Source organism: Citrobacter sp. Cb004 (assembly GCF_030337065.1).
GTDB classification, from domain to species: domain Bacteria; phylum Pseudomonadota; class Gammaproteobacteria; order Enterobacterales; family Enterobacteriaceae; genus Citrobacter; species Citrobacter braakii.
Genome location: NZ_JAOWCH010000059.1, coordinates 1 through 230,686 on the forward strand (window position 1 = coordinate 1; position 230,686 = coordinate 230,686).

Genomic DNA, 230,686 nt, shown 5'->3' on the forward strand with positions numbered 1-230,686 from the left:
TGGACTGACCCCATAAAGTTGGACAGTTCATGTTAAGCGGCTTTCAGAGCCTGGGTTCGGTATTCTACCGGACTCAGGCCTTTTAATTTCAGGCTTATTCGTTCGTTGTTGTAGTAATGGATATAGCTCTCTATCGCTTTCCTTAGTTCGCTGACACTGCTGAACTGACTCAGATAAAAACATTCCGATTTCAGCGTCCCGAAGAAGTTCTCCATCACCGCATTGTCCAGACAGTTACCTTTACGCGACATACTCTGCGTCATGCCCTTCGCCTTTAACCTGGCCTGATAACCTTCCATTCGATATTGCCAACCCTGATCCGAGTGCAGCAGCGTGCTATCTTCCGGGCTGAGCTTCAGGAACGCATCGTGCAGCATCGTATTAACCATCTCCATCACCGGCCTTTCCGACAGGCTGTAGGAGATAATCTCCCGGTTAAACAGGTCAAGAACCGGTGACAGGTACAGCTTTTTACCCTGTACCGAGAACTCAGTAACATCTGTCACCCATTTTTCGTTGGCTTTTGACGCGCCGAAGTTCCGGTTCAGTATATTGGGCGCTGCCCTGCCAGTTTCGCCTTTCCAGGAACGATATTTCTTCACCCTTATCAGGGACCGGAGCGACAGCTCTGCCATCAGTCGTTGCACTGTTTTATGGTTCACCAGCAGCCCCTGTTTTTTCAGCGAGAGCGTGATCCTGCGGTAGCCATAACGTCCTTTGTGATAGTGGTAAATCTCTCTTATTTTATCTTTCAGTCCGGCATGCCTGTCCATGCGCTTTAGCGCGTTCATATTGTGATACCACGTGCTGCGGGACATACCCGCGGCACGCAGAAGATCACTGAGCGCATACTCCAGCCTTAGCTCACTGATTATTGCGGCTTTTTGCCGTTTTTCTCGCTTTGAACTAAGGCCTTCAGCTTTTTTAGGTAGGCATTCTCTGCACGCAGGTAACGGAGTTCAGCCCGTAGTTCTTCGGGCGATAACGTTTCCAGTGCAGCATCGGTAAGTGGAGATGATTTTTTAGGTTTTTTCATGTCCTTGCTCCGGCCCTGTTTTATCCTCAGAAGTCCTTTCTCACCAGCATCCTGGTAAACATTAACCCAGTGCCGGACAACGGTTTCGGTTGAGATATTAAACCGTGCGGCGGCCTCGCGCATGGAAAGTTCTTCAGCGAGTACAGTCCGGACTACAGCAATACGGAACGACGGTGAATGGCGGTCATTTTTCCAGGTAATACCATCAATACCGTGAAGTTGCCAGGCTCTTACCCAGCGTCGCACCGATGTTCTTTCAACACCAAAACGTTCAGCGGTACGATGTGTGCCATCGAGTCCGGCAAGGTAATGATTAACTACAGCTAATCTGGTTTCGAGGGAATATTTTGGCTTTGCCATAAAAAACTGCACCTTAGTCAGTTGGGTGTCCAACTTTTGGGGTGCAGTCCACTGTGCGGGCGTTTTTGTTTTTATCATTCGGACACAATTAGTACATCAATCCAACAAACAAATCATAATTAGTGTGATCAACTAATTGGATCGAAAACCATCTCTATAATACTCTACTCTAGCGGCTAATAGCCGCAGTCTATAACAAAATAAGACTTTTTCGGCGCGTTTAAGCATACGCGTTCATACTTTTCGGGATGGCTTTGAAAGGCGATGGAATATGAATAAAACTGCACCTACGGGCTTGCTGCAGCAACCTCGTCCGTTCTTCATGATCTTCTTTGTAGAATTATGGGAACGATTTGGCTATTACGGCGTTCAGGGCATCCTGGCGGTATTCTTTGTTAAGCAGCTAGGATTTTCACAGGAACAGGCATTTGTCACCTTTGGTGCCTTTGCTGCGCTGGTCTACGGCCTGATCTCGATCGGCGGCTACGTCGGCGACCACCTGTTAGGCACCAAGCGCACGCTGGTTCTCGGTGCCATTGTGCTGGCAATCGGCTACTTCATGACCGGGATGTCGCTGCTCAAGCCCGATCTGATCTTTATTGCTTTGGGTACCATTGCCGTCGGTAACGGGCTGTTTAAAGCCAACCCGGCAAGCCTGTTGTCAAAATGCTATCCACCAAAAGACGCCCGTCTGGACGGTGCTTTCACCCTGTTTTATATGTCGATTAACATCGGTTCGTTGCTGTCGCTGTCGCTGGCGCCGGTGATTGCCGATAAGTTTGGCTACGCGGTGACCTACAACCTGTGCGGAGCCGGGCTTATCGTCGCGCTGCTGGTCTACTTTGCCTGCCGTGGGATGGTAAAAAATATCGGTTCTGAGCCAGACCATAAGCCGCTGAATTTCCGTAATCTGCTGTACGTGCTGGCCGGTACGGTAGTGATGGTATTTGTCTGCGCCTGGCTGATGCACAACGTGCAGATTGCCAACCTGGTGCTGATCGTCTTGTCGATTGCCGTGACTATCATCTTCTTCCGTCAGGCATTCAAACTGGATAAAACCGGGCGCAACAAGATGTTCGTGGCCTTCATCCTGATGCTGGAAGCGGTTGTGTTCTACGTGCTGTACGCGCAGATGCCGACATCGCTGAACTTCTTTGCTATCAATAACGTGCACCATGAAATTCTCGGTTTCGCCATTAACCCAGTGAGCTTCCAGGCGCTGAACCCGTTCTGGGTGGTGCTGGCAAGTCCGGTATTGGCCGCGATCTATACCCGTCTGGGAAACAAAGGCAAAGACCTGACTATGCCGATGAAATTTACGCTCGGTATGTTCCTGTGCTCGTTGGGCTTCCTGACGGCCGCAGCTGCCGGGATGTGGTTTGCGGATGCGCAGGGGCTGACGTCGCCGTGGTTTATCGTGCTGGTATATCTGTTCCAGAGCCTGGGTGAACTGCTGATTAGTGCCCTGGGACTGGCGATGGTCGCCGCTCTCGTGCCGCAGCACCTGATGGGCTTTATTCTCGGGATGTGGTTCCTGACGCAAGCCGCCGCCTTCCTGATGGGCGGGTATGTCGCCACGTTTACTGCCGTACCGGAGAACATCACCGACCCGCTGCAAACGCTGCCTATTTACACCAACGTCTTCAGTAAGATAGGCCTGGTCACCCTGGCTGTCACGGTGGTGATGGCGATTATGGTGCCCTGGCTGAACCGAATGATTAATACGCCAGATAGCAGTAAATAAGCTTTTTTTAACATTAACCGCGAGTCACATCGCGGTTTTTTTTGCCTTTTAAGTCCTGCATTGTAAGAGCGTAGTTTATACAAACAGGTCATCATGAATGGACATGACCATGAACGATATTGCGTTGATTAAGACTTCGGTCTTATCACGCCAGCGGAAAGCGCTTCTCACCGAGGATGAGCACCGGGCATTTTCAATCGCTACCCTTTGCGCGCGTTAATCCACTCCTGAACTTCGACCACAAAAGTGTCCGGCGCTTTGCGGTACATTTTGCGCGCCAAATCCAGAATCGTATGCTGACCGAGCGCTTCTTCCATTCGCTGCTGAGCCATATCCATTACCGAGCGCACACCACAAATGCCTTCACAGGCCCACTCCGGCGGATGCTCCTCAAATACCGCCAGCCGCTGGCGAATCTCACGACACTCAAAGATGCGCTTATCGCCATCAATGGCATTCACCACGTCCAGCACCGTAATGTGTTCAGCAGGTTTAGCCAACTGGAAACCGCCGCCCTTTCCCTCAATACTGCGCACCAGGCCCGCTTTCGATAAACGGGTGAAAATTTTCGCCAGGTAGTCGTACGGCACGCTTTGCAGCTCGGCAATTTCCCGCACACTCATATCCCGCGCGTCGCCCTTGCTGTCGACCATACACATCAGGCTATGAATGCCGTACTCAACCCCGGAACTGTAAAATGCCATTCTCTTATCTCAGCCAAAATGAATCTGAGTTAATTGTAGCTTTTTCGTCTCATTCATTCCAGACAGCAGCACAACCCATATTTATATAAAAACTTTAATCATATATTTATCAAATATATAATCAAACACCCTACGACATCAGGACAAAAAGGATCCTGATCGCATTGCAATTCTTAACTACGACAAATAAAATCCGAGTAAATTATTCGTAGTCACCAGAGAGAACCCCCCAATGCGTAAACGAATTCTGATCGTGGGCGCCGGCTTTGCCGGTATGTGGGCAGCATTAAGCGCCGCACGACTGGCGGATAAACATCAGCAGGCCATTGATATTACAGTAATTGCACCACAGCCAGAGCTGCGTGTCCGCCCACGCTTTTATGAACGCGCCGTACAAACCCTGGTCGCCCCGCTGCAACCCTTGTTTGACGTTACCGGCGTCAATTTCCTGCAAGGTCACGTCGAGCAGATCATCCCGGACTCTAAAGAGGTGAGCTGGAAAGATGCCAACGGAGAAATTCATCTGCGCCGCTACGACCGCCTGGTACTCGCCAGCGGGAGTCACGTTAATCGCGACGCCGTTGTCGGTGCAGCCGAGCATGCGTTTGACCTCGACCAGCTCGAGAGCGCCACCGCACTGGAGCAGCACATTACAGACCTGGCATTACAGCCGGAAAGTGAGACTCGCAATACGGTGGTGGTCTGTGGCGGCGGCTTTACTGGGATTGAGATGGCGCTGGAATTACCTGGTCGTCTGCGTGAGATTCTGGGTGCCGATGCTAAGACCAGAGTGGTCGTAGTTGAACGCGGTGCTCAGCCTGCCGGGCGCTGGAGCCAGGAATTACGCGACGTAATAATCGAAGCCTCCACTGAACTGGGCATCGAATGGTTGGTAAATGCAGAAATAGAAAGCGTGGACGCCGGCGGCGTAACGCTGAAAGATGGGCAGGTTATTGCCTCTCAAACAGTTATCTGGACCGTCGGCGTGCAGGCCAATAGCCTGACAGCACAGATTAACGCCCCGCGCGATCGACAGGGCCGCCTGCATGTGAATGCCAATCTGCAGGTCGTGGGTCATGATAATATCTACGCCACTGGCGATGTGGCCTACGCCGCCACCGATGACAAAGGCAACCATGCGTTAATGACCTGCCAGCACGCTATTTTGTTGGGTAAATTTGCCGGTAATAACGCCGCTGCAAGCCTGCTGGGTGTAGAACCTTCACCGTACCGTCAGGAGATGTACGTCACCTGTCTGGATCTCGGCGCGTGGGGCGCGGTGTATACCGAAGGATGGGATCAGCAGGTCAAACTCACTCGCGCAGAAGCGAAGAAACTGAAAGTATCGATTGTCAGTGAACTGATTTATCCGCCGAAAGCGGAAAGAGCCGTCGCATTTGAGATGGCTGACCCATACGCACCGTTTGTCTAACCTCCAGTAAACATAGTCTTCCTGACGGACAATCACTCTGTCAGGAAGTCGCCAGTGCCATACAACCTCCCCAGCAATGCCCCATCAGTTATATACATGGTTCTTTATCAATTATTCCCCTCAATTTTAATCACGCATAAAGACGCATTAAAAAAGCAAACGTGCAAATAAACGCATTAATGAATCGATTAACAATCGTACACGCCAGAAATGCGATCCTTTACGCAAAACACCAGAAACCAAAGCAACCAACTGAATTAAAAGAATTTAAAATGTATCCTGTGATTAGTATCGCAAAAATCAACGATCTTCGTAGGCAATGCGTTTTTCTGCGCATAGATTATAAACACGCAAAAAACCGCATCAACATGTAAACAATATGCTGCGGGCATCGAATGTCAAATACCCAGGCAGCTGCTGTCAGTCAATCGTGAAAAATGGGAGAACGTAAATGGATCAAGCAACAAAGTGGTTGGATCTTTCCGGTAAAGTCGTGGTCGTGACGGGTGGCAGTATGGGCCTGGGTGAAAAAATGGTTGAGAATCTCTACGCCAACGGTGCAACCGTGGTTTATGCCGATTTATCACCCAATAAAAACTTCAGCCAGTTCGACGACATCATCTTTATCAAATGCGATGTGACCAAAAAAACAGAAGTTGAGCAGCTCACGGCCTCAGTGGTAAAGAGGTTTGGTCATATAGACGGTTTAGTCAACAATGCTGGTGTCAGCCGTCCACGCCTGTTAGTCGATGTATTTAAAGAAAAACCAGAATATGAACTGAGCGAAGATGATTTCGACTTTATGGTCAATGTTAACCAGAAAGCTGTTTTTCTGGTATCGCAGTCCATTGGGCGCCAGATGGTCGAACAAGAATCAGGCGTCATTATCAATATGACTTCTGAAGCTGGTGTTCAGGGTTCACGCGGGCAGAGCTGCTATTCCGCAACGAAAGCCGCCGTTAACGCCTTCACATTTTCATGGGCGAAAGAGTTGGGCCCCCACAATGTGCGCGTTGTTAGCGTTGAGCCAGCCATCAATGTACCAACGCCAATGAACAGCGAAGCCAATTTCCGGGCGCTGGCTTACACACGAGGAACCGATCCAAATCATGTTCATAAAGACTATAAAGGCATTATTCCTCTTGGTCGTCCGGGGAAACTTGAAGAGATTGCCGACCTGATCTCTTTCCTGGTTTCCGATCATTCTTCTTATATCACCGGGTCCGTAATCAATATTACCGGCGGTAAATCGCATCATTAATCACTCATCAATATAAGAATGGAGCCGACCATGGGGAACAGTCGAATTGCCAATAGCCCTGCGTTAGCAAAAATTAGAAAGTTTGGTGGAGTTATGAGCGGCATGGTTATGCCGAATCTGGGAGCGTTTGTGGGATGGGGGTTAATGGCCGCCATCTTTATCCCTAATGGCTGGTTCCCTAATGAAAAATTAGGTGAAATGGTTGGCCCAATCCTGAATTACCTTTTTCCATTACTGATTGGCTATACCGCAGGATATAACATCCACGGTCAACGTGGAGGGGTCATTGCTGCATTCGCGACAATGGGCGTTATTGTCGGGTCCGAAATCACGATGATCAGTGGGGCGATGGTCATGGGGCCACTCTCTTCCTGGCTGTTGAAGAAATTTGACCAAAAAGTGCAGGACAAAATTAAGCCGGGATTTGAAATGTTCGTCAATAATTTCAGTCTCGGAATTATTGGCCTGATATGCGCTATTTTCGCCTATATGACCGTTGGGCCGGTTATCCGCCTGCTGATTGTCATTATCACGTCAGGGGTAAACTGGTGTACCAGCAATAATTTACTCCCTTTACTGTCCGTGTTTATGGCGCCCGCTCAGGTTCTGTTCCTGAATAATGTGGTTAACCACGGCATTCTCGCACCAATTGGTTTCGCCCAGGTTCCCGAACTGGGTAAATCAATTATGTTCCTGGTGGATACCAATAATGGCCCACTGCTCGGAACATTAATGGCGATAGCCCTGTTTGGACGTGGGCGCGCGAAGAAAACAGCACCGATGGCGATGTTTATTGCAGGTATAGCGGGGATCGGTGAAGTCTATTTTCCATTTGTGCTGGCAAATCCATTACTGGTATTCGCCACAATGGGAGGACTTGCCGTCTCCTTATTCTTACAAGTCATCATGGAAGGCGGGTTGATCGGCGTTGCATCTCCAGGCAGTTTAATCGCTATCGCCATGATGACGCCGAAAAGCGCCATCGTTGCCAATCTGGTGTCCATCAGCGCAGGGTTTATCGTGTCATGCGCGCTGGGCTGGTTAATACTTAAAATCAGCCCCGGTTCAGAAGATGATGATGAAAGCCCAGTGACTGTCGGCGGGCGTCAGGTTAAATCTGTGGCTGATTTTGTCCCGGGCTTATCCAATACCAGCGTAAAAAAGGTGCAACGTATATTAGTCGCATGTGATTCCGGGATGGGTTCTAGCGCAATGGGCGCTTCTGTTCTACGTAAACGACTACAAGAAGAAGGGCTCGGCTATATTAAGGTTATTAACGATTCAGCAAACCGAGTGGGTAGAGACTACGATATGGTAATTACTTTATCTGGGCTCCTTGAGCGCGCAAAATTAAGCTGTGAAAACACCGATACTGTGTTTATGACCGTTAATAACTTTATTAAGTTGAGTGATTATGACGAAACAGTTGCGTTTATAAAATCGCATAATCATGAAAACCATGAAGAGGTGTCAGCATGAGTGACATCTTTATCCCCGAGAACATTATTCTTAATGCACATGCCAACGATAAATTTGAAGCTATAACACTTACTGGAAATATTCTGAGAATGAATGGCTATGTGACAGATAAATACGTTCAGAGAATGAAACTCAGAGAGGAGATTGTTTCAACTTATTTAGGCAATGGTTTAGCAATACCACATGGTACCGATGGTTCAGATTGCGAAATCATTAAGTCAGGCATTTCTTTAGTACAGTTTCCTGACGGTATAGACTTTGGTGATGGAAATACTGCCTATATAACCATAGGTATCGCGGGTAAAGAAGGCGAACATATGGACTTGTTAAATAAAATCGCCTTAATTTGCATTGAAGAAAAGAATGTTCAGGCATTACGAACCGCTAATTCCATAGAATATATTTTACAAGTGCTAAACATCTAAGATATACTCATTATTCTCTGAATAAAATGAGTCATTACGATGAAAGCGGCAAGACAAGATATTATTCTTCAAATACTTGAGAAAGAGAAAAAGATTGTTGTCAGTAAATTAAGTGAGCGTCTTAAGGTTTCTGAGGACACCATAAGACGCGACTTAAATGAGCTTGCGAATCAAGGAGTAATTCATCGTGTTCATAGTGGCGCAATACGCGTCGGGCCTGCCATCACTGAGTTTAATATCCGGCAGGATCTGAACACCAGTGAGAAAGTAAAGCTGGCAAAGAAAGCCGTACATTTAATTAAAGAAAATAGCGTCATTTTAATTGACGGAGGAACAACTAACTACGAACTCATAAAGCTAATACCCAAAGATTTAAAATGCACTGTTGTTTCTAACAACATCCCTATTCTGCATTTATTAAGTGATTACAAGAATGTAGAGGTTATAGGATTAGGGGGCAGGCTTTATAAAAACTCTTTGGTTTTAATTGGTGCTGAAACTATTCGTGAATTAAATGCTATTCGCCCGGATATATACTTTATGGGTGTTGCGCATGTTGACAGTGAAGTCGGTGTAACTATTCCCGATCTGGATGAGTGTTATACCAAACAAAAAATGGCTGAAGTCTCAAATGAAGTTGCCATTCTTGTAACCGAAGAAAAACTTGAGACCAGATCTAATTTCGTGGTGTCCTCACTCAAGGATATAAATCATATATTCACGAGCAAGGATATCTAATAATATGAGGAGTTATAATGAAACGCGTATTAATTATAGGCGCTGGCCGCCTTGGTAAAGGCTTTGTGGGCGAAACGTTTGACAATGCTGGCTGGGATATAACCTTTCTGGATAAAGACCAACGAGTTATTGATGAACTGAACCGTGAAAACAAATATACCGTTCAGGTTTTTCGTACTGATGACATCATTTTACACGAAATCACCAACTTTAATGCTTTTTTGACCGATGACAACTATTCTGTCATGAATGACTTTCTTGAGTCTTCTGTCATTATGTGTCCACTTTATCCAGAGGATTTTGCAGAATCCGCTCAGTATCTTGGCAAATGTTTTGAGCATCAATATCATATTGACCCAAACAAAAAAATGTCATTAATTTGCCTGACAAATAAAAATCATATTATTAAAGATATTGAAGGCTGGTACCGTGACGCAATCCCATCTGCTGAAGCGCGTCAATGGTTCGACACCCACGTAGCGATCCGCGACTCAATTGTCAGACGCTCCACCGATGCCAAAACGCACTACGCAACCCAGATAGACAGCACCGCCGTTGCCTCTTTGATCATTCAAACTCCTCTTTATAACGACATCAGTGGTGTGGAATGGCTAGAGCCACGCGAACATCTGGAAATGCTCAAAGACATCAAAGTATTTACCATTAATGGCCCTCACGCTACTACCGCCTGGTATGGACATCTGAAAGGTTACAAAACCATTCCTGATGCCTCAGCCGATCCTCAGGTTTCAGATTTGGCCAATGCGGTACACGATGTCACAATTACTGCGGTAATGACCGAATACCCACAAATCACGCGTGAAGCATTAAAAGATCTGGAGTACTTACCTAAAGCTAAAAACGAACTCCCGGATTCGATTCATCGTGTCGCCTATGATCCTATTCGGAAATTGGCTTATCAGGATCGCTTAATGGGTGTAGTGCAACTTTGTCTTAAACACGACCTCGATTACACCCCCCTCACAAAAGCGATCGCTTGCGGCCTTGCTTATTATGCCGAAGACGATCAAGCCTCTGTCAAACTGCAACAGAAAATGCAACGAATGGGATTGCTGACTACCGCTGCCGAAATCATTGGCTTACCTAAAAATCACCCTGTGACGCTTAATGTTGCACAGCAATATTTAGCGCTGGATGCTGAAAATTTAATTCCAACGACACAGTGTTAATTATGATGCCTGATGCCAATTGCAATGCTCGTTTCATCATAAAAAATGAGCATGGTCTACATGCTCGTCCAGGAGCAAACCTGGTTGCGACATTAAAACCCTTTAAATGTGAAGTTAAGATCGCAAATCTTGCAAGAAGTGATAAATACGTAAATGCAAAGAGTCTAATGGCTCTCATGTCCCTGGGTATAAAAAAAGGCCATGAAGTCAATATCGTATTCCTGGGTGAAGATGCCCAAATTGCATTACAAAAACTTAGCGCCGAAATCGAAAATGGTTTAGGTGAATAAGCTAATATCATTGGCGCTTATTTTTAAATAAGCGCCAACATCCGAAGATTTGGGAGCATTATGATGACCACCACCCATGATCGAGTTAAGTGGAAAGGCTATTCAGGAGTCCCCGCGTAAATATCAAACCGATGCCCTTTCGTAACTACCGCGTTCGGCGTGGCGACATCCGCCAGCGGCGGTGCGTAATCCGGGCGCTTCACTACCACACGTTTAGTGGCTAACTGACGCGCAGGCTCCAGCAGCCCATCCGCATCCAGGTCCGGCCCCACCAACGACTGAAACACGCGCATCTCTTTTTTCACCAGCGCACTTTTCTGCTTATGCGGGAACATCGGGTCGAGGTACACCACCTGCGGACGCGGGGTGATATCGGTTAACGCCGTCAGGCTTGAGGCGTGGATCAGTTGTAAACGTTCCTGCAGCCACGGACCGATTTCCGGGTCAGCATACCCTCGCGCCAGGCCATCATCCAACAGCGCCGCCACGACCGGGTTACGTTCCAGCATTCGCACGCGGCAGCCTACTGAGGCCAGCACAAACGCATCGCGCCCCAGCCCTGCAGTCGCATCAACCACATCCGGCAGGTAATCGCCTTTAATGCCAACCGCCTTCGCCACCGCTTCGCCGCGACCACCGCCAAATTTGCGCCGATGGGCCATCGCACCGCCAACGAAATCCACGAAGATACCGCCGAGTTTGGGCTCATCACGTTTACGCAGTTCCAGATGTTCCGGTGTCATCACCAGCGCCATCAGGTTATCTTCATCGTGCGTAAGATTCCAGCGGACGGCAAGAACAGATAAGGCGCCGTCTCCGGCGCCTGTTTCATCTACTAAGCAGATTTTCACGTGAATAATCAGCCTTTAATCCCGTAATGCTCCAGCATTGCATCCAGTTGCGGCTCACGGCCACGGAAGCGCTTGAACAGTTCCATCGGCTCTTCAGAACCACCACGGGTGAGAATGTTATCGAGGAACGATTGTCCGGTTTGACGGTTGAAAATCCCTTCATCTTCAAAGCGAGAGAATGCATCCGCCGCCAGCACGTCGGCCCACAGGTAGCTGTAGTAACCCGCCGCATAGCCACCAGCAAAAATGTGGCTGAAGGCATGCGGGAAGCGGCCCCACGTTGGGCCCGGCACCACGGCGACCTGCTTTTTAATTTCCGCCAGCGTTTCGAGGATTTTCGCCCCTTGCTGTGGGTTAAACTCCGCGTGCAGACGGAAATCAAACAGGCCAAACTCAAGTTGACGCAGAATAAACAGCGCCGCCTGGTAATTTTTCGCCGCCAGCATTTTATCCAGCAGCTCCTTGGGCAGCGGCTCACCGGTCTCAAAGTGACCAGAGATAAATGCCAGCGCTTCGGGCTCCCAGCACCAGTTCTCCATAAACTGGCTCGGCAGTTCGACCGCATCCCACGGCACGCCATTGATACCTGAAACACCGGCGGTTTCGATACGGGTCAGCATATGGTGCAGACCGTGGCCAAACTCGTGGAACAGGGTGATCACTTCATCGTGGGTAAACAGCGCGGGTTTGCCGTTCACCGGGCGGTTAAAGTTACAGGTCAGGTAGGCAACAGGCTTTTGCAGCGTACCGTCGGCTTTACGCATCTGGCCGACGCAGTCGTCCATCCACGCCCCGCCACGTTTATGTTCACGGGCATACAGGTCAAGATAGAAACTGCCGCGCAGTTCGTTGTTTTCGTCATACAGTTCGAAGAAACGTACTTCCGGGTGCCAGACGTCAACATCAGTGCGCTCTTTAGCGGTAATGCCGTAAGTACGTTTAACCACTTCAAACAGGCCGTTAACGGCTTTGTTTTCCGGGAAGTATGGACGCAGCTGCTCATCGCTGATGCTATAGAGGTGCTGTTTTTGTTTCTCGCTGTAGTAAGCGATATCCCACGGCTGCAGCTCATCAACACCAAATTCTGCTTTCGCGAAGGCGCGCAGTTGAGCCAGCTCTTTCTCGCCCTGAGGACGGGCACGTTTCGCCAGGTCCGTCAGGAAGTCGAGTACCTGCTGCGGGTTTTCCGCCATTTTGGTGGACAGAGATTTAAAAGCGTAGCTTTCAAAGCCCAGCAGCTGTGCCAGCTCGTGGCGCAGCGCGAGGATCTCTTCCATTATCGGGCTGTTGTCCCATTTACCAGCGTTTGGCCCCTGGTCAGACGCGCGAGTGGAGTAAGCGCGATACATCTCCTCACGCAGCCCCTGGTTATCACAGTAGGTCATCACCGGCAGGTAGCTTGGGATATCCAGCGTTAACAGGTAGCCTTCCTGCTGTTTAGCATCAGCCTGGGCTTTTGCAGCCGCCAGCGCGCTTTCCGGCATGCCGGAGAGTTCCGCTTCATCAGTCACCAGCTTAGTCCAGCCCATCGTGGCATCGAGGACGTTATTGCTGTAGAGATTGCCCAGCTCAGACAGGCGGGTGGCAATCTCACCATAGCGCAGCTGTTTTTCCTTCGGCAGACCAATACCAGAAAGCTCAAAATCGCGCAGCGCGTTATCGACCGCTTTTTTCTGTGCGGTGTTCAGGGTGGCGTAATGATCACCGTCACGCAGGTCGCGGTACGCTTTGTACAGACCTTCATGTTGCCCAACCCAGGTGCTGTATTCAGACAGCAGCGGCAGCGTTTGTTCGTAGGCTTCGCGCAATTCCGGGCTGTTTTTCACCGAGTTCAGGTGGCTAACCGGAGAGAAAATACGCCCCAGCACATCGTCAACTTCCGCCAACGGCTGGCAAAGATTTTCCCAGGTGTACGGCGCGCCCTGCGCAACCACTCGCTCAACGTTTTCGCGGCAATCGTTCAGCGCCTTAGTCACGGCAGGCACGACGTGCTCAGGCTGAATTTTAGAAAATGGCGGCAGTTCGAAGGGGGTCAGCAATGGATTGGTCATTAGCGCGGTCCTGTTGAAAAGAGTGAATGAAGCGCGTATCCGGCGCTGTGCATATTAATTTGTACAATGGGGTTAAGTGTAGAGGATTTCAATGCCAGGCGTTGCGCTTTCGCGGCAGTGACGACTTTTCTGTATACTGTGGCGATACGCTTTATTTTCGCCCGATATTGCGCTGTTTTCGGGCCTACGTTTATAACCTGGAACACGTTTACCCATGCTGAGTTATCGCCACAGTTATCACGCTGGCAACCACGCCGACGTCCTTAAACACACCGTCCAGAGCCTGATCATCGAGTCGCTTAAAGAGAAAGAAAAACCGTTTCTCTATCTGGATACCCATGCTGGCGCAGGCCGTTATCAGCTGAGCAGTGAGCATGCCGAACGTACCGGTGAATATCTGGAAGGGATCGCCCGTATCTGGCAGCAGGACGATTTGCCTGCCGAACTGGAACCCTACATTGGCGTGGTGAAGCACTTCAACCGTAGCGGCCAGTTGCGCTACTACCCCGGCTCTCCGTTAATTGCTCGCCAGCTGCTGCGAGAACAGGACAGCCTGCAATTAACGGAACTGCACCCGAGCGACTTTCCTTTGCTGCGCGGCGAATTCCAGAAAGATGAGCGCGCACGCGTGGCCAAAGCCGATGGTTATCAGCAGCTAAAAGCAAAATTACCGCCGGTTTCCCGTCGCGGGCTGATCCTTATCGATCCCCCCTACGAAATCAAAAGCGACTACCAGGCGGTGGTGACCGGTATTAACGAAGGCTATAAGCGTTTCGCAACCGGCACCTATGCGCTGTGGTATCCGGTAGTTCTGCGCCAGCAAATCAAACGCATGATCCACGACCTGGAAGACACCGGTATCCGCAAAATTCTCCAGATTGAGCTGGCGGTGCGCCCGGACAGCGATCAGCGCGGCATGACGGCGTCCGGCATGATTGTAATAAACCCGCCGTGGAAGCTGGAACAGCAGATGAACAGTGTCCTGCCGTGGTTGCACAGCAAACTGGTTCCGGCAGGAACCGGTCATACGTCGGTAAGCTGGATCGTGCCGGAGTAATCGCAGTCATCGGTGGAACCTTTTAATTTCAGGTATACAATCGCGAATATTTTGGCGGATGGCGTAACGCTTCTCCGCCCTACAATGAACATGAAGGAGCGGTCATGACCAAGCACTATGATTACATCGCTATTGGCGGCGGCAGCGGCGGTATTGCCTCCATTAACCGTGCAGCAATGTACGGCCAGAAATGCGCGCTGATTGAAGCCAAAGAGCTAGGCGGCACCTGCGTTAACGTTGGCTGCGTACCGAAAAAAGTGATGTGGCATGCCGCACAGGTCCGCGAAGCAATCCACATGTACGGGCCGGATTACGGTTTCGACACCACCATCAATAAGTTCGATTGGGATAAACTGATCGCCACGCGTACCGCTTATATTGATCGCATTCATACCTCGTACGACAACGTGCTGGGCAAAAATAATGTCGATGTGATTAAAGGCTTTGCCCGCTTTGTGGATGCCAAAACCATTGAAGTGAACGGTGAAACCATTACTGCCGATCATATTTTGATTGCTACCGGTGGTCGCCCGAGCCATCCAAGCATTCCGGGTGTGGAATACGGTATCGACTCCGACGGTTTCTTTGAGCTGCCCGCGCTGCCAAAACGCGTGGCCGTTGTTGGTGCAGGCTACATCGCCGTTGAACTGGCGGGCGTAATTAACGGTCTGGGTGCACAAACGCATCTGTTCGTGCGTAAACACGCGCCGCTGCGCAGCTTCGACCCAATGATCGTCGACACGCTGGTTGAGGTGATGAACGCCGAAGGCCCGACTCTGCATACTCACGCGATACCAAAAGCGGTCGTTAAAAACGCTGATGGCAGCCTGACCCTGCAACTGGAAGATGGTCGTAGCGAAACGGTAGATTGCCTGATTTGGGCGATCGGTCGTGAACCTGCCACCGACAACTTCAACCTGGCGGTTACTGGCGTGAAAACCAACGAAAAAGGCTACATCGTCGTTGATAAATTCCAGAACACCAGCGTGCCGGGTATTTATGCCGTCGGCGATAACACCGGGGCCGTTGAGCTGACGCCGGTTGCCGTTGCCGCGGGCCGCCGTCTGTCCGAGCGTCTGTTTAACAACAAGCCGGACGAGCATCTGGACTACAGCAACATCCCGACCGTGGTCTTCAGCCATCCGCCTATTGGTACCGTGGGCCTGACCGAGCAGCAGGCTCGCGAACAGCACGGCGATGATCAGGTGAAAGTGTATAAATCATCGTTTACCGCGATGTATACCGCTGTCACCACCCACCGTCAGCCGTGCCGCATGAAGCTGGTTTGCGTCGGTCCGGAAGAGAAGATTGTCGGTATTCATGGCATTGGTTTTGGGATGGATGAAATGCTGCAAGGCTTCGCGGTCGCTCTGAAAATGGGCGCAACCAAGAAAGACTTTGATAACACCGTTGCCATTCACCCAACGGCATCTGAAGAGTTTGTCACCATGCGTTAATCGCGCTTTAGGAATGTTAAAGGGCAAAGAGGGGTTAGCTCTTTGCCCTTAGTTACGTTTCCGCTATCAGTTCAGCAGTTGCAGCAGATAGCGGATCAGCTCCAGCAACGCGATTAACGCTCCCAGAACGATGATTGCTTTATCAATCACCCGTTTTCTCCATCAGATGGAGTGAGAATGCATCCGCTTACTCATCCATTGCCTGTCACGGCGCATGTCCCAGTGTTAGATGATGGAACTCTCACTCCGGCCAGAGCATCGGCCAACGGCACCACCCGTACAGCCGATCAGGACTTAGAAAGCGTTTAGCGCGCGTCCGGAATGAAAATGCTTCAGAGCCAACTGGATAAGTATACAGTTGTTTTAATCAAAACAACCAGCGTATTCTTGCAATACTACCGGTAAGGTAATACGATTGAAGCGTTAGATGATGGAACTCTCACTTCGGCCAGAACCACCAACTCGGGCTGAAGCGTAAAAAAACCGACGTGAAGTCGGTTTTTTTACGTCCGAATCTGGACCACAGAGAAATTATTTACCCTGCATATACGGTGTATATACCCCATTAAGGCTTTCGAGGAATGCCACGATATCGTCGATATCTTCCTGCGGTAGTTCTTTACCCACCTGATAACGCAGCATCAGTTTTACCGCACCGTCGAGCGTAGGCACATCACCGCGATGGAAATAAGGCGCAGTCAGCGCAACGTTACGCAATCCAGGGACTTTCTGACGCAGCTTGTCACGTAATTCATTGGTGACGTTCATGCGGCCAATATCTGCAGCAGTGACCTCGCCGAAATTAAAGTCCTTTTTCAGACCCAATGGCTCAAATGAACGTCCGCCTAAAATAATTCCGCCATGACAGGTCGCGCACTTATTATCTTTAAACAACTGATAGCCATGTTTTTGCTGAGCGGTTAAGGCCGCTTCATCACCACGCAGCCATTTATCAAACGGCGAATTTGGCGTAATCAGCGTTTTCTCAAACTCAGCAATCGCATCGGTAATATTATCCCCACTGAATCCCTGCGGATAAACGGCAATGAACTCTTGCTTAAGTTGCGGATCCTTGTCCAGTTTCTGGATAATTTCATCCCAGGATTTTGACGCCATTTCGATAGGGTTCAACGGTGGGCCACCGGCCTGCGCCTGCAGTGTTGGCGCACGGCCATCCCAGAATTGCTCAACGTTAAAGACCGAGTTAAATACCGTTGGCGCATTGATAGGGCCAACCGCGCCGCCTACACCGATTGACGTTTTCCGGCCATCCACGCCGCCCGCATTCAGGGCGTGACAGTGCGCGCAAGAAATCGTGCTGTCGCCGGAAATACGCGGGTCATGGTAAAGCGTAAAACCAAGCGCTACTTTGCGGGCATCGGTCGGGATGCTTTCCGGTATCGGCTGTACAGGTTCATTACGATGCTGCGTGGCAGTATCGTTACTGGCGTAGTACTGCTCACGCTGTTTCGCAATCCAGCCCAGGATCTCTGCTCGCTCCGTATCGCTTACTTTGCCAGCCCAGTGCAGTGCGGTATAACGCGTCGGCGGCATGGTCTCGTACTGCATCACCCACTCAATTTTATTCAGATCGCTTTGCGAAACGGGTTTATCCGCGACCAGCGCCGCACGAACGGCCTCCAGATTGAATGATTTGTATCCCAGTTGAATATCGTAATTCATCAACTGCTTAGCGACGGGAAAAGAAGAATAGAAAGGTAATTCAGCCGAAGGAGTGTGACAATAATCGCATCCTTTTTCACGTAAGAACCCTAGTACTTTATTATTTTCTTCCAGCGTAGAGGCCTGAACATCAGCCTGTTTACTCCGTTGATTATCGTGATACCACACATAACCGGATAATCCAAAATAACAAACCGCGACGCCAGCCATGGCAATCACGGTAAGACGGGTAATGATTTTCATTATTTTACCCTCACCGTTGTGAGTTATTGTGACCCAGAAAATTAGAATAATTAATAGACAGTCTTTGTCAGACCTGACCATCATAGGAAATGAGGGGATTACTATTTTGATAAGTATCAAGCAATTACATGGAGGAGAACTATCGATAGAATAGCCTGTGCCTATTATAGAGTTAAACGTTACCAGGTTGTGTTCACACCTCGTTGCAATCGAATGTTCTGAAAATGGAATATCCTCAGGTTGTGCAGAATTCGGAATTCTGCATTATTTTCATTGGGATAGATTTATTTTTTGGATATTGCGCAGCACTAAAATGTGATCGACCGCACGCTTTACTCACCAGATACCGAAGCGAATGTCTACGCTTAATTGACGAGCGGGCAATAGCCTTAATCTTTCAACGTCCATCGGAGGTCTTTCGCATTATGCTCAACCAGAAACTACCCCACGCCCCTTCTGAAGAAATGACGATCGACATCGATCTGCTTTATGAAATGGATCCGTGCGAGTTAAAGCTGGATGAAATGATTGAGGCGGAGCCTGAACCGGAGATGATTGAAGGGTTACCCGCCTCAGATGCGTTAACTCCCGCCGATCGTTACCTCGAGCTGTTCGAACACGTTCAGTCGTCGAAACTGTTTGCCGATAGCAAAACCTTCCCCGACTGTGCACCGAAAATGGATCCGCTGGATATTTTGATCCGCTATCGCAAGGTTAAACGCCACCGCGACTTTGATCTGCGACGCTTCGTCGAGAACCACTTCTGGCTCCCGGAAACGCCCTCCAGTGAATATGTTTCTGACCCGGCAAATTCGCTGAAAGAGCATATCGATCAACTGTGGCCAGTGCTGACGCGCGAACCACAGGATCACATTCCCTGGTCCTCGCTGCTGGCGTTACCGCAGTCATATATTGTGCCCGGCGGACGTTTTAGTGAAACCTACTACTGGGATTCCTACTTCACCATGCTGGGTCTGGCGGAGAGCGGTCGCGAAGATCTGCTGAAATGTATGGCGGATAACTTTGCCTGGATGATTGAAAACTATGGTCACATCCCGAACGGTAACCGTACTTACTACCTGAGTCGCTCGCAGCCGCCGGTCTTTGCGCTGATGGTCGAACTGTTTGAAGAGGATGGCGTACGCGGCGCGCGTCGTTACCTTGATCATCTAAAAATGGAGTACGCGTTCTGGATGGATGGCGCAGATTCCCTGGTACTCAACCAGGCCTACCGTCACGTGATCAGAATGTCGGACGGCTCCCTGCTCAACCGCTATTGGGACGATCGTGATACGCCACGCGATGAGTCGTGGCTTGAAGACGTCGAGACCGCCAAGCATTCGGGTCGCCCACCCAATGAAGTGTATCGGGATTTGCGCGCGGGCGCGGCCTCCGGCTGGGATTACTCCTCGCGCTGGCTACGCGATGCAGGCCGTCTTGCCAGCATACGCACCACTCAGTTCATCCCTATTGACCTGAACGCGTTCCTCTACAAGCTGGAAAGCACTATCGCCAATATTTCCGCACTGAAAGGCGACAAAGACACTGAAGCGCAGTTTCGCCAGAAAGCCAATGACCGCCGCGATGCGGTGAATCGCTATCTCTGGGACGATGAAAACGGCTGCTATCGCGATTACGACTGGCGGCGCGAACAAATGGCCCTGTTCTCTGCCGCCAGTATTGTGCCGCTGTATGTCGGCATGGCAACGCATGAACAAGCCGACCGACTTGCTAATGCGGTACGCAGTCGCCTGCTAACCCCCGGAGGGATTTTAGCCACGGAGCATGAAACGGGTGAGCAATGGGATAAACCCAACGGCTGGGCGCCGCTGCAGTGGATGGCGATCCAGGGTTTCAAACTTTACGGCGACGACCATCTTGGGGATGAAATCGCCCGTAACTGGTTAAAAACGGTGAATCTCTTTTATCAGGAACACCACAAGCTTATCGAAAAATACCACATCGCCGACGCCGCGCCGCGCGAAGGCGGCGGCGGGGAATATCCGTTGCAGGACGGCTTTGGCTGGACCAATGGCGTGGTGCGCCGACTCATCGGTCTGTATGGCGAACCCTAGCAACTGACGGTCTGAATTATCAGACCGTCAGTTAATCGCATCGTACAGTTCTGCGTGAATTTTTTGCCATTTCTTGTTCTCTGGGCTTGGCTGCGCGCGAACGCGTAGCTCGGCCTGTTCAAGGTCATACTGCTGACGCGCGACAACCGCCGGCACCGAACAAAAACTTTGCAGATAGCTTTTATGCAGCGATGTGAGTGACGCCCCATTCGCCATCGCATGGCTGACCGTGGTCATAAACTGCCGACATGGCTTACTCTCACTCATCTGCGAAGGGTAACGCAGCAGCAGCCTCAACACCTCGGTATTGCCTGCCGAGAATGCCTGCTCCGTCCACGCCAGCTTCCAGTCCATCCCGCCCTGCAGGAAAAGTGACGTCACACGGGTGTCGTTGCGCTCGATAGCCGCGCGCATGTTAAAGGCATCCCAGGTGATGCCCATTCGGGTCACCGACTCCCGCGCACCAGGGGCATCACGCCGTGGCTCCTCCTGCACGATTTCAACGGATTGCCCGGAAGACGCTGGTGGCGCTGGCGAAGTGAATAACCAGAACGCGCCCAGCGAAATCACCAGCACCATCACGCCGACCGCTACCCACAACATGCCGGAAATCAGCTGTTCACGTTCTTCCGCCGTGCGCCTGGCCCGCTTCTCCGGCGGATCGATACTGTCTGCGATTTCCTGTTTATCGCCCCCTGCCTGCTCGTCTTTTTGCTTTGCGTTTTCCCAAAACTGGCGAACCGTCGCCTCATCGGACGCCAGATACGACGCAGGATTAATGCGCGTACGCCGTTCTTCAAATGCCCGCTGCACAGGGTGAGTAATCTGTCGGTACTGGCAATCCAGCAACAGCAGTTGTACTGAGGTTAGCGGTTGCTGCGCGATAACGCAGTTACGGGCCACGCGGCAGTCATCCAGGAACATCCTCAGCGTGATACGTGGCTCAACAAACGACATGAGCACCGAGGTATCGTTAAAAATCTCGCTAAAATGCCGAACGAATAACTTCTTATCGACAACCATCAGCGCCAGTTCGCTAAACATCATGCCGTCCAGCGCATCCCGACTTTCCCCCAGCTTTAACCAGCGACGCAGACGTTCACCGCCAAAGTGCTGTTTCAGGAAGCTGTTGAGCGGATGTTGATCCGGCCATACCCGCGCAATCAGGGATTTGAGGGTTAATTCTATTGCGCGAAGCTGACGCTGCGCCCGCATCTGCGCATCCGGCTCTGCACGTTCAATTTCGGTTGGATACTTCAGGAGGGGCTGTTGCTGGCGCAACTGTTCCAGAGAAGCGACAAAGCGCAGCGCAGAAATCAGCTGGTTTTCACTGACGTCCTGGCCATTTTCATATTGCGGCACGCTCTGCTGAAGATGGCGTAGCCGCAACGTGAACTGACTCAATTGCGCGTCATTCATCTGCAACCGCCTGGCGACAACGCCCCAACCTCCCAGATTCAATCGCGCCTGGTCAAGCTGCTCGAGAAACCAGCGTGGATCTTTACCCTCTGCGACGCGCACGCCAAGCATCAGCAAAATTTCTACCGAGGCCTGCCGGATTATCCCCAAACAATGTTCGAAGGGTGTACATGTCGCCTGTAACGCGCTATTGGTCATTATCTTCCCTAAAAGGACCCAAAAAGTGCGGCCTCACAATGGTGTGTAGTTATCTTTTTTAAATGCAGCGCTGTGCCGCCACAGACTAAAACACATTCATATAGCAAATAAATATGTTTTACAGTGACTTCCACACAATCATTGAAAATTATTCTGGAGATAAGCCTGTGCCTGTACTGAAAACCTCGCGTTTGATCTGCCGCCCGCTCACACATGACGACTGGGCGTTTTTCTTAACGTTACAGAAGAACGCAGATGTGATGCGCTTTGTCGCTGACTCGCGTACCGAAGAGGAGATACGGACAGTCTTTGACTCCCGCTTGCCTGAATGGTCTCCCGGCAGTCCACACTGGCTGTGCCTGGTCCTGTGCGATAAGGCATCGGGCGTACCGCTTGGGGTAACCGGATATATTCAGGATAAAAATGAATGTGCCGAGGTCGGCTTTCTGCTCACTCCCGAGGCGCAGGGCAAAGGTTATGGCGCTGAATCCCTGCATGCCGTTTGCGAGTATGCGTTTACCGCCGGAGGACTACGCCGACTGACGGCCTGCGTCACCGCAGGAAACGATGCCTCACGGCGTCTACTGGAAAAGGTCGGGTTCATTCTCGAAGGCACGCTGCGAGAAAGCTACTGGCTACATCAAACCTGGCATGATGACTGGATTTTCGGCCTGTTAAAACAGGAATATCAGCCGCCCGCGCCATCAGGCGTTTTGCTGTAAAAAATGGCTGGATGGCGGCTGGCGTAACGGGGTGTGTTTCCTAAAATAGGTCTCTTTGTACAGAGATTATTATGCCGCTGCATTCGACGCATTTCACGCCCGCCTGTATCGCATTTATTAAGCAATGGCAGGGCCTGTCGCTGGAAAAGTATCAGGACAGAAAGGGGATCTGGGTCATTGGCTACGGGCACGAAATCACCGCAGATGAATCCTTTGATGCCCCAATTATGCTGATGCAGGCCGAAACATTGCTGCTCGCGGATATAAATATCTGCGAGGCATTCATCCATAAGGAAATGCCGCAAATACAAGATCGGTTTCAACAGGAAGCGTTAATTGCATGGATGCTCAGCGTGGGGATTAGCCGGTTTTGCACTGCTGAATTCTGGCCGGGGGCTATTTCACAGCCAGAAACAGTCTGACTGTGAAATATTTTCCCATTATAGGGTGTCGTTTAGCATCATTGCCGCCTGCGTACGGTTTTTTACCTCCAGGCGCTGATACAGCGATTCAAGATGGGCTTTTACCGTTCCAGTGCTGATATTTAATAATCGACCAATTTGTTTATTAGATTCTCCGGCGGCCAGCATCGTCAGAATCTCCCGCTGACGCGCGCTGAGCAATCTGATATTTTGCCCGCCACATTCGGTCGCTGTGATGCAATCTCTGGGGATAAACATCATACCTATCGCGACGCTATTGAGTGCCAGCGTGAAGGTTTCCGCATCAGAATCGCGCGGAACAATGGCCAGCACGTTTAATTGCGTGACTTCCTGTAGCCATTTTTTACGGCAGTCCGTTGCGGTTACCAGCACTTTTACCTTCGCAAAGCGCTCTGCTATCTGTTGCAGCAAGCTACGGCAGAACTCAGCGTCAAAATCTCCATCCAGCATTACCAGTGCATCAGGATTGTCTTCCAGCGTCCGCCAAAGATCATCTGCCTGACTGACACCCTGAACATTCACTCCTGGAATACGCTCTTGCAAAATTACATTCATTCCATGAATAAATATTGACTGCCTGTCAAACATTATTAACTGCATTATTTATCTCCGTCTGAATAAGATATTAGCCTTAACACGCGGAAGGGTATTATCCGAGGGGCAAAATATGAAGTCACCATTTGGCGGAGGCCATTTTACCGATAGACGGAGAAGAAAGAAGCAGACGTTATAAATAGTTACAGCTGAAACCAAAGAATCACACAAAGGATCAAAATCGGGGTCAAATATTCAGAAAATCCTTAATATTTGATGTTCAAACCTGGATTACTAATATTAATAATCCGGAGTTTATATTCTTAGCTAAAAATAAGGAACTCACGATAACAGACAAATATGTTACAAAACAAAATATCGCATTAAATGATCATACGGACATGAGAATGGGAAGGTGATCATGGTTTCTGATGCAACAAATCCACTCCCGAAGAAGAATGAACTCTTCAGAACGTTTATCCCCGATCTCTTTCAGCACCGCGATCGCGGTATCAGATTCCAAATAATACCGGCAAACGCCAACAGCTATATTTTGACTTCTGATGGCGCGCCAGTTTTCTATTGCTCAAAAAGTTAAGTAAGAGGCTGTCGATTACAGGAACATCCCGCCAGAGACTTCGATACGCTGTGCCGTCATCCAGGCCAGCTCATCGCTGAGCAACGCAGCAATGGCGTCGCCAATATCATCCGGTAACCCAACACGCCCCAGCGCCGTCTGCGATGCAATGTAGGCATTCAATTGCGCATTATCCCGCACGTTTCCGCCGCTAAAATCCGTCTCGATTGCCCCAGGCGCAATAATATTCGCCGTAATGCCGCGCTCTCCCAGCTCCTTCGCCTGGTAACGGGTTAACACCTCCATCGCCCCTTTCATGGCAGCGTAAGCGCTGTAACCCGGTAGCGCAAAGCGCGACAATCCGGTCGAGACATTAAGAATGCGTCCGCCGTTGTTGATCAGCGCCAGCAGGTTCTGTGTCAGGAAAAAAGGTCCTTTAAAATGGATGTCCAAAAGCTGGTCAAATTGCGCTTCAGTGAACGCCGGATAAGGCGCGTTAATGCCAACCCCGGCATTGTTCAATAAATAATCAAAGGTATCGCTTTGCCAGTGCGTTTGTAGGGTTTCCTGCACCTGTTTGACAAACTGAGGGAAAGTGGAAATATTTCCGACGTTCAACGGTAATGCTGCAGCTTTACCGCCAGATTGGCGAATTTCATCCACAACCTGCTGCGCTTCTTTTTCATTGCTGTTCCACGTCAGGATGACACCAATGCCTTTACTCGCCAGCTTTAGCGCCGCGTTTTTACCGAGTCCACGGCCGCCGCCAGTCACCAATGCGATACGTTGCGTCATAAGAAACCTCATTTCAGGTGTTGTGAAGATTGAGACAAAGCTTATTAGGTGGTAGAAAAACAATAAATACCGCTTACTGCGCATTACTGTTTCATTTAGAACAACAATAGGGCATGAGAATGGATAAAATTCACGCAATGCAGTTGTTCATCCGCGTCGCAGAACTGGAGAGCTTTTCGCGCGCGGCAGACACCCTCGGACTTCCTAAAGGTAGCGTATCGCGCCAGATCCAGGCCCTGGAAAATCATCTGGGCACACAGTTGTTGCACCGCACAACCCGCCGCGTTCAGCTGACGCAAGACGGCATGATCTATTACGAACGAGCGAAAGATTTGTTGAGCAATCTCGATGAACTGGATGGGCTATTCCATCACGACCCGACCAGCATCAGCGGCAAGCTGCGCGTCGATATGCCGGTTGGTGTGGCGAGAAATCTGGTGATGCCCCGTTTACCGGCCTTCTTGCATCAGTATCCGGGGCTTGAGCTCGAACTTAGCAGCAGCGACCGCCTGGTGGACTTGATCCGCGAAGGCTTCGACTGTGTGGTACGCGTGGGAACGCTGAAAGATTCAGGGCTGATTGCGCGCCCGCTGGGGAAACTCACGCAGATTAACTGCGCCAGCCCGCAATACCTCGCCCGCTTTGGTTATCCGGAAAGCCTGGAGGATTTAGCCTCGCATGCGGTGGTGCACTACTCAGCCAATTTGGGAACGCGTGCGCAAGGCTTTGAAGTGGCGACAGACAACGGTGCTAAATGGGTTAAAACCGGCGGCATGCTGACGGTGAACAGTACCGAAACGTATCATGCGGCATGTCTTGCCGGTCTGGGCATTATTCAGGTACCGCGCGTGGGCGTGCGTGATGCCCTGCGCGCCGGTACGCTGATTGAAGTATTGCCGCAATATCGCGCCGAACCATTACCGGTTTCATTGCTCTATCCGCATCGCCGTAACCTCTCCCGCCGCGTACATCTGTTTATGGAATGGCTGACCGGCGTGATGAAAGACTATGTGGACTGACAAGCTATACTGTCCTGAGAATGAACAGAACAAGGATTACTGCCCTGATGACGCAGGAAAAAGAGATTAAACGCCCCATTCAGGAACTTGAGCACGCACCAATCCCAAAAATTGAGACCCTGGAGCGTAAGAATACAGAAACCAACGGTAAGACCAACCAGGCGCTGAAAACCGCCCTGACCTTCGCCGATAAAATTCAACGCCAGCCCATGATTGCCCATCTGATTCGCGCCGCGGAGAGATTTAACGATCGTATGGGAAATCAGTTTGGCGCCGCCATTACCTACTTCTCGTTTCTGTCGATGATCCCTATCCTGATGGTGTCGTTTGCCGCCGCGGGTTTTATTCTCGCTTCGCACCCTACGCTGTTACAGGATATCTTCAGCAAAATCCTGCTCAACGTCAGCGATCCGACGCTCGCCTCCACGCTGAAAAACACCATCAATACCGCCGTTCAGCAACGCACCACCGTCGGTCTGGTGGGTCTTGCCATCGCGCTCTATTCCGGAATTAACTGGATGGGAAACCTGCGCGAAGCTATTCGTGCCCAGTCGCGGGATGTCTGGGAGCGGACCCCACAGGATCAGGAAAAAATTTGGGTCAAATATCTGCGTGATTTTGTCTCATTGATTGGCTTACTGATTGCGCTGATTGTTACGCTGTCCATTACCTCCATCGCCGGTTCCGCCCAGCAGATGATTATTTCTGCGCTGTATCTCGACGGCATCGAATGGCTGAAGCCCGCCTGGCGGCTGATCGGCCTGACCATCTCTATTTTCGCCAACTACTTGCTGTTCTTCTGGATTTTCTGGCGGCTACCGCGTCACCGACCGCGCAAAAAAGCGCTCATTCGCGGCACGTTTATCGCGGCACTGGGGTTTGAAGTCATCAAAATGATCATGACGTACACGCTGCCATCACTGGTGCAATCGCCGTCAGGCGCGGCGTTTGGTTCCGTACTTGGCCTGATGGCGTTCTTCTACTTCTTCGCCCGTCTGACTCTGTTTTGCGCTGCCTGGATTGCCACAGCAGAATACAAAGACGACCCGCGTATGCCGGGGAAAACCCACCGCTAATCTTTGTTAACTGCCGGATAACGCTGCGCTTATCCGGCCAACCCAATGCTTACGTCGAAATCCTGCGCATTATCAGAATTAAAATCCAGCCCGTAACTTTTGTTTAACCAAAAACCAGTTTTATCATCCAAGTTTTAAATTATGTGAAGCATTTCATGGAAGTGAAATCTCCAGCCTAAAAATTATCCCCTTTTTGCTCTATTTTTGACCGATCGCAAGGTTTGTTACAGATTGAAATGTCTCTTTTGCTGTGCGTAATATGACCTTTCGTTCGACCAAAAATAAGAAAATATTATGCAAGCAACAGCCACAACGCTCGACAACGAACAGGAACACACCCCGGTCAACTCGCGCAATAAAGTCGTCGTCGCCTCACTCATTGGCACTGCCATTGAGTTCTTCGACTTCTATATCTACGCCACCGCCGCGGTGATCGTGTTCCCCCATATCTTCTTCCCGCAGGGGGATCCGACCGCGGCAACGCTGCAGTCCCTTGCCACCTTTGCTATCGCCTTTGTGGCACGGCCTATCGGTTCTGCTGTGTTCGGGCATTTTGGCGATCGCGTAGGGCGTAAAGTCACGCTGGTTGCCTCACTGCTCACTATGGGGATCTCGACGGTTGTCATTGGCCTGCTGCCGGGCTATGAAACTATCGGTATTTTCGCCCCGCTGCTGCTGGCGCTGGCGCGTTTTGGTCAGGGTTTAGGACTGGGCGGTGAATGGGGCGGCGCGGCGTTACTGGCGACGGAAAACGCACCGCCGCGTAAACGCGCGCTGTACGGATCATTCCCGCAGTTGGGCGCACCTATCGGCTTCTTCTTCGCCAACGGCACTTTCCTGCTGCTCTCCTGGCTGCTGACCGACGAGCAGTTTATGAGCTGGGGCTGGCGCGTACCGTTCATCTTCTCTGCGGTGCTGGTGATTATCGGTCTGTACGTTCGCGTTTCGCTGCATGAATCCCCGGTCTTTGCCAAAGTGGCTGCGGCGAAAAAACAGGTGAAAATCCCGCTGGGTACCCTGCTGACAAAACATGTCCGCGTGACGATCCTCGGCACGTTCATCATGCTGGCGACCTATACGCTGTTCTATATCATGACCGTCTATTCCATGACGTTCAGCACCGCCGCGGCGCCTGTAGGGCTTGGCCTGCCGCGTAATGAAGTGTTGTGGATGCTGATGATGGCGGTTATTGGCTTTGGCGTCATGGTGCCGGTGGCGGGCCTGCTGGCCGATGCGTTTGGTCGTCGCAAGAGCATGCTCATCATCACCACGCTTATTATTCTGTTTGCGCTGTTTGCCTTTAAACCGCTGCTCGGCTCTGGCAATCCGGTGCTGGTGTTCGCCTTCCTGTTGCTTGGTTTGAGCCTGATGGGTTTGACATTTGGTCCGATGGGCGCGCTACTGCCGGAGCTGTTCCCGACCGAAGTGCGCTACACGGGGGCGTCGTTCTCGTACAACGTTTCGTCGATTCTTGGTGCTTCCGTTGCCCCTTACATTGCCGCATGGCTGCAGGCGAATTACGGCCTGGCGGCGGTCGGTACGTATCTGGCATCAATGGCGGCGTTAACGCTGATTGCGCTGCTGTTAACCCACGAAACCCGCCATCAGTCATTGTGATTTTTTGGCTGTAACCACCGTCTGCGGCCTACGTTGAGCATGAAATGTAGGCCGCAGAAGTGAAGCGTTAGCGCCATCCGACAACGGCAAAAATCACTTCTTCATTTGCGACAAAATGGTCCGGCATTGATTAGCGTCCCCTTCAGAAGGTGAAATCAGCGCCAGCAAGGCCGCCGCGGGCGTCACCAACGTTGCCAGCGCGGCAGCAACCGCACCGCGCGCAATCAGCGGCCCGGCCTTCACGCCGGCCTGCGGATTCTTAAAGGTGCCGCGAACATACAGCGGCGAACGCAGGGTAATAATACGAATGCCTTTGCTCTCCGGATCGATGGTTAAATCCAGTTGCTCCGACGCAAAACTCGCCGTACCAGTGACATTAATGACCGCGTTTTCCGTGTCGAAGGCAAAAATCTGCGGGCGGGCTACGCCGTTAACAATATCCAGATTCGCCGCCGCGCAGTTTACCCGTACCTCGTCATCACCAAATATCTGTCCAACAAGATAGTTGCCCAGATTCAAGCCAACAATTTCCATCAGATTCCGGCTGATCAAACCGTCGTTCATCAGCAGCTTCAGGTTGCCATTGCTGTTACCAAGCAGCGCCGCTACCGAGTTTCCGCTCCCGCTAAACCTGGCGTCACCGTTCATTTCACCGAGCGTTTTCTGCATCAGCTCCACATCCGGCATCAGCGCTTTTAGCTTCAGGCGGCGAGCCTGGATGTCCGCCTGCCCCCGCATCGGCTTTTTATCTCCTTCCAGATGGATGCTGGAGACAATGCTGCCTCCCGCGAGGCCAAATTTCAGCGGCTGCAGGCGCAGGTCGGCATTTTTCAGGATGATATGGGTGGAGAGATCGCTGATCGGCAGACTGCTGCCGTGCTCAATACGCCGTCCTTTGAAACGTACGTCAGCGTCCATCACGTTCCATTTGTCGGTTTCAAAACGGTCATACGGCAAGACCTTGTCCGCGGGCTGGACGCTCTTCTCACCTTTGCGCTGTTCAGATTGTTTGGCCCGCTCCGCCCCTTTGCCTGAATCCACACCGATCAGCGGCCCCAAATCAGCCAACCTCAGTTGGCGTGACTCAACATCCCCTTTCAGCATTGGGCGCGGCTTACCGGTGGTATAGGCCAGCGTTCCGTGAATATCGCTGTCGCCAATTCGGCCATTAAAATCGCGGTAATCAAAAACAGAGGATTTTTCCGGGTCAATTTTCGCGACCAGATGTCCGTCGGTTTCAAACGGCGGCGTATCCGGGAGCAGCACGCCGGTCAAATCGTACAAATCCCCTAGCGAATCTCCCGAGAATTTAAGCCGCAGATCCGCCCCACCCATATTCATCGGATCGTTTATCGTACCCATAAACGCCACACGCGTATTACCCGAACGGAAATCAGCCTGAATCGGGAAAGGGGTTCCTTCACCGCGCAGCGCCAGCATTCCGCCTATTTTCCCGCTACCGCTTAGCGGTTCGCCTTTATATCGGCCTTGCGCTTTCAGACCAAACACGTAGTCCTCAATGTGGGCGTTGCTCTCTTTACTTTTTGCGCCAGTCACTTCGCTAAAGGGCAACGGCTTACCCAGCGGATCGACCAGGATCTCAATCTCTGACTTCGTCACCTTATCGTTAATGGCGATGCGACCTTGGTCGAACAGAATGTTATCCAGCCGGAAGGACCAGGCTGATGGCGGCGCATTGGGATCGCGGTTTTCATCCCCTGCCAGGTTAAAGGTCCAGTTATTGTTTTTCTCCGACAGGCGGATAAGCCGCGCATCGGGTTTTACCAGCTTGATCCACGGGAGCCAGACGGTTTTTGTCAGCAATGCCAGTGGGGCGAGCGTGGCTTCAACGCGCGGGAGATGCACCATGGTGACGTCAGGAATGTCCGGCGGGTTGCCGAGGATGATATCCTCAGCATGAACATGCGGCCACGGAACCCAGCTACGCCAGCCGGTTTCCTGTTTTTGGCGTTCCCAAACCACGCCCAGGTCACCCCGTATGGCGAAGGGACGGTTGAGTTCTGTAGAGACTTTCTGGTTGATGGTCGGTTTGAGCCGGTTCCAGTCAAATGTCGCAATCACGATGATGAGTACGACGATCAACAACAAGAAAACCCCTATTACTGAAGTGGTTATTTTGCCTGTTCTCGTCATGTTTAACCTCCTTACTTTCTTCCTTGCCTGTCCTAAAGATAGTCCAGCAGAGGAAAAGGAGGCGTTCTACATCCTTATCAAAGCGACAGAATTACGTCTTCAAGGGTATCCAGAGGCACTTGACGAGAGAGAAAATAGCCTTGCGCAGCGAAAGCCGGTGAGTTTTGTACATCACGCCACTCTTCCAGCGTTTCAACGCCTTCGACAATCACACCGCGGCAATAGCGGTTCATCAGCTGTAACAGCAGCGTAAAGAGATTGCGGCCCTCCGGCGTCTGGCGCAGCATGACAAACAGATCCCGCGCCACTTTGATATAGTCGTAACTCACTTCGCTGAGAGCCGAGAAGTTTGCCATTCCGGTGCCAAAATCATCCAGCCAGAGCGGGCCAAACTCGCACATTGAGGCGAACGACGAACCTTTCGGCAAGCGGATATGCTCCACCAGTTCAAAGCGCAGCCACGGCAGACATTCGATGATTTTCAGGATTTCGGGATCCTGGCGCATTGCAATCAGCGTTGGCCCGTCGACATTCACGGATGCCAGCAGATCGTTGGCTTTGAAAAACGCCCCTTTTTGTTCAAGCTGTACAAGCTGCTCTTTCACCACATCTACACGATGTCGTACGGCCACTTCGGCGAAATAGCGGTCCGGCGCGATACGTTGGGAGGGGTTTTCAGGATGGCTCACGACGGTCAGCAGCTCAACGGCCATCAGCCGTCCGTTGGTCTGATAAATCGGTTGGTAGGTGTAAGCACGCTCGCACTGCAGCCAATAGCGTCTCTCCTGCAAGTTTTCAATACTCGCATCGAGCGTAATTAGCTGCTGGGTAACCTGCTTTATCATCTGAGATGTCCTGTGAATAAGAGTGTGACTGACCGGACTCGTCAAAGGTTATCGGCGCTCAGGCGAAGAACTTTACGTTCAGCCCTACGCAAAATAGAAACTAAGCGGCAAAAAACGACGCAGAATACGTGCTGGCTCAAAAAAATAATGGAACGATGTTTTAATATAGTTGACCACTTAACACCCACAGCGCACACTAACGCTAATTTTTTTCAGAGCAGGTTACGACTATGTCCAGAAAGATTGCCGTGATTGGCGAATGCATGATTGAGCTGTCACAGAAAGGCGCTGACGTTCAGCGCGGATTCGGTGGCGACACGTTGAATACATCCGTTTATATCGCCCGTCAGGTCGATGCTGCGGCACTTTCCGTACACTATGTGACTGCGCTGGGTACCGACAGTTTTAGCCAACAAATGCTGGAATCCTGGCAGAGCGAAAATGTGGATACCTCATTAACCCAACGCATGGAAAACCGCCTGCCGGGCCTCTATTACATTGAAACCGATAGCACCGGCGAGCGCACCTTCTATTACTGGCGTAATGAAGCCGCCGCAAAATTCTGGCTTGAGAGCGAACAGTCCGCCGCTATTTGCGAAGAACTGGCGACATTTGACTATCTGTATCTGAGCGGAATCAGCCTGGCTATTTTAAGCCCGGCAAGTCGTGACAAGCTGCTGTCGCTGCTGCAAGAATGCCGTGCCAACGGTGGAAAGGTCATTTTTGACAATAACTACCGCCCACGTCTGTGGAGCAGTAAAGAAGAGACCCAGCAGGTGTATCAGCAAATGCTGGAATGCACCGATATCGCGTTCCTGACGCTGGATGATGAAGACGCGCTGTGGGGTGAAAAACCGGTTGCCGAAGTGATTGCCCGTACTCACGCGGCTGGCGTACAGGAAGTGGTTGTGAAACGCGGTGCAGACTCTTGCCTGGTTTCCATCGCAGGCGAAGAACTCATCGACGTTCCGGCCGTAAAACTACCGAAAGAGAAGGTTATCGATACGACCGCTGCGGGTGACTCCTTCAGCGCCGGATATCTGGCGGTACGTCTGACCGGTGGCGATGCCGCTGATGCCGCAAAACGCGGCCACCTGACGGCAAGCACCGTTATTCAGCATCGTGGGGCGATTATTCCTCGCGACGCCATGCCGCAATAATCTGGCGTTCTGGCAGGCCGGATTAGACGTTAACGTCGCGTCCGACCTGCAGGTCACGATTCCCTTATTGCACCGGCGGGATGTCCGTCACTTCAGAATGTGATTCATCCGTTTCTACCGACGTTGCCGCGGCGGTAACCGGCGCCATAATGCTATCCCACGTCGCCTGCAGATCCTTCATATTGAATTCAGGTTCACCCTTCGGCTGCAACAGAATTAACGCCATATCTTGTGACAGTTGCTGACGCAGGTCCTGATTCAGCATCTCAACACTCAGGTTGTTCAGGAAGCTCTGACGTAAACGCTGATACTGTTCAGGCGCAATATCCACGACCTGGTTTTGCAGCGAGCGCAAACGCTGGCTGATCAAAATATCGGTATCGGTGCGACCATAGGTGGCAAACAGCTTCTGCAGTTCCAGATTCTTTTGCGCCACCAGCGCATTAAACTCTTCTTCCGGCAGCCCCTTATCGCGCACTTTGGCCAGCTCACGCGCAACCGTGCTGAGGTTCGCGTTCAGCTTACCGTTCGGTGATTCAACGTTGATGGCACATTGCGCGCGCAGGAACAGCACCCGACAATCAAAGCCAAGGCCAATGTCTTTGGCATTGTTTTTGGTGAGCTCCTGCTGAATGTGCCAGAACAACGCTTCACGGGCTAAATCAGCGCGCCAGTAACGTAACAGCGCGGCAGATTCACGGATCGGCTGCCACGGCGTATCCCACATAATAGACAGGCGATCCTGACGTACCGCATCGGTCATTATGCTTACGGCCTCTGCACGCAGCGGAGAGAGCGTGGGTACCGGCGCAGGCGTTTCGCGTTTACCTTTTAATTCGCCGAAGGTTTTATTGATTTGATCAGCCACGCTGCGCGCATCTACGTTACCGACGATAATCAGCGTCATCGCATCCGGGGTATACCATTTCTGGTAGAAGGACTGGATTTTCGTCGCATCAACAGGCGTTTTCAGCGGATCGGCAGGATCGTGACCCAGCAGCGTCGATCCCTTCAGACGATAGCGCCACCATCCCTCTTTGGTATCTGACGGCCAGGTTGCAACCATATCTTCGCTACTCAGCGCATGATTGACCGATTCAGGGGTGATGCTCAGATTACCGGAAATATTCGCCAGATAAGAAAGTGACTCTTTCAGCAGATCGTTGCGGCTGTTAGGCAGACTGAGGTTATATAGCGTGGAATCATAGGAAACGATAACGGGCGGCATGGGACGACTGGGATCGAACCCCTGCTGCCACAGAGAACGGGCTTGCGTAGCATCGAGGCCACCGCTTTGCGTCAGCGCGATACGCGGGATCGCATGGCTGAAACCACTCTGTTGTGTACTTTCGGTGAGTGAACCGGTATTGACCAGCAGGCGAACCTCAATACGGTCGCTGGGGCGCTGGGGGGTGGCTAAGACTTGCCACTGTAACCCATTTGCCAGCGTGCCCTGTTGCCACGCCGGGTCAGGCTGGAGCGCATCTGCCTGCACATAGCCGGCAGTGGCCATCATCAGCAAGCCGCCCGCTAAAAGTCGAATTTTTGTGCCCTGCATGTGAACCCCTGATCAACTATCCTGGAAATAAAAAGACAGCCCGCGAGAGGACTCTCTGAATATGACGTTAAAAACACTTCGTGTTAGACCGCAAGAACATAAAAATGTCACGGAGGAAGTGAAAAAATCCCGACGCCGCCGAATCGGCGGTTTCAGGCACAGGGGTTAATTATGCGCAAACGCCCGCAGTCCTGGAAGGGACTACGGGCATAAGTGGAGAGATTAAGAGGATATTTCGTGCGTTTTGCCATCCGGCGCACGATTATTCAGCACATCATCCAGCTTTTTATGGTCCAGTTCTTTCACCCATTTCGCTACTACAACAGTTGCCACACCGTTACCGACCAGGTTAGTCAGCGCACGGGCTTCAGACATAAAGCGGTCAATACCGAGAATCAGCGCCAGGCCAGCAACCGGCAAATGGCCCACAGCGGAGATAGTCGCGGCCAGAACAATGAAGCCACTCCCGGTCACACCCGCAGCACCTTTTGAAGAGAGCAGGAGCACCACCAGCAGGGTTATCTGATGGAAGATATCCATATGGCTGTTGGTGGCCTGAGCGATAAACACCGCCGCCATCGTCAGATAGATTGATGTCCCATCGAGGTTAAACGAGTAGCCCGTGGGTATAACCAACCCGACAACCGACTTGCGACAGCCCAGTTTTTCCATCTTATCGAGCATACGCGGCAGCGCGGACTCGGAAGAAGAGGTGCCCAGAACGATCAGCAGTTCTTCACGGATATAGCGGATGAATTTGAAAATGCTGAAGCCGGTTGCGCGCGCAATCGAGCCCAACACCACAACCACAAACAGAATACAGGTGATGTAGAAACAGATGATCAACTGACCCAACTGCACCAGCGTCCCGACGCCATATTTACCGATGGTAAAGGCCATGGCACCGAAAGCACCGATCGGCGCAAGGCGCATGATCATGTTGATGATGCCAAAAATAACCTGCGAGAAGCTTTCAATCACGTTGAAAATCATCTGGCCTTTGCTACCTAAACGATGCAGCGCAAAACCAAACATAACCGCAAACAGCAATACCTGCAGGATGTTGCCACTGGCGAACGCGCCAATGACGCTACCCGGGATAATATCCATCAGGAAGCCTACGATCCCCTGGTCTTTTGCCTGTTCGGCGTAAATCGCAACCGCTTTGGCATCCAGCGTCGCCGGATCGACGTTCATACCGGCACCGGGTTGCACCACGTTGACGATGATAAGGCCGATGATCAGCGCAATCGTACTGACAATTTCAAAATAAAGCAGTGCAACCGCACCGGTGCGGCCTACAGCTTTCATACTTTCCATGCCTGCAATGCCGGTTACGACAGTACAGAAGATGACAGGTGCGATGACCATTTTGATGAGCTTCACGAAAGCATCACCAAGTGGCTTCATTTGGGCGCCTAATTCAGGGTAGTAATGGCCAAGGAGAATACCTATGGCAATTGCTGTCAGGACCTGAAAGTAAAGGCTTTTGAATATAGAGGTTTTCATAGGGTGTCCTTAAAGTAAAAACCACAGGTCTTGTAAGGTTTTGTTTAACCTGCGGCCTTAAAGTAACACCCACACAACATGACAGAAATGCGCCTGGATCATAATTGATACAGAAATGTTAAAAATTTTGAGCTGGCTCGCACAAGCGAGACCTTTTTTAACTTTTGTAATCAGCGTTTTTCGGCGTCAGATAACGTTCTTCGAAGATATTCGCCGGAACCGGCCGGGCAAACAGGAACCCTTGTGCCACTTCTACCCCCGCTTGTGATAACCATTCGCGTTGCGCTTCGGTTTCGACGCCCTCAGCGATCATCTGCAAATTGAGGCTATGCGCCAACTGAATGATGGCGGAGATCATGCTGCAATCTTCGGGGACGCCATCGACAAACATCTTATCGATTTTGAGTACATCCACCGGGAGCGACTTCATGTGCTGCAGCTGCCGCAGACCCGCATAGCCCATACCAAAATCGTCCAGCGCGATACGCACACCCGCGTTGCGCAGCGGGCGTAAAATAGCCACAGCGGCATTAGGATCATCAATATGCCGGCTTTCGGTCACTTCCAGAATCAACGTCCCAGGCTTGATGCGATAGCGGTTTAGCAATTCCAGCAGATCCGACACCATACTCGGGTGCATCAGCTGCAGCGCAGACAGGTTCACCGAGAGCGGCAACATCAGGCCGCGTTCCTGCCAGGCTGACAGCTGGCGGCATGTCTCCTCCAGCACCCAGTAACCGACCGTCACCATCAGGCCACAGGACTCAATCCTGTCGATTAACCCTTCTGGCAGCTCCCAGCTTCCGTCTGGCTGCTGCATTCGCAATAATGCTTCTGCGCTCAATACCTTACCGCTGGACATCTCCACCTGCGGCTGCATCCAGAGCGCAAACTGATGGTTATCCAGCGCGGTAAGAATATCGTTCTCTTCCGTCAAACGCTGTTGCGCCTCTTCCATCTGCAACGGGTCAAAGAACTGAATCCGGTTTTTACCCTTGTGACGCGACGTTAACACGGCTGAGAGTGCGCGGTGGTAAAGCTGTTCTGCGGTCAAATCGCCATTAAACATCGCCACCCCAATGTTGCAGGTTGGACGGAGTTGAATGCCCTGAATCGGTAATCGCTCGTTAACGATAGTGAGTACTTGCTGACCTAGCGTAATAGCGTGCCAGGGTTCTTTCACACCATGTGCGATGATGGCAAAGTCATAGCCGCTCACCTGGGTAAGCACCATTCTGGGGGCCAATACTGACTTCAGCTTTTCAACCAGCGTAAGCAGCAGGATTTCCCGCTGGGTCTCGGATAACACACCCGCGGTATCACGCAGGGTTTCGCAGGTGACAATCATCAACGCCGTTGTCTGCTGGCGGTTCACAACCTGCTCCAGCAGCGCCATCAGAAACGACTTGTTGGGCAGCTCAGAAACCGGGAATCGCATTGAATGGTCGCTTTGCTCTTCACTGCGGCGCTGAATCAGTTGCTGATTGAGGTTGTAGCTACGCACCAGCAGGCCAATCTCGTCGTCCTGATGCAGACGCGGCAATGCCAGCTGATAGCCAATCAGATCCTGCTGGGGAATGTCGTTCAGCTCACGCGCTATTTTACGTAATGGATGCAAAATCAATCTGTTAATACACCATGAGATAGCTACCGTGAGTATTAACGAGAGAAGTAAGTAAATGGTCACTAACGTTGAGAGCGTACTCATCACGAACTTGTACATACGGTACGAATCCGCCTGCAGCACCAGATACGCCAGCGGTTGCGGATTCGCTGAACGCTCAAGAGAATAGACCGGCAGCGAAATTTGTACCGGAAGTTCAAACAGGCGAGTCACCGTAACCGGAACCGGGCGTTCAGGAATAAAGCTCATCCGCAGTGCCTGAAACTGATTGGGAAGCACCACATCGGCGCGGCTGACCACGCCTGCAGGTCGAATACTTCTTAAAATAGCTTCTGCTTCGGGAATATCCCCTTTCAGGATCGTGCCCGACAGAGGCTCACGGACGGAGCGAGCGATACTTTCCAGTTGCGTAGCCGTGTTGTAGCGATTCTGCTGGACCAGATGGAACAACAAAACGGTGCAAAAAATAAACACAAACACCATGACAACGGCCGCAACCATTGCCATCTGCTTAATTGTTAACGAGCGACTGACACGCAAACTGACTCTCCACGGATAGACGAAACTGCCGTCAGAGTATACCCGATCGTAGCGGTATTAAGAGAGGCGGTATCTGAAAACTTCCCAGCATGCATTATCCCGACAGGATAGGCACCTGGCGACGAGATTTATCCGCATTTAAGCCGAAAAAGGCCGCAAGGTTTCCCCCTGCGGCCTGGTTCGGGCGCATGTTGCCATCACGGCAGACAGACGCCCGCAAGGTGCATTACTTCCTGTTACGCAGCCAGCTCACAATCAGGCTGGCAATAATGCCAGCGATGATCGGAGCCGCTAAATCGTGCCAGAAGGCCACGCCTAACTGTGCGAGCGTCATATAGCCGCCTGTGTTGCAATGGCAACTGTTCGCGGCTATTCTTAACTTGTCTGGAGTCAAGTTAGCCCCCGTTTTGTTGCCAGGTTTATACCGAACAACGTGCGGGGGTTTTCTCTTTCCAGCAACCGATGCCGCCGGGGATCAAGCCCCCGCAACATTGCGCCTCACCGGGAATTACCGGCTTGCCGCTGATTCTACGGTAGCCCACTTGCCATATCACTGCGCAATACGCGGCTCTGCGTAGCGCCTCGCATTTCACCTGTTTTCTCACCATTACGCTGGAAAGATTCTTGCCAGTTGGCAACATTCCTGCCGCTCATCAATACAGAAAAAGACATATCTCATTGATATCTATAATTTCATTTTCTGGCACAGCGATTGCTATTTGACTGTGAGCTGTTCTGTTCCGAATCAAAGGAGATATCATGTCTGACTGTCGTACTTACGGATTCAACACCCAGATCGTTCACGCGGGGCAACAACCCGACCCTTCTACTGGCGCGCTCAGTACGCCTATTTTCCAGACTTCAACGTTTGTTTTTGACAGCGCCGAACAAGGTGCCGCCCGCTTTGCGCTCGAGGAGTCCGGGTACATTTACACCCGTTTGGGTAACCCCACCACCGATGCGCTGGAGAAAAAGCTGGCGGTACTGGAAAGAGGTGAAGCCGGGCTGGCAACCGCATCCGGTATTTCTGCCATCACCACCACGCTGCTGACGTTGTGCCAACAGGGCGACCATATCGTTTCCGCCAGCGCGATTTACGGCTGCACCCACGCGTTTTTGTCGCACAGCATGCCGAAGTTTGGGATTAACGTCAGCTTCGTCGATGCGGCAAAGCCTGAAGAAATCCGCGCCGCCATGCGCCCGGAAACCAAAGTAGTGTATATCGAAACGCCCGCTAACCCGACGCTGTCGCTGGTCGACATTGAAACGGTAGCCGGTATCGCCCATCAACAAGGCGCATTGCTGGTGGTGGATAACACCTTTATGTCACCGTACTGCCAGCAGCCTTTACAGTTAGGCGCGGATATTGTGGTGCACAGCGTCACTAAATATATCAACGGTCACGGAGACGTGATTGGCGGCATCATTGTTGGTAAGCAGGAGTTTATTGACCAGGCGCGGTTTGTTGGTCTGAAAGATATCACCGGCGGCTGCATGAGTCCTTTCAACGCGTGGCTGACGCTACGCGGCGTTAAAACACTGGGCATACGTATGGAACGCCACTGTGAAAACGCATTGAAAATCGCCCGCTTCCTCGAGGGGCATCCATCCATTACCCGCGTTTATTATCCTGGCTTGTCTTCACACCCGCAGTATGAGCTGGGCCAGCGGCAGATGAGCCTGCCAGGAGGAATTATCAGCTTCGAAATTGCCGGCGGCCTCGAGGCTGGCAGACGGATGATCAATTCTGTAGAATTGTGCCTCCTCGCGGTCAGTCTCGGTGATACCGAAACCCTCATTCAGCACCCAGCGTCTATGACACATTCGCCCGTTGCGCCAGAGGAACGGCTTAAAGCAGGTATTACCGACGGGCTTATCCGTCTTTCTGTGGGTCTTGAAGATCCAGAAGATATTATTAACGACCTTGAACACGCCATCAGAAAGGCAACATTCTGACCATTATGACCTGAACCGACGCCGATCGGTTCAGGTTGTTGAGAATCAAGGCACAACAGTCTGGTAATACGCGCAATCCTGTTTCGGGGAGAGCGCGTATTTTGGGCAGGGGGTTCTATGCAGGACGACACATTACAACTAAGCAACAATACAGCAACCACCGTACCATTCTCAAAGAAAATACCGTTTACGAAATACGACTTTGGCTGGGTATTACTGTGTATCGGTATGGCAATTGGTGCCGGAACGGTACTGATGCCAGTACAAATAGGCTTAACAGGCATTTGGGTATTTATCGTCGCCTTTATTATTGCCTATCCAGCAACCTATATTGTGCAGGATATTTATTTAAAAACATTATCAGAAAGTGAAACTTGTAATGACTATACCGATATTATCAGTCATTACCTGGGAAAAAACTGGGGTGTATTTCTTGGCGTCATCTATTTTTTGATGATTATTCACGGCATATTTATCTATTCCTTATCCGTGGTTTTTGACAGTGCCTCATATATCAAAACATTCGGCTTAACCGATGCCGATCTTTCACAATCGATAATCTATAAAGTGGCCATTTTTGCCGTGCTGGTGGCCATTGCTTCCGGGGGAGAAAAGCTGCTGTTTAAAATCTCCGGCCCGATGGTGGTAGTCAAAGTGGGGATCATCATCGTGTTTGGTTTTGCGATGGTTCCGCACTGGAACTTCGCTAATATCAGCGCATTCCCTGAAGCATCGGTCTTCTTTCGCGACGTGCTGCTGACCATCCCGTTCTGCTTCTTCTCGGCGGTGTTTATTCAGGTGTTGAACCCAATGAACATCGCCTACCGCAAGCGGGTAGCGGACCGGGTTCTGGCCACCCGCATGGCAATACGCACGCATCGCATCAGTTACATTACGCTGATTGCGGTCATTCTGTTTTTCTCATTCTCTTTTACCTTTTCTATTAGTCATGAAGAGGCCGTTTCGGCCTTCGAACAAAATATTTCCGCACTGGCGCTGGCAGCGCAAGTCATTCCTGGGCAAATTATTCATATCACCTCAACGGTGCTAAATATCTTCGCCGTATTAACCGCATTCTTTGGTATTTATCTGGGGTTCCACGAGGCGATTAAGGGTATTATTCTTAATGTTCTGAGCCGTATTATTGATGTGGAGAAAATTAATCCTCTGGTGCTTACGCTGGGTATTTGCACCTTTATTGTTATCACCCTGGTGATCTGGGTGTCATTTCGTGTATCGGTACTGGTGTTCTTCCAGTTGGGTAGCCCACTTTACGGGATTGTGTCCTGTATTATTCCGTTTTTCCTGATCTATAAAGTAACGCAACTGGAAAAACTACGCGGGCTGAAAACCTGGCTAATCCTGTTGTACGGGATCCTGCTGTGCCTGTCGCCATTATTGAAGCTGATTGACTAATCCGTTTACAGCGCCGTCAGTCACTGACGGCGCTTAACTCACACTCTCCAGTTGATAGCTGCGAATTTTATTCAGTACCGTGGTATGTGACACCCCCAGCGCTTTAGCGATATGCCGCGACGACACATTCTCTTCCACCATCTGTTCAATAAGCTGGCGTTCAGCACACAAAACCTGTTCTTTAAAAGGACGCTCTGTCGGCGTCAGCTCAACGGCAGGCAAATTCACCATCCCTAATTCTTCCCGCGTAATGACGTCGGATTCCGCCATCAGCATCAGGCGAATGATGGTATTTTCCAGTTCGCGAACGTTTCCCGGCCAGGTGTGATGATGCAGGGCATCAAAGCAGGCTTTATCCAGAATGATCCGTCGTTGGAATTCCTTCGCGTATTTCTGCACAAAGTGGCGAATCAATAGGCTGATATCCTGCGGGCGCTCCCGCAGGGGCGGAATGGTCAGTGAAAGTACATTGATGCGGTAATAGAGATCGGCACGCAGCAGACGTTGTTCCACCATCTCTTCCAGATTGGCGTTGGTTGCCACAATAATGCGCACATTGACCGGAATAATTTGCGCCCCGCCAACGCGACGGATCCCGCCATCCTGAAGTACGCGCAGTAATTTAGCCTGTAAGCTCAGCGACATTTCACCAAATTCATCGAGAAAAAGGGTGCCTTTATCGGCCATTTCAAACAGCCCTTTTTTGCCTTTACAATCTGCACCGCTAAAAGCTCCTTTCTCATAGCCAAAGAATTCACTCTCCATCAACGACTCAGGTAGCGCAGAGCAGTTGACCGGAATAAACGGATAAAAACGTCGCTGCCCGGAATTATGGATAGCCCGGGCCAGCAGTTCTTTGCCAGTACCCGTATCGCCGCGGATCAAAACGGTATATTTGCTGTCGGCAATTTTTATCGCCTTTTCGATAAGCGAGTGCATGCTCTGGCTGCTACAAATAATGTCAGAGAAATAGCGCGGGCGTTCCGGCTCAGGCGTTGACAGTTCGCTTATCTCTTCACACAGGTAAGCGACGTTAATAATATCGGCGCGCCGGCCTAAACAGGATTGCACGCAGGAAATATCCTGTAACTGGCGGCACCAGGATTTAATCAGGATCCGTCCAGGCGTGACTTTCATAGAGATGATATTGATATCGCAGCAGGAAAATTCCTTCAGGACATCCTCAACCATCGACAGACGATCAATTGTTTTAATATCCCAGCGTATCGTGACCACATTTGCTCCTGACAGTTAGCAACTGCGAAATAGATATTTCTGTGACGAGAGGAAATCTGACTACATTTTAGACGCTGTGGAATAATGTTCTGCCAGAGGACTCACATTGTGGACGTAAAAACAAAATATAAAAAAACCGGAGCACAAGGCTCCGGTTATCAGGTCATAACCCACGTTTATTGCTGTGGATTTTCATCCTGGTCAACAGCGAAACAGGCCACGAGTTGTCCACCGTAATCCTTCAGCTGCGGCTGAAGCTGGGTACACGGACCAAAACGCCGACGGCAGCGGGCATTGAACGCACAGCCCGGCGGTGGATTCAGCGGGCTTGGCAGCTCACCGGTCAGCTTGATACGCTCGCGGCGATCGTCCGGGTTCAGGCGCGGCGTCGCAGAGAGCAGCGCCTGCGTATACGGATGACGCGGATTATTGAAGATCTGATCCTTCGTTCCTTTTTCCACGCAGCGGCCTAAATACATCACCATCACTTCATCGGCAATGTGCTCTACCACCGACAGGTCATGCGAGATAAAGACGTATGACAGCCCCAGTTCCTGCTGCAAGTCCATCATCAGGTTCAGCACCTGCGCACGAACAGAAACGTCCAGCGCCGAGACCGGTTCGTCGGCGATCACCACGTCTGGATCAAGCATCAGCCCGCGAGCGATGGCAATACGCTGACGCTGACCGCCGGAGAACATGTGCGGATAGCGGTCATAGTGCTCGGTTTTCAGCCCCACTTTCGCCATCATCGCCAGCGCTTTTTCACGACGCTCCTCTTTGCTTAGCGTGGAGTTGATCAGCAGCGGTTCTTCCAGAATCTGCCCTACTTTCTTGCGCGGGTTCAGGGAACCGTAAGGGTTCTGGAACACAATCTGGATTTTCTGCCGGCGCAGCTTCTGCGCCTGCGGGTCGTGCTTAAGCAGATCCTGCCCCTGGTAATACAGCTCGCCGCCGGTCGGGACTTCAATCATCGTCAGCAGGCGACCAAGGGTGGATTTCCCACAGCCCGACTCGCCTACCACCGCCAGCGTTTTGCCGCGTTCCAGCGTAAAGGAGACACCGTCCAGCGCTTTCACCAGGCGTTCCGGGGCGAACATCCCCTTCTTCACCGGGTAGTGTTTTTTCAGGTCAATTGCCTGCAACAGCGGCTGTGGCAAAGCGGCCTTTTGCGTACTCATAGCCCAGGCCTCCCGGCATCATCAAGTGGGTAGTGGCATTTCGACTGACGACCGCCTTCCAGCAGGTTCAGTTCAGGTTCTTCAGCGCGGCATTTGTCGGTCGCATAGGGGCAGCGCGGGTTCAGTAAACAACCGGTCGGGCGGTCATATTTACCTGGCACCACGCCCGGCAACGAAGCCAGACGCGCTTTATCCTGAGCGAACTCCGGCAACGCGCGCAGCAACGCCTGGGTATACGGATGACGCGGCGCGCGGAAAATATCCTGTGCGGCCCCGGTTTCCACGACCTGCCCGGCGTACATCACAATGATCTTGTGCGCCGCTTCAGCCACCAGCGCCAGGTCGTGCGTGATTAAGACCAGAGCCATGTTCTCTTTTTGCTGCAATTCCAGCAGTAGCTCGATGATCTGCGCCTGAATGGTCACATCCAGCGCCGTTGTCGGTTCGTCGGCAATCAACAGCTTTGGACGACAGGCAATCGCCATCGCGATCATCACGCGCTGGCTCATCCCACCAGACAACTGGTGCGGATAGACATCCAGACGCGAGGCCGGATCGGGGATCCCCACCAGCGTCAGCAGGTCAATCGCCCGCTGAATACGCGTTTTTTTGTTGCCGCCCTGGTGCACCTTAATGGCTTCCATAATCTGGTAGCCGACGGTGTAGCACGGGTTAAGGCTGGTCATCGGGTCCTGGAAGATCATCGCCACTTCCGCGCCCACTAACTGGCGACGCTCTTTCTCAGAGATGCGCTTCAGGTCACGGCCATTAAACTCCAGATTTTCGGCCATAACGCGGCCTGGGTAGTCAATCAGTCCCATAATCGCCAGCGAGCTGACGGACTTACCAGAGCCGGACTCCCCTACAATGCCAACCACTTCACCCTGGTTCACGCTGTAACTAATGCGGTCTACGGCACGGAATTCGGACCCCACATCGCCGAAGTGCACCGATAATTTATCTACATTTAATAACGCCATCTCGAACCTCTTACTGCTTCAGTTTGGGATCGAGCGCGTCACGCAGACCGTCACCCATCAGGTTAAATGCCAGCACCGTCAGCAGGATTGCCAGCCCCGGGAAGGTCACGACCCACCAGGCGCTTTGGGCAAATTGCAACACGTCAGAGAGCATGGTGCCCCATTCCGGCGTAGGCGGCTGTGCGCCCATCCCCAGGAAGCCGAGGGCAGCCATATCGAGAATGGCGTTAGAGAAGCCAAGCGACGCCTGAACAATCAGCGGCGCAAGACAGTTAGGAAGAATATTGACGAACATCTGGCGCATCGCACCGGCTCCGGCCACGCGGGATGCGGTAACGTAGTCGCGGTTAACCTCCACCAGGACGGCGGCGCGCGTCAAACGCACATAGTGCGGCAATGCCACGAACGTCAGCGCCAGCGCGGCGTTGCCAATCGAGGGCCCAAATACCGCCACCAGCACCAGCGCCAGTAACAGGCTCGGCAGTGCCAGCATGATATCGACCACACGCATGATGACGTTATCGACAATCCCGCCAAAGTAACCGGCAATCAGCCCGAGAATCACGCCCATCAGCAGGGAGAGCACCACCACCAGACAGCCGACCAACAGAGACAAACGCGCACCGTACATCAGGCGGGACAGCACATCGCGGCCCACATCATCAGTACCAAACAGATGCGCCATGGTACCGCCTTCCTGCCACGCAGGAGGAGCCAGCAGCGTATCGCGGAACTGCTCTGCCGGGTTGTACGGCGCGAGGACGTTGGCAAAGACCGCAATCAGGATCATCACTACAACGTACACCAACCCAACAACCGCACCTTTGTTGCGTTTAAAATAGTGCCAGAACTCCTGCAGCGGGGTCATGGGCACCGGTGCAGCAATAACTTTATTTTCAGTAACCTGTGACATGATGGCCCCTTACTTCCTATGCCGAATACGCGGGTTCACCACGCCGTACAGCAGGTCTACCAGCAGGTTGACGAGGATAATCATCGTCGCGACCAGCAGTACCCCGCCCTGTACCACTGGATAATCACGGCGTTGTAGCGCATCGATCAACCAGCGTCCCAGTCCCGGCCACGAGAAAATAGTCTCGGTCAGGATTGCCCCAGCCAATAACGTACCGACCTGCAGGCCGATAACGGTCACAACGGGCAGCATCGCGTTACGCAGAGCGTGAATGATGATGACGCGCATACGGGTCAGGCCTTTGGCGCGTGCGGTACGAATGTAATCTTCACCCAGTACTTCCAGCATTGATGAACGAGTCATACGCACAATTACCGCCAGAGGAATGGTGCCAAGCACCATTGCCGGCAGGATCATATGCGCCAGCGCATCGATAAAGTTGCCCTCTTCACCCCAAATGGCGGTGTCAATCAGCATAAAACCGGTCAGGGGATTGGAATCATCAAGGAACACCATGTCGCTCACCCGACCGGAAACTGGCGTCAGGTTCCACTGCACGGAAACCAGCATGATCAGCATCATGCCCCACCAGAAAATCGGCATGGAGTAACCCGTCAGCGCCAGGCCAACGGCAGTGTGATCGAAAATGGAGCCGCGCTTAACGGCAGCAAGTACACCCACCGGAATACCCACCGCAACGGCGAAAATCATCGCGCAGACGCCAAGTTCCAGCGTTGCTTTAAAGCGAGGAACGAACTCTTCCCACACCGGTAATCGGCTTTTCAGCGAGATACCTAAATCACCATGCATAACCCCCCAGATATAATGGAGGTACTGCTGCCACATCGGTTTATCCAGACCGAGTTCAGCCAACAGTTGAGCATGACGCTCAGGGGAAATTCCACGCTCACCCGCCATGATCATTACCGGATCGCCGGGGATCATATGAACGAAAGCAAAGGTGAGAAGAGTGATACCGATAAACGTGGGGATGACGAGTCCCAAACGTCGGAGAATGAACTGCAACATAACCCGGATTCTCTCTAATGACGCACGGCCTGGAACCGTGAATCTGTATTGCTCACAAATCTTATCTCCCCCTCCAGCGAGAGGGAGATAAAGCATTACTGTCAGGTGGCGCTACGGTGACCCGACTTAACGGTCCGTAGCGCTGCCTGGCTTGCTTTTAATTATTCGACAGAGACGTTTTCGAAGTGATGTTTGCCTAATGGATCAACCACATAGCCTTTCACTTCTTTACGCACTGGTTCATACACGGTGGAGTGAGCAACAATCAGAGCCGGGGCCTGATCGTGCATAACAACCTGAGCTTGCTTGTACAGTTCAATACGTTTGTTGTGATCGTCGGTCGCACGCGCCGGCTGGATCAGATCTTCAAACGGCTTGTAGCACCAGCGAGAGTAGTTGGAACCGTCTTTCGCTGCCGCACAGCTGAACAGGGTGGCGAAGAAGTTGTCCGGATCCCCATTGTCACCGGTCCAACCCATCATCACCGCCTGATGCTCACCCGCTTTGGCGCGTTTCAGATATTCGCCCCACTCGTAGGTCACAATCTTGGCCTGAACGCCAATTTTCGCCCAGTCAGCCTGAACCATTTCCGCCATACGGCGGGCGTTCGGGTTGTAAGGACGCTGTACCGGCATGGCCCACAGCTCAACGGTAAAGCCTTTATCCTGACCCGCTTCCTTCAGCAGCGCTTTAGCCTTTTCAGGATCGTAGGTGTAGTCTTTAACGTCGTCGTTATAGCCCCACATGGTCGGTGGGATCAGGTTTTTCGCGGCAACGCCAGCGCCCTGATATACCGCTTTAATGATGGCTTCTTTGTTCACCGCGTAGGTCAGCGCCTGACGGACTTTCACGTCATCAAACGGTTTCTTCTCGGTGTTGAAAGAGAGGTAGCCAACGTTCAGACCGGCCTGCTCCATCAGGTTAATGTTTTTATCCTGCTTCATGCGCGCGATATCTGCCGGGTTCGGGTACGGCATCACCTGGCACTCGTTCTTCTGCAGTTTGGCGTAACGCACGGAAGCGTCAGGCGTAATGGAGAAGACCAGACGGTCAATCTGTGGCTTGGTGCCCCAGTAACCTTCGAATGCTTTATACAGAATACGGGAGTCTTTCTGGTACTGCTGCAGCTGGAACGGACCGGTCCCAATTGGGTTCAGATCCACTTTCTCCGGGGAACCGGCTTTCAGCATGTTGTCTGCATATTCTTTGGAAAGAATAGAAGCGAAGTCCATCGCCAGGTCAGCCAGGAAAGGCGCTTCCGGGCGAGTCAGCACGAACTGAACTGTTTTATCGTCCACTTTTTTCACTTCGGAGATCAGATCTGGCAGACCCATCCCTTCGAAGTATTCATAGCTACCGCCAGAGACTTTGTGGTACGGGTTTTGGGCATTTTTCTGACGATCGAAAGAGAACACCACGTCATCGGCGTTTAAATCGCGCGTCGGTTTGAAATCTTTGTTGTCCTGCCACTTCACGCCCTGGCGCAGGTGGAAGGTATAGGTTTTACCGTCTTCGCTGATTTCCCACTTCTCAGCAAGGCCCGGGATCACTTCAGTTGTACCGGTTTTGAACTCGACCAGGCGGTTATAGATCGGTACGGAGCTGGCATCATAGGTCGTGCCAGAGGTGAAAAGCTGTGGGTTAAAGCCTTCAGGAGATCCTTCTGAACAATAAACCAGAGTTTTAGCCTGTACGCTTGCGGCGCAGGTCATAGCCACCAGGCTCAGACCAAGCTTCAGCATCCCTGACTTCTTCAAGGAAATACTCATTCTTCTGCTCCAAATGTGATGTTTGTTGTTTTACCCTTTGCAGTGGGTTTGCACCGCCTGGCCTTTTTTGTTTTTTACCCGGCCGGGTCGGCGTTAAGAGGATAGGGATTCCGTTCACATAAGCGACTGAGTTGCAGTGCGGATTCTCCATGAAATGCCCCTCATGCCCTACAATCTGTCAACAGAATGTGAAAACGTCAATACAGGTAACCGTGATTTACACCAACGGTGAGAATTCGCAAACAAAGATTAAAAAAAGTGCAGAAGGACATTTTCAGCAGGGAAATTTGTGCTACGCGCACTATGCCAGAATAAACATCTTAATATTTCGCAACATTTGGTGATTAACATTTATGCAAATTATTAAAACTTTCTAAATTAATGCTGCATATCTGAGCGATTAATGCCATGAACGCTAAAGCGCACAGCGGAAAATGCCAGGTTCAGCCATAAGTAGCGCAAAAAAAGTTTCAAGCAAATATAAAAAAAGGCAATGGAATATGTCACAGAATCGTTAACAGTCAGTGGGAAGTGGTGCACAATTTTTGCAGATAAAAGGAAGGTCAATTTTGGTCGGTGATAGAGGATTACTCGCCACTGACGTGGCTCGCCCTACGGGCCGTTGCTAACGCAACGTTCTCTCGCTGCGCTCGAGTCGAACCTCTTCCCCCGGAGGTTCTCATCCTCGTGGGTTTCAAATGCAAAAAACCCTGCTCGTTGAGCAGGGTTTTGAATTTGGTCGGTGATAGAGGATTCGAACCTCCGACCCCTTCGTCCCGAACGAAGTGCGCTACCAGGCTGCGCCAATCACCGAATGCGGGGCGCATCTTACTGCTCAGCCGCGCCCCCGTCAATCCCTTAGTATCAAAATGCCATTTGATCGGCGAGAAAGTCAGCAGCCCAATTACTGAGCCGTAACCTTCTTCGCGTCCGGGATACGGCACCAGTTGTTATTCTCGTTAATACCGCCATTTGGCGAGGTATAACCGAGGCAACCCAAAATAGTGTCGTACAGTTCCACATGACGACGCGGCACCTTCATATCCGCTTCTTGCTTCAGGTGTGCAAACGCCTTCGCATGGTCTGGGTCTTCCAGATATTTGTCTGACATCCACACCAGCATTGGAACGCGGAACTGCTCTGGCGGAGCCATTTTACGCGGCGTACCGTGCAGGTGCTCACGCTCGTTAATCGACTCACCGTGATCGGCGGCGTAGAACACTATCGCTTTCTTATCCCGCAGTTGATCAAACACTTTGGTAATAAAGTGATCAACATAGGTTACCGAGTTATCAAAAGAGTTAATCATCTCGGCTTTCGAGCAACCGCTATCCACATTGACACACTCCGGCTTCCACTGCGCATATTCGCGGGTGTAGCGCTGCGTGTAGTTAAAATGCGAACCTTTGGTATGCAGAATAATCAGACGTTTGCCATCATCATCCGTCGGTTGCAGAGACTGCTGCATTTCGGTAATCAACAGCATATCGTCAACGTTCTTGCCACGGTTACGCGGCTCTGCGCCAATCTGCTCTCGGTAAGCGATGTTCTCCGCCATGGTATTGCTGTAGAACCACATCTCGCTTTGCATCGCGTAGAGGTCTGTCTTGAACCCTAACTGACCGAGCACGGAAAAGACGTTTTGTTCTTTCAGGGTACGCTGCGGGTTTTCTTCCGCCCCACCTTCACGCACAAACATACAGCGCAGCGAAAGTTTGGTCGCCGTGTCACAGGAATATCCACGGAACGCGGCCAGGTTTTTCTCCTGGGCGAGCCTTGGCGTGGTATTTCGCTCATAGCCAAAAATCCCCATATGGTCCCAGCGAGTGGTTTCGCCGATAATAAAGACCACATAGGTATCGTCGAGGTTCTTAGGCTCAACATAGGTAAATTTCTTCGCCGGGTTCATCAGCGATTTGTTGTCTGAGGATTCATCCACCTGTGCCCAGGCGTACAGACCCAGCGCAGAGAGCCAGTTTGACGGCAAGTAAGAGTTTGCCACAACCCCGCCATAGCTGGGTAAATCGATACCTGTTTCTCGCTCTACGCTTCTCTGTTGCATGCTCAGCAGGCGAATCGGCGCCCATACCATCAGGCCGGCCAGTAAAACTACCGCTACGCTACGCCACCTCATGCCCGGTGTACGAATTTGTCTCATCAACGTGTAGCGGCAGCGGTTACTCCAAATCAGCACCAAGGGAATAATACTGACCGAAACCAGCCACACGATGAAATGCCAGCCGACGACTTCTTTCGATAAATCAATATCCGTGGTCATTACGGAGGCGATAATACCGTAACCAATTACCACGTTCAGGAAGGTCATATAATAACTGGCGCCGGCAGAACACAGCACCAAACAGGTTGCCAGGACACGCCAGGCGCGGCGGCCAAACAAAGAGAGAAGGCGTAGTAAAAAGAAGGTCACCAGCACAGTGCCGGCCAATTCAACAACCGCGGAGAGTCCTTTCCAGACGGTAAAATCGTGCGCATATCCGCTAAAGCGACGGAAAAATACAGCACAGTTCATAAACAAACCGATATAGATTGCCAGCAAGAAACTGAGTTTCTGCTGCGTCATCGACTTAATGTATCTCATGCAAACAAACCCTGGAAATCGGGATAAAAAACCCTGAGCAGCGATCAATCAGACCTGACAGAGGAAAAATGCGACAACAGCAGAGGTGAAATGTCTACGGGCGCGGGTAAGTAGACCACAGGAGGGAGCAAAAGTGCTTATAGAGAATGAAAATGGCGCATAAATTTTTGTAAATATATGCGCCAGGTATTAATCATACTACTAATAGATTTAGGCGTGCGCCTCGGTATAGACGCTACGTTGTGGCTGACGAATAGTGGTAGAAAGCGCCAGCGAAATGATTAACAGCGCAAAGATAACGCAGAAGGTCACATAGAACCCGCCAAACAGCGAGGCGATAATGGAACCGCAAATGCTACCGATACCGAAGCCCAGGTAAATAACACCGTAGTTTTTAGCCAGGTTATTCAGACCGAAGAACTCGCTGACCAGTGACGGGAATACGGTGATGGTGCCGCCAAAGTTAAATGCGACACAGGCAATTGCCATAAAGAAGGTTACGTCATTCAGCGGCGCGAACAACAGTGCAGCCATACCGACCAGCGAAACGACCTGACCAATGGTGATCACGCGAATACGGGAGATTTTATCGGACAGAATCCCCAGCACCAGACGACCCGACAGGTTCGCGATAGAAATGACGGTAACCGCATTCGCCGCCGTCGCCACATCCATATGCGCCAGGCTTTGTGCGATATCTTTCGCCACGCCAATGACGTACAGACCGCTCATACACGCCGTCAGGAACATGACTGCCAGCATCCAGTACTGCGGTTTGCGCATGGACTGCGCCAGGGTGTAGTCGTTCTCAACCACGCCATTCTTCGCTTTCACTTCCTGATTCGGCGCATCTTTCATCAGCGTGGAGCCAAAGACGATCATCACCAGTACGATCGCGCCCCAAATCATGAAGGTTTTTTCCAAGCCCACGGTGCTCAGCAGTTGGCTGTCGATAAATTTAAAACCGAGGCTGCCAAGGCCATAAGAACCGATGGCAAAGGCGGAAATCAGCCCTTTACGCTCAGGGAACCATTTTACGCAGTTGGAAAGCGTTAACAGGTAACCTGCGCCATCCGCCAGACCAACCAGCACACCAGCGCTCAGCCACAGCATAATCAGGCTGTTGGAATGGGCGGTTAAGAAGAAACCGACGCCGAGTAAAATACCGGAGGCCATGGTGACGCGTTTCACGCCAAAACGTTCCTGCAGCTTGCCGGCAACGGAAGAGGAAATCGCCAGCCCGAGGCTCAGCAGGCCAAAAGAAAATGCCACCTGACTGACCGGCGCATCGAGCTTAGAAGAGAGCGCGCCATTAAACAGGCTCCAGGTATAAACAGAACCTAAAGCAAATTGGGTAATAATCGTGCCGATCAGTGTTAGCCAGCGAGTACGCTGATAATCAGAAGTTTTCATGGCAGTCTTCCTGCATAAGCAAAATGGGAAATTCTCTGCCAACAACCATACCGAAGCGCTTTTATGGCCAGGAGAAAACGGCATGAAATGCCGCCAGGACGGAATGAAATGCCTGGAATGCGGAATGAATGACGAGACAAAAAGTCGGGTTACTGAATTTTATCGTAAGAGTTAGTACACGCTATCGCTGAGGGGCGTGTGATTGCTGTTCTCAATATGTAACGGAGATGTTTAGCTGATGATTTTTTGCGTTAAAATTTAGCACTCACTCCCATGGTGTACATATAGTCGCTGTTATTGGCGCTATTTTCCGCCTGCGAAAGCGCCGCGTAAGCCGCCATGTGCCGGTTCAACAGCATATCTGCGCCAACGGTAACATCCAGCCAGTTGCCGTCTTGACCCGCCGCCGTCATGCGACTGAGGCCCGACTGCGCTTTCCAGATATTCTCGCCAAACTGCTGGTTATAGCTGATTTGCGCCCACGGTCGCACATCACCGAACTGAGAATTGACTCGCCAGCCTAACGTGCTGACGCTAGCATGCCACAGCGGATCGTTCTGCGTTACCGACGTCACGCTATCGCCAAATTCGTTGTAAGTAGACGTGGTCGAACCGTCATAATGCAGCGCGGCCACCGGACCGGTCATCACCTGCCTTGAAAGCGGAAAGTTCCAGCCCATACTCATGCCGCTGGTCGCATCCATAGGCGTTTCATCCGCCAGATTCACCACGGGACCCGCCACGTTTTGAGTGGAGCGAATACGTTCTTCCAGAATGTCGTTATAACGTGGTTGGTGATCGCTGTCCCATGTATAACGTTCAGCCGTATGCCCTGACATCGCATCAACGATATATTCTTGTTGCCAGCCATATGCTGTATTGATGAACAGCGCACAAACTACGACGCTCGCCAGAGTTAACCTTTGGCGACCACTACTGTTTCTTATAATCATCAACGCGACTCCAGAAAAGAGCCGAATTCGGCGATATTATTGTCATTGTGTGAAGGATATCGGGCCCATCAGGCCCTGTATTAAATATTGTCTTTTTAGCTGGCGCGTCAAGGCGGGCCGAATGAAATTTTTACGCCAGTAAAAACAGCGAGGAAGAATATGCAGCGTTGCGGATGGGTCAGTCAGGACCCACTTTACATTGCCTACCACGACAAGGAATGGGGTGTCCCCGAAACAGATGGCAACAAGCTGTTCGAAATGATCTGTCTGGAAGGCCAACAGGCCGGTTTATCGTGGATCACTGTGCTTAAGAAACGGGAAAATTATCGCCACGCCTTCCACTATTTTGACCCGGCAAAAGTGGCGGCCATGACCGAAGAGGATGTGGAAAGACTGGTACTGGATGCCGGCATTATTCGCCATCGAGGAAAAATTCAGGCCATTATAGGCAACGCTCGCGCCTTTCTGACCATGGCGCAAAACGGAGAATCGTTTAGCGAGTTCGTCTGGTCGTTTGTTGATAACCAACCGCAACTGACCCGCGCCGCCAACCTGAGCGATATCCCCACCTCTACACCGGCGTCAGATGCACTGTCTAAAGCGTTAAAAAAACGCGGATTTAAGTTTGTCGGCACCACCATCTGTTACTCCTTTATGCAGGCATGCGGCTTGGTCAATGACCATGTCACCAGCTGTATCTGTTACCCGGGAGAACAACATGATTCGTGAATCAAAGGCTGACGATCTACCGTCGATTCTGGCGCTGTGGATGGAAAGCACGATCCATGCCCATCCGTTTATCGAAGAACGCTACTGGCGCGAAAGTGAATCCATCGTGCGGGATGTTTATCTGCCAGCCGCACAAACCTGGGTATGGGAAGAAGAAGGGGTGCTCAAAGGCTTTGCCAGCGTCATTGACGACCGTTTTCTCGGCGCGCTGTTCGTCGCGCCTGCCGCCATCAGAAGCGGGATCGGCAAAGCGCTGGTGCAGCATGTGCAGCAGCGCTTTTCGTTACTCAGCCTCGAGGTCTACCAGAAGAATCAATCAGCGGTGAACTTCTACCATGCGCTGGGTTTTCGCATTGAAGATGGCGCATGGCAGGAAGAGACTCACCATCCCACGTGGATTATGGGTTGGCAGGCGGATCAAACGCCGTAAGCGTCAACGTTGGTCCGCTGTATTTTTCGAGCCACGCCAGCGCAGTGTTGCCCGCACAGCCATTCCCCAGCTTCGAGCTGGGGAGATCTTTGGTCAGCACGTTGACGGCGCCATTTTTACAAATACCGTTGGCGGCGAGATCCAAATCAGGCCAGGCGCCCTCATGAATACAGATGACACCAGGTTTAATTCCCGTCGTCACGACCGCTCCCGCCAGAACGTGCCCACGCTGGTTCCACACCCTGACCGTGTCGCCATCCGCAATACCGCGCGCTTTGGCATCCTGCGGATGAATCGTGACGGGCTCACGATCCGCTACCGCATATTGTTCGCGCAACGCGCTGTAATTTAGCTGACTGTGCAAACGGTGCGCCGGATGGGCGGAAAGCAGCTGTAACTGGCCCGGCTCGGCGTTACCGAACCACTCATCCGGCTCCAGCCACATCGGATGCCCCGCACAGTCCGCGTAACCGTAACTGGCAATCCTCGCGGAGTAGATTTCAATTTTACCGCTGTCCGTTTTCAGCGGATGCGCCTGTGGGTTGCGGCGAAAATCCGCGAAACGGATAAACTGCGCGCTGGCGGCATTTTCCGGCATTTCGATCAGCGCATTCCGCTGCCAAAACTCGGTGAATGGCGGCAACGTCACCTGCTGGCTAGCCCCACGCTGCCCGGCAATGTTGTAAAAAGTCTCCAGCCATTCCAGCTCGCTTTTGCCTTCAGTAAATCGCTCATATCCGCCCTTCTCCCAGCGTTCACTCAGCTCGGCAAAGACATCAAAATCATTTCGCGCTTCATCCTGCGGCGATACAACCTGCTTCATCGGCACCAGATGCTGGTTGCTGTAATCGCCAGTCATGGTCAAATCATTACGCTCAAAAGACGTCGTTGCCGGCAGCACGATATCGGCATGCTTCGCTGCGGCTGTCCAGAAACACTCTGAGATAACCACCAGCTCCGGTTTTTGCCAGGCGCGAATCAGACGGTTGGTGTCCTGATGATGGGTGAAGTTAGCGCCGCCTGCCCACCAAAGCATACGGATGTCCGGGAAATGGCGGTCCATACCGTTGTGCTGATAAAAACCACCCGGGTTCTCCAGCGCTTCAACAATTCGCGCCACCGGGATTTTATCCACCGCGTCGGTGCCGTTTTTAACGCTGCCCTGCATTGAAGCCAGCACCGCAGCACGGCGCGTTGGGTTGCCGCCGTTGGCAAAATGATACGACAGCCCAAAGCCGCCGCCAGGCGTCCCGATTTGCCCGAGCATGGCAGCCAGCGTGACAATCATCCAGTGTTTCTGCTCGCCATACTGCTGGCGTTGCATACCCCACCCCGCCATCAGCATGGTGGTGTTTTGGTGAAATATAGCCGCAAGTTCACGTATTTTCGCCGCCGGAACACCACAAATTTCAGCGGCCCATTCTGCCGTTTTTGCAACATCGTCAGATTTGCCCAGCAGATAGTCGGCAAAACGGTCATATCCGGTCGTACACCGGGTGAGAAAGTCCGCGTCGTGCCAGCCGTTTTCCACCAGCGTATGCGCGATACCCAGCATCAGCGCCACGTCGGTCCCCATATGCGGAGCGATCCATTCCATCTTCTCGCCAAAGAAATCGACGCTTTCCGATCGCATCGGATCGATACAGATCAACCGCTTCCCGCTGCCACGCAGTGCTTCAAAGTAAGCGAGGCCCTGCTCGTCGGAGGCGTTCCAGGCAATTTTCAGGGTATTCAGCGGATTGGCGCTCCATAACACCACCACTTCGCTGTTCTCCAGCACCACCGGCCAACTGGTCTGCTGCTGGTAAACTTCGTTACCGCCCACCACGTACGGCATGATGGCCTGCGCAGCGCCCGTCGAGTAATCCCCCAGATGCCCGGTATAACCACCCGCCAGCGCCATATAACGCTGTAACAGGGTTGCGGCTTTGTGTAACACGCCGTTGGAACGCCAGCCGTAGGAACCGGCAAAAATCGAGGCCGGCCCGTAGCTGTCACGGATGCGTTTATGCTGCGTATGGATAAGATTCAGCGCGTCGTCCCAACTGACACGAACAAATTCATCTTGCCCGCGCACCCCCTGCGGATTCTCCGGCGAGGCGAGAAAGCCTTTACGCACCATGGGAAAACGTACCCGCGTTTTACTGTGTACCTGGTCGCGCACCACGGTTTGCAAAGAGTTGGGATGGGCGGTGGGCAGCGCGCCGCGAGAGGAGAAAACCGTCTCGCCATCGGTTTCGACGAGAATAGGTCCCCAGTGGGCGGCGGTTAACACCGAGTAATGTGCGGGTGAATTAGCCAAGATGGCGCTCCTGAATGCGATGTGACGGCTTATTTATTATGCCGTTCAATGTTACTTACAAATTTCAGAGTCTTCCCTGGAATTTTCTTCATGTTCACACGTCATAATCAACCGCCACGGTCGCTGTGGCAAAGAAGAAAAAGTCATTAAGGAATTAAGATGAAGAAACGTGTTTTTGTTATTGCTGCCATCGTGAGCGGCGCCCTGGCGGTTTCTGGCTGCACAACAAACCCTTACACCGGCGAACGCGAAGCGGGTAAATCCGGCATTGGCGCGGGTATTGGCTCTCTGGTCGGCGCGGGTATTGGCGCACTCTCTTCTTCGAAGAAAGATCGCGGCAAAGGCGCGCTGATTGGTGCGGCGGCTGGCGCGGCCGTTGGCGGCGGTGTCGGCTATTACATGGACGTGCAGGAAGCAAAACTGCGCGACAAAATGCAAGGGACGGGCGTCAGCGTGACGCGCAGTGGCGATAACATCATCCTGAATATGCCAAATAACGTCACCTTCGACAGCAACAGCAGCAACCTGAAACCTGCGGGTGCCAACACCCTGACCGGCGTGGCAATGGTACTGAAAGAGTACAATAAAACCGCCGTCAACGTGCTCGGCTTCACCGACAGCACCGGCAGTCAGGATCTGAATATGCGCCTGTCGCAGCAGCGCGCGGACTCCGTGGCCAGCGCCTTAATCACTCAAGGCGTCGCCGCTAACCGTATCCGCACTCAGGGTATGGGCCCGGCAAATCCGATCGCCAGCAACAGCACGGCGGAAGGTAAAGCGCAAAACCGCCGCGTAGAGATCACCTTAAGCCCGCTCCAGTAACGTTTTGTGCCGGATAATGGCAGCGTCTTATCCGGCATGAAGCACTTGCCATCGTTGATTTTCGCGTTAAGGTGTTGTCACCAAATTTAGGGAAATCAGCGATGAGCAAATCAACACGGGCAACCATCAGCGATGTGGCGAAAGCCGCAAAAACCGGCAAGACCAGCATTTCACGCTACCTCAACGGTGAAAAGCACCTGCTTTCCGACGCGCTACTGGCCCGCATTGAACAAGCCATTGCCGATCTCGACTACCGTCCCAGCCTGATGGCAAGAGGCCTGAAACACGGTCGTACCCGTCTGATTGGTCTGATCATCGCCGATATTACTAATCCCTACTCCGTCAACGTGTTAAGCGGTATTGAAGCCGCCTGTCGCGATAAGGGCTTTACCCCGCTGGTGTGTAACACCAACAACGAAGTGGATCAGGAGCTGCATTATCTCGACCTGCTGCGCAGCTACCAGGTCGAAGGGATTGTGGTCAACGCCGTTGGAATGCGCGAAGAGGGGCTGAACCGCCTGCAACAGTCTGCGCTACCGATGGTACTGATTGACCGTAAAATCCCCGATTTCGCCTGTGATATGGTCGGGCTGGATAACACCCAGGCGGCAACGGTTGCCACTGAACATCTGGTCGAGCAAGGCTTTGAAGCCATCCTGTTCCTCAGCGAACCGCTGGGCATGGTGAATACCCGCCGCGAACGCCTGAGCGCTTTTCGCGCCACGCTCGCACAGTACCCCGGCGTTATCGCGCAAAATGCCGAAGTCCCGCTAACGGACAATACGCAACTGGATGACACGCTGCGCCAGTTTCACCAGCAGCATCGGGGGATGCGCAAAGCCGTTATCTCTGCCAACGGCGCTCTCACGCTGCAGGTTGCCCGCGCCCTGAAACGCATTGGCCTTAACTGGGGCAGCGATATCGGCCTGCTCGGTTTTGACGAACTGGAATGGGCGGAGCTGGCGGGCGTCGGTATCACCACGTTGAAACAACCCACATGGCAGATTGGCTACACCGCCGTTGAGCAGGTTGTACGCCGAATTGATGGCGGCTCTGCTGCCATTCAGGAACAGGTATTCTCCGGCGAGCTGATCGTGCGCGGCTCAACCGCCCGTTAAATTTCCTTCGTGATGGTGATCATAAATTCGACATCATGAGCTTTTCTTTGGAACCGGTTCCATCTAGCGTTATAACAAGAATGCTAGTCTGGAGTTTCCATGAAAAGAAAAATTATGGTGGTTACCGCCGCCTACGGCTACGACCAGGTGCGGGCCGCAGGCGGGCAAACGGCAATGTTGCCCATCATTGCCGAAGCCGGTGCTGACGGCGTCGAAATCCGCCGCGAGTTATTAACCGACGCCGAGCTGAAAACGCTGTCCACAATGGCCTCTGCAATCGAACTCTTCGGCCTGCTGGCCTGTTATTCAGCGCCTGAACCGTTATTCCTTGAGGATGGGAACCTGAATCCCCGACTTCCGCAGCTCCTCGAAGAAGCGCAGGCCCTACAGGCGCTGTGGTTAAAAGTCTCTCTCGGTCATTTTTCCCATACCGAACAGTTCGACGATTTACGTGAATGGCTGGACAACAGCGGCATGGAGCTGGTTGTGGAAAACGATCAGACCGCCTGCGGACGCCTGCAGCCGATGCAACGTTTTAATGAAGCCTGTCAGACGCAAAACCTGCCGATATCTCTGACTTTCGATATGGGCAACTGGCTGTGGGTTGGCGACTCCCCGGAACAGGCCGCGCAGAACCTGGCGCCAACCGTCGGATATATCCATGTCAAAGCCGCAGTTACGCATCGCGATAGCTACCGTGCCGTACCGCCTGATGAAGCAGATTCACGCTGGCTGGCGCTGTTAAAAACGCTGCCCAACGATGTTCCGCGCGGTATTGAGTTCCCCCTGGAAGGGCAGGATTTGACGGCGGTTACCCGCCACTACGTCGAGCTGTTACGCGAGGAGTAACACATGAAAAATTCACTGGATGCGGTCACTATTGGTGAAGCGATGGCGATGTTTGTCGCCACGCAAACCGGCGAACTCACGGATGTAGAGCAGTTTATCAAGCGCGTTGCAGGCGCTGAACTCAACGTGGCGACCGGTCTTGCTCGTCTGGGCCTGAAGGTCGGCTGGGTGAGCCGCGTAGGCAACGACAGTTTTGGTCGTTTTATCGTTAAGTCGCTGGAAAAAGAAGGGATAGATGCGCAGGGAGTTACCCAGGACGGGCGTTACGCTACCGGCTTTCAGTTGAAATCTAAGGTCGAAAATGGAACCGATCCCATTGTGGAGTATTTCCGCAAAGGGTCCGCCGCCAGCCACCTCAGCGTTGAGGATTATCACGAGGACTATTTCGCCAGCGCGCGCCACTTGCACCTGAGCGGCGTGGCGGCAGCGCTTTCTGCCAGCTCCTATGAACTACTGGCGCACACCGCCCGCACACTGAAAGCCCAGGGGAAGACCATCTCGTTCGACCCAAATTTGCGTCCGGTACTGTGGAAAAGCGAAGCCGAAATGGTGGAAAAACTGAACCGGCTGGCATTCCAGGCTGACTGGGTTTTACCTGGATTAAAAGAGGGGATGATTTTAACCGGCCAACAGACGCCTGAAGCCATCGCCGACTTTTATCTGCGTCACGGAGTGAAGGCCGTGATCATCAAAACCGGGGCTGATGGTGCCTGGTACAAAACAGCCAGCGGTGAACAAGGTTGCGTTGCACCGGTAAAAGTCGACAACGTGGTCGATACGGTCGGCGCAGGCGATGGCTTTGCCGTGGGCGTTATCAGTGCCCTGCTGGAAGGCCGTTCGCTGCATCAGGCGGTGACCCGCGGCAATAAAATCGGCGCACTGGCCATTCAGGTTCAGGGCGACAGCGAAGGATTACCCACACGTGAACAATTAGGGGAATAAACTCCCGGCCAACTCTGTCTCTGTACCCTACATACAGAGGCGGCGTATCAGCATAACCAGAGGGCAGTCTATGAATAGCTCAACTAATGCAGCAAAACGCTGGTGGTACATTATGCCAATCGTGTTTATCACGTATAGCCTGGCGTACCTTGACCGTGCGAACTTCAGCTTCGCCTCCGCCGCCGGTATCAACGAGGACCTCGGCATTACCAAAGGGATCTCTTCCCTGCTGGGCGCTCTGTTTTTCCTCGGCTATTTCTTCTTTCAGATCCCAGGCGCGATTTACGCAGAACGGCGCAGCGTACGAAAACTGATTTTTGTCTGTCTGATCCTCTGGGGCGCATGCGCGTCGTTAACCGGTATGGTCAGCAATATTCCAATGCTTGCTGCCATCCGCTTTATTCTTGGCATCGTTGAAGCCGCGGTGATGCCCGCAATGCTGATTTATATCAGCAACTGGTTTACGAAATCCGAGCGCTCGCGCGCTAACACTTTCCTGATCCTCGGTAACCCGGTTACCGTCCTGTGGATGTCTGTGGTTTCCGGTTATCTGATCCAGGCGCTGGGCTGGCGGGAAATGTTTATCATCGAGGGCTTCCCGGCCATCATCTGGGCGTTCTGCTGGTGGGTATTGGTAAAAGACAAACCGTCTCAGGTCGGCTGGCTGTCAGAATCTGAAAAAGCCGCCCTTCAGGCGCAACTGGAAAAAGAGCAGCAAGGCATCAAAGCCGTGCGTAACTATAGCGAGGCCTTTCGCTCACGTAACGTCATCCTGCTGTGCATGCAGTATTTCGCCTGGAGTATTGGCGTCTATGGTTTTGTCCTGTGGCTACCGTCGATTATCCGCAACGGCGGCGCAAATCTGGGCATGGTAGAGGTTGGCTGGCTGTCATCTGTACCTTATCTGGCGGCGACGGCGGCGATGATCCTCGTCTCCTGGGCCTCCGATAAGCTGCAAAACCGTAAACTGTTTGTCTGGCCGCTGTTATTGATAGCCGCTTTCGCTTTTATCGGCTCCTGGGCCGTGGGTGCAGACCACTTCTGGATTTCTTACACGCTGTTAGTTATTGCGGGTGCGGCAATGTACGCCCCATATGGCCCTTTCTTCGCCATCATCCCGGAAATGCTGCCGCGCAACGTCGCCGGGGGTGCAATGGCGCTGATTAACAGCATGGGCGCGCTAGGCTCATTCTTTGGTTCATGGTTTGTCGGCTACCTCAATGGCGCAACCGGCAGCCCATCCGCCTCGTACATTTTTATGGGGGTGGCGCTTTTTGTCTCAGTATGGCTAACTTTAATTGTTAAGCCTGCTAATAATCAGCAATTACCTATTGGCGCACGCCACGCTTAAATTTTAACTTACGGAGATTCGCATGAAGCCGTCCATTATTCTCTATAAAGCGTTACCTGACGATTTACTGCATCGCCTGGAAGAGCATTTTACTGTGACTCATGTGCCTAACCTGCGCCCGGAAACGGTCACACAGCACGCCGAGGCTTTTGCCAACGCGGAAGGTCTGCTGGGTTCCAGTGAAGCCGTCAATACCGCCCTGCTGGAGAGGATGCCCAGGCTTCGTGCGACATCCACGATTTCCGTAGGCTATGACAACTTCGACGTCGATGCCCTCAACGCGCGTAAGGTGCTGTTGATGCACACGCCAACCGTGCTGACGGAAACTGTCGCCGATACGGTAATGGCGCTGGTGTTAAGCACCGCTCGCCGCGTGGTAGAAGTTGCTGAACGGGTGAAAATTGGCGAGTGGACCAAAAGTATCGGGCCGGACTGGTTTGGTACGGATGTACACCACAAAACGCTGGGGATTGTCGGCATGGGCCGTATTGGTCTGGCGCTGGCGCAACGCGCGCATTTTGGTTTTAGCATGCCGATTCTTTATAACGCGCGCCGTCATCACCAGGAGGCGGAAGAACGCTTCAACGCGCGTTACTGCGACCTCGATACGCTGTTGCAGGAGTCCGATTTTGTCTGCCTGATCCTGCCGTTAACCGCAGAAACGCATCATCTGTTTAGTACCGAACAGTTTGCCAAAATGAAGTCCTCCGCCATTTTCATTAACGCCGGGCGTGGGCCAGTGGTCGATGAAAAAGCGCTGATTGCCGCCCTGCAAAGCGGGGAAATTCATGCCGCAGGCCTGGATGTGTTTGAGCAGGAGCCATTACCGGCAGACTCACCGTTATTGGCGTTGCCAAACGTGGTAGCCGTGCCGCACATAGGCTCAGCGACGCACGAAACGCGCTATAACATGGCGGCCTGTGCGGTGGATAACTTAATCGATGCGCTGCAAGGACGCGTTGAGAAGAATTGCGTGAACCCGCAGGTCGCGCCATAAACAAAAGGCCGGGTAGCGCTTACGCTTACCCGGCCTTTTATGTATTACAGCGCCTTCATTACTGAGCGGCATTCACCGCAGCAGTCCAGGCCTGATTAAATGCCTGATGCTGAGAGGCCAACGGGCCAATCAGCGTGTTGTACTGACTTGCCTGCTGTGAAGTTGGGAACTGGATACCGTTAGCGACAAAGCTCACCTGCGTATCCTGCTGTGCCACAAAATCACCGACCTGCACTAACTGCTGCGTGAAGATTTGCGCGGCAGGGATCAGCGGCTGTAGCGCCTCTGAAGGTACAGTGACGACTTTATTGTAGACCTGGTCAAAGACCGGCTTCAGATCCTCGCCCTGCTTCAGCGCGCCATGCGCAGCATCTGCCTGCAGTTTCGCATTCTGCAACTGTTGCCCTAATACGCCCAACGCACCATTTGCCTGACGCAGCGGTTCACGCTGAGTCACATAATCCTGAGGAACACGAATCGCATTTACGCTATCAACCACCGGGCGCAGACCGGAGTCCATTGCCTGATTAACCTGCTGCGAATAGCCATACAGAATCGCGTAATCGGACACAAACGGGCCAAACTGTTTTTTCTGATCGGCGGTCAGCGTTGGTAAACGCTCTCCGCTACGCATTGCAGTATTCTGCAGAAAATCGATAAACGCTTTGCGTTGATCGCCTTCTTTATCAAAACACCCACTCAGGCCAACTACCATTAAGAGCGCCAAAACAGGCGCAAACCAGCGAGAGCAGGACTTACCTGTCGCCATTTTAATACTCCTTTCACCCAAAAATGCGCACAACGACACCCGCGTGCCTGACGTTGACAAGGATAGTCCAGGTCAGCCCCGCAAGATACCCTTTCCGCGTAATCTTGTGGGGGAAAATAACCGCTCCCGCCACCCATCGTTTTGCTAAACAATGCGCCATTTACCACACGACGTCATATTTTAGTCATCTTTACAATCGGGATCGATCGTTCGCAGATCACGACCTTTATCAGTTCGTTAGCCTGCAAAAGATTGTCGACCCCGATCCGCTGAAACGAATCCATCACACAAACCTAAAATCCGGCTTCATTTTTTCCGACTACTCTTAATGAGCTTCGATGAAATTCACGATCCCGCTGTGTGATTTGTAGGAGTTCTCAATGGAATACAAAGATCCTATGTTTGAACTGCTGAGCAGTCTGGAGCAGATTGTTTTTAAAGATGTATCGCAGACGGTTACTCTGACGCAAAAAACCAACCCTTTCACCGAATTTGAACAGCTACGACGAGGGACAGGTTTAAAAACAGATGATTTTGCCCGGGTGATGGGCGTGACGGTCGCGACGGTTCATGAATGGGAGTCTAAACGCGTAAAGCCTTCCAATACCGAATTGAAGTTAATGCGCCTGATTCAGGCAGACCCAAGATTAAGTAAGCAACTGATGGATTGAACTATTTTTCAATTTTACTTATGAACGGTCCTGTAAAAGGGCCGTTCCCTTAAGGGGGTTATCCACAAAAAAGAAAATAGTAGTTGCATCCACATGCGTAAAATGAGTTAATGCCCTCAACGGTTTGACGTACAGACCATTACAGCAGTTAGTAAGGCAAGTCCCTTCAAGAGTTATCGTTGATACCCTTCGTAGTGAGCATTTCCTTTACTGTTAAAAAATCTGTAAAGCACGCCATATCGCCGAAAGGCACACTTATTTTTTAAAAGGTAATACACTATGTCCGGTAAAATGACTGGTATCGTAAAATGGTTCAACGCTGACAAAGGTTTCGGCTTCATCACTCCTGACGATGGCTCTAAAGACGTGTTCGTACACTTCTCTGCTATCCAGAACGATGGCTACAAATCTCTGGACGAAGGTCAGAAAGTTTCCTTCACCATCGAAAGCGGCGCTAAAGGCCCGGCAGCTGGCAACGTAACCAGCCTGTAAGCTTAAAAAGCTCAAAATTCTGAATCCCTGCCAAACGGCGGGGATTTTTTTTATCTGTACTTCGCAAGACTCCCCGCCCAAACGCTTCTTTGCATTACTTTACCCGTCCTCCCTTTGACCTTTCCCTAAGGGCAAGCTTTATAGTGAGCCAGTCTGTATTCCACAATATTCACAAGGAATTGAAGCTATGTCGAAATCCTCACTGCTGCTGGTTTTAGGTTTGCTCACAACCGGTAGCGCGTTCGCAGCAACTCCGGAAGCTGCTTTTCTGGCGGAACACGGGCTCAGCGGTAAATCCGTCGAGCAAATCGTCGAGACCATTGACCAGTCGCCACAGAACCGCCCGCTGCCGTACTCAGCATCAATCACCAGTACCGAACTGAAGCTCTCTTCGGGCGATCAGATTTATACCCTACCGCTAGGTGACAAGTTCTATCTGTCATTTGCCCCCTATGAATGGCAAACACATCCTTGCTTCAACCACAGCCTTTCTGGCTGCCAGGGCGAAATGCCGGAGAAGGCATTCAATGTCAAAGTGACGGATAACAAGGGTGAGGTGGTGGTACAAAAAGTGATGAAGAGTGGTCGAAATGGCTTCGTCGGGGTATGGCTACCGCGCAATATGGCAGGCACAATCGCGGTAAGTTACAACGGTAAAACGGCGGAGTATCCCATCAAGACGATGGAAGACAGCCAGACCTGTCTGACAAAATTACAGCTGCGCTAACTACATACAAAAAAGCCGGATGGCACAATGCTTATCCGGCTTTTCTAAGTCAGCTCAGGAGCGTTACTGCAGCAGAGAAATATCCGCTACGCGCAGGAACAGTTCGCGCAGTTTTGCGAGCATAGACAGACGGTTAATACGCAGATCTTTATCTTCCACGTTGACCATCACTTTCTCGAAGAACGCATCAACCGGTTCACGCAGTTCCGCCAACTCAACCAGCGCTTCCTGGTAACGACCAGCTGCAAAGACAGGCTCCAGCTTATCGCGCAGCACCACAACCTGCAGCGCCAGCGCAATTTCTTCCGGCTCTTTCAGCGTTGCCGAATTTACGCGGTCATTCAGCGTCTCTTCGGACTTCGCCAGGATGTTCGATACACGCTTGTTCGCTGCAGCCAGCGCGGACGCGGCTTCCAGCGTACGGAAGTGCGAAACAGCCTTCATACGTGCGTCGAAATCAGCCGGACGAGTCGGACGACGCGCCAGTACTGCCTGAATGGTATCGACGGTGTAACCTTCATCCTGATACCAGGCGCGGAATCGACCGAGCATAAAGTCGATCACATCATCCACCACGTTGGCGTTAGTCAGCTTGTCGCCATACAGACGAACCGCTTCTTCAGTCAACGTTTGTAGATCCAGATTCAGGTTCTTCTCAACGATGATACGCAGTACGCCCAGCGCGGCACGACGCAGCGCAAACGGGTCTTTGTCGCCTTTTGGATGCTGACCGATACCGAAGATACCCGCCAGGGTGTCCATCTTATCGGCAATCGCCACGGCACAGGCAACCGGGTTAGACGGCAGGTCATCACCGGCAAAACGCGGCTGATACTGCTCGTTCAGCGCCACAGCGACATCTTCCGCTTCACCATCGTGACGCGCGTAGTGCATGCCCATCACGCCCTGAGTATCGGTGAACTCGAAGACCATGTTGGTCATCAGGTCGCACTTGGACAGCAGGCCAGCACGCGTTGCGTGGTTAACGTCAGCGCCAATCTGACCAGCAATCCAGCCCGCCAGCGCCTGGATACGGTCAGTCTTGTCGCGCAGCGTACCCAGTTGCTGTTGGAACAGCACGGTTTGCAGACGCGGCAGATGGTCTTCCAGACGTTTTTTACGGTCAGTATTGAAGAAGAATTCGGCATCCGCCAGACGCGGACGAACCACCTTCTCGTTACCGGAGATGATTTGCTGCGGGTCTTTGGATTCGATGTTGGCAACGAAGATAAAATTCGGCAGCAGTTTGCCGTCGTTCGCGTATACCGGGAAGTACTTCTGGTCACCTTTCATGGTGTGTACCAGCGCTTCGGACGGAACAGCGAGGAATTTTTCTTCGAACTTCGCGGTCAGCACGACCGGCCATTCCACCAGCGAGGTGACTTCTTCCAGCAGGCTTTCACTCAGATCGGCGTTGCCGCCAATTTTACGCGCCGCGTCTTCGGCATCGGCTTTGATTTTGGCTTTACGCTCAGCGTAATCCGCAATCACTTTGCCGCGCTCACGCAGAATTTCTGGGTACTGATCGGCATTATCGATGGTGAACTCCGGCTCGCCCATAAAGCGATGCCCGCGGATCACGCGATCGGACTGAATACCCAGAATAGTTGCCGGAATAACTTTATCGCCCAGCAGCAACGTCACGGTGTGAACCGGACGCACGAAGTGAACGTCAGACGCGCCCCAGCGCATCAGTTTCGGGATCGGCAGCTTCGCCAGTGAGGTGGCGATCATGTTCGGCAGCAACGCTTCAGCGCTTTCGCCTTTCACATGCGCGCGATACAGCAGCCACTCGCCTTTGTCGGTGGTCAAACGCTCAGCCTGATCAACCGTGATGCCACAGCCACGCGCCCAACCTTCGGCCGCTTTGCTCGGTTTACCTTCGGCGTCAAACGCCTGGGCGATAGCCGGGCCGCGTTTTTCTACTTCACGGTCGGGTTGTGCTTCAGCCAGGGCAGCGACTTTCAACGCCAGACGACGCGGCGCGGCGAACCACTCCACGTTGCCGTGCGCGATGCCAGCATTATCCAGCTCCGCGGTAAAGTTCGCAGCAAAGGACTCAGCCAGGCTGCGCAGTGCTTTTGGTGGCAGCTCTTCAGTGCCGATTTCCACCAGAAAAGTTTTCTCAGACATGGCCGCCTCTTATTTGTCTTTGTTGCACATCGGGAAGCCAAGGGCTTCACGGGAAGCGTAGTAAGCTTCTGCCACTGCTTTGGTCAGGGTGCGAATACGCAGGATATAGCGCTGACGCTCGGTGACGGAGATGGCTTTACGCGCATCCAGCAGGTTGAAGCTATGGGCGGCTTTCAGAATACGTTCATACGCAGGCAGCGGCAGCGGATTTTCCAGCGCCAGCAACTGCTGCGCTTCTTTCTCGTACTGCTCGAAGCAGGTGAACAGGAAGTCCACGTCGGCGTATTCGAAGTTGTAGGTGGATTGCTCCACTTCGTTCTGATGGAACACGTCGCCGTAAGTGGTTTTACCCAGCGGGCCGTCGCTCCAGACCAGGTCGTAAACGCTGTCTACGCCCTGAATGTACATGGCCAGACGTTCCAGACCGTAGGTAATTTCCCCGGTCACTGGTTTACATTCCAGACCACCAACCTGCTGGAAGTAGGTGAACTGCGTGACTTCCATGCCGTTCAGCCACACTTCCCAACCCAGACCCCAGGCACCCAGCGTTGGGTTTTCCCAGTTATCTTCCACGAAACGGATATCGTGAATGGTCGGGTCCATACCCAGCTCTTTCAGAGAACCCAGGTACAGCTCCTGAATGTTGTCCGGAGACGGCTTAATCACTACCTGGAACTGATAGTAGTGCTGTAAGCGGTTCGGGTTTTCGCCATAGCGGCCGTCGGTCGGACGACGAGAAGGCTGCACATAAGCAGTCGCCATCGGTTCCGGCCCCAGCGCCCGCAGGCAGGTCATTGGGTGAGATGTCCCCGCGCCGACTTCCATGTCCAATGGTTGAACGATGGTGCAGCCCTGGCGAGCCCAGTAATCCTGTAAGGTCAGGATCAAGCCCTGGAAGGTCCTGGTATCAAACTTTTGCATATTATTTCGTGCTGGATACGTGTGGATTTAAAGGAAGCGGTCAGTATACCCGCTGGCTGCAAGATATACAGTATGAAACGGGAAAAAGGGGGAACTTAGCGCATGGAAAGGTGTAAAAACTGCCCGTCTGCATCAAAAGAGCAGACAAAACTCTCTTTACGGAAGGTAGAACCACGCATCTCATAGCTGCCCTGAAATTGTTCCAGACCGGAGATATCAATTTTCTGCACACCAGTGTTGTAGATTTGTGCCGCCTCATTTTTACACAGTGACTCCATATCCAGCGAACGTGTTGCACTGACTTTGATCTTTTGCGCCTTCTGCGCGGGTGCAGGCGGCTGGGTGTCGGCGCACGCAACCAGTAAAAGGGTAACGATCGCGGAAAAGAAATACTTCATCATCATTTTATTACCGCCTGGTTTGCTGGTCAGTCTTATTATTAAGTGTCTGGAAACGGATGCTATTTTGAGAATCTCATCAGACCATCTCAAGCTTTAGCGTAAGAACTCGGATTTTTCCAGTGAGCTACGCTCGCAAATTTTCGGTCAGACTTTTTTTAATGGATACAGAGGAACTGATGCAGCCCAAAATATTCTGGATTGATAACCTGCGCGGGATAGCCTGTCTCATGGTTGTGATGATCCACACCACGACCTGGTACATCACCAATGCGCAAAGCGTCAGCCCATTGAATTGGGATCTGGCCAATGTGCTCAATTCAGCTTCTCGCGTCAGCGTCCCGTTGTTCTTTATGATTTCGGGCTATCTGTTTTTTGGCGAGCGCAGCGCCAAACCGCGCCATTTCATGCGCATTGCGCTCTGCATCCTGTTTTACAGCAGCGTGGCGCTGGCCTACATCCTGCTGTTTACCTCGATCAACGCTGAGCTGTCGCTGAAAAACCTGCTGCAAAAGCCGGTGTTCTATCACCTGTGGTTTTTCTTCGCGATCGCCGTAATCTACCTGGTTTCCCCGCTGATACAGGTAAAAAATATCAGCGGCAAGATGCTGCTGGCGCTTATGGTGGTGATTGGGGTGATTGCCAATCCCAATACCGTCTCACAAAAAATTGGCGGTTTTGAGTGGCTTCCCATCAACCTGTACATCAGTGGCGACACGTTCTACTACATCGTGTACGGTATGCTAGGCCGAGCGATTGGTATGATGGATACGCACAAACGCGCACTTACCTGGCTCTGTGCGGCGTTGTTTATCACCGCAGTGTTTATTATTTCTCGAGGCACGTTGCATGAACTGCGTTGGCGAGGCAATTTTGCCGATACCTGGTATCTCTATTGCGGCCCGGCGGTGTTTATTTGTGCTGCCTCCCTCCTGACGCTGGTCAAAAATACGCTCAGTACGCGCACTCTGCCGGTACTGGGCCTTATTTCCCGCCACTCTCTGGGCATTTATGGCTTTCATGCGCTGATCATTCACGCGCTACGCACCAACGGTGTTGAACTCAAAAACTGGCCGCCGCTGGATATGCTATGGATTTTTAGCGCCACGCTGGCGGGAAGTTTACTGTTGTCTGTATTGTTGCAGCGCATCGATACGCGCAGACTGGTGAGCTAACAATAAAAGCCCTCGATCGGTAACCATCGAGGGCATACGATCACTCCGTAAAATCGTCTGCGACTGCCAGCGTTTCTTTTGGATGCTCAAAGCCACTATCACGGATATTTTTCTGCACCGCAACGGTACCAAACAGGCTTAAAAAGAAGGCCAGGCCGTAAAACCCTTTCTCGTTTAGCAGCAGCGTGGCATTCCACAAACCGATAACCAACAACGCAACCGCAATAATAAACGCGGCAAGACAGGTTATGTAGTAAATCGGCGTTGTCGGGATCCCCTCATATTTATCCCGTACCGTCTTTTGATACGACGCAGCAGAAAACAAACCAAGCACCAAAACAGCAAAGTAATACCCCTTTTCGTTCAACTGCATATCGGCATTCCACAACCCCAGCAGATAAACCACAATGCCGCCGAGAAGCGCGACCCATGACACAAGACTAAATGCCGGTGAATAAGTTGATGTCCTGTTTTCCATTTAGAGGTCCTGTCCTTTAGATAAATATTCTGCTGAACGCATGAGTAAAACTTGCCCCAGTAAACATACGATGAATGCCACCGGGAACAGCCCCTTTTCGAGGGGGGATAATGGGACATTCAATACGCCCACCAACAGCACCCCGACCGTGATGAGCGCCACCATCTGACATACAGAGGCGAAGTGTTCATCGTTCTGATTGAGATTTTCTGCACGCTGATAAACGTACGTCACAAACATTCCCGTCATCAGCACGGCAAAAAAATAGCCTTTGCTACTCAATAACGGGCATGCCCGCCATAAGCCAATAACGTAAATAAATGCACCAGAGAAGAATAATATCCATGGCAACAGCCTTGTCGTCTTCATTGGGACCTCCTTATCCATCATGGATACAATATGAATAACCCGCTAAAGACAACACAGAAAAGGTCACTACGCCGGACTTTCAGAATAAATTCATGCGCGCCAATTATTAATTAGATTGAAATATATATTTGATAAATCCCCTCTGTTTACCAGAGGGGATTTAGGGTCAGGACATCAGCGGGTGTAATTGCTGATAGATTCGGCGGAAGTTTTCCCGACGCTGTTGGTAAAGGGCATGGCGCTCGGCATCAGGATAATGCGCCTGCTCCAGCGTAAGCTGAGGTAGAAGGTCTGATAATGGCTGCTGCGGATTAATGGCAATCTGCGCCAGACGCGCCGCACCGAGAGCAGGACCAACATCGCCGCCGGTACGGTAATCCAACTGCAATCCGCTGATGTCAGACAGCATCTGACGCCAGTATTCGCTGCGTGCCCCGCCGCCAATCAGCGTAATGCTGGAGGGCTGCACGCCGCAGGCGTGTACCACGTCCATACCCTCAGCCAATGCAAAACCAACGCCTTCCAGCACCGCCTGTGCCAGCTCCGCCGGACCATGCTGATGCGTCAGACCGAAAAATACGCCCTTCGCCTGCGGGTTGTTGTGCGGCGTACGTTCACCGGACAGATAGGGTAAAAACCAGACCGGCTCAGCGTGTTCATCCGCCTGTTGCGCTGCGGCAATCAACGCAGGAACACTCGCCAGTCCGGTTAATTTTGCCGCCCAGTCCAGGCAGGATGCCGCACTTAACATCACGGACATCAGGTGCCATCGTTCAGGCAATGCATGGCAAAAGCTATGGACCGCGCTTTCCGGTTTGCTGAGAAAGCCGTCGCTGACCGCAAAATAGACCCCGGAAGTACCCAGCGATAGCATCGCCTGACCGGCATTCATCATGCCCACGCCAACCGCCCCCGCTGCGTTATCCCCGCCTCCGGCGACCACCGCAACCTCCTGCATTCCCCAGGCCCTGGCGACTGCTGGCAACAATGTTCCGGTAATCTCACTGCCTTCATAGAGCGCAGGCATATGCGCACGAGTCAGCTTACAGGCTTCCAGCATGACATCACTCCAGTCACGCTTCGCAACATCCAGCCACAGGGTACCAGCCGCATCAGACATATCGCTGGCGAAATCGCCGGTCATACGCAGGCGCAGGTAATCTTTCGGCAGCAGGACTTTATCAACCCGGCTAAAAATCTCCGGTTCGTGGCGCTGTACCCACAGCAGCTTTGGCGCGGTAAAGCCAGGCATCATCAGGTTGCCGGTGATGGCACGAGACTGCGGAACCAGACTCTCCAGCATGACGCACTCTTCGGCGCAGCGACCATCGTTCCACAGGATAGCCGGGCGCAATACCTTCTGTTGTGCATCCAGTAGCGTCGCGCCGTGCATCTGTCCGGCAATTCCCAACGCTTTCACCTCGCGAAGTGAATGCTGCCGACCCAGAGCTTTCACAGCGCGATCCGTTGCCAGCCACCACTGCTCTGGGTCTTGTTCTGACCATAACGGGTGCGGGCGCGAGACGGTGAGTTTCTCTGTTTGCGAAGCGACCACATCGCCCTGCTCATTGAGCAGAATGGCCTTTACGCCTGATGTGCCAAGATCTATCCCGATATACATAGGGCATCGTTCCTTAAAGAAAGGCCCGGTCGCGCGAGCTGACCGGGCTTACGGACATGCTCAGAGACCCGTTATTTGTCGAACAAATAATGGTTCACCAGATTTTCCAGCAATTCCTGATGACCGCTCTGGTGCACTGGCGCCAGGTTGTGTTGTTCAGCGTACTGCGCAATTTCCGTCAGCGTCATCTGCCCTTTCAGAATTTGCTGGCCCAGCTCACCATTCCAACCGGCATAACGTTTAGCCACGCGCTGATCCAGACCACCGTCTTCAATCATACGCGCCGCAATTTTCAGCGACAGCGCCATGGTATCCATCGCACCAATATGACCATAGAACAGATCGTATTTATCGGTACTCTGACGACGAACCTTGGCATCGAAGTTCAGGCCACCGGTGGTGAAGCCGCCGGCTTTCAGGATTTCGTACATCACCAACGCATTCTCTTCTACGCTGTTCGGGAACTGGTCAGTATCCCAGCCCAGTTGCGCGTCCCCACGGTTGGCATCGACAGAGCCAAACAGACCCAGCGCGATAGCGGTGGCGATTTCGTGATGGAACGAGTGACCCGCCAGCGTGGCGTGGTTGGCTTCGATATTCAGTTTGATCTCTTTTTCCAGACCGAACTGCTTGAGGAATCCGTATACGGTCGCCGCATCGTAATCGTACTGGTGCTTGGTCGGTTCCTGCGGCTTCGGCTCGATAAGCAAAGTGCCCTGGAAACCGGTTTTGTGTTTGTGTTCCACGACCAGTTGCATGAAGCGGCCAATTTGCTCACGTTCCTGCCGCAGATCGGTATTCAGTAGCGTTTCATAGCCTTCACGACCGCCCCACAGAACGTAGTTTTCACCGCCTAGTTTATGCGTGGCATCCATAGCCGTAACCACCTGCGTGGCGGCCCAACTGAACACTTCTGGATCCGGGTTCGTGGCCGCGCCCGCGCCGTAACGTGGGTTGGTGAAGCAGTTTGCCGTTCCCCACAACAGCTTCACGCCGCTCTGTTCCTGTTTTGCCGCCAGTACATCAACCATCTGCGCAAAATTGTTTTTGTACTCTTTCAGCGACGCACCTTCCGGCGAGACATCCACGTCATGGAAGCAGTAGTAGGGCACGTTCAGTTTGTGGAAAAACTCGAACGCCACGTCCGCCTTGCGCTTCGCTAATTCCAGCGCTTCACCGGGCTGCTGCCACGGACGATCGAAGGCACCCATACCGAACATATCCGCACCGTTCCAGCAGAAGGTATGCCAGTAGCAGGCAGCAAAACGCAGATGATCTTCCATGCGCTTGCCCAACACGATTTCGTCTGGGTTGTAATGACGAAATGCGAGCGGGTTGGTGGACTGAGTTCCTTCAAAACGTACACGATCGAGTTGGTCAAAATAAGCCGGCATAATAAGCTCCATAATCAGGTAATACGGCAAGTAAACTGCGATATGGCTATACTGGAATTTCCTGATTTATTGCTCAATTACGTTATTTCACACCGCGATTAAGAGAATACCCAAACGTGCGCTGGCTCCCAAAAAAACGCGCTGAAAAAAGAAATAAAAAGGCGATCACGATCGAAGGTTAGCCATTAAACAAAAAACCGTAATGCGCAGATAAAAAATGACAATTGTCATCCCGCTAGCAGTATGTAAATTTTGCGTAGCCTCAGGCAATCAGGAAATTTGTCACGCTTCATCAAGCAGTCGTACCTGCGGTTTTGCTAGTATCGACAGGCCCACGTTAACCTTTCCAGGACAGGTTCTTATGTTTGATAAACGTCACCGCATCACTCTGTTATTTAATGCCAATAAAGCCTATGACCGCCAGGTGGTAGAAGGAGTGGGTGAATATTTACAGGCATCGCAATCCGAGTGGGATATATTCATTGAGGAAGATTTCCGCGCCCGTATCGATAATATTAAAGACTGGTTGGGCGATGGCGTTATTGCTGATTATGACGATGATGATATTGCGCAATTACTTGTCGATGTCGATGTTCCGATCATCGGCGTTGGGGGTTCCTACCATCTGCAGCAAGATTATCCATCAGTACATTACATTGCCACCGACAACCACGCGCTGGTAGAAAGCGCTTTCCTGCATCTGAAAGAGAAAGGGATTAACCGCTTTGCGTTTTACGGCCTGCCTTCCTCAAGCGGTAAACGCTGGGCCGCAGAACGTGAATATGCGTTTTGCCAGTTGGTTGCCAAAGAGAAGTACCGCGGCGTCGTCTATCAGGGGCTGGAAACCGCACCGGAGAACTGGCAGCACGCGCAAAATAGGCTGGCGGACTGGCTGCAAACTCTGCCGCCGCAAACCGGCATTATCGCGGTCACCGACGCGCGGGCACGACACGTCCTGCAAGTCTGTGAACACCTGCATATTCCCGTACCGGAAAAACTCTGCGTGATAGGGATAGACAACGAAGAATTGACCCGTTACCTGTCACGGGTAGCGCTGTCATCCGTGGCTCAGGGAGCCAGACAGATGGGATATCAGGCCGCAAAACTCCTGCATCGTATGCTGGCGAATGAAGAACTGCCGCTGCAACGCATTCTGGTTCCACCGGTGCGTGTTGTAGAACGTCGTTCAACCGATTACCGCTCCTTGACCGATCCAGCGGTAATTCAGGCGATGCACTTTATTCGTAATCATGCCTGTAAAGGCATTAAGGTTGAACAAGTGCTGGATTCAGTAGGGATTTCACGTTCGAATCTGGAGAAACGCTTTAAAGAAGAGGTCGGAGAGACCATTCACGCCGTGATTCATGCCGAAAAGCTGGAAAAGGCACGCAGCCTGTTGATTTCTACCACGCTTTCAATCAACGAAATTTCACAGATGTGCGGCTACCCATCTCTGCAGTATTTCTATTCGGTATTTAAGAAAGAGTACGACACGACGCCAAAAGAGTATCGCGATGTGAACAGTGAAGTTTTGCTATAAGGATGATAGCCGGAGGGCGAAGTCGCCATCCGGCACTCGAAATTACATATGCGCGGCGATTAAACGCTGGTTGTCCTGATACATTGCGAACAGATAGTTGTTATAACTCTGTCCCTTAGTGGAATAACCCTTCAGCTTATGGATCATCGCGGTGGCGGTGACTTCCTGATCGGCTTTACGCAACTGCGCACGTGACTTACGGAAGGAAGAGTAGGCCGGATGCGTATTCAAATTAATGACGTAAGCATTCACCGACTCTTTCACTGATTCAAATTGTGAGTAGCCTTTGACCTTACCCGGTGCATTGTTACAACGACCCTTGCCGCATTTCATGCCAAACAGGTTGTTGTTGCTACGCGCCAGCTTCGACGTACCCCAGCCGCTTTCTGCCGCAGCCATGGTTGCCACCATACTGGTCGGGATAATGTCTACACGCTCAAGCAGCGTGTTCCACGGAATTTTACGCATGTTACCAGACCAGTTCACCTTGTAGCGCTTCGCGATGTCTTTCATACGCGTACGCTCAGTCGGTGACCAGCGGTTCTGGTACTGTTTTGAAATCAGCCAGTTACGGTCCGCCGTAATGGCAGCATTTTGACTGGTAATATAAGGCATAACCGTCCGGAGAAACGCTTTTTTCCTTGGTGTTCCGGAAGGGTATTTTCGCAAATCAGGAAGTGAACTACTCTTTGCACTATTGCGAGAATACTCTTGTTTACTGCTAACCTGTTTATTACTTGCCTTGGTTATCTGGGGCTTGTGACTCGTTGTCGCCGTGTGTGTCTTTGCCAGCACCTCACCCGAAAATGCAACGGTGAGTAACATAAGAATCATTGCCCCATATCGTCGAATGGGAGTCAATATCATTAGGTCTCCTGGTCGGATTTATACATTCCAACACCTTATATTTTTCACAAAAATGAGAGATGAATCTCAAATCATATCAAAAATAGCCGTCAAGAGCACCCACAGGAATAGTCCAATTCTGAAACTATGTCACGTATTAACGGTTCTGGGTGCCATTAATTCGAAGAAAATGTGGAGGTTATCGCAAAATCAGTTCATTTTTTGCGCGCGATCGCTCACCCTCCCTTCTCCTCCTGGCGGAATCAACTCAAAGGAGGAGTTTCCGGCCTGATTTCACTGGCAAACTGGCGAAAATCGCAGCATCAAGGACAGCACTATGAAACTTGCCGCCGTTGCGCTGGCGCTAATGCCCGGCATTGCCATCGCCTCATCATGGACGTCTCAAGGACTTCCCACCTTCGAAGCGGAAGGTACGGGAAAATTCGTCAGCCATGCTGCGTTGACGAAGGGTACCCGTCCTTTAACCCTAAATTTTGACCAACAGTGCTGGCAGCCTGCTGATGCGATAAAACTCAACCAGATGCTGTCGCTAAAACCTTGTGAAGGCACGCCGCCACAGTGGCGTTTATTCAAAGACGGCGATTACACGCTGGAAATCGATACCCGCTCCGGTACGCCAACGCTGATGCTGTTGGTAAAAAGTGCTAAGGACACCGTCACCACCCAGATTCGCCAATGCCCGAAATGGGACGGTTCACCATTAACGCTGGACGTGAGCCAGACCTTCCCGGAAGGTGCCGTGGTGCGTGATTTCTACAGCCAGCAAACGGCAACGGTAAAAAACGGGTCGATTACCCTACAACCCGCCGCAACAAGTAACGGGCTGTTGCTACTGGAACGGGCAGAAACCGATGCCCCCGCCGCTTTCGACTGGCATAACGCCACGGTGTATTTCGTCCTGACGGACCGCTTTGTGAATGGCGATCCGAGTAACGATCACAGCTATGGGCGTCGCAACGACGGCATGCAGGAAATTGGCACGTTCCACGGTGGCGATTTGCGCGGGCTCGCCAGCAAACTCGACTACCTGCAACAGTTAGGCGTCAACGCCCTGTGGATCAGCGCGCCGTTTGAGCAAATCCACGGCTGGGTCGGCGGTGGCGCCAAAGGGGACTTCCCCCACTACGCTTACCACGGCTACTACACCCAGGACTGGACCACGCTTGACGCCAATATGGGAAACGAAGCGGACCTGCGTGCGCTGGTTGATGGCGCACACCAGCGCGGCATCCGTGTCTTGTTTGATGTGGTGATGAACCATACCGGCTACGCCACGCTGGCGGATATGCAGGAGTATCAGTTTGGGGCACTGTACCTATCGGGCGATGAACTGAAAAAAACGCTCGGGGAACTCTGGACGGACTGGCAGCCATCCGCCGGGCAAAGCTGGCACAGTTTCAATGATTACATCAACTTTAGCGATAAAGCTGGCTGGGAAAAATGGTGGGGAAAAAACTGGATCCGCACCGATATTGGCGATTACGACAATCCTGGCTTTGACGACCTGACGATGTCGCTGGCTTTCCTGCCCGATCTGAAAACCGAATCCACCACGCCTTCCGGGCTGCCAAACTTTTATCAGCACAAGCCGGATACGCACGCCAAAGCCATCGCCGGCTACACACCCCGGGATTATCTGACGCACTGGCTCAGTCAGTGGGTGCGTGATTATGGGATTGACGGCTTTCGGGTCGACACCGCTAAACACGTCGAGCTTCCCGCCTGGCAGCAGCTAAAAACACAAGCCAGCGCGGCGCTGCTCGAATGGAAGAAAGCCAATCCGGAAAAAGCGCTGGATGATAATCCCTTCTGGATGACTGGCGAGGCCTGGGGTCACGGTGTGATGCAAAGCGACTATTACCGTCACGGCTTCGATGCGATGATCAATTTCGACTACCAGGAGCAGGCGGCAAAGGCCGTTGATTGTCTGGCAAATATGGACCCCACCTGGCAGCAGATGGCGGATAAATTGCAGGACTTCAACGTCCTGAGCTATCTCTCCTCGCACGATACACGTCTGTTCCGCGAAGGTGGAGACAAAGCCGCCGAGCTATTGCTGCTGGCACCTGGCGCGGTTCAACTCTTTTATGGCGACGAGTCGGCCCGCCCCTTTGGCCCAACCGGCTCAGACCCATTACAGGGTACGCGCTCAGAAATGAACTGGCAGGATGTGACCGGGAAATCTGCCGCCAGCGTCGCCCACTGGCAGCGAATCAGTCAGTTCAGGGCCAGACATCCCGCCATTGGCGCCGGTAAACAAATCACGCTGCCGCTGAAGCAGGGATACGGATTTATTCGTGAGCATGGCGACGATAAGGTGATGGTGGTGTGGGCCGGTCAGCCCTGATCCCGGCAGGCTTCTCGCTGTCCACGCAGCGGGAAGCCTTACTCAACATTAAAAACCAGCCAAATAAAAATCAGTAGCACAAAATCTCAATCCAGCCTCATACCCCTGATTTGCACCCTGCCATGGGTAGCGCTATGGTTAGCCACTTTACTACTCAGTTCGACAGACCACCTGCTATGACATTCTCACTTTTTGGCGACAAATTTACCCGCCATTCAGGCATCACACGCCTGATGGAGGACCTTAACGACGGTTTACGCACCCCAGGCGCCATCATGCTCGGTGGCGGCAATCCGGCGCAAATTCCAGAGATGCAAAATTACTTTCAATCTCTGCTGGCAGATATGCTGGAAAACGGCAAAGCCACTGATGCGCTTTGCAATTACGATGGTCCACAAGGTAAAACCGAGCTGCTGACTGAGCTGGCGAAACTGCTACGTGAGAAGCAGGGTTGGGATATCGAGCCACAAAATATTGCACTGACAAATGGCAGTCAGAGCGCATTTTTCTACTTATTCAATCTGTTCGCCGGACGCCGCGCCGACGGAACAACGCAAAAAGTGTTGTTCCCGTTAGCTCCGGAATACATTGGCTATGCCGATTCCGGGCTGGAAGAGGATCTCTTTGTCTCCGCGCGTCCAAATATCGAACTGTTACCAGAAGGTCAGTTTAAGTATCACGTTGATTTTGAACACCTGCACATCGGTGAAGAGACGGGCATGATCTGCGTGTCACGTCCGACAAATCCGACAGGCAACGTGATCACCGATGAAGAGCTGATGAAGCTGGACCGGCTGGCTAACCAGCATGGGATCCCGCTGGTGATTGATAACGCCTATGGCGTACCGTTCCCCGGCATCATCTTTAGCGAAGCGCGCCCGCTGTGGAATCCCAACATTGTGCTGTGCATGAGCCTTTCCAAGCTGGGTCTGCCAGGCTCCCGCTGCGGCATCATTATCGCGAATGAAAAAATCATCACCGCCATCACCAACATGAACGGCATTATCAGTCTCGCGCCTGGCGGAATGGGTCCGGCAATCATGTGCGAAATGATTAAGCGCAACGACCTTCTGCGCCTGTCCGAGACGGTTATTAAGCCGTTTTATTATCAGCGCGTTCAGGAGACGATTGCGATCATTCGCCGCTATTTATCTGAAGATCGGTGCCTTATTCATAAACCGGAGGGCGCGATTTTCCTGTGGTTATGGTTCAAAGATTTGCCTATCAGCACCGAACTGTTGTATCAGCGTCTGAAAGCGCGCGGCGTGCTGATGGTTCCCGGTGATTACTTCTTCCCTGGTCTGGATAAACCCTGGCCGCATACGCATCAGTGTATGCGGATGAACTACGTGCCAGAACCGGAGAAAATAGAAGCTGGAGTGAAGATTCTGGCTGAAGAGATCGAACGTGCCTGGCTGGAAGGCTAACGCAAATCCCGACCTAACCACAGGTCGGGACTCACATTACTGTGGTAGTGAACACAGACGCTGGCGCTGAATACTGACGGCATCTATACACTGCAACGCGCTGGTCGGGCAGGCTTCGACACACGCGGGTCCCGCATCACGGTGCCAGCATAAATCGCACTTTATCGCCTGCACCCGTGACGAGCGGGCGACGACATTCATTGCCCCAAACGGGCAGGCCAGCATACAACTTTTACAGCCAATACAACGCGTCTGTTCAACGAAGATATGCCCATGTTCACGACGAATTGCGTGCGTCGGGCAGACATTTGCACAGGGAGCGTCCTCGCATTGATGGCAGGCGACTGCCGTCGTAAAGGCGTCGTCTTTGATCACGCGGATGCGCGGGGTAAACGCAGTGGAAGAGACCGACGCGCAGTCCTGGTTTTGCTGGTGCGCGACGACGCAAGCAACTTCGCAGGTACGACACCCAATACATTTTGCCGCATCCGCCATAATAAACTCGTTCATTGCTCCCTCCGTCTGCGTGAAAACCACAGAGTGCCAGAGAGGTTGCCCCTGACGCCTTGATCGGACAGGGGAAACGGTTAAATATTGTCAGGTGCCTGAACAACTATGGCGATCCGCCTAATCGCGAACGGTAAAGCCCAGCTCATTGGAAATGGCCGGATGACGATGCTTCGGGTCTTATCCGGACTACCACATTGAAAAGATTGCCCTCCTCCCTGAGGACAAACGGGTGAGAATCAGAAACGCCAGGTCAGACCGGACATAAAGGTAAAGCTGTCATCACGGTCGACCATCGGGCTATTTTTAATATCATCTGGCAGCGCACTATAGTTGGCGCTGGCCAGCAGCGTCAGATTGCTGGTCAATGCGTATTTAGCGGACAGACCAACATACGGTGTCCAGCTATCGCCAGGGGAGTAACTTGATAACCCACTACGGCGGGATTCATTGCCAGAGATGCCGTAGTAATATTCGTTGAAGTTTTCGTCATAGTAGAGCACGCCAATCGCCGGCGTCAGCGTCAGCTTGCCCATCGGCATTTGGCGAAACAGAGACATTTCCCCAACCCAACCGTTGCTGTTGTCCAGCACATCCGCTGCTGCGGAGACTTTCACGCTGCCCCATTTCTCATGGTGATACCATGCAGCACCCGCCATCGCGGTTGCGTCACGCTTGTTCAGTTGCTTCATCGCTTGATCGTCGTTATCACCCGGATCAAACTCAAGCGGCATGTACGAGGCAGTAATGCTAAATTCATTACTTTCATTTTTTGAAAGAATATAACCTAACGTTGTTTGCCTAAAATAAAATGATTCACTTTCATAACTGACAAGCGGTACTGCGTGAACGTTATCATTATATCCACGATAAGGAGATTCGTTATATACAGCGCCGCCGCCAATAGAAAATTCTGCGGCAGTTGCGCTCGCCATAAATGAAAAGGCGAATAGCGCCACAATATTGCGTTTAATTAACATGCCCACATTCCATTTTAAAATAAGATACAAAACGCGTGCATAATAATGCTTACAATTTCATCGGTGCAAGATTCATATTTATATAGTAATATATACAAACATATATATATTGGGTTTGGCGATGAACAAATTACAACTCAAACACCGGGAACTGAAGATTATTTCGGTAATTGCTGCCAGTGAAAACATCAGTCATGCCGCTACGGTTCTCGGCATCGCACAAGCCAACGTTAGTAAGTATCTTGCTGATTTTGAATCCAAAGTTGGACTAAAGGTATTTGATCGCACCACTCGACAGCTCACCCTCACACCGTTTGGTACAGCGCTGCTTCCTTACATCAATGACATGTTGGACAGAAACGATCAGCTCAATAATTTCATTGCTGATTATAAGCACGAAAAACGTGGCCGGGTAACCGTATATGCTCCGACGGGCATAATTGCTTATTTATCGCAACATGTGATCGCAAAAATTCAGGATATCGGTGGAATTAGTCTCTCACTTAAAACATGTAACCTGGAACGAAAGGCATTTTTTGAAGGTGTCGACTTTCCTGAAGATTGTGATATTTTAATCACCTATGCACATCCTAAAGATGAATCTCTGGTTGCCAGTTTCATTACTAAATATGCGGTGACGGCTTTTGCCAGCCCTGAGTATATCAAAGCACATCCTATTAGTAGCCCTGATGAACTGGAAAAACATTCCTGTATCCTGATTGATTCCATGATGATAGATGAGGCTAATATCTGGCGTTTCACTTCTGCCGGAGGCAAGGAGATGCACGATTATCGGGTGACCGGAAATTATGTCTGCGACAATACACAGTCTGCACTGGCGCTGGCACGTAACCATCTGGGCATTGTTTTTGCGCCAAATGCGAGTATCCAAAAAGATATTGAATCCGGGTCGCTGGTTCCATGTTTCTCAGAACAACATGAATGGTGGCTGGATTTGGTGGTGATTTTCCGCAAACGTGAATATCAGCCATGGCGGGTACAGTTTATTCTTGATGAGATGTTGGCAGAGCTCCGCCAGCAACTTACTCAGGCGCTGGAACAGCAGCCTGAGTAAGCGAAATTAGGGACCAGGTTCAAAATGGTAAGCAAAATAGCCTGCGCCTAGTGATCGAGATACAGATAATGCACCCAACTGGTCATACGCAGCAGAACCTTACGCATCACTGACACATGGGTGAAGTGATCAGAATAAACCGCGACCTGCGCATAAATCCCATCAGGCAGAGCGTTCACATCCACATTATCATTCAGCTCAATCGTGGCGATCACCCCTTCCGATCCGGGCGTAGAATTTAAGGATTGCAGCGCCCCATTCGACTGGTATGTTCCCCCCGGTACGGCCGGACTGATGGCAGCCAGTTTGCCGCTGAAAACCTTACCCGGCAGGGCGTTAAACACCACTTCAGCTTCATCGCCTGGCTCCAATCGCAGCAACGAGTTTTGCCGGAACTGGGCGATAATTTGCCGTTTTTGATCCGGGATAAACACCATCACCGGACGCATAGGCAGCGCGGCGGCATAGGTTCCCGGTCGCATCAGCACCTGCGTAACGTAACCATCGCTGGGCGCACGAACCACTGTCTGGTCCAGGTTGAACTCCGCTTCGGCTAACTGCGCTTTCAGGCTGGCAATTTGCGAATTCTCACCCTGCACCAGGCTGTCTAACTGACTCTGGATTTGCTGTTGTTCCGCAACGGAGGATTTCACCGCTGCTTCCTGCGCCAGATAGTTTTGCCGCGCCGCATCGATATCGCGTTCAGAAAAAGGATTGACCTTCGCCTGACTCCCCTGCGCATAGCGCTGGTAATCTTTAGCTAGCTTGTCACGCGTAGCCTTTGCCCGCTGCGTGTTGGCTTGCATTTCGTCTAACTGCGCCACCAGCACCTGCTCTTTATGTTGTGCGGTGACAATATCAGCTTTCAGGCGATCCACTCGTGCCTGATAACGTCCCGGATTAAGTTTAAACAGCACCTCACCTTTTTTGATCAGCGTATTCTTCTTATCCGTCACTTCCGTCACGACCCCCGTGACCTGTGGCACTACGGGAATAGAAATTACCGCCTTTTGCGCCTTAAATGTATACGGATGGTTATAATTCATCAGTAATATAAGCCCGCAAACAATGAATATACCGCCCAATGCTGCAGTGGGTACTGTCCATTTATTGGCAGGAATTTTAAAAATCTTAAATATTGACCATGCGCACGCCACATAGGTCAGAACGATCAATAAATCCATCGATATTACTCCGCCGGAGAGGTCTTCGCCTCACCCAGTTTCTTTTCCAGATCGGCAACCCTGGCCTGCAACTGGATCAGGGAAGAATCCGCGCTTTGCATACCCCACCCGCGTTCCGGGCGATAAAGCGTTGCCCAGATCCATAAAAAGGGCCAAATGACATGTAAGGTAAACAAACTCACCCAGCCCGCGACATGTATTGCGTCAGCATGAGGATGGTTACGTTTCTTTGCAATGAGATAGGGAATATCATGCAGAATAATAATCCCGTAAAAAATGACCAGGAATACAAAAATAAGCACTCCTAATGCAAAATAATTAAGGAACATATTTGCCTCAGGGATTTAAATTGAAAATTCGGCTGCAATTTGATTTACACAATAGAGTTGATAATAGTAGTGGAATGACCAGATTGGATGCAATCGTCTTATTTATATAACGATATATGGGTTTATATATAACTGCAGAATAAAGATATGCCCGGCGCAAAACCGGGCAATAAGTGATGAGAAATTAAAATAGTCCCAGCGGTTTATCCGAGTAGCTCACCAGCAGACATTTGGTTTGCTGATAATGCTCGAGCATCATCTTATGCGTCTCGCGCCCGATGCCTGACTGCTTATAGCCACCGAATGCCGCATGGGCGGGGTAAGCATGGTAACAGTTGGTCCAAACACGCCCCGCCTGAATCCCACGGCCCATCTTGTACGCCAGATTTCCGTTACGGCTCCAGACGCCAGCGCCAAGCCCATATTGGGTGTCATTGGCGATTTCCAGCGCCTCTTCCATAGTTTTAAAGGTCGTGACGGCCAGCACGGGCCCGAAGATCTCTTCCTGGAAAACCCGCATGTTGTTCTTGCCAAACAGAATGGTTGGTTCGAGGTAATAACCTTCTTTTAAGTCGCCATCCAGTTGCTTGCGCCGCCCGCCGGTGAGAACATCAGCCCCTTCTTTCTTACCAATATCGATGTAATTCAAAATGGTTTCCAGTTGACCATGCGAGACCTGCGCACCCATTTGCGTCACGCTGTCTAACGGGTTGCCGCTGCGAATACTCTCCACCCGGCGAATAGCTCTTTCCATAAAACGTTCGTAAATAGATTCCTGTACTAACGCACGGCTCGGACAGGTACACACTTCACCCTGATTGAAGGCAAACAGCGCGAAACCTTCCAGCGCTTTGTCAAAAAACGCATCCTCTTCATCCATCACATCAGCGAAGAAGATATTGGGCGATTTCCCACCCAGCTCCAGCGTGACGGGAATAATGTTCTGCGTGGCGTATTGCATGATCTGCTGCCCAACTTCCGTTGAGCCGGTAAACGCCACTTTCGCAATGCGCTTAGACGTCGCCAGATACTCACCGATTTCCCCACCCGCACCGTTTACCACGTTCACCACGCCTGGCGGGAGCAGATCGCCGATGACTTCCATCAGCAACAGCACGGACAGCGGCGTGAGGCGCGCGGGTTTAAGCACGACGCAGTTACCCGCCGCCAGCGCGGGCGCCATCTTCCAGCTGGCCATCAGCAGCGGGAAGTTCCACGGGATAATTTGCCCTACCACGCCAAGAGGTTCATGGAAGTGATAAGCCACGGTCTCGCTATCAACCTCGCTTATTCCCCCTTCCTGCGCACGAATACAGGAAGCGAAATAGCGGAAATGGTCAATCGCCAGCGGAACATCTGCCGCGCTGGTTTCGCGGATGGGCTTACCGTTATCCCAGGTTTCTGCCGTCGCCAGCAGTTCCAGGTTTTGCTCCATACGATCGGCGATTTTGAACAGTATCGCCGCCCTGTCCTGCACGGATGTCTGCGCCCACTTGTCTTTTACTTTGTGCGCGGCATCCAGTGCCAGATCGATATCCTTTTTGCCGGAAGAGGCCACTTCGCACAGTAATTGCCCGGTTACCGGCGTCAGGTTTTGGTAATACTCGCCGTCCACCGGGGCAACCCAGTCACCTCCGATAAAGTTATCGTATCGGGCTTTTAACTTCAGAGGGTAACCATACTCGCCGGGATAAATACGCGTTGAAGGGGGGTTATTGGTCATGACCGTCTCCTTGCTGTAGGGGTACTACAAGGGTAGACGGGGCTGGCGAATTATTCGCCAGCCATTTACTGCTTTACGACAGGTATCACGAATTACATAGCAGCGCGATAAATCGCCATGATTTCTTCATGAGTCGCCTGAATCGGGTTAGTGAAACCGCAGGCATCTTTCAGGGCATTGGTCGCCAGTACGGCAATATCCTCTTCCTTCACGTTCAACTCACGCAGACCGGCCGGGATATTCACTTTCTGCGCCAGTTCGCGGATCGCCGCGATGCAGGCTTCCGCCCCTTGCTCTGCGCTCAAGCCAGCAACGTCCACGCCCATTGCCGCAGCGCAATCACGCAGGCGAGCGGCAGCCACTTTGCTATTGAAGACCTGCACATGCGGCAGCAGCACTGCGTTACATACACCGTGCGGCAGATCGTAGAAGCCGCCCAACTGGTGCGCCATTGCGTGCACATAACCAAGAGAAGCGTTGTTAAAGGCCATGCCCGCGAGGAACTGCGCGTAAGCCATGGCTTCGCGCGCCTGAGCATTGCTGCCCTCTGCAACGGCGACCGGCAGGTTTTCCGCAATCATGGTGACCGCTTTCAACGCGCACGCATCGGTAATCGGCGTTGCAGCAATAGACACGTAGGCTTCAATGGCGTGGGTCAGCGCATCCATACCGGTTGCCGCTGTCAGGGACTTCGGCATGCCGACCATCAGCGAGGAGTCATTAACGGACAGCAGCGGCGTAACATGCTTATCCACAATCGCCATTTTAATGTGACGTACTTCATCGGTAATGATGCAGAAACGGGTCATCTCAGATGCCGTGCCCGCGGTGGTGTTAATGGCGATCATCGGCAGCTGTGGTTTTGCAGAACGGTCCACACCTTCGTAATCGCGAATATCACCGCCGTTAGCCGCCACCAGCGCAATGCCCTTCGCACAATCGTGCGGAGAACCGCCGCCGAGGGAAATAACGCTATCACATTCATTTTCTTTCAGTATGTGCAGGCCAGCAGCGACGTTACTGGTCGTGGGATTAGGATGCGTACCGTCGAAAATTACACTGAAAATATCACGTTCCTGTAATGCTTTTTGAATCTCGCCAGCCATACCTAATTTTGTCAGCATGGCATCCGTGACAATCAGCGTACGACGAAAACCATATTCCGCCATTGTATTCATTGCGTCTTTTAATGAATCAGCGCCAATTACATTCACGGAAGGAATAAAAAATGTTGAAGCAGCCATTGTACGATCCTTAATTACTCTAAAGAGTCAGGAAGCATACGAGTGAAATATCCAACAAAATATGATCGTGGTTGTTATTTTAATAACACCCACAATTAAAAAGCACATTAGGTTCATAATCTAATGTGCTTATTTCAATCAATATTTATTTTGTATTAATTCATTTAATTCCTGAATTAATTGTTTCATTACTTTTCGGGAAACAGCAAAGCATCGCGTAATAAATGATCATTTCCCCGGCGACGCGTAAAACCAATGCGGTCAAAATATTCCAGAATCTGGATAGCCAATTTGCGTCCAACGTTAAGCCTGTCGCGGAAATCGGCAGCACAGGTCGATCCTTTCTCCTGATCCAGTTCGCGGATCATATTGGCAAAGGCCACAATCCGATCGTTACGGTAATAGCGATCTTTGACGATCGCGGTGATGATGCCTTGCTGCGCTGCTTGTCGTAACGCCACACGCATCATCTGCTCATCTGTGCCCGTCTGTTTTGCCAAATCACGCACCCACCACGGCTCATCGCCAAAAAGCGGTTCTGCTTTTTGCCAGATAGCCTGCTGCTCTTCGCTGAAACCGGCCTTATGATCCGGCAAATGCAGCCAGCCATGATGGCTATGGATGGCGCCGCTCTCACGCATCTTTTCAATCAGCAGCAGGACCAACGCTTCGTCTTCCATCGGCAAAGCCATACGGCGCAGGCGTTCTCGCCCAGGTCCTGGTTCATCACGGTGCTGCTCGTGGTACGTCGCCAGCGTATCAAGGACTTTCCGCTGCCAGCGCGCTGCAACGGCAGCATTCAACAGACTGTATCCCGCCTGAATAAAGCCATGCAGCTCAATCAACGGACGCATACCGTTGCCGTTGAGCTGACGCGCCCAGGCGAAGTCAGGAATATTCACCGCCCCGCGCGTCAGATGTAGCGCCAGAGCTTCGCCGTCACTCTGCACCTTCTCCAGTGCTGCCAGCCACTGCAAATATTCCGGCTTACGCTTCCCGCGACGCGGCGGATTGAGCGTTACCACGCGCGCGCCAGCCAGCGTCGTGCGGGCCGAAATATCGCGTAGCACCAGACGGTCGTTATCGGCGAGCCAGAGCGGTGTATCAAACACCAGTTCCGCCAGCGTCCCTTCAAGCAGCGAGATTCTCCCGGTGACGTGGCTGGCCGCGTGGTGAATATGCAGCGGTTGCCACTGCATCAGCGGCGCGGCATGCTCTAAAGAGACGATCACGCGGGTAAACGCCTCTGGCGGTGCATCGGAGAGCAGCCAGTCGCCGCGGTTAAGCTCTTCTTTTTGTGTATCACCAGCAATATTCAGCGCAATACGTTGCCCCGCCTGCGCGCGATCGGTGGCCTGATTTTGCGCATGCAAGCTACGTACGCGCATCGGTTTGTTGACGCCCGTGAGCCACAGCGTGTCACCAACAGTCACTTCACCGCTAAGCGCCGTCCCGGTCACCACCAGACCCGCGCCTTTGACCGTAAAGGCACGGTCAATCGCCAGGCGAAAGCTGCAATCTCGGGCATGCTCGCGCGACGTTAATTGCTGTAAATGATCGCGCAGTTCTTCGATTCCACGACCTTCACTGGCAGCCGTCACAAACAGAACCGCATCGGCGAATCCATAGTTCTCAAGCGCAGTATGCACCTCAGTACGTACCGCGTTGATGCGATCGTCATCCACGCGATCGGCTTTCGTGAGCGCCACGGTGATCTGCGGATTGCCCGTCAGTTGCAGAATTTGCAAATGCTCACGCGTTTGCGCCATCACGCCGTCATCACACGCCACCACCAGCAGCGCATGGTCGATCCCGCCGACACCCGCCAGCATGTTGGACAAAAACTTTTCGTGTCCGGGAACATCGATAAATCCCAGAATCCTTCCGTCCGGCTGCGGCCAGTAGGCATAACCGAGATCGATGGTCATGCCGCGCTTTTTTTCTTCCGGCAAACGGTCGGCATTCACGCCGGTAATCGCCTGTAATAACGTTGTTTTTCCGTGGTCAACGTGTCCGGCGGTTGCAATAATCATTTCAGCATCATCTCCATAAACCGGGTCTCGTCCTCAAGGCAGCGCAGATCCAGCCATAAGCGACCATCATAAATTCGCCCAATGATCGGCACAGGCAGCGCACGCCAACGGGCGGCCAGTGCTTCGAGGCGGCTACCGCGCCCGTCATGTGGCGTAAAGGTTAATGCCGCGCTGGGCAGCCTATCAACAGGTAGCGAACCGCTGCCTATCTGCGATAAACAAGGCATAACGTTCAGGGCGAATTCGTCGCCGTAATGATCAGCAAGCCGTGCCTGTAATTGTTGTGCCTGCGCGTGGACAGCCTCCTGCGAGCGGGTGAGCTGGCGTAACGTCGGCAACTTCGCTGCCAGCGCTTCCGGGTGCAGGTAGAGCCGCAGCGTCGCTTCCAGCGCAGCCAGCGTCATTTTATCAGCCCGTAATGCACGTTTCAGCGGATGGCTCTGTAAGCGCGCGATCATCTCTTTTTTACCGACAATAATCCCTGCCTGCGGCCCTCCCAGTAATTTATCGCCAGAGAAGCTCACCAGGCTGACGCCAGCGGCAATCAGCTGTTGCGGCATCGGCTCCTGCGGTAATCCATACTGGCTGAGATCGACCAGCGAGCCGCTGCCGAGATCCGCCACTACCGGAACATCCAGCTCCTTGCCGATAGTGGCCAGCTCTGCCTCATCCACCGACTTCGTAAAGCCTTCGATGCTGTAATTACTGGTATGCACTTTCATCAGCAGACCGGTATTTTCATTTACCGCCTGACGATAATCTTTCGTGTGGGTCCGGTTGGTGGTACCCACTTCGCGCAGAATACATCCGGCCTGACACATCACGTCAGGAATACGAAACGCGCCGCCAATTTCTACCAGTTCTCCGCGTGATACGACCACCTCTTTGCCGTTAGCTGTGGCCGCCAGCATCAGCAAAACTGCTGCCGCATTGTTATTGACGATACAGGCGTCTTCCGCCCCCGTCAGACGGCAGAGTAAATCCGCCAGGGCCCGATCCCGATGTCCACGCCCGGCATCATCCAGGCTGTATTCCAGCGTCACCGGCGTGCGCATCACCTGCACTACCGCCTCGATCGCTTCTTCGGCCTGCGATGCGCGACCAAGATTGGTATGCAGCACCGTTCCGGTCAGGTTAATCACCGGACGCAGCGCACTTTGCGATTCTCGTTCCAGCCGGGCGCAGGCCTCTTGCGCCCAGTCCTCACACCATGCCGGGAGCGCGTGCGTGTCGCGAATAGCTTCTCTGGCTTCGTCGAGCATGTGACGCAGCAGGTCAACCACCCGGGTATGACCGTGAGACTCACGTAAAGCTGGGAAGGCGCTATCGCGCAATAAACGATCGATAGCAGGAAGCTGGCTGTAGAGTGAACGCATGTCGGTTGTCATGAAAGGGCCTGGCTGTTGGTGGCCCTCTCCACCGTGGAGAGGGATATCGATATTGGAAGGATTGTACCGTGACTTTGCTCAGGCGAGTATAATGTGTATCAAGCCTTTGGCGGTTCCGTACGGGCAAAACTTTCGCGTTGAAAGAGCGTTTCCACCAGTTTGACCAGACGCGGGCGATCAACACACCAGCCGGGCGCAACCCGACGGAAATTGAGATAACCGACGGCACAGGCAATCGCAATGGTTGCCAGGTTAACCGTATCCGTTTTCAGCGTACCCTCCGCCAGATAACCTTCCAGCATATCCAGACTACGGGTAATCTTCTCTCGCTGGCGTAACAGTTCGGTTTCTGACTGCTGCGCGGCGGGGCGAGCCTGTTCGCGTACCGAGACTAAACCGGCATCCATAATGCCATCGGCCAGCGCTTCCAACTGGCGTACCTTCAGCGCCGCCAGTGGTTCACGCGGCAGCATCGCTGGCGCAATATCCAGCAGTTCTATGTATTCCGCGATGATCGGAGAGTCAAACCAGTACTCGCCCTCATCGGTAACCAACGCGGGCACTTTTCCTAACGGGTTATAGCGTGCCACGCCGTTATCTGCGTTATAGGGGAGTTCATTCACAAATTCGAAGGTGATGCCCTTTTCCAGTAACAGAATAGAAATTTTACGCACAAAAGGGCTGGTATAGCTGCCAATGAGTTTCATGCCGGGTCCTTTTTGCCAACAAAAATATCAGTATGGCTCAGGTCAGTGCAAATGGCAGGTGATGACGGTCTCAATGATCCAAATAAAGGTAATGCATCCAGCTGGTCATGCGCAGCAGCACTTTACGCATCACTGAAACGTGAGCGAAATGGTCGGAATAGACCGCCACCTGGGCATAGATACCGTCCGGCAACGCATCCACATCGGCATTGGGAGCCAGCTCAATCGTGGCCAGCACGCCATCGGTACCCGGCACCACCGTTAAGGACTGTAATGCTCCCTGCGCCTGATAAGAACCGCCCGGAACAACCGGCAGAATGCTGGTGAGCTTGCCGGAGAATACCTGGCCTGGCAGCGCGTTGAAGACCACTTCCGCTTCATCACCCGGTTTAAGGCGCAGCAACGAATTCTGGCGGAATTGCGCCACGATTTGCCGTTTTTGTTCCGGAATAAATACCATCACCGGGCGCAGAGGCAGCGCGGCGGCATAGGTCCCGGGCCGGATAAGCACCTGCGTTACATAACCGTTGCTGGGCGCACGTACGATAGTCTGTTCAAGATTGTATTTGGCTTCAGCGAGCTGGGCGCGCAGAGACGCAACCTGAGATTGCTCTCCATTGACCATACTGTCTAACTGGCTCTGAATCTGCGTCTGTTCGGCAACGGAGCCTTTGACCAGCGCATCCTGCGCCAGGTAGTTTTGCCGGGCATTGTCGATGTCGCTTTCAGAGAATGGATTAACCTTCGCCTGACTACCCTTCAAATAGCGTTGATAATCTTTATACAGGCGATCTCGTTCAGCGGAAACGCGGGTGGTATTGGCTACGGCTTCAGACAGCTGCGCTTTCATATTGTCGATGTTGTGCGTAGCGGTCACCAGGTCGGCCTGCAGCCTGTCGACCCGCGCCTGATAACGAACGGGATCGAGTTTAAATAACACCTCGCCTTTTTTAATCAGCTGATTATTTTTATCTGTCACCTCACTAACAATTCCGGTGACCTGTGGGGTAACAGGAATTGAAATAACCGCCTTTTGCGCCGTAAAGGTATACGGGTGGTTATAGTTCATTAATAAAATGAGTCCCGCCACAATAAACACCCCACCTAATGCGGCGGTAGCAAGCGTCCATTGATTTACCGGAATACGGAATATTTTAAAAATGGCCCAGGCGAATGCCACATAGGTCAGGACAATCAACAAGTCCATGATCAAATCTCCGGAAAGGTGGAGTTATCGTTTTTTTTCTCCCCATCCAGTCTATTTTCCAACTGGGTGATGCGCACGGCCAGCGCGGCAATTTCAGGGTCAGGTTCCTTCCCGGACGGCGTGATGTGTGACTGCATTCCCCAGCCTCGTTCTGGCTGATAGAGCGTGGCCCAGATCCACAGGAAGGGCCAAATAACATGCAGCGTAAATAAGCTCACCCAACCCGCCGTATGGATGGCATCGGCATGGGGATGGTTGCGCTTCTTAGCCATGTTATAGGGAATATCATGGATAGCGATGATTCCGTAAAACAGAACCAGAAAAACGAAGATCAGCACACCTAACGCGAAATAGTTTAGAAACATACCCGCCTCGTATTCACGCTAATCAGAGCTTTCAATTGCAGGCAGCCGAAAGGAGTCATGGCTGGTAATTTGAACATAATTGCAGTTAGTCATTTCCGCCATACCACCAGGGTATAAATTTTCAGGTTGATGGCTTGCGGGGTAGTTGCAAGAAATAGGTGATGAAACAGAATCCGCTCCAGATCACACCAGGAGAAATCCAGACAAATATTTATTGCGAAGTAGATCACAAATACCCAACAAACAGCCAAAGCAAAAACGTGAACAACTTCACACTTAACGCCCATTTTTAGCCAATTCTTGACCTGTGATGTTTTTTTGCACCGATATTTTGTGATGAAAATCACATTAACTAACGCCACACACCCTATATTTACGTGACAAACGTCACACAAAAAGCCGTCGACTGGACAGTTGAACGATTCAGTGCCAGATTTCGCAGTATCTACAGGGTCCGGCTACCTCCTGCCGCTACATTAACAAACCTCGGGCTTTAAGCCTGCGCGATAGCAAACATAAGAAGGGGTGTTTTTATGTCATCCGATATTAAGATCAAAGTGCAAAGCTTTGGTCGATTCCTCAGTAACATGGTGATGCCAAATATCGGCGCGTTTATCGCGTGGGGTATTATCACCGCATTATTCATTCCGACGGGGTGGTTGCCGAACGAAACGCTGGCGAAGCTTGTCGGCCCAATGATCACCTATCTGCTGCCGCTGCTGATCGGTTATACCGGTGGTAAGCTGGTTGGCGGCGAGCGTGGCGGCGTGGTGGGTGCTATCACCACCATGGGCGTTATCGTCGGTGCCGATATGCCAATGTTCCTCGGCGCGATGATCGCAGGTCCGCTGGGCGGCTGGGCTATCAAACATTTCGACAACTGGGTAGACGGTAAGATCAAGTCCGGTTTTGAGATGCTGGTGAATAACTTCTCCGCAGGCATCATCGGGATGATCCTCGCCATTCTGGCATTCCTTGGCATTGGCCCATTGGTTGAAGCACTGTCCAAAATCCTGGCGGCAGGCGTTAACTTCATGGTTGTCCATGACATGCTGCCACTGGCGTCTATCTTCGTTGAACCGGCGAAAATCCTGTTCCTCAACAACGCCATCAACCACGGTATTTTCTCACCGCTGGGTATTCAGCAGTCCCATGAGATGGGCAAATCCATCTTCTTCCTGATTGAAGCTAACCCGGGTCCGGGTATGGGCGTTCTGCTGGCATACATGTTCTTCGGTCGCGGCAGTGCTAAGCAGTCCGCAGGCGGCGCGGCTATCATCCACTTCCTGGGTGGTATCCACGAAATTTACTTCCCGTACGTGCTGATGAACCCGCGTCTGATCCTGGCCGTTATCCTCGGCGGTATGACTGGCGTATTTACCCTGACTATCCTGAACGGCGGCCTGGTTTCTCCGGCTTCTCCGGGTTCTATCCTGGCCGTGCTGGCAATGACGCCGAAGGGTGCTTACTTCGCGAACATCGCTGCTATCTGTGCCGCAATGGCTGTCTCCTTTGTCGTCTCAGCCATTCTGCTGAAAACCAGCAAAGTGAAAGAAGATGATGACATTGATGCCGCTACTCGTCGTATGCACGACATGAAAGCGGAATCCAAAGGTGCATCTCCGCTGGCGGCTGGCGACGTGACTAACGACCTGAGCCATGTGCGTAAAATCATCGTTGCCTGCGATGCGGGTATGGGCTCCAGCGCCATGGGTGCGGGCGTACTGCGCAAGAAAGTGCAGGATGCCGGTCTGTCTCAGATTTCCGTCACCAACAGCGCGATTAACAATCTGCCGCCGGATGTCGATCTGGTCATTACTCACCGTGACCTGACCGAACGTGCGATGCGCCAGGTGCCTCAGGCACAACACATTTCGCTGACCAACTTCCTCGACAGCGCCCTGTACTCCAGCCTGACCGAACGTCTGGTTGCAGCACAGCGCCACAACGTGAACGAAGAGAAAGTCCGCGATCACCTGAAAGACAGCTTCGAAGAGGGTGATACCCACCTGTTCAAACTGGGTGCGGAGAATATCTTCCTCGGCCGTAAAGCCACTAACAAAGAAGAAGCGATTCGCTTTGCCGGTGAGCAACTGGTGAAAGGCGGCTACGTTGAGCCAGAATACGTCGAGGCGATGCTGGACCGCGAAAAACTGACCCCGACTTACCTCGGTGAGTCCATCGCAGTGCCGCACGGTACGGTTGAAGCCAAAGACCGCGTGCTGAAAACCGGCGTGGTGTTCTGCCAGTACCCGGAAGGCGTGCGCTTCGGTGAAGAAGAAGACGACATTGCCCGCCTGGTCATTGGTATCGCCGCACGTAACAATGAACATATCCAGGTGATCACCAGCCTGACCAACGCTCTGGATGACGAATCCGTGATCGAACGTCTGGCCCATACCACCAGCGTGGATGAAGTTCTGGAACTGCTGGCAGGTAAAAAAGCTTAACCATTAAGTATCTCCAAAATAGTTCGAGCTGCAGAAAGGCGGCAACGCAGCGAATCCCCAGGAGCGTACATAAGTACGTGACTGGGGTGAGCGAGGAGAGCCAAAGCATCTGCAGTTCGAAATATGAAGGCGATATCCTCTCCCTTGTGGAGAGGGTTAGGTTGAGGGAAACGCCTCACCCCAGCCCTCTTGGGTAAAAACATTAATGAAGGTTAATACTATGAAAGCATTACATTTTGGCGCAGGTAATATCGGTCGTGGCTTTATCGGCAAACTGCTGGCGGACGCGGGGATACAACTGACGTTCGCGGATGTAAACCAGGTCGTGCTCGATGCCCTGAATGCCCGTCATAGCTATCAGGTTCATGTGGTGGGTGAAAACGAGCAGGTTGATACCGTTTCCGGCGTCAACGCCGTGAGCAGCATCGGCGATGATGTTGTCGACCTGATTGCCCAGGTAGATTTAGTCACTACCGCCGTCGGCCCGGTCGTGCTTGAGCGTATCGCTCCGGCCATCGCCAAAGGGCTGGTTAAACGCAAGGCGCAGGGCATCGCCACTCCGCTGAATATTATCGCCTGTGAAAACATGGTGCGCGGAACCACCCAGTTGAAAGGCCACGTTATGAACGCGCTGGCAGATGAAGACAAATCCTGGGTTGAAGAACATGTTGGCTTCGTCGATTCCGCCGTGGACCGCATTGTTCCCCCTTCGGCTTCTGCGACCAACGATCCGCTGGAAGTCACCGTCGAAACCTTCAGTGAGTGGATTGTCGACAAAACACAGTTCAAAGGCGAACTGCCTGACATCACGGGAATGGAATTAACTGATAACCTGATGGCATTTGTCGAACGTAAACTCTTCACGCTGAACACCGGGCATGCTATAACCGCGTACCTCGGAAAATTGACCGGTCATCAGACCATCCGTGACGCGATTCTCGACGAGAAAATCCGTGCAGTGGTAAAAGGTGCGATGGAAGAGAGCGGCGCGGTACTGATCAAACGCTATGGCTTTGATGCAGCAAAACATGCGGCATACATTCAGAAAATCCTCGGTCGCTTTGAAAACCCGTATCTGAAAGATGACGTTGAGCGCGTGGGTCGTCAGCCGCTGCGTAAACTGAGCGCGGGCGACCGTCTGATTAAACCGCTGCTGGGCACGCTGGAGTATGGCCTGCCGCACGCGAATCTGGTCACCGGTATTGCTGCAGCGATGCACTATCGCAGTGAAGAAGATCCGCAGGCCCAGGAACTGGCCGCGCTGATTGACGAAAAAGGTCCACAGGCCGCGCTGGCACAGGTTTCCGGTCTGGATGCCAACAGTGATGTGGTGGCGGAGGCGGTTAACGCATATAACGCGACCAAATGATAGAGAATGTGGCGCAGGTCAGCCTGCGCCCAAATGACAGATTGTCAGATATGCAGGCAATAATGGAACAAACGCAGGCCTTTGAAAATCGTGTGCTTGAGCGTCTGAATGCTGGCAAAACCGTACGCAGCTTCCTCATCACCGCCGTAGAACTGCTCACCGAAGCGGTGAATATCCTTGTGCTTCAGGTATTTCGCAAAGACGACTATGCGGTAAAATATGCCGTAGAACCCCTGCTCGACGGCGACGGTCCGCTGGGCGATCTTTCCGTTCGTCTGAAGCTAATTTACGGTCTGGGCGTACTCAGCCGGCCAGAATATGAAGATGCGGAGCTTCTGATGGCGCTGCGGGAAGAGTTAAACCATGACGGTAATGAATACGCGTTCACCGACGACGAAATTCTTGGCCCGTTTGGCGAACTCCACTGCGTGACGGCACTCCCGCCGCCACCGCAGTTTGATACCTCAGACTCAGGTTTGCACGCAATGCAGATTCAGCGCTACCAGCAGATGGTACGCTCCACGATGGTACTTTCCCTGACCGAGCTGATTTCTAAAATCAGCTTAAAAAAAGCCTTTCAAAAATAAGACCCTGCAGGCTTACTTCTCTTCCTGCTGCGGTCGATACAGCTGCCGATAATACGCCAGACGTTGCAGATACAGCTGCGCATTCTCCTGCGGTATTTCAGTAGGGACAACGTTGCGCGGTGGTGTTTTATTCAGATATTCGCGAAAAGCCTGGCTTGAAGCCATAAAATCGACCGTCTTATCAATAAGGGCCGAAACGTTCTCACCTATTTTCGCCATAATCTTCCCTCCTCCATGTATTAACCGCGCTCAGCCTGCGCGGTTGCTCATTTAAGTTTAGGATCGGTTGGGCGATTATATTGAGGAAAACGTGCTTCACTATGAACCCGCCAATAAAAAGCACCACGGTCGACCTTATCACTTAAAATTCCTTATTAATCAAAATAGTAGTATTTTCATTAGCTGAATAATACTTGCAACATTTGATTATTTATCTTCGATTAGTTGTGAATAATCCCGCTCTGCGCGCATACTATAGGATATTCATCCTATTTTTATCAGAAGCTATCCTATGAAAGAAGTCGAAAAAAACGAAATTAAACGCCTGAGCGATCGTCTGGACGCTATCCGCCACCAGCAGGCAGACCTGTCCCTGGTTGAAGCCGCCGACAAATATGCCGAGCTGGAGCAAGAGAAAGAAACGCTGGAAACCGAGATCGCGCGTCTGCGTGACGTCCACGGCCAGAAGCTGAGCAAAGAAGCGCAAAAGCTGGCGAAACTTCCTTTCCGTCGTGCTATCACCAAAAAAGAACAGGCCGACATGGGCAAGCTGAAGAAGAGCGTGCGCGGCCTGATCGTCGTTCACCCGATGACCGAGCTTGGCCGTGAAATGGGCCTGAAAGAGATGACGGGCTTCGCGAAGAGCGAGTTCTGATCTCCCACCGGGCAACATTCGCTTGCCCGGTCCTTCCCTTCCCCTCGCAATTGGCCCTACCAATTTCAGCCAGATCCTACCAGCACCTCACATTTCATTAAAATGTGCGTACAATACCGTTGCCAACAAATAACATTTGATTAACCATTCATTGTCATTACCCCTACACAACAATATTGGCAGGGCCACTTTTACACATAATGTGACCAGGAGATGAGCACAGACTCATTCCATTATGTCGGCGGCCCCCAGGAGACCTGCAATGAATCTCTGGCAACAGAACTACGACCCGGCCGGTAACATCTGGCTTTCCAGTCTGATCGCATCGCTCCCTATCCTGTTCTTTTTCTTCGCCCTGATTAAGCTCAAGCTGAAAGGCTATGTTGCGGCGTCATGGACGGTGGTGATCGCTCTGACGGTCGCCCTGCTGTTTTACAAAATGCCGGTCGATCACGCTCTGGCTTCCGTGGTGTACGGCTTCTTCTATGGTTTGTGGCCAATTGCCTGGATCATTATCGCCGCGGTATTCGTCTATAAAATCTCGGTGAAAACCGGGCAGTTCGACATCATCCGCTCCTCAATACTCTCGATTACCCCGGACCAACGTCTGCAAATGCTGATTGTCGGTTTCTCCTTTGGCGCATTCCTCGAAGGGGCGGCAGGATTTGGCGCTCCGGTAGCGATTACCGCCGCACTGCTGGTTGGTCTGGGCTTTAATCCTCTGTACGCGGCAGGTTTGTGTCTGATCGTAAACACCGCTCCGGTCGCTTTTGGCGCAATGGGTATTCCGATTCTGGTTGCCGGTCAGGTTACCGGGCTGGATAGCTTCGAGATTGGTCAGATGGTGGGCCGTCAGTTACCGTTCCTGACCATTATCGTGTTGTTCTGGATTATGGCGATTATGGATGGCTGGCGTGGCGTAAAAGAGACCTGGCCTGCGGTGATGGTCGCTGGCGGCTCGTTTGCTATCGCGCAGTACCTCAGCTCTAACTTTATCGGGCCGGAACTGCCGGACATTATCTCGTCTCTGGTTTCGCTGGTCTGCCTGACGCTGTTCCTGAAACGCTGGCAGCCGGTACGCATCTTCCGCTTTGGCGATATGGGCGCTTCACAGGTCGATCAGACGCTGGCTCGCACCCACTATACCGCTGGACAGGTGGTCCGCGCCTGGTCTCCGTTCCTGTTCCTGACCGCCACCGTCACGCTGTGGAGCGTACCGCCGTTTAAAGCGCTGTTTGCGCCAGGCGGCGCGATGTACCACTGGGTGGTCAATATTCCGGTTCCGTACCTCGATAAGCTGGTTGCCCGTATGCCGCCGGTCGTACACGAAGCCACAGCCTACGCGGCGGTATATAAATTTGACTGGTTCTCCGCAACCGGTACCGCGATTTTGTTTGCCGCCCTGCTGTCTATCGTCTGGTTGAAGATGAAGCCGTCCGCAGCGCTGCAGACTTTTGGCAGCACGCTGAAAGATCTGGCATTACCTATTTACTCCATCGGAATGGTGCTGGCATTCGCGTTTATCTCAAACTACTCCGGGCTTTCATCAACCCTGGCGTTGGCCCTGGCACACACCGGCAGCGCGTTTACCTTCTTCTCACCGTTCCTCGGCTGGCTGGGGGTATTTTTGACCGGGTCCGACACCTCATCAAACGCACTGTTTGCCGCCCTGCAGGCTACGGCTGCTCAGCAAATCGGCGTTTCGGATGTGCTGATGGTGGCGGCAAATACCACCGGCGGCGTGACCGGCAAGATGATCTCGCCGCAATCTATCGCTATCGCCTGTGCGGCAGTGGGATTAGTGGGGAAAGAGTCTGACCTGTTCCGCTTTACCGTGAAACACAGCCTGATTTTCACCTGCATGGTGGGTGTGATTACCACGCTGCAGGCCTATGTCTTAACCTGGATGATTCCATGATAGTGATGCCCAGACGCCTGTCAGACGAAGTCGCATCTCGTGTGCGGGCGCTGATTGAAGAACAACAGCTGGAGGCGGGCATGAAGTTGCCCGCTGAGCGCCAACTGGCCGTACAGCTCGGCGTATCGCGTAACTCGCTGCGCGAGGCGTTAGCAAAGCTGGTCAGTGAAGGCGTACTGATTAGCCGTCGTGGCGGCGGGACGTTTATCCGCTGGCAGCATGAGGCCTGGTCTGAACAAAACATCGTTCAGCCGCTGAAAACCCTGCTGGCGGACGATCCTGATTACAGTTTCGATATTCTGGAGGCCCGCCACGCCATCGAAGCCAGTACCGCCTGGCACGCAGCCATGCGGGCCACCGCCGCGGATAAAGAGAAAATCAGGCTCTGTTTCGAGGCCACGCAAAGCGAAGATCCGGATCTCGCCTCGCAGGCTGACGTTCGCTTTCATCTCGCCATTGCGGAAGCCTCACACAACGTGGTGCTGTTGCAGACCATGCGCGGTTTCTTCGACGTCCTGCAGTCTTCGGTAAAACAGAGCCGCCAACGTATGTACCTGGTACCGCCGGTATTTTCTCAACTGACGGCGCAGCATCAGGCCGTGCTGGACGCCATTGTTGCCGGGGATGCCGACGGGGCGCGTAAGGCCATGATGGCGCACCTCAGTTTTGTCCACACCACAATTAAACGATTTGACGAAGATCAGGCCCGGCAGGCGCGTATTACTCGCCTGCCCGGTGATCCTGGTGAGAATAGCAGGGAGAACAACACATGATTATTTCAGCAGCCAGCGACTATCGCGCCGCAGCCCAGCGCATCCTGCCCCCCTTCTTGTTCCACTATATTGACGGCGGGGCGTATGCCGAGCACACCTTGCGCCGTAACGTGGCAGACCTGTCAGAGGTGGCGCTGCGCCAGCGCGTACTGAAGAATATGTCCGACCTGAGCCTGGAAACAAAGCTGTTCAACGAAACGCTCTCCATGCCGGTAGCCCTCGCGCCTGTCGGCTTGTGCGGCATGTACGCACGCCGGGGCGAGGTTCAGGCCGCCGCCGCCGCTGATGCCAAAGGCATTCCGTTTACGCTTTCCACAGTGTCCGTATGTCCGATTGAAGAAGTCGCCCCGACCATCAAGCGTCCAATGTGGTTCCAGCTGTATGTTCTGCGCGATCGCGGTTTTATGCGTAACGCACTGGAGCGCGCCAAAGCGGCGGGTTGCTCCACGCTGGTCTTTACCGTCGATATGCCAACGCCTGGCGCACGCTACCGTGATGCCCATTCCGGTATGAGCGGCCCAAATGCGGCACTGCGTCGCTACTGGCAAGCAGTCACTCATCCACAGTGGGCATGGGACGTTGGTCTGAACGGTCGCCCGCATGATTTAGGCAATATTTCGACTTATCTGGGCAAACCCACTGGCCTTGAAGATTACATCGGCTGGCTGGCGAATAACTTCGATCCGTCGATTTCCTGGAAAGACCTCGAATGGATCCGCGAATTCTGGGATGGTCCGATGGTGATCAAAGGGATCCTCGATCCTGAAGATGCCCGCGACGCCGTACGCTTTGGCGCAGATGGCATCGTTGTCTCTAACCACGGTGGCCGTCAGTTAGATGGCGTGCTGTCTTCAGCTCGTGCGCTGCCCGCCATTGCCGATGCGGTGAAAGGCGATATCACCATTCTGGCTGATAGCGGGATCCGCAATGGTCTGGACGTTGTACGCATGATAGCGCTGGGCGCGGATAGCGTGCTGCTGGGGCGTGCTTATCTGTACGCGCTGGCGACTCACGGCCAGGCCGGTGTGGCGAATCTGCTGAACCTGATCGAGAAAGAGATGAAGGTGGCGATGACCCTGACCGGTGCGAAGTCGATTAGCGAAATCAGCCGTGATTCGCTGGTACAGGAACTGGGTAAGAGCCTGCCTGCCGCGCTGGCACCTTTGGTCCAGGGTAGCGCAGCGTAACAACATCCCCGTAAACCCCATTTTCTGAATGGTCGGTCTGTTTTCAGCCCGACCATTTTTTATCCAAAAATAACGACTAGTTAACATTTACAACCAATATATTTGACAACTTTTTATCCACCTGCCAAATGTATAGACAAGCTAATACAACAGCATTTTATACATATAACAACCATCATAACGGGCGAGGGTGACATGGCTTATTCCGGAAAAGTGAATATCCAGCAGGCGATAGATGACAGTGCTTTTTCGCGCTTCCACTGGGTCATTATTGTCCTGGGTTTTCTGGTTTTAGCCATTGACGGCTTCGATACGGCGGCGATGGGCTATATTGCCCCCACGCTTTCAGCCGACTGGGGCATCAAGAAACAAGATCTTGGACCGGTGTTAAGCGCCGCGCTATTGGGCCTCTCATTTGGTGCCCTGCTGGCCGGACCGATCTCCGATCGTATGGGTCGTAAGCGCGTCCTGGTCTTTTCCTGTCTGTTCTTTGGCCTCGCCAGTCTGGGAACCGCCTATGCCCAGACGCTGAATATGCTCACGTTTTGGCGCTTTCTCACCGGGCTTGGGCTTGGCGCGGCAATGCCCAATGCCATCACCCTGGTGTCAGAATTCGCCCCGAAACGCTGTCGTTCAATGGCGATTAACACCATGTACTGTGGCTTTCCATTAGGGGCTGCGGGCGGCGGCGTGATCTCCTCCTGGCTGATCCCCAACTACGGCTGGCACAGTGTTCTGCTTGCTGGTGCGATCGCCCCACTGGTCCTCACCGTACTGTTGGTGCTGTTCCTGCCGGAGTCGGTTAAGTATCTGGTTCACCGCGGTAAAGGGGTTGCACAGATCAAACGCATTGCTCAACGCTTTATGTCGGGAAGTCTGGAACAGGTTACCCAGTTTTATCTGGATGAAGACCGTATCACGGTCAAAAAAAGCAGCGTGGCACAGTTATTTAGTATGCCCTGGCTGCCGGGTACGCTGATGCTCTGGATGACCTACTTTATGGGGCTGGTTATCTATTACGTGCTGCTGAGCTGGATGCCAACGCTGATGCTGGGAATGGGGTATCCGCTGGCCGAATCCGCCTGGCTGACATCGCTGTTTACCTTTGGCGGTACGGCGGGGATCCTGCTGGCCGGTTGGTTAATGGACCGCAGGGAAGCCCATAAAGTGGTCTCACTCGGCTTTATTCTGACGATGCTGTTTGCCCTCGCTCTCGGGTTTGAACATAACCACATCATCTTGTTCGGCGCACTGATCTTCCTGATGGGGATTACCATGAACGGCGCGCAGTCCGGGCTGCAGACGCTGGCCGCCACGTTTTATCCAACCCACTGCCGTGCGACGGGCATTGCCTGGATGCAGGGCGTGGGCCGCTTCGGCGGCGTAGCCGGAACGATGATGAGCGCCCAGTTGCTTTCCCTGCAATGGCAGGCAGACAGTATCTTAATGTTCCTCAGCCTTCCGGCCCTGGTCGCTGCTGCCGCGACAATTTACAAGCTGCAACGCTATAAACCGCACGCGCTGACCGTCGCATAGTACCCGCTCTTTCTGCTATTCTGCCCCCCGTTATCAAGGGGGCAGTATGCTTAACATCGTTTTATTCGAACCAGAAATCCCGCCAAATACCGGCAATATTATCCGTCTTTGCGCCAACACCGGCTTTCGTCTGCATATTATAGAGCCAATGGGCTTTACCTGGGACGACAAGCGCCTGCGTCGCGCGGGGCTGGATTACCATGAATTTACCGCCGTGCTGCGCCACTCTGATTACGCCGCCTTCGTCGCCGCAGAACATCCGCAGCGCCTGTTTGCTCTGACCACCAAAGGTACGCCAGCGCATAGCGCGGTATGCTATCAGGACGGGGATTATCTGATGTTTGGTCCGGAAACACGCGGTCTGCCAGCCAGCATCCTTGACGCGCTGCCGGCCGAACAAAAAATTCGTATTCCGATGATGCCAGACAGTCGCAGCATGAACCTGTCAAATGCGGTGTCGGTGGTGGTGTATGAGGCCTGGCGCCAGCTAGGGTATCCGGGCGCGGTACTGCGTAGCTGATGATTGTTGGATGGCGGCTAGCGCCTGATCCGACCTACATTAATTTGATGAAATTCATTTCGAGCGTTATCGGCGCAGACAGATTGAACACGGACTGCGCGCAGTCACCGGAGCGTACACGCAGTCCGTAAGGATGACGAGCACAGCTCAGGTTCAATCTGCCAGGTAAGATAGCTCGAAATCAGATACCATCTCCATACTCAAAAGTATGATGTATCCCGTTGAAATGCTGATCCATATCCATGGACGGCTTATCGCTGTCAGGCTTACCGACGATGCGTGCCGGAACGCCTGCTGCAGTGGTATGCGGGGGTACCGGCTGTAAAACGACGGAACCTGCGCCAATCTTCGCGCCGCGCCCGACTTCAATGTTACCGAGAATTTTTGCTCCCGCGCCAATCATCACGCCTTCACGAATTTTCGGATGGCGGTCACCGCCGGCTTTACCGGTCCCGCCCAGCGTGACGGATTGCAAAATAGAGACGTCGTTTTCAATCACGGCAGTTTCACCGACCACAATACCTGTGGCGTGATCGAGCATAATCCCACGGCCAATTTTTGCCGCCGGGTGAATGTCTACCTGGAAGCTAACGGACACCTGATTTTGCAGGAAGATCGCCAGCGCCTGACGTCCCTGATGCCACAGCCAGTGACCGATACGGTAGGCCTGAAGCGCATGAAAGCCCTTCAGATACAGAAGTGGGGTGGAATATTTATCGACAGCCGGATCACGCGTGCGTACCGCCTGAATATCACAGGCCGCTGAGGCAATCATTTCAGGATCGGCCGCGTAGGCCTCTTCCACGACTTCGCGAATGGCAATGGCGGGCATGATCGGGGAAGCGAGTTTATTCGCCAGCATATAGCTCAGCGCACTACCGAGGTTTTCATGCTTGAGCAGCGTTGCGTGATAAAAACTGGCCAGCATTGGCTCACATTCCGCCAGTGCCCGGGCTTCCGCTTTAATGTTTTTCCAGACGATATCCAGTTCTTCACACGGCATTGCGTACTCCAGAAGGTAGCAAAACGACCGACCCGTTCTTCGCGGGTCGGGTCGTTATATTCAACAGTTCCTTACAGCTAGTGGCGACTCAGCTCGTCCCTGCGTGCACGGCCTAATAACGTCAATGCTGCCTCGCGCGCGTTTTTTCCGCAATACAATACTTGATAAATTTCCTCGGTTATTGGCATCTCAACACCAAAACGGTGCGCCAATTCACGAACTTCTTTCGTATTGCGGTAGCCTTCAACCACCTGACCAATCTTGTCCTGCGCCCCCTGCACGTCCATCCCCTGGCCGAGCATCATGCCAAAACGACGGTTACGCGACTGGTTGTCGGTACAGGTCAGCACCAGATCGCCTAAACCCGCCATCCCCATAAAGGTGGCAGGATCGGCACCCAACGCCGCGCCAAGACGAGACATTTCGGTCAGTCCACGGGTGATCAATGCGGTTCGCGCATTCGCGCCGAAACCGATGCCGTCAGACATCCCCGCGCCAATCGCAATGACGTTTTTCACCGCGCCGCCAAGCTGCACGCCAATGAAATCCGGATTGCTGTAAACGCGGAAGCTCTTGCCACAGTGCAGCAACTGCTGGAGATCGTCAGCAAAGGTGTCGTCCGTCGAGGCCAGAGAAATCGCCGTCGGCATGCCCGCCGCCAGCTCTTTGGCGAACGTCGGACCGGAGATAACCGCCAGTGGAATAGAATTCCCCAGCGCTTCACGCGCGACGTCCTGCAGCAGGCGTCCCGTTTCCGCTTCCAGACCCTTTGTCGCCCAGACCAGACGAGCGTCAGGACGCATCAGCGGTTTGATGTTGCGCAGCACTTCGCCAAAGACGTGGCTCGGCACCACCACCAGAATATTACGACTGGCGGCCAGCGCAGTGGCTAAATCACTTTCCAGGCGCAGCGTTTCGGGAAAAGGCACATCAGGGAGGAACGCGACGTTGCAGCGATCGTGCTCGAGGGTCGCGATATGTTTCGGATCATGGCCCCACAGGACAACCTGATGGCCATTTCTTGCCAGGGTGATGGCAAGAGCGGTGCCGTACGAGCCGGCACCAATCACAGTCATTGAAGCATTACTTTGGTTCATCAGGCATCCTGATGTTCTTCAGTACCTTCGCCAGCCTGCTGCTGTAAATAGTTCATGAACAGCGCATCAAAGTTGACCGGCGCAAGGTTCAGTTGCGGGAATGTACCGCGGGAAACCAGGCTGGTGATGCATTCGCGGGCATACGGGAACAGAATGTTCGGGCAGTATGCACCAAGGCAATGCGCCATCTGAGTCCCTTCAATACCACTGATGGAGAAAATACCGCCCTGCTGAACTTCACACAGGAACGCAGTTTCTTCACCCAGAGAAGCCGTAACGGTGACACGCAGCACTACTTCATACACATCATCTGCCAGTTGGGTAGATGCGGTATCAAGATCCAGTTTAACCTCTGGCTGCCAATCTTTCTGGAAAACATGTGGTGCATTTGGCGCTTCGAAAGACACATCCTTGGTATAAATACGTTGGATCTGGAAAGCCATTTCAGTGTTATTTTGTTCTGACATGTTGAGAAAACCCTTTAGTGTTGTCCTTTAAATACTTCGGTACGCCTTAACGCAGCAGTGGATCCAGTCCACCACGTGCATCCAACGCATACAAGTCGTCACAACCACCAATGTGCTGTGCATCAATAAAAATCTGCGGAACCGTTGTACGGCCACTGCGCTTGATCATCTCTTCACGCTTCACGGCATCGCCGTCAATCGGAAGTTCCTGGAAACTCACACCCTTGCTGTTCAACAGCGCCTTTGCGCGATGGCAAAACGGGCAGGTCGCTTTGGTATAGATCTCAATATTGGCCATGACTTATCTCCAGTGTTCTTTTACCCTGCGGCATGAAAGAAGACGGGTAAATTACTTGCCGCGAACCAGTGGCAGATTCTCGCCACTCCAGCCCGCTACGCCGTCTTTCAGTACAGATACCTGCTCAAAACCGGCTTTAATCAGCGCAGTTGCTGAATCCTGGCACTGCATACCAGAGCCATCAACCACAATAACAGGTTTGTTTTTGTGTTTTTCCAGCTCGCCAAAATTGTTGGCTTTGATTTCGCTCGGCAGCAGGTTAGTGGAGCCCGCGATATGGCCTTTGCGGAAGTCGTCGCGCTGACGTAAATCCACAATCACCGCATCTTCTTTGTTGATAAGACGAGTGGCTTCTCCGCGCGTAATTACCTTCACTTTCGAAGTCAGGCTCTTAAACGTGGTAAATAATACAGCCGCCAGTAACGCAATCCAGGCGATACTCAATACAGGGTGGCGACTAACAAATTGCATAATTTCTTGCATGGGGGGTAACAACTCCCGACTTAGTGATTAAAAAACCAGGAAAGGAGTATACCTGCGCGTTGGCGCAAATACAGCCAGAGCGTGCATTGGATTGCATTTTTGCGGGGCGCTACGGAAAAAAAAACGTAAATCCGCGCCCTCTGCGACACGCTCTGGTCGATTATTTGATCTTCTGGGGCTATTTTATCGATTCAGCTGTAGTAAAATTACGCAATTATTTTTGTCTATTGAGTGTGAGGTTGTCGCAATGTCGGTTTCTAAAAAACCTATGGTACTGGTGATTCTGGATGGCTATGGCTATCGTGAAGACAGCCAGGATAACGCCATCTTTAATGCCAAAACCCCGGTAATGGATGCTCTGTGGGCAAAACGTCCGCATACCCTGATTGATGCCTCTGGCCTGGAAGTCGGCCTGCCCGATCGCCAGATGGGCAACTCCGAAGTGGGTCACGTCAACCTGGGCGCGGGCCGCATCGTGTATCAGGACCTGACCCGTCTGGATGTTGAAATTAAAGAACGGACTTTCTTCGCTAACCCAGTGCTGACCGATGCGGTCGACCAGGCAAAAAATAGCGGCAAAGCGGTTCACATCATGGGCCTGCTCTCTGCTGGCGGCGTTCACAGCCACGAAGATCACATCATGGCGATGGTCGAAATGGCAGCTGAACGCGGTGCTGAGAAAATCTATCTGCACGCTTTCCTTGATGGCCGTGATACCCCGCCGCGCAGCGCTGAACATTCGCTGCAGAAATTCGAAGAGAAATTTGCCGCGCTGGGCAAAGGCCGCGTAGCGTCCATCATCGGTCGTTACTACGCCATGGACCGCGACAACCGTTGGGATCGCGTTGAACAGGCTTATGACCTGATGACGCTGGCAAAAGGCGAGTTCCAGTTCGCTACGGCTGTTGAAGGCCTGCAGGCTGCTTATGCCCGCGACGAAAACGACGAATTCGTGAAAGCGACCGTGATCCGTGCTGAAGGCCAGGCTGAAGCCGCCATGGAAGACGGCGATACGCTGATTTTCATGAACTTCCGTGCTGACCGTGCGCGTGAAATCACCCGTGCGTTTGTTAACGCTGACTTCGACGGCTTCGCCCGTAAGAAAGTCGTTAACCTCAACTTTGTGATGCTGACTGAATACGCAGCCGATATCAAAACTGCTGTTGCTTACCCACCAGCGTCTCTGGCCAACACCTTTGGCGAGTGGATGGCGAAGAATGACAAAACGCAGCTGCGTATTTCCGAAACTGAAAAATATGCCCACGTGACCTTCTTCTTTAACGGCGGCGTAGAAGAGCCGTTCAAAGGCGAAGATCGCATCCTGATCAATTCGCCGAAAGTCGCGACCTACGATCTGCAGCCGGAAATGAGCTCTGCTGAGCTGACCGAGAAGCTGGTTGCTGCGATTCAGAGCGGAAAATACGACACCATCATTTGTAACTACCCGAACGGCGACATGGTTGGTCACACCGGGGTGATGGAAGCTGCGGTTAAAGCGGTTGAAGCGCTGGATCACTGCGTTGAGCAGGTGACTAAAGCGGTTGAATCCGTTGGCGGCCAACTGCTGATCACCGCGGACCACGGTAACGCAGAGCAAATGCGCGATCCGTCCACCGGTCAGGCGCATACAGCACACACCAACCTGCCCGTTCCGCTGATTTATGTCGGTGGTAAAAACGTCAAAGCAGTTGAAGGCGGCAAACTTTCTGATATCGCCCCGACGATGCTGACGCTGATGGGTATGGAAATCCCGCAAGAGATGACTGGTAAGCCGCTGTTCATCGTGGAATAATCCCTCCCCATGAGGGGAAAGGCGATTAATACCATCACTTGGGCCGTGAAACTGCAAAAGCTTTCAGTCAGGCCCTTGTTCTACGCCAGCGCGCTTAGCGCTGGCGTATTGCTGTGCGCCTTTTCCGCCCACGCGGACGAGCGCGATCAGCTCAAATCTATTCAGGCTGATATCGCGGCAAAAGAACGCGCGGTACGCCAACAACAACAACAACGCTCCACTCTCCTCGCTCAACTTAAAGCTCAGGAACAGGCCATCGCCGTTGCCGCCAGGCAACTACGCGAAACGCAAAACTCGCTGGCGCAGCTGAATGCGCAAATTACAGAGATGAATGCCGCCCTCGCGAAGCTGGAAAAACAGCGAGCTGCGCAAGAGCGTAGCCTGGCAGCCCAACTTGACGCAGCGTTTCGCCAGGGCGAACACACCGGTATTCAGCTCATTCTGAGCGGGGAAGAGAGCCAGCGCGGGCAACGCCTGCAGGCCTATTTCGGCTATCTGAACCAGGCGCGGCAGGAAACCATCGCGCAGTTGAAACAAACCCGCGAAGAAGTCGACTCGCAAAAAGCCGAGCTGGAAGATAAGCAGAGCGAACAGCAGACGTTGCTGTACGAACAGCGCGCTCAGCAGGCTAAGCTGGAGCAGGCGCGTAATGAACGCAAGAAGACGCTCTCGGGTCTGGAGTCATCGATTCAGCAGGGTCAGCAGCAACTGGGCGAAATGCGCGCCAACGAATCACGCCTGCGCAACAGCATTGCTCGTGCCGAAGCCGCAGCCAAAGCACGCGCGGAACGTGAAGCTCGCGAGGCGCAGGCCGTACGTGACAAACAGAAGGATGCGTCACGGAAAGGCTCAACCTACAAGCCAACCGAAAGCGAAAAATCACTGATGTCCCGTACCGGCGGTTTAGGTTCCCCACGCGGCCAGGCATTCTGGCCCGTTCGTGGCCCAACGCTACATCGTTATGGCGAACAGTTGCAAGGTGAGCTACGTTGGAAGGGGATGGTTATTGGCGCATCCGAAGGCACCGAGGTTAAAGCCATTGCCGATGGTCGCGTCATTCTGGCGGACTGGTTGCAGGGTTACGGCCTGGTAGTCGTCGTTGAGCACGGTAAAGGCGATATGAGCCTGTACGGTTATAACCAGAGCGCGCTGGTCAGCGTCGGTACGCAGGTTCGCGCCGGGCAGCCTATTGCACTTGTGGGTAGCAGCGGCGGACAGGGCAGGCCGGCACTCTATTTCGAAATTCGTCGCCAGGGTCAGGCGGTCAATCCACAGCCGTGGTTGGGAAGATAAGTTTTGCCTCAATTTCGTCGTCTATTATTCTCTCTCGCCAGCGTGCTGGCCTTCGCAACACCTGTTTTTGCTGGCAAACTTGCCATCGTTATTGATGATTTCGGCTATCGTCCACACACCGAAAATCAGGTTCTGGCGATGCCTTCCACCGTCTCCGTTGCCGTTCTGCCTAATGCCCCACACGCGCGTGAAATGGCGATTAAAGCGCATAACAGCGGGCATGAAGTGTTAATCCATCTGCCGATGGCGCCGCTGAGCAAACAGCCGTTAGAGAAAGATACTTTGCGCCCGGAAATGAGCAGCGAAGAGATTGAGCGGATTATTCGCGACGCGGTAAGCAAAGTACCGAATGCGGTCGGGCTGAACAACCATATGGGCAGCGCGATGACCTCCAGCCTGTTCGGCATGCAGAAGGTGATGCAGGCGCTGGAACGCTACGATCTCTACTTCCTGGACAGTATGACCATCGGCAACAGTCAGGCAATGCGCGCAGCATCAGGAACCGGCGTGAAGGTTATCAAACGCAAAGTCTTCCTGGATGACACGCAAAACGAAGCCGATATTCGCCGTCAGTTTAATCGGGCCGTTGAGCTTGCGCGCCGCAACGGTTCAGCAATTGCCATTGGGCATCCTCACCCTTCGACGGTTCGCGTCCTGCAGCAGATGCTTTATAACCTGCCTGCGGACATTACGCTGGTTCGCCCAAGCAGCCTGCTCAATGAACCACAGGTAGACACCTCCAGACCAAACCTTACACCGCCGAAGAATGGTAAACCTGATGCGCCACGTAATCCTTTCCGCGGGGTGAGATTATGCAAACCGAAGCAGCCGTTAGAGCCGGTTTACGCCAGCCGCTTCTTCAGCGTGCTCGGTGAAAGCATCACCCAAAGCACGCTGGTGCAGTATATGCGCCTGCAATGGCAGGGCTGGGGGAATACATCCTCACCCAGCGCTATGAACGCTAACGTAAATTAAGCGTTTTACGGGCAATACGAGAGGGCGAGGATGTTTTATCGCGCCATTTCCAGAGACGGAATGACCATAGCAGCGCCTGGTACAAAACTTTGGCGCTGCGTACGTTAGTAATCATGCGTTTATACATACCAGAGACAAAAATCTCTGCAATCATGCGTTGACGAATATGGACATCCGGCTCTTTGCGTACTGCGTGGCAAACGCGTAATGCTTCATAGGTTATTTGCTGATGAAATTCCGGATAAATAGTAATCCGACCCGCATATTCACGATTCAACTTATCCAATAACCGTGTAATTTTAATATAGTGGCGTTGGTAATTGAGATTCTTTAAGCCTTGCCTTTTAAGACGGCTAACTGATTGATCGTGTAAGAAGTATTTATACAATGATTGCTCGGTATATCGCACACGTTTGGCGTTAAACATAAACTCCGTCGTCCATACAATATCCTGATGATGCAACCCTGGAATAAACGCTATCTTGTTTTTCTCGATAACATCTCTGCGATAAACCCCCATCCAGACCACATGCGTCCAACGGCGTGAAGCCAATGCCATACGTAACCAGTCGGGACCGGTCAATACACCCGTAGACCGCAGACGGTCCGTCGGTATTGATTGCCAGGTGTCCCCCGTTTCGAAAATGCACCAATCAGAATTGCACTGTGCCAGATCGAGATCATCCTGAAGCGCCATGGTCATCAGGGTTTCATACATATTGGGATAAACCAGGTCATCGGCATCGACAAATGCAACATAATCCCCTTTGGCCACTGCCAGACCACGATTACGCGCGACAGATGCCCCGGCGTTAGCCTGATGTAACAACCGGACATGGGAATAGTTATCAGCATAATGTCTTGCAATATCAACAGAGTTATCCGTTGAACCGTCATCCACAATAATGATCTCTATCGCAGCCCATGTCTGTGCGATCAAAGATTCCATGCAATCCCGAAAACTATCACCCGCGTTATACAACGGAATAATAACACTCAACATATTTGTGCGGTTTCTCATCAGATAACCCAAGTTTGTCAGTACACTGATGACTTTTACTACAGTTTCATTAAGGAATTATTAAGGTTAGAACATTTAATTTTCAGAAGCGGCGCAGCGAAAGCAACCAGTATGGGAAAATGCCATGCGGCGCCTGAGTTCAGCGGCCTGTGATAGCTCAGATCGTCTACATATTGAGGGACACAACCTGTATACTATACCCCTGTAAATTAACGCGCGATGTACACTGATATTGAGGAAAGTGATGGCCATCAGTAAGACACATGAAAAAGGTTATACGGTCTATTGCAAAGAGACCAAAACAGACCTTAAGTCACTGATGAATAAGTATATAAACAAAGAAATCAGTGGCAAACCGTTGAGCAGTGGTAACGCCATGCGCAGTGTAGAACTGGTCGAGTACAACTCACAAAAATTTATCATCAAAAACGACCGTGAAGTTGATCCTCGATTTGAGAAAAAAATGCAGAATTTTATCTCCGGCCCCTTTTATTCCTGGCTCATCAAGAAGCTGGACACACTCTCCCCGGAAATGCGCGCCTGTACAGCCGATCTCTACTATGCCGCTGAAAAAGTACGCCTTCGTCAGTGTCATGATGTTTATATTATTCATGAATATGTTGAAGGCACTCCTTTAAAAGAAATTAACCATAAGAATGCCGATGAAGTGAAACAGTGCGTTCTGCGCCTTCACAAAGCCGGGTTGGCATCTAATGATATCCACCCTGGAAATTTCATTCGTACGCCAGGCGGTGAATTAAGAATAATTGACTTATCCTGTAAGGGAAATATGAAGATTTGCCAGGCTAATGACATTTTAGCATTGCAGCGAAAATATCATATTAACATCAAAGGAAAAGGGTTAATCTATAAGCTCATCTGGCTCAAAGAAGCGATAAGATCTTTATCCAGAAAGCTTCGAGGCAAATAGTATTTATTATTTATACGGCCAGAATAAAGAATCTGGCCGTTGGTAGCATTTAATACAAGTCGAGCATTCAATCCCAGCTCAGGATCACTTTCCCTGACTGGCCCGAGCGCATCGCGTCAAAGCCCTGCTGGAATTCATCGATGGAGAATCGATGGGTGATGATCGGCGACAAATCCAGACCAGACTGAATCAATGCGGCCATCTTGTACCAGGTCTCAAACATCTCTCGACCGTAGATACCTTTAATAAACAATCCCTTAAAGATAACTTTAGTCCAGTCGATGGACATGTCTGATGGTGGAATACCCAGCATAGCAATACGGCCACCGTGGTTCATGGTGTCCAGCATGGCGCGAAACGCTGGCGGCGCGCCGGACATCTCCAGACCGACATCAAACCCTTCGGTCATGCCCAGTTCAGCCATCACGTCGGTCAGACTCTCTTTCGACACGTTGACCGCGCGAGTGATGCCCATTTTACGCGCCAGTTCAAGGCGATACTCATTAACATCGGTAATCACCACGTGGCGTGCGCCAACGTGCCTGGCAACCGCTGCCGCCATAATACCGATTGGACCCGCGCCGGAAACCAGCACATCTTCCCCAACCAGATCGAACGACAGCGCCGTATGCACCGCATTACCGAACGGATCGAAGATAGACGCCAGGTCGTCAGAGATGTTGTCCGGAATTTTAAACGCGTTAAATGCCGGGATCACCAGGTACTCTGCAAAGCAGCCAGGACGGTTTACGCCAACACCGGTCGTATTGCGGCACAGGTGAGTACGTCCACCGCGGCAGTTACGGCAATGCCCGCAGGTGATATGACCTTCGCCTGAAACGCGATCGCCGATTTTAAAGCCTTTAACTTCTTGGCCGATGCCAACAACTTCGCCGACATATTCATGTCCAACGACCATCGGTACCGGGATGATTTTTTGCGACCATTCATCCCAGTTATAAATGTGAACGTCAGTCCCGCAGATGGCTGTTTTACGGATTTTAATCAGCAAATCGTTATGGCCGACTTCCGGTTCAGGAACGTCGGTCATCCAAATGCCCTCTTCCGCTTTCAGTTTGGATAACGCTTTCATTTCACATCCTCAGGCAATAACGCCCAGTTGTTTACCAATGCGTGTGAACGCCTCAACAGCACGCGTAATCTGCTCAGGGGTATGCGCCGCAGACATCTGGGTACGAATACGCGCCTGACCTTTTGGAACCACCGGATAGAAGAATCCAGTAACGTAAATCCCCTCTTTTTGCAGCTCGCGGGCGAACTCTTGCGCCACTACCGCATCCCCCAACATGACCGGGATAATTGCGTGATCCGCTCCCGCTAACGTAAAGCCTGCGGCAGACATTTGCTCGCGGAACTGACGTGCGTTCGCCCACAGGCGATCGCGCAGCTCGCTGCCTGCTTCGACCATCTCCAGCACTTTAATGGAGGCAGAAACAATGGCAGGAGCCAATGAGTTGGAGAACAGATACGGACGGGAACGCTGACGCAGCCACTCAACAACCTCTTTGCGCGCTGCGGTATAACCGCCAGATGCGCCGCCGAGCGCTTTACCCAGCGTACCAGTGATGATGTCCACACGCCCCATCACGTCACAGTATTCATGTGAGCCACGACCATTTTCGCCGACAAAGCCGACAGCATGGGAATCATCAACCATGACCAGCGCGTCGTATTTATCCGCCAGGTCACAAACGCCTTTCAGGTTAGCAATCACACCATCCATAGAGAACACGCCATCGGTGGCGATCAGGATATGACGGGCTCCCGCTTCACGCGCTTCTTTCAAACGAGCTTCCAGTTCGACCATGTCGTTGTTGGCGTAACGGAAACGCTTTGCTTTACACAAGCGAACACCGTCAATGATAGAAGCGTGGTTGAGCGCATCTGAGATAATCGCATCTTCTGCGCCCAGCAGCGTTTCAAACAGGCCGCCGTTGGCGTCAAAGCAGGAAGAGTAAAGGATGGCATCTTCCATACCGAGGAATGCCGCCAGTTTTTGCTCCAGTTGCTTATGGCTGTCCTGGGTACCGCAAATAAAGCGGACCGAAGCCATACCAAATCCGTGAGAATCCATACCTGCTTTTGCAGCTGCAATCAGTTCCGGGTGGTTAGCCAGCCCCAGATAGTTGTTCGCACAAAAGTTAATAACGTGGCTTCCATCGGCCACTGTGATATCCGCCTGCTGGGCAGACGTAATAATGCGCTCTTCTTTAAACAATCCTTCCGCACGTGCGGTTTCGAGATCGTTCGTTAACTGTTTGTAAAAATCCCCACGCATTTCAATTCTCCAGACTGGGCAAATTTCAGCACATATTACCCAAAGCTATACGCTGATACGAGATGACGCATCATCACTTCTTCAAAATGAAGCATAAATCACGTATACCCACATGGCTAATCAGTGATGCCGTCGTATGGATTCATTGGACGCACGGAATCACAACCAATTGAATTGGCTGGATTTTATAAAAAATCATAAAAAAACAACAGCAATAGCAGAAGAATGCCTTTGCAGCATTCTATCTGGTTAGGTAACCCTTCAATCTCATTCAAGCCACTACTTTCGAGTGAGAAAAATTCGCAATGCCTGGAGTTTTGCACCTAAAGCGGTTCGCCGATAAACACGGAACAGATCGAACCATTTGCCCCGACCAAGGTAATTAAGCATTAATAGATCAGGGCGCTTGTAATAACACATGACAAAAATACCCTGATCATCATCAACAATATTATTTCTGAGAGTCTCTTTTTGACACTCAGTGACTAATGAGTAAAACTCTTTCCATTTCTCTGGTGAACCAACAATAGCGCCGCCGATAATATAAGTATGATTTCCTATCATAAAATCAAAAACCTGTTTTCTGGATGATATAACCAGACCCTTTTTAATCGTGAAGAGATGCATTTTATTACGGTCAAAAGGGAAGTCCCATACTTTTAATCCGCGAGTAACCTGCGGTTTACGGCAATATCCGAAGTCTACCCAGGCAACCATCGGAGTATTAACTAAGCCTGCATTTATGGCCTTCACTACAAAATATGCTTTTAAATTATTGATCAACACATATTCTGGAGACCAGTACTCAGGGTTACCTAGCTGTCGCGTCTCTAATTTACTCTTAAAAGTATCATCCTGCTGGATTTGTCTTATTTTATTATTAATATGCTTAAATTTTTTACCTAAATCTATGGTTATAATTTTTGTGGGCTTACCTTTGCGTATTTCCGCAACTCTGTCCTCAAACTCAGACGAAGTAAAAATAACCATATCATTTTCTAAAGCGGCTAACCGTTTGAAGTAGTCAAAATAGACATCAGAAGATCGGGAAAGTTTTTCACGGAAGCCTTTATTAACAGTCCACTCCCCCCTACCGATATCAAAATATGCTGTCACAATAGTGGTAGACGATTTCATAACCATTTTCAAACCATTAATAAAAAAAATATTATATCACATAGTTTTTGTTTTTGTACATATAATATACATAGATGGATATAAAAAAACTAAGTACATTTAAGATTAATTTAATAGACTTAATAACCATTAAATAAGCATTCTTATACTGGTGTTTATAGGCCTTCTACCGACCCACCATCTTACTTAAGAGGCTGAAGGGATGCCGATGTGATGGTATGATTACAGACATTAGTGTCTGAGATTGTCTCTGACTCCAAAATTCGAAGGTTACATTTATGATCATCGTTACCGGCGGCGCGGGCTTTATCGGCAGCAACATCGTCAAGTCATTGAATGATAAAGGCATCACCGACATACTGGTGGTGGACAACCTTAAAGATGGCACCAAGTTTGTTAACCTGGTGGATCTGAATATTGCTGACTACATGGACAAGGAAGACTTCCTGATCCAGATTATGGCCGGAGAAGATTTCGGCGATATCGAAGCGATTTTCCACGAAGGCGCATGCTCCTCCACTACCGAGTGGGACGGCAAGTATATGATGGATAACAACTATCAATACTCCAAAGAGCTGTTGCACTACTGCCTGGAGCGTGAAATTCCGTTCCTGTATGCGTCCTCTGCCGCCACCTACGGCGGTCGTACTTCTGATTTCATCGAATCCCGTGAATATGAGAAACCGCTGAACGTTTACGGCTACTCAAAATTCCTGTTCGACGAGTACGTTCGTCAGATCCTGCCAGAAGCCAATTCTCAGATTGTTGGCTTCCGCTATTTCAACGTCTACGGACCGCGTGAAGGCCATAAAGGCAGCATGGCGAGCGTCGCTTTCCACCTCAACACCCAGCTCAACAATGGCGAAACACCAAAACTGTTCGAAGGCAGTGAAAACTTCAAGCGTGATTTCGTTTACGTAGGCGATGTGGCTGCGGTGAACCTGTGGTTCCTGGAAAACGGGGTTTCCGGCATCTTTAACCTTGGTACCGGTCGTGCGGAATCTTTCCAGGCCGTTGCCGATGCAACGCTTGCGTACCACAAAAAAGGCAGCATTGAGTACATCCCATTCCCGGAAAAACTGAAAGGTCGCTACCAGGCGTTTACCCAAGCCGATCTGACTAATCTGCGCGCTGCGGGCTATGACAAGCCGTTTAAAACCGTTGCTGAAGGTGTAACGGAATATATGGCCTGGCTGAACCGCGACGCGTAAGTATGAAAATTTTGGTGGTAGGCCCGTCCTGGGTGGGCGACATGATGATGTCGCAAAGTCTCTATCGCACGCTTAAGGCGCGCTATCCCCAGGCGATAATCGACGTGATGGCACCTGCATGGTGCCGTCCGTTATTGTCGCGCATGCCTGAAGTTAACGAAGCTATCGCCATGCCGCTGGGACACGGCGCGCTGGAGATCGGCGAGCGGCGTAAACTCGGTCATAGCCTGCGTGAAAAACGCTATGACCGCGCCTATGTGCTGCCTAACTCGTTTAAATCCGCGCTGGTACCGTTTTTTGCTGGCATTCCCCATCGTACCGGATGGCGTGGTGAAATGCGCTACGGCCTGCTAAACGATGCGCGCGTGCTGGATAAAGATGCCTGGCCGCTGATGGTCGAACGCTATGTAGCCCTGGCCTATGATAAAGGCGTAATGCTGTCAGCTAAAGATTTACCGCAGCCTCTGCTATGGCCGCAGTTGCAGGTAAGCGAAGGTGAAAAGTCCCTGACCTGTCGCCAGTTTTCCCTTTCTGCCGAACGCCCCATCATCGGCTTTTGCCCTGGTGCGGAATTTGGTCCAGCGAAACGCTGGCCACATTACCACTACGCAGACCTGGCGAAGCAACTGATCGATGAAGGCCATCAGATTGTGCTTTTTGGCTCTGCAAAAGACCATGAAGCCGGAAATGAGATCCTGGCAACGCTGAGCGTTGATCAGCAGCCCTGGTGCCGTAATCTGGCAGGCGAAACACAGCTGGAGCAGGCCGTCATTCTGCTCGCCGCCTGCAAAGCGGTGGTCACCAACGACTCTGGATTAATGCACGTTGCCGCAGCGTTGAATCGACCTCTGGTAGCGTTGTATGGCCCCAGCAGCCCGGATTTTACTCCGCCGCTTTCACACAAGGCGCGCGTAATTCGCTTGATTACGGGCTATCACAAAGTACGCAAGGGAGATGCAGCAGAAGGCTATCATCAGAGCCTGATTGACATCACACCCCAGCGCGTGCTGGAAGAACTCAACGACCTGTTGTTACAAGAGGAAGCCTGACGGATGCGGGTACTGATCGTTAAAACATCGTCTATGGGCGATGTACTGCATACGTTACCGGCATTAACCGATGCGCAGCAGGTCATGCCGGATATTCAATTTGATTGGGTAGTGGAAGAAGGCTTCGCGCAGATCCCATCCTGGCATGCAGCCGTTGACCGGGTTATTCCAGTGGCGATCCGCCGCTGGCGTAAAGCCTGGTTTTCAGCGCCGATTAAAGCCGAGCGTAAAGCCTTTCGCGATGCGGTGCGTTTACAGCAGTATGACGCGATAATTGATGCGCAGGGTCTGGTTAAAAGCGCGGCGTTGGTTACGCGTCTGGCACGTGGCATCAAGCATGGTCTGGACTGGAGCACGGCGCGCGAACCATTGGCGAGCCTGTTTTATAATCGCAAACATCACATTGCCAAACAGCAGCACGCGGTAGAACGTACGCGTGAATTGTTCGCCAAAAGTCTGGGATATTCCAGGCCCCAGTCGCAGGGTGATTACGCTATCGCTCAGCATTTTCTGAAAGAACGTAATGCTGATACGGGCCAGTATGCCGTATTTCTGCATGCCACAACGCGTGATGATAAGCACTGGCCAGAAGCCAACTGGCGGGAGCTAATTGGCTTGTTAAATAACGCTGGCATACGTATTAAACTGCCATGGGGTGCTCCTCACGAAGAAGCACGAGCCCGTAGGTTGGCAAATGGTTTTTCTTATGTTGATGTTCTTCCACGGATGACTTTGGGAGAGGTCGCTCGCGTACTGGCGGGGGCAAAATTTGTGGTGTCGGTTGATACAGGCCTGAGTCATTTAACCGCTGCACTGGATCGCCCTAATATTACGTTGTACGGTCCAACGGACCCAGGATTGATTGGTGGGTATGGGAAGAATCAAGTGGCATGTCGCTCAGGAAGTGAAAATCTTTCCGACTTGCGTTCTTCGACCGTATTAGAATCAATTAATTGCAATTTTTTAAATAATTGTCTGTAAGTATCGGAGAAATGATGGCTTTAACAAAGTTTTTTTTAGATGAGAAAAAAAACTGGAAGATAAACTGGAATAGAGGACTTATATTTCTGTTTGTCGCCACCTATTTCTTAGGTGGTATTACTCGTTATAAACATTTGATTGTCATCCTGATGACTATCACAACGATAGTTTATTTATGTAAGAATCCTCGACATTATATTCCTATTTTTAAAACATTTGTTTTTGCAAGTGTATCATTTCTTGTAATCGCTACCTTCGTCTCTTTAGTGTTCACTCCTGAACTAAAAGCTAGCCTGAAAGAGATAAACAACTCAGTTGTTGAAAATGTCTTATTATGCACTATTGCGATCCCTGTATTACTAAGAGAAGAAAGCAAAGAAACCATTTCAAAGTTGATATTCTTCTCGTTCCTTACAGCTCTTAGTTTGCGATGCCTTTCAGAACTTGTCCTTTATTATCAGGACTATCAGCAAGGAATCATGCCTTTTACTAATTACCAACATCGCGGAATTTCAGATGCAATGGTGTTTTTATTCCCAGTGCTTCTGAATCTATGGCTCATTAAATCAGCGAAATACCGTATATTATTCCTGTTGTTAGGGGCGATATACACCTTTTTAATTCTTGGAACATTGTCCCGTGGCGCATGGTTATCTGTATTTATTATTGCTCTTACATGGATAATCATGTACAAACAATGGCGATTGCTTACTTTAGGAATCCTCGTAGCTATTGTTGCTCTGACAGCTATATTTTCACACAAAGATATGTCAGAAAAACTGACCTTTAAATTGCAGCAAACTGACAGTTCATATCGCTATACTAACGGTACGCAAGGAAGTGCGTTTGACCTAATCTTAGAAAATCCAGTTATTGGTTATGGTTTTGGTAATAACGCTTATAAAACTGTATACAACAAGCGTGTTGTTGATTATCCAAACTGGACATTCCGCGAGTCAATTGGACCACACAACCTTATTCTTTTTGTATGGTTTGGTACAGGATTACTTGGACTTGTGGGTTTAATACTGGTGTACACTAGCATTGTGAGAGAATGTGTTACGCATGCATTTAGGGAGAATTACTATTCCCCATACAATGCTTATATAATAATTTTACTTTCATTTTTCGGTTATTTTATTATACGTGGCAACGTTGAGCAGATTGAGTTAGATCTGTTGGGTATTTTTGCAGGTTTTCTGTTAGCGCTGAAGAATAAATAAAATAGTATAAAAAGGCTACTTTATGTAGCCTTTTTATCACTCGAACCAGTTACAAATAACCCCTTCAAACCGTTGTGTAACCGCAAACCAACTATAGTTTCCAAAGACATATTGCTGACCTCGTTGGGCGGTATCCGCTAAACTACTTTCCGCCATTACCCTGGTAATATCCTGAGCAATAGTTTCTGCAGTCATCGGCTCTGTAAGGTGATAGCCTGTAATTTTATCTTTAACAAACTCAACCATGCCGCCCCGAGTACTGACTAATACAGGTCTTCCAGCGCCCATAGCCTCAATAGCCACCATACAAAATGGCTCCTGAAATTGAGAAGGAATCACAACTATATCTGCCAGTGGATAGTAATAGTGCATTTTCTCGGGTGAGATACTACCTAACATAATACAATGTGGTTTGAGGCGCTCGGCTATTTCCCGAACTTCACGCTGATAATCACCTTTATCGTTCTTATTTACTTCCATGTGATCACCAACGACCACAAGCTTCAGATTTTTATTCTCATGCAGCAACTTTTCAAAAGCCTGCAGAAGCAAGAGAACACCTTTATCAGGTACTATGCGTCCAGCAAAAAATACCACCTTGCTTTCAGGGGAAATATTTAATTTATTTTTTGATATTGATTCATATGACGATTGATAGATATCCAGGTCAATACCATTAGGCACAATAACAATATCAGCTTCAGGAAGATAAGATTGATAATAGTTCTTCAAAAACAAACTTGGTACGATCATCTTAACTTTTTTATCAAGCAACTTAGGTTCAAACGCATTATGCATATGAATCACAACTTTAGCCTGAGGAGCTTGCGAACGAATTTGTCGATATAGCTTCATACTGTTATGGACAACAATCACACTTTGATCGGTTATCTCAAATTTTTCGGCAACTTTCAGTATGCGCTTTGAATAAGGTAACGGATCCAGCCGAGTCCACTTTTGGAAAATACGCTTATATACTGAGCTAAATCCAATACGATGAATACTGCATCTTTCGTTTACGTAAGAATAATCAGAATATCCTTCGTTCTTTATACAGACAATACGATTAGGGAATTTAGTTCTCTGGGCAACCTGATACATCCAGGTCTCAACTGCTGCGGCACCACGTGGTGGAATAGAATAAATAGGTGTTACAGTAAATATGATTTTATCAATCATAAAGATCACCATTACATTGTTTTATATTTAATTGCTGCGATCAGGCCTGGAATTATTTTATTTTGATAAAGAAGGTGTTTATATTCTTCTCTATATTCGTGCTTTTGTTTTGCAACTTGATAAGGCTGATTCTTCCATGGTGAATTCTCATATACTGTGCGGAAAAATTGTGCTGAGGAATAGTCAGCCCACTCGTGCCATGGTTTTGTTACACCAGTATAATGAATAAATACTGTCTCTTCATTAATCACTGATTTATAGTAATTTTTATTTTTAATCTCAAACTCAGACTTCAATGAATAAATTGAGTTATATTTCCTCGGTAGTAATACCGCATGATGCAAAAACATGATATTTAAAATATCCTGGTCAGGATATTTTACTCTGGAAACTATACTTTCATCTGACAATAGTTCGAAGAATTTTTTCGTTAAATTAGAGTTAAGCCATTGCTGCAAGTTTATATACATGACACCCGAGTTAAAGTAGTTGCCTTTAAACTCAGGATTATGTAGACGCTCTGCACTTTTATCCTGCATTGAATCAACATCTACTACAACCGCACCATATTCCCCATCAAATTTCAGTGCGGCAAGATCCTCTAAAGAGCCTTTACACGTAATATCAGCATCAAGATATAGCAGTCGATCTAATCGTTCAGAAAAATAATCAAATGAAAGCAAGCGATAGTATATTGACACTGGCCATATATTTGTTTTAGGTAGTGACACCAACGGTTCAGAATCAATATGATATAGCTTAATAACTGTTTTATACTGTTCTGCTAATTGTGTCAATAGTACAATATATTCTTGGTCTAAATAATCCGCAATAATATGAAAAGTAAAATTAATATTATTCTGTTTATTATTTTCAAGGATTGATGCAATAGAAATTGCCGCGCCAGTTTGGTAATTTTTATCGATTCCCCATGAGATATTAAAAGTGTCACGATCATCACATGGTGTAACACGTCTGTCTAACTCAATAATATCTTTGAAGTTAGTTAATCTTTTGAAGTCCAATTTAATTACCTTTAATTATTTCAGCTATATTTTCCAGCGGCTAAGATATGCATTGCTGTTGATTATTTTAACAATGTACTTAGCCAGCAGTTAACCTTTCAACTTGGTCAGATAATAATTAAAGTAGTTACACAGTCCCTGAACGTATAACCCTTGTTTAAATTTATGCTTTGCACAATATCTGAATTGATTGCTATTGGTCGGTTTGAGAAGCGCTACTGAATGCCAGGGCGAGGCCTCTTTCGCAACTAAAAAACTCTTCGATACCGGATAGTTGGACCACTCATGCCAGGGTTTTGTCGGTCCCACATAATGAATGAAGACAGTTTCATTATTCACAGGATTGACTACTTCATCTTTCAGTTCATAATTAATGCTAAAGCGTGTATTGTATTTACCATTGATAAAAGTTACTTTTCCGGCTAACAACACATTAAGGACATCTTGATCAAGATGAGTTATTCTTTCCACCCATTCTGGAACTCGCAACATTTCGATGGCTCGGGAAGAGATATTATTACTGTGCCATGCGTTGATGTTGATAAGTAAGAATCCAGCATTAAAGTATCCGGCGATTAATTCTGGAGTGGCCAGCGTTACAGAACGATTATGCCACCATTCGGAATCTCTTTCCGTTACAACGACAGCGATCTCATCTGCGGAAAACTTATAATCGACCAGTTCTCGTACACTACCCTGGCAAGCAATATCGGCATCCAGGTATAATAATTTATCTATTTTATTATAGAAATAATCTGCAATAACAAAACGGAAGTATGTTGCATAAGTCCAGTTTTTTGTACTAGGTAAGTCTTTTAATTTATTGCAATCAATTAGGTAAACTCTGATACAGGATTGATATTGTTTAGCAAGATCGACGAATCTGGCTTTATCACTCTCATCGAAATAATCAGTAAATATATGAAATGTGAAATCGATTTTTTTATTCGACAATAATACAGAGGCTATTGATACACCGCAGCCAAATAAAAAATTCCTGTCAATACCATAACCGATATTAAAACAGTCTGCAGAAGCATTTTCCCGAAAATCGTACTCAAAAACAGAAAGGATAACTTCTTTATCGCTAAATTGAGACATTTGACTCTTACCAATTTTTGAGAAATAGACCATGTTCTCACATGATGCATTTCAAATAGTTCAGGATAAATTAATCATAGAGATTTACGGATTGTTCTTTCGCGTATTTTATTAGCTTTAACCTGAGCTTCCTTGAACAAATCAGCCTCCTGACTTAGGATGCTTTTCAACGGCAACTCGCAATAGATGCGTAGAAATCTATAAATATCACGCTGGGTTAATCCAATGTTCATGGAAGAAAAATAGAGACCGATCAAGTCCTTATCGCGCCAGCGTCGGGGAACAGTCGACCGAATCTGAGCACGGTGCAAATCAATCACTGAAATCTTGAGATCGTCCTCACGCCCTGAAAAAGGCAGATGTAATAAAAAGTGGCAAATATAGCAATCGCGATGATTGATACCTCCAGCATGCATCTTACGCACCATGGTGGCAACACGATCAATAATTATACGCTTCACTTTCACATCGGGAGAATTTGTGGCCCAATCAGCACAGTAATCTTCTAAGCTGATAGTTGGTGTGAGATCCTCAGTAATAATAAACGAGGTTTTAGTCAGTGGATTCAACCCTTTCTCACCAAATCCCACGCCTGTCATTGTATCCACACCTAACTGACTCAGGCGATGAATAGCATTCCATTCTCTATCAGCACCTAATACTGGCATGCGTAATGAAAGTAGGTTTTTAACAATCTCTTTCAGAGAAGTGCCTCTGTGCCATTTTAAAAAATAGCTTTTACCCGTTAGTTCAAATCGTAGAGTACGGCGAGTCTCCAGTTCTCTGAATACTTCACCTTGTAAATTTTTAACTTCATCAAATGCATCTTTCCCGCGCCATAGTGTGGCTAACGGTTCTTTTAATTCAACCATCTAAACCACCCGTAATCATATCCGCAGCTTTCTCCGGTAGGCTGTATAAATCTTGCGTATCCGCATAGTGTCGTGCATTTGCCCTCCATTCCGAACACAATGAAGGCTCTACCAGCGCTTTACGTAAGGCTTCATTCAGCGTTTCTTGCCGGAATGGTTCTGTAATTGCCATACCACAATTAGCATCAACAATATAATGCGCGTAACCGCATACGGCTGTGGTCAACACCGGCAGCCCGGCAGTGATTGCTTCTAGTAAAACAATACCTGCCGCCTCCTGATAAGCTGGATGCATCAATATATCAGCCGCAGCCATTAATTCTGCAACATCATTACGGCCAGAGTAGAAATGGACATTACTGCGTACGCCAAGTTTTTCCGCCAGCGCCTCAAATTTTCTCGGTCTGTCTTGTCCAACAACATACAGTAGCGTATTAGTCCGAAGCGTTTCTGGTAACGAGGCCACTGCACGTATTGAACGATCCACACCTTTACGAGTGAAATCAGAGCCTACCTGCAATAATAGATTTTGTTGCTCTGTTATACCGTTTTTCTGGCGATAAACTTCACGGCTATTCGGAATCTGCTGGCTATACTTCCTGTCCGGATAAATCCCTGGAGGAAGAATATGAAATCGTTGAGCTTCTGTCTGATAGTGCTTCTGAAAATCAGCAATCTGCTTATCAGTTAGCATCAATAGCTGCGTCGGTTTACCCTGCTCAAACGTCGCGCGTTCAAACGCTGCATAGTGCCGATATCGTGAAGTTAACCGATAGAGGAAACCTTTTTCTTGTGCCACTTTCTCGGCATAGCAAACGTCAGCAGCATAGTAGAGATCCAGCCCTGGCATTTTATTAAAACCAACAACCCGATCGACAGGGTGCTGAAGTAAATGTGCCTGGACCCAGGAATAATACTCCGCATTGCGACCATGGTTTGTCCGGGACTTGACCGGTACAAGAACCAATTCAAAAACGTCAGGACACTCACCTTCCCAGGACTGCGTATAGACACGAACATGGTGACCACGTGCCGCTACAGTTTGCGCAATGCGCATAAAATCACGCTGTAACCCACCGAATGGGAAGTATTTATACAAACAGAAAGCAACAATCATACGGGACTCCCCGCTTGTGGCGGCACAAGTCTACCCGGTAATAATTTATCGATAGCAGCAATAACATCGTCAGCGGGTATCACCGAAAGATACATTTCATTGCGATCGCGCTGTTCGCGTGGAGGCATCGGACGGTAATCACCAGCCCAAAATTGAATCATCTGCTTTGACCATGGTCGCCAAAAATTATGATCCGTTGCGCCAAACAGGCATATCAATGGTGTATCAACCGCAGCAGCAATGTGTCCCGGAGCAGAGTCCACCCCAATAAACAACTGCGCATGATCGATGACCGCTCCTAGCTCGGGGAAGCTCATTTTTCCCGCCAGCGCAGTAACGGGCTTTTCTTTGCAACCTTGTGCAATTTCATTCACGCAAGCCAGATCGTCTTCGCCTGGGCCAGAGGTCATAACTACCTCCAAACCACGCTGGTGTAAGGCGTCAATTACCTGTGAAAACTTTTCGTTATTCCAGCACTTGAAGCGTTGGCGTGCCGTTGGTTGAATTACAACGTATTCATCACCAACCCCAGCCCGATTTAATTCTGTGCGCATACGTTCCCAGCTATCCGGAGGATAGCTCATTGTTGTATGTGTAACAGTCGATTTAAGTTTCAACGGGGCCAGCACAGACAGATTGCTTTCCACCACATTTTCACCGCTAAGCGGAGCCAGACATGTAAAACTATTTTTCCAAAAAGAAGATTGCCGATGTGCATAATCTTGAGAGATTTTGATTGGCGCGTTCAGTAACCGCATCAGTATCGCAACCATCCACTGATCGGTAAGGTTTACAACTAAATCATACCCATTCGCGCGCAACGTTCCGATCAGGTGCAGAAAATTAGTAATTTTATCAGTTACTTTTGTCTTTTTATTTTTAATACCATAAAGGGCATTAATTTCTGGGTTTTCCGACAAAATTGGGATGGTATCCTGATAGAGAAGCACGTCGATTTTCGCATCAGGATAGTTCTGCTTTAGCGTACTAATGACCGGAGTTGTTAACAACATATCTCCGTGAAAACGCATTTTTATGACCAGAATTCTATTAATTGGCTTATCCACAAGCGGCTCTTTTATCGTGAGTGTCCGGTAAAGTTAAGCAGAAAAAAGCACGCTACCGCCCCAGGCTCAACAGCTACCTGATTACTGATATCGCACTGATTTTTTACGCGCTAGTGTATCACTTCTTTCGCCATGTTCCGACTCGAATAATTCTTGCACAGCCAATGGTTTTAAAACATGTAAATCAATGAATTAAGATGTTCAGACCTTTTGATTTTTAGCCCTCTATCTCGACTAAACCGGAAAATATCAACAGAAAACGTAAAGATGCAAAAGATGCTGGTACCCTGGACATCCCCCGCGAGGGACGCTATTTAATTTAAAAATAGGAAAAGTATTGGTAAAGCCACAGCTAAATACATAGAATCCCCAGCACATTCATAAGTCAGCTACCATTATGCTCGAATTGCTTTACACCGCCCTTTTCTACCTTATTCAGCCTTTGATCTGGGTACGGCTTTGGGTGCGCGGACGTAAGGCTCCGGCCTACCGTAAACGCTGGGGTGAACGCTACGGCTTTTACCGCCGTCCGCTAAAACCAGGCGGCATCATGCTTCATTCGGTTTCCGTGGGCGAAACGCTGGCAGCTATCCCATTAGTCCGCGCTCTGCGACATCGTTACCCCGACTTGCCGATCACGGTCACCACCATGACACCAACCGGTTCCGAGCGCGTACAATCCGCTTTTGGCCCTGACGTTCAGCATATTTATCTGCCGTACGACTTACCGGATGCCCTAAACCGTTTCCTGAATAAAGTTGACCCCAAGCTGGTGTTAATTATGGAAACCGAGCTGTGGCCGAATCTGATCGCGGCACTGCATAAGCGCCATATTCCGCTGGTCATTGCCAATGCACGTCTTTCTGCTCGCTCAGCTGCTGGCTACGCTAAATTAGGTAAATTTGTTGGCAGGCTACTGCGCCGAATTACGTTGATTGCCGCCCAGAATGAAGAAGATGGCGCTCGTTTTATCACGCTTGGTGCCAGAAGCAATCAGGTCACCGTTACCGGCAGCCTGAAGTTTGATATTTCCGTCACGCCGCAGCTGGCCGCAAAAGCGATTACATTGCGCCGTCAATGGGCACCTCACCGCCCGGTATGGATTGCAACCAGCACGCACGACGGCGAAGAAAGCATAATCATTGCCGCCCATCAGGCGTTATTAAACCAGTTCCCTAATCTTTTACTGATTCTGGTACCCAGACATCCTGAACGGTTCCCGGATGCCATTAACCTCGTACGCCAGGCTGGGCTAAGCTATACGACACGTTCTTCGGGCGAAGTTCCGTCATCAGGAACCCAGGTCGTAATCGGCGACACCATGGGCGAGTTGATGTTGCTGTATGGCATTGCTGACCTTGCATTTGTTGGCGGTTCGCTGGTTGAACGCGGTGGACACAACCCACTGGAAGCCGCGGCGCACGCCATTCCGGTACTGATGGGGCCACATACTTTTAATTTTAAAGATATTTGCGCCCGCCTCGAACAGGCAAGCGGATTGATCACCGTCACCGACGCAACTACGCTGGTGAAAGAGGTCTCTTCTTTACTGACCGATGCAGATTATCGTAATTTTTATGGCCGTCACGCAGTTGAAGTTCTGTATCAAAATCAGGGCGCGCTTCAGCGTCTGCTGCAGCTGCTGGAACCTTATCTGCCACCCAAAACGCATTGAGGCAAGTCATGCAAAAACGGGCGATTTATCCAGGAACCTTTGATCCCATTACTAACGGCCACCTCGATATCGTGACACGAGCGACAAGCATGTTTGATCACGTAATCCTGGCAATTGCCGCAAGTCCCAGTAAAAAACCGATGTTTACTCTGGAAGAGCGCGTTGAGCTGGCACGGCAGGCAACGGCGCATCTCGGTAATGTGGAGGTTCTGGGATTCAGCGACCTGATGGCAAACTTTGCCCGCGATAATCAGGCTAACATTCTGATCCGTGGCCTGCGTGCGGTAGCCGATTTTGAGTATGAAATGCAGCTGGCCCATATGAACCGTCATCTGATGCCACAACTGGAAAGCGTCTTTCTGATGCCGTCTAAAGAGTGGTCATTTATCTCATCGTCACTGGTGAAAGAAGTTGCCCGCCACCAGGGTGACGTAGCGCACTTTCTGCCGGAAAACGTTCATCAGGCATTATTGAGTAAACTGAAGTAATGCGTCTGGCCGGATGAGGCATACGCTACGTCCGGCCGATAATGGTGTTATTTCTGACAGCGACGGCAATAAAACGTTGTGCGCTGAGCGTGTTTTGTCGCAATGATTGGCGCGCCGCATACGCGACAGGGTTCACCTTCTCTCCCATAGACCTGCAGCTCCTGGGCAAAATAACCCGGCTTACCGTCACTTTGCAGAAAGTCCTTCAGCGTGGTCCCGCCCTGCTCGATAGAACGCAGCAAAACCGCCTTGATAACGCGCACCAGCAGTTCGCACTCATCCTGCGACAAAGATGACGCCAGACGGTCAGGATGGATACCAGCCGCAAACAGCGACTCGCTGGCATAGATGTTTCCCACCCCCACGACCAGCTTGTTATCCATCAGCCAGGGTTTAATCGCAGTTTTCTTCTTCGCACATTTCTGCTGCAGATAACCAGCATTGAAATCGTCGCTCAGCGGCTCAGGGCCAAGATGGGCGAGGACATTATGCCCATCCAGCTCTTTAGTCCACAGCCAGGCGCCAAAACGACGCGGATCGGTATAGCGCAGGACTTTGCCGTTACTCATCACTAAGTCGACGTGGTCATGTTTTTCTGCCGGAAGCTCTTCAGAAAGGATACGCAAACTACCCGACATCCCCAGGTGAATGATTACCCAGCCATCTGATAGCTCCAGCAGCAGGTATTTCGCGCGCCGCTGTACGCTCAGGACAGGTTTATCACTCAGACGATAGATTTCCTCTGATACAGGCCAACGCAAACGACCGTTACGCACAGTCGCGTGCATAATCGTTGCCCCCACCAGATGCGGCTCAATACCGCGGCGGCTGGTTTCGACTTCAGGTAATTCAGGCATAGTATCTCCGGCGATGTATCAGGTCTCATTAATATGGGGACGGCCAGAAAACAAAAAACCCCGCCGAGGCAGGGTTTTTCTTTACATCAAAGCGGAAATTATTTGATTTTCGCTTCTTTGTATAAAACGTGCTGACGAACAACTGGATCGAACTTTTTCAGCTCCAGTTTTTCCGGCTTAGTACGTTTGTTCTTCGTGGTGGTATAGAAGTGACCAGTACCAGCAGAAGAAACCAGCTTGATTTTCTCACGAATACCTTTAGCCATGATTTATTTCCTCTTAGTACTTAGTACTTTTCGCCACGGGCACGCAGTTCAGACAGAACTGTTTCGATGCCTTTCTTATCAATAACACGCATACCTTTAGCAGATACACGCAGGGTGACAAAACGCTTCTCGCTCTCAACCCAAAAACGGTGAGAGTGCAGGTTAGGCAGGAAACGGCGTTTAGTCGCGTTCAGTGCGTGGGAACGGTTGTTACCGGTCACCGGACGCTTGCCAGTAACTTGGCAGACTCGGGACATGTCTATTCTCCAAAAATCAAATTAGCTCGAGCTTCGTATGGGGTATTGGCGCCTCGTCAGGCTTCTCAGCCCGGTTATCGCAGTTCAATACACTAAATCTTTCATCGTTGCCTCGTCATTGGACGCAACAAGAATGATTTTGCGTATTTGCGAACTCTCGATTGCCAGGCCCAAATGCCAAACCCGAGATTCTCAAAGGTGGCGTAGTATACGCTGAGTCAGCGATGTGCTCAAGTCCCGAACAGACAAAGATCCCGATGGATCGCGTAAAGTGCGTTAAATCCAACCGCGTTCCGCAAAAGAAACGTACTCTCCGCGCCCAATGACCAGATGATCAAGCACCCGGATATCCATGAACTGACAGCATTTCACAACACGCTCGGTGATGAGTTTATCTGCTTTGCTCGGCTCTGCACACCCCGAAGGGTGATTATGTGCAAGGATCACCGCAGAAGCATTCATTTTTATCGCTTCGCGGACAATTTCTCGCGGATGCACTTCAACGTGGCTTAGCGTTCCGGAAAAAAGTTTACGGTGTTTAATCACGCGATGTTGAGAATCCATAAAGATCACATAGAAGATCTCGCGTTCCTCTTGCGAAAGCTGGCTTTGCAGAAATTCACGCGCCATTTCCGGGCTAAGTATCGCACGCTCCTCTATCACCTGTACGTTGTAGTAGCGCCTTGCCAGCTCCACTATTCCCTTCAACTGTGCGTACTTCGCGATACCGATGCCCTGAACATAGCTGAAATCCATGTAATCAGCAGACAACAGGCCATACAATGAATCAAAATGCTGAAGCATCTCTTTCGCCAGCGTAAGCACATCTTTACCCAGTATCCCGGTGCGTAGAAAAAGAGCGAGTAGCTCTACGTCGGTCAGCGAACTGGCCCCCTGCGCCAACAGCTTTTCCCGAGGCATTATACGTCCTGTATTTTCCATGCTTTTCCCCTCCTTTCGCGTCCGCATAGTGGCATAACGCCAGCGGCGAATCGACGCTCTGTTTTCACTTCTTCGTAGAGCCTCGCAAACTGGAGCGCGGGCAAAAGCACGACACATTGCGGATTGTGATAAAATATCCGTCTTCTGGTGAAACCCAACAGGAAAGATCATGATGAGCCTGGCCGGTAAAAAAATCGTACTTGGCGTCAGTGGCGGGATTGCTGCGTACAAAACCCCTGAGCTGGTGCGTCGTTTACGGGAACGCGGCGCAGACGTCCGCGTGGCGATGACCGAAGCAGCAAAAGCGTTTATTACTCCTCTGAGCTTACAGGCGGTTTCGGGCTATCCCGTTTCCGACAGCCTGCTTGACCCCGCAGCCGAAGCCGCGATGGGCCACATTGAGCTGGGGAAATGGGCCGATTTGGTTATACTGGCCCCTGCGACGGCAGACCTGATTGCCCGCGTTGCCGCAGGTATGGCCAACGATCTGGTGTCTACGATCTGTCTGGCAACGCCAGCGCCTGTTGCCGTGCTGCCGGCTATGAACCAGCAGATGTACCGCGCCGCCGCTACCCAACACAATTTGGGCATTCTTGCCTCGCGCGGTTTGCTCATTTGGGGCCCTGACAGCGGTAGTCAGGCATGTGGTGATGTCGGTCCTGGACGTATGCTGGATCCGTTAACAATTGTAGATATGGCGGCAGAACATTTTTCACCTGTCAAAGATCTGCAACATCTCAACATCATGATTACAGCAGGCCCGACGCGTGAACCGCTTGATCCCGTGCGTTATATTTCCAACCACAGCTCCGGGAAAATGGGATTTGCTATCGCGGCCGCTGCCGCAAAACGCGGGGCAAACGTCACGCTGGTATCAGGTCCGGTTTCGTTACCCACACCGCCTTTTGTCCAGCGCATTGATGTGATGACCGCGCTGGAAATGGAAGCCGCCGTGCAATCTGCGGTGCAACAACAGCATATTTTTATCGGCTGCGCCGCAGTCGCTGATTATCGCGCTGAAACTGTCGCCAGTGAAAAAATCAAAAAACAGGCCACGCAGGGTGATGAATTAACAGTAAAAATGGTCAAAAACCCGGACATCATCGCTGGTGTTGCCGCACTGGATGCTAACCGTCCTTTTGTCGTTGGGTTTGCTGCCGAAACAAATAATGTGGAAGAATATGCCCGGCAAAAACGCATCCGCAAAAACCTTGATGTGATCTGTGCGAACGACGTTTCGCTGTCCACTCAAGGATTTAACAGCGACAGCAACGCATTACACCTTTTTTGGCAGGATGGAGATAAAGTCTTACCGCTTGAGCGCAAAGAACTCCTGGGCCAATTATTACTCGACGAGATCGTGACCCGTTATGATGAAAAAAATCGACGTTAAGATTCTGGACCCGCGCGTAGGGCAACAATTTCCGCTCCCGACGTACGCCACTTCTGGTTCTGCCGGACTTGACCTGCGTGCCTGTCTTGATGACGCCGTAGAACTGGCGCCTGGCGCAACAACGCTGGTGCCAACCGGGTTAGCTATCCACATTGCCGATCCTTCTCTTGCGGCGGTGATGCTCCCGCGCTCCGGGCTGGGCCATAAGCACGGGATCGTACTGGGCAATCTGGTCGGTTTGATTGATTCCGACTACCAGGGCCAGCTGATGGTTTCAATCTGGAACCGTGGTCAGGACAACTTTACTATTGAACCGGGCGAACGTATCGCGCAGATGGTATTTGTACCGGTCGTCCAGGCTGAATTTAATTTGGTGGAAGAGTTTGAAGCCACCGATCGTGGCGAAGGTGGCTTCGGCCATTCCGGGCGCAAGTAACCCGCAGAAAAGTATCTCACAGCGTAATAACGCAATAACACACCGCAAACACCCGTTTGCGGTCGCTGTGTGGATGCCTGCCTGGCAAGAGCTTATTTTCAGGGGTATTTTGTAACATGGTAGAAAAGCAAACTGCGAAAAGGAATCGTCGCGAAGAAATACTTCAGTCTCTGGCACTGATGCTTGAGTCCAGCGATGGTAGCCAACGCATCACGACAGCTAAACTGGCGGCCTCTGTGGGCGTTTCCGAAGCGGCCTTGTATCGCCATTTTCCCAGCAAGACCCGCATGTTCGATAGCCTGATTGAGTTTATCGAAGATAGTCTGATTACCCGTATCAATCTGATTTTGAAAGATGAAAAAGACACTAACGCGCGATTGCGTCTGATCGTACTGCTGATTTTAGGGTTCGGTGAACGTAATCCTGGCCTGACGCGAATTCTGACCGGACACGCATTGATGTTCGAGCAAGACCGTCTGCAAGGCCGTATTAACCAGCTTTTTGAGCGAATTGAGGCGCAGTTACGCCAGGTTCTGCGAGAAAAAAGAATGCGTGAAGGTGAAGGCTACACCGTGGATGAAACGCTGCTGGCCAGCCAGCTACTGGCTTTCTGCGAAGGTATGCTGTCCCGGTTTGTACGTAGCGAATTTAAATACCGCCCAACGGATGATTTCGACATCCGCTGGCCGTTGGTTGCCGCTCAATTGCAGTAACACCGTTGTTGGATGGCGACCTCGCCTATTTTGCCTACGAACTCCGCGGTGCGTAGGCTGGATAAGCGCAGCGCCATCCGGCAGTTCTTATACGCCGTATGCTTCGCGATACGCCCGTACTGCGGCCAGGTGTTCTGCCATTTCTGGTTTTTCTTCCAGATACGCAATCAGATCTTTCAGGGTAATGATAGAAATCACCTTGCAGCCATAATCGCGTTCCACTTCCTGAATCGCTGAAATCTCGCCGCGACCGCGTTCCTGACGATCGAGAGAAATCAGTACCCCCGCCAGCGTAGCGCCGTTAGCCTGAATAATTTCCATCGACTCACGAATAGCCGTACCTGCAGTGATAACATCATCCACCAGCATTACACGCCCCTCAAGTACGCTACCTACCAGATTACCGCCTTCACCGTGGGTCTTCGCCTCTTTACGGTTGAAGCAGTACGGCAAATCTTTATCGTGGTGTTCCGCCAGCGCAACAGCCGTGGTGGTCGCAATCGGGATACCTTTGTAGGCCGGACCAAACAGCAAATCGAACTCAATACCGGAATCCATCAGCGCTTCGGCATAAAAACGGCCTAACAGTGCCAGGCAGCGCCCGGTATTAAACAGCCCGGCGTTGAAGAAATAGGGGCTTTTACGCCCGGATTTCAGCGTAAACTCGCCAAACTTTAGTACCTGCTTGCTAAGCGCAAACTCAATAAACTGGCGCTGATACGGTTTCATGGATTCGCTCCTCATCTCACTTTATTACAGACAAAAAAAAGGCGACTCATCAGTCGCCTTTAAAATCAATTTTCTAACGCCGCCTTCTGCGTCGTTACAATGGATTCGATTCCCCCTCGGGCTAACGCCAGTAGGGTGAGAAGTTCTTCATGGCTGAACGGCTCGCCTTCTGCCGTGCCCTGCACCTCTATAATGCGGCCGTCTTCAGTCATCACCACGTTCATGTCGGTTTCTGCGGCAGAGTCCTCAACGTATTCGAGGTCACAGAGCGCTTCACCGTTCACAATGCCCACGGAAACCGCGGCGACCATCCCCTTCATCGGGTTAGTTTTCAGTTTACCGCTCGCAACCAGCTTGTTCAGCGCATCAGCCAACGCCACACATGCGCCGGTAATTGATGCAGTGCGCGTACCGCCATCTGCCTGAATAACATCGCAGTCCAGCGTAATAGTGAATTCACCGAGCGTCTTCAGATCAACGGCGGCGCGCAGCGCACGAGCGATCAGACGCTGGATTTCCATGGTACGACCGCCCTGCTTACCTTTCGCCGCTTCACGGGCGTTACGGGTGTGCGTGGCGCGTGGCAGCATGCCATATTCTGCGGTGATCCAGCCCTGGCCCTGACCTTTCAGAAAACGCGGTACACCTTCATCAATAGAGGCGGTACACAGCACTTTGGTATCACCAAATTCGACCAGCACGGAGCCTTCAGCGTGTTTTGTATAATTACGGGTCAGGGTGACGGGACGCACCTGGTTGGCACTACGACCTGCTGGACGCATGATAAAATCTCCGGCTTGAAACGAATGTGGCTGCGCATTATACGGACTTCCGACTGTTATTCCTATCCTGACAAGACGTGGATGGCTATAATCCTCCCATCTCATCTTTAAAAACAGGAACGTCTATGATCCGCAGCATGACCGCCTACGCCCGGCGTGAAATCAAGGGTGAATGGGGTAGCGCTACCTGGGAAATGCGCTCGGTAAACCAGCGTTATCTGGAAACTTATTTTCGCCTGCCGGAACAGTTCCGTAGTCTTGAACCCGTTGTCCGCGAACGCATACGCACGCGTCTGACGCGCGGTAAAGTCGAGTGTACGCTGCGTTTTGAGCCTGATGCCAGCGCCCAGGGCGAGCTGATTCTAAATGAAAAGCTCGCTAAACAGCTCGTTAGCGCTGCTAACTGGGTCAAAATGCAGAGTGATGAAGGTGAAATTAACCCAGTTGATATCCTGCGCTGGCCAGGCGTAATGGCTGCCCAGGAGCAAGATCTGGACGCCATTGCCGCTGAAATCCTCGCCGCGCTTGACGGTACGCTGGATGACTTCATCGTCGCGCGTGAAACCGAAGGTCAGGCGCTGAAAGCGCTGATCGAGCAGCGTCTGGAAGGCGTCAGCACTGAAGTCGCTAAAGTGCGTGCACATATGCCGGAAATTCTGCAATGGCAGCGTGAGCGTCTGGTAGCCAAACTGGAAGACGCCCAGGTGCAACTGGAGAATAACCGCCTTGAGCAAGAACTGGTGCTGATGGCGCAGCGCATCGATGTAGCAGAAGAGTTAGATCGTCTGGAAGCCCACGTCAAAGAAACCTACAACATTCTGAAGAAAAAAGAGGCTGTTGGCCGTCGTCTGGACTTCATGATGCAGGAATTCAACCGTGAGTCGAACACTCTTGCATCCAAGTCTATCAATGCCGAGGTGACTAATTCCGCAATTGAACTGAAGGTATTGATCGAGCAAATGCGCGAGCAAATTCAGAATATCGAGTAATTTTGCGTACCATGCCTATGCTATCGTAACGTACTAGATAGCCTGCTCAATGCAGGCTATCCGTACCGCCAGTAAGTGCTGATTGATATAAAATTGAATACTTATTTATCTGGCATATATTTGTCGTTATAAATACTCTTCAGAATATCAACCCGAACAGCATTACTGCTGTTCATATTCACGACTGTCAGTACTTCATCGGATCCCCTGAGACGCCAGCACTCTGCCTCAACATCGCATTTTACCTGTTTTTCATAGCCCGCCATTGAGAGATATTTACTAATCCTCCCCGTATCCCTGGTATCATGGAACGTCACACTCCATACATCAGCCTTAGGACCAGAAATATTCGTATAATTAAAGTCATACACTTGGGATATTCTCGGCATTTTTTTTAAAACTTGGGGAGTGTAAAAATCATATTTGGCTTTATTAAACTCTGTATATTGTGCGTTACCTGCAAGTCTCATTTTAATATTAGGCCAGAAATAAGAGCTGCATATAGCTATTACCATCAGCACTATTATGACTGCCTGTTTCATATGTTTCCCTGTTTTACGAGTTAACGACCGTTCCATCTCTGGAAACTATTTTAACGTTACCAGAACTAAAATCGCTGTAAGGTATCACTGTTCTCATGAATGCTCGCCTTGGTGCATATCCGAGAGTAACTTTCTGACATCATCTCCTCGGGCATGTCCCATATCTATCCACCCCAAAACTTCGGTGTATATTATCCCGCTTCTTAAATTTCCAGCCTCTCTGCCATCCTGAATTTCTTCTCTTACGCTCATACCTGGCACTCCGACTCACAAAATGCTGAAGATTTTGCTGTAAATGCACCCATCCACATAGAAGCGATAGCTGAGGAAGTCATTTTTCAGAATAGAAGCCGCTGAATATCAGACTTTACTCAGAATAACTTCCCCAATGACATCTGGATGTGTAGTCGTTGTAAGAAATACCATTTTTGCAGCGCACCAAAGTACATACCACACCTACTAATCTCTCGCTGCAACATTCAAGGTATGGCTGAAATACGAACCGGAGTGTCAATTTGTCCAATGGTCGAGGGTGATAGTTTGGGTGAAATATGATACGTAGCCCACCCATAAACGACGGGGCTACGTGTTTTTCCCAACACTTCGGTTGTGACCCATCCAGTTCGAATTATATTTTCTCATCATTTATTGTCACCATGCACAAAGCAAAGCCCATGCCATAACGCATTTACAGAAAACTCACATTAGCTGTAGTTATTAAAATCACTTCACCTTAGAAAATCTCAATCGTGACAATGCGCACAAATCGTTAACCTTAGCCCCAGCAAATCAGGGGGAATACATGCTGTTACACGTTTTATATTTAATTGGTATTACTGCCGAAGCCATGACCGGTGCGCTTGCGGCTGGGCGTCGCCGTATGGATACATTTGGCGTCATTATCATTGCCACCGCGACGGCCATTGGCGGCGGCTCGGTACGCGACATCCTTCTCGGCCACTATCCACTCGGCTGGGTAAAGCACCCTGAATACGTCATTATCGTGGCGACCGCTGCGGTACTCACCACCATTATTGCCCCCGTAATGCCCTATCTGCGTAAAATATTCCTCGTCCTGGATGCGCTGGGCCTGGTGGTCTTTTCTATTATTGGTGCCCAGGTGGCACTGGATATGGGTCATGGACCGATTATTGCCGTGGTCGCTGCGGTCACTACCGGGGTCTTTGGTGGTGTATTACGTGACATGTTCTGCAAACGCATCCCGTTAGTATTCCAGAAAGAACTTTATGCCGGCGTTTCATTTGCCGCTGCTGTGCTGTATATCGTGCTACAACATTATGTCTCCAGCCACGATGTGGTGGTGATCTCTACCCTGCTCTTCGGCTTTACCGCCCGACTACTGGCCCTGCGCCTGAAGTTGGGGCTGCCGGTATTTTACTATCGCCATGAAGGCCATTAAGGCATAAAGCCCGTGATCCGCTGAGCAGCTAACCAGTTGCTCAGCGCTGTGATCTCTTTATCCTCCAGCCACTGAATAACCTGTCGTGCCCGTCGCTCTCCCATGAAAGGAAATTGCCGCCAGCTTTGTTCACTGCGATCCCGTAACTGCTGCCACGAACCATCCCGACTGGCATTCAACGTTGCCTGTGTTAACGGTATTCCCATGGCAATCACCCAGCGCGTAAATGGAAGATGGCGTGACAGATTGAACTGATGCCACAGCTTCCCCCCTTTGTTCACGCCAAATGTGGACTGTAGCTGCTCCTGCGTTAATCCAAGCCAGGAAAAGATATGTTCAAAGCGATACGTCTGATGTAGCTCCCGCCATCCCGCCTCGCCCATACCCTCCAGCCCTAACACATCTTTGGCCCCCAGCCAGACGAGCCTGGCAACAAACTGTTCCTGACACTCCGCTGTGGCATAAAAACAAGTTAGTGAATTGAAGCGCCCCTCAGGTGGTGCTGGCTTATTACGCTGGGTGCTGCGCCAGACCACCTCATCTATACGGGGGATCCCCTGTCCGGCCAGACTTATCAGAATCTGATCGCCAGGCGCAATATCCCATTCATTCCAGCGCCGGACTGAGCCAATATTGACGCGCCGCACCCGCTTATCATCCAGCATGACGGGGACCAGCAATGCAACCACCGCAATTTTCCCGCTTTTGCCAACGGAGAACTGAATACCCGTCACCTCAGATACCCTGGCCACGGGAGGATATTTCCACGCTGCCAGCCAGTCTCCCTGTCCGGGTAGCCAGTATTGCGCCCGCGGTTCTTTTCCCGTTCGCACCACCACACCATCTGTCACAAAAGGTAACGCTGAAGTCCACCACCTGGCACGCGCCTGCTCGACGTCATCCACACTCTTCACGGCCTGAGTATATCGTTGCGTGAAACTGAACCCGGCAGCAGTGAGTTGCTCAAGTCTTTCCGACATGGCAACTGGACCATCAGGCCAGGCCCAGATAAAAATAGCCAGCGAACGTAACATTTCCGGGTTGCTCTGGCGCATCATCATTCCAGCAACCTTTGAGCGGGCGTTCATTCCCCCTCTCTGCTGCTGAATATGCCCTTGTTGCTGCAAAAATATCTCCCCCTGCAACGTACTGTTAGAGAGCGGCCCGCTGGTAGTACGTGGAACGGAAGGGATCTGAAGAACCTTTTGCGTCCAGTCTTCGCCTTTCAGACCGTTACCACGGCTAATCGCCCGTATCAGATTTCCATTGCGATAAACCAGCGTGACCGCCACGCCATCCACCTTCGGCTGCACCCAGAGATCGCTACGAGCATGCATCCATTGCTGTAGCGCTTGCTTATCGGCAAGTTTTCGAACTCCCGTGTGGGGAACGGTGTGCGAGACGGTTCCACTTATTGGGGGCGCAGATAGATCTGGTGGGGCTTCATCGCCAAAACAGCGCTGCCACTGGATGAGCTGCGCATTGAGCTGGTCATAAACGGCGTCGTCTACGACACTTTCCCCTTGTTTCCAGTAACTGTCATTCCACTGTGTTATCTGCTGCTGTAGTCGTGAAATTTCCTCTTGTGCCCTGGCAGGCGACCAGACGGGGCATACCGCCCATGAGGGTAGATACCACATTAGCAAAACCAGACCTATGCATTTCCATAATCCCATGCTATCTCCGCTGAACAGTACGTTTCCCGGCAGATATAACGCGAATTGAAATGGAAACAGAGAGGCAAAAAATCATCCTGCGAGCAACGTTCCTGACATTTGCACGAATTGCTGCAAATCGCGGATAAAACAGGAAACTGGTACGCAAAACGCAATAAACATGCGCAAAAAGTGTGACAAGGGCTACGTCACATAGCGGCTACGTGTATAATAAGCCCGTATGTAGGCTCTCTTTCGACAATCACATACATTAAGATACTCATGGCTCAAGGCACGCTTTATATTGTTTCTGCCCCCAGTGGCGCGGGTAAATCCAGCCTGATTCAGGCTTTATTAAAGACCCAACCGTTGTATGACACCCAGGTTTCTGTTTCGCACACCACGCGCGCACCGCGCCCGGGGGAAGTGCACGGTGAACACTATTTTTTTGTGAACCATGACGAATTCAGAACCATGATTGGCAGAGACGCGTTCCTGGAACACGCTGAGGTTTTCGGTAATTACTACGGCACCTCGCGTGAGACCATTGAGCAAGTATTAGCATCCGGCGTAGACGTCTTTTTAGATATCGACTGGCAAGGTGCGCAGCAAATTCGTCAAAAAATGCCGCATGCGCGCAGTATTTTTATTTTGCCGCCATCTAAGATTGAGCTGGATCGCCGTCTTCGTGGCCGCGGTCAGGATAGCGAAGACGTGATCGCAAAACGTATGGCGCAAGCTGTTGCAGAAATGAGCCATTACGCCGAATATGATTATCTTATTGTGAATGATGATTTCGATACCGCCCTGGGCGATTTGAAAACCATCATTCGCGCCGAACGTCTGCGCATGAGCCGCCAAAAGCAGCGTCATGACGCTTTAATCAGCAAACTGTTGGCAGACTGAACCCACATTCAGTATCATGCCCAGTCATTTCTTCACCTGTGGAGCATTTTAAGTATGGCACGCGTAACTGTTCAGGACGCTGTAGAGAAAATTGGTAACCGTTTTGACCTGGTACTGGTCGCCGCGCGTCGCGCTCGTCAGATGCAGGTAGGCGGAAAGGATCCGCTCGTACCGGAAGAAAACGATAAAACTACCGTTATCGCGCTGCGCGAAATCGAAGAAGGTCTGATCAACAACCAGATCCTCGACGTGCGTGAGCGCCAGGAACAGCAAGAGCAGGAAGCCGCTGAATTACAAGCCGTTACCGCTATTGCTGAAGGTCGTCGTTAATCACAAAGCGGGTCGCCCTTGTATCTGTTTGAAAGCCTGAATCAACTGATTCAAAACTACCTGCCGGAAGACCAGATTAAGCGTCTTCGGCAGGCGTATCTCGTTGCACGTGACGCTCACGAGGGCCAGACACGTTCAAGCGGTGAACCCTATATCACGCACCCGGTAGCGGTAGCCTGCATTCTGGCCGAGATGAAACTCGACTATGAAACGCTGATGGCTGCGCTGCTGCATGACGTGATTGAAGATACCCCAGCCACCTACCAGGACATGGAACAGCTTTTTGGTAAAAGCGTTGCTGAACTGGTAGAAGGGGTGTCGAAACTTGATAAGCTTAAGTTTCGCGATAAGAAAGAGGCGCAAGCTGAAAACTTTCGCAAGATGATTATGGCGATGGTGCAGGATATCCGCGTCATTCTCATCAAACTCGCTGACCGTACCCACAACATGCGCACGCTGGGCTCATTACGCCCGGACAAGCGTCGCCGCATCGCCCGTGAAACCCTCGAAATCTATAGTCCGCTGGCACACCGTTTAGGTATTCATCACATTAAAACCGAGCTGGAAGAGCTGGGTTTTGAAGCGCTGTACCCGAACCGCTATCGCGTGATTAAAGAAGTGGTTAAAGCCGCTCGTGGCAACCGCAAAGAGATGATCCAAAAAATCCTCTCGGAAATCGAAGGGCGTTTGCAGGAGGCAGGTATTCCGTGTCGTGTAAGTGGCCGCGAGAAGCACCTGTACTCTATTTACTGCAAGATGGTGCTCAAAGAGCAGCGTTTTCACTCCATCATGGATATCTACGCTTTTCGCGTTATCGTTCATGATTCCGATACCTGTTATCGCGTACTCGGCCAGATGCACAGCCTGTACAAACCTCGTCCTGGTCGCGTGAAAGACTATATCGCCATTCCGAAAGCGAACGGATATCAGTCTTTGCACACCTCAATGATCGGCCCTCACGGCGTCCCGGTTGAAGTACAGATTCGTACCGAAGACATGGACCAGATGGCAGAAATGGGTGTAGCAGCGCACTGGGCTTACAAAGAGCACGGCGGCGAAAGCAGCACCACCGCACAAATCCGCGCTCAACGCTGGATGCAAAGCCTGCTGGAACTGCAGCAGAGCGCCGGTAGCTCGTTTGAATTTATTGAAAGCGTCAAATCTGATCTCTTCCCGGATGAGATTTATGTTTTCACACCGGAAGGGCGCATTGTCGAACTGCCTGCCGGTGCAACGCCTGTCGACTTCGCCTACGCCGTGCATACCGATATCGGTCACGCCTGCGTCGGCGCCCGCGTCGACAGACAACCTTACCCGCTTTCGCAGCCGCTCTTTAGCGGCCAGACCGTTGAGATTATTACCGCTCCGGGCGCCCGTCCGAATGCAGCGTGGCTCAACTTCGTCGTCAGTTCGAAAGCTCGCGCCAAAATTCGCCAACTGCTGAAAAACCTCAAGCGCGATGATTCCGTCAGTCTGGGTCGTCGACTGCTCAACCATGCCTTAGGCGGTAGCCGTAAACTGGCTGAGATCCCGCCAGAGAGCATCCAGCGTGAGCTTGAGCGCATGAAGCTCGCCACGCTTGACGATCTGCTCGCGGAAATCGGTCTGGGTAACGCCATGAGCGTGGTGGTAGCGAAAAACCTCCAACAGGGCGAAGCAACGGCAAACGTGCCAGCGCAATCTGGACACGGTCATCTGCCGATCAAAGGCGCAGATGGCGTGCTGATCACCTTCGCGAAATGCTGTCGTCCGATTCCTGGCGATCCAATCATTGCCCACGTCAGCCCGGGTAAAGGTCTGGTGATTCACCATGAATCCTGCCGTAACATTCGTGGCTATCAAAAAGAGCCAGAGAAGTTTATGGCGGTGGAATGGGATAAAGAGACAGAGCAGGAGTTCATCACCGAGATTAAGGTGGATATGTTTAACCACCAGGGTGCTCTGGCGAACCTGACGGCGGCAATCAACACGACTACCTCCAACATTCAAAGTCTGAATACGGAAGAGAAAGATGGCCGCGTCTATAGCGCCTTTATTCGCCTGACCGCTCGCGATCGCGTGCACCTGGCGAATATCATGCGCAAAATCCGCGTCATGCCGGACGTGATAAAAGTCACCCGTAACCGTAACTAGAACACGTTTTATGAATACTCAACGTTATGCACGTATTTGCGAGATGCTCGCACGTCGTCAGCCCGATCTGACCGTCTGCATGGAGCAGGTCCACAAACCTCATAACGTTTCTGCAATCATTCGTACTGCAGACGCGGTCGGCGTGCATGAAGTCCACGCCGTCTGGCCTGGTAGCCGTATACGCACCATGGCCTCTTCTGCCGCAGGCAACAACAGTTGGGTACAGGTGAAGACTCACCGCACTATTGGCGATGCGGTCACACATTTAAAAAGCCAGGGCATGCAGGTTCTGGCAACACATCTGTCAGATAAAGCCGTGGATTTTCGCGAGATTGATTACACGCGCCCCACCTGCATCCTGATGGGCCAGGAGAAAACCGGCATCACTCAGGAAGCGTTGGATCTGGCGGATCAGGACATCATCATTCCCATGACTGGCATGGTGCAATCGCTGAACGTTTCGGTCGCCTCCGCGCTGATTCTGTACGAAGCACAGCGCCAGCGGCAAAACGCCGGCATGTACCGACGAGAAAACAGCATGCTGGCGCAAGATGAGCAGCAGCGTTTGCTGTTTGAAGGCGGTTATCCGGTGCTGGCGAATGTCGCTAAGCGCAAAGGTCTTCCCTACCCCCACGTAAACACGCAGGGCGAAATTGAAGCCGATGCAACGTGGTGGGCCACTATGCAATCTGCGAGATAAACGCGATGAAAGGCCGTTTACTGGATGCCATCCCACTCAATTCTCTGACCGGCGTTGGCGCAGCGCAAAGCAGTAAACTGGCGAAAATTGGCCTGCACACCGTGCAGGACCTTCTGCTCCACCTCCCTCTGCGTTACGAAGACCGCACGCACCTGTACCCGATTGGCGAACTGCTGCCGGGCGTTTACGCCACCGTAGAAGGCGAAGTGCTGAACTGCAATATCACCTTCGGCGGACGCCGGATGATGACCTGTCAGATCAGTGATGGCTCCGGCATTCTCACCATGCGCTTTTTCAACTTCAGCGCCGCAATGAAAAACAGTCTCGCCACCGGTCGCCGGGTGCTGGCCTATGGCGAAGCCAAACGCGGAAAATACGGCGCAGAGATGATCCACCCGGAGTATCGCGTGCAGGGCGATCTCAGCACGCCGGAATTGCAGGAAACGCTCACGCCGGTGTATCCAACCACCGAAGGCGTGAAGCAGGCCACGCTGCGCAAACTGACCGATCAAGCGCTGGACCTGCTCGATACCTGCGCAATTGCCGAACTGCTGCCGCCAGAGCTGTTGCAGGGCATGATGAGCCTGCCGGAAGCTTTGCGCACATTGCACCGTCCACCGCCGTCACTGCAGTTGAGCGATCTGGAAACCGGTCAGCATCCAGCACAGCGACGTCTGATTCTGGAAGAACTGCTGGCGCATAACCTCAGCATGCTGGCACTACGCGCTGGGGCGCAACGTTTCCACGCCCAGCCGCTGATCGCAAACAACGCGCTGAAAGATAAGCTGCTGGCGGCTCTACCGTTTAAACCCACCGGCGCCCAGGCCCGCGTTACCGCTGAGATCGAACGCGATATGGCACTGGATGTCCCCATGATGCGTCTGGTTCAGGGCGATGTCGGCTCAGGTAAAACGCTGGTTGCGGCGCTGGCCGCCCTACGTGCCATCGCACATGGTAAGCAAGTTGCGCTAATGGCACCCACCGAACTGCTGGCTGAACAGCACGCGAATAACTTCCGCAACTGGTTCGCGCCACTGGGTATTGAAGTTGGCTGGCTGGCAGGTAAACAGAAAGGCAAAGCGCGCCTGGCACAGCAGGAAGCTATCGCCAGCGGTGAGGTGCAGATGATTGTCGGCACGCACGCAATTTTCCAGGAACAGGTGCAGTTCAACGGACTGGCACTGGTTATCATCGACGAACAGCACCGTTTTGGCGTACATCAGCGCCTGGCGCTGTGGGAGAAAGGTCAGCAGCAGGGTTTCCATCCACACCAGCTAATCATGACCGCCACCCCAATCCCGCGCACGCTGGCGATGACCGCCTATGCCGATCTCGACACATCGGTCATTGACGAACTCCCTCCGGGGCGTACACCGGTCACCACGGTGGCGATTCCGGATACCCGCCGCAGCGATATTATTGACCGCGTGCGCAACGCTTGTACCCATGAAGGGCGCCAGGCGTACTGGGTCTGTACGCTGATTGAAGAGTCTGATTTGTTAGAAGCTCAGGCGGCTGAAGCCACGTGGGAAGAGCTTAAACTGGTGCTGCCAGAGCTGAATATTGGCCTGGTACACGGCCGTATGAAGCCCGCAGAGAAGCAGTCGGTAATGGCGGCGTTTAAGCAGGGCGAACTGCAGCTGCTGGTTGCCACCACGGTGATTGAAGTGGGCGTAGACGTACCTAACGCCAGCCTGATGATTATTGAAAACCCGGAGCGCTTGGGCCTGGCGCAGTTGCACCAGCTACGTGGTCGCGTAGGTCGTGGCGCGGTGGCCTCCCACTGCGTCCTGCTCTACAAATCGCCGCTGTCAAAAACCGCGCAAAAACGTCTGCAGGTTCTGCGAGATAGCAATGACGGATTCGTGATCGCGCAAAAAGATTTAGAGATCCGCGGGCCCGGCGAGCTGTTGGGTACGCGCCAGACCGGAACGGCAGAATTCAAAGTCGCAGATTTATTGCGCGATCAGGCGATTATCCCGGAAGTTCAGCGCATTGCCCGTCATATTCACGAACGTTACCCGCAACAGGCTGTGGCGCTGATTGAACGCTGGATGCCGGAAACCGAGCGCTACTCCAACGCATAGTAGATTCATAGCGGCGGCGGATGTGACTCCGCCGCACAGACATTATTGCGCAAAAATCGGCAGCAGCAGATACAGCTTAATCACCAGCGCATTGACGATATCGATAAAGAACGCCCCCACCATCGGCACCACCAGAAACGCCATATGGGATGGCCCAAAACGTTCAGTAATTGCCTGCATGTTGGCAATCGCCGTGGGTGTCGCACCGAGGCCAAAACCGCAGTGTCCGGCTGCCAGCACGGCGGCATCGTAGTTCTTACCCATCATGCGCCAGGTGACGAATATCGCGTACAGCGCCATGAAAATGGTCTGCACAACCAGGATTGCCAGCATCGGCAGGGCCAGAGAAGCCAGCTCCCACAGCTTCAGACTCATTAGCGCCATCGCCAGGAACAGCGACAGGCTAACGTTACCCAAGACCGAAACCGCGCGCTCGAACACCCGATAAAAACCCATTAACGCCAGGCCGTTACTGAGGATCACCCCAACAAACAGCACGCAGACGAAAGTCGGCAGTTCCAGCACCGTTCCGACCAGCATTTGTGCAACGATTTTACCCACCGTCAGACAGATGGCGATCAGCGCAATGGTTTCAATCAGCACCAGCGAAGTGATTATGCGTCCGACATCTGGCTTTTCAAATGCGGTAGGCACAGCCTGATCGTCCGGCATGCCGTCTGGCGTGGTAGAGTGTTTGACCAGATAGCGGGCCACCGGGCCGCCAATCAATCCGCCCAGCACCAGGCCAAACGTTGCGCAAGCCATCGCCACTTCCGTCGCATTAGCGAAACCATAGCGCTCAATAAACAGTTTGCTCCATGCGGCCCCGGTTCCATGCCCGCCAGAGAGGGTTATCGAACCGGCGATCAGACCCATCAGCGGATCCAGACCCAGCAGAGTCGCCATACCAATACCGATGGCGTTTTGCATCAGCAGCAGGCCAACAACCACAATCAGAAAGATACCCACCACGCGGCCACCCGCGCGCAGGCTGGCGATATTGGCGTTCAGGCCGATAGTGGCGAAGAATGCCAGCATCAGCGGATCGCGCAGGGTCATATCGAAGTTCACTTCCCAACCCATGCTTTTTTTCAGCACCAGCAGCGCAATCGCCACCAGCAATCCGCCAGCTACCGGTTCGGGAATGGTGTATTTTTTCAGGAAGGAAACAGACTGGACGAGCTTACGTCCCAGCAGCAACACAAGGGTTGCCGCAACCAGCGTTGATAACGTATCGAGATAAAACATTTACAACTCCATTAGTGCGTTTAGCACAATCACGCACGATGCATTCCAGACCGATTTTTAGCTCTTATTGAGTTTTCGGTGTGGATTTTAAGCAGAAAATCATGAAAAGTTATATAAAAATGTTTGTTTATCCGTTTTAAATATTAAGAACACCTGGTAGCAAACGTTTGCATTTCCGCCATGGTCAGATAAAATCACCGCTTTTCCACCATGGGATTGCCTCTGATGTCCGTTAACGCCGTAGAGTCAACAAATGCGCAACCGGTTGCGCAGACTCACAACAGTGAACTGATTTACCGTCTTGAAGATCGCCCCCCGCTAGCCCAGACCCTGTTTGCCGCCTGTCAGCACCTGCTGGCCATGTTCGTCGCGGTAATCACCCCAGCGCTGTTAATTTGCCAGGCGCTCGGTTTACCGGCTCAGGATACTCAACACATTATCAGTATGTCGCTGTTCGCATCCGGCGTGGCTTCTATCATTCAGATCAAAGCCTGGGGGCCGGTCGGCTCAGGGCTATTATCCATTCAGGGCACCAGCTTTAACTTTGTTGCGCCACTGATTATGGGCGGTACAGCGCTAAAAACCGGTGGTGCTGATGTCCCAACCATGATGGCGGCGCTGTTCGGTACACTGATGCTGGCAAGCTGCACTGAGATGGTTATCTCACGCGTACTGCATCTGGCGCGTCGTATCATTACCCCGCTGGTCTCAGGCGTGGTGGTGATGATTATCGGCCTGTCGCTGATTCAGGTGGGGCTGACGTCGATTGGCGGCGGCTATGCGGCAATGAGCGACAACACCTTTGGCGCGCCAAAGAATTTACTGCTGGCAGGCGTCGTGCTGGCGCTGATTATCCTGCTTAACCGCCAGCGCAACCCGTACCTGCGCGTTGCGTCACTGGTGATTGCGATGGCGGCAGGTTACCTGTTGGCGTGGTTTATGGATATGCTGCCGCAAAATACCGCGCCGGTAAGTCAGGACCTGCTGATGGTGCCAACGCCGTTGTATTATGGCCTGGGTATCGACTGGAGCTTACTGCTGCCGCTGATGCTGGTGTTTATGATTACCTCGCTGGAAACCATCGGTGATATTACGGCCACCTCCGATGTCTCCGAGCAGCCCGTTTCTGGTCCGCTGTATATGAAACGCCTGAAAGGCGGCGTACTGGCGAACGGTCTGAACTCGTTTGTTTCAGCCGTATTCAACACCTTCCCGAACTCCTGTTTTGGACAAAACAACGGGGTTATTCAGTTAACAGGTGTTGCCAGCCGCTACGTTGGTTTTGTGGTTGCGCTGATGCTGATCGCGTTGGGCCTGTTCCCGGCGGTCAGCGGTTTTGTACAGCATATTCCTGAGCCAGTACTCGGCGGTGCTACGCTGGTGATGTTCGGTACTATCGCGGCATCCGGCGTGCGTATCGTATCCCGCGAACCGCTGAACCGCCGCGCAATTCTGATTATCGCGCTGTCGCTGGCCGTCGGCCTCGGCGTTTCCCAGCAGCCGCTGATCCTGCAGTTCGCTCCGGACTGGGTGAAAAACCTGCTCTCTTCCGGCATTGCCGCAGGCGGTATTACCGCTATCGTTCTGAATCTGGTGTTCCCACCAGAGAAGCAATAAGCAAAATGCGGCGTTGATTCTGAATCAACGCCGCTGTAACGCTCTTTCACCATTCCCGCCTTGAGCATTGCGCCTAAATCGTGCATAACTTGACTATGTGCACTTCGCGGGATGGAAGACCATGAAATTTATTGGAAAGCTGCTTCTTTACGTGCTGATCGCCCTTGCAGTGGCGATCCTCGGCTTATATTTTCTACTGCAAACCCGCTGGGGCGCAGAGCACGTCAGCGCCTGGGTTTCGCAGAACAGCAGCTACCATCTGGCATTTGATGCCATCGATCACCGGTTTTCTTCTCCTTCCCATATTCTGCTGGAAAACGTCACCTTTGGCCGGGATGGTCAGCCCGCAACGCTGGTCGCCAAAACGGTCGATATTGGACTGAGCAGCCGCCAAATCACCGACCCGCTGCACGTAGACACCATCCTTTTGCAAAACGGCACGCTGAATCTTTCCCAGCAAACTGCGCCGCTGCCGTTCCAGGCCGATCGCCTGCAATTGCAAGATATGGCGCTTAACAGTCCCGGTAGCGAGTGGACCCTGAGCGCGCAGCGCGTTAACGGCGGAGTCATACCCTGGAGTCCTGAGGCGGGTAAAATTCTCGGGAGTAAAGCGCAAATTCAGCTCAGCGCCAGTTCGTTGACGCTGAACGACGTCCCCACGACCAACGTATTGATTGAAGGCAGTATTGACCATGACCGTGTGACGCTGAGCAATATTGGCGCAGACGTGGCGCGTGGGGCATTAACCGGCGTGGCGCAACGCAATGCCGACGGTAGTTGGGTAGTGGAGAATCTACGTCTGAACGATATTCGGCTGCAAAGCGACAAATCGCTGGCCGAGTTTTTTGCTCCGTTAAGCACTATTCCTTCCCTGCAAATTGGTCGTCTGGAAGTAACAGATGCCCGTCTGCAAGGCCCTGACTGGGCGGTGACGGATCTCGATCTGAGCTTGCGCAACATGACCTTCAGCAAGGACGACTGGCAAACTCAGGAAGGAAAACTGTCGATGAACGCCAGCGAGTTTATCTACGGCTCTCTGCACTTTTTCGATCCGATTATGAACGCCGAGTTCTCGCCGCAGGGCATAGCGCTGCGTCAGTTCACCACCCGCTGGGAAGGGGGAATGGTCAGAACCTCCGGAAACTGGCAGCGCAACAACAAAGCGCTGGTCCTCGATGATGCCGCCATTGCCGGTCTGGAGTACACGCTGCCGGAAAACTGGAAACAGCTGTGGATGAAACCTCTACCAGCCTGGCTAGCCAGCCTGACGCTGAAGAAATTCAGCGCCAGCCGTAATCTGGTGATTGATATCGACCCGAGCTTCCCATGGCAGCTCACCGCGCTGGACGGCTACGGTGCTAACCTCGGGCTGGTGCAGAACAATCAGTGGGGGATCTGGAGCGGGAGCGCTAACCTCAACGCCGCTGCCGGCACCTTTAACCGCACCGACGTGCGTCGTCCTTCGCTGGCGCTGACGGCGAACAGCAGCACCATCAATATCAGCGAACTAAGCGCCTATACGGAAAAAGGGTTGCTGGAGGCCACTGCCAGTATTTCACAGTTGCCTCAGCGTCAAACTCAGGTCAGCCTGAACGGGCGCGGCGTGCCAATGACGATTCTGCAGCAGTGGGGATGGCCCGCACTGCCGCTTTCCGGCGACGGTAACATCCAGCTTACCGCCAGCGGCAATATTCAAGCCGATGCGCCACTCAAGCCAACGGTCAGCGGCCAGTTGCATGCGGTGAACGTGGAGAAACAGCAGGTAACGCAAACCATGCAGGCGGGCGTGGTATCCGGTAGTGAAGTTACCGCCCCACCCGCTGCGCAGTAAAATCTGACGGCCCGGCGGCGCTTTGCCTGCCGGGTCGCCGTTTATCGCTGTAAGCGCGCATATTCACTGCACAACAGCCACTTCACCGGCTCGTCCTCTTCTATCGCCGGGAAGCGACCGCCTGGCTCAAGGAAGTGATTGTCATGCAGGTCGTCATTGACCATCGAGATCTCCCAGCCCAGCACGAACGCTTTCTCCGCCCAAAAGCGATGATACAACCGCGGCGGCAGGCATACCCCCTGCCCCGGTTTCAATACCAGCGTCTCGCCAGCGTCAACGGAACGCCGCTGACCATCGACGCTAACCTCAACAATGCGCCGGGCATCATACCCGTCATCAGGTGTAGCCCACGCCAACTGCATACATAAATCACCGCCGCCGCGGTTAACGATATCTTCCATTTTATGGCGATGAAAATGCCATGGCGTCTGCTGATCCTGCTGAATTTGCAGCATCTTTTCGGCGTACGGTTTGGGGTAGCTGGCTGACCCTAACTGACCATTGCGCAACGTCAGTAACGTCAGCCCCGTTTGCGCAAAATCTCCGCGCCCAAAGTCGGTTATATCCCAGCCCAATTGGAGATCGAGCACTTCACGCCACAGAGTGTGATCCTGTTGCCGCCAGGCGTCAGCCGTAAAATACGCAAAGTCAGGCAGGCAAACCCGAAAAGTCTCGGCGATGGCATGCGCTTTATCGACGGCATAATTAATGTGTGAACGCTTCATTCCACTTTTCCTTGTTGCGAAAAAGGCGGGTCACCCCGCCTGTATGCGGTTAGTAAAGTGACGCTTTGCCGGTTGAGCCGAACAGTTTCATTTTGTGACGGATCACATCCCGCGCGGCGCTAATGGCTTCCGGGTAAATAACGTTCGGGTCCCACCAGGTTTCTTTCGCCAGGATTTCGCGGACTTTCTGGAAGTAAGCGTATTTCATATCGCTGGAAATGTTGATTTTGCCAACGCCCAGCGTAACGGATTCGGCAATTTCCGCATCCGGGTTCGCGGAACCTCCGTGCAGCACCAGCGGAATGTCCACTCGCCCGGCGATGTCGCGCAGGATGTTCATTTGCAGCTCTGGCTGCATCCCTTTCGGGTAGATGCCGTGTGCAGTTCCAATCGCCACCGCCAGCGTATCCGCGCCAGTACGGGCGATAAAATCCTGTGCCTGATCAGGATCGGTATAAGTGACCTTCGATACGCCGCCTTCCACTGACGTCCCGGTTTGACCAATCGTACCCAGTTCCCCTTCCACCGAAACGCCTACCGCATGCGCCAGCTTGACCACTTCGCGGGTCAGCGCCACGTTCTCTTCATACGGCAACAGCGAGCCATCAATCATCACCGAGGTAAACCCACACTGAATCGCCCGCAGGACATGCTCGACCGAAGCGCCGTGGTCCAGATGCAGAGTAAAGGGAACCGAGCTGCGCAGAGTGATATCACGGACGTAGCTAAAAAACGCATCGCCTACAAAATCATGTTCGCTGGGGTGAATGGAGATAATCGCCGGGGTATTGGTTGCTTCCGCTTCTTCCACTACTGCACGTACAAAGCAGCTGTCCGCCACGTTGAATGCGCCGATGGCAAAACCGTGCTGACGGGTAGGTTGCAGTAATTCTTTCATCGAAACTAACATGTTAATTCTCCAGTTTCAGGGTGTAGAAAGCCCTGCCAGTGCGTCGTCGCAGAGGCATAGAAGGCGTTACAGAAAATGAATCAGGCTTTGTCGATAGCGCCGCTGGCCTGCAGGTACGGAATAATGGCTTCCTCGCAGGCCTGCTCCATCAGGGCCAGGGCATCAACGAGTTCACCGGATGTGTCGCGACACAGGGTATGCAGTAGTGCAGCCTTTCCGGCTTCGAAAACCGCCGCGCCAACGTTTATCTTGGCGACGCCAAACGTCGGGCAGCGCTGTAGCTGGTCAAACGGCGTCCCGCTGCCGCCATGCAGCGCCAGCTGCACCGTTGATAAACGGGCAATTTCCTCCAGTCGCTGGAAATCAATGGCGGGTATGACACCGGGCGCGTACATGCCATGTGCCGTGCCGACCGAGACCGCCAGTAAATCGATACCGGTCTGTTGGATAAAGGGCTCCACATCGGCGGCCTGGGTCATCAAATCAGCGTTAGCTGCGTGATCATAGCGCGGGGCGTCGGCCAGATGCCCCAGCTCGCCTTCCACGCATAGAGAAACGCTGGTCGCGAGCTCAACCACCGCCCGGGTCTGGCGAATGTTCTCCTCCAGCGCAAAGGCGGAGGCGTCGATCATTAACCCGCTGAATCCGGCGCGAAAAGCCTGGCGAATGCGCACTGGGTCCTTTCCATGATCCAGCGCCAGCGCGACCGGTACCGACGCTTCCTCTGCCAGCGTTTTGACGACCGCCACCGCTATCGGTGCAGGAAAATGGCCCAGATGCCCCTGATACAGATTCAGAATGATGGGCGCACGGTGTTTCTCAGCCACCCGCACCGCCGCACGGGCGCTTTCCAGATTCATACAGTTGATGGCCAGCAGCGCGTACTGCTCGCGCCAGGCTTTCGTCACCATGCTTTTCATATCGGCAAACATACGGCCTCCGGTTATTCCAGGGTGAAGGTGATCTCTTCGTCTTTCAGCTTTTGATCGCTAAGTTCATCAAACTCTTCGTCACGTTCGGTCACCGGTTTCTTCCACAACGACAGCATGACGCCGCAAATCACCGTGCCGATCCCCAGCGCCAGGCAAAACAGCAGCGGATGCGTAAAGAGCGGGACCACGAACATGCCGCCGTGCGGTACCGGGCTTTCGACGCCCCACACCATAATCAGACCGCCCGCTATCGCCGAGGCCACTACGCAGGACCCCACCACGCGCAGCAGGTCGCGCGCCGCAATGGGAATGACCCCTTCGGTAATCATGCAGATCCCCATCGGGAATGCCGCTTTCAGCGCCTCGCGCTCCGCACGGGTGTACTTGTGACGCGTCAGCAAAAAGGAGAGCGTAATGCCGAACGGAGGGATTATCGAACCGACAAACTTCACCGCTTCCGGACCGTACACGCCGCTGACCAACATGCCGTCAGCAAATAGCGACATGGTTTTATTCACCGGTCCGCCAAAGTCGAATGTCGCCATTGCGCCAAGGATGGCCCCCATTAAAAAGCGTGACCCGCCCTGCATGGACTCCAGCAGATGAATCAACGCGTCCTGCAGCCAGGCTATCGGTTTGCCAATGAGCGTCATCATCAACAGGCCGCCAATGACGGTACTCAGTACCGGCAGCACCATGATGGGCATCAACCCCTGCATCGACTGCGGCAAACGGATATAGCGCTTGAGCAGCAGGACGGTATAACCGACCAGAAAACCGCCCAGCATCCCGCCGATAAAACCGGTATGAATTTCACCGCAGACAAAGCCGACAATCAGACCCGGTGCGAATCCGGGGCGGTCAGCAATAGAGTACGCAATCGCCGCGCTAATCAGCGGTACGATTAACCCCATCCCCCAGCCGCCAATCTGGTTGAGCATCCAGGGTATGGTTCCTGTTTTTTCACCCACGTTAGTGCCGCCAAGTATTTGCCCGAGAGCAATACAGATCCCGGCGGCAACAATTAACGGGATCATCCACGAAATCCCCGTTAATAAATGTCTTTTTATTTCCTGAGATAGCGGAATTTTATTTTCACTCATGTGAAATCCCTCCAGAATGGGGATCGCTACTGGTTATTATTAACTAATGATTTTTCGACCTTTTCAAGAAACTGAATGGGCGACTTTATGACAATTTCAGTTTTCACTCGCACAATACGTTTATTTAAAAATCGTTCCTCCCCTTTTATTTTTACATCCACAGCGAGAATCACGACATCAGCAGCAGAAATGTCCTCTGTCAGCAATTCGTTTTCCGTGCCGATAGTCCCCTGGGTTTCTACTCTTATATTATGACCAAGCGCTTTAGCACCTTTAATTAACTTCTCACGGGCAATATAGGTGTGCGCAATACCCGCCGTACAGGCGGCAACACAAACAATATTCATAACATGCTCCACGTTTTATTTAGCAGACATTGGATTCAGCATATTGGCTAAAAAGCTCAATAATTTTCTGTGGACTGCTTTCGACTAACAGTTGTTCAATAATGTCGTCATCCGCCAACGCGCCGGCAACCTGCGAAAGCAGGCGAATATGGGTGGTGTTTTGATCTTCAAGGCGTACGGCAAACAGAATGATGCAGCGCACGTTGCTGCCGTCCAGGGTTTCCCAGGGAATATCCTGGCGGGTACGCCCAATCGCCAGCGTGGTATTGACCACCGCCGAGGATTTCCCGTGCGGAATCGCAATATGATTTTCGAAGCCGGTCGAGCCTTCTGATTCACGCTGCCAGACATCCTGAATAAACGTTTCCCGGCAGCTAATTGCCCCATCTTTTTGCAGAATATCCGTCAGTTCCTCAATAACCTCCGTTTTGTTTGTGGCCTTCATGTCCAAAATAACGCGATTTGTATTGAGTATTTTCGTGATGTCCATAAATCATACCTCATGGAGTTCAGACATTAATTTTCAACGACCAGCGACGTCGCCCGATGTAATTTTTCCGTAATAACCGTTTCTGTTACCCGCTTAATATCCGCATCATTGAAGAAGGCGGTGACATACACGACCGGCATGGCAACGGCAGGTAAATTGATCGTCGATACCACCAGTTCAATATCGTCCGTCAGGACGTAGGGCAAGCTGCCTGCCGACACCACGCCGACGATGGTCCAGTCCGGAAAGGCGCGCAGAATGCGGCTTTTGAGTAAGTGAGAGGTGCCGATACCGGTTGAGCAAACCAGCAGCACACGTTTACGCGCTATCTGACGCTCCATCGCGGCCTGAAAATGCACGGTTAAATATCCCACCTCATCATCCGACACGGCCCGCTCGCCCCAGCCGCTAAACACCCGATTCACCGCGCACTGTGTCAAACGCCAGACGTCCTGCAACTCGCCTTTAATGTCCTCCAGCAGCGGATTACGAATGCGGATCTGGTAGTTCAGGCGGTTAATCAGCGGCTTAATATGGATCAGCAATCCGTCATACAGCGCAGTGTCCTGGCTAAGATCGCAGTCAACCATTTCGGCGAAGGTGGCAATCAGCCGATGGGTAATCAAGCGTGCTTCGTCGCTGGAGTGCATATGGCCAATTACGCTCACATCGTTATGCTCTTCAATCACCATACCGGAGGAGATAATATATTGATAAATAAACCAGACTTCGTCTTCCGGCAGCGGGTGGGCAATGCGTTTTTCGATATGCTGAATCATGCGACTGGCAATGGAAAAGATGTTCTCATCACATGACGTGATGCTTTCTTCTTTTCTCGGTAGCGCATTGCCCCGCGTAATGCGGTACATCATGATCAGAATATGGGTAAAGATATTGACGTAATAAGGCTCTCCCAGCGACCAGCACAGATCGTTCTCCATTTCCTGCAACAGCGTCTGGACAAATAAAACGTCTTCTTCGCCGAAGTAATGCACTAACGCTTTATAACTGCCCGGATCAAGTCGTGAATAAATCACGCTTCCAGGTTCATTATGGTTAATCACACCGTTAATCAGCGACGCCATCGCCTGGCGCACCCCGCTCTCGCTGCCTTCAATGTGTGTGCCGCTCTGGCTGCGAATCAGCGACAGGCCCAGCGGGGTAATCCACGATTCAATTACTTTCAGATCGTTAACAATCGATGCACTACTAATAAAATAACGTTCGGATAATTTATTGATCGATGTTTCATGCGGCGTTTCACTTAATAATTGCGAGGCTATCTTAACCCGCCGTGAATTATTCATCATGCCGTCAGCATCATCACCCTCCGACCCTAATAACTGATCCAGATATAAAAGGTCAGTAATGTTATCGGCACTTAATATCACGCCCGCACCGGCACGTTTATCGATGGATATTTTCCATTCCGATAACCATTGCTCCAGTAACCGCAGATCGCGCTGGACGGTCTTCTCTGAAACAGATAAATACTCGGCAATTTTTAGCAGCGTAACATATTCCTTCCGGGACAGAAGAAACTTTAATAATCTGTTTTGTCGCGAGGTAATCATTTGCATTATTTACCCTTATTACATACCAGATTAAATATCTATACCCGTCATACTTCAAGCTGCATGTGCGTTGGCTTTCCTCGCTCACCTCAGTCACGTACTTATGTACGCTCAGGGGATTCGCTGCGTCGCCGCCTTCCTGCAACTCGAATTATTTAGGTAATAAAGAAGCATTTATGCTCCACGTGTAATCCGTGATGATAAATATAAGAAGACTACGATGCGCTAACAATACTAAATCGTGTCCTGTATTCCGGACAGAAATAAGACAAAAAGAGGAAATAGTGAGATATTTACGGCGCAGATCACATTTTTCGCGGGAATTAGAGTGATAGCGCTCGCAAATATGGTGAGGTAAAAATTTAAGTCGGGATGTTTTTGATTTTCAGATCTGGAACGCTGCTCGCGGCGTGGGCCGGATAAGACGCATCCGGCACCACGTTCAGATTCGCTTACAGGGCTATCGTCAGCACATCTTCATCCGGCGTGACAACCGTTCCCCACTCGCTGCCCGCAGATGAACCGCCCTTCACACCGCTAACCTGTGGAATATTACGCAGGCACAGCGTCCAGTTACGCGCATCTCCACTACCTTGCACGTTGATGGTATTACCTACACGCGTCGCCTTCAGCGTGAAGATAACCGAGCCGTCCATCGCAGGCACTTCACACACCGCTTCCCGCCCCTCCTGCAGATGGAACAGCTGGAACGCTGTCCCTTCGTGCCAGGCGTAGTCCGGCTTCTGGTTATTGCTCCCCAACGCCAGCAGGGTATTGTCACGCACATAAACCGGCAGACTCAGGAAGTCATGCTGCTGCTTATGCCAGCGGCTGCCGGCCACCTCATCATTACGCCACAGATGCGTCCAGCGTCCTTCCGGCAGATAGAACTGCACATCGCCCGCCTCGCTAAACACCGGCGCGACCATCACGCTATCGCCCAGCATGTACTGGCGGTCGAGATAATCACACGCCGGATCGTCCGGGAACTCCAGCATCATCGCGCGCATCATCGGGGTGCCCTGCGCATTAGCGCGCGCTGCTTCACGATACAGGTACGGCATCATGCGGCATTTCTGCTCGGTGAAGTAGCGCACCACATCGCAGGATTCGTCATCGTACGCCCACGGCACACGGTAGGATTTACTGCCATGCAGGCGGCTGTGGCTGGAGAGCAGCCCAAACGCACACCAGCGCTTGTAGACGTGCGCCGGAGCGGTATTCTCAAAGCCGCCGATATCGTGGCTCCAGAAGCCAAAGCCGGACAGGCCAATAGACAAGCCACCGCGCAGGCTTTCCGCCATCGATTCATAGTTGGCGTAGCAGTCGCCGCCCCAGTGCACCGGAAACTGCTGTGCGCCCACGGAGGCCGAACGGGCGAACAGCACCGCCTCTTCCTCACCGACGGTTTCTTTCAGCACGTTCCACACCAGTTCGTTGTAGATGTACGCATAATGGTTGTGCATTTTCTGCGGATCGGCACCGTCAAACCACTGCACATCCGTGGGGATGCGTTCGCCAAAGTCAGTTTTGAAGCAGTCTACGCCGATATCCACCAGACCTTTCAGCTTGTTGGCATACCACTCGCAGGCTTGTGGATTAGTGAAGTCATAAATCGCCAGGCCCGGCTGCCATTTATCCCATTGCCACAGGGAACCGTCCGGGCGCTTGAGCAGATACCCTTTCGCTTTCAGTTCATTGAACAGCGGGGATTTCTGACCGATGTAGGGGTTTATCCATACGCACACCTTCAGCCCTTTCTCTTTCAGGCGGCGGATCATACCTTCCGGGTCCGGGAAGGTCACCGGGTCCCACTCAAAGTCGCACCACTGGAAGGCCTTCATCCAGAAACAGTCGAAGTGAAAGACGTGCAGCGGCAGATTGCGCTCGGCCATGCCGTCGATAAAGCTGTTCACCGTCGCTTCGTCGTAATTGGTGGTGAATGATGTGGTTAGCCACAGACCGAACGACCAGGCTGGCGGCAACGCTGGACGGCCTGTAAAGCGGGTATAGCGATCCAGCACCGCCTTCGGCGTTGGGCCGTCGATGATGAAATATTCCAGATACTCGCTTTCAACGCTGAACTGCACTTTCGACACTTTCTCAGAGCCGATTTCAAACGACACGCACTGCGGATGGTTCACCAGCACACCGTAGCCGCGGTTGGTGAGATAAAACGGGATGTTCTTGTAAGACTGTTCGGTACTGGTACCGCCGTCGCGGTTCCAGGTTTCCACCGTCTGACCGTTACGTACCAACGCGGTAAAACGCTCACCCAGCCCGTACACCGTTTCCCCCACTCCCAAATCCAGACGCTCAAACATATAGTTACGCCCGCTGTGGGTATCCTGCACGTAACCGCTATTCTTTAGCTGACTGCCGGTAATACGTTCACCATTACGCAGGAAATCCAGCGACCAGAACTCACCTTTGGTCAACCGAACGCTCAGATTGCCGCTCTTCAGCTCGGCAAATTCAGCGGTGTTTCGCATCTCAACATTGACGTCCTGCAACACGTTCAGCGGGTAATGCGGGCCGGTATCCAGCGCGCCCTGGAAGTGCTCCATACGTACGCCCACCACGCCTTCCTGCGGCGAGAAAAAGCGTAAGGTGAAGAGTGGGGTATCCAGTTGCCAGGTACGTTCACGCACGTCGCGCGGCGCAACGTAGACAATCATCTCATTACCCTGCTGTTCAACGTCGAACACCTGAATTGGGTGTATTAAATTCAGTCCAGGTTGGGTCAGCCAGTTTCCATCGCTAATTTTCATCGTCAGTTCCTTAGTTCTGTAATTCTTTCGTCGTGAAATCCTGCTGGTTGCGGCGCGCGCCCTGAGCCAGCTGACTCATAATTTCCGTCAGATACGGCGTTTTCAGGGTATAGAAGCGTTTGGCAATCACGGCACTCAGCAGGTAACAAATCGCCGGGACAATGGTGAACAGGGCGATGATGATGCTAATGGTGGCGCTGTTCTGGGTTTTCGCGGCGGCGTCGTAGCCACCGCCCGCCAGCATCCAGCCGATCAGCGCCCCGCCGAGCGCCAGTCCCAGCTTGAGCACGAACAACGTGCCCGCAAAGCTGATCCCCGTCAGGCGTTTACCGTTGCACCATTCGCCGTAATCAACGGTGTCGGACATCATTACCCACTGGATTGGCGTAACGAGCTGGTGCAGTACACCAATGACAAAAATAAAGATAAACATGGTGATGCTGGCGTGCATCGGCACAAAGAACATCGCCATGCTCGCCACCGCCAGCGCAGCGTTGGTCCACCAGAAGACGCTGACTTTGCATTTCCAGTCAGTCAGCGGTTTTGCCAGCGCAGAGCCGATCAGGTTGCCGACGCAATAGGCGGTGAGAAAGGCGACAAACACCTCCGGCTTACCCAAAATCCAGGTGACGTAATACATCATCGCGCCGCCACGAACGCAGACGGCCAGAATATTGAGGATGGTCAGCAGGCCGACGATGCGCCATTGGTCGTTTTGCCAGATGTCGCGCAGGTCTTCACGCATAGAGGTGGTGCTCGGCGGCGCTTCCACGCGTTCTTTGGTAGTGAAGAAGCAGAACGCCAGCATCAGGAACGCCACCACGGAGAGCACCGCAATCCCACCTTGAAAGCCGAACGCTTTATCCTCGCCACCAATCAGATTCACCAGCGGCATCATCAGCACGGTGGAGAGCATGCCGCCCGCCGTCGCCAGCACAAAGCGCCATGATTGCAGGGAGATACGCTGCGTAGGGTCATTAGTGATCACGCCGCCCAGCGCGCAGTAGGGAATATTGACCACGGTATAAAGCAGGGTCAGCAGCGTGTAGGTGATTGCGGCATAAATCATTTTGCCGTTCAGGCTGAGATCCGGCGTGCTATAGGCCAGCACGCAAACCAGACCAAACGGCAGTGCGCCGAACAGCACCCATGGGCGGAATTTCCCCCAGCGCGAACGGGTACGGTCGGCCAGCAGCCCCATGCAAGGGTCTGAGATGGCATCCAGCGCGCGGGCCAGTAAGAACATGGTGCCGACAAATCCGGCTGGGATACCAAAAATATCGGTATAGAAGAACATCATATATAACATGACGTTATCGAAGATAATGTGGCTAGCCGCATCGCCCATTCCGTAGCCAATCTTCTCTTTAACAGACAGAATCTCACTTTTCATTACGCATCCTTGTTAGCACTTTCACACGCCCTGATACCGGTTACAGTTCTTGTAAACCATCCCTGTGAGCGCGGGTATTCCGATATCTCGTTATCAAATTACGATTCTTGTTTTCTGTGATCAGCGTAGCGTCTAAAAATGTGTCTAAGTGTAAGTAATGGATTTTGCGGGGATTTATTTGAAACTGGTCATGGTATAGAGAAACGGAAGTTAAAAAAGTGAGTGAGGGGGTGTGGAAACGTTTGGAAGTAGCTATAATGCGCCCCGCCTCCATGTAGCAATCGAGGCGCGGAAGATCGTCATCTCCGGTGAGGTGGCTGGACTTCAAATCCAGTTGGGGACGCCAGCGTTCCCGGGCAGGTTCGACTCCTGTGATCTTCCGCCAAAATTCCTCCGCAGCCGTCCAAGAAAGTCTAAAAATCCTTTATTTTCATTATAGATAGTGAATAACTCATCCGTAACCGTCCGACAAGATCTCCCTGAATCCGTGAAAAATATGTATAGTGGTGTGTATAGATTTTTTATACACATTTTTGACTTATACACATGCCACTAACAGACATACAAATTAAACGAGCAAAGCCCCAAGACAAGCCCTACACATTGAACGATGGACAAGGCCTGTCATTACTCATCAATCCAGACGGCTCAAAGGGCTGGCGCTTCCGCTTTCGCTTTGCCGGTAAAGCACGGCTAATGTCATTTGGCAGTTACGACCTTGTGAGCCTCGCAGAAGCACGTGAGAAACGCGATACAGCTCGTAAGCAGGTAGCAAACGGCATAGACCCAGTAGAAGAACGTAAAGCCCAAAAGCTGGCGCAGCAAATCTCAGCAGAGAACTCATTCGAAGCCATATGTCGAGAATGGCACACCAATAAAGCTGACCGCTGGACAGTAGCCTATCGCGAAGAAATCATTAAGACATTTGAACAAGATGTGTTCCCGTTCATTGGTAAACGCCCTATCAGTGAAATCAAACCATTAGAACTGCTTGAAGTATTGCGACGAATAGAGAAGCGTGGAGCACTAGAGAAGACCAGAAAAGTGCGCCAAAGATGCGGCGAGGTCTATCGCTATGCAATCATAACTGGCCGCGCTGAATACAATCCTGCACCTGATTTAGCCATCGCTCTGGCCGTTCCTAAGCAAAAACATCATCCATTTCTATCTGCCGAAGAATTGCCTCATTTTATTCGGGATCTCGAAGCGTATACCGGTAGCATCATCACCAAAAATGCTACGAAGATAGTCATGCTGACTGGTGTAAGAACGCAGGAGATGCGCTTTGCTACGTGGGAAGAAGTAGACCTCGAAAAAGGTATATGGGAGATACCAGCAGAACGTATGAAAATGCGTAGGCCTCACATTGTTCCTTTATCTACTCAGGTAGTTGACCTTTTTAAACAGCTTAAACCTATTACCGGCCAATACCCTTACATCTTTATTGGCAGGAACAACCGCAGCAAGCCGATCTCGAAAGAAAGCGTATCGCAAGTGATTGAGTTACTTGGTTACAAAGGACGTGCTACAGGCCACGGATTTAGACATACTATGTCTACGATATTGCATGAGCATGGTTTTAATAGTGCTTTAATTGAAATGCAGTTAGCTCATGTTGATAAAAATAGTATACGCGGAACTTACAATCATGCTTTATACATTGAGAGAAGGAGAGAAATGCTTCAATGGTATGCAAGTAAATTAGGCCTCTGAAATGAGGCCTAAAAGCTACGCTATCGCCATATAATCATTAAAGCTTACAATCTCATCTCCGTCTTCTAGAAATGGGTTATTGACGACATGACAATATGACTCAGCTTTAGTTTTGTAATTTTCATCTGGCATAAAGTCAACGCCATAACTTTTCATAATATCAAAGCATTTGTCATTATAAGGGCTTGGGGCTTTATCTTTAAAGAACCGCTGATAAAAAAGGAGCCAATATCTGTCAATGTCATATTCATAATCTAGTTTGATGATATCGCTAACAAAATTATTAATTTTTTCTTCATATATATCTGAGCTATCTAGCAAGCATAAGCTCAAGCAGTCGCCGAAACATATAATCTTTTCTATAACATCATCATCAATATCAATGTTATTTTTGATGCAAAAATAAAGAGTCCAGGCCATGCCGTCAGAACATTTATTCTCTGCACACATACTCAAAATTTCATTGAATTTATTTTTATATTCATCACCATCATCTAAATAGACATGTTCGATAAGTACGCCTAGATATGGGATGAGCATTGGATAATGCCATGATAAGTTTAGAAGGTAGTCATACACCTGAGTGATTGTATACTCATCTAAATTATTTATAACCAAGGAAATAGCATATTTTAGTATGCTTCCACCACCAACCTGAGTGTTCAATTGTACAGCGTAATCTAGGAAATTAATTACTTCAGAAGAACTTAGCTTGTTTAAATCCTGATCTGTAAAACGTTTTTTTGTTGGTGAATTTACATTAAGCAAAGAAACCCAGTTATCATTCAAAGTTCCTGGGAGATTAGTTATTTTAGTTTTATGTAAGTTCAGTGATAACTTATACTTAGACAGCTCCATACCGAGTAAATGTAAAAACTCCTTAGCATCATCGTGTGTTTTGCAATAGCATGTGTAATCATCTATATAACGTCTAAATAAAAATCCATCATCCCTAAGACGCTTATCCACAGCACTTAAAATAATCTCACAAACAATGCTTGAGGTTGCAGGACCAATAGGAACACCATGTGTTTCATTTCTTTTAGCTTGACGCTGAAAGTAGTCAAGTTTGTCGCTCCAATGTTTATCCTGGTTTTTTACTTTAGTATTTAAGGCTATTTTTGCATTATTAACCCCTATAACTGCCCACGGGATAGAGTGTGAGTAGATATTTGTAAAGCAGCCTGATATATCTGCGTTAACTTTAAATCGCCGTCCAAAACCATCATTTAGCTCTCTTATGGTTTTAGTTTCTGCGTCCTCATAATTCATGATTATGATGCGACCGTCAGCATGCATGTCTGGTTTGATCATGCTGTTTTCATTTTCTTTTATAAACCGTATTTCCTCCCAGTTATCATGTATATGCTTGGCTAGCTTTGAGTACGCTTTTGGATGGATGATTGACAGCGTTCTTGGGAAGTTATTATATCTGGTGGCGTAATATTCCACGCAATCATAACCTTGTAGACTCCTGCGCCCTGATGTATCAGATGAAATTAGCTCTGCTATTTCCGGTGTGAATGTTCTGGAAGAAAAGCACGGAGGTATTTCACTTATTGAACCTTTTTGGTTAGGGAAATAATTGTGCCTCAGTAAGGCTTCATACAAATGCCGTTTTTCATCAAAAATAACCATAAACCCTCGGAGTTAGTTAAAAAGTGATAAATTTAAAGGGCTATTAAATCACCATTTTTAACGAAGCCCAATAAATAAAAATCATACACGCCTCACATATCCCACTTTTCCCCTTTTGTTGGTTTATGAGTTTGACCTTACCCGGTTTCACGAAGGGCTCATATTTATTGTTCGGTATTGAGTTACTTTGCTCCGATGCTAAGTGGTTTTATCTGAATCCGGAAAAGCTCTACATCGGTAGTGACCTACTCCTGTAGATGGGTGTGAGTATCAAAAAATGCTGGCAGTATATCAATACGCTTTGGCGCGCAATGCTCTCCCCGCCACGCCTGCCCGCTTTATAGGGTAGTTTTCATGCAGGTGCATGAACCGGCTCAGGCCGCGCCGGTACTGGCGTGGTGGGGGAAATAAAATACGGGGATTTGCATGCAAAACCATGCACCTTATGGATGCATGGCTTTTTTCGGGAAAAATAGCGGAATTTTCGGGGATTTTTTCGCGTGCTACCGTGCGGCCAGTTCTGCACGTCGGCGGGTGTAAATCAGGTTCTGTGCCGGGGTGAATTTCTCGCGATTATCATCCCGCGAAGCCGCATCAGGCCTGAATCCGATGGCCGTTAAAATATCGTTGTCCTGCACGGAATAATTAATTTTTTCACCTGCGGCCAGCCACACCGACAGGGCTTCACGCAGATAATCGACCGAGTGCTGCATGGCGCTCTGTTTTACTGCGGGAAGCTGTTCGTGATATCCCATCAGCTCAGGTGCCAGCGTGGCGGCCAGCTCCGCGCCGTGCTGCTGCATAAAGTCATGGAGCCGGTTGCGGATGCTGATGTGCTGCACCTCCTCATGTGAGCGGATATAGCGACCGGCGGCCTGATTAATCTCCCACCTTTTCACGTCGATATTGTCGCGCAAATCCTGCATTCTGCGCGGGATTTGTTCGTCACCGGCAAGGAGCTGTTCACGGTATTCCCGTTCAAGATCGGCCAGTTCGGCTTTACGTTTCAGCCAGGTGTTTTTGTTCGTCTGACAGGCCTCAAAGGCCTGCTGTATGGTCACAGTGGTCACGTGTTTCTCTCCTGATTAATGCCGGAACGGCGAACTGTAGCAGCCCTGCACCTTACGCGGCGGTGGTGGCGCCACCGGCGCGGGGTCGGGTTTCTCCGGGGCGGCACGTATCACACCGTCAACCGACTCGATGGTGCGGAAAGTGGCCGAACATTCGATATTGGTACACTGGTGATAACGTTGTTTGACGTTTTCCGACAGATAACGGCTGGTACGGACGTGCGCGGTCTTTTTGCAGAACGGACAGTGAAACATAATTCAGCCCTCTGCCTGTTCGTGGTCTTTTGCGGCCAGTTCAGCGGCAAGCTTCATTCGTCTGGCCGGGCTTCTTAACAGCGCCATATCAACCCCGGTTATGACCGGGCGATTCATGCCCGTTACGGACAGAACCGGCTCCTGCTCCATATCGAAATGATACAGGGCTGACTGCAGATTCAGGGCATCGCCCAGCTCGCGGGTCACGGTCGCACGCGGCGAGGTTTCTCCGCTCATTTCCAGCGACCGTATACGCAACAGGAAGGCACGTAACAGTGCAGGGCTGATACCGGCCAGCACTTTCTTCCATTCGCTGTTGGCGTAAGTGGTGAATGCTTTTTCGTGGGCGCTGATATAAGCCGTACCGGAGGAGCATGCGCCAAGCATGGCGAGGCCTTTGTCTTTCTCCAGCTCGGTAATCAGACCGGTGAACTCATCAGCCAGTTCGCGGCTGGCGATACGTTTACTGTGTTCAGCTTTCAGTTCAGGAGTGAGGTTGCCGCGCAGAGTTCGAAAGCGGCTGCGCCAGTCCTGTTCGGCCTGTGCACTTTCACTGAGCGCGGTCTGTCGTTCCTGCTCACAACGCTGAATGGAAGCCTCAATGTCGCTGAGTTTACCCATGCTGGCCGTGTGTGCGTCTTTTGCTTCATTAAGTGCGGCCAGCGCACCGGCAATACGTTGTTCCGCGCCTTCATCCTGTTTACTGATAACGGTCTGCATGGCTTTGATAATGAGTTCGGGTTTCATGTTCAGGCTCTCCGTGTGTTCAACCTGAAATGATTCTGACGCCTCCTGCACAACAACACGATTCATTGCCGTTGTCAGAGTGCTGGCACAAACAGACCTTAAAATCAGGCTGGCCAGAGAAAGGTCGCAGGAAAACCTTACTCACCGTTTGTTTTTTTACTTATAACTATTCACCACTGTTCACCTTAAATAAAAAGATAAGTAATACAGTAAGTTAAAGGGTGAACAGTTGAGGGTCTGACTGTTCACCGTCTGTTCACCACTGTTCACCCTTCACTTTGTTCAGCCAGTCAGCCCATTAGACTTTTTAGCGATTAAAAAACAGAAATATATAAACAAAAGTAATCAGCAATGGGCCACCGGTTTGCCAACGTTTGCCAAAAAACGGCCAACGTTTGCCACTGTATAAAAATCGCTCTGTTGTGTGGTGGAGCAGTACAAAATGACTTGTTGCCCTGAGGGAAAATATTCACAAAATAGAGAGCTACCCGAAGCCGGACGGACACGACCGGCACTGTATGGACTTTGTGAGGTAGCCCGATGCACACCGCTTTTTCTTCCCCGTCTTCTGCTCCTGCCGCGCCGCTGATGCCGGTTTCTGATACCGTTCACGAGCGCTTTATCCGTCTGCCCGAAGTGATGCATCTGTGCGGTCTGTCCCGCTCGACCATTTACGACCTCATCAGCCGGGAAGCCTTCCCGAAACAAATCTCCCTCGGTGGGAAAAACGTGGCGTGGGCGCAGTCTGAAATCACCGCATGGATGGCGGATCGCATCGCCGAACGCAACCGGGGCTATGACGCATGATGATGACCGTTCAGCAAACAGCCCCTTTTTCTGGCTTGCTTCTTTTCGCCGTTTCCAGGTATAGTTTTCCCGCTGTCGCAAAATCGGCAGCCGGGCGTGAGAACCCGAGTTACTCAGTGGCGACACCGGACGCGCCATGCGTCTTTTTTTGTGTCTATGCCTATGTGCACCTGTTGTTTACGCATCGGTTCTTAAGCCGTTGCTGTATCTGCGTAATGGTGGCTCAGGCGGGGCAGCCTTCGGGCTGGCCGGTACCCATTGAGGCCGGTTTCTCACCCCCGTCTGGGCTACCACCCGAGCGTGAGAACTCCGGTGGTAGCGTTAACCGCTACTCAATGGAGGTTGCCCTTATGGCTACGACCCTCACCCCGTCACACCCGCAGTTTGTCTTTGTGTTTGCCGCTGTTCGTCGCGCAGACCGTAAACCCCGTATTTGTATGCTTCGCACCGTTGCCGGTGATGAGCACGCCGCACGCCTTTCTCTTGTTCGCGATTACGTTCTCTCGTTCGCTGGCCGTCTGCCGGTTGCGGAGGTGAGCGCATGAGACACACCACCATTACCGCCCGCGACCTCGAATGTCTGGAGCATATGCGCAATGTCGGCCAGCTCGTCGGCGACCTGATGCAGGTGCAGGACTGCGCCACCGTTCGTCGTGACCCGGCGCAGCACTTACAGCTCACCTCCGTGATTTACCTCATGACCGCCCAGCTCGACGGCGTGGTCGAACGCTGCAATCAGCACTGGCTGACCGGGGAGAGCAACGTATGAAAAAGCCATTACCGCCCGTATTACGCGCCGCGCTGTATCGTCGCGCCGTGGCCTGTGCATGGCTGACCCTGTGCGAACGCCAGCACCGCTACCCGCACCTCACCCTCGACGCGCTGGAAAGCGCCATTGCCGCCGAGCTGGAGGGCTTCTACCTGCGCCAGCATGGCGAGGAAAAAGGCCGCCAGATTGCCTGTGCACTGCTGGAAGATTTAATGGAAGCCGGACCACTCAAAGCCGCGCCGTCGCTGTCCTTTCTCGGGCTGGCCGTGATGGATGAGCTTTGCGCCCGTCATATCACGTCGCCGGTACTGCACTGAGGGAGAAAACAACGATGAAAATGAACGTAACAGAAACGGTAAAACAGGCGTGCGGCCACTGGCCGCGCATTCTCCCGGCGCTGGGTGTGAAGGTCATTAAAAACCGCCATCAGTCCTGCCCGGTGTGCGGCGGCTCTGACCGTTTCCGCTTTGACGATAAAGAGGGGCGCGGGACGTGGTTCTGCAATCAGTGCGGCGCGGGTGACGGGCTTAAGCTGGTAGAGAAAGTGTTTGGCGTGACTCCGTCAGAGGCTGCCGGGAAGGTGAACGCCGTGACCGGCAACCTGCCGCCGGTTGCCCCGGAAGTGATTGCGGCTTCAGAGGCCGAAACTGTGGCCGACCGCAAAGCGGCGGCCGCGCTGGCCGTCAGGCTCATGGAGAAAACCCGACCAGACACCGGCAACACTTACCTCACCCGCAAGGGTTTTCACGCGCTGGAATGCCTGACGCTCACCGCCACACATAAAACCGGCGGCGTGACGTTCCACGCCGGGGATGTGGTTGTCCCACTGTATGACGATACCGGCGCACTGGTTAACCTTCAGCTTATCAATGCAGACGGTCTCAAACGCACCCTGAAAGGCGGTCAGGTCAAAGGGGCATGTCATATCATCGAAGGGAAAAAACAGGCCGGAAAACGCCTGTGGATTGCGGAGGGTTATGCGACCGCACTCACCGTGCATCACCTGACCGGGGAAACCGTCATGGTGGCGCTGTCCTCCGTGAACCTCCTTTCTCTGGCGAGCCTTGCCCGTCACAAATACCCGGCCGGTCAGATTGTCCTCGCCGCCGACCGTGACCTTAACGGCGACGGCCAGAGTAAAGCCGCTGCGGCCGCAGATGCCTGTGAGGGCATTGTTGCCCTGCCGCCGGTGTTCGGTGACTGGAATGATGCGTTTATGCAGAAAGGTGAAGAAGCCACCCGGAAAGCCATTTATGACGCCATCCGGCCACCGGCGCAAAGTCCGTTCGACACCATGAGCGAGGCGGAATTTACCGCCATGAGCGCCAGCGACAAGGCTTTGCGGGTGCATGAGCACTACAGCGAAGCGCTGGCGGTGGATGCTAACGGCCAGCTCCTGTCCCGCTATGAAAACGGCATCTGGAAAAATATCCCTGCCGCCACTTTTTCACGGAATGTGGCTGATTTATTCCAGCGCTTACGCGCCCCGTTCTCGTCCGGGAAAATTGCCTCGGTGGTGGAGACCCTGAAATTGATTATTCCGCAGCAGGATACACCGGCGCGCCGTCTGATTGGCTTTCGCAATGGGGTACTCGATACCCAAAGTGGCCAGTTCAGCCCGCACAGTAAATCGCACTGGCTGCGTACGTTGTGCGACGTGGATTTCACCCCGCCGGTGGACGGAGAAACGCTGGAGACGCACGCGCCGAACTTCTGGCGCTGGCTCGACCGTGCGGCCGGTAAAAATCCCCAAAAACGCGATGTGATTCTGGCTGCGCTGTTTATGGTGCTGGCGAACCGCTACGACTGGCAGCTCTTTCTTGAAGTGACCGGTCCTGGCGGGAGTGGCAAAAGTATTCTCGCCGAAATTGCGACCCTGCTCGCCGGGGAAGATAATGCCACGTCAGCCGACATCGACACGCTGGAAGACCCGCGCAAGCGTGCCTCCCTGATTGGCTTCTCGCTTATCCGTCTGCCTGACCAGGAAAAATGGAGCGGTGACGGCGCAGGACTCAAGGCCATCACCGGCGGCGATGCGGTCTCGGTTGACCCGAAATACCAGAACCCGTACTCAACACATATTCCGGCGGTGATTCTGGCCGTGAACAACAACCCCATGCGCTTCACCGACCGCAGCGGCGGTGTGTCACGCCGCCGGGTGATTATTCACTTCCCGGAACAGATTGCCCCGGAGGAACGCGACCCGCAGCTCAGGGATAAAATTGCGCGCGAGCTGGCCGTGATTGTGCGCCAGCTTATGCAGAAATTCAGCGACCCGATGACCGCGCGCGCACTGCTCCAGTCGCAGCAGAACTCCGACGAGGCGCTCAGCATTAAGCGCGATGCTGACCCGACGTTTGATTTTTGCGGCTATCTGGAAATGCTCCCGCAGACCAACGGGATGTTTATGGGGAATGCCAGCATCACCCCGCGTAATTATCGTAAATATCTCTATCACGCGTATCTGGCCTATATGGAGGCTAACGGCTACAGGAACGTGCTCAGCCTTAAAATGTTCGGGCTGGGGCTGCCCATGATGCTGAAAGAGTACGGCCTGAATTATGAGAAGCGACACACAAAGCAGGGGATACAAACCAACCTGTCGCTGAAAGAGGAAAGCTACGGCGACTGGCTGCCGAAGTGCGACGAACCCGCAGCAACATAACCTCACTCAGACCGGCAACAGCCGGTCTTTTCCTTTCTGGCCATTGCCACAGGGTGAACAATCCACTGTTCACCCTTCACCGTATATTCACCCTGTATCACCATGAAATTATTGATAAAAAACCAGCGGTGAACAGTGTGAACAATAAAACCTGAAAAAACTTTTTATCACCCTGCGCATCGCCTGAGCGGGCGGTTCCAGAACGAGCACAAATCACAAAGGTGAAGAGTCGACTGTTCACTCTTCACCAACTCATCACCACCTAACCACATGATATAAAATGATAAATAACCGAGGTGAACAGTGTGAACAGTTAAATGCAAAAAAACTTTTTGTAACCATAGTCGAAACTAGTGCTTGAATGGAAAGCACTGCGTGCCCATAGTAACTAAAATGTTAATCCTTGATAGAAATCTCAATAATCGATTCATCCTTATGTTAAACAAGCATATATTTTAAGTATTATCATGCGACATAAAAGGAATCATTCAAATGGATGATGATAATTTTGATATTATTGATTTTAGAAATGAAATAGATAGTTTAAACCCTTCTAATAAGAAAAGATTAGCAGAACAGTTCGCTCTTGCAGCATTAGGGAGCATACCTTGGATTGGAGGTTTTTTAGGTGCTATTGCAAATTTTAAAAGCGAAGAAGGCAATATAAAATTAAACTCATTACAAACAAAGTGGCTTGAAGAACATCATAAAAAACTAGAAAATTTAAATTCAACTTTAAATGTTATAGCAAAGAGATTTGAACAACTAGGCGAGGATATCAACGAAAGACTTGAGTCTGAGGAGTATCTTGATTTAGTTCGCAAAAGTTTTCGAGTATGGAATGATGCTGATACACAAGAAAAAAGACAGCTAGTATCTAATATGATAACTAATGCTGTCAGTTCTAAAATATGTTCTGATGATATTATTCGTTTATTTATAGATTGGCTTAACATTTATCACGAAGTTCATTTTCAGGTTATCAGAATTATTTATCAAAATCCTGGCGTAACGCGTTATGAAATATGGATGGAATTGCATGAAATAATTCCGCGCGAAGATTCGGCTGAGGCTGATCTCTACAAAATGTTAATTAGAGATCTGTCAACAGGTGGAGTGATTAGGCAAGCACGTAATACCACAGAAGATGGTCAGTTCTTAAAACAAAGGCATGCTCCGCAAGCTAAGCGAGGCACATCAACGCTTGAGTCTGCTTTCGAGAACACAAAATCTTATGTACTGACCGAACTAGGAAAGCAATTTGTGCACTATACAATGAATGAAGTAGTGACCAAATTGGATTGAGCCGGAGTTACATAGCTATACACTGTGCCACAGTACATGTGTATAGCTATGTGTATAAGCACATCATAATCAAGCAAAAATAACAATACAAAACATTAGGTTATGAATCAATACGAACTCCTGTGATCTTCCGCCAAAATGCCTCTCCTGAGCTCCCTCGAAGTCAACAAAACCCCTGTAATACCTGATAAAAAAAGAGAAATAACCCTAGTATCTGCGTCGGTAGAGGATGTACGTAACGGTGATAATAGTCTGATTTGCAAAGGCGCAGTGGAAGAGATGCTGATGGTGACAAGGTGGTCGCGCTGAATGAAACCGTCGTGAGTTACTGCTGGCGAAAACGAAAGATTACAACGCGCAAGGATTCCGGGTGTTGCTGGTGGCGACCCGCAAACTGGATGATTCAGCGCTGCACCTGCCACTCAGCACGGGTGATGAACAGGGGCATAGGTACACGGCATGGTTTAAAAGTTGTACTGGCAACCCTCATTTCTCTTTCGCTCTTTGCCACCACGGCACTGGCGAATCCAGGCAATGGGAACGGCAATGGTAATAGTGGCAACCATGGCAATAATAGTGATAATCACGGAAATAAAGGGAATGCGCAGAAAGGCAATGCGGGTCAGAAAAATAACGCATCATCCGATCACCGTAAAAAATATGGCAAACCGGATCATGTCGATTCTGATATCAGTTTTTCGGCTGCCCGACATTTGGCGGTGAATTATGGCCTGACGGGGTGTGGCTCCTTACCACCAGGCATTGCGAAAAAAACGGTTCCGGCATCGATGTTGGGGCAACGGCCTTATTATCCTGGCTATGAATGGAAAATAGTAAGGAATGATTTCGTTCTTATTGCACTGAGTACCTCAGTAGTGACCGCAATTATCAATGGCGTGTTTGATTAATTGATTAACAAGCTGGGGAATTTCCCCAGCTTTTATTATGCTATCTCAATAATAAGTAAACGTCACCGGTAAACTGGCTGTGTAATTACCTGCCGGTATGTTCCCTGTATGTGGAGACACTCTGGCCAATAAGGAGCCATCAAATTGCTTTTGGCTCACAAGAAACGGTGCTTTACTCAGCTCGACCGGCTTCCCGAATTCTACGGCTCCTCCACCTTTCTTCCATGACAAGGTAATATCAACCTTATTATTTGACGTGCTGAGTTTCGAATTACTGCCCCCTGCCAGGGTAACTTCAAATTTGGTGATATCACTGGCACAGTCAATCACAATGGGAACTTCAACGTTACTATCACCTAATAAGGCCCCTGAAGTTGTGATCAGCGGAAGTTGCACGGTTTCAGGCAGGCCAAGCCCTTTATTGATTTGGCACTGAGGATTAGTGACCTGCATTGCAATGGGGAGACTTACGCTTGCCTTTTGTGCGGCCTGGTTATTAAACGCCGTTAATGTGCTTAACAGTCCCGCCAGCAATGGGAAAAAAAGACATCTCCTGTCAATCATAGGTCACCTCGACAGTCAGACTAGTGGAAATATTCCCTGCCTGGAGCGTTTCACCCGGAATTTGTTTAGGCAACAGCTGAAACTGACCAAGCGTTTCATTTTTGTTACTTGATGCAGTTGGGAGCGCAAAAGGCTTATTTAATTCTAGCGACTTAAAATCTGTGCCGGCTGGATCTTTCCATGACAACGCAAGCCCAACGCCGGATAACCCCGTATTCATCAGGTTAGTGCTGCTCTTGGAAACGCCAGCAGCAGGCGAGAATTTTAGTGAGATCCCGGTTGCGGGCCAACTGCAAGCAATATTCAAATCAACTGTCTGTGGTGTAGTTGCGTTGTTTTCAAGTTGGCTAAAGCTGATTTGTTGAAAGTTCAGGTTTGCCGGAGAGAGTGACAATGCGCACGTGTTTAAGGCTAACTCGGCGTTTATCGTCACTCTCCTCTGCACTGATTTCGACGCAGATGCGTTGTGAAATGGAAAAATTATCAAAAAAAAGATTAACCATTTGTGCATAATTAATCCAGCCTATCGGTATATTAGCGAAACATTCAGGTAGGTAGAAACCTTACCGGCGGGAAATGGGGTTGAAGGCTTGACGTAGATTCTAAATGTCGCAGTAGCATCAAGATCTTTTTTGGACGGCTCATATATTTTATAATTCGCATTAAGGGGGACGGTATGAAAATCTCCATACACCCTGGTCATTTGGAAGTTCAGCTTCCGTCCATCACTATCACTGGCACTAAACATACCATTTGCCGCATCAACTACATTCTCCGGGTCGAATCGAACATATAATCCATTTATCAGTGCTTTATTTTTACACGAATAATAGACTTTTAACTCTTTATATAAAGAGTTACTATTGACATTACTTGGTGTTAATTTACCAAAATCTAAATTTTCTGTAGAAAGTGACATTGCGCAGGTCGCAGTATCTTTAAAAATAAAAGGAATCGATCCCCCTAGCTTAGAACTTACATTAACCGCCGTGCTGTATACTAGTGTATTTCCTTGCGAAAGCGGCTGGATATTAACCGTATATTGCCCGGTTTGCTTATTTTGTATCCAATATTGATCATTTACGACAATACTGGCTTTCCCCAAGACAGTGCCTGAGGGCCAGTTGTATCTATTATTATCCCCCCATGGCTTAGATTGAACATTGTTGGAGATAATATTATTGCCTTCACAGCGCATCCCCTCCAGTTTCCATTCAATACCTGGATAGGGTGTCGTTATGGTGGTAGAGTTTTTACAAGTTCCACTGGTTAGATTCATGCGCATTTCACTCACCGATCGTCCAGCACCATCAGTATAATCCGGATCACAAGTCATTTTACCTTGTAGGATTACTCGCATTATTAACAATGGATCATCATTTGCTGATGTATAACCATACCTCCAGTAACTTTTATCACTGGGATCTGTATCAAAAAGTATGGAACCTCCACTACAGTTAGCTGCTTTGGAAGGTAAGGAAGATAGTGATAATAAAGCGATAAAAAGAGTAAATATGAATTTACACATAATAAAAACCTTACACGAATCAGGATTTGTTTAATTTATACTCTTTGTCAACGCCATAATCATCAAATGCTACAATACTGAGGCTGTTACTGGAAATTAACTTACCCAGCGAAATTTTTTCACCTGGAGCAAAAACAGACAGTTTATCTTTAATATCATCGCTAACTTTAATGGGCGTTCCGTTTTGTTTAACACTGATGATTGCAAAATAATAAGGGGTGTCGTTCCAGAGAACGGTATTGTCCTCACTGCTTATCATTTTAATATTCTGTTCGGCGTTTTCCCTTTTCTCTTTCAGGGCATCAGGCCGATAAAACATTTTGACCTGAGTATGTAGCGCAATGGATAATGCATTCACGCCGTCTTTTGGTGCTTTGGGTATCTCTTGGATGTTGATCCAGAAAAGCGATTCTTTATCTTTTGGTAGCGCATCATTAATTTTCAGGATACGCAGGATCTGTTTGTGCTGATCGGCCACTTTAAAGAACGTGGGGCTGGGTACAAAATAGACGTTCTTGTCGTTTTGGTCCTGGTTTTCAATCCATATCTGTCCGCCATATTCCTGAGTAGACTGGTTATCAACCTGTACAGAGATATTCTCTCTTTTTTCATCAAACACATAACGTGTGCTGTTAAGGACAAACGCCGCATGACTTGATGCTGTAAATAACAACAGTGATGCAGAAATGAAAAACTTTCTCAGTTTATTGTTCTTAGCCACACTTAATCTCCTGTACTTTACCCATATCTTTCTGCAGCGATCGTGAATCGAATTTGCAATCACCAACAGAAATGATCCCTTCATCTTTATCTTCAAGATTCATTAACAGAATCCCGCCGTTGTTGACGTAACCAATTTCCTGATTTTCTGCATTTTTAGCGATGCTTCCCATTGGAATAACAAAACCATTACTGCTGATGACTTTTACGATATACGTGTTAATTTTTCTGTATTTCACTTTCTTATAGATAATCGCGTTTTCCGTCGGCGTCACATTGATTGCGTTTTCTGTTAACTCAACGCTCTGTGGCAAGTTATCCGCATTGACGGTGATGGTATTATTGTTATACGCGGTTAACGGTATGACAGCGCGCCCTTTTTTATCGCCAGGCATGGAACCATTAAATCTGACGCCTGGAACATCTTCCATTTGTACAACGGCAATTTCATCATTTTTCACTGGCGTAAAAAGAATACCTGCATCTGGCAGTCCGATAACACTTCCGCCAACCTGGAAGGAAGAGCTGGACGAGCTCCCCGTTTGCGAATAGCTGGCCGAGGTTTGAACCTCATCAAACAGATAAGAAGCTGAAATCGCGCTTCCCGTGGTGTTGCGTGACTGACTGATGGATGCGTTATAACTCAGGCGAGAATTAATGCTTCCCGAAACACCGGTATTGAAATTCGTACCATTACGGCGATCGTAATTTATGCCAGAGAAGCTATAGTGCGATTTATCAAACACGCTAAAGGGCACGCTCAGTGAAATACCGGTGTTATAATCGTTATCCATCCCCTGCAGTCGGGAATACCCGGCATTCAGAGAGACAGAAATATTATTAAAGCTCTTACTGAGATTCAGGTTTGCACCTACCTCACTGGAACTGTCCCAATAGTCTTCCTTCCAGGCCGACATGTTGAAGAACACATTCATTTCCGGAAGCTGATAGGTGATAATCGATTCGTATCGCTGTTTAGGCCTGTTGTTTAACAGGCCTAAACAGCGATAGTTAAAATCCGTGTAATCAATATAGTTTTCTGAGTTAAAACGATAACCAATCAACTGTAAATTTGCGTTTTCCCCTAAGGTGCGGGCATATTTCACCGATGCGCTAAAGCCGTTCATGGCTTTACCATTATGGTATTTTGCCTGTGACAGATTGCCACTCATTGCCACCGCGCCAAACCAGCCGAAAGAGCGGATAAGACCCAGACCAATGTTGTTATAGTTTTTATCGACCAGTGCAGAGGTATTGAGCGTAAAGGGCTCAAAACCGTAATCATAAGTGATTTGCGCGAATAAGCTGTCATCATCACGCTTGTTACTGTATTGGTCAACTTTACTCCCCACCGCGATATTGTAATTATAATTTCCGGGTTTTAATAAATTTGGCAGCACGGCGACGGGGAATCGCTGTTCTTTTACCGAACCATCCTCTTCATAAATTTTTAAGATAATGTCGCCAGAATATACGCCGGTCAGATCGTTAATCACAAAAGGACCCGGTGGAACCACGAACGACTTTAATGTGTATCCGCCTTGTTCGACAGTGACACGGGCATGTGTTCTGGCAATACCATTAATGACCGGAGCATAAGACTGCGAGTCCCAGGGATACATATCCTGATTAGACTTTAACTGCGCGCCATAAAAGGTAAAACCATCGTTCAGGGTATTGTAGGACTGGGTTTTACCGATAAGAATATCTGATTTAATCGATTTTATCGCATGTGTTAACAGCAGGTTATTGCTCTCAAACTTTTCTCCCTGATATGCATATCCCCTACCCAACAGGACCCATTCGCCGATATTGATCTGGCCTTCGATGTTACCGTATGTTGTCCGATCCTGGTCAGTAGATTTTGACGTATTAAGATCATAGGCGAGTTTGAAACCGGTACTGCCATAATCCCAGGTGCCGCCTTCCTTTTTTGAATCTATAAAGCCAGCCTGAGGCATATCGATTGATAACTCCTGCAAGGAAGGATCAAATTTTACCCGACTGTTCTTTTCTTTATCGATAAGATAGCAGTTGCGTGCGGGATTAAGATACTGTTTATAGAATTCTTTATTAATATGAATATTTTGTTCCTGTAACCATTTATCAGAAAGGCAAATATGCTCAGCATCATCATTGCTGATAGCTAATTCTACAGAGGCCGCTGTCTTGGAGCCATTAAATAGTAAATCGACAACATAGTTTCCGGGTATGTTTTGCCCGGTATTCTTCAACACCTCAGGTACATCTTTACTGCCACCACGGATAAAACTGTAGTTAAAATCGTCGGCAAGAATTTCATTCGACCATAAATGAAAAATGATAGCGACACATAATACTTTTATCTTCATTTTAAAACCTTGCCGACATGTATCTTATTTAAGAAGGGAGCGGTAACTCCCTTTTAATCAAAAGATAATTATTTATAGGTTACGACATAGCTTGCAGATGCATTGAATGGGCCTGCAGTCAGAGCTGCGGTCGGTTTTGCAAGTACTGCACTATAATCAAAAGATTTAACACCTCCCGCAGCAGTATAATCAAAAGAGGTTTGCCCTTGTTTGATATAAGAATTAGTACCTGTCTGGGTGGCGTTGGTTGCTGCAACCAACAAATAAGCGTTAGTTCCCCCAGTAGCGGCGTTACTAATACCTGCCGCAGCCAGCGTGGAGGATGTCCAGGCTACATTAGCAGAAGTTTTAGCAAGGCAAGTCGCATCTTGAGGTACCAACTTAAATTGGACAGGAGTACCATTTTTGGTTGATGTATTTGAAAGAACACCTAAATTAACATTTGAAATATCCCCACCAGCATTATCTTTCAAAGAAAGATCGCAAGTAGCAGTCGAAACACTACCCGTAAAGTTTACAGTACCGGTGTTTGGCGCAGCCATAGCACTAGACGCTACACCCAGAACTGCCACAATTGCCGAACCTAAAATCAGCTTTTTCATTTTATACTCCATTAATAGGCTTAATTCATAATTCAGCTCATAACAATCTTAATGAGCGAGACGGAATATATTGATCTAAAAACTCGCTGGCAAACCCCAAAATAGCAATCGTTACTTTTTTATCGGTTTTTTTATTTGCGATTCGGTTAATTGTATTGTTTCAATTTTTATAACTAACTCTTTTATTTTCAATAGAGCTGATAAAAATAGAAAAAGGTGGCAGTAAATTCCTCATTACAATGCTCTTTCAGGATAAAAAAATAAAAAGACGCTTTTTTTTATTGACTGGATCTGATTTTCATTTAAATGTCATTTATTTAAGCGGATAGTGACTGGGGGAAACGTGAATAAGATATACGCGATAAAAAAGAACAGTAAAGGTGAGGCGGTTGTCGTTTCAGAAGTCAGTGAAGGTATAAGGAAGAACATCATTCCACGGATATCAATAAGCGTACTGCTAGTGAGTATGTTGGGGATATTATCTTCTGCTGCATCAAATGCTTCTGTTGTCAGCAGTGGGGTTAATTATCAAACATATCGCGATTTCGCTGAAAATAAAGGCTCGTTTAAACCAGATGCAGAAAACATCCCGCTATATGATAAAAATGGAAATGTCGTCACCACGTTAAATAAAGCGCCCATGATAGATTTCAGTTCTAATGACAGGACTGGGGTTGCTACATTAGTTGCGCCACAATATATCGTCAGCGTTAAGCACAATGTGGGCTATAAAAAGGTGAAGTTTGGTTACAACGACGACACTACCTACACCCTGGTTGACAGAAATAACCACAAGCGAGACTTCCATACCCCCCGACTAAACAAAATTGTGACAGAGGTTAGCGCTCTGGATATGACTGACGCGGGAACGGCCAAAGGCACATATCAGAATCAGGAACGGTTCCCCGTTTTCTATCGGGTCGGTACGGGAACGCAATATGTAAAAGATGAGAGTGGTAAACTGACTAAGCTGTCAGGGGCATACTTGTATAAAACCGGGGGGATCGTAAATCATCCGTTTATTTCGGACTGGAGTTTTGTCACTAATACAACAAATACGCCACTTTCCACCTATGGCACACCTGGCGACAGTGGTTCCCCACTTTTTGCCTGGGATGCTAAGCAAAATAAATGGGTTGTCACTGCCGTGCTCAATTCTTACGCGGGTGTGAATGGAAAAACTAACTGGTATACGATCATCCCTGTCGGAGATGTGGCTGATACCATGAAACAGGACGCTGATGCTCCCATTAAATCACAACAAAATGAGGGAGATATTCGCTGGTCATATGATGATAACACAGGCGTTGGCACATTAACCCAGGGTGCAGCCTCATGGTCAATGCATGGCAATTTCGGCCCTACTGCGCCAACCTCATTAAACAGCGGTAAAGATCTCACCTTCCAGGGCGGTGGCACCGTTGTATTAGAACATGCCGTTAACCAGGGTGCAGGAACGCTGACTTTTGATGACGATTATACGGTCAAACCGCTCGACTCTCAGACCTGGAAAGGTGGTGGGATCATTATCAACGGCGATCATAGCGTTGACTGGCAAGTAAATGGTGTTCAGGGCGATAACCTGCACAAACTTGGTGTCGGGACATTAAAAGTTAACGGCACGGGAATCAACCCCGGAGGGCTGAATGTTGGCGAAGGAACTGTCGTCCTGGCACAACGGCCGGATAGCGATGGTAATGTTCAGGCCTTTAATAATGTCAGTATTGTAAGCGGTCGCCCAACCGTTGTGTTAAGCGATGACAAACAGGTCAATCCCGACAATATCAAATGGGGCTATCGCGGCGGTAAGCTCGATATCAACGGTAACAGCCTCACCTTCCATCAGCTGAACGGCGCCGACGATGGGGCGATTCTGACCAACAGCGGGAGTCAGGCCTCCGTCAACCTGGATTTCAACAAGCCAGATGCCACGACGGCGGTTGCCAACATCTGGCACGGCCATTTTACCGGTAATGTTGATGTTAAAAATACCGTGACGCCCGGAACGCAGAACGACTTTGTCATGGATGGTGGGATGAACACGGAGGGAAACTTCACCCAGCATAATGGCCGCCTGTTTATTCAGGGGCATCCGGTTGTACATGCCGTCAGTACTCAGGCTGTCGCGGATAAGCTGAAGGCGCTTGGCGACAATTCTGTCCTCACTCAGCCGGTTTCCTTTACCCAAAGTGACTGGGAGACCCGCCAGTTCAGCCTGAAACAGCTTAATCTTTACAATACTGATTTCAGTCTGGCGAGGAATGCTAGCCTCAATACAACGCTTTTTGCAGACCATTCTGCCGTGACGCTGGGTAGTGAAGATCTCTATATCGACCTCAATGACGGTAACGGTGTGAAAACCACGTCGTCATTCGGGCAGTCTAAAGCGACAAACGACGCCGATCGGAGCCGTTTCACCGGCCGCGTACAGCTGAATAACAGTTCTACTCTTAACATTAATGAGCATTTTACCGGCGGGATTGACAGCGCAGACAGCTCGGTGACGGTGGCGTCCACCGATGCCGTTCTCAACCAGAAAAGCAGCTTCAGCCACTCATCGCTGTCGCTGGCGGATGGCGCGAAGCTGACGGCAACCTTGGGTCTGATTTCTGACAGTGAAGTGGCTGCCGGTGCGGGATCGACACTTTCGCTGTTGTCCGGACAGTACTCGGCTGAGCGCTGGCGCTTTAACGGCCAAGGCACCACGCTGAATGTCGGCACGGGTAGCGTAATAACGGGAAATATTCAGGCGAATGATACTGCCAACCTGAATTTTGGTACAGCAGAGGAAGCCAGTGAGAATCTGTTCACGGCTTATGGTGGCAACCTGAATGCGCCCCTCGCCGGTGCGACGATGACGAATACTCTCTGGCAGGCAGACGGACAGTCCATGGTGAAATCCCTCAACCTGGACGGTTCGCAAGTGCGCTTCAGCAAAGCCGGCTCACCAGGCTCTCTGACAGTAGACACCCTGACTGCAAGCAACAGCCAATTCGTCATGAACACTGATGGAAAAACGGCAGATACGGTAACGGTTAACCAGTCGCTGTCCGGTAAAAACAATGCGCTAGTTGTTGTCCCGTCTGTGGCTTCAGTGAGCCAGGGAATGTCATCCGTAGCGTTAGTCACAGCGCCGAAAACGACGGCTGCCGATGTGTTCACGCTCAAACCAGTGACACAGCGCGCGGGTATTCATACCTTCACGCCGCAATTGGGCATCGTGGAGAGCGAAAACAGTAAACAATGGCGGCTGGAAGGATTTGACGTGCAGCAGGACAACGCGGCGCTGCAGGCCAGCAAATCAATTATGAATGCGGGATTTAAAAACTTCCTGACAGAGATGAACAACCTGAACTACCGCATGGGCGATCTGCGCAACACCCACGGTGAAACCGGGGCGTGGGCGCGAATCTTCAGCGGTACGGGTTCCGCTGAGGCGGGCAATTCCAACAGCTGGACACATCTGCAGATTGGAGCCGACAGAAAGCACGCGTTTGACGGCGGTGATCTGTTTACCGGTGTGACGGCAACGTTCACTCACAATAGCAGCCATGGTGATGGCTGGTCCGGTCAGACAAAATCAACCGGTATCGGTTTCTATGCTTCCGCGATGTTTGACTCCGGGCTGTATGTGGATGCAATCGGTAAATATGTCCGCCACGATAACCACTATTCGGCAAGCGAAATCGAAATGCCGGAGCAGGATTACCGCTCACATTCCTGGTATCTGGGCGCAGAAACCGGCTGGCGCTTCTCGTTACCTGACGAAACCTTTATTCAGCCGCAGACGGAATTGGTTTATGGCTCGGTGTCAGGAAACCGGTTTGACTGGCAGTCTGCAGGCTCAGACATCCGTATGCAGCGTAAGCAGGATAATCCATTGATAGGTCGTACCGGCGTTGATATCGGTAAAACCTTCACAGGTAAAGACTGGAAGTTGACCGCGCTGACGGGCGTTCATTATCAGTATGACCTGTTTAATCCTGCGAAGACGGTCATTCGTGATTTTGCCGGGAAAACGTCCATCAGAAATGGTAAAGATAGCCGGGTAAACTTTAATTTCGGTGTCAATGCTGAAATAAAAGAAAACACCAGGATTAGTCTTAATGTTGAGCGTTCGGCGTTTGGTCATTACGATATTGATAAGGCAATTAACGCCAATATTCGTTATTCATTTTGATTTTAAATTTTGAGCAAGTAAAAGCCTGAATCGATAGTTCAGGCTTTTTTATGGATTAATTGCAAGTGATAATTAAATCCATTTACACTATAAGTTGTGGTACATAATTTTATCGCATTGGATTATTTTTTAGGGTGGTTTTTGTACTTTTCATACCTTATAGTCACTTTTAGTTAAGGTGTCTAATACATTTGATAGCGAATAGTTCTTATGTCCACTGCTTTTTTATTGGCAAGTAAAAATGCTTTTTTCAATTACGGATTATCATTGCTCGCCAATGACAATTCAGATTTTAAATGTTACGAGTACAGGAATTTTTATTCTGCTCATGAAATACTGAATAAATATAAAAAAGTCTATTTGGTTTGTGACAGGGATGATTACTTATCTTACTGCTTTTTGATGGAAAAATTCCCGGTAACCTGCCTCTGCTTTAAGCAGGTATCATACCAGAATGAGAAGCTGCGTGTGTTCTCAAGCCGAACACCTTCGCCTGCTTCAGTGTTCAATGGCTTGACGGATGATGAACGAAAAATAGTCTATCTGTATTTTTTTAAGAGGAAGAGAATCGGAGAAATCGCGACGCTAACGCAGCTAAAAGAGAGCAGTATTTATTATAAAATACAATCTATTAAACGCAAACTGGGGGCAGAATCCAGCCGAAAGCTTCCGATATTGCTTAAGAATTTTTTTCTTGCACCGAATGTGTGATTGCCATATTTTCGCACTATTTCTCATTGAAAATATTAAAATTGTTAATTATCTCACCAAAGCCACTGGGTAACTCTTTGTATTTTAAAGAAATACATAGTTAAAAAACAAATAATTAGAATTATACATTTTTCCTATTATTAAAAAATTCCGAGTTTACATGGCTGATAACCCATGAAATTATATGCATACAAAGCATGGGGGTGACTGTATGAATAGCCAAAGTGCTTTAAGTAACCTTATTTTTCCGGCTAAGGAAAATTTTGCACACAACAATCTGTTGGTGCTGAAAAAAATCCGTTTTTATAACTGTGCGATTATCTATCTGCGGGATGCGCAACTGCTTATAAAAACAAAAGATGGGCAGTCCTTTAATGTTCCCCCTGAATCACTTTGTTACGTCGAAAAAAACACCGTGATTGATATTGCATTAAAAGTGTTAGGCAAAGGTGTTCCCTATGAGCTCTATCAAGTTGACAGTGATGTATTGAGTTGTATCTGTAAAGTGATGGAACCGCTTCTGTTGGATCCGCAAAGCGTTAACCAGATGCGGCGTAAAATATTTACTTGTCCTGTTGATGAAACAGATACAAAAATTTTCAAACGATTAACTGGAAGCGATGTCCCACAACACCGACAAGTTTATAAAATAACTTATCTTCTTTCTAAAATGAGGGATATAGAATCGTTAGTTTATTCCTTGTCAGTATCAACGGATACCACCTTTACTGAGCGGCTGAAGTCAATCATTGAAGCTGATCTCTCTAAATCTTGGAAGCTGGCAGATCTGGCGAGCATTTTACATATGTCGGAGGTGTCGATTCGTAAAAAGCTGGAGAAAGAGAGTAATAATTTTAATACACTAGTGCTGGATATTCGCATGCATCAGGCGGCAAAACTCATCACCACTACCGAGAAGCATATTAATAGAATCGCGAATGAAGTGGGCTACACCAATACATCTTATTTTATTCGTAATTTTAAAGAGTTCTTTGGCATTACACCGAAGCAGTTTGCTTTGAAAGTAAAAAAATAGTCCTGATGATTTATACATACAATTTTCCTTAAATTATTCTTCTATATCTTTAAGGAACTCCACAGAAAAAAACGGCTTTGGCGCAACAGGTGGGGGGATTGCTGAAATCTTTATCCGGCCTCCCCCCCACAAAAAATAAAGCCGCTGACCCATTAATCAGCGGCTTTTCCATTACCTGCAACTACGTCAGAAGTTATATTTCACGCCCAGCATACCGCGGGTATCGCTGTAGCCTTTATCGCCGACCTGTTGGGCCACGTTGCTCCACACGTTGAGGCGCGGAGTGATTTGACCTTCAACGCCGACTTTCAGCTCGCCAATGTTCTTGGTGCCACGCATGTCGTTGCTCACATCGTCCATCTTCACGCGAGTCGTCTGCGTGTTGTGGATCCAGTTGGCTTCAACAAACGGCTGGAACTCACGAGATTTACCGTCGTCGATGGCGTTGTGACCGTTGATAAAGGCTTTTACCCCCAGACGGGTCATCATGTTGCCATCGGTGTTGTCCTTCACGCGGGTACCGTTCGCTTCACGGTGGCTGTCGGCCTGCACGTCCATCCACACCACCTGAGCTTTCGGTTGCAGCCAATAGCTGTTGCGCTCGTTTTCACCCAGTTTGAAGCTGTAACCGGCTTCAACAGAAGCGGTGATCCCGCTGGATTTATATTTCTCCGTCGCCTGCTCCTGACCCATCACCTTGTTATCAAACCAGTTGTACAGCATCCAGGTGTCTACGTAAGTGCCGGTCTTGTCAGCGTCATTGGCATACCAGGTGCCGTACAGTCCCACGCTGTAACCGGTGACCTGACCACGTGAATGGTAGCCGGTCAGACTGGACTGCGTGCGGTTCTGGCTGTTGGCATAACCAGCCATCGCACCGAGGTGCCAGCGGTCGAGGCCATCGCTGCTCCACTGCGCCAGGTCACCGCCTAACTGCAAGACATAGCTGTTGCTTTGGGTTTTCAACTGCCCGCTACCGTCTTTGAAGCGGGTATGTGCCCCGACGTTACGCATCCACAGACTGGTGACTTTTTTCTCGCCCGTCAGCATATCGACGTACTGCGTTTCCCCCAGACGATCGTGGAGTCGGGTCATGAACAGCGTGTTAGCAGCGTAGTTGTTCGCCAGATAACTGCCTGCTTCCGGGCGGTACTGCTGCTCAGTGACAGGGGGCGCAACAGGTTCTTCCGGCTCAGGGATAATCGGGTCGACAGGATCGACCGGGTCCGGGTCAACAGGACCTGGGTCAATAGGGTCAACCGGGTCCGGGTCAACGGGATCTGGGTCAATAGGGTCAACCGGGTCCGGATCGACGGGGTCCGGCTCTTCCGGATCCGGCGGAGCAGGAATAAAGCTGGTCAGATACCAGTTGCTGCCCTTTTGCACCACGTTATAGTCGTACGCACCGGCAACAATACGGCCCGCTTTCTCAAAAGTACCGTCAGAATTACCGGCCACTTCGATGATCTCAATACCTTCAACGGTTTGCGCCCCAGTTCCGCCGATATTGTTCACCGCCACAAACGCGTTACCCGCGGTGTTGCCGAGCACTTTCAGCTTGTCGGTTTCGGAGGCATCGTCATTCAGGACGGTATTGAAAACGAGTTTTCCGCCGTTGCCGGTAAAATCTTCATTGATAGTAAGCGTCTGCCACGGTTCGCCGTCAGCATGCCCAAAGTTCACCACTGACCCGCCGTTCAGCGTCAGGTCAGTGAGCGTTGAGCTGTTGGTCATGTTCCAGGTCGCATCGCTCATTTGCAGCGAGATAACCCCCGTCCCGGCAGTGGCGCTGGTGACGTATGACGCCCCACTCCACAACGAGTTGTCGGTCATATTGAGGTTGATGGTACTGTTTTGCTGCGGCTGGGTGTTGTTTGCGGCAGTAGCACCGGCTGCGTGAAGATCGCCGTCGATAAGGAAACGCCCGCCAGCAGAACCGTCGACGATACCGCCCGTTTCTGTACTGATGGCATAACTTTCATTGCTGTGATTGCCCGCCATGGTAATGGCGGCGCCACCTGCCAGGTTTATCGTACCGCGTGAAATCGCATACAGGCCGCGTGGCGCTTTGCTGTATGACGCCGCTTTCGCCGAATTGTTGACGTTGATCGTTGCGTTTTCGCCGAGATTCACGGTTGCATTAGTGGAATAAACCGCATGTGCGCTGGCTCCGCTCACCGAAATAGTGGCGTTATTGCCCAGTTCCGTTTTGGAAGATGAGGCGGCATAAATCCCCGTCGAGGAAGCACCCGACGTCTCGATGGTGGCGTCATTGCCAAGGCGGATTGAGGACCCGCTCTGCCCGGTGCGGAGACCTTCTGAGCTGCTACCGGTCGTCACAATGTGGGCACGGTCGCCGACGATAATCGTATTTTTAGCCAGCGTTTCGTCTCTCATCGCGTTTGCCGTGATGCCACGCCCCTGGTTACCGGTGGTTTGAATATACAGATCGTCGCCGACGTAAATGTTGGCCGAGCCTTTCCAACCCTGCCCACCATTATAGGCGTTGTAACCGGCGTTAATACCATCACCATCCTGGCCGTCCACATAAATACTGGTGCGATCCCCGGTGATAATAAAGACTGGATTATCCGGCGTATTAGCCCCGTGCGTGCGGATACCGTCAACATCTTTACCATTATTAGCGGCATTCTTTGACTGTGTGCGAATCGTCAGGTCGTCACCGAAAATAACGCCCGGGCTACCCGTTGCGCTGTTCTGAATAACGGTAACAGAGTGTTCAAAAGCTTCAGCCCCGGGCCCATTGAGCGTTAACCCATGACCAAAAACGGGAATGGTACCGGCACTCCACTGATAAACATAATTCGGCGTAGCGCTGGTTTTTTCGAAACTGGCATTCGCCTGTGCAGGAAATAAAGCCTGCAACTCCGGCGAAAGACTGCTCACCAATCCACTGGCAGGAAGACTATCAATATCAATCCAGGCCGCGTGGGTTGAAAATACCATTGACGTTAACGCGGTTGATACCGCTATCGCAATGCGTGAGTAATGCTTAGGTTTTTTCATAATAGCCTCCTGCTTTCGGGCGTAGGGCGTCCACCACATCGCAAAGATGTGAAAATAGTAAAAATCAAAAATGCGTTATAAAATATTCGACAGTATTTGATGAATGCTATGGCCTAATTTATCTTCAAGCCTGAGCTTGTAGACATATATTTTCTTAATATCTATATTATCTATTTTTGTAATTTGCTGAATACTTTTCCCTGACACAAATCGCTTCAGTAATATCATTTCTGTATAGTTGAGTGAGCGTCCGCGTTTACTGTTCGCAAGGTGGCCGGTAAATAATCGGCGAATTTTCTGATGCTGAACTTCATCATCATCATCGGAATATATAATCCCTTGTATTTTATTGCTTTTCGACAGCCAGTAGTTGGCTAACGGCGCGAGATTCCTGTCCGCTATCAACACAATATACATACCGCTGTAGGCCAGCCGGTCAACCCATTGCGGATCGGCGAACAGGCGCAGGTTTGGGAAGGAAAAGTCCACAAAAATAAACCCACGCGACAAATGATTTTGATTATTAAGGAGAAGTTTTTCAATAATTCCTTTTTGCAGAAAACTATTTCCCTCTGGCCAGATCGCAAAAGTGGCTCGGTGACAGTAGCTGGCGCGTACCACAGTATCCGGAAATAATTGACAGGATAATTCACAGCTTATGCAACGAACACTCTGTGATGGTGATCTCTTCATCAAAAATGACTCCTGTTATTTTTCCATAAATATTTCATTGGTAAATAAATGTGTCAATCCGACACGTGTGACATTCCTTGTCAGTTAATAACAGTGACACCTAAAAAATGTAATAAACTCCTGATATGTTATTATGTATAGGCTATAAGCAATGCGATTGCGCTAAGCTTTTTTCTGCTTTATCTCAGAATAACAGTCTGGGTATTAGGAATTTTATGCATAAATCCAAATCCCAGAATAAAAATTAAAAAAGCACTATTTGCTAAAAATTAACCAATGAAAGGGGCTCTTATTAATTACACAATCCTGATAACTCAATCCCCCTTGAAGTGCTGTTGATAAATATAATGAGAATTCAGATAAAACTGTAATGAATTCTCATTATTTAACATTAGTTAATACTCACCTAAGAATTTACACACGTAACACATTGTATTTAAAGTGTTTTTAATCCTTAAGTGAAATTCTTATCTTCGATCACGTACAAAGAGTGAGGCATATTCACGATTTGGATGTAAAATTTAAGGTATGTGTAGGCACACGCGGTGATACGTTATAGTTACTGAGGGCTGGGCAATTGTACCTTATCAATCAGTTGGTCGAATTTAATCCTGACAGCAAAAGTCTGGTCAATCGTCAGACCGGGCGCGCAATACAACTTCAGCTCCCAGCTTCGCTTTGCTTTCTCTATTTAATTACTCACGCAAGTGACATTGTTTCGCAGAACACATTGATAAAAGTGGGTTGGGGTGAGAGAAATAATGTGACCACAACCAACACATTTTACCAGGCTATTCTGACGCTACGTAATGCGCTGGCGGATGTGGGTCTGCCACGTGATACGGTGAAAACTATTTCACGACGCGGACTCAGATTAAATGGAAATACGCAGGTAGAGGCGATAACGCATCCTCAGAGTGAAGTTTTCCAGCAACCGCTAATAGAGGAATACGCGCCCCCAAAGATAATTCCTCCCGCGGCACAACAAACGACGCGGGTCCCCTGGTGGAATATTATATTTAGCGCTGGCATCGTTATTGCCACTTTGATTATCTGGCTGGTGTGGTATCAGACACGTCCTGTTATGCCGTTTAGTAAATTCATTTCTGTTTCTATGCAGGTCCCATCTCGGCAAAACTGTAAAATTTATTACTCACTGAATGATCACGATCAGGAAAATTATTTCAATCTGATGCAACTGCACCCTTCTCTCTGTGAAAACAACAAGCATGTTTTCCTTTCCGGCTACCGTAAAGCGGAGAGGATCGTGGCATTTGTTTGTGATAAAGATGCACGGGTAGATGCGCACGCGTTTTGTACTACCCATTATTACTGGATGCGCGGGCAATGAAAAAAATACACCACCTTATTTTAATCGTAATCGGCGTGGCGACATTGCTCGGCTCAGGCGGATGGCTATGGCATTCACGCTATGCCGAAAAGCAGCTAAATTGCGTTGGAAATGTCGAATGGAATATTGGCAGCAACCGCTTTGCAGGTACGGTTTCATTTCGGATGTACAAAGATGCAGGGCTAGCGACCATTACCGGAAAACTGTACGGACGTAATACCTCAGACATTAGCAGGAACATCTATTTCAGTTATACCCGGCAGCACGAAGCCCGAGTGCTACAGGCAATGCAGGTGGTCAAAACCTTCGCTGACAGCGCCGATGAAGCTGATATTAACAACACATTACCCGGATTTTACCGTCAAAGCGGACGAAACCTGAGCCTGGTCATGGAGGAGTATAAGGGCGCATGGATTTTTGCCAGCTCAAATGTCCCCTCGCTGTATTGCCGCAAAAGGTAACGTCATATCCGGATACAAAAAGCACGCCCCCTTCAATAGAATTCATATTTGCCATCATCGACTTACGCGACATGGGTCACTGAATCCACTCATATCCCATTGCTATTCTTCATCCCGAATCAGGAAACATCCTGAATACCACGATATCCATTGCGCAATAATTAAGCGAAATGGGCGTTTTATTTTGCCCAGAAGACTTCAACCTACGGATGGATATTTGGAGAAGACGTGGACAGGGGCGTTTATCTCTCTCGCGAGCAATGTCTGAGCGTTCAGGCGTTATCGCATTTCAGGAAACGGTGTGTTTCCGGTGTATTTTTGGCGTACATATGAGGGATACGTAATGTTTACTTTTAAAAAGTGCCTGATTGCACTTTCTATAAATTTGGCCGTTGTTTCATCAGGTTTTGCTTGTACGACCCTATTGGTCGGTAATGAAGCATCAGCGGACGGCTCCATGCTGGTAGCCCGTAGCGCTGACAGCGATGCCCTGAAAGCGCAGCATTTTGTCATTCATCCGGCCAAGCAGAATCAGACCGGGATATACAGCACCAAAGCACATAATGGCGCGAATGACTTTACCTGGCCGCTACCCAAAAACTCTCTGCGTTATACCACCGTTCCAAACTGGAAAACCCAACTGCACGGCGCGACCGGATTTAACGAATTGGGCGTTGGCGTGAGCGGTACAGAATCTATTTTTGCCTCAGCAAAAGCGCTGGCTGCCGACCCCTATGTCGAGGATAAAGGGATCACCGAAGATGATATCCCGGATATTCTGTTGTCCCAGAGCAAAACCGCGCGTGAAGCCGTGGCGCTACTGGGTCATATCGTTGAGACCGTCGGCGCTGGGGAAGGTTTTGGCGTGGCCGTCGTCGACGATAACGAAATCTGGTACCTGGAAACCGGCAGCGGTCACCAGTGGATGGCGCAGCGCCTGCCGAATAACCAGTATTTTGCCACCGGTAATCAGGGCCGCTTACAGGATTACGACCCTAAAAACCCGGACATGATGGCGTCAAAAAACCTGATTCAATTTGCGACCGAAAAAGGTCTGTACGAACCGGCAAAAGATGGCAAATTCAACTTCTCCAAAGCCTATACCCGTGATGATGAGCGTGACCGCACTTATAACGATCCTCGCGTATGGACCATCCAGAAAGAGTTCAATCCTTCCGTAAATCAGGATATGGCCAAAGGGCGCGAATTCCCGGTGTTCATGACGCCAGAGAAGAAGATGACGCTGGATGATGTGAAGGCCGTGCTGCGTAACCATTACGAAGGCACCAGCCATGACCCGTACACCAACGGTCTGAACGGCAAAGAGCCATGGCGTCCGGTTAGCGTCTTCCGCACCTATGAAGCGCACGTGATGCAGGTCCGTCCGTGGTTGCCAAAAGAGATTGGTGAAACGACCTACATTGGTCTGGGTATGGCCGACCTCACCGCGTTTGTTCCGTACTACAGCGGCCTGAAAGCGTATCCGGTAAACTATACGATGGGTACCGATAAAGCGGACGATCAGTCCATTTACTGGAAATACCGTAAGTTACAGACGCTGACGATGACCGATTATCCGAAGCTCGCGCCAATCGTCAAAAAAGCCTACAAAGCATGGGAAGATAAAGTGGCGAAGGAGCAAAAAGAGGTCGAAGCAAAATATCTGAAGATGGCAAAAACCGATAAACCTGCCGCAGATAAGATGCTGAATGACTTCAACTTGCGCATCATGGCCGATGCCGAGAAGCTGACGGAAGATCTGACTAATCAGCTGTTTACCATCCGCACTAAAGACATTCAGTCTGATATCTTCTTCGCAAACGCTGCGAAAAAAGACTGAGTAACGACACGATGACATGCTGGCGCAAAGTAAGCTTCAAAACTTTGCGCCAGTAGTACGGCTTACATTTCCTTCCGCGGCAGTTGATCGACAGCCAAGCTTCTTAGATGCAAATTGGCCCAGCAGGCTGCCTGTGTTCGGTTATTCACAGATATCTTTTTAAATATATTATAAATATGCGTTCTCACTGTATTTTCACTAATAAAAAATGCGTTAGCAATTTCTACATTAGACGCACCTTTCGACAACTCAGTCAAAATTTCATATTCTCTTTCGGTTAAAACTCCGTAGTTATCATCTGATGGCGTGAGGTTTACATACTCTGGCAGCGGTAACAGTGAGCGTGGTGGACGGGAGGTTTTTAGCCCCTCTTTAAGGAGTTCTAACAAATATTCTGTAGAGCAATTATTTGGTACGATCGACTCAAAATTTGGCCATAGCATACTCTCATAGAGTGGGAGCGACCGCAGGCAGTTAATAATATAAACGCGCAAACTATATGCGCTGTCATTGAGTAATTTTGACCAGACATTTTTTAATTTACGGCTTGATGCCTGTATATCATAGAGGATGATACTTCCCTCAACGATAAATGACATGTCTGGTCTGCTAATGTTAACAAAATCAACCAAGATATCGTTTTGCTTATTGAGATAATCCAGCAAGAGTTGCGTCTGTATTGATTGGTTACTAATGAGTATTATCTTACTGTCCATGTTAAGCATATCTAGCCTTCATTCAAATGATGATTGACAATATTCCTTATCGTTATTGCATGCCAAGCCAATAACAAGTCACTACTTAAGATTAAAGATAATCTGATTGAATTATAAGAATTTAGCTAATTGTGCAATTCGATCATTCGCTTTTTCCGAGCGCAGGATTCGATTTTTCTTTATAGCATTTAAAGAAGTATCACAATACAAACATAACATATTGTATTCCAAGTGTTTTTATTTCACCTTTGAGTTGAGGACTATCTCAATCACAATCTGCTTATAGATAATAATAATTCATTAATACTCATAGTTAATGATCATTATTAATATTATAGGATGAGTGAAATACGTCCAATCTACGATGTACAACAATAATTTATCTAACATAATTGATAGCGGGCGACAGCCTTACAGGGCGCAAGAAAAAAGGAGCCCAGACAATGTTACTGATAATAGGGACGATCTATCTCTAAATGAGGAGTACATTATGAGTAAACTATCCATTATAAGTTTAATTAGCTGTGCCATCGCAATTCCTTCCGCTATGGCAGATTTTGGACATGGCCCCAACAGGGATCAAAAAGGCGTTGTTAATTTTTCCGGTCATGTTTATTCCAATTCGTGCATAATTGAAGCCGGTGATAAAGATAAACAGGTAAAATTAAACCCAGTTCTCAATACATTAGTTAGCAAATTACATGCAACGCAACTCCAGCAATTCAGTATTAAAGTGAAGGGTTGTTATATTAATGAAAAAATAGTTCCCAAATTAGCCTGGAATGTTAATTCCACTCTAACTCACGATGGATATCTCAAAAATACGACAAGGGGTGGAGCCCAAAACGTAGCGCTAGTCCTTAAGGATAATCGTGAAAAAAATATTAACCTGAGGAATAAGAATGACCGATTTGAACCTGAGAAAGATTATCTCCTACATGGCAATGATAGCCCGACTTTAACTTATAAATTCAGCGTGGGTTACATTATACCACGTGAAAATAGTGGTTCATCATATGTTCAACCGGGACCGGTAAGCGCTCAGGCAAACTATAGCATTACTTATCTCTAAATACACAATGCTATAGCTGCCTTGCGCTATAGCATTTATTTTAATAGAGGCTTCATGAAAATTTTCATTTATTTATTAGCTCTATTTGCTCTCTCTACCGCACATGCAAATAATATCATTGTCAATGGCACCCGATTTATTTACTCTGAAGATTCCGCAGAGATCACGATACAAATGACGAATACGGGAAACTATCCATCGTTGGCCCAGGTATGGTTGGATGAGGGAAATCCAGAAAAGTTACCGGAAGAAATTTCCACTCCATTTATTATTTCTCCACCCATTGCCCGCGTTGACGCAGGCAATGGGCAATCACTCAGAATAAAAAAAGCCGTTGATAAAAATATTGTCGCCACCGACCGTGAGTCTATGTGGTGGCTTAACATACTGGATATTCCTTCCGTGGATAAGAATAGCGTCACGGACAATTCAGCTGTGCTCAATTTAGCCATTCGCTCACGCTTTAAGTTTTTCTGGCGACCCAGTGGGTTAGGTGACCGTCAAAACGCGGAAAATAAGGTAAAAATTATTGCTAACCAACGTGACATAACGCTGGTAAACCCCACCCCCTTCTTCATCACGGTTGCGGATATTGTGACGTCATCAGGCCATGGACTCATAAACGAAGGGGTCATGATCGCCCCGAAAAGCAGAACGACTATCAATGCAAAACAACAAGTCGGCCAGGGTGAATCGGTTGTTTTACAAGCAATCAGTGATTACGGCGGAATTGTGGAACACAAAACAACCATTAATTAATAAAAAGGGATAAAAAGGAATTAGTAATGGGTTTATGTAAAAGGATCCTCACCATACCCTGTTTCATTATTTTTCATGGTTCATTATTTTCCGTTGGAGCTCACGCAGAAGACAGCACTCGCTACGAGTTCGATAATGCCATCTTAATGGGCAATGCTTCACTTAACGATTTGAAATCCTTTAATGCCGCAGGCTTATTGCCTGGGACATATATCGTAGATATTTATATTAATGATAACTGGCGTGGACGTCGTGAACTCTTATTCAAAAAAGATAATCACGGCGATTTAGTTAGCTGTTATTCAGAAGCATTTCTCAAAGGCGTGGGCATTAATCCAGATAAAATGACTCAAACGCTGGCAGCTCACCCTTCACGCTGCGGCAGCATTGCCGATTGGGACACCAGCGGGAAAGCAACGGAGAGACTCAACACCAGCCAGCTTGAGCTGCGCATCACCATCCCGCAGGCTTATGTTGATAATATCGAAAACAATTATGTCCAACCTGAACTCTGGCAACCAGGGGCGCCGGCGATTAATTTCAGCTATAACGCCGATTATTACAGCACCCAGCAACGTGGTAACGATCGTTCAAGTACGGACAGCGCCTGGGTGGGAATGGATATCCGAAGCTCTGCTGGAGGGTGGCTAATTGAACATTTTGGTAGCCAAAATTGGGACAGCAAAATAGGTAGCCATTACGCCAATAATCGCACTACGCTAAAACGGCCCATCACTCGTTGGAAATCCATGTTAAGCGCTGGCAAGTTCTATACTGACAGCCAGATGTTCGACAGTATGGCTATTCTCGGAGTGGGATTGGCTTCTGAGGATTTAATGCGCCCGGATAGCACGCTGAACTGGGCGCCGATTATTCGCGGCGTAGCTGAGACCAACGCCCGCATCACCGTCACCCAGGATGGACAAACCATTCATCAGTCCTCGGTTCCGGCTGGGCCCTTCTCGATTGATTCCGTGTTGCCCGCGAATACTGGCGGCGAGTTGCTGGTCACGATTCAGGAATCAGACGGGCGTATCCGCCGCTTTACCGTTCCATACTCTTCGGTACCACAGCTACTAAAACCCGGCATCTCGCGCTATGGCATCACTCTCGGCACCGTCGATGAAGATAATTATGATGAAGATCCGTTTTTAGCCCAGGCCTACTGGCAGTATGGCCTGAACAACTATTTAACGTTGTATACCGGGGCCTCTGGATTCGCGCGCTATCAGTCAGCCCTCATCGGTAGCGGTCTGAACACCCAACTCGGCGCATTCGCCCTTGATATCACCCAATCGCGCCTGAAGCTTGAGGACAATCGTCAACAAGGACAACAGTATCGTCTGACATGGAATAGCACCCTACCCTGGTCGGCAACCGCGCTCTGGCTGGAAGCAAAATACAGTTCACATCACTTTTACGGTCAACGCGATGCGCTGGATGCCCTGGATGCACAGGCATTCGTCAGCCAATATTTCTCGTCACGCGAGAAGCAGTCGTTTAGCGCCAGTATTAATCAGCCGTTATCCGATACCTGGGGATCATTCTATTTATCCGGCTCTCTTAAGAAGTTCTGGGATCAGCAGGATAATTATCGCCAGTATGCCGTGGGATACACCAATGCCTGGGGCAACCTGACCTGGAGTATATCCGCCCAGCGTTTCTGGAATGAGGATCAACAGGGTTCGGTCACCAAAGATGACCAAATCATGCTCTCATTCAGCTATTTCCTGCCCCGGGATAACGCCGGTTTTACGCAGATCTCCTCTGATAGCTACAGCAATAACGGCAAAGCCAGCAATACACGCCTCGGCTTCACGACCTCGACTGATGAGGAAAACAATATCGTTTGGGGGGTCAATACCGGCTATCTCCGCGGCGGTAGTGTGGAATGGGGAGCAAACGGCATGGTGCGTACGCCTTATACCTCGCTGAACGGGACGTGGAGTCAGAGTAACTCATGGCACCAGGTAAGCGGTGGAATGAGTGGCATGCTGGTTGGGCACGCGGGGGGAATAACCTTCTCGCCAGAGCGCTCAGATACCGTCGCGCTGGTCTATGCGCCTGATGCGCATGGCGCTCATCTTGAAGGCGTACCTGGAACCCGCTTCGATAAAAATGGCTACGCCATTCTGCCCTGGCTTCGTCCGTGGCGCGTGAATGACGTTACTATCGATCCAAAAGGTTCAACTGAAGGTCTGAACTTTACTAAAACCCAGGCCAAGATTGCGCCTTACGAAGGTAATGTCATTCCAGTCACCTTTGAAACGACGCTCAGAAAACAGAACATTATTTATCCCCGCCTGCAGGGTCAGCAGAGAATGCCATTCGGTGCCATCATCCGCGACAATGCCAATAATCATGTCGGCTACGTCGGACAAGGCGGTGCGCTTTATATTGATGAAACCACCTCACCAGAAGTGTTCGTTTCACTGGAAACAGGGAAATGCACGATCGTGTTAAAAAACCAGGAGGCCACATGTCGGTAATACGTACCGCTTTAATTCTGGGCTGTGCCTTGGGCATTCATCAGACAGCCAGTGCTGCATGTACCCTGACCACACAAAAGTTTATTTTGTCGCCGGAAATCGTTAACGATAAGCAATCAATCCAGTCAGGGGGAGTTATTCAGACGCGCACGCTTTCGCTACAGAATATTCAGGCGTCAGGCTGTACTAACAACCAGCCTTTTTCCGCACAGATTATTGGCGATCGGTCCGCAATGAAACAACCCGGTATTATACGCAGCAATGTGAGTGGGATTGGCATTAAAGTCACCCTGGAAACCTCAACCGGACAAACGATCCAGTGGCCATCAACTTTCAGAGCGACGGCAGATGAATTCAGGAACAGCAAAATAAAGATTGAGCTGATCAAACTGGATGATCAGCTTGCGGCAGGAGCCGCTGCGGGTTCCATCAACCTGCAAATCAGAAGTGAGGCTCAATCGTTGGCCGTGGTGGATATCATTGTGCCGGCAAAATATATCACGATGCTCAACCGTTCATGCGCAATCAAAGGTAACCGCTCGATCAACGTCAAACTGCCCGATATAGCACTTGAGCAATTCAGAGGCTATGGAAGCACTGCGGGAAGAAAACCATTTACTATCGACCTTCTCTGTAAAAGTGATTTTACGACGCCTTCCCGGGTTATTCTAAGCTGGAGCGACACAGATAATGGTCACCGCAGTATTATCGGTGTACTAAAGAATATCCACCCCAAAGGCGCTGCTGGCATCGGCATTCAGGTGTTAGATCAACAACAACAGCCTGTTAAATTCAATACACCTTCATATATCAATTTAGCGCCTCAAGATAAAGGTAATCATTCCATCCCGTTTTATGCTCAGTATTATCAAACAGCTAACAATGTCAGTCCCGGCATTGTACGTTCAGTTTTGTATTTCAATGCTGAGTACCAATAATTAATCCTAATTTAGGCGTACTGCGAAGTCTTTGCTCCACGCAAGTGGAGCTTTTTTACATTACATATCTATCGGAATGTAATGATCACAGGTAATTATTTTGTTTTTAAGATCCTCTTGGTCATAATGGAATATTTCAATATCATAGCCTGCCTTTCTTTTTAATTTACTCTCCGGCAACATCTTAAAATAAATATATCTTGAATAGAGTGGATAGTCCTCTTTCTTGAATCTGAATGAAAAACAGGCATACGTTCCCGAAGGACACTCATAACGATTATAGGCATTGGGCGAATGATGACTTTTATTACCAATGATGCTTTTAACTTTCAACCGCATCATTGAGTTTGGATTAGACGAGAAATCAGTTAATGCCCACACATTTTGTTTTGAACTGGTAAGTTGCTCAAATATTAGATTTAATCGATGCAGATGTGAGTCACTGGCAGGCGGGATTGGTGTGTCATAGTTGTACTGAAATCCATGCACGGTATCAGCAGGTAAGGTACGTAGTTGCAATTCGCCGACAACAATATCACTGCGCAGTACAAACGACATTAACGGCGAAAGATCCCAACTGGGATTTTTACGGTATTCTGTGGGGGTATAACCGGTTAGTTTTTTAAATTCACGGCAGAAAGATTGCTGAGAATCGAATCCCACCCGCACTGAAATATCGATAATATCCATATGAGTAAGGCGTAACAAGCTTGCTGCTTTGGTTATCCGTCGCCTACGAATATAAAGCCCCACAGGCATATTTATTCGCTGTTTTAAAATATTCTGTATATGCCTGCGGCTGTATCCGGAAAACTGTGAAATGTCATCAATACCAATGCCTGAAACAAAATTATCTTCTATATAATACAATACATCATTTATAGTCTTTGACTTCAATGGCCCTCTCCTACCCCAATAAATAACGTAATAACAAAAAGCATCAATGCGTTTAACAATCAGGCAAAGAAATAGGTATGTATCGGGGCTATTATGTTTTATATCGTAGCGGAAGGTATCTCGTCAAATACCTTTTAATAAATATACAAGTCATTAAATCATCGACCAAAAAATTCTTAAATTAAATATTATAAACACTGCATTAATTTAAGAAATAATATTTATCGAAGAAACTATACTCAATGAAACAATTATCACTAACTGATCGGCGTTCCGATCAGATTAATGCCTGCAACAGAGATTAGCTATTATTTATGCGTATGGCTATCGAATAATATTCCTGCGATTGAACACCTCACGGGGAAATGCCCAACGTGTCACACCGCGCCTTCACGGCGTCATGCAGCAGACGGACCGCCGTTGAAAGCTGCTTACGATGTGGGCAAATCATATTCAGCGGGGCTTTCTCGCCCAGGTAATCAGGCATCAGTAGCTGCAATCGTCCATCACGCACATCCTCGCTGACATCCAGCCACGACTTGTACGCGATGCCTTCTCCGGCAATCGCCAGCCGTCGGATTACTTCAGCATCGTCGCTCATAATGGTGCCGTTAACCTGCACACTGCTAACCTCGCCGTTATGCGTAAACGTCCAGCGATCGTGCAGGCGTCCGCGTAAGACGAAGGTCATGGCGTTGAGCTGTGTTAAATCATCCGGAGTTTGCGGCGCGCCGTTTTGCACAACCCATTCCGGTGATGCCACCAGCACGCGTCGGTTACCCGATGCGACAGGCAGCGCAATGTAAGATGCGTCTTCGGTGTTGCCATAGCGAAACGCCACATCGACGGGGTCTTTAAAGACATCCGTCACCTGGTCGGAGAAAAAAATCCGCAGGCGCAGCGCGGGATAGCGGCGTCGAAACGACTGAAAGACCGGCAGCAGTAGGTTCCGACCGAGATCGGAAGGTACGGCGATTTGCAGCGTGCCTGAAACTTCATCTTCCGGGGTCTGAATTTTTTGCAGTCCGGCATGCATCACGTCCAGCATCTGGCGGGCATAGGGTAGCCAGACCTCACCTTCAGGCGTCAGGCGCAGACTGCGCGTGGAGCGGGCGAACAAGCGGATAGCCAGCGTAGACTCCAGGCGCTTAATAGCAGAACTGACCTGAGCAGGCTGAACGCCGACTTCGCGTGCGGCATCGCTAAAACTATTCAGCGCCGCGGCGCGGACAAACAACGTGAGATCTTCAAGCCGGAACATTTTCACTCCCCGAGTATAAGTCCTGTCGCCGAAGGGCTATTTTTCCCGTTCTGCTACCGGTTTACCATCGAATTATTCAACAGATAGAAGGTTTATTAACTGGAGAGATTATGAAAGCCATCGCTATTACCCGCGCCGCAACCGACGGCAGTAACATTGAATTTTTACAAGAGATTGACCTGCCCATGCCCGTCGCCTCCGGGCACGATCTGCTGGTTGAAGTGAAGGCCATTTCCGTCAACCCCGTTGATACCAAGGTCCGCGAAGGTTTTAACGCTGATGTGCCCCGCGTGCTGGGTTGGGACGCCGTTGGCGTGGTGAAGTCCGTGGGTGAAGCAGTCACCCTGTTCGCTCCTGGCGATGAAGTCTGGTATGCCGGTGCGCTGGGTCGTGCTGGCAGTAACAGTGAATTTCAGCTGGTTGATGAACGTATTACCGCGCTGAAGCCGCAATCGCTGGACAACGCTTCTGCTGCGGCACTGCCGCTGACCGCCATCACCGCCTGGGAAATGCTGTTCGACCGCCTGGGCGTTGAGGAAAATGGCAATGAAAATGATGTGTTATTGATTGTTGGCGCTGCTGGCGGCGTCGGTTCTATCCTGACGCAACTGGCCAGTAAGCTGACCAAAATGACTGTCATCGGTACCGCTTCACGTCCACAGAGCCAGAAATGGGTACGTGAAGCAGGCGCTCATCATGTGATTGACCACAGCAAGCCGCTGATGGAAGAGCTGGCTCGGATTGGCATTAAAGAGGTGACGCACGTTGCCAGCCTGAACAATACCGAGCAGCACTACCCGCAAATTATTGCCGCCCTGGCGCCGCAGGGCAAACTGGCGCTGATTGACGATCCGCAAACCCTCGATGCACGTCCACTGAAGGCCAAAAGCATTTCGCTGCACTGGGAATTTATGTTTACCCGTTCGATGTTTACCACCCACGACATCATTGCGCAGCATCAGCTATTAACCCGCGTGGCACAGTTGATCGATGACAACACCATTCGCACCACGCTGGGCGAGCATTTTGGCGCAATCAACGCGGCGAATCTGCAAAAAGCGCACGCGCAAATTGAAACCGGTCGTTCAGTCGGCAAGATTGTGCTGGAGGGGTTTTAACATGTCTGATTCAGAGGTGATTTCAATTATTGCGGTACTGAAAGCCAGACCGGGGAAAATCGACGCACTAAAACAGGCGCTGCAGGCTCTGCTGCTGCCCACGCGCCAGGAGCCGGGCAATATTGAGTATGCCCTGTTCCAGTTGCGCGACACACCGGATGTCTTCTACGTTCGTGAATCCTGGCGCGGTCAGGCCGGTCTGGACGAGCATATCGCCCTGCCCCATTTCCAGACGTTTATTCTACAAATGAACGAGCTGCTGGCCGAACCGCTACGACTGGATTATCTGACGCCGATTACGCCGTAAGATAACTGCAGAAGCCCCCTGCGGTGTGGGGGGCTGTGCCCGTCATGTCTCACTCGCTTCGCTATCTCTGCTATGATGCCTGCACACAAATAAAACAAAACAACATGCAGAGGGAAAGATGAGTTCCACCAGAAGAGGGATGATGAACGTCCTGATTGCCGCCGTATTATGGGGAAGTTCAGGCGTTTGCGCGCAGTACATCATGGAACAAAGCCAGATGTCGTCGCAGTTTCTGACCATGACGCGCCTGATTTTCGCGGGGCTCATTCTGCTGATGCTCTCTTTCGTTCACGGCGACAACGTATTCTCCATTATCAAAAACCGCAAGGACGCCATCAGCCTGCTGATTTTTTCCGTGGTCGGGGCACTCACCGTACAGCTAACCTTCCTGCTGACCATCGAAAAATCCAACGCCGCCACCGCGACGGTGCTGCAATTTTTGTCACCGACCATTATCGTGGCGTGGTTCTCCGTGGTGCGCAAAGCGCGGCCGGGGATTTTAGTGCTGACGGCGATCTTCACCTCACTCATCGGTACCTTCTTACTGGTTACCCACGGTAATCCGACGTCGTTATCTATCTCAGCTGCCGCGCTGTTTTGGGGAATAGCCTCGGCGTTTGCCGCCGCGTTCTATACCACCTACCCCTCAACGCTCATCGCGCGCTACGGCACATTACCGGTCGTCGGCTGGAGTATGTTAATCGGTGGAATGATCCTACTGCCGTTCTATGCCGGGCAGGGAACTCATTTCGTGGTGAATGGCAGTTTGGTTCTGGCGTTTTTCTATCTGGTGGTCATCGGCACGTCACTCACGTTTAGCCTGTACCTGAAAGGCGCGCAGATGATTGGCGGACCGAAAGCGAGCATTTTAAGCTGCGCGGAACCGTTGAGCAGTGCGTTGCTGTCCCTGCTGCTGTTAGGCATCACCTTTACCCTGCCAGACTGGCTGGGTACGCTTTTGATCCTCTCATCGGTCGTGCTTATCTCAATGGACTCACGTCGCCGCGCCAGAGCGGTTTAACCCCAACCGGCGCGGCAACGGGTGACGATTACCAGCCCGGAACTGCGCCGCCGTTAAAGATAGTTTCTGCCGCCTTCGCCACTTCCGGTGACTGATAAGATTGCAGGAATTCTTTCACATTCTCGGCATCTTTATTGTCTTCTCGCGCCACCAGGATGTTCACGTACGGTGAATTTTTGTCTTCGATAAATACGCTGTCATGTACCGGAGAAAGCCCGGTTTGCTGGATGTAGGTGGTACTGATAATCGCCACATCCACTTTTTGATCGTCCAGCACACGCGGTAGCTGTGCCCCTTCCAGTTCCATAATTTTCAGATGCCGCGGATTATCCGTAATATCCAGCGCCGTTGGCAGCAGGCCGGTATCCGCTTTCAGCGTGATTAACTTCTCTTTTTGTAGCAGCAACAGCGCCCGCCCAAGGTTGGTTGGATCGTTAGGTATCGCAATCGTCGCACCGTCTTTTAGTTCAGCAACGGTTTTGATTTTCTTCGAATAACCCGCCATCGGGAACACAAAGGTATTGCCCACCGCTACCAGCTTATAGCCGTGCGCTTTATTATCTTGTTCAAGGAACGGACGATGCTGGAAGACGTTGGCATCCAGCTCACCATGATTAGTGGCATCGTTGGGCAGCAGAGAACCGCTAAACCCCACCAACTCCACCTCCAGGCCATATTTTTCTTTAGCGACTTTCTTCGCGACTTCCGCCACATCCTGCTCTGCGCCGTTAATCACGCCCACTTTAATATGCTTTGCATCATTGTTCTGCTGATCGCATCCTGCCAGCAATAATCCCGCCAGTAATAACGCCGCCCCAGCCCCAAAATAAGGTATCTTCAGTTTCACGTTTTATCCTTTTGCAATAACTGCCTGATGAGTAATGAAATGACTATAGCGGGAAGGCCGCTGCGGTTTAAAAAACGAAAAAGCATCAGCAAGAAGAAAAAAGCATAATGCGAAAAGGAAAATTAATCGGAATGTGCCGTTAGCTCATCAAAGGAAAGCCCAGTAATAATTAGCACCAGTTCACGATCAATCCCCTTTTCAAGCATGGCTTGGGCTATCCGCAACGCTTCTTCCTGTTTGCCTTCAAGTAATCCCTTTTGCAGTCCTTCCGGTCATCAAAACGTTTTCGACAAATAATGGCGCGCGGAACCGGTTTCTGGAAAGTTATCGAGGGTCATTTGCAACTGATAGCCGTTTTTCTGATAAAACGGCAGCGCCTGGAAACTCATCGTGTCCACCAGCGCATGCAGGCATCCTCTCTCACGCGCCGTCTGTTCAGCGGCCTGCATCAACTTTGTGCCGTAACCGCCTTTACGCAGCGAGTCATGCATCCACAGGAAATCAATACACAGCCATTCGCCTTTGATTTTACCGATCAGCCCGCCCAGTATTTCATTGTGCTCATCGCGCCAGTACACCGCCAGGTCGCCAAAATTGGTGGTCCTCAGGAACTGGCGATCGTAGGCGCGCAGTCCAACAAGCAGAGCATTTTGATCGTCTTCAGTAATGGTATCTGTAATCTGTATTTGCATCCTATCCTCCTGAAAAACTAAAACTTCTGGCTGATTTTCTTTTTAGAAATTAACACAGGCTGATGAGTGAGGCGCATGCCGTCTACACTTACTCTTGAGATGATGCGCATCGACAACAAGGATTATTATCATGAAACAAGCCGTTTTACCGCTTATTGCCATCCTTTTCATGCTGCCGGGTTTGGCGCAGGCCGATTCGGCTTATGGCTCTCTACAGTCCGTTCATGAAAAAAACACCGTATTGAAGGATTTACGCAAGATTTGTACCCCGCAGGGGTCGCCATCGGATGAGGTGTGGGAAAAAACGATTATGGCTGATACCCGTAATCAGCAACACATCCGCGAAGCCATTCTGGCAATACAAAGAAACAATCAGAACAACTACTGGGAAGCGCTGGGCAAAGTTGAATGCCCGGATTTGTAACTATCGCATTGAAAAACGAGTGCTGTAACCGGTTTCTGTTTTGCAAAATCGCCTATTGTGTAGGGAAATGAAACACATCAAGGAGCAAGATAATGCGATACCGTTTTCCCGAAAACTTTTGGTGGGGCAGTGCCTGCTCGGCGCTGCAAACCGAAGGGGATAGTCTGAACGGCGGCAAAAGCCAGACGACATGGGACGTGTGGTTCGACCGCCAGCCTGGGCGTTTCCATCAGGGGGTTGGCCCGGCGAACACCTCGACCTTTTATCAGCACTGGAAACAGGACATCGCACTGCTCAAACAGCTGAAGCACAACAGCTTCCGCACTTCAATCAGTTGGTCACGACTGATCCCGGACGGTACTGGCGACGTCAACCCGCAGGCAGTTGATTTCTATAACAACGTCATCGATGAGCTGCTGGCGCAAGGCATTACGCCATTTATCACCCTGTTCCACTTCGATATGCCGATGGTGATGCAGGAGAAAGGTGGCTGGGAAAACCGTGATGTGGTTGAGGCGTTTGGTCGCTACGCACAAACCTGTTTTACCTTGTTCGGCAATCGGGTGAAGCACTGGTTCACCTTTAACGAACCGATTGTCCCGGTAGAAGGCGGCTATCTGTATGACTTCCATTACCCTAATGTGGTGGATTTCAAACGCGCGGCCACCGTGGCGTATCACACCGTACTGGCGCATTCCACGGCGGTGCGCGCGTACCACGCCGGAAGTTATGACGGTGAAATCGGTGTGATCCTGAATTTAACGCCCTCTTATCCGCGCTCACAACACCCGGCAGATGTAAAAGCTGCGCACCATGCGGATCTGCTGTTTAACCGCAGCTTCCTTGACCCGGTGCTAAAAGGTGAATATCCGGCGGATCTGATAGCGCTGCTAAAAGAGTACGATCAACTCCCAGCATGTCAGCCAGGCGACAGTCAGCTCATCGCCGATGGCAAAATCGACCTGCTCGGTATTAATTATTATCAGCCGCGCCGCGTGAAATGTCGTGATACTGCCGTCAATCCTGACGCGCCGTTTATGCCGGAGTGGCTGTTTGATTATTACGAAATGCCGGGGCGTAAAATGAACCCTTACCGTGGCTGGGAAATTTATGAGCCAGGTATTTACGATATTATTACTAATCTGCGTGATAACTACGGCAACCCGCGCTGTTTTATTTCTGAAAACGGCATGGGTGTCGAAAATGAGCAACGTTTTATTCAGCAGGACCAAATCAACGACAGCTACCGTATTGAATTTGTTTCCGCGCATCTTAAATGGCTACATAAAGGCATTAGCGAAGGGTGTAATTGTCTTGGCTACCATATGTGGACCTTTATTGATAACTGGTCCTGGCTCAACGGATATAAAAACCGCTACGGTTTTGTCCAGTTAGATTTAGATACGCAAAAACGTACGGTGAAGAAAAGCGGCGAATGGTTTGCCCATACCGCCGAAAACAAGGGTTTTGATTGATTCAGCCGTCAGATAGCGGTGTTGCCTGAAAGCTGCGCGCCATCAGGCAACAATCTCACTGTATTCTGACCTTCATCGTGACCAGAAGCGCCGTCAGCAGCATCAGGCTGCCGGAAAGCATCAGGGGCGAAAGCAGTCCGAGGTTATCGAGCGCATAGCCTCCCACCGCTGCCCCGCAGGTATTGGCAAGCTGGATCACGGCGACCTGGACGGATCCGGCTTTTTCTGCCTGATCGGCAAGCGATCGGGTGATCCACGTCGACCAGCCGACCGGAACCAACGCAAACGCCAGGCCCCAGATAATCGCAATACCTGCCGCCACAACTTTGTCGCTACCCCACAGGATCAGGACCAGCGCGCTAAGCGCCAGTACCAGCGGCGCACCGGCTAAGGCCAGTTTGACCGAGCGCTTCAGAACTACCGAGGAGAGCGACGTCCCGACAAAGCTGGCGATACCAAAACTCAGCAGCACCAACGTCAGGCCATCAACTTCAAAGCCTGCCAGATTCATATAGATCGGGCGAATATAGGTAAAGAAGGCGAACTGTCCGGCAAAAGACATAAAGATGGCAATCATCCCGGCCATCACCCCCGGGCGCTGCAGCAGGCTGAACATATTTTGTTTCTGATGCGAAGGTTCACCTGGCAACGACGGCAGCGCTCTCACCACCCAAATCGTGCACAGCACGCCCATTACCGCCGCCGCATTAAACACGTTGCGCCAGCCGATAATACCTCCCAAAAAACTCCCCAGCGGCGCGGCAATCACCAGCGCGACAGAGACCGCGCCAAAAATCACCGACAGCGCTTTCGGTACCGTACGGGCGGGAACCAGACGCATGGTCAGCGACGCCGACATCGCCCAGAATCCGCCAAGCGCCAGACCGAGACAGGCGCGGCCAATGAGCAGCAGTGAAAAAGAGTTGGCAAAGGAAACCAACAGGCAGGAGAGCGTCAGCAGCACCGAAAACACGATCACCACGTAGCGACGATCGGTCGCCTGGATAATTTGCGTCACAAACAGGCTGGCGAACATGGCAACAAATGCCGTCACAGTCACCGATTGTCCGGCAACCCCTTCAGAAATCCCCAGATCCTGCGCCATCGGCGTTAACAGGCTAACGGGCAGAAACTCAACGGTTATCAGGCAGGCAACGCAGAACGCCACAGCGAATACCGCCGACCAGTTCGGTCGGGCATTTGCCTCAGCGCGGGATTTTTGTTCAACAGCTTCACTCATTTTGTTACCTGCGTGGGGTTATTGCAGAAAAGTTACGCAGTGTAACACTAAATTTGTGACGCATTTAACGTTTTGGCAACTACTTTCATCTAACACAAAATCCAGGCCACACGGATTTTTAAAGATGAAACGCGACTCTTTTACCTGTCGGTAACTTAACATCAATGCTCAGTTCGCCACCTAACGCCGTGACATAACGCTTAAGCGTCGACAGACGAGGATCGTTATCCGCCTGTTCCATTTTTGCGATTGTTGGCTGCTTAACGCCCATTGCCGAGGCAAGTTCCGCCTGAGAGAGATTCAGTTCTTCCCGTAACATATTTAACGCAATCACCTGACGTAGCACTTCTACTTTTTCAGCAATGCGCTCCTGGCTTTCCGGGCTTTGTTTCGCCATCAATTCTTTAAGCGTCGCCATAATTTTCCTTACTTATTAAGGTGATTTCGGTACTCAGCGTCAGCAAGCCTGATCATCTCTTTATAGAATTTCTTCTCGTTTAACCCTGTTTTATCGCCAGCGCATAACACGATGCCATGGCGAGAAGGATCAAACACGAAGAACGCCCGAATCGGGTTGCCCTGATGCTGCACTCGCAACTCTTTCATATTTGAAAAAGCAGAAGCATTTACCGTATCAGCAAACGGCCTGCCTAACTGAGGACCATACTCGGATAAAATCATCATCGCTGCGAGCATATCTTCCTTGAGCGCCTCGGTCTGTACGTCAAACCATTTATCGAAAACATCCGTTGTTTCCACTTCCCACATCAACGATCCCTCATAGCTAATAAGCTATAGGTAAATTATAGCCCATTAGCTATTAAATCAATTTATATTTGCACAATTAATTCGCCAACAGGCATGACTGTCAGTGTAGCCAGTGCACGCCATCTTCGGGCTGGAAAAAGGCGTTATAGCGCATCTGAAACGCATTAAACTCCTGCATATCCGGCTCTATTTCGCGCAGAAAACCGAGCGCCAGACGCACCTGTGCATCAGTAATCGGCGTGGCCAATCGGGCTTTTTGCAGCCAACGGTGCCATTGCAGCAGATTCGACTCACTGCCGTCGACAATAACGATTTGCCAGATCAACAACACCTGGGCAGCATTTTGCAGATGCGATTCATCTGGGCGGTGGAGGTACTGTAAAAAAGCCTCACCCTGTACTTTTCCCATCTGATCGATCATCGACTCTACCGGCACAACATCAATATTCAGTCGCTCGCTCAGACGGCGAATTGCCCGTCGAGATCCGGACGTCAACACCCGAAAACCCACTACAAAAACAACGACCAATGTGGCCAGCATTATCCAAATCATGCGCACATCCATTACCAGACAGGATGCCCATCATAACGGCAAATTCCTCTCTGTCGACGACTGAACGTATCAACGCGATTCAGGATGGATCCGCGGCATAAAAAAGCCCGCCATTCAGGCGGGCAAAAGTTACCAATGCACACTTAACTTAAGCGACTTTCAATTGTTGAATTTTTTTCTCGCGGCGAATTTTACGTTCTTCAAACACGGCCACGATGGCCATCAGGCAGATACAACCGATGGCGGCGGTATCCAGCGTGGCGAACGTGCCCGCCCAGCCGGTCAGACCGAAAATCGGCGTGCCGTCGGCAATCATCCCCAGACCCAGCTTGGCGAAGCTGTCACCAATCAGATATGCGAAGGTGCCTTTAATCCCATCGGCTGCGCCGATCGCTTTTTTCGGTACGAATCCGACGGCTGCAACGCCGATTAACAGCTGAGGACCGAACACCAGGAAGCCCAGCGCAAACAGCGAAGCCAGATAGACATACTGGTTGCTGGCGTGCTGATAAACGCCCAGAGTTGCGATAATCAACGCCAGCGCCACGCAGGCTACCAGCGCACGACGACCGTTAGCCAGGTCAGAAAGCCAACCCCACAGTAACGTGCCGACCAACGCGCCCACTTCAAACAGGGTAAAGCCCTGAATCGCCACCTCTTTGGAGAGCTTCAGCTCCTGGAAAGCGTAGACAGTGGACCACTGGTCGATACCGATACGCACCACGTACAGGAAAATGTTGGAGAAGCACAGCAGCCAGATCACTTTGTTTTTCAGCACGTATTCAACAAAGATCTGCCATTTGGTCATCTCATTTTCTTCAGTCTCTTTGTCCTCTTCGCTTATCTCCTCGCCGAACAGCTCTTCAGCTTTACCGAGGCCATAAGACTCCGGGGAGTCGCTGCCGTAGCGCAGGCCGATAAAGCCGACAATCAGGGCGATAATCGACGGGAAGATAAACATACCAATGACGTGACCGTCGAACAGATAGTTGGCGCCAAACAGCGCCACGCCAGCCGCACCCGCACCACCGAGGTTATGGGAGATATTCCACATACCGAGGTAAGAACCCCGCTTGCGACGCGGCGTCCATTTGGTGATGGTGGAATAGCTACACGAGCCACCGGTACTCTGGAAAAAACCGCTCAGCGCGTAGAAGGCGATCATCAGGAACAGGCTGGTTGAACCCGCCCCCATGCTGGCGCTGAAGCCGAGCATACAGATGGCGGAGAGGATCAGCATAAACGGCAGGAACTGCTTGGTATTTTTGCCGTCGGCGTAGTAGGAAACCAGCGTTTTACCCACGCCGTAGGTGATGGAGAAGCCCAGGCCAATCATCCCCAGCTGCGTCATGCTCAGCCCGTAGGTGGAGATCATGTCATTCTGCGCGATGTTGAAGTTTTTGCGGATCAGATACATGGTCAGGTAGCCAATAAAGACCACCAGATAGGACTGCATGAACGGTTTGAACCACATTTTGCGCCGCACATCGAGCGGCAGATCCAGGGTCGGCTTGCGTACCTGGTTTAGAAAGGCCAGCATTTGACACTCCCGAGCTAATTTTTATACCTGCGAATGGCAGGCATTGTAAAAATCAGCCGGGAGACGCGCCTGAGACAGCGTCCAGGTGAAACCGGGAAAATTTCTTAGTTTTGCCCTACTCAGGGCAAAAAGGTGAGGTGCATCACGCTTCGTTGAGTTCGCGTGGAACCTGGGCGTTCAAAAACGGCAGCAGCAGCAGCGCGGAAATCCCCGCCGCAATGGCGATCACCACAAAGAATCCGGTCCAGTGCCAGACCTCCATCACCTTCGCCAGCGGCCAGCCGGAAAGCGATGCCCCCAGATAGGCAAACAGCCCGACAAATCCGGTTGCCGCGCCCGCTGCCTCTTTGTGCGAGCACTCCGCCGCCGCCATGCCGATCAGCATTTGCGGACCGAAGACGAAGAATCCGGTGGTGAAGAAGCACGCCGCCTGCATCACGTAACTGGCGAACGGCATCAGCCACAACGAGCCCACGGAGAGCAAAATTCCGGCAGCAAAAATCAGGTTCATTGGACCGCGGTTGCCGTTAAACAGTTTGTCCGAGCCCCAGCCTGCGACCAGCGCGCCGATAAATCCGCCCAATTCGAACATGGTCACGGCGGTATTGGCGGTCACCAGATCCACGCCGAGCGTCTCCGACATATACAGATTGCCCCAGTCGTTGATCGCAGCGCGGACGACGTACACCAGCACGTAACACAACGACAGCAGCCAGATATAGGGATTCAGCAATACATAGCGGGTGAGGATCTCTTTACGGCTCAGCCCTGCGCCTTCCTGCTGCTGGGCGATTTCCAGCTCATCATGGCGCCAGTCGCCAATCGGCGGCAGACCAATCGCCTGCGGCCTGTCGCGCAGCCGCCAGCAGAGAAAAATCCCCACTACAATCGCCAGCAGCCCGGCGATCATCATCCCGGCACGCCAGCCGTAGTGCAGCGCCGTCGCCGCCATCACGATAGGGATCAGCGCCCCGCCAACATTGTGCGCAGTATTCCACAGCGCCCACCAGCCGCCGCGTTCGGTACGCGAATACCACGCGGTCAATAAACGCGCGCAGACCGGCGACCCCCAGCCCTGGAAAAAGGCGTTCAGCGCCCAGAGCACCGCAAAAGCCCAGAGCGAGGTGGAGAAGCCAAACAGAATGTTCACCACGCCGGTGGCGATAAGCCCAAACCCCATAAAATAACGGGCGTTGGAACGGTCACTGACGATACCGGAAACAAACTTCGACAGGCCGTAGGTGATGTAAAACAGCGTCGCCAGCAGACCAATGTCGCTGCGGGTCAGCACGCCGCTGGTGAGGATATCCGGTACGGCGGCGTTGAAGCTCTTGCGTGTGAAATAGAACAGCGCGTAGCCGAGCCAGATAGTGGTCAGAATATGCCGCCGCCAGTAGCGGTAGAGGGCATCCACTTCACGCTTATCGGTGATGAGCGGCGCGCTGACTGGGGCTTTTAAAAACGAAAACATGACCGCTCCTTACACATAACGCTGGGGTAACGACACGCTGACCCGCGTGCCGTGCGTACAGGAAATCGAGAGCGATCCCCCGAGGGCGGTAATACGTTCACGCATCCCGGTGAGGCCAAATCCCTGCTGATTCGACCCCGGCGGCAGGCCGCTGCCGTCGTCCTCAATCACCAGCATCAGCCGTTCATCCTGCTGCCAGCCCTGAAGCGTCACCGCGCTGGCGTTGGCGTGCTTAACGATGTTGTTCAGCCCTTCCTGACAAACGCGAAACAGCGTCACCCGCTGACTTTCGCTGAGTACAGATTCGTCAATTCGCCAGTCAAGGTGGCTGACGATGCCGCGGCTTTCCAGCTCCATTTCACGCATCAATGAGCGGATGGCTTGTTCCAGCGTGAGATCATCCAACTGGCGCGGACGCAGACGACCCAACAGACGACGCACCGAATCGTACACGCCAAGAGAAAGTTGTTCGATATGCGCCCCGCTGCGCTTCACCCCTGCGTTTTCCGGCGCCAGCCGCTGAACAATGCCCGCCTGGGTGCGAATGGCGGTGATGGTCTGACCGATATCATCGTGCAGTTCGCGCGCCACATCCCGGCGCACACTCTCTTCGGTCTCCAGCAGGCGTTCAGCCAGACGGTGGTTGCGCGCTAATTCGTTTTGCAGCGACTGGTTAAGCTCGCGCAGACGCTGGATCCCCGCGCCGAGCAGCAGCCCGGTCAGGCTTTGCACCAGCAGGGAGAGCAACAGGTCAACGGGATGATCGTGCCAGGTCTGGCTGGCAATCAGCGCAATGGCGTTCATTAACGTGGCAATCAGCGCTCCCTGCCAGCCGTAGTGCCAGGCGAGCGCAATGATCGGCAGTGCGAGGCAAAACGGCGTGAAGCGCGACAGTTCATCGGGCAGGCCAAGCTGCAACCACAGGCTGACGCTAAACAGCAGCAGATACCAGACCAGATGCCGCCCGCGCCAGTTCACCGGCTGAGACACCACCGCCGGGCCCAGCGGCAACCAGGTGGTGCTGGTAAGATAGTGCCAGAAAACCAGACAGATCGGAGCCAGCGTTAATCCACCAGTGAGCGTCAGCAGTAGGGCATTCCACGCCTCTTCGCCTTGCCCAAGCCAGGGCAGCGATTGCAGCAACGCCGCCGCCGTCAGCGCCGCGCCCTGCAACAGCAGCGTGCGCCAGTCGCGCTGATGGCGGTAGCGCGAAATCAGCATCACCGGGAGTAACGTGAGGAAGCTCCCGATCATCAAAAGTAGCAAGTGAGCCAGCGCCACTTCCTGCGCCAGCCAGAAAAGAAGCAGCCATTCCGCACCCAGCAGCACCGGCCAGTAGCCGCGTGGACATTGCAGCATCAGCCCCAGACGCAGGCCAAACGGAAACAGCAGTACCGCCAACTCCGGGCGCTCAACCAGGTGCAGGCTGATACTCCACAAGCAGAACCACGCGGCAGAGAAGATAAAGAAGCAGGCAACAACGGTGATTAACCGGGAACAGAGCGTGTTCATTGCCAGCCGTCAAACATCCGGCGGGCCAGTTCGACATCGTTGCTAACGCCCAGTTTTTCCATCAGGTTAGCGCGATGCACGTGCACCGTTTTCGGCGACAGGCCCAGTTCGGCGGCAATCTCTTTTACCGCCATGCCTTGCGCCAGTTTCTCCGCCACCTGACGTTCGCGTTTGGTCAGCGGATCCTGACGACCAGCCGCCAGTTTGACGGCGATATCCGGCGTCAAATAGCAGCCGCCGGTCGCCACGGTATGCACCGCCGCGATCAGCTCATCAGGGCTACAGCGTTTAGAAAGGAAACCACGCGCGCCCGCGTTGAGCGCCTGCTCCACCAGCGCCGGGCTGTCGTGGACGGAGAGCATGATAATCGCCATCCCTTTTGGCAACTGGCTTAACAGTTCAAGACCGGAGATATCAGGCATCGAGATATCACAGATACATACCTGCACGCCACGTCCCGGTAATCCCGCCAGCGCCTCGCTGCCTGAGCCGAACTCAGCCACAACCTGCAAATCAGGTTCCAGCCCCAGCAACTGGGCAAAGCCGGAGCGGACGATAGTGTGGTCGTCGATAAGGGCAACGGTGATCATGGGTTCTGTCCTGGGGGATAAAAAACGTGCTTACCTTAACGATATACACTTTATCCTTCAAGCAGCCTCTGCGTTGGCTTGGTCTGCTCACCCCAGTCACTGACTTGAGTAAGCTTCTGAGGTGAGCAGACTTGCCGCCTTATGCAGCTTGAAGGATTTTGTGTTCCGACGCGCTGCTGTTTAAGCCTTGAGCGATCAGGCGATGCCAGTTGTGACGGTAAATGTGCGGGTGTGCTGCGGTTCTAGCTGAATCAACGTGCCTTTTCGCTGTGCCGCCAGGAAGCCTTCAGGGCGACAGGTCGCAGGTAGGGCGAAGGCTGCCACCTGCTGATCGCCGTTATAGAGGATCCAACGGGTGACATAATTCAGCTCCGCGCTGGAGAAACGTGTCACGAACGTGGTGCCATCAGGTGCGATCATGCGAAATTCAGGCTTATCCGTGTATCGGTCCAGTTGGTCAGCGAAGAAAACGATTTCCGGATCGTAAAAATCGGGCTCGTTGAGGCGCCCCAGCGAGGCCTCGCCCTGGATGATCCGCTGATTAAACGCCAGCCACTGCTCGGTAGGTTTAACATGCGCGGGTACCGACTCACGCAGCTTCATGGCTTCATCCGGGATATTCTGGCTGAAGGTCGCTTCCGGTACGTAGGCATAGTTCATATGGCACATATACTGTAAAGGCATTGCCACTGAGGCGAGGTTGGTGACCGCCATCTGAATATCAAACAGCGCACTCGCTTTGCGCATAATCACCGCAGGATGCGCCTGATAATGATGACCGAATCCCATCACATACTCGTAGCGTCCACTCACGCGCAAATTCTCTCCCTCCAGCTCCAGCCAGGCCTCATCCATCGCGGCACAGGCCATTTCGCCATGCAACGGGTGAGAATCTTCTGGCGAAGGGCAGCCATTAGCCAATATACCCGAGTGGAAAGCAAAGCAGCCGTATGTCGCTACCACTTCCGCAGCCGGTTTTGGCTGACTGAACATGTTGCGCATGGTCAGTTCATGCCCGTCAAACTGAGCATCCCAGATCATCTGCCCCATCCAGGGCAGAATAACCAGATGTCCACGACTGTTTTCTACCTTCAGCCCTTCCACACCGCTGGCGTAACGAAATGCGGTAACCGTGAAGTCGCTATTCTTCAGTAAGATTCGCGGATGCTCTGCAAAGAGTTCCCGCCACAGCGTGATACGTGTTGTCATGATCGCTCTCCTCAGGAAACAGTCGCTTCAGCCAGGTTATTGCGCACTTTGCTTTCACGCCAGAAGTAGATACCGACGTACACGAAGCACAACATGGAGACCAGGAACGAGAGTTGTAGCGAGTGGAACATATCGGCCACATAGCCCTGAATTGCCGGAACCACCGCTGCACCAACAATCGCCATGACAATGACTGCTCCCGCCATTTCAGTATGTTCGTTATCCACGGTATCCAGCGTACCGGCATAGATTGTCGCCCAGCAGGGTCCAAACAGGACGCTCACCAGTACGGCAACGTACACGGCGCTGAAGCTTGGCGCCAGCGCAACATAGACCAGAAACAGTGCGCCAATGATGGAGTAGAGGATCAGCACTTTTTCCGGATTGAAGCGTGTCATCAATATGTTGGCGATAAACTTGCCGATAAAGAAGCAGGCAAAGCTATAGACCATGAAGGTTGAGGCGTCGCGCTCGTTGATATCGCCCAATTCCAGCGCCAGACGGATGGTAAATGACCACACCGCGACCTGCATCCCCACGTACAGGAACTGCGCCACAATCCCACGGCGGAAACGGGCATTGCTGGCCAGATAACGCAGCGTATCCATCGCTGACGGACGTTTATGACTCGCCGTTTGCGCGACTTTACAGGTCGGGAAGCGGGTCAGCAGGAACAACACCATCACCACAACCAGCACCATAATCATGTACTTGTAAGGCTCAAGGGTATTTTCCAGCATCAACACTTTAAAGTTGTGGATCTGCTCCGCGTTCATCCCAGCCATCTGTTTTTCCAGACTCTCGCCTTCAGAGAAGACCAGATATTTACCCAGCAGAATACCGGCGGCTGCACCAATGGGGTAAAAGGTCTGGCTGATGTTCAGGCGCAGGGTGGCATACGCTTTTGGGCCAATCATGGAGCTGTAGGTGTTGGCTGCGGTTTCCAGGAAGCTCAGGCCAATCGCAATCGCAAAAATTGCCGCGAGGAACATGGTGTAGGTGGCCATGTGCGATGCCGGGAAAAAGAGCGTACAGCCAACAATATAAAGGGTCAGTCCCATTAAGATGGCGATTTTATAACTGGTCTTTTTAATCACCAAAGATGCCGGAATCGCAATTAAAAAATAACCGCCATAAAAGGCACTCTGAACTAATGCCGAAGCAAAGTTGCTGAGTGAAAATACGCTTTTGAATTGCGTAATCAGAATATCATTTAATGCGGCTGCGCATCCCCATAAAGGGAATAAACAGGATAACAAAATAAACTGGAACAGAGGCGTCTTATTCAGATAGCCGTCGGGCATCTGAATGATGTTTTTATCGTTCATAGTGCTACCTTTTACAATGCAGGAGTATTATTCGTTTAAGGTAAGAAACTCATTAAATTGTTCGATGCTTGGATAAGATGATTGAGTGCCTTTCCCGGTAACGCTGAATGCAGCGAAGAGAGCGGCTTTTTTCATGGCGGCTTCGACATCACCGCTTTGAACGTAATAGTGGGCAAAACAACCGATGAAAGCGTCACCTGCGCCACTGGTATCGACAGCGTTCACTTTAAACGCCGGGACATGGACTTCCTGGTCACGCGTCATCCACAGAGCACCTTTCTCCCCCATGGTGACGATAATATTGTTCAGACCTTTATCGACCAAAGAACGTGCCGCGGCGCGAATATGGTCATAGGTATCCACCGGCATACCGGTTAATATTTCGAGCTCGGTTTCATTTGGCACGAAGAAATCGCATTTACAGGCATAAGACATATCTAATTCCCGTAATGCAGGAGCGGGATTTAATAACACTTCAATACCGTGTTTTTTACCGAATTCAATCGCGTGATAAACCGTTTCCAACTGTACTTCCAACTGCAGGACAATAAGTTGACACTTTTTCAGATCTTCCGCCGCGCGATCGATATCTTCCGGAGAGAGAAACTTGTTGGCGCCTTTAATAATCAGAATGCTGTTGCTGGAGTTTGCATTAACAAAGATCGGTGCAACGCCACTGCTGGTGCAGGGTACCTTTTCGACATAGGTCGTATTAATCCCCCAGGATTCGAGATTACGAATGGTGTTATCCGCAAAAATATCATCACCGACTTTCGTCAGCATCAGCACTTTGGAATTGAGCTTAGCAGCCGCAACGGCCTGATTTGCCCCTTTACCGCCACAACCAATTTTAAAGGCGGGCGCTTCCAGCGTTTCCCCTTCTTTGGGCATCTGGTTGATGTAGGTGATGAGATCCACCATGTTGGAGCCAATAACCGCGATATCCATTTTACTACCTCTCAGAAACAATCACACAACAATGATATTAAAATAACATTATCATGTTACTTCCGTATCATTTGTGACTAGGATCGCGATTGGATGATCATTTTATTGTTTATTTATTATGCTAAATGTTGCGTCTCTATCACACTCAAAATGATTAACTTGCTTACAATTGACTGAAAACTCGCTGCTTATAATCAATAAAACGTGTAAAAACACGCTTTTATTTCCCAATGGTCAGACGTATAGTAATGCAGCAATATCATGTTCCCAGAAACACATAAATGTTACTGAAGGAACATGAAAACATGATTCGTGGAGATTGTGCATGGAAACCAAGCAAAAAGAACGTATTCGACGTCTGATGGAATTGTTGAAGAAGACCGACAGAATCCATCTGAAAGAGGCGGCGCGCATGCTGGAGGTTTCCGTGATGACCATCCGTCGGGATCTCAGCCAGGATGACGAACCATTGCCGCTTACGCTACTCGGTGGTTACATCGTGATGGTGAACAAGCCCGCCACCCTCGTTAACGCTCCGCTCCCCGTGCAAAAGCAGTATCATCGCGACGATTTACCGGTTGCCATTCTGGCCGCGGGACTGGTCAGTGAAAACGATCTGGTCTTTTTTGATAATGGTGCCGAAATGCCATTAGTCATCAGCATGATCCCGGACGATATTACCTTTACCGGAATTTGCTACTCACACCGGGTATTCGTGGCGCTAAATGAAAAACCCAACGCCACGGCGATTCTTTGCGGGGGCACCTATCGGGCGAAAAGTGATGCCTTTTACGACACCAACAATCCCTCTCCGCTGGATGCGCTCAACCCACGAAAAGTGTTTATCTCTGCCAGCGGAGTCCATGAGCATTTCGGCGTTAGCTGGTTCAATCCGGACGATCTGGCCACCAAACGCAAAGCGATGGAACGCGGATTGCGCAAAATTCTGCTGACGCGCCACGCCCTGTTTGATGAGGTTGCTCCCGCCAGCATTGGTCCGCTCTCCACTTTTGACGTACTGATAAGCGATCGCCCGTTGCCGGCAGATTACGCAACCCACTGCCGGAACGGTTCTGTCAAAGTCATCACTCCGGATTCAGACGGCGACTAACTCACTCAAAGAAAACCGTGATTTTGTTAAACATCGACGGGTCGGACTGGTTGCGGGCCACTTTCACCACATCTTCCAGCTTGTCGATCTGGCTTATCATCTGCTCAAGACGCTGATCGTCATTGACCAGTAGCCAGATGCGGCTCTTGTCGCTGTCCTGAATCGGTAGACAGAGAATGCCTTCCACGTTGAACGCGCGGCGGGCAAACAGCCCGCAGACGTGGGTCATTACGCCCGGATGGTTGCGTACGGTGAGTTCCAGGATTACGTTGTCATGAGTCTGCTGTTGCATGGCTTATTCCCCCACCATTTCTGTGTTTGCCGCACCCGGCGGCACCATCGGGTACACTTTTTCTTCGGCATCGATGCGCACGTGGATCAGCGCAGGTCCAGGGCGATTAATAATCTCCTGCAACGCAGCCTGTGGATCCGCTTCGTTATTCAAATCGCAGGTTTCGAGGCCAAACCCGGCGGCTATCTGCATAAAGTTAATCATCCCCGGATATGTCGCCGCAAAAACGCCCTGCTTATAGAACAAACTCTGCTGCTGATACACCAGACCCAACGCTTCGTTATTCATCAGGATGATTTTAATATCCAGCTGATTTTCGCTGGCCGTTGCCATTTCCTGAATATTCATCATCAGGCTACCGTCGCCGGAGAAGCACAGCACCTTTTTGTCCGGGTTGACCAGCGCTGCGCCAATTGCCGCCGGCAGGCCAAAGCCCATGGTTCCCAGACCGCCGGAGGTCAGCCACTGACGCGGACGGTTCAGCGGGTAAGCCTGTGCGGCCCACATCTGATGCTGGCCTACGTCGGTGGTGATAATGGCATTGTCATCCACGCAGGCCGCTACGGCGTTGATCAGCCCATAGTGGCTGAGCGGGTCGCTTTCCTGCGGAATGCTGCAGGGGAATTCGCGTTGTAAATCGGCCACCATTTGATGCCACGACTCTCGCGGCTGCGCGTCAATTAATGGGATCAGTTGCGCCAGAACCTCATCGACATCCGCCTGAATCGCCACGTGCGGCTGTTTGATTTTACCCAGCTCCGCGCGGTCGATGTCCACGTGGATGATTTTGGCGTTCGGACAGAACTGCTCGGTTTTACCAATCGCCCGGTCATCAAAACGCGCGCCCAGAACAATCAATAAGTCCGCTTCTTGCAGAATAAAGTTAGTGCTGCGCGCGCCGTGCATACCTAACATGCCTAACGACAGCGGATGCGCTTTCGGCAACATACCGAGCGCCATTAAGGTCATGGTGGTGGGCAGCATGGCTTTTTCTGCCAGTTCACGAACCCGCTCAGGCGCGTTAATCACGCCGCCGCCGAGATACAGCACCGGACGCTGTGCGGCGTTAATCATGGCCGCGGCATCGCGAATGCTGTCCTGGCTGAACGCCGGTGCCGCCATTTTCTGCGCGGGCTCCGGCATCTCTTCAATCTCAAAAACGGCGGTTTGAATATCCTTAGGAATGTCTATCCACACCGGGCCCGGACGGCCGGACTGCGCAATGCGGAACGCATCGCTCATGACCTGCGGTAATTCACTGATATGGCGGACCAGATAGTTGTGCTTGGTGATGGGGATAGAGATGCCGTAGGTATCGACCTCCTGGAAGGCGTCGGTCCCGATCATTGAGGCCGGAACCTGCCCGGTGATACACACCAGCGGGATAGAATCCAGCCGCGCGTCGGCAATGGCGGTCACCAGGTTGGTCGCGCCCGGTCCGCTGCAGGCCATACAGACGGCGGGTTTACCATCGGTTCTCGCCATCCCCTGCGCGATAAACCCCGCGCCCTGCTCGTGGCGCGCCAGGATATGACGGATTTGCGTGCTTTGGCTCAAGGCGTCATAGACGGGAAGAATCGATCCGCCAGGAATACCGGTGACCACCTGAATCCCCTGGCGTTCCATGAAATGAACGATGAATTCTGCGCCCGTAAAACGCGTACGCTTGGATGTTATGCCCGAACTTGCCATGCTCCAGTCCTTTTATTCTGGGCCTTTGCTTCGGGCAGGTCTCTTAAACGAAAAACCCCGCCCGGTTTGCGCCGGCGGGGTTTTGGAATCGTGTGTTGATCCGGACCCTACGGCGCATTGCCGACGACCACCACCACACGCACGACGACCGCTGCGCGAGATGGCGCAGTTTTTAGTAGGGTCGCAGTCAGCATGGAAGGGTTCATTAGGGACCTGTCTGTTTGTTGATTAACTGGATTTATACAAACACAGGTTTTTCAGCGTGACAATGGAAAATTTTTCATCTGCATAAAAATGCGTCAACGATCACATTTCGCTGTGCAGAGTCGGAAAACAAAAAACCCCGCCGGAGCGAGGTTTTTTTCAGCGCTGTGCGGTTGGTAGCCGCCGAACACACTGTGTTATGTCAACGGAAAAAGTATACGCGTTCTGCGAAGAACACGCAATTTCGGCACGAATTTTGATGGTTTTGAGTATGGAACATGAATGGCACAATGTCTATAAAATACTGTTAATTTATACAGTACTTATCTATAATGTCTCGGTACGCAATGTGTTATGCGGGGGGCCGCATCGTAAACCGGCGCATCAAAGTCCTGGCTGAAACGGGTGGTGCCGTCAGCGCCTTAACCCCCGTGTGAGCACACTGTGTTATGTCAACAAAGGTGCTGGCAACAGGCAGCGGCGAGGTACGTCAGCACCGTGCTCCTTGTACCAAAAGGAGAGCGTATGAGCCTCGTGGATATCGCTATTCTTATCCTCAAACTCATTGTTGCAGCACTGCAACTACTTGATGCCGTTCTGAAATACGTTAAGTAATTCGGATTCAAGTCGCACCTAAGGGGAGCGGGTAACACTCCGCTCCCCTTTCACCTTCTCCCTGGTGCTTGTCTCGCGCCAATATGTTACGTTTTTATGACATTCTCAGGGAAGAACGCCACCATGACGCTTTCTGTTTTCTGCATTTTGCTGTTTGCCGCGCTGCTGCATGCCAGTTGGAATGCCATTGTTAAAGCTGGAAACGATAAACTGTACTCGGCGATTGGCGTCAGCGGCTCCGCGGCGATTATGGCATTGATCTGCTTACCCTTCGCGCCTCAGCCTTCCGCCGCCAGCCTGCCGTTTTTGGCCGTCTCAACCGCGTTGCAAGTGGTGTATACGGTCCTGGTCGCCAAAACCTATCAGGTTTCGGATATGAGTCAGACCTATCCTCTGATGCGTGGGACAGCACCGCTGCTGGTTGCGATTATCAGCGTCTTGTTCCTTGGCGATAGCCTGTCTGTGTTTGCCTGGGTGGGGATTGCTACGATCTGTCTGGCCATTCTCGGCATGGCATTTAACGGACGCAGCAGCTCACAACGCGGGATCGTACTGGCGCTCATTAACGCCTGCTTTATCGCCGGTTACACGCTGGTTGATGGCACCGGCGTACGCTTATCAGAAACCGCGCTCGGTTATACGCTGTGGACCTTCTTTCTGAACGGTTCCTGTCTGCTGGGCTGGGCGATGATCGCCCGGCGCCGGGAAGCGTCACGCTATCTGGTACAGCAGTGGAAGAAAGGTATTCTGGGTGGAATTGGTACGATGGGTTCTTACGGTCTGGCGCTGTGGGCCATGACCCAGGCTCCGTTGGCGGTGGTCGCAGCGCTGCGTGAAACCTCCATTCTGTTTGGTGCTCTACTCGCCTGGCTGCTGCTGAAAGAAAAGGTTGCCGGAATACGCCTTGTCGCGGCCGCCGGTATTGCCGTAGGCGCTGTCTTACTTCGCTTGTCATGATCGCGCCGTAAAGCCGATGCAATCCGGCAACATTTGTTGCCGCTTTTTGTTTACATTTCCTGCCGTTCATCGCGTAAACATTCCAGCCCACTATCTGGCCTTCTTTTTCTGTTGTGGTAGATTCCACGCGCATTTACGGGAAAGTACAGCACCTTATTCTTCTTTTTTCTCTTTTTTAAAAGTAATCAGCGAAATGAAAAGGCATAGAAGCGTCAATTTGTTGTTGATGTTGGTATTACTGGTGGCGGTAGGTCAGATGGCGCAAACCATTTATATCCCCGCGATTGCTGATATGGCGCGTGAACTGAACGTTCGCGAAGGAGCGGTGCAAAGCGTAATGGCCGCCTACCTGCTGACCTACGGCCTGTCACAACTGTTTTACGGCCCACTTTCCGATCGCGTTGGCCGCCGTCCGGTGATCCTCGCCGGAATGTCTATTTTCATGCTGGCCACGCTGGTCGCGATAACCACCCACAGCCTGACGGTACTGATTATCGCCAGTGCAATCCAGGGCATGGGAACAGGCGTCGGCGGTGTAATGGCGCGAACCTTACCGCGCGATCTGTACGAAGGCACGCAGCTGCGCCACGCGAATAGTTTGTTAAACATGGGGATTCTGGTGAGTCCACTGCTGGCCCCGCTGATTGGCGGCATGCTGGATACCCTGTGGAACTGGCGCGCCTGTTACATCTTCCTGCTGGTTCTGTGCGCGGGCGTCACGTTTAGCATGGCGCGCTGGATGCCGGAAACGCGTCCTGCGGGCGCACCGCGTCCACGCCTTATCGCCAGCTATAAAACGCTGTTTGGTAACAGTTCTTTCACCTGTTACGTGCTGATGCTGATCGGCGGCCTGGCGGGCGTTGCAGTCTTCGAGGCCTGCTCCGGGGTATTGTTGGGCGCAAGGCTCGGTTTAAGCAGCATGGTGGTCAGTATCCTGTTTATTCTGCCCATCCCGGCGGCATTTTTCGGCGCCTGGTTCGCCGGTCGCCCGAATAAGCGTTTCTCGACGCTGATGTGGCAGTCGGTTATCTGCTGTCTGGTAGCCGGTTTAATGATGTGGATCCCGGGCCTGTTTGACGTGATGAACGTCTGGACGCTGCTGATTCCCGCCGCACTATTTTTCTTCGGTGCCGGGATGCTGTTTCCGCTGGCAACCAGTGGCGCAATGGAGCCTTTCCCATTCCTGGCAGGCACTGCCGGTGCGCTGGTTGGGGGATTACAGAATATTGGTTCCGGCGTGCTGGCGTGGTTCTCTGCAATGCTGCCGCAGACCGGGCAAGCCAGTCTGGGCCTGCTGATGACCCTTATGGGACTGTTGATTTTTGTTTGCTGGCTTCCGCTGGCGTCACGCGTGTCGCATCAGGGGCAGGCGGTTTAAGCGTATGATGGCCCGGCTTATCGCCGGGCTTTTCGCATTCAGGCACGATCATCGTCGTCAGTAACGGCTCCAGCGCCGGACGCCAGGCGCCTTCCTCGCCATCATAAAACTGCGTATCCGCATTGATAGCATAGGGAATTTTCGCTTTTTTCAGTTCGCACGCCATAAATCGGGCAAACGCCATTTGCGAGGCAGAAGGCACGTTCCTGATGGTTTCTCCTGGCGACCAGCCTCCCACCCAACTGACATGACCCGTTTTCTGCTGCCAGTGAAGGGCGGTATTGATACGGGCGCGAATAGCAGCCTTTTCTGCCGCTGTGCCTGAGGTCCACGGATATTTACCATTATTTTTCAGCGGCCCCCACGGAAAAATATGCCATTGAGCCAGCACGGTATTCTGACTTTGCGGCGGCAGTTTCAGGTCAGGCAAATCTTCCGGGGCGGCGCGTAGTCGCGGCGCGATAAAAATCATCCGCTGCGGGTCGATGGCATGGACAGTACGAATGGTTTTGTCATACACCCGATTGAGCGACACCTGATTATGGTTGAGCTTATCAGAGGGTTCGTATATCAGGTCGAAACCCAGTAACGGCGAGCTTTGACCAAAGTAATGCGCCACCGCCACCCACCAGTTAACCACCTCTTTTTCGTTACCGGTACTGGGATCTTTTTTATATTCGTCAGCCTGATAGGCAATTATCGGGATCACGCCATACTGCTCGCAGGCTTCCACCAGCTTGCGCAGATGTATAAGCCGCGCCTCCGTAGGCTCTCCCGCCACGCGAATGCGCACGTGGGTTAACCCTTTCGCCTTGTAATCCCGCACCACCAGCGGATCGAATTCACGGATACCCCGATCGGTGCGCGCCCAGTCTACGTCCATCCCAACGCCAAGCTGCTGCGCATACTGCGCCGCGGTCAGCACAGGTTGCGCGGCACACACGGTGGCGCTGGCTAACAGTAAAAGGGAAACAATCGGCTTTAACACAGTCGTCCTTACGCAAATCATCAGGAGTGATATCACGTATTTAGCATGCTTTTTCACTTTGCGTGTAGCGAGAAAGCGTAAAAAATATTCGCGGCCTGCTTATTTAACCTGTTCCTGAAGCCAGCGAATAAACGCCTCGATTTTCGGCCACTGTCTGCCTGGCAGGGTGGTGATGTAGTAGTGCTGATGGCATTTCAGCGCCATATCGCCAAAAGGCGCAACCAGCTCTCCACTGTCGAGGCGTTTTTGCACCAGCCGCTTTCGGCCCATCGCCACGCCGATATGATTCATCGCCGCAATCACCGCCAAATCAGAACGATCGAAGCCAATTCCCGACGATGTCGGCAGATTCACCGAAAAATGCTGCGCCCAACTGTGCCATTCATCGGTCCCGGAGTCGTTACTCCACGCCTGTCTGTCATGCAGCAACGTACAGTGCGGTAAATTCACCAGCGAACCGGTAAGGTCATGGCGGCGAGCGTAGTCCGGGCTGCATACCGGCAGGATCTCTTCATCCATCAGGAAGTGGTGCGTGAGCTGCGCGGAGGGTGCGTCGTCAAAATAGATGGCCAGATCGACCCCGGCACGCTGCAGATTGACGTTGTCGTTCCCGGTCAGCATGGTCAGCGAAATCGACGGATAGCGACGGGTAAAGTCGCCGAGCGCCGGAACCAGCCAGCACTGAGCGATAGAAGGCCGTGAGTAGACGGTGAGGGTCCCGGACAACTCCTGATTTTTAATATCAAGGATTTCCTGATTCAGCGTATCCAGCGATGATTTCAGCGCCCAGAACACCCGCTTGCCCTCGTGGGTGAGTTCCACTTTACGATGCGAACGAACAAACAGCTGAATACCCAGCTCATCTTCCAGCTGATTAATGCGATGGCTGACAGCGCTGGGGCTTAGTGACAGCTCATCTGCCGCCAGCGCAAACGACTGATGTCGGGCCGCCACTTCAAAGGTATACAGCTTTGACAACTGCCAGCCGTTGAGCAGCCGATTTCTGACCTCGCGTAAGGGATCCATGTTCACCTCCTGTCCTCCTGATTCATTCGCCGGAGTGTAAAAAAGTTCGCTGCAAAAATCAGCACAAAGATGAATCAAGGTGAACCATATCGCATAAACAAAACGTAATTAGACGTAAATCACCTAATTGATGCAATCTGGCTCATGTGAAAGGGGATTTATATCGTTTGTCAGACCATGCCTTATTTTTGTCCAATAACCCTATATTAATCACAGGGCAAGGTGAGTTATGCACTCTCAAATCTGGGTTGTGAGCACGCTGCTGATAAGCATCGTGTTAATCGTTTTGACCATCGTGAAGTTCAAATTCCACCCGTTTCTGGCGCTGCTGTTAGCCAGCTTCTTCGTGGGTACGATGATGGGTATGGGGCCGCTGGATATGGTCAATGCCATTGAGAGTGGCATCGGCGGTACGCTGGGCTTCCTCGCCGCGGTTATCGGCCTTGGGACCATTCTTGGCAAAATGATGGAAGTGTCCGGCGCGGCCGAACGTATCGGCCTGACGCTACAGCGCTGTCGCTGGCTTTCCGCTGACGTCATTATGGTACTGGTCGGGCTGATTTGCGGGATCACACTGTTTGTTGAAGTCGGCGTAGTGCTGTTGATTCCTCTGGCCTTTTCAATTGCCAAAAAAACCAATACCTCGCTACTGAAGCTGGCGATTCCGTTATGTACAGCGCTGATGGCGGTACACTGCGTCGTGCCGCCGCATCCAGCCGCCCTGTTCGTGGCGAACAAGCTGGGCGCGGACATTGGCACCGTGATTGTCTACGGCTTACTGGTGGGCTTAATGGCCTCGCTGATCGGCGGTCCGCTGTATCTGAAATTCCTCGGTAACCGTCTGCCGTTTAAACCGGTTCCGGCTGAGTTTTCCGACCTCAAGGTGCGCGACGAAAGTACGCTGCCATCGCTGGGCGCTACGCTGTTTACCGTACTGCTGCCGATTGGCCTGATGCTGGTAAAAACCGTCGCTGAGCTGAACATGGCGAAAGGCAGCACGGTTTATACGCTGTTGGAGTTTATTGGTAACCCGATCACCGCGATGTTTATTGCCGTTTTCGTGGCCTATTACATTCTCGGCCTGCGTCAGCACATTGGCATGGGTGCGCTGCTGACCCACACCGAAAACGGTTTTGGCTCCATTGCTAACATTTTGCTGATTATCGGCGCAGGCGGCGCATTCAACGCTATCCTCAAGAGCAGCGGACTGGCGGATACTCTCGCGCTGATCCTCTCGAACATGCATATGCACCCGATTCTGCTGGCTTGGCTGGTGGCGTTAATCCTGCATGCTGCGGTGGGCTCTGCCACGGTGGCGATGATGGGTGCGACGGCAATCGTGGCCCCGATGCTGCCGCTCTACCCCAACGTTAGCCCGGAGATCATCGCCATTGCCATCGGTTCCGGCGCGATTGGCTGCACGATCGTCACCGATTCCCTCTTCTGGCTGGTGAAGCAGTACTGCGGCGCCACCCTAAATGAGACGTTCAAATATTATACGACCGCGACATTTATCGCGTCCGTTATTGCACTGGTTTGCACATTCCTGCTTTCCTTTATTATCTAAGCGCAAAGAGACTGACTATGGAAAACATTCAAACACTTATCGCCCAGCATCCTTTAGTGGAAGATCTGGTCGCTCTCAAGGAGACGACCTGGTTTAACCCTGGCACTACCTCTCTTGCGGAAGGTTTACCGTATGTTGGCCTGACAGAGCACGATGTTCAGGATGCCCACGCTCGTCTGACGCGCTTCGCGCCGTATCTGGCGCAGGCATTCCCGGAAACCGCAGCCACCGGCGGCATTATCGAATCCGAACTGGCCGCGATCCCGGCGATGCAAAAGCGGCTGGAAAAAGAGTATGGGCAGCGCATCAACGGCGAAATTCTGCTGAAGAAAGACAGCCATCTACCGATTTCCGGCTCAATTAAAGCGCGTGGCGGTATTTATGAAGTGCTAACCCACGCGGAAAAACTGGCGCTGGAGGCTGGTCTGCTGACCACACAAGACGATTACAGCATTCTGCTTTCGCCTGAGTTTAAACAGTTCTTCAGTCAGTACAGCATCGCCGTAGGCTCCACCGGCAACCTTGGGATGTCGATCGGCATTATGAGCGCCCGTATCGGCTTTAAGGTGACGGTTCATATGTCTGCCGACGCTCGCGCATGGAAAAAAGCCAAACTGCGCAGCCACGGCGTGACGGTCGTGGAGTATGAAGAAGATTATGGCGTGGCGGTTGAGCAGGGCCGTAAGGCGGCACAATCCGATCCGAACTGTTTCTTTATCGATGATGAAAATTCCCGCACGTTGTTTTTAGGTTATGCGGTCGCCGGCGAGCGTCTGAAGGCGCAGTTCGCGCAGCAGGGGCGCGTGGTGGATGCCGACCATCCGCTGTTTGTTTACCTGCCGTGCGGCGTCGGCGGTGGGCCTGGCGGGGTGGCTTTTGGCCTGAAGCTGGCATTCGGCGATAACGTGCACTGCTTCTTCGCAGAACCGACCCATTCACCGTGCATGCTGCTGGGGATTTATACCGGGCTGCACGATACGATTTCTGTGCAGGACATTGGTATCGATAACCTGACAGCGGCAGATGGGCTGGCGGTGGGCCGCGCGTCCGGCTTTGTTGGCCGGGCAATGGAACGTCTGCTCGACGGTCTGTACACCCTGGACGATCAGACTATGTACGACATGCTGGGCTGGCTGGCGCAGGAAGAAGGCATTCGCCTTGAGCCGTCGGCGCTGGCCGGGATGGCCGGTCCGCAGCACGTTTGCGCTTCTGCTGACTATCAGCAAATGCATGGCTTCAGCGCGGAGCAGCTCAATAACGCCACCCACCTGGTGTGGGCGACCGGCGGCGGCATGGTGCCGGAAGCCGAAATGGCGCAGTATCTGGCCAAAGGACGTTAAACGCCGCTGAACTTAACGCAGCATCGCCATCAGTTCCATCGGTGAGCGATGTTGCTTCAGAAGGTCACGCATCACGCGCATATGCGGCGCGGTATGATTGAAGAAAGCGCTGTATCCGCCGCAAATCGCACTCTTTCCACTGCTGTCGCGATGCTTTGGACAATCGCCATGGCAAAAGCGTAATAGCGAACACGCCTGGCATTCCGCGCTCAGCGTGGTTCTCTTGGACTGACCAAACGCCGCTGCCCTCGGGCTGGCGTTGAGCTCACTCAACGACGTGCGATGAATATTACCCAGGCGAAAATCTGGGTGGACATAGTGATCGCACTGATACAAATCGCCATTCGCTTCCAGAGCAAAAGCATGTCCGCAGGTGGAGCTTAGCGAACACATCTGCGCCGGGTGTCCGCACCATACGCCCAGAGTTGAATCAAATAACTGGACGAATACGCGGCCAATATCTTCTCTGACCCAGATATCAAAGACGGAATTCAGGAAGGTTCCCCACGCCTGAGGCGGGACGGATTCGGCGGTAAGCTCGCCGTCTTCATCATATTCAACCAGCGGAATGAACTGCAAAAAAGGCGTGCCAAGCTGGCGAAGGTAGCGATACATCTGTCCTGGTCGCTGGCTGTTCAGAAAATTAACCACTACCAGCAGATTGAACTCCACCTGATGCTTACGGAGCCTGGCAATGGCGTCCACCACCTTATGGTGAGTCGGTTTTCCGCTGCGGTTAACACGATAAGCATCGTGCAACTCGGCGGGGCCATCCAACGAAATCCCCACCAGCCAGCCGTTATCGTGCAAAAACTGACACCATTCGTCGTTGAGCAAAATCCCGTTGGTCTGGAACGCGTTATGGATTTTCTTCCCTTCCCCGTACTGTTTTTGCAACGTCACTACGCGGCGAAAAAAGTCGATGCCACAGAGGGTTGGCTCTCCGCCCTGCCAGGCGAACATCACGTCAGCCCCCGGCTGTGCGGTGATATGCTGACGAATAAACGTCTCTAAGGTGGCGTCATCCATTTCGGGTTGAGTAGGTTTATCGATGTAAAAACAGTAACGACAATCCAGGTTACAACGAGAGCTGGCTGGTTTGGCCATGACCTGACATCCTGTCATGCTAAATTCCCGATAAACGCAATAAGTTGGCGGACATGCGTTACAGCAAACAGTATTGCGAGGGATAACACCGCGAGGGAGATCATAAATTTGTCACGCACCGCGCGAGATTCAGAAAAATCGCTATGCGTAACATCCATCAGATTACGGCTGCGGGTATAGCGCCACAGAACGATTGCCACCAGCGCCAGCACCACAATTGAAACCCAAAACAGGAAGCCCGCCTGATGCCAGTTGTGCTTCAGCGCCAACGCCATTAGCGCGCCATAACCCAGAA

The 230,686-nt window shown here is 51.1% G+C and carries 209 protein-coding genes, 2 tRNA genes, 1 other RNA gene and 2 pseudogenes (1 of these 214 cut by a window edge); 96 read left to right on the forward strand and 118 right to left on the reverse strand.

Features of this window, described 5'->3' with window-relative positions; translation table 11 throughout:
• Positions 1–32: 32 nt before the first annotated feature.
• A protein-coding gene (locus OGV65_RS12390; RefSeq protein ID WP_155849795.1) for an IS3 family transposase occupies positions 33–1,396 on the reverse strand; the annotation gives its coding sequence in 2 pieces (ribosomal slippage) (positions 33–919 and positions 919–1,396; 1,365 coding nt in all).
• A 271-nt stretch (positions 1,397–1,667) separates the two neighbouring features.
• On the opposite strand from OGV65_RS12390, the gene dtpB reads away from it, so the two are divergent.
• Positions 1,668–3,140 (forward strand): dipeptide/tripeptide permease DtpB, encoded by a 1,473-nt coding sequence (gene dtpB, locus OGV65_RS12395; protein WP_016157689.1) that lies wholly within the window; start codon positions 1,668–1,670, stop codon positions 3,138–3,140.
• 200 nt (positions 3,141–3,340) lie between these two features.
• On the opposite strand, the gene OGV65_RS12400 is transcribed toward dtpB, so the two are convergent.
• Positions 3,341–3,844, reverse strand: a complete 504-nt coding sequence (locus OGV65_RS12400) for an RrF2 family transcriptional regulator (protein ID WP_016154877.1) — start codon at positions 3,842–3,844, stop codon at positions 3,341–3,343.
• 232 nt (positions 3,845–4,076) lie between these two features.
• Between OGV65_RS12400 and OGV65_RS12405 the strand changes: the two genes are divergently transcribed.
• From OGV65_RS12405 to OGV65_RS12435, 7 genes are all read left to right on the forward strand, one after another.
• Positions 4,077–5,276: an NAD(P)/FAD-dependent oxidoreductase gene (locus tag OGV65_RS12405; protein ID WP_286455006.1), complete on the forward strand. Its 1,200-nt coding sequence runs from the start codon at positions 4,077–4,079 to the stop codon at positions 5,274–5,276.
• A 451-nt stretch (positions 5,277–5,727) separates the two neighbouring features.
• Complete coding sequence (locus OGV65_RS12410; protein ID WP_016157691.1) at positions 5,728–6,537, forward strand: sorbitol-6-phosphate dehydrogenase subunit; 810 nt, start codon at positions 5,728–5,730, stop codon at positions 6,535–6,537.
• Positions 6,538–6,567: 30 nt separating this feature from the next.
• The gene (locus OGV65_RS12415; RefSeq protein WP_286455007.1) at positions 6,568–8,016 is read left to right on the forward strand and encodes a PTS transporter subunit EIIC; all 1,449 of its coding nucleotides are present in this window, start codon (positions 6,568–6,570) and stop codon (positions 8,014–8,016) included.
• On the forward strand, positions 8,013–8,441 hold the full coding sequence (locus OGV65_RS12420; RefSeq protein ID WP_047501384.1) for a PTS mannitol transporter subunit IIA: 429 nt from the start codon (positions 8,013–8,015) through the stop codon (positions 8,439–8,441). The genes OGV65_RS12415 and OGV65_RS12420 overlap by 4 nt, the downstream gene beginning before the upstream one ends.
• 39 nt (positions 8,442–8,480) lie before the next feature.
• Positions 8,481–9,179: a DeoR/GlpR family DNA-binding transcription regulator gene (locus OGV65_RS12425; protein WP_049283126.1), complete on the forward strand. Its 699-nt coding sequence runs from the start codon at positions 8,481–8,483 to the stop codon at positions 9,177–9,179.
• Positions 9,180–9,196: 17 nt separating this feature from the next.
• A complete protein-coding gene (locus OGV65_RS12430) occupies positions 9,197–10,369 on the forward strand; it encodes a mannitol dehydrogenase family protein (protein ID WP_019078100.1) in 1,173 nt (390 codons plus the stop codon).
• Between the two features lie 2 nt (positions 10,370–10,371).
• Positions 10,372–10,659 carry an HPr family phosphocarrier protein gene (locus tag OGV65_RS12435; protein WP_029139725.1) on the forward strand — a complete coding sequence of 96 codons (288 nt, stop codon included), beginning with the start codon at positions 10,372–10,374 and terminating at the stop codon, positions 10,657–10,659.
• 98 nt (positions 10,660–10,757) lie between these two features.
• Here OGV65_RS12435 and rsmJ read toward each other — a convergent pair whose 3' ends face one another.
• Together rsmJ and prlC are read right to left on the reverse strand one after the other, a co-directional pair.
• The gene (gene rsmJ / locus OGV65_RS12440; RefSeq protein WP_049042429.1) at positions 10,758–11,510 is read right to left on the reverse strand and encodes a 16S rRNA (guanine(1516)-N(2))-methyltransferase RsmJ; all 753 of its coding nucleotides are present in this window, start codon (positions 11,508–11,510) and stop codon (positions 10,758–10,760) included.
• 8 nt (positions 11,511–11,518) lie between these two features.
• A complete protein-coding gene (prlC, locus tag OGV65_RS12445; protein WP_286455009.1) occupies positions 11,519–13,561 on the reverse strand; it encodes an oligopeptidase A in 2,043 nt (680 codons plus the stop codon).
• 214 nt (positions 13,562–13,775) lie between these two features.
• Here prlC and OGV65_RS12450 point away from each other — a divergent pair, with 214 nt between their 5' ends.
• Together OGV65_RS12450 and gorA are read left to right on the forward strand one after the other, a co-directional pair.
• The gene (locus OGV65_RS12450; RefSeq protein ID WP_016154881.1) at positions 13,776–14,618 is read left to right on the forward strand and encodes a 23S rRNA (adenine(2030)-N(6))-methyltransferase RlmJ; all 843 of its coding nucleotides are present in this window, start codon (positions 13,776–13,778) and stop codon (positions 14,616–14,618) included.
• A gap of 104 nt (positions 14,619–14,722) precedes the next feature.
• Positions 14,723–16,075 (forward strand): glutathione-disulfide reductase, encoded by a 1,353-nt coding sequence (gene gorA / locus OGV65_RS12455; RefSeq protein ID WP_046274489.1) that lies wholly within the window; start codon positions 14,723–14,725, stop codon positions 16,073–16,075.
• A 66-nt stretch (positions 16,076–16,141) separates the two neighbouring features.
• Here gorA and dinQ read toward each other — a convergent pair whose 3' ends face one another.
• A complete protein-coding gene (gene dinQ, locus OGV65_RS12460; RefSeq protein ID WP_003837776.1) occupies positions 16,142–16,225 on the reverse strand; it encodes a damage-inducible type I toxin DinQ in 84 nt (27 codons plus the stop codon).
• 381 nt (positions 16,226–16,606) lie between these two features.
• Entirely contained in the window at positions 16,607–18,001 is a 1,395-nt protein-coding gene (locus tag OGV65_RS12465) for a cytochrome-c peroxidase (protein WP_216404067.1), read from the reverse strand.
• Positions 18,002–18,426: 425 nt separating this feature from the next.
• Here OGV65_RS12465 and OGV65_RS12470 point away from each other — a divergent pair, with 425 nt between their 5' ends.
• Positions 18,427–20,076, forward strand: a complete 1,650-nt coding sequence (locus OGV65_RS12470; RefSeq protein ID WP_029139724.1) for an alpha,alpha-trehalase — start codon at positions 18,427–18,429, stop codon at positions 20,074–20,076.
• 27 nt (positions 20,077–20,103) lie between these two features.
• Here the strand turns inward: OGV65_RS12470 and OGV65_RS12475 are convergent, their stop codons facing one another.
• Positions 20,104–21,693, reverse strand: a complete 1,590-nt coding sequence (locus OGV65_RS12475; RefSeq protein ID WP_200108458.1) for an STY4199 family HEPN domain-containing protein — start codon at positions 21,691–21,693, stop codon at positions 20,104–20,106.
• A gap of 167 nt (positions 21,694–21,860) precedes the next feature.
• Between OGV65_RS12475 and OGV65_RS12480 the strand changes: the two genes are divergently transcribed.
• Entirely contained in the window at positions 21,861–22,415 is a 555-nt protein-coding gene (locus OGV65_RS12480) for a GNAT family N-acetyltransferase (protein ID WP_200052005.1), read from the forward strand.
• A gap of 71 nt (positions 22,416–22,486) precedes the next feature.
• Positions 22,487–22,837: a glycoside hydrolase family protein gene (locus tag OGV65_RS12485; RefSeq protein WP_200052004.1), complete on the forward strand. Its 351-nt coding sequence runs from the start codon at positions 22,487–22,489 to the stop codon at positions 22,835–22,837.
• An 18-nt stretch (positions 22,838–22,855) separates the two neighbouring features.
• Here OGV65_RS12485 and OGV65_RS12490 read toward each other — a convergent pair whose 3' ends face one another.
• Together OGV65_RS12490 and OGV65_RS12495 are read right to left on the reverse strand one after the other, a co-directional pair.
• Complete coding sequence (locus OGV65_RS12490) at positions 22,856–23,458, reverse strand: helix-turn-helix transcriptional regulator (RefSeq protein WP_016154889.1); 603 nt, start codon at positions 23,456–23,458, stop codon at positions 22,856–22,858.
• A 547-nt stretch (positions 23,459–24,005) separates the two neighbouring features.
• Positions 24,006–24,764, reverse strand: a complete 759-nt coding sequence (locus OGV65_RS12495; RefSeq protein ID WP_016157705.1) for an SDR family NAD(P)-dependent oxidoreductase — start codon at positions 24,762–24,764, stop codon at positions 24,006–24,008.
• 119 nt (positions 24,765–24,883) lie between these two features.
• On the opposite strand from OGV65_RS12495, the gene OGV65_RS12500 reads away from it, so the two are divergent.
• The 3 genes from OGV65_RS12500 (at position 24,884) to OGV65_RS12510 (ending at position 28,476) form a co-directional block, all read left to right on the forward strand.
• Entirely contained in the window at positions 24,884–25,783 is a 900-nt protein-coding gene (locus OGV65_RS12500; protein ID WP_286455010.1) for a LysR family transcriptional regulator, read from the forward strand.
• Between the two features lie 47 nt (positions 25,784–25,830).
• On the forward strand, positions 25,831–26,859 hold the full coding sequence (yhjD, locus tag OGV65_RS12505) for an inner membrane protein YhjD (protein ID WP_016154892.1): 1,029 nt from the start codon (positions 25,831–25,833) through the stop codon (positions 26,857–26,859).
• A gap of 294 nt (positions 26,860–27,153) precedes the next feature.
• Positions 27,154–28,476 carry an MFS transporter gene (locus OGV65_RS12510; protein ID WP_003023312.1) on the forward strand — a complete coding sequence of 441 codons (1,323 nt, stop codon included), beginning with the start codon at positions 27,154–27,156 and terminating at the stop codon, positions 28,474–28,476.
• A 93-nt stretch (positions 28,477–28,569) separates the two neighbouring features.
• Here OGV65_RS12510 and OGV65_RS12515 read toward each other — a convergent pair whose 3' ends face one another.
• Positions 28,570–30,630 carry an AsmA family protein gene (locus tag OGV65_RS12515; RefSeq protein ID WP_286455011.1) on the reverse strand — a complete coding sequence of 687 codons (2,061 nt, stop codon included), beginning with the start codon at positions 30,628–30,630 and terminating at the stop codon, positions 28,570–28,572.
• 77 nt (positions 30,631–30,707) lie between these two features.
• A complete protein-coding gene (pdeH, locus tag OGV65_RS12520) occupies positions 30,708–31,475 on the reverse strand; it encodes a cyclic-guanylate-specific phosphodiesterase (RefSeq protein ID WP_286455012.1) in 768 nt (255 codons plus the stop codon).
• A 230-nt stretch (positions 31,476–31,705) separates the two neighbouring features.
• Between pdeH and kdgK the strand changes: the two genes are divergently transcribed.
• Positions 31,706–32,635 (forward strand): 2-dehydro-3-deoxygluconokinase, encoded by a 930-nt coding sequence (gene kdgK, locus OGV65_RS12525; protein ID WP_016157709.1) that lies wholly within the window; start codon positions 31,706–31,708, stop codon positions 32,633–32,635.
• Positions 32,636–32,699: 64 nt separating this feature from the next.
• Here the strand turns inward: kdgK and OGV65_RS12530 are convergent, their stop codons facing one another.
• From OGV65_RS12530 to OGV65_RS12545, 4 genes are all read right to left on the reverse strand, one after another.
• Positions 32,700–34,193: a M16 family metallopeptidase gene (locus OGV65_RS12530; RefSeq protein ID WP_047358202.1), complete on the reverse strand. Its 1,494-nt coding sequence runs from the start codon at positions 34,191–34,193 to the stop codon at positions 32,700–32,702.
• A gap of 222 nt (positions 34,194–34,415) precedes the next feature.
• On the reverse strand, positions 34,416–35,702 hold the full coding sequence (dctA, locus tag OGV65_RS12535) for a C4-dicarboxylate transporter DctC (RefSeq protein WP_003023301.1): 1,287 nt from the start codon (positions 35,700–35,702) through the stop codon (positions 34,416–34,418).
• 157 nt (positions 35,703–35,859) lie between these two features.
• Positions 35,860–37,866 carry a biofilm formation regulator HmsP gene (gene hmsP, locus OGV65_RS12540; protein ID WP_032931922.1) on the reverse strand — a complete coding sequence of 669 codons (2,007 nt, stop codon included), beginning with the start codon at positions 37,864–37,866 and terminating at the stop codon, positions 35,860–35,862.
• A 226-nt stretch (positions 37,867–38,092) separates the two neighbouring features.
• On the reverse strand, positions 38,093–38,200 hold the full coding sequence (locus tag OGV65_RS12545) for a type I toxin-antitoxin system toxin Ldr family protein (RefSeq protein WP_016154898.1): 108 nt from the start codon (positions 38,198–38,200) through the stop codon (positions 38,093–38,095).
• A gap of 425 nt (positions 38,201–38,625) precedes the next feature.
• Here OGV65_RS12545 and megL point away from each other — a divergent pair, with 425 nt between their 5' ends.
• Positions 38,626–39,822 (forward strand): methionine gamma-lyase, encoded by a 1,197-nt coding sequence (megL, locus tag OGV65_RS12550; protein WP_003023295.1) that lies wholly within the window; start codon positions 38,626–38,628, stop codon positions 39,820–39,822.
• A 117-nt stretch (positions 39,823–39,939) separates the two neighbouring features.
• A complete protein-coding gene (locus tag OGV65_RS12555) occupies positions 39,940–41,238 on the forward strand; it encodes an SLC5/6 family protein (RefSeq protein ID WP_103283339.1) in 1,299 nt (432 codons plus the stop codon).
• 33 nt (positions 41,239–41,271) lie between these two features.
• Here the strand turns inward: OGV65_RS12555 and OGV65_RS12560 are convergent, their stop codons facing one another.
• From OGV65_RS12560 to OGV65_RS12615, 12 genes are all read right to left on the reverse strand, one after another.
• Complete coding sequence (locus tag OGV65_RS12560) at positions 41,272–42,474, reverse strand: sigma-54 interaction domain-containing protein (protein ID WP_016154900.1); 1,203 nt, start codon at positions 42,472–42,474, stop codon at positions 41,272–41,274.
• A 176-nt stretch (positions 42,475–42,650) separates the two neighbouring features.
• Positions 42,651–43,655, reverse strand: coding sequence for a dipeptide ABC transporter ATP-binding subunit DppF (gene dppF / locus OGV65_RS12565; RefSeq protein ID WP_003827418.1), 1,005 nt, complete (start codon positions 43,653–43,655; stop codon positions 42,651–42,653).
• On the reverse strand, positions 43,652–44,635 hold the full coding sequence (gene dppD, locus OGV65_RS12570; protein ID WP_019078085.1) for a dipeptide ABC transporter ATP-binding protein: 984 nt from the start codon (positions 44,633–44,635) through the stop codon (positions 43,652–43,654). Before dppD ends, dppF begins: the two co-directional genes overlap by 4 nt.
• Before the next feature lie 10 nt (positions 44,636–44,645).
• Positions 44,646–45,548, reverse strand: coding sequence for a dipeptide ABC transporter permease DppC (gene dppC, locus OGV65_RS12575; RefSeq protein ID WP_016154902.1), 903 nt, complete (start codon positions 45,546–45,548; stop codon positions 44,646–44,648).
• Positions 45,549–45,557: 9 nt separating this feature from the next.
• Positions 45,558–46,577, reverse strand: a complete 1,020-nt coding sequence (dppB, locus tag OGV65_RS12580; RefSeq protein WP_016154903.1) for a dipeptide ABC transporter permease DppB — start codon at positions 46,575–46,577, stop codon at positions 45,558–45,560.
• A gap of 161 nt (positions 46,578–46,738) precedes the next feature.
• The gene (dppA, locus tag OGV65_RS12585; RefSeq protein WP_016154904.1) at positions 46,739–48,346 is read right to left on the reverse strand and encodes a dipeptide ABC transporter periplasmic-binding protein DppA; all 1,608 of its coding nucleotides are present in this window, start codon (positions 48,344–48,346) and stop codon (positions 46,739–46,741) included.
• Positions 48,261–48,497, reverse strand: coding sequence for a hypothetical protein (locus tag OGV65_RS12590; RefSeq protein WP_137398959.1), 237 nt, complete (start codon positions 48,495–48,497; stop codon positions 48,261–48,263). Before OGV65_RS12590 ends, dppA begins: the two co-directional genes overlap by 86 nt.
• A 419-nt stretch (positions 48,498–48,916) precedes the next feature.
• A non-coding RNA gene (locus OGV65_RS12595) (RtT sRNA) lies at positions 48,917–49,049 on the reverse strand.
• Positions 49,050–49,082: 33 nt separating this feature from the next.
• Positions 49,083–49,159, reverse strand: a tRNA-Pro gene (locus OGV65_RS12600).
• A gap of 91 nt (positions 49,160–49,250) precedes the next feature.
• The gene (gene eptB, locus OGV65_RS12605) at positions 49,251–50,945 is read right to left on the reverse strand and encodes a kdo(2)-lipid A phosphoethanolamine 7''-transferase (RefSeq protein WP_016157716.1); all 1,695 of its coding nucleotides are present in this window, start codon (positions 50,943–50,945) and stop codon (positions 49,251–49,253) included.
• A gap of 210 nt (positions 50,946–51,155) precedes the next feature.
• Positions 51,156–52,358, reverse strand: a complete 1,203-nt coding sequence (locus OGV65_RS12610; protein WP_016154906.1) for an L-lactate MFS transporter — start codon at positions 52,356–52,358, stop codon at positions 51,156–51,158.
• Positions 52,359–52,609: 251 nt separating this feature from the next.
• Positions 52,610–53,311 carry an autotransporter outer membrane beta-barrel domain-containing protein gene (locus tag OGV65_RS12615; protein WP_016157717.1) on the reverse strand — a complete coding sequence of 234 codons (702 nt, stop codon included), beginning with the start codon at positions 53,309–53,311 and terminating at the stop codon, positions 52,610–52,612.
• A gap of 159 nt (positions 53,312–53,470) precedes the next feature.
• Here OGV65_RS12615 and tag point away from each other — a divergent pair, with 159 nt between their 5' ends.
• Together tag and OGV65_RS12625 are read left to right on the forward strand one after the other, a co-directional pair.
• On the forward strand, positions 53,471–54,040 hold the full coding sequence (gene tag, locus OGV65_RS12620; RefSeq protein ID WP_286455013.1) for a DNA-3-methyladenine glycosylase I: 570 nt from the start codon (positions 53,471–53,473) through the stop codon (positions 54,038–54,040).
• Positions 54,030–54,470: an N-acetyltransferase gene (locus OGV65_RS12625; RefSeq protein ID WP_016157718.1), complete on the forward strand. Its 441-nt coding sequence runs from the start codon at positions 54,030–54,032 to the stop codon at positions 54,468–54,470. Before tag ends, OGV65_RS12625 begins: the two co-directional genes overlap by 11 nt.
• On the opposite strand, the gene OGV65_RS12630 is transcribed toward OGV65_RS12625, so the two are convergent.
• Positions 54,439–56,772: a molybdopterin guanine dinucleotide-containing S/N-oxide reductase gene (locus tag OGV65_RS12630; protein WP_286455014.1), complete on the reverse strand. Its 2,334-nt coding sequence runs from the start codon at positions 56,770–56,772 to the stop codon at positions 54,439–54,441. The genes OGV65_RS12625 and OGV65_RS12630 overlap by 32 nt on opposite strands.
• Before the next feature lie 159 nt (positions 56,773–56,931).
• Between OGV65_RS12630 and OGV65_RS12635 the strand changes: the two genes are divergently transcribed.
• The 6 genes from OGV65_RS12635 (at position 56,932) to ghrB (ending at position 62,851) form a co-directional block, all read left to right on the forward strand.
• Positions 56,932–57,594, forward strand: a complete 663-nt coding sequence (locus OGV65_RS12635; RefSeq protein WP_016157720.1) for an OmpA family lipoprotein — start codon at positions 56,932–56,934, stop codon at positions 57,592–57,594.
• Positions 57,595–57,695: 101 nt separating this feature from the next.
• Positions 57,696–58,712: a LacI family DNA-binding transcriptional regulator gene (locus tag OGV65_RS12640; protein WP_005133828.1), complete on the forward strand. Its 1,017-nt coding sequence runs from the start codon at positions 57,696–57,698 to the stop codon at positions 58,710–58,712.
• A gap of 99 nt (positions 58,713–58,811) precedes the next feature.
• The gene (locus tag OGV65_RS12645; RefSeq protein WP_016154912.1) at positions 58,812–59,561 is read left to right on the forward strand and encodes a sugar phosphate isomerase/epimerase family protein; all 750 of its coding nucleotides are present in this window, start codon (positions 58,812–58,814) and stop codon (positions 59,559–59,561) included.
• A gap of 3 nt (positions 59,562–59,564) precedes the next feature.
• Positions 59,565–60,503, forward strand: a complete 939-nt coding sequence (locus tag OGV65_RS12650) for a sugar kinase (RefSeq protein WP_046275780.1) — start codon at positions 59,565–59,567, stop codon at positions 60,501–60,503.
• Between the two features lie 70 nt (positions 60,504–60,573).
• On the forward strand, positions 60,574–61,854 hold the full coding sequence (locus OGV65_RS12655; protein ID WP_200051999.1) for an MFS transporter: 1,281 nt from the start codon (positions 60,574–60,576) through the stop codon (positions 61,852–61,854).
• Between the two features lie 22 nt (positions 61,855–61,876).
• The gene (gene ghrB, locus OGV65_RS12660) at positions 61,877–62,851 is read left to right on the forward strand and encodes a glyoxylate/hydroxypyruvate reductase GhrB (protein WP_286455016.1); all 975 of its coding nucleotides are present in this window, start codon (positions 61,877–61,879) and stop codon (positions 62,849–62,851) included.
• A gap of 58 nt (positions 62,852–62,909) precedes the next feature.
• Here the strand turns inward: ghrB and OGV65_RS12665 are convergent, their stop codons facing one another.
• The gene (locus tag OGV65_RS12665) at positions 62,910–63,620 is read right to left on the reverse strand and encodes a DUF3053 domain-containing protein (RefSeq protein WP_016154915.1); all 711 of its coding nucleotides are present in this window, start codon (positions 63,618–63,620) and stop codon (positions 62,910–62,912) included.
• A 380-nt stretch (positions 63,621–64,000) separates the two neighbouring features.
• On the opposite strand from OGV65_RS12665, the gene OGV65_RS12670 reads away from it, so the two are divergent.
• From OGV65_RS12670 to cueP, 3 genes are all read left to right on the forward strand, one after another.
• On the forward strand, positions 64,001–64,291 hold the full coding sequence (locus OGV65_RS12670; protein WP_016157726.1) for an HTH-type transcriptional regulator: 291 nt from the start codon (positions 64,001–64,003) through the stop codon (positions 64,289–64,291).
• A gap of 279 nt (positions 64,292–64,570) precedes the next feature.
• Positions 64,571–64,783, forward strand: coding sequence for a transcription antiterminator/RNA stability regulator CspE (gene cspE, locus OGV65_RS12675; RefSeq protein WP_000014594.1), 213 nt, complete (start codon positions 64,571–64,573; stop codon positions 64,781–64,783).
• A gap of 187 nt (positions 64,784–64,970) precedes the next feature.
• Entirely contained in the window at positions 64,971–65,510 is a 540-nt protein-coding gene (gene cueP, locus OGV65_RS12680) for a copper-binding periplasmic metallochaperone CueP (RefSeq protein WP_046275781.1), read from the forward strand.
• 63 nt (positions 65,511–65,573) lie between these two features.
• Here cueP and glyS read toward each other — a convergent pair whose 3' ends face one another.
• From glyS to OGV65_RS12695, 3 genes are all read right to left on the reverse strand, one after another.
• Complete coding sequence (gene glyS / locus OGV65_RS12685) at positions 65,574–67,643, reverse strand: glycine--tRNA ligase subunit beta (RefSeq protein WP_016157728.1); 2,070 nt, start codon at positions 67,641–67,643, stop codon at positions 65,574–65,576.
• Positions 67,644–67,652: 9 nt separating this feature from the next.
• Positions 67,653–68,564: a glycine--tRNA ligase subunit alpha gene (glyQ, locus tag OGV65_RS12690; protein ID WP_001168551.1), complete on the reverse strand. Its 912-nt coding sequence runs from the start codon at positions 68,562–68,564 to the stop codon at positions 67,653–67,655.
• 95 nt (positions 68,565–68,659) lie between these two features.
• Positions 68,660–68,968, reverse strand: coding sequence for a YsaB family lipoprotein (locus OGV65_RS12695; RefSeq protein ID WP_016154920.1), 309 nt, complete (start codon positions 68,966–68,968; stop codon positions 68,660–68,662).
• A gap of 173 nt (positions 68,969–69,141) precedes the next feature.
• Here OGV65_RS12695 and OGV65_RS12700 point away from each other — a divergent pair, with 173 nt between their 5' ends.
• Complete coding sequence (locus OGV65_RS12700; protein ID WP_046275799.1) at positions 69,142–70,137, forward strand: acyltransferase; 996 nt, start codon at positions 69,142–69,144, stop codon at positions 70,135–70,137.
• Positions 70,138–70,177: 40 nt separating this feature from the next.
• Here OGV65_RS12700 and yiaA read toward each other — a convergent pair whose 3' ends face one another.
• The 4 genes from yiaA to xylA form a co-directional block, all read right to left on the reverse strand.
• Positions 70,178–70,615, reverse strand: coding sequence for an inner membrane protein YiaA (gene yiaA / locus OGV65_RS12705; protein ID WP_286455017.1), 438 nt, complete (start codon positions 70,613–70,615; stop codon positions 70,178–70,180).
• The gene (gene yiaB / locus OGV65_RS12710; RefSeq protein ID WP_103766986.1) at positions 70,616–70,984 is read right to left on the reverse strand and encodes an inner membrane protein YiaB; all 369 of its coding nucleotides are present in this window, start codon (positions 70,982–70,984) and stop codon (positions 70,616–70,618) included. It lies immediately after the preceding gene.
• Positions 70,985–71,150: 166 nt separating this feature from the next.
• Positions 71,151–72,605 carry a xylulokinase gene (xylB, locus tag OGV65_RS12715; RefSeq protein ID WP_286455018.1) on the reverse strand — a complete coding sequence of 485 codons (1,455 nt, stop codon included), beginning with the start codon at positions 72,603–72,605 and terminating at the stop codon, positions 71,151–71,153.
• 71 nt (positions 72,606–72,676) lie between these two features.
• Positions 72,677–73,999 carry a xylose isomerase gene (gene xylA, locus OGV65_RS12720; protein WP_047501329.1) on the reverse strand — a complete coding sequence of 441 codons (1,323 nt, stop codon included), beginning with the start codon at positions 73,997–73,999 and terminating at the stop codon, positions 72,677–72,679.
• 361 nt (positions 74,000–74,360) lie between these two features.
• Here xylA and xylR point away from each other — a divergent pair, with 361 nt between their 5' ends.
• A complete protein-coding gene (gene xylR, locus OGV65_RS12725; protein WP_047501327.1) occupies positions 74,361–75,539 on the forward strand; it encodes a D-xylose utilization transcriptional activator XylR in 1,179 nt (392 codons plus the stop codon).
• 42 nt (positions 75,540–75,581) lie between these two features.
• Here xylR and OGV65_RS12730 read toward each other — a convergent pair whose 3' ends face one another.
• Positions 75,582–76,406, reverse strand: a complete 825-nt coding sequence (locus tag OGV65_RS12730; RefSeq protein ID WP_286455019.1) for a protein bax — start codon at positions 76,404–76,406, stop codon at positions 75,582–75,584.
• 316 nt (positions 76,407–76,722) lie between these two features.
• Here OGV65_RS12730 and malS point away from each other — a divergent pair, with 316 nt between their 5' ends.
• Positions 76,723–78,753: an alpha-amylase gene (gene malS / locus OGV65_RS12735; protein ID WP_286455020.1), complete on the forward strand. Its 2,031-nt coding sequence runs from the start codon at positions 76,723–76,725 to the stop codon at positions 78,751–78,753.
• Between the two features lie 176 nt (positions 78,754–78,929).
• Entirely contained in the window at positions 78,930–80,180 is a 1,251-nt protein-coding gene (gene avtA / locus OGV65_RS12740) for a valine--pyruvate transaminase (RefSeq protein WP_047501324.1), read from the forward strand.
• A 36-nt stretch (positions 80,181–80,216) separates the two neighbouring features.
• On the opposite strand, the gene OGV65_RS12745 is transcribed toward avtA, so the two are convergent.
• Positions 80,217–80,690, reverse strand: coding sequence for a 4Fe-4S binding protein (locus OGV65_RS12745; RefSeq protein WP_053388707.1), 474 nt, complete (start codon positions 80,688–80,690; stop codon positions 80,217–80,219).
• A 236-nt stretch (positions 80,691–80,926) separates the two neighbouring features.
• Positions 80,927–81,667 (reverse strand): MipA/OmpV family protein, encoded by a 741-nt coding sequence (locus OGV65_RS12750; protein WP_016154944.1) that lies wholly within the window; start codon positions 81,665–81,667, stop codon positions 80,927–80,929.
• Between the two features lie 121 nt (positions 81,668–81,788).
• Between OGV65_RS12750 and OGV65_RS12755 the strand changes: the two genes are divergently transcribed.
• Positions 81,789–82,742, forward strand: a complete 954-nt coding sequence (locus tag OGV65_RS12755; protein ID WP_216403936.1) for a LysR family transcriptional regulator — start codon at positions 81,789–81,791, stop codon at positions 82,740–82,742.
• A gap of 47 nt (positions 82,743–82,789) precedes the next feature.
• On the opposite strand, the gene OGV65_RS12760 is transcribed toward OGV65_RS12755, so the two are convergent.
• From OGV65_RS12760 to OGV65_RS12800, 9 genes are all read right to left on the reverse strand, one after another.
• Positions 82,790–83,926 carry an HlyD family secretion protein gene (locus OGV65_RS12760; protein ID WP_016154946.1) on the reverse strand — a complete coding sequence of 379 codons (1,137 nt, stop codon included), beginning with the start codon at positions 83,924–83,926 and terminating at the stop codon, positions 82,790–82,792.
• 5 nt (positions 83,927–83,931) lie between these two features.
• On the reverse strand, positions 83,932–84,255 hold the full coding sequence (locus tag OGV65_RS12765) for a DUF3302 domain-containing protein (RefSeq protein WP_003024200.1): 324 nt from the start codon (positions 84,253–84,255) through the stop codon (positions 83,932–83,934).
• A gap of 184 nt (positions 84,256–84,439) precedes the next feature.
• Positions 84,440–85,978: an aldehyde dehydrogenase AldB gene (gene aldB, locus OGV65_RS12770; RefSeq protein WP_019078065.1), complete on the reverse strand. Its 1,539-nt coding sequence runs from the start codon at positions 85,976–85,978 to the stop codon at positions 84,440–84,442.
• Positions 85,979–86,070: 92 nt separating this feature from the next.
• A complete protein-coding gene (gene yiaY, locus OGV65_RS12775) occupies positions 86,071–87,222 on the reverse strand; it encodes an L-threonine dehydrogenase (RefSeq protein WP_151222231.1) in 1,152 nt (383 codons plus the stop codon).
• 188 nt (positions 87,223–87,410) lie between these two features.
• On the reverse strand, positions 87,411–89,255 hold the full coding sequence (gene selB, locus OGV65_RS12780) for a selenocysteine-specific translation elongation factor (protein WP_286455021.1): 1,845 nt from the start codon (positions 89,253–89,255) through the stop codon (positions 87,411–87,413).
• The gene (selA, locus tag OGV65_RS12785; RefSeq protein ID WP_103767000.1) at positions 89,252–90,643 is read right to left on the reverse strand and encodes an L-seryl-tRNA(Sec) selenium transferase; all 1,392 of its coding nucleotides are present in this window, start codon (positions 90,641–90,643) and stop codon (positions 89,252–89,254) included. Before selA ends, selB begins: the two co-directional genes overlap by 4 nt.
• A gap of 98 nt (positions 90,644–90,741) precedes the next feature.
• Positions 90,742–91,350, reverse strand: coding sequence for a glutathione S-transferase (locus OGV65_RS12790; protein ID WP_047501319.1), 609 nt, complete (start codon positions 91,348–91,350; stop codon positions 90,742–90,744).
• 70 nt (positions 91,351–91,420) lie between these two features.
• Positions 91,421–92,557, reverse strand: coding sequence for an HlyD family secretion protein (locus tag OGV65_RS12795; RefSeq protein ID WP_016157740.1), 1,137 nt, complete (start codon positions 92,555–92,557; stop codon positions 91,421–91,423).
• Positions 92,558–92,559: 2 nt separating this feature from the next.
• Entirely contained in the window at positions 92,560–92,922 is a 363-nt protein-coding gene (locus OGV65_RS12800; protein WP_200051988.1) for a DUF3302 domain-containing protein, read from the reverse strand.
• Between the two features lie 533 nt (positions 92,923–93,455).
• On the opposite strand from OGV65_RS12800, the gene mtlA reads away from it, so the two are divergent.
• From mtlA to mtlR, 3 genes are all read left to right on the forward strand, one after another.
• Positions 93,456–95,372 (forward strand): PTS mannitol transporter subunit IICBA, encoded by a 1,917-nt coding sequence (gene mtlA / locus OGV65_RS12805; protein ID WP_047501314.1) that lies wholly within the window; start codon positions 93,456–93,458, stop codon positions 95,370–95,372.
• 220 nt (positions 95,373–95,592) lie between these two features.
• Positions 95,593–96,741, forward strand: coding sequence for a mannitol-1-phosphate 5-dehydrogenase (gene mtlD / locus OGV65_RS12810; protein WP_286455024.1), 1,149 nt, complete (start codon positions 95,593–95,595; stop codon positions 96,739–96,741).
• Complete coding sequence (gene mtlR / locus OGV65_RS12815; protein WP_005120486.1) at positions 96,738–97,328, forward strand: mannitol operon repressor MtlR; 591 nt, start codon at positions 96,738–96,740, stop codon at positions 97,326–97,328. Before mtlD ends, mtlR begins: the two co-directional genes overlap by 4 nt.
• Before the next feature lie 12 nt (positions 97,329–97,340).
• Here the strand turns inward: mtlR and OGV65_RS12820 are convergent, their stop codons facing one another.
• Positions 97,341–97,547 (reverse strand): hypothetical protein, encoded by a 207-nt coding sequence (locus OGV65_RS12820; RefSeq protein ID WP_016154958.1) that lies wholly within the window; start codon positions 97,545–97,547, stop codon positions 97,341–97,343.
• Positions 97,548–97,839: 292 nt separating this feature from the next.
• On the opposite strand from OGV65_RS12820, the gene OGV65_RS12825 reads away from it, so the two are divergent.
• The 6 genes from OGV65_RS12825 (at position 97,840) to trmL (ending at position 104,136) form a co-directional block, all read left to right on the forward strand.
• Entirely contained in the window at positions 97,840–98,202 is a 363-nt protein-coding gene (locus OGV65_RS12825) for a YibL family ribosome-associated protein (RefSeq protein ID WP_016154959.1), read from the forward strand.
• A gap of 262 nt (positions 98,203–98,464) precedes the next feature.
• Positions 98,465–100,120 (forward strand): L-lactate permease, encoded by a 1,656-nt coding sequence (lldP, locus tag OGV65_RS12830; protein ID WP_016154960.1) that lies wholly within the window; start codon positions 98,465–98,467, stop codon positions 100,118–100,120.
• A complete protein-coding gene (gene lldR, locus OGV65_RS12835) occupies positions 100,117–100,893 on the forward strand; it encodes a transcriptional regulator LldR (protein ID WP_003024170.1) in 777 nt (258 codons plus the stop codon). The genes lldP and lldR overlap by 4 nt, the downstream gene beginning before the upstream one ends.
• Positions 100,890–102,080: an FMN-dependent L-lactate dehydrogenase LldD gene (gene lldD / locus OGV65_RS12840; RefSeq protein ID WP_016154962.1), complete on the forward strand. Its 1,191-nt coding sequence runs from the start codon at positions 100,890–100,892 to the stop codon at positions 102,078–102,080. Before lldR ends, lldD begins: the two co-directional genes overlap by 4 nt.
• A 195-nt stretch (positions 102,081–102,275) precedes the next feature.
• Complete coding sequence (locus OGV65_RS12845; protein WP_181220976.1) at positions 102,276–103,616, forward strand: MFS transporter; 1,341 nt, start codon at positions 102,276–102,278, stop codon at positions 103,614–103,616.
• Positions 103,617–103,662: 46 nt separating this feature from the next.
• Positions 103,663–104,136, forward strand: a complete 474-nt coding sequence (gene trmL, locus OGV65_RS12850) for a tRNA (uridine(34)/cytosine(34)/5-carboxymethylaminomethyluridine(34)-2'-O)-methyltransferase TrmL (RefSeq protein ID WP_049042808.1) — start codon at positions 103,663–103,665, stop codon at positions 104,134–104,136.
• Positions 104,137–104,317: 181 nt separating this feature from the next.
• Here trmL and cysE read toward each other — a convergent pair whose 3' ends face one another.
• The 5 genes from cysE to OGV65_RS12875 all read right to left on the reverse strand — a co-directional run bounded on the left by cysE (position 104,318) and on the right by OGV65_RS12875 (position 107,484).
• Complete coding sequence (gene cysE / locus OGV65_RS12855) at positions 104,318–105,139, reverse strand: serine O-acetyltransferase (RefSeq protein WP_016154965.1); 822 nt, start codon at positions 105,137–105,139, stop codon at positions 104,318–104,320.
• 77 nt (positions 105,140–105,216) lie between these two features.
• On the reverse strand, positions 105,217–106,236 hold the full coding sequence (gene gpsA / locus OGV65_RS12860) for an NAD(P)H-dependent glycerol-3-phosphate dehydrogenase (RefSeq protein ID WP_016154966.1): 1,020 nt from the start codon (positions 106,234–106,236) through the stop codon (positions 105,217–105,219).
• Positions 106,236–106,703 (reverse strand): protein-export chaperone SecB, encoded by a 468-nt coding sequence (secB, locus tag OGV65_RS12865; protein WP_003024155.1) that lies wholly within the window; start codon positions 106,701–106,703, stop codon positions 106,236–106,238. The genes gpsA and secB overlap by 1 nt, the downstream gene beginning before the upstream one ends.
• Positions 106,704–106,749: 46 nt before the next feature.
• Entirely contained in the window at positions 106,750–107,001 is a 252-nt protein-coding gene (gene grxC, locus OGV65_RS12870) for a glutaredoxin 3 (RefSeq protein ID WP_003024152.1), read from the reverse strand.
• Positions 107,002–107,052: 51 nt separating this feature from the next.
• Positions 107,053–107,484, reverse strand: coding sequence for a rhodanese-like domain-containing protein (locus tag OGV65_RS12875; protein WP_005120473.1), 432 nt, complete (start codon positions 107,482–107,484; stop codon positions 107,053–107,055).
• 247 nt (positions 107,485–107,731) lie between these two features.
• Here OGV65_RS12875 and gpmM point away from each other — a divergent pair, with 247 nt between their 5' ends.
• Genes gpmM through OGV65_RS12890 form a run of 3 tightly spaced genes read left to right on the forward strand, consistent with a single transcriptional unit; the run spans position 107,732 to position 111,544 of the window.
• Positions 107,732–109,276: a 2,3-bisphosphoglycerate-independent phosphoglycerate mutase gene (gene gpmM / locus OGV65_RS12880; RefSeq protein WP_200051984.1), complete on the forward strand. Its 1,545-nt coding sequence runs from the start codon at positions 107,732–107,734 to the stop codon at positions 109,274–109,276.
• Between the two features lie 33 nt (positions 109,277–109,309).
• The gene (envC, locus tag OGV65_RS12885) at positions 109,310–110,569 is read left to right on the forward strand and encodes a murein hydrolase activator EnvC (protein WP_230330234.1); all 1,260 of its coding nucleotides are present in this window, start codon (positions 109,310–109,312) and stop codon (positions 110,567–110,569) included.
• Between the two features lie 3 nt (positions 110,570–110,572).
• Positions 110,573–111,544: a divergent polysaccharide deacetylase family protein gene (locus tag OGV65_RS12890; protein WP_103767008.1), complete on the forward strand. Its 972-nt coding sequence runs from the start codon at positions 110,573–110,575 to the stop codon at positions 111,542–111,544.
• On the opposite strand, the gene OGV65_RS12895 is transcribed toward OGV65_RS12890, so the two are convergent.
• Positions 111,531–112,565, reverse strand: coding sequence for a glycosyltransferase (locus OGV65_RS12895; RefSeq protein ID WP_049042810.1), 1,035 nt, complete (start codon positions 112,563–112,565; stop codon positions 111,531–111,533). The genes OGV65_RS12890 and OGV65_RS12895 overlap by 14 nt on opposite strands.
• 244 nt (positions 112,566–112,809) lie before the next feature.
• Between OGV65_RS12895 and rfaY the strand changes: the two genes are divergently transcribed.
• The gene (gene rfaY / locus OGV65_RS12900) at positions 112,810–113,496 is read left to right on the forward strand and encodes a lipopolysaccharide core heptose(II) kinase RfaY (RefSeq protein WP_047502168.1); all 687 of its coding nucleotides are present in this window, start codon (positions 112,810–112,812) and stop codon (positions 113,494–113,496) included.
• A gap of 67 nt (positions 113,497–113,563) precedes the next feature.
• Here the strand turns inward: rfaY and tdh are convergent, their stop codons facing one another.
• From tdh to yibB, 3 genes are all read right to left on the reverse strand, one after another.
• Positions 113,564–114,589 (reverse strand): L-threonine 3-dehydrogenase, encoded by a 1,026-nt coding sequence (gene tdh / locus OGV65_RS12905; RefSeq protein ID WP_286455027.1) that lies wholly within the window; start codon positions 114,587–114,589, stop codon positions 113,564–113,566.
• 9 nt (positions 114,590–114,598) lie between these two features.
• The gene (gene kbl / locus OGV65_RS12910; RefSeq protein ID WP_046275754.1) at positions 114,599–115,795 is read right to left on the reverse strand and encodes a glycine C-acetyltransferase; all 1,197 of its coding nucleotides are present in this window, start codon (positions 115,793–115,795) and stop codon (positions 114,599–114,601) included.
• A gap of 279 nt (positions 115,796–116,074) precedes the next feature.
• Positions 116,075–116,932, reverse strand: coding sequence for a protein YibB (gene yibB / locus OGV65_RS12915; RefSeq protein ID WP_047418310.1), 858 nt, complete (start codon positions 116,930–116,932; stop codon positions 116,075–116,077).
• A 278-nt stretch (positions 116,933–117,210) separates the two neighbouring features.
• Between yibB and rfaD the strand changes: the two genes are divergently transcribed.
• From rfaD to rfaL, 4 genes are read left to right on the forward strand one after another with little or no spacing between them, the layout of a single operon-like run.
• Positions 117,211–118,143 carry an ADP-glyceromanno-heptose 6-epimerase gene (rfaD, locus tag OGV65_RS12920; RefSeq protein WP_003827312.1) on the forward strand — a complete coding sequence of 311 codons (933 nt, stop codon included), beginning with the start codon at positions 117,211–117,213 and terminating at the stop codon, positions 118,141–118,143.
• A 2-nt stretch (positions 118,144–118,145) separates the two neighbouring features.
• Positions 118,146–119,192: an ADP-heptose--LPS heptosyltransferase RfaF gene (gene rfaF, locus OGV65_RS12925; protein WP_046275755.1), complete on the forward strand. Its 1,047-nt coding sequence runs from the start codon at positions 118,146–118,148 to the stop codon at positions 119,190–119,192.
• A 3-nt stretch (positions 119,193–119,195) separates the two neighbouring features.
• The gene (rfaC, locus tag OGV65_RS12930) at positions 119,196–120,173 is read left to right on the forward strand and encodes a lipopolysaccharide heptosyltransferase RfaC (RefSeq protein ID WP_286455028.1); all 978 of its coding nucleotides are present in this window, start codon (positions 119,196–119,198) and stop codon (positions 120,171–120,173) included.
• A gap of 14 nt (positions 120,174–120,187) precedes the next feature.
• Positions 120,188–121,396: an O-antigen ligase RfaL gene (rfaL, locus tag OGV65_RS12935; RefSeq protein ID WP_103767012.1), complete on the forward strand. Its 1,209-nt coding sequence runs from the start codon at positions 120,188–120,190 to the stop codon at positions 121,394–121,396.
• A 36-nt stretch (positions 121,397–121,432) separates the two neighbouring features.
• Here the strand turns inward: rfaL and OGV65_RS12940 are convergent, their stop codons facing one another.
• From OGV65_RS12940 to rfaQ, 6 genes are all read right to left on the reverse strand, one after another.
• The gene (locus OGV65_RS12940) at positions 121,433–122,575 is read right to left on the reverse strand and encodes a lipopolysaccharide N-acetylglucosaminyltransferase (RefSeq protein WP_259688691.1); all 1,143 of its coding nucleotides are present in this window, start codon (positions 122,573–122,575) and stop codon (positions 121,433–121,435) included.
• An 11-nt stretch (positions 122,576–122,586) separates the two neighbouring features.
• Positions 122,587–123,600: a glycosyltransferase family 8 protein gene (locus OGV65_RS12945; protein WP_103767013.1), complete on the reverse strand. Its 1,014-nt coding sequence runs from the start codon at positions 123,598–123,600 to the stop codon at positions 122,587–122,589.
• A 90-nt stretch (positions 123,601–123,690) separates the two neighbouring features.
• Positions 123,691–124,701: a lipopolysaccharide 3-alpha-galactosyltransferase gene (waaO, locus tag OGV65_RS12950; RefSeq protein ID WP_286455029.1), complete on the reverse strand. Its 1,011-nt coding sequence runs from the start codon at positions 124,699–124,701 to the stop codon at positions 123,691–123,693.
• Between the two features lie 74 nt (positions 124,702–124,775).
• Positions 124,776–125,573 carry a lipopolysaccharide core heptose(I) kinase RfaP gene (rfaP, locus tag OGV65_RS12955; protein ID WP_181220981.1) on the reverse strand — a complete coding sequence of 266 codons (798 nt, stop codon included), beginning with the start codon at positions 125,571–125,573 and terminating at the stop codon, positions 124,776–124,778.
• A complete protein-coding gene (locus OGV65_RS12960; RefSeq protein ID WP_103767016.1) occupies positions 125,566–126,690 on the reverse strand; it encodes a glycosyltransferase family 4 protein in 1,125 nt (374 codons plus the stop codon). The genes rfaP and OGV65_RS12960 overlap by 8 nt, the downstream gene beginning before the upstream one ends.
• Complete coding sequence (gene rfaQ, locus OGV65_RS12965) at positions 126,687–127,757, reverse strand: lipopolysaccharide core heptosyltransferase RfaQ (protein WP_016157758.1); 1,071 nt, start codon at positions 127,755–127,757, stop codon at positions 126,687–126,689. The genes OGV65_RS12960 and rfaQ overlap by 4 nt, the downstream gene beginning before the upstream one ends.
• Before the next feature lie 397 nt (positions 127,758–128,154).
• On the opposite strand from rfaQ, the gene waaA reads away from it, so the two are divergent.
• Positions 128,155–129,432: a lipid IV(A) 3-deoxy-D-manno-octulosonic acid transferase gene (gene waaA / locus OGV65_RS12970; RefSeq protein WP_016154983.1), complete on the forward strand. Its 1,278-nt coding sequence runs from the start codon at positions 128,155–128,157 to the stop codon at positions 129,430–129,432.
• An 8-nt stretch (positions 129,433–129,440) separates the two neighbouring features.
• The gene (gene coaD, locus OGV65_RS12975; RefSeq protein ID WP_047501668.1) at positions 129,441–129,920 is read left to right on the forward strand and encodes a pantetheine-phosphate adenylyltransferase; all 480 of its coding nucleotides are present in this window, start codon (positions 129,441–129,443) and stop codon (positions 129,918–129,920) included.
• 47 nt (positions 129,921–129,967) lie between these two features.
• Here coaD and mutM read toward each other — a convergent pair whose 3' ends face one another.
• The 4 genes from mutM to radC all read right to left on the reverse strand — a co-directional run bounded on the left by mutM (position 129,968) and on the right by radC (position 132,242).
• A complete protein-coding gene (gene mutM, locus OGV65_RS12980) occupies positions 129,968–130,777 on the reverse strand; it encodes a bifunctional DNA-formamidopyrimidine glycosylase/DNA-(apurinic or apyrimidinic site) lyase (RefSeq protein WP_019078041.1) in 810 nt (269 codons plus the stop codon).
• A 98-nt stretch (positions 130,778–130,875) separates the two neighbouring features.
• Positions 130,876–131,043 (reverse strand): 50S ribosomal protein L33, encoded by a 168-nt coding sequence (gene rpmG, locus OGV65_RS12985; protein ID WP_003024094.1) that lies wholly within the window; start codon positions 131,041–131,043, stop codon positions 130,876–130,878.
• A 20-nt stretch (positions 131,044–131,063) separates the two neighbouring features.
• Complete coding sequence (gene rpmB / locus OGV65_RS12990; RefSeq protein ID WP_003024071.1) at positions 131,064–131,300, reverse strand: 50S ribosomal protein L28; 237 nt, start codon at positions 131,298–131,300, stop codon at positions 131,064–131,066.
• A 276-nt stretch (positions 131,301–131,576) separates the two neighbouring features.
• Entirely contained in the window at positions 131,577–132,242 is a 666-nt protein-coding gene (radC, locus tag OGV65_RS12995) for a RadC family protein (protein ID WP_016154986.1), read from the reverse strand.
• A gap of 172 nt (positions 132,243–132,414) precedes the next feature.
• Here radC and coaBC point away from each other — a divergent pair, with 172 nt between their 5' ends.
• From coaBC to slmA, 3 genes are all read left to right on the forward strand, one after another.
• A complete protein-coding gene (coaBC, locus tag OGV65_RS13000; RefSeq protein ID WP_088583168.1) occupies positions 132,415–133,635 on the forward strand; it encodes a bifunctional phosphopantothenoylcysteine decarboxylase/phosphopantothenate--cysteine ligase CoaBC in 1,221 nt (406 codons plus the stop codon).
• Positions 133,613–134,071, forward strand: coding sequence for a dUTP diphosphatase (gene dut / locus OGV65_RS13005; RefSeq protein WP_016154988.1), 459 nt, complete (start codon positions 133,613–133,615; stop codon positions 134,069–134,071). Before coaBC ends, dut begins: the two co-directional genes overlap by 23 nt.
• A 116-nt stretch (positions 134,072–134,187) precedes the next feature.
• Positions 134,188–134,784, forward strand: coding sequence for a nucleoid occlusion factor SlmA (gene slmA / locus OGV65_RS13010; protein ID WP_016154989.1), 597 nt, complete (start codon positions 134,188–134,190; stop codon positions 134,782–134,784).
• Between the two features lie 87 nt (positions 134,785–134,871).
• Here the strand turns inward: slmA and pyrE are convergent, their stop codons facing one another.
• Both pyrE and rph read right to left on the reverse strand, forming a co-directional pair.
• A complete protein-coding gene (gene pyrE / locus OGV65_RS13015; protein ID WP_286455030.1) occupies positions 134,872–135,513 on the reverse strand; it encodes an orotate phosphoribosyltransferase in 642 nt (213 codons plus the stop codon).
• 65 nt (positions 135,514–135,578) lie between these two features.
• A complete protein-coding gene (gene rph / locus OGV65_RS13020; RefSeq protein WP_016154991.1) occupies positions 135,579–136,295 on the reverse strand; it encodes a ribonuclease PH in 717 nt (238 codons plus the stop codon).
• Between the two features lie 125 nt (positions 136,296–136,420).
• Here rph and OGV65_RS13025 point away from each other — a divergent pair, with 125 nt between their 5' ends.
• Positions 136,421–137,284: a YicC/YloC family endoribonuclease gene (locus OGV65_RS13025; RefSeq protein ID WP_019078038.1), complete on the forward strand. Its 864-nt coding sequence runs from the start codon at positions 136,421–136,423 to the stop codon at positions 137,282–137,284.
• Between the two features lie 101 nt (positions 137,285–137,385).
• On the opposite strand, the gene OGV65_RS13030 is transcribed toward OGV65_RS13025, so the two are convergent.
• Positions 137,386–137,826, reverse strand: coding sequence for a hypothetical protein (locus OGV65_RS13030; protein WP_103767018.1), 441 nt, complete (start codon positions 137,824–137,826; stop codon positions 137,386–137,388).
• Between the two features lie 802 nt (positions 137,827–138,628).
• Here OGV65_RS13030 and OGV65_RS13035 point away from each other — a divergent pair.
• Positions 138,629–139,246 carry a trimeric intracellular cation channel family protein gene (locus OGV65_RS13035; protein ID WP_003024049.1) on the forward strand — a complete coding sequence of 206 codons (618 nt, stop codon included), beginning with the start codon at positions 138,629–138,631 and terminating at the stop codon, positions 139,244–139,246.
• On the opposite strand, the gene ligB is transcribed toward OGV65_RS13035, so the two are convergent.
• Positions 139,243–140,922, reverse strand: a complete 1,680-nt coding sequence (gene ligB / locus OGV65_RS13040; protein WP_235116980.1) for an NAD-dependent DNA ligase LigB — start codon at positions 140,920–140,922, stop codon at positions 139,243–139,245. The genes OGV65_RS13035 and ligB overlap by 4 nt on opposite strands.
• 261 nt (positions 140,923–141,183) lie before the next feature.
• Between ligB and gmk the strand changes: the two genes are divergently transcribed.
• The 5 genes from gmk to recG are packed head-to-tail and all read left to right on the forward strand — an operon-like array spanning position 141,184 to position 147,057.
• Complete coding sequence (gene gmk / locus OGV65_RS13045; RefSeq protein WP_019078035.1) at positions 141,184–141,807, forward strand: guanylate kinase; 624 nt, start codon at positions 141,184–141,186, stop codon at positions 141,805–141,807.
• A gap of 54 nt (positions 141,808–141,861) precedes the next feature.
• On the forward strand, positions 141,862–142,137 hold the full coding sequence (gene rpoZ / locus OGV65_RS13050) for a DNA-directed RNA polymerase subunit omega (protein ID WP_000135058.1): 276 nt from the start codon (positions 141,862–141,864) through the stop codon (positions 142,135–142,137).
• Between the two features lie 18 nt (positions 142,138–142,155).
• The gene (gene spoT / locus OGV65_RS13055; protein WP_003024038.1) at positions 142,156–144,270 is read left to right on the forward strand and encodes a bifunctional GTP diphosphokinase/guanosine-3',5'-bis pyrophosphate 3'-pyrophosphohydrolase; all 2,115 of its coding nucleotides are present in this window, start codon (positions 142,156–142,158) and stop codon (positions 144,268–144,270) included.
• A 10-nt stretch (positions 144,271–144,280) separates the two neighbouring features.
• Positions 144,281–144,970 carry a tRNA (guanosine(18)-2'-O)-methyltransferase TrmH gene (gene trmH, locus OGV65_RS13060; protein ID WP_286455031.1) on the forward strand — a complete coding sequence of 230 codons (690 nt, stop codon included), beginning with the start codon at positions 144,281–144,283 and terminating at the stop codon, positions 144,968–144,970.
• Positions 144,971–144,975: 5 nt separating this feature from the next.
• Positions 144,976–147,057: an ATP-dependent DNA helicase RecG gene (gene recG, locus OGV65_RS13065; RefSeq protein WP_016155008.1), complete on the forward strand. Its 2,082-nt coding sequence runs from the start codon at positions 144,976–144,978 to the stop codon at positions 147,055–147,057.
• Positions 147,058–147,099: 42 nt separating this feature from the next.
• Here recG and gltS read toward each other — a convergent pair whose 3' ends face one another.
• Positions 147,100–148,305, reverse strand: coding sequence for a sodium/glutamate symporter (gltS, locus tag OGV65_RS13070; protein ID WP_016155009.1), 1,206 nt, complete (start codon positions 148,303–148,305; stop codon positions 147,100–147,102).
• Positions 148,306–148,530: 225 nt separating this feature from the next.
• Here gltS and xanP point away from each other — a divergent pair, with 225 nt between their 5' ends.
• On the forward strand, positions 148,531–149,922 hold the full coding sequence (gene xanP / locus OGV65_RS13075) for a xanthine/proton symporter XanP (protein ID WP_003024026.1): 1,392 nt from the start codon (positions 148,531–148,533) through the stop codon (positions 149,920–149,922).
• Between the two features lie 121 nt (positions 149,923–150,043).
• A complete protein-coding gene (locus OGV65_RS13080; RefSeq protein ID WP_016155010.1) occupies positions 150,044–151,753 on the forward strand; it encodes an AsmA family protein in 1,710 nt (569 codons plus the stop codon).
• Positions 151,754–151,794: 41 nt separating this feature from the next.
• Here the strand turns inward: OGV65_RS13080 and OGV65_RS13085 are convergent, their stop codons facing one another.
• From OGV65_RS13085 to OGV65_RS13125, 9 genes are all read right to left on the reverse strand, one after another.
• Entirely contained in the window at positions 151,795–152,478 is a 684-nt protein-coding gene (locus tag OGV65_RS13085; protein WP_016155011.1) for a D-lyxose/D-mannose family sugar isomerase, read from the reverse strand.
• A gap of 49 nt (positions 152,479–152,527) precedes the next feature.
• Entirely contained in the window at positions 152,528–153,388 is an 861-nt protein-coding gene (locus OGV65_RS13090) for a ketose-bisphosphate aldolase (RefSeq protein ID WP_142418051.1), read from the reverse strand.
• Between the two features lie 80 nt (positions 153,389–153,468).
• Entirely contained in the window at positions 153,469–154,320 is an 852-nt protein-coding gene (locus OGV65_RS13095) for a class II fructose-bisphosphate aldolase (protein WP_286455032.1), read from the reverse strand.
• A gap of 11 nt (positions 154,321–154,331) precedes the next feature.
• Complete coding sequence (locus OGV65_RS13100) at positions 154,332–155,423, reverse strand: PTS fructose transporter subunit IIC (RefSeq protein ID WP_016157774.1); 1,092 nt, start codon at positions 155,421–155,423, stop codon at positions 154,332–154,334.
• Between the two features lie 26 nt (positions 155,424–155,449).
• On the reverse strand, positions 155,450–155,770 hold the full coding sequence (locus OGV65_RS13105; RefSeq protein ID WP_016155014.1) for a PTS fructose transporter subunit IIB: 321 nt from the start codon (positions 155,768–155,770) through the stop codon (positions 155,450–155,452).
• 19 nt (positions 155,771–155,789) lie between these two features.
• Positions 155,790–156,260 (reverse strand): PTS sugar transporter subunit IIA, encoded by a 471-nt coding sequence (locus OGV65_RS13110; protein WP_003842172.1) that lies wholly within the window; start codon positions 156,258–156,260, stop codon positions 155,790–155,792.
• Positions 156,261–156,286: 26 nt separating this feature from the next.
• Positions 156,287–157,840, reverse strand: coding sequence for a BglG family transcription antiterminator (locus tag OGV65_RS13115; RefSeq protein WP_235116978.1), 1,554 nt, complete (start codon positions 157,838–157,840; stop codon positions 156,287–156,289).
• Between the two features lie 446 nt (positions 157,841–158,286).
• Complete coding sequence (gene yicI / locus OGV65_RS13120) at positions 158,287–160,605, reverse strand: alpha-xylosidase (RefSeq protein WP_235116977.1); 2,319 nt, start codon at positions 160,603–160,605, stop codon at positions 158,287–158,289.
• Between the two features lie 10 nt (positions 160,606–160,615).
• Positions 160,616–161,998, reverse strand: coding sequence for a glycoside-pentoside-hexuronide family transporter (locus OGV65_RS13125; protein ID WP_137366935.1), 1,383 nt, complete (start codon positions 161,996–161,998; stop codon positions 160,616–160,618).
• Positions 161,999–162,288: 290 nt separating this feature from the next.
• Between OGV65_RS13125 and OGV65_RS13130 the strand changes: the two genes are divergently transcribed.
• A tRNA-Sec gene (locus OGV65_RS13130) sits at positions 162,289–162,383 on the forward strand.
• 161 nt (positions 162,384–162,544) lie between these two features.
• Positions 162,545–163,711 (forward strand): tyrosine-type recombinase/integrase, encoded by a 1,167-nt coding sequence (locus OGV65_RS13135; RefSeq protein ID WP_032983261.1) that lies wholly within the window; start codon positions 162,545–162,547, stop codon positions 163,709–163,711.
• A gap of 15 nt (positions 163,712–163,726) precedes the next feature.
• On the opposite strand, the gene drt4 is transcribed toward OGV65_RS13135, so the two are convergent.
• The 4 genes from drt4 to sid form a co-directional block, all read right to left on the reverse strand.
• Positions 163,727–165,349, reverse strand: coding sequence for an antiviral reverse transcriptase Drt4 (drt4, locus tag OGV65_RS13140; RefSeq protein WP_065314127.1), 1,623 nt, complete (start codon positions 165,347–165,349; stop codon positions 163,727–163,729).
• A 503-nt stretch (positions 165,350–165,852) separates the two neighbouring features.
• Positions 165,853–166,419, reverse strand: a complete 567-nt coding sequence (locus tag OGV65_RS13145; protein WP_080087556.1) for a phage polarity suppression protein — start codon at positions 166,417–166,419, stop codon at positions 165,853–165,855.
• A 15-nt stretch (positions 166,420–166,434) separates the two neighbouring features.
• Entirely contained in the window at positions 166,435–166,674 is a 240-nt protein-coding gene (locus OGV65_RS13150) for an STY4826 family bacteriophage gene regulatory protein (protein WP_000468229.1), read from the reverse strand.
• 3 nt (positions 166,675–166,677) lie between these two features.
• The gene (gene sid / locus OGV65_RS13155) at positions 166,678–167,421 is read right to left on the reverse strand and encodes a capsid size-determining scaffold Sid (RefSeq protein ID WP_024154759.1); all 744 of its coding nucleotides are present in this window, start codon (positions 167,419–167,421) and stop codon (positions 166,678–166,680) included.
• 540 nt (positions 167,422–167,961) lie between these two features.
• Here sid and OGV65_RS13160 point away from each other — a divergent pair.
• From OGV65_RS13160 to OGV65_RS13195, 8 genes and pseudogenes are all read left to right on the forward strand, one after another.
• Positions 167,962–168,228, forward strand: a complete 267-nt coding sequence (locus tag OGV65_RS13160; protein WP_000556587.1) for a helix-turn-helix transcriptional regulator — start codon at positions 167,962–167,964, stop codon at positions 168,226–168,228.
• Positions 168,225–168,773 (forward strand): host cell division inhibitor Icd-like protein, encoded by a 549-nt coding sequence (locus OGV65_RS13165; protein WP_181241654.1) that lies wholly within the window; start codon positions 168,225–168,227, stop codon positions 168,771–168,773. The genes OGV65_RS13160 and OGV65_RS13165 overlap by 4 nt, the downstream gene beginning before the upstream one ends.
• A complete protein-coding gene (locus tag OGV65_RS13170) occupies positions 168,770–168,997 on the forward strand; it encodes a hypothetical protein (protein ID WP_001472076.1) in 228 nt (75 codons plus the stop codon). Before OGV65_RS13165 ends, OGV65_RS13170 begins: the two co-directional genes overlap by 4 nt.
• Positions 168,994–169,314, forward strand: coding sequence for a DUF5375 domain-containing protein (locus tag OGV65_RS13175; protein ID WP_000743146.1), 321 nt, complete (start codon positions 168,994–168,996; stop codon positions 169,312–169,314). Before OGV65_RS13170 ends, OGV65_RS13175 begins: the two co-directional genes overlap by 4 nt.
• Before the next feature lie 14 nt (positions 169,315–169,328).
• A complete protein-coding gene (locus OGV65_RS13180) occupies positions 169,329–171,662 on the forward strand; it encodes a primase-helicase zinc-binding domain-containing protein (protein ID WP_286455034.1) in 2,334 nt (777 codons plus the stop codon).
• Positions 171,663–172,154: 492 nt separating this feature from the next.
• Positions 172,155–172,967, forward strand: coding sequence for a hypothetical protein (locus tag OGV65_RS13185; protein WP_003844494.1), 813 nt, complete (start codon positions 172,155–172,157; stop codon positions 172,965–172,967).
• Positions 172,968–173,177: 210 nt separating this feature from the next.
• Positions 173,178–173,406 (forward strand): annotated as a pseudogene (locus OGV65_RS13190) (hypothetical protein); the annotation flags it as partial.
• 7 nt (positions 173,407–173,413) lie between these two features.
• Positions 173,414–173,875 (forward strand): anti-virulence regulator CigR family protein, encoded by a 462-nt coding sequence (locus OGV65_RS13195; RefSeq protein WP_235117027.1) that lies wholly within the window; start codon positions 173,414–173,416, stop codon positions 173,873–173,875.
• A 45-nt stretch (positions 173,876–173,920) separates the two neighbouring features.
• Here OGV65_RS13195 and OGV65_RS13200 read toward each other — a convergent pair whose 3' ends face one another.
• The 6 genes from OGV65_RS13200 to OGV65_RS13225 all read right to left on the reverse strand — a co-directional run bounded on the left by OGV65_RS13200 (position 173,921) and on the right by OGV65_RS13225 (position 179,640).
• Complete coding sequence (locus OGV65_RS13200) at positions 173,921–174,439, reverse strand: fimbrial protein (RefSeq protein ID WP_155574567.1); 519 nt, start codon at positions 174,437–174,439, stop codon at positions 173,921–173,923.
• A complete protein-coding gene (locus OGV65_RS13205) occupies positions 174,432–174,950 on the reverse strand; it encodes a fimbrial protein (RefSeq protein WP_200046802.1) in 519 nt (172 codons plus the stop codon). Before OGV65_RS13205 ends, OGV65_RS13200 begins: the two co-directional genes overlap by 8 nt.
• Before the next feature lie 12 nt (positions 174,951–174,962).
• A complete protein-coding gene (locus tag OGV65_RS13210) occupies positions 174,963–175,967 on the reverse strand; it encodes a fimbrial protein (RefSeq protein ID WP_200046801.1) in 1,005 nt (334 codons plus the stop codon).
• A 19-nt stretch (positions 175,968–175,986) separates the two neighbouring features.
• Positions 175,987–176,688: a fimbrial chaperone gene (locus OGV65_RS13215; RefSeq protein ID WP_200046800.1), complete on the reverse strand. Its 702-nt coding sequence runs from the start codon at positions 176,686–176,688 to the stop codon at positions 175,987–175,989.
• Positions 176,681–179,038 carry a PefC/AfrB family outer membrane usher protein gene (gene pefC / locus OGV65_RS13220; protein ID WP_286455035.1) on the reverse strand — a complete coding sequence of 786 codons (2,358 nt, stop codon included), beginning with the start codon at positions 179,036–179,038 and terminating at the stop codon, positions 176,681–176,683. Before pefC ends, OGV65_RS13215 begins: the two co-directional genes overlap by 8 nt.
• A gap of 68 nt (positions 179,039–179,106) precedes the next feature.
• Positions 179,107–179,640, reverse strand: coding sequence for a fimbrial protein (locus OGV65_RS13225; protein ID WP_200046798.1), 534 nt, complete (start codon positions 179,638–179,640; stop codon positions 179,107–179,109).
• 343 nt (positions 179,641–179,983) lie between these two features.
• Here OGV65_RS13225 and OGV65_RS13230 point away from each other — a divergent pair, with 343 nt between their 5' ends.
• Positions 179,984–183,820, forward strand: a complete 3,837-nt coding sequence (locus OGV65_RS13230; RefSeq protein ID WP_286455038.1) for a S6 family peptidase — start codon at positions 179,984–179,986, stop codon at positions 183,818–183,820.
• Positions 183,821–184,742: 922 nt separating this feature from the next.
• Positions 184,743–185,567 (forward strand): AraC family transcriptional regulator, encoded by an 825-nt coding sequence (locus OGV65_RS13235; RefSeq protein ID WP_286455039.1) that lies wholly within the window; start codon positions 184,743–184,745, stop codon positions 185,565–185,567.
• A gap of 186 nt (positions 185,568–185,753) precedes the next feature.
• On the opposite strand, the gene misL is transcribed toward OGV65_RS13235, so the two are convergent.
• Together misL and OGV65_RS13245 are read right to left on the reverse strand one after the other, a co-directional pair.
• A complete protein-coding gene (misL, locus tag OGV65_RS13240) occupies positions 185,754–188,594 on the reverse strand; it encodes an intestinal colonization autotransporter adhesin MisL (protein WP_286455042.1) in 2,841 nt (946 codons plus the stop codon).
• Between the two features lie 75 nt (positions 188,595–188,669).
• Positions 188,670–189,287 carry a helix-turn-helix transcriptional regulator gene (locus tag OGV65_RS13245; protein WP_046276006.1) on the reverse strand — a complete coding sequence of 206 codons (618 nt, stop codon included), beginning with the start codon at positions 189,285–189,287 and terminating at the stop codon, positions 188,670–188,672.
• 577 nt (positions 189,288–189,864) lie between these two features.
• Between OGV65_RS13245 and OGV65_RS13250 the strand changes: the two genes are divergently transcribed.
• From OGV65_RS13250 to OGV65_RS13260, 3 genes are all read left to right on the forward strand, one after another.
• Positions 189,865–190,638 carry a winged helix-turn-helix domain-containing protein gene (locus tag OGV65_RS13250; protein WP_286455043.1) on the forward strand — a complete coding sequence of 258 codons (774 nt, stop codon included), beginning with the start codon at positions 189,865–189,867 and terminating at the stop codon, positions 190,636–190,638.
• Positions 190,635–191,099, forward strand: a complete 465-nt coding sequence (locus OGV65_RS13255) for a hypothetical protein (RefSeq protein ID WP_016155024.1) — start codon at positions 190,635–190,637, stop codon at positions 191,097–191,099. Before OGV65_RS13250 ends, OGV65_RS13255 begins: the two co-directional genes overlap by 4 nt.
• A gap of 343 nt (positions 191,100–191,442) precedes the next feature.
• Positions 191,443–192,939: a C69 family dipeptidase gene (locus tag OGV65_RS13260; protein ID WP_279265419.1), complete on the forward strand. Its 1,497-nt coding sequence runs from the start codon at positions 191,443–191,445 to the stop codon at positions 192,937–192,939.
• A 62-nt stretch (positions 192,940–193,001) separates the two neighbouring features.
• Here the strand turns inward: OGV65_RS13260 and OGV65_RS13265 are convergent, their stop codons facing one another.
• A complete protein-coding gene (locus tag OGV65_RS13265) occupies positions 193,002–193,664 on the reverse strand; it encodes a LuxR C-terminal-related transcriptional regulator (RefSeq protein ID WP_279265418.1) in 663 nt (220 codons plus the stop codon).
• A 481-nt stretch (positions 193,665–194,145) separates the two neighbouring features.
• Between OGV65_RS13265 and OGV65_RS13270 the strand changes: the two genes are divergently transcribed.
• From OGV65_RS13270 to OGV65_RS13285, 4 genes are read left to right on the forward strand one after another with little or no spacing between them, the layout of a single operon-like run.
• On the forward strand, positions 194,146–194,727 hold the full coding sequence (locus tag OGV65_RS13270; RefSeq protein ID WP_279265417.1) for a fimbrial protein: 582 nt from the start codon (positions 194,146–194,148) through the stop codon (positions 194,725–194,727).
• Between the two features lie 54 nt (positions 194,728–194,781).
• Positions 194,782–195,486: a fimbrial biogenesis chaperone gene (locus OGV65_RS13275; RefSeq protein WP_016155028.1), complete on the forward strand. Its 705-nt coding sequence runs from the start codon at positions 194,782–194,784 to the stop codon at positions 195,484–195,486.
• 26 nt (positions 195,487–195,512) lie between these two features.
• Positions 195,513–197,975 carry a fimbria/pilus outer membrane usher protein gene (locus OGV65_RS13280; protein WP_279265416.1) on the forward strand — a complete coding sequence of 821 codons (2,463 nt, stop codon included), beginning with the start codon at positions 195,513–195,515 and terminating at the stop codon, positions 197,973–197,975.
• Complete coding sequence (locus OGV65_RS13285) at positions 197,966–198,913, forward strand: fimbrial protein (RefSeq protein ID WP_286455044.1); 948 nt, start codon at positions 197,966–197,968, stop codon at positions 198,911–198,913. Before OGV65_RS13280 ends, OGV65_RS13285 begins: the two co-directional genes overlap by 10 nt.
• A gap of 60 nt (positions 198,914–198,973) precedes the next feature.
• Here the strand turns inward: OGV65_RS13285 and OGV65_RS13290 are convergent, their stop codons facing one another.
• The gene (locus OGV65_RS13290; RefSeq protein WP_200080323.1) at positions 198,974–199,810 is read right to left on the reverse strand and encodes a helix-turn-helix domain-containing protein; all 837 of its coding nucleotides are present in this window, start codon (positions 199,808–199,810) and stop codon (positions 198,974–198,976) included.
• Positions 199,811–200,165: 355 nt separating this feature from the next.
• On the reverse strand, positions 200,166–201,071 hold the full coding sequence (locus OGV65_RS13295) for a LysR family transcriptional regulator (protein WP_016155032.1): 906 nt from the start codon (positions 201,069–201,071) through the stop codon (positions 200,166–200,168).
• Between the two features lie 110 nt (positions 201,072–201,181).
• Between OGV65_RS13295 and OGV65_RS13300 the strand changes: the two genes are divergently transcribed.
• The 3 genes from OGV65_RS13300 to OGV65_RS13310 all read left to right on the forward strand — a co-directional run bounded on the left by OGV65_RS13300 (position 201,182) and on the right by OGV65_RS13310 (position 203,517).
• Positions 201,182–202,189 carry a zinc-binding alcohol dehydrogenase family protein gene (locus OGV65_RS13300; RefSeq protein WP_016155033.1) on the forward strand — a complete coding sequence of 336 codons (1,008 nt, stop codon included), beginning with the start codon at positions 201,182–201,184 and terminating at the stop codon, positions 202,187–202,189.
• Between the two features lies 1 nt (position 202,190).
• Entirely contained in the window at positions 202,191–202,496 is a 306-nt protein-coding gene (locus OGV65_RS13305) for a putative quinol monooxygenase (protein ID WP_016157793.1), read from the forward strand.
• Between the two features lie 118 nt (positions 202,497–202,614).
• Positions 202,615–203,517 carry a carboxylate/amino acid/amine transporter gene (locus OGV65_RS13310; RefSeq protein ID WP_153689879.1) on the forward strand — a complete coding sequence of 301 codons (903 nt, stop codon included), beginning with the start codon at positions 202,615–202,617 and terminating at the stop codon, positions 203,515–203,517.
• 28 nt (positions 203,518–203,545) lie between these two features.
• On the opposite strand, the gene nlpA is transcribed toward OGV65_RS13310, so the two are convergent.
• The 3 genes and pseudogenes from nlpA to OGV65_RS13325 form a co-directional block, all read right to left on the reverse strand.
• Positions 203,546–204,364: a lipoprotein NlpA gene (gene nlpA / locus OGV65_RS13315; RefSeq protein WP_016157795.1), complete on the reverse strand. Its 819-nt coding sequence runs from the start codon at positions 204,362–204,364 to the stop codon at positions 203,546–203,548.
• 122 nt (positions 204,365–204,486) lie between these two features.
• Positions 204,487–204,633, reverse strand: a pseudogene (locus tag OGV65_RS13320) (Rpn/YhgA-type helix-turn-helix domain-containing protein); the annotation flags it as partial.
• 6 nt (positions 204,634–204,639) lie between these two features.
• Positions 204,640–205,056, reverse strand: a complete 417-nt coding sequence (locus OGV65_RS13325) for a GNAT family N-acetyltransferase (RefSeq protein WP_286455045.1) — start codon at positions 205,054–205,056, stop codon at positions 204,640–204,642.
• 130 nt (positions 205,057–205,186) lie between these two features.
• Between OGV65_RS13325 and OGV65_RS13330 the strand changes: the two genes are divergently transcribed.
• Both OGV65_RS13330 and gmuD read left to right on the forward strand, forming a co-directional pair.
• A complete protein-coding gene (locus OGV65_RS13330) occupies positions 205,187–205,480 on the forward strand; it encodes a YicS family protein (protein ID WP_019078023.1) in 294 nt (97 codons plus the stop codon).
• 92 nt (positions 205,481–205,572) lie between these two features.
• Positions 205,573–206,955: a 6-phospho-beta-glucosidase GmuD gene (gene gmuD / locus OGV65_RS13335; RefSeq protein ID WP_200046790.1), complete on the forward strand. Its 1,383-nt coding sequence runs from the start codon at positions 205,573–205,575 to the stop codon at positions 206,953–206,955.
• 55 nt (positions 206,956–207,010) lie between these two features.
• On the opposite strand, the gene nepI is transcribed toward gmuD, so the two are convergent.
• The 11 genes from nepI to rbsK form a co-directional block, all read right to left on the reverse strand.
• Positions 207,011–208,195, reverse strand: coding sequence for a purine ribonucleoside efflux pump NepI (gene nepI / locus OGV65_RS13340; RefSeq protein WP_016155040.1), 1,185 nt, complete (start codon positions 208,193–208,195; stop codon positions 207,011–207,013).
• Positions 208,196–208,313: 118 nt separating this feature from the next.
• A complete protein-coding gene (locus OGV65_RS13345) occupies positions 208,314–208,613 on the reverse strand; it encodes a helix-turn-helix domain-containing protein (protein ID WP_016157799.1) in 300 nt (99 codons plus the stop codon).
• A gap of 8 nt (positions 208,614–208,621) precedes the next feature.
• Positions 208,622–208,963, reverse strand: coding sequence for a type II toxin-antitoxin system RelE/ParE family toxin (locus tag OGV65_RS13350; protein ID WP_016157800.1), 342 nt, complete (start codon positions 208,961–208,963; stop codon positions 208,622–208,624).
• A 100-nt stretch (positions 208,964–209,063) separates the two neighbouring features.
• On the reverse strand, positions 209,064–209,516 hold the full coding sequence (locus OGV65_RS13355; protein WP_016157801.1) for a DUF1198 family protein: 453 nt from the start codon (positions 209,514–209,516) through the stop codon (positions 209,064–209,066).
• A 148-nt stretch (positions 209,517–209,664) separates the two neighbouring features.
• A complete protein-coding gene (gene uhpT / locus OGV65_RS13360; protein ID WP_286455047.1) occupies positions 209,665–211,056 on the reverse strand; it encodes a hexose-6-phosphate:phosphate antiporter UhpT in 1,392 nt (463 codons plus the stop codon).
• A 142-nt stretch (positions 211,057–211,198) separates the two neighbouring features.
• Positions 211,199–212,527, reverse strand: a complete 1,329-nt coding sequence (locus OGV65_RS13365) for an MFS transporter (RefSeq protein WP_210591282.1) — start codon at positions 212,525–212,527, stop codon at positions 211,199–211,201.
• 9 nt (positions 212,528–212,536) lie between these two features.
• On the reverse strand, positions 212,537–214,039 hold the full coding sequence (gene uhpB / locus OGV65_RS13370; protein WP_131405451.1) for a signal transduction histidine-protein kinase/phosphatase UhpB: 1,503 nt from the start codon (positions 214,037–214,039) through the stop codon (positions 212,537–212,539).
• Positions 214,036–214,629: a response regulator transcription factor UhpA gene (gene uhpA, locus OGV65_RS13375; RefSeq protein WP_016155044.1), complete on the reverse strand. Its 594-nt coding sequence runs from the start codon at positions 214,627–214,629 to the stop codon at positions 214,036–214,038. Before uhpA ends, uhpB begins: the two co-directional genes overlap by 4 nt.
• 195 nt (positions 214,630–214,824) lie before the next feature.
• On the reverse strand, positions 214,825–215,838 hold the full coding sequence (locus OGV65_RS13380; protein ID WP_016157804.1) for an aldose 1-epimerase family protein: 1,014 nt from the start codon (positions 215,836–215,838) through the stop codon (positions 214,825–214,827).
• A gap of 11 nt (positions 215,839–215,849) precedes the next feature.
• Complete coding sequence (gene fucP, locus OGV65_RS13385) at positions 215,850–217,166, reverse strand: L-fucose:H+ symporter permease (protein ID WP_003023919.1); 1,317 nt, start codon at positions 217,164–217,166, stop codon at positions 215,850–215,852.
• A 27-nt stretch (positions 217,167–217,193) separates the two neighbouring features.
• Positions 217,194–218,114 (reverse strand): ribokinase, encoded by a 921-nt coding sequence (rbsK, locus tag OGV65_RS13390; protein ID WP_003827124.1) that lies wholly within the window; start codon positions 218,112–218,114, stop codon positions 217,194–217,196.
• Between the two features lie 325 nt (positions 218,115–218,439).
• Here rbsK and OGV65_RS13395 point away from each other — a divergent pair, with 325 nt between their 5' ends.
• Positions 218,440–219,225 carry a DeoR family transcriptional regulator gene (locus OGV65_RS13395; protein ID WP_181221021.1) on the forward strand — a complete coding sequence of 262 codons (786 nt, stop codon included), beginning with the start codon at positions 218,440–218,442 and terminating at the stop codon, positions 219,223–219,225.
• Position 219,226: 1 nt separating this feature from the next.
• On the opposite strand, the gene ilvN is transcribed toward OGV65_RS13395, so the two are convergent.
• The 3 genes from ilvN to ivbL all read right to left on the reverse strand — a co-directional run bounded on the left by ilvN (position 219,227) and on the right by ivbL (position 221,415).
• Entirely contained in the window at positions 219,227–219,517 is a 291-nt protein-coding gene (ilvN, locus tag OGV65_RS13400) for an acetolactate synthase small subunit (RefSeq protein ID WP_003023914.1), read from the reverse strand.
• A gap of 3 nt (positions 219,518–219,520) precedes the next feature.
• Entirely contained in the window at positions 219,521–221,209 is a 1,689-nt protein-coding gene (gene ilvB, locus OGV65_RS13405; protein ID WP_016155049.1) for an acetolactate synthase large subunit, read from the reverse strand.
• Between the two features lie 107 nt (positions 221,210–221,316).
• The gene (ivbL, locus tag OGV65_RS13410; protein ID WP_003827118.1) at positions 221,317–221,415 is read right to left on the reverse strand and encodes an ilvB operon leader peptide IvbL; all 99 of its coding nucleotides are present in this window, start codon (positions 221,413–221,415) and stop codon (positions 221,317–221,319) included.
• 523 nt (positions 221,416–221,938) lie between these two features.
• Here ivbL and tisB point away from each other — a divergent pair.
• The 3 genes from tisB (at position 221,939) to emrD (ending at position 224,363) form a co-directional block, all read left to right on the forward strand.
• Entirely contained in the window at positions 221,939–222,028 is a 90-nt protein-coding gene (gene tisB / locus OGV65_RS13415) for a type I toxin-antitoxin system toxin TisB (RefSeq protein WP_003023909.1), read from the forward strand.
• 123 nt (positions 222,029–222,151) lie between these two features.
• Positions 222,152–222,985 carry an EamA family transporter gene (locus OGV65_RS13420; RefSeq protein WP_016157806.1) on the forward strand — a complete coding sequence of 278 codons (834 nt, stop codon included), beginning with the start codon at positions 222,152–222,154 and terminating at the stop codon, positions 222,983–222,985.
• Between the two features lie 193 nt (positions 222,986–223,178).
• Positions 223,179–224,363 carry a multidrug efflux MFS transporter EmrD gene (emrD, locus tag OGV65_RS13425; protein WP_046276195.1) on the forward strand — a complete coding sequence of 395 codons (1,185 nt, stop codon included), beginning with the start codon at positions 223,179–223,181 and terminating at the stop codon, positions 224,361–224,363.
• On the opposite strand, the gene OGV65_RS13430 is transcribed toward emrD, so the two are convergent.
• Together OGV65_RS13430 and dsdC are read right to left on the reverse strand one after the other, a co-directional pair.
• Positions 224,290–225,372 carry a cellulase family glycosylhydrolase gene (locus OGV65_RS13430; RefSeq protein ID WP_200046786.1) on the reverse strand — a complete coding sequence of 361 codons (1,083 nt, stop codon included), beginning with the start codon at positions 225,370–225,372 and terminating at the stop codon, positions 224,290–224,292. The two genes, emrD and OGV65_RS13430, sit on opposite strands and share 74 nt — an antisense overlap.
• A gap of 78 nt (positions 225,373–225,450) precedes the next feature.
• Positions 225,451–226,377 (reverse strand): DNA-binding transcriptional regulator DsdC, encoded by a 927-nt coding sequence (gene dsdC / locus OGV65_RS13435; protein ID WP_016155054.1) that lies wholly within the window; start codon positions 226,375–226,377, stop codon positions 225,451–225,453.
• 229 nt (positions 226,378–226,606) lie between these two features.
• On the opposite strand from dsdC, the gene dsdX reads away from it, so the two are divergent.
• Together dsdX and dsdA are read left to right on the forward strand one after the other, a co-directional pair.
• A complete protein-coding gene (gene dsdX / locus OGV65_RS13440) occupies positions 226,607–227,944 on the forward strand; it encodes a D-serine transporter DsdX (RefSeq protein WP_016157809.1) in 1,338 nt (445 codons plus the stop codon).
• Between the two features lie 17 nt (positions 227,945–227,961).
• Positions 227,962–229,284 carry a D-serine ammonia-lyase gene (dsdA, locus tag OGV65_RS13445; protein ID WP_094168871.1) on the forward strand — a complete coding sequence of 441 codons (1,323 nt, stop codon included), beginning with the start codon at positions 227,962–227,964 and terminating at the stop codon, positions 229,282–229,284.
• 12 nt (positions 229,285–229,296) lie between these two features.
• Here dsdA and OGV65_RS13450 read toward each other — a convergent pair whose 3' ends face one another.
• Positions 229,297–230,409, reverse strand: a complete 1,113-nt coding sequence (locus tag OGV65_RS13450; protein ID WP_286455050.1) for an anaerobic sulfatase maturase — start codon at positions 230,407–230,409, stop codon at positions 229,297–229,299.
• Positions 230,406–230,686, reverse strand: partial view of a DUF202 domain-containing protein gene (locus tag OGV65_RS13455; RefSeq protein ID WP_200046784.1) — the 3' portion only. 82 nt of this gene lie beyond the right edge of the window; only the last 281 of its 363 coding nucleotides appear in the window; its start codon lies beyond the right edge, outside the window; the stop codon is at positions 230,406–230,408. The genes OGV65_RS13450 and OGV65_RS13455 overlap by 4 nt, the downstream gene beginning before the upstream one ends.

Excerpts from the sequence above, each read along its gene's own strand:
- dtpB (WP_016157689.1), top strand. The coding sequence starts at position 1,668 with ATGAATAAAACTGCACCTACGGGCTTGCTGCAGCAACCTCGTCCGTTC.
- OGV65_RS12400 (WP_016154877.1), bottom strand. The coding sequence starts at position 3,844 with ATGGCATTTTACAGTTCCGGGGTTGAGTACGGCATTCATAGCCTGATG.
- OGV65_RS12405 (WP_286455006.1), top strand. The coding sequence starts at position 4,077 with ATGCGTAAACGAATTCTGATCGTGGGCGCCGGCTTTGCCGGTATGTGG.
- OGV65_RS12410 (WP_016157691.1), top strand. The coding sequence starts at position 5,728 with ATGGATCAAGCAACAAAGTGGTTGGATCTTTCCGGTAAAGTCGTGGTC.
- OGV65_RS12415 (WP_286455007.1), top strand. The coding sequence starts at position 6,568 with ATGGGGAACAGTCGAATTGCCAATAGCCCTGCGTTAGCAAAAATTAGA.
- OGV65_RS12420 (WP_047501384.1), top strand. The coding sequence starts at position 8,013 with ATGAGTGACATCTTTATCCCCGAGAACATTATTCTTAATGCACATGCC.
- OGV65_RS12425 (WP_049283126.1), top strand. The coding sequence starts at position 8,481 with ATGAAAGCGGCAAGACAAGATATTATTCTTCAAATACTTGAGAAAGAG.
- OGV65_RS12430 (WP_019078100.1), top strand. The coding sequence starts at position 9,197 with ATGAAACGCGTATTAATTATAGGCGCTGGCCGCCTTGGTAAAGGCTTT.
- OGV65_RS12435 (WP_029139725.1), top strand. The coding sequence starts at position 10,372 with ATGATGCCTGATGCCAATTGCAATGCTCGTTTCATCATAAAAAATGAG.
- prlC (WP_286455009.1), bottom strand. The coding sequence starts at position 13,561 with ATGACCAATCCATTGCTGACCCCCTTCGAACTGCCGCCATTTTCTAAA.
- OGV65_RS12450 (WP_016154881.1), top strand. The coding sequence starts at position 13,776 with ATGCTGAGTTATCGCCACAGTTATCACGCTGGCAACCACGCCGACGTC.
- gorA (WP_046274489.1), top strand. The coding sequence starts at position 14,723 with ATGACCAAGCACTATGATTACATCGCTATTGGCGGCGGCAGCGGCGGT.
- OGV65_RS12465 (WP_216404067.1), bottom strand. The coding sequence starts at position 18,001 with ATGAAAATCATTACCCGTCTTACCGTGATTGCCATGGCTGGCGTCGCG.
- OGV65_RS12470 (WP_029139724.1), top strand. The coding sequence starts at position 18,427 with ATGCTCAACCAGAAACTACCCCACGCCCCTTCTGAAGAAATGACGATC.
- OGV65_RS12475 (WP_200108458.1), bottom strand. The coding sequence starts at position 21,693 with ATGACCAATAGCGCGTTACAGGCGACATGTACACCCTTCGAACATTGT.
- OGV65_RS12485 (WP_200052004.1), top strand. The coding sequence starts at position 22,487 with ATGCCGCTGCATTCGACGCATTTCACGCCCGCCTGTATCGCATTTATT.
- OGV65_RS12490 (WP_016154889.1), bottom strand. The coding sequence starts at position 23,458 with ATGCAGTTAATAATGTTTGACAGGCAGTCAATATTTATTCATGGAATG.
- OGV65_RS12495 (WP_016157705.1), bottom strand. The coding sequence starts at position 24,764 with ATGACGCAACGTATCGCATTGGTGACTGGCGGCGGCCGTGGACTCGGT.
- OGV65_RS12500 (WP_286455010.1), top strand. The coding sequence starts at position 24,884 with ATGGATAAAATTCACGCAATGCAGTTGTTCATCCGCGTCGCAGAACTG.
- yhjD (WP_016154892.1), top strand. The coding sequence starts at position 25,831 with ATGACGCAGGAAAAAGAGATTAAACGCCCCATTCAGGAACTTGAGCAC.
- OGV65_RS12510 (WP_003023312.1), top strand. The coding sequence starts at position 27,154 with ATGCAAGCAACAGCCACAACGCTCGACAACGAACAGGAACACACCCCG.
- OGV65_RS12515 (WP_286455011.1), bottom strand. The coding sequence starts at position 30,630 with ATGACGAGAACAGGCAAAATAACCACTTCAGTAATAGGGGTTTTCTTG.
- pdeH (WP_286455012.1), bottom strand. The coding sequence starts at position 31,475 with ATGATAAAGCAGGTTACCCAGCAGCTAATTACGCTCGATGCGAGTATT.
- kdgK (WP_016157709.1), top strand. The coding sequence starts at position 31,706 with ATGTCCAGAAAGATTGCCGTGATTGGCGAATGCATGATTGAGCTGTCA.
- OGV65_RS12530 (WP_047358202.1), bottom strand. The coding sequence starts at position 34,193 with ATGCAGGGCACAAAAATTCGACTTTTAGCGGGCGGCTTGCTGATGATG.
- dctA (WP_003023301.1), bottom strand. The coding sequence starts at position 35,702 with ATGAAAACCTCTATATTCAAAAGCCTTTACTTTCAGGTCCTGACAGCA.
- OGV65_RS12545 (WP_016154898.1), bottom strand. The coding sequence starts at position 38,200 with ATGACGCTCGCACAGTTAGGCGTGGCCTTCTGGCACGATTTAGCGGCT.
- megL (WP_003023295.1), top strand. The coding sequence starts at position 38,626 with ATGTCTGACTGTCGTACTTACGGATTCAACACCCAGATCGTTCACGCG.
- OGV65_RS12555 (WP_103283339.1), top strand. The coding sequence starts at position 39,940 with ATGCAGGACGACACATTACAACTAAGCAACAATACAGCAACCACCGTA.
- dppF (WP_003827418.1), bottom strand. The coding sequence starts at position 43,655 with ATGAGTACGCAAAAGGCCGCTTTGCCACAGCCGCTGTTGCAGGCAATT.
- dppD (WP_019078085.1), bottom strand. The coding sequence starts at position 44,635 with ATGGCGTTATTAAATGTAGATAAATTATCGGTGCACTTCGGCGATGTG.
- dppC (WP_016154902.1), bottom strand. The coding sequence starts at position 45,548 with ATGTCACAGGTTACTGAAAATAAAGTTATTGCTGCACCGGTGCCCATG.
- dppB (WP_016154903.1), bottom strand. The coding sequence starts at position 46,577 with ATGTTGCAGTTCATTCTCCGACGTTTGGGACTCGTCATCCCCACGTTT.
- dppA (WP_016154904.1), bottom strand. The coding sequence starts at position 48,346 with ATGAGTATTTCCTTGAAGAAGTCAGGGATGCTGAAGCTTGGTCTGAGC.
- OGV65_RS12590 (WP_137398959.1), bottom strand. The coding sequence starts at position 48,497 with ATGGAGAATCCGCACTGCAACTCAGTCGCTTATGTGAACGGAATCCCT.
- eptB (WP_016157716.1), bottom strand. The coding sequence starts at position 50,945 with ATGAGATACATTAAGTCGATGACGCAGCAGAAACTCAGTTTCTTGCTG.
- OGV65_RS12610 (WP_016154906.1), bottom strand. The coding sequence starts at position 52,358 with ATGAAAACTTCTGATTATCAGCGTACTCGCTGGCTAACACTGATCGGC.
- OGV65_RS12615 (WP_016157717.1), bottom strand. The coding sequence starts at position 53,311 with ATGATTATAAGAAACAGTAGTGGTCGCCAAAGGTTAACTCTGGCGAGC.
- tag (WP_286455013.1), top strand. The coding sequence starts at position 53,471 with ATGCAGCGTTGCGGATGGGTCAGTCAGGACCCACTTTACATTGCCTAC.
- OGV65_RS12625 (WP_016157718.1), top strand. The coding sequence starts at position 54,030 with ATGATTCGTGAATCAAAGGCTGACGATCTACCGTCGATTCTGGCGCTG.
- OGV65_RS12635 (WP_016157720.1), top strand. The coding sequence starts at position 56,932 with ATGAAGAAACGTGTTTTTGTTATTGCTGCCATCGTGAGCGGCGCCCTG.
- OGV65_RS12640 (WP_005133828.1), top strand. The coding sequence starts at position 57,696 with ATGAGCAAATCAACACGGGCAACCATCAGCGATGTGGCGAAAGCCGCA.
- OGV65_RS12645 (WP_016154912.1), top strand. The coding sequence starts at position 58,812 with ATGAAAAGAAAAATTATGGTGGTTACCGCCGCCTACGGCTACGACCAG.
- OGV65_RS12650 (WP_046275780.1), top strand. The coding sequence starts at position 59,565 with ATGAAAAATTCACTGGATGCGGTCACTATTGGTGAAGCGATGGCGATG.
- OGV65_RS12655 (WP_200051999.1), top strand. The coding sequence starts at position 60,574 with ATGAATAGCTCAACTAATGCAGCAAAACGCTGGTGGTACATTATGCCA.
- ghrB (WP_286455016.1), top strand. The coding sequence starts at position 61,877 with ATGAAGCCGTCCATTATTCTCTATAAAGCGTTACCTGACGATTTACTG.
- OGV65_RS12665 (WP_016154915.1), bottom strand. The coding sequence starts at position 63,620 with ATGGCGACAGGTAAGTCCTGCTCTCGCTGGTTTGCGCCTGTTTTGGCG.
- OGV65_RS12670 (WP_016157726.1), top strand. The coding sequence starts at position 64,001 with ATGGAATACAAAGATCCTATGTTTGAACTGCTGAGCAGTCTGGAGCAG.
- cspE (WP_000014594.1), top strand. The coding sequence starts at position 64,571 with ATGTCCGGTAAAATGACTGGTATCGTAAAATGGTTCAACGCTGACAAA.
- cueP (WP_046275781.1), top strand. The coding sequence starts at position 64,971 with ATGTCGAAATCCTCACTGCTGCTGGTTTTAGGTTTGCTCACAACCGGT.
- glyS (WP_016157728.1), bottom strand. The coding sequence starts at position 67,643 with ATGTCTGAGAAAACTTTTCTGGTGGAAATCGGCACTGAAGAGCTGCCA.
- glyQ (WP_001168551.1), bottom strand. The coding sequence starts at position 68,564 with ATGCAAAAGTTTGATACCAGGACCTTCCAGGGCTTGATCCTGACCTTA.
- OGV65_RS12695 (WP_016154920.1), bottom strand. The coding sequence starts at position 68,968 with ATGATGATGAAGTATTTCTTTTCCGCGATCGTTACCCTTTTACTGGTT.
- OGV65_RS12700 (WP_046275799.1), top strand. The coding sequence starts at position 69,142 with ATGCAGCCCAAAATATTCTGGATTGATAACCTGCGCGGGATAGCCTGT.
- yiaA (WP_286455017.1), bottom strand. The coding sequence starts at position 70,615 with ATGGAAAACAGGACATCAACTTATTCACCGGCATTTAGTCTTGTGTCA.
- yiaB (WP_103766986.1), bottom strand. The coding sequence starts at position 70,984 with ATGAAGACGACAAGGCTGTTGCCATGGATATTATTCTTCTCTGGTGCA.
- xylB (WP_286455018.1), bottom strand. The coding sequence starts at position 72,605 with ATGTATATCGGGATAGATCTTGGCACATCAGGCGTAAAGGCCATTCTG.
- xylA (WP_047501329.1), bottom strand. The coding sequence starts at position 73,999 with ATGCCGGCTTATTTTGACCAACTCGATCGTGTACGTTTTGAAGGAACT.
- xylR (WP_047501327.1), top strand. The coding sequence starts at position 74,361 with ATGTTTGATAAACGTCACCGCATCACTCTGTTATTTAATGCCAATAAA.
- OGV65_RS12730 (WP_286455019.1), bottom strand. The coding sequence starts at position 76,406 with ATGATATTGACTCCCATTCGACGATATGGGGCAATGATTCTTATGTTA.
- malS (WP_286455020.1), top strand. The coding sequence starts at position 76,723 with ATGAAACTTGCCGCCGTTGCGCTGGCGCTAATGCCCGGCATTGCCATC.
- avtA (WP_047501324.1), top strand. The coding sequence starts at position 78,930 with ATGACATTCTCACTTTTTGGCGACAAATTTACCCGCCATTCAGGCATC.
- OGV65_RS12745 (WP_053388707.1), bottom strand. The coding sequence starts at position 80,690 with ATGAACGAGTTTATTATGGCGGATGCGGCAAAATGTATTGGGTGTCGT.
- OGV65_RS12750 (WP_016154944.1), bottom strand. The coding sequence starts at position 81,667 with ATGTTAATTAAACGCAATATTGTGGCGCTATTCGCCTTTTCATTTATG.
- OGV65_RS12755 (WP_216403936.1), top strand. The coding sequence starts at position 81,789 with ATGAACAAATTACAACTCAAACACCGGGAACTGAAGATTATTTCGGTA.
- OGV65_RS12760 (WP_016154946.1), bottom strand. The coding sequence starts at position 83,926 with ATGGATTTATTGATCGTTCTGACCTATGTGGCGTGCGCATGGTCAATA.
- OGV65_RS12765 (WP_003024200.1), bottom strand. The coding sequence starts at position 84,255 with ATGTTCCTTAATTATTTTGCATTAGGAGTGCTTATTTTTGTATTCCTG.
- aldB (WP_019078065.1), bottom strand. The coding sequence starts at position 85,978 with ATGACCAATAACCCCCCTTCAACGCGTATTTATCCCGGCGAGTATGGT.
- yiaY (WP_151222231.1), bottom strand. The coding sequence starts at position 87,222 with ATGGCTGCTTCAACATTTTTTATTCCTTCCGTGAATGTAATTGGCGCT.
- selB (WP_286455021.1), bottom strand. The coding sequence starts at position 89,255 with ATGATTATTGCAACCGCCGGACACGTTGACCACGGAAAAACAACGTTA.
- selA (WP_103767000.1), bottom strand. The coding sequence starts at position 90,643 with ATGACAACCGACATGCGTTCACTCTACAGCCAGCTTCCTGCTATCGAT.
- OGV65_RS12790 (WP_047501319.1), bottom strand. The coding sequence starts at position 91,350 with ATGAAACTCATTGGCAGCTATACCAGCCCTTTTGTGCGTAAAATTTCT.
- OGV65_RS12795 (WP_016157740.1), bottom strand. The coding sequence starts at position 92,557 with ATGGACTTGTTGATTGTCCTGACCTATGTGGCATTCGCCTGGGCCATT.
- OGV65_RS12800 (WP_200051988.1), bottom strand. The coding sequence starts at position 92,922 with ATGTTTCTAAACTATTTCGCGTTAGGTGTGCTGATCTTCGTTTTTCTG.
- mtlA (WP_047501314.1), top strand. The coding sequence starts at position 93,456 with ATGTCATCCGATATTAAGATCAAAGTGCAAAGCTTTGGTCGATTCCTC.
- mtlD (WP_286455024.1), top strand. The coding sequence starts at position 95,593 with ATGAAAGCATTACATTTTGGCGCAGGTAATATCGGTCGTGGCTTTATC.
- mtlR (WP_005120486.1), top strand. The coding sequence starts at position 96,738 with ATGATAGAGAATGTGGCGCAGGTCAGCCTGCGCCCAAATGACAGATTG.
- OGV65_RS12820 (WP_016154958.1), bottom strand. The coding sequence starts at position 97,547 with ATGGCGAAAATAGGTGAGAACGTTTCGGCCCTTATTGATAAGACGGTC.
- OGV65_RS12825 (WP_016154959.1), top strand. The coding sequence starts at position 97,840 with ATGAAAGAAGTCGAAAAAAACGAAATTAAACGCCTGAGCGATCGTCTG.
- lldP (WP_016154960.1), top strand. The coding sequence starts at position 98,465 with ATGAATCTCTGGCAACAGAACTACGACCCGGCCGGTAACATCTGGCTT.
- lldR (WP_003024170.1), top strand. The coding sequence starts at position 100,117 with ATGATAGTGATGCCCAGACGCCTGTCAGACGAAGTCGCATCTCGTGTG.
- lldD (WP_016154962.1), top strand. The coding sequence starts at position 100,890 with ATGATTATTTCAGCAGCCAGCGACTATCGCGCCGCAGCCCAGCGCATC.
- OGV65_RS12845 (WP_181220976.1), top strand. The coding sequence starts at position 102,276 with ATGGCTTATTCCGGAAAAGTGAATATCCAGCAGGCGATAGATGACAGT.
- trmL (WP_049042808.1), top strand. The coding sequence starts at position 103,663 with ATGCTTAACATCGTTTTATTCGAACCAGAAATCCCGCCAAATACCGGC.
- cysE (WP_016154965.1), bottom strand. The coding sequence starts at position 105,139 with ATGCCGTGTGAAGAACTGGATATCGTCTGGAAAAACATTAAAGCGGAA.
- gpsA (WP_016154966.1), bottom strand. The coding sequence starts at position 106,236 with ATGAACCAAAGTAATGCTTCAATGACTGTGATTGGTGCCGGCTCGTAC.
- secB (WP_003024155.1), bottom strand. The coding sequence starts at position 106,703 with ATGTCAGAACAAAATAACACTGAAATGGCTTTCCAGATCCAACGTATT.
- grxC (WP_003024152.1), bottom strand. The coding sequence starts at position 107,001 with ATGGCCAATATTGAGATCTATACCAAAGCGACCTGCCCGTTTTGCCAT.
- OGV65_RS12875 (WP_005120473.1), bottom strand. The coding sequence starts at position 107,484 with ATGCAAGAAATTATGCAATTTGTTAGTCGCCACCCTGTATTGAGTATC.
- gpmM (WP_200051984.1), top strand. The coding sequence starts at position 107,732 with ATGTCGGTTTCTAAAAAACCTATGGTACTGGTGATTCTGGATGGCTAT.
- OGV65_RS12895 (WP_049042810.1), bottom strand. The coding sequence starts at position 112,565 with ATGAGAAACCGCACAAATATGTTGAGTGTTATTATTCCGTTGTATAAC.
- rfaY (WP_047502168.1), top strand. The coding sequence starts at position 112,810 with ATGGCCATCAGTAAGACACATGAAAAAGGTTATACGGTCTATTGCAAA.
- tdh (WP_286455027.1), bottom strand. The coding sequence starts at position 114,589 with ATGAAAGCGTTATCCAAACTGAAAGCGGAAGAGGGCATTTGGATGACC.
- kbl (WP_046275754.1), bottom strand. The coding sequence starts at position 115,795 with ATGCGTGGGGATTTTTACAAACAGTTAACGAACGATCTCGAAACCGCA.
- yibB (WP_047418310.1), bottom strand. The coding sequence starts at position 116,932 with ATGAAATCGTCTACCACTATTGTGACAGCATATTTTGATATCGGTAGG.
- rfaD (WP_003827312.1), top strand. The coding sequence starts at position 117,211 with ATGATCATCGTTACCGGCGGCGCGGGCTTTATCGGCAGCAACATCGTC.
- rfaF (WP_046275755.1), top strand. The coding sequence starts at position 118,146 with ATGAAAATTTTGGTGGTAGGCCCGTCCTGGGTGGGCGACATGATGATG.
- rfaC (WP_286455028.1), top strand. The coding sequence starts at position 119,196 with ATGCGGGTACTGATCGTTAAAACATCGTCTATGGGCGATGTACTGCAT.
- rfaL (WP_103767012.1), top strand. The coding sequence starts at position 120,188 with ATGGCTTTAACAAAGTTTTTTTTAGATGAGAAAAAAAACTGGAAGATA.
- OGV65_RS12940 (WP_259688691.1), bottom strand. The coding sequence starts at position 122,575 with ATGATTGATAAAATCATATTTACTGTAACACCTATTTATTCTATTCCA.
- waaO (WP_286455029.1), bottom strand. The coding sequence starts at position 124,701 with ATGTCTCAATTTAGCGATAAAGAAGTTATCCTTTCTGTTTTTGAGTAC.
- rfaP (WP_181220981.1), bottom strand. The coding sequence starts at position 125,573 with ATGGTTGAATTAAAAGAACCGTTAGCCACACTATGGCGCGGGAAAGAT.
- OGV65_RS12960 (WP_103767016.1), bottom strand. The coding sequence starts at position 126,690 with ATGATTGTTGCTTTCTGTTTGTATAAATACTTCCCATTCGGTGGGTTA.
- waaA (WP_016154983.1), top strand. The coding sequence starts at position 128,155 with ATGCTCGAATTGCTTTACACCGCCCTTTTCTACCTTATTCAGCCTTTG.
- coaD (WP_047501668.1), top strand. The coding sequence starts at position 129,441 with ATGCAAAAACGGGCGATTTATCCAGGAACCTTTGATCCCATTACTAAC.
- mutM (WP_019078041.1), bottom strand. The coding sequence starts at position 130,777 with ATGCCTGAATTACCTGAAGTCGAAACCAGCCGCCGCGGTATTGAGCCG.
- rpmG (WP_003024094.1), bottom strand. The coding sequence starts at position 131,043 with ATGGCTAAAGGTATTCGTGAGAAAATCAAGCTGGTTTCTTCTGCTGGT.
- rpmB (WP_003024071.1), bottom strand. The coding sequence starts at position 131,300 with ATGTCCCGAGTCTGCCAAGTTACTGGCAAGCGTCCGGTGACCGGTAAC.
- radC (WP_016154986.1), bottom strand. The coding sequence starts at position 132,242 with ATGGAAAATACAGGACGTATAATGCCTCGGGAAAAGCTGTTGGCGCAG.
- coaBC (WP_088583168.1), top strand. The coding sequence starts at position 132,415 with ATGAGCCTGGCCGGTAAAAAAATCGTACTTGGCGTCAGTGGCGGGATT.
- dut (WP_016154988.1), top strand. The coding sequence starts at position 133,613 with ATGATGAAAAAAATCGACGTTAAGATTCTGGACCCGCGCGTAGGGCAA.
- slmA (WP_016154989.1), top strand. The coding sequence starts at position 134,188 with ATGGTAGAAAAGCAAACTGCGAAAAGGAATCGTCGCGAAGAAATACTT.
- pyrE (WP_286455030.1), bottom strand. The coding sequence starts at position 135,513 with ATGAAACCGTATCAGCGCCAGTTTATTGAGTTTGCGCTTAGCAAGCAG.
- rph (WP_016154991.1), bottom strand. The coding sequence starts at position 136,295 with ATGCGTCCAGCAGGTCGTAGTGCCAACCAGGTGCGTCCCGTCACCCTG.
- OGV65_RS13025 (WP_019078038.1), top strand. The coding sequence starts at position 136,421 with ATGATCCGCAGCATGACCGCCTACGCCCGGCGTGAAATCAAGGGTGAA.
- OGV65_RS13030 (WP_103767018.1), bottom strand. The coding sequence starts at position 137,826 with ATGAAACAGGCAGTCATAATAGTGCTGATGGTAATAGCTATATGCAGC.
- OGV65_RS13035 (WP_003024049.1), top strand. The coding sequence starts at position 138,629 with ATGCTGTTACACGTTTTATATTTAATTGGTATTACTGCCGAAGCCATG.
- ligB (WP_235116980.1), bottom strand. The coding sequence starts at position 140,922 with ATGGGATTATGGAAATGCATAGGTCTGGTTTTGCTAATGTGGTATCTA.
- gmk (WP_019078035.1), top strand. The coding sequence starts at position 141,184 with ATGGCTCAAGGCACGCTTTATATTGTTTCTGCCCCCAGTGGCGCGGGT.
- rpoZ (WP_000135058.1), top strand. The coding sequence starts at position 141,862 with ATGGCACGCGTAACTGTTCAGGACGCTGTAGAGAAAATTGGTAACCGT.
- trmH (WP_286455031.1), top strand. The coding sequence starts at position 144,281 with ATGAATACTCAACGTTATGCACGTATTTGCGAGATGCTCGCACGTCGT.
- recG (WP_016155008.1), top strand. The coding sequence starts at position 144,976 with ATGAAAGGCCGTTTACTGGATGCCATCCCACTCAATTCTCTGACCGGC.
- gltS (WP_016155009.1), bottom strand. The coding sequence starts at position 148,305 with ATGTTTTATCTCGATACGTTATCAACGCTGGTTGCGGCAACCCTTGTG.
- xanP (WP_003024026.1), top strand. The coding sequence starts at position 148,531 with ATGTCCGTTAACGCCGTAGAGTCAACAAATGCGCAACCGGTTGCGCAG.
- OGV65_RS13080 (WP_016155010.1), top strand. The coding sequence starts at position 150,044 with ATGAAATTTATTGGAAAGCTGCTTCTTTACGTGCTGATCGCCCTTGCA.
- OGV65_RS13085 (WP_016155011.1), bottom strand. The coding sequence starts at position 152,478 with ATGAAGCGTTCACACATTAATTATGCCGTCGATAAAGCGCATGCCATC.
- OGV65_RS13090 (WP_142418051.1), bottom strand. The coding sequence starts at position 153,388 with ATGTTAGTTTCGATGAAAGAATTACTGCAACCTACCCGTCAGCACGGT.
- OGV65_RS13095 (WP_286455032.1), bottom strand. The coding sequence starts at position 154,320 with ATGTTTGCCGATATGAAAAGCATGGTGACGAAAGCCTGGCGCGAGCAG.
- OGV65_RS13100 (WP_016157774.1), bottom strand. The coding sequence starts at position 155,423 with ATGAGTGAAAATAAAATTCCGCTATCTCAGGAAATAAAAAGACATTTA.
- OGV65_RS13105 (WP_016155014.1), bottom strand. The coding sequence starts at position 155,770 with ATGAATATTGTTTGTGTTGCCGCCTGTACGGCGGGTATTGCGCACACC.
- OGV65_RS13110 (WP_003842172.1), bottom strand. The coding sequence starts at position 156,260 with ATGGACATCACGAAAATACTCAATACAAATCGCGTTATTTTGGACATG.
- OGV65_RS13115 (WP_235116978.1), bottom strand. The coding sequence starts at position 157,840 with ATGCAAATGATTACCTCGCGACAAAACAGATTATTAAAGTTTCTTCTG.
- yicI (WP_235116977.1), bottom strand. The coding sequence starts at position 160,605 with ATGAAAATTAGCGATGGAAACTGGCTGACCCAACCTGGACTGAATTTA.
- OGV65_RS13125 (WP_137366935.1), bottom strand. The coding sequence starts at position 161,998 with ATGAAAAGTGAGATTCTGTCTGTTAAAGAGAAGATTGGCTACGGAATG.
- OGV65_RS13135 (WP_032983261.1), top strand. The coding sequence starts at position 162,545 with ATGCCACTAACAGACATACAAATTAAACGAGCAAAGCCCCAAGACAAG.
- drt4 (WP_065314127.1), bottom strand. The coding sequence starts at position 165,349 with ATGGTTATTTTTGATGAAAAACGGCATTTGTATGAAGCCTTACTGAGG.
- OGV65_RS13150 (WP_000468229.1), bottom strand. The coding sequence starts at position 166,674 with ATGTTTCACTGTCCGTTCTGCAAAAAGACCGCGCACGTCCGTACCAGC.
- sid (WP_024154759.1), bottom strand. The coding sequence starts at position 167,421 with ATGAAACCCGAACTCATTATCAAAGCCATGCAGACCGTTATCAGTAAA.
- OGV65_RS13160 (WP_000556587.1), top strand. The coding sequence starts at position 167,962 with ATGCACACCGCTTTTTCTTCCCCGTCTTCTGCTCCTGCCGCGCCGCTG.
- OGV65_RS13165 (WP_181241654.1), top strand. The coding sequence starts at position 168,225 with ATGATGATGACCGTTCAGCAAACAGCCCCTTTTTCTGGCTTGCTTCTT.
- OGV65_RS13170 (WP_001472076.1), top strand. The coding sequence starts at position 168,770 with ATGAGACACACCACCATTACCGCCCGCGACCTCGAATGTCTGGAGCAT.
- OGV65_RS13175 (WP_000743146.1), top strand. The coding sequence starts at position 168,994 with ATGAAAAAGCCATTACCGCCCGTATTACGCGCCGCGCTGTATCGTCGC.
- OGV65_RS13180 (WP_286455034.1), top strand. The coding sequence starts at position 169,329 with ATGAAAATGAACGTAACAGAAACGGTAAAACAGGCGTGCGGCCACTGG.
- OGV65_RS13185 (WP_003844494.1), top strand. The coding sequence starts at position 172,155 with ATGGATGATGATAATTTTGATATTATTGATTTTAGAAATGAAATAGAT.
- OGV65_RS13200 (WP_155574567.1), bottom strand. The coding sequence starts at position 174,439 with ATGATTGACAGGAGATGTCTTTTTTTCCCATTGCTGGCGGGACTGTTA.
- OGV65_RS13205 (WP_200046802.1), bottom strand. The coding sequence starts at position 174,950 with ATGCACAAATGGTTAATCTTTTTTTTGATAATTTTTCCATTTCACAAC.
- OGV65_RS13210 (WP_200046801.1), bottom strand. The coding sequence starts at position 175,967 with ATGTGTAAATTCATATTTACTCTTTTTATCGCTTTATTATCACTATCT.
- pefC (WP_286455035.1), bottom strand. The coding sequence starts at position 179,038 with ATGAAGATAAAAGTATTATGTGTCGCTATCATTTTTCATTTATGGTCG.
- OGV65_RS13225 (WP_200046798.1), bottom strand. The coding sequence starts at position 179,640 with ATGAAAAAGCTGATTTTAGGTTCGGCAATTGTGGCAGTTCTGGGTGTA.
- OGV65_RS13235 (WP_286455039.1), top strand. The coding sequence starts at position 184,743 with ATGAATAGCCAAAGTGCTTTAAGTAACCTTATTTTTCCGGCTAAGGAA.
- misL (WP_286455042.1), bottom strand. The coding sequence starts at position 188,594 with ATGAAAAAACCTAAGCATTACTCACGCATTGCGATAGCGGTATCAACC.
- OGV65_RS13245 (WP_046276006.1), bottom strand. The coding sequence starts at position 189,287 with ATGAAGAGATCACCATCACAGAGTGTTCGTTGCATAAGCTGTGAATTA.
- OGV65_RS13255 (WP_016155024.1), top strand. The coding sequence starts at position 190,635 with ATGAAAAAAATACACCACCTTATTTTAATCGTAATCGGCGTGGCGACA.
- OGV65_RS13260 (WP_279265419.1), top strand. The coding sequence starts at position 191,443 with ATGTTTACTTTTAAAAAGTGCCTGATTGCACTTTCTATAAATTTGGCC.
- OGV65_RS13265 (WP_279265418.1), bottom strand. The coding sequence starts at position 193,664 with ATGCTTAACATGGACAGTAAGATAATACTCATTAGTAACCAATCAATA.
- OGV65_RS13270 (WP_279265417.1), top strand. The coding sequence starts at position 194,146 with ATGAGTAAACTATCCATTATAAGTTTAATTAGCTGTGCCATCGCAATT.
- OGV65_RS13275 (WP_016155028.1), top strand. The coding sequence starts at position 194,782 with ATGAAAATTTTCATTTATTTATTAGCTCTATTTGCTCTCTCTACCGCA.
- OGV65_RS13280 (WP_279265416.1), top strand. The coding sequence starts at position 195,513 with ATGGGTTTATGTAAAAGGATCCTCACCATACCCTGTTTCATTATTTTT.
- OGV65_RS13285 (WP_286455044.1), top strand. The coding sequence starts at position 197,966 with ATGTCGGTAATACGTACCGCTTTAATTCTGGGCTGTGCCTTGGGCATT.
- OGV65_RS13295 (WP_016155032.1), bottom strand. The coding sequence starts at position 201,071 with ATGTTCCGGCTTGAAGATCTCACGTTGTTTGTCCGCGCCGCGGCGCTG.
- OGV65_RS13300 (WP_016155033.1), top strand. The coding sequence starts at position 201,182 with ATGAAAGCCATCGCTATTACCCGCGCCGCAACCGACGGCAGTAACATT.
- OGV65_RS13305 (WP_016157793.1), top strand. The coding sequence starts at position 202,191 with ATGTCTGATTCAGAGGTGATTTCAATTATTGCGGTACTGAAAGCCAGA.
- OGV65_RS13310 (WP_153689879.1), top strand. The coding sequence starts at position 202,615 with ATGAGTTCCACCAGAAGAGGGATGATGAACGTCCTGATTGCCGCCGTA.
- OGV65_RS13325 (WP_286455045.1), bottom strand. The coding sequence starts at position 205,056 with ATGCAAATACAGATTACAGATACCATTACTGAAGACGATCAAAATGCT.
- OGV65_RS13330 (WP_019078023.1), top strand. The coding sequence starts at position 205,187 with ATGAAACAAGCCGTTTTACCGCTTATTGCCATCCTTTTCATGCTGCCG.
- gmuD (WP_200046790.1), top strand. The coding sequence starts at position 205,573 with ATGCGATACCGTTTTCCCGAAAACTTTTGGTGGGGCAGTGCCTGCTCG.
- nepI (WP_016155040.1), bottom strand. The coding sequence starts at position 208,195 with ATGAGTGAAGCTGTTGAACAAAAATCCCGCGCTGAGGCAAATGCCCGA.
- OGV65_RS13345 (WP_016157799.1), bottom strand. The coding sequence starts at position 208,613 with ATGGCGACGCTTAAAGAATTGATGGCGAAACAAAGCCCGGAAAGCCAG.
- OGV65_RS13350 (WP_016157800.1), bottom strand. The coding sequence starts at position 208,963 with ATGTGGGAAGTGGAAACAACGGATGTTTTCGATAAATGGTTTGACGTA.
- OGV65_RS13355 (WP_016157801.1), bottom strand. The coding sequence starts at position 209,516 with ATGATTTGGATAATGCTGGCCACATTGGTCGTTGTTTTTGTAGTGGGT.
- uhpT (WP_286455047.1), bottom strand. The coding sequence starts at position 211,056 with ATGCTGGCCTTTCTAAACCAGGTACGCAAGCCGACCCTGGATCTGCCG.
- OGV65_RS13365 (WP_210591282.1), bottom strand. The coding sequence starts at position 212,527 with ATGTTTTCGTTTTTAAAAGCCCCAGTCAGCGCGCCGCTCATCACCGAT.
- uhpB (WP_131405451.1), bottom strand. The coding sequence starts at position 214,039 with ATGAACACGCTCTGTTCCCGGTTAATCACCGTTGTTGCCTGCTTCTTT.
- uhpA (WP_016155044.1), bottom strand. The coding sequence starts at position 214,629 with ATGATCACCGTTGCCCTTATCGACGACCACACTATCGTCCGCTCCGGC.
- OGV65_RS13380 (WP_016157804.1), bottom strand. The coding sequence starts at position 215,838 with ATGACAACACGTATCACGCTGTGGCGGGAACTCTTTGCAGAGCATCCG.
- fucP (WP_003023919.1), bottom strand. The coding sequence starts at position 217,166 with ATGAACGATAAAAACATCATTCAGATGCCCGACGGCTATCTGAATAAG.
- rbsK (WP_003827124.1), bottom strand. The coding sequence starts at position 218,114 with ATGGATATCGCGGTTATTGGCTCCAACATGGTGGATCTCATCACCTAC.
- OGV65_RS13395 (WP_181221021.1), top strand. The coding sequence starts at position 218,440 with ATGGAAACCAAGCAAAAAGAACGTATTCGACGTCTGATGGAATTGTTG.
- ilvN (WP_003023914.1), bottom strand. The coding sequence starts at position 219,517 with ATGCAACAGCAGACTCATGACAACGTAATCCTGGAACTCACCGTACGC.
- ilvB (WP_016155049.1), bottom strand. The coding sequence starts at position 221,209 with ATGGCAAGTTCGGGCATAACATCCAAGCGTACGCGTTTTACGGGCGCA.
- ivbL (WP_003827118.1), bottom strand. The coding sequence starts at position 221,415 with ATGAACCCTTCCATGCTGACTGCGACCCTACTAAAAACTGCGCCATCT.
- tisB (WP_003023909.1), top strand. The coding sequence starts at position 221,939 with ATGAGCCTCGTGGATATCGCTATTCTTATCCTCAAACTCATTGTTGCA.
- OGV65_RS13420 (WP_016157806.1), top strand. The coding sequence starts at position 222,152 with ATGACGCTTTCTGTTTTCTGCATTTTGCTGTTTGCCGCGCTGCTGCAT.
- emrD (WP_046276195.1), top strand. The coding sequence starts at position 223,179 with ATGAAAAGGCATAGAAGCGTCAATTTGTTGTTGATGTTGGTATTACTG.
- OGV65_RS13430 (WP_200046786.1), bottom strand. The coding sequence starts at position 225,372 with ATGATTTGCGTAAGGACGACTGTGTTAAAGCCGATTGTTTCCCTTTTA.
- dsdC (WP_016155054.1), bottom strand. The coding sequence starts at position 226,377 with ATGGATCCCTTACGCGAGGTCAGAAATCGGCTGCTCAACGGCTGGCAG.
- dsdX (WP_016157809.1), top strand. The coding sequence starts at position 226,607 with ATGCACTCTCAAATCTGGGTTGTGAGCACGCTGCTGATAAGCATCGTG.
- dsdA (WP_094168871.1), top strand. The coding sequence starts at position 227,962 with ATGGAAAACATTCAAACACTTATCGCCCAGCATCCTTTAGTGGAAGAT.
- OGV65_RS13450 (WP_286455050.1), bottom strand. The coding sequence starts at position 230,409 with ATGACAGGATGTCAGGTCATGGCCAAACCAGCCAGCTCTCGTTGTAAC.